The sequence below is a fragment of the Clostridium saccharoperbutylacetonicum N1-4(HMT) genome (assembly GCF_000340885.1).
Classification (GTDB): domain Bacteria; phylum Bacillota; class Clostridia; order Clostridiales; family Clostridiaceae; genus Clostridium; species Clostridium saccharoperbutylacetonicum.
Window position 1 is genome coordinate 565,001 of the sequence record NC_020291.1, and the last position, 230,686, is coordinate 795,686.

Annotated in this window: 206 protein-coding genes, 9 tRNA genes, 1 rRNA gene, 3 pseudogenes, 4 riboswitches and 1 other annotated feature (2 of these 224 cut by a window edge); of the genes and pseudogenes, 180 read left to right on the plus strand and 39 right to left on the minus strand. The window is 29.8% G+C overall.

What is annotated here, in order from left to right; genetic code table 11:
• The 12 genes from CSPA_RS02485 to CSPA_RS02540 all read left to right on the plus strand — a co-directional run.
• Positions 1-399: ribosomal RNA gene (locus CSPA_RS02485) — 23S ribosomal RNA — on the plus strand (it extends 2,511 nt beyond the left edge of the window).
• A 74-nt stretch (positions 400-473) separates the two neighbouring features.
• Positions 474-548 (plus strand) — tRNA-Asn (locus tag CSPA_RS02490).
• A gap of 163 nt (positions 549-711) precedes the next feature.
• A complete protein-coding gene (locus CSPA_RS02495; protein WP_015390629.1) occupies positions 712-1,671 on the plus strand; it encodes a polysaccharide deacetylase family protein in 960 nt (319 codons plus the stop codon).
• Between the two features lie 197 nt (positions 1,672-1,868).
• On the plus strand, positions 1,869-3,254 hold the full coding sequence (locus CSPA_RS02500) for a TldD/PmbA family protein (RefSeq protein WP_015390630.1): 1,386 nt from the start codon (positions 1,869-1,871) through the stop codon (positions 3,252-3,254).
• 2 nt (positions 3,255-3,256) lie between these two features.
• Positions 3,257-4,600 (plus strand): TldD/PmbA family protein, encoded by a 1,344-nt coding sequence (locus tag CSPA_RS02505; RefSeq protein ID WP_015390631.1) that lies wholly within the window; start codon positions 3,257-3,259, stop codon positions 4,598-4,600.
• Between the two features lie 243 nt (positions 4,601-4,843).
• Positions 4,844-5,953, plus strand: coding sequence for a sensor histidine kinase (locus CSPA_RS02510; RefSeq protein ID WP_015390632.1), 1,110 nt, complete (start codon positions 4,844-4,846; stop codon positions 5,951-5,953).
• Positions 5,950-6,570 (plus strand): response regulator transcription factor, encoded by a 621-nt coding sequence (locus tag CSPA_RS02515; RefSeq protein ID WP_015390633.1) that lies wholly within the window; start codon positions 5,950-5,952, stop codon positions 6,568-6,570. The genes CSPA_RS02510 and CSPA_RS02515 overlap by 4 nt, the downstream gene beginning before the upstream one ends.
• 166 nt (positions 6,571-6,736) lie before the next feature.
• A complete protein-coding gene (locus CSPA_RS02520; RefSeq protein ID WP_015390634.1) occupies positions 6,737-7,579 on the plus strand; it encodes a helix-turn-helix domain-containing protein in 843 nt (280 codons plus the stop codon).
• Positions 7,569-8,507 (plus strand): DMT family transporter, encoded by a 939-nt coding sequence (locus CSPA_RS02525; protein WP_015390635.1) that lies wholly within the window; start codon positions 7,569-7,571, stop codon positions 8,505-8,507. The genes CSPA_RS02520 and CSPA_RS02525 overlap by 11 nt, the downstream gene beginning before the upstream one ends.
• Positions 8,508-8,810: 303 nt before the next feature.
• Positions 8,811-9,743, plus strand: coding sequence for an ABC transporter ATP-binding protein (locus CSPA_RS02530; protein ID WP_015390636.1), 933 nt, complete (start codon positions 8,811-8,813; stop codon positions 9,741-9,743).
• Between the two features lie 11 nt (positions 9,744-9,754).
• Positions 9,755-10,903: an ABC transporter permease gene (locus CSPA_RS02535; protein WP_015390637.1), complete on the plus strand. Its 1,149-nt coding sequence runs from the start codon at positions 9,755-9,757 to the stop codon at positions 10,901-10,903.
• A complete protein-coding gene (locus tag CSPA_RS02540) occupies positions 10,896-12,020 on the plus strand; it encodes an ABC transporter permease (protein WP_015390638.1) in 1,125 nt (374 codons plus the stop codon). The genes CSPA_RS02535 and CSPA_RS02540 overlap by 8 nt, the downstream gene beginning before the upstream one ends.
• 76 nt (positions 12,021-12,096) lie before the next feature.
• On the opposite strand, the gene CSPA_RS02545 is transcribed toward CSPA_RS02540, so the two are convergent.
• Entirely contained in the window at positions 12,097-13,968 is a 1,872-nt protein-coding gene (locus CSPA_RS02545) for an LTA synthase family protein (RefSeq protein WP_015390639.1), read from the minus strand.
• A gap of 189 nt (positions 13,969-14,157) precedes the next feature.
• Between CSPA_RS02545 and yedF the strand changes: the two genes are divergently transcribed.
• Both yedF and CSPA_RS02555 read left to right on the plus strand, forming a co-directional pair.
• Positions 14,158-14,730, plus strand: a complete 573-nt coding sequence (yedF, locus tag CSPA_RS02550; RefSeq protein WP_015390640.1) for a sulfurtransferase-like selenium metabolism protein YedF — start codon at positions 14,158-14,160, stop codon at positions 14,728-14,730.
• Positions 14,731-14,754: 24 nt separating this feature from the next.
• Complete coding sequence (locus CSPA_RS02555; RefSeq protein ID WP_015390641.1) at positions 14,755-15,705, plus strand: NAD(P)/FAD-dependent oxidoreductase; 951 nt, start codon at positions 14,755-14,757, stop codon at positions 15,703-15,705.
• A 105-nt stretch (positions 15,706-15,810) separates the two neighbouring features.
• On the opposite strand, the gene CSPA_RS02560 is transcribed toward CSPA_RS02555, so the two are convergent.
• Both CSPA_RS02560 and CSPA_RS02565 read right to left on the minus strand, forming a co-directional pair.
• Positions 15,811-16,371 carry a GDSL-type esterase/lipase family protein gene (locus tag CSPA_RS02560; RefSeq protein ID WP_015390642.1) on the minus strand — a complete coding sequence of 187 codons (561 nt, stop codon included), beginning with the start codon at positions 16,369-16,371 and terminating at the stop codon, positions 15,811-15,813.
• Between the two features lie 13 nt (positions 16,372-16,384).
• Positions 16,385-17,035: a RusA family crossover junction endodeoxyribonuclease gene (locus CSPA_RS02565; protein WP_015390643.1), complete on the minus strand. Its 651-nt coding sequence runs from the start codon at positions 17,033-17,035 to the stop codon at positions 16,385-16,387.
• 441 nt (positions 17,036-17,476) lie between these two features.
• Between CSPA_RS02565 and tsaD the strand changes: the two genes are divergently transcribed.
• The 5 genes from tsaD (at position 17,477) to CSPA_RS02590 (ending at position 22,527) form a co-directional block, all read left to right on the plus strand.
• A complete protein-coding gene (gene tsaD, locus CSPA_RS02570) occupies positions 17,477-18,496 on the plus strand; it encodes a tRNA (adenosine(37)-N6)-threonylcarbamoyltransferase complex transferase subunit TsaD (RefSeq protein ID WP_015390644.1) in 1,020 nt (339 codons plus the stop codon).
• 6 nt (positions 18,497-18,502) lie between these two features.
• Entirely contained in the window at positions 18,503-19,504 is a 1,002-nt protein-coding gene (locus CSPA_RS02575) for an alpha/beta fold hydrolase (RefSeq protein WP_015390645.1), read from the plus strand.
• Positions 19,505-19,693: 189 nt separating this feature from the next.
• Positions 19,694-20,911: a S1C family serine protease gene (locus CSPA_RS02580; RefSeq protein WP_015390646.1), complete on the plus strand. Its 1,218-nt coding sequence runs from the start codon at positions 19,694-19,696 to the stop codon at positions 20,909-20,911.
• A gap of 159 nt (positions 20,912-21,070) precedes the next feature.
• Positions 21,071-21,382, plus strand: coding sequence for a PTS sugar transporter subunit IIA (locus tag CSPA_RS02585; protein ID WP_015390647.1), 312 nt, complete (start codon positions 21,071-21,073; stop codon positions 21,380-21,382).
• A gap of 8 nt (positions 21,383-21,390) precedes the next feature.
• On the plus strand, positions 21,391-22,527 hold the full coding sequence (locus CSPA_RS02590; RefSeq protein WP_015390648.1) for an ABC transporter substrate-binding protein: 1,137 nt from the start codon (positions 21,391-21,393) through the stop codon (positions 22,525-22,527).
• A gap of 250 nt (positions 22,528-22,777) precedes the next feature.
• Here the strand turns inward: CSPA_RS02590 and CSPA_RS02595 are convergent, their stop codons facing one another.
• Positions 22,778-23,899: a glycosyltransferase family 4 protein gene (locus tag CSPA_RS02595; protein WP_015390649.1), complete on the minus strand. Its 1,122-nt coding sequence runs from the start codon at positions 23,897-23,899 to the stop codon at positions 22,778-22,780.
• Positions 23,900-24,026: 127 nt separating this feature from the next.
• Here CSPA_RS02595 and CSPA_RS02600 point away from each other — a divergent pair, with 127 nt between their 5' ends.
• The 3 genes from CSPA_RS02600 to CSPA_RS02610 all read left to right on the plus strand — a co-directional run bounded on the left by CSPA_RS02600 (position 24,027) and on the right by CSPA_RS02610 (position 26,985).
• Positions 24,027-25,043: a CotS family spore coat protein gene (locus tag CSPA_RS02600; protein WP_015390650.1), complete on the plus strand. Its 1,017-nt coding sequence runs from the start codon at positions 24,027-24,029 to the stop codon at positions 25,041-25,043.
• Between the two features lies 1 nt (position 25,044).
• Positions 25,045-25,803 carry a hypothetical protein gene (locus CSPA_RS02605; RefSeq protein WP_015390651.1) on the plus strand — a complete coding sequence of 253 codons (759 nt, stop codon included), beginning with the start codon at positions 25,045-25,047 and terminating at the stop codon, positions 25,801-25,803.
• Between the two features lie 147 nt (positions 25,804-25,950).
• Positions 25,951-26,985 (plus strand): CotS family spore coat protein, encoded by a 1,035-nt coding sequence (locus CSPA_RS02610; protein WP_015390652.1) that lies wholly within the window; start codon positions 25,951-25,953, stop codon positions 26,983-26,985.
• A gap of 57 nt (positions 26,986-27,042) precedes the next feature.
• On the opposite strand, the pseudogene abc-f reads toward CSPA_RS02610, so the two are convergent.
• The 3 genes and pseudogenes from abc-f to CSPA_RS02625 all read right to left on the minus strand — a co-directional run bounded on the left by abc-f (position 27,043) and on the right by CSPA_RS02625 (position 30,097).
• Positions 27,043-28,594 (minus strand): annotated as a pseudogene (abc-f, locus tag CSPA_RS02615) (ribosomal protection-like ABC-F family protein).
• Positions 28,595-28,739: 145 nt separating this feature from the next.
• Positions 28,740-29,015 (minus strand): CD3324 family protein, encoded by a 276-nt coding sequence (locus CSPA_RS02620; RefSeq protein ID WP_015390654.1) that lies wholly within the window; start codon positions 29,013-29,015, stop codon positions 28,740-28,742.
• Between the two features lie 347 nt (positions 29,016-29,362).
• A complete protein-coding gene (locus CSPA_RS02625; protein WP_015390655.1) occupies positions 29,363-30,097 on the minus strand; it encodes a hypothetical protein in 735 nt (244 codons plus the stop codon).
• 323 nt (positions 30,098-30,420) lie between these two features.
• Positions 30,421-30,656: a binding site (T-box leader), on the plus strand.
• Positions 30,657-30,927: 271 nt separating this feature from the next.
• Between CSPA_RS02625 and gltX the strand changes: the two genes are divergently transcribed.
• The 3 genes from gltX (at position 30,928) to CSPA_RS02640 (ending at position 36,530) form a co-directional block, all read left to right on the plus strand.
• Positions 30,928-32,589, plus strand: a complete 1,662-nt coding sequence (gene gltX, locus CSPA_RS02630; protein ID WP_015390656.1) for a glutamate--tRNA ligase — start codon at positions 30,928-30,930, stop codon at positions 32,587-32,589.
• Positions 32,590-32,971: 382 nt separating this feature from the next.
• Entirely contained in the window at positions 32,972-34,390 is a 1,419-nt protein-coding gene (locus CSPA_RS02635) for a flagellin N-terminal helical domain-containing protein (protein ID WP_017810842.1), read from the plus strand.
• A 340-nt stretch (positions 34,391-34,730) separates the two neighbouring features.
• Complete coding sequence (locus tag CSPA_RS02640; RefSeq protein WP_015390658.1) at positions 34,731-36,530, plus strand: heme NO-binding domain-containing protein; 1,800 nt, start codon at positions 34,731-34,733, stop codon at positions 36,528-36,530.
• 67 nt (positions 36,531-36,597) lie between these two features.
• On the opposite strand, the gene CSPA_RS02645 is transcribed toward CSPA_RS02640, so the two are convergent.
• The gene (locus tag CSPA_RS02645) at positions 36,598-38,403 is read right to left on the minus strand and encodes a hypothetical protein (RefSeq protein WP_015390659.1); all 1,806 of its coding nucleotides are present in this window, start codon (positions 38,401-38,403) and stop codon (positions 36,598-36,600) included.
• Positions 38,404-38,683: 280 nt separating this feature from the next.
• Here CSPA_RS02645 and CSPA_RS02650 point away from each other — a divergent pair, with 280 nt between their 5' ends.
• Positions 38,684-39,652: an alpha/beta hydrolase gene (locus CSPA_RS02650; RefSeq protein ID WP_015390660.1), complete on the plus strand. Its 969-nt coding sequence runs from the start codon at positions 38,684-38,686 to the stop codon at positions 39,650-39,652.
• Between the two features lie 120 nt (positions 39,653-39,772).
• Here the strand turns inward: CSPA_RS02650 and CSPA_RS29935 are convergent, their stop codons facing one another.
• Complete coding sequence (locus CSPA_RS29935) at positions 39,773-39,931, minus strand: hypothetical protein (protein WP_015390661.1); 159 nt, start codon at positions 39,929-39,931, stop codon at positions 39,773-39,775.
• Positions 39,932-40,173: 242 nt separating this feature from the next.
• On the opposite strand from CSPA_RS29935, the gene CSPA_RS02655 reads away from it, so the two are divergent.
• The 3 genes from CSPA_RS02655 (at position 40,174) to CSPA_RS02665 (ending at position 42,729) form a co-directional block, all read left to right on the plus strand.
• Positions 40,174-40,887: a ferric reductase-like transmembrane domain-containing protein gene (locus tag CSPA_RS02655; RefSeq protein WP_015390662.1), complete on the plus strand. Its 714-nt coding sequence runs from the start codon at positions 40,174-40,176 to the stop codon at positions 40,885-40,887.
• Positions 40,888-41,242: 355 nt separating this feature from the next.
• Positions 41,243-42,085: a pentapeptide repeat-containing protein gene (locus tag CSPA_RS02660; RefSeq protein ID WP_017810841.1), complete on the plus strand. Its 843-nt coding sequence runs from the start codon at positions 41,243-41,245 to the stop codon at positions 42,083-42,085.
• Positions 42,086-42,201: 116 nt separating this feature from the next.
• On the plus strand, positions 42,202-42,729 hold the full coding sequence (locus CSPA_RS02665; RefSeq protein WP_015390664.1) for a GNAT family N-acetyltransferase: 528 nt from the start codon (positions 42,202-42,204) through the stop codon (positions 42,727-42,729).
• A 249-nt stretch (positions 42,730-42,978) separates the two neighbouring features.
• On the opposite strand, the gene CSPA_RS02670 is transcribed toward CSPA_RS02665, so the two are convergent.
• Positions 42,979-44,640: a glutamine--tRNA ligase/YqeY domain fusion protein gene (locus tag CSPA_RS02670; RefSeq protein WP_015390665.1), complete on the minus strand. Its 1,662-nt coding sequence runs from the start codon at positions 44,638-44,640 to the stop codon at positions 42,979-42,981.
• 415 nt (positions 44,641-45,055) lie between these two features.
• Positions 45,056-46,066, minus strand: coding sequence for a right-handed parallel beta-helix repeat-containing protein (locus tag CSPA_RS02675; RefSeq protein ID WP_015390666.1), 1,011 nt, complete (start codon positions 46,064-46,066; stop codon positions 45,056-45,058).
• Positions 46,067-46,524: 458 nt separating this feature from the next.
• On the opposite strand from CSPA_RS02675, the gene CSPA_RS02680 reads away from it, so the two are divergent.
• Together CSPA_RS02680 and CSPA_RS02685 are read left to right on the plus strand one after the other, a co-directional pair.
• Positions 46,525-47,307 (plus strand): LytR/AlgR family response regulator transcription factor, encoded by a 783-nt coding sequence (locus CSPA_RS02680; protein WP_015390667.1) that lies wholly within the window; start codon positions 46,525-46,527, stop codon positions 47,305-47,307.
• The gene (locus tag CSPA_RS02685; RefSeq protein WP_015390668.1) at positions 47,301-48,548 is read left to right on the plus strand and encodes a GHKL domain-containing protein; all 1,248 of its coding nucleotides are present in this window, start codon (positions 47,301-47,303) and stop codon (positions 48,546-48,548) included. Before CSPA_RS02680 ends, CSPA_RS02685 begins: the two co-directional genes overlap by 7 nt.
• A gap of 105 nt (positions 48,549-48,653) precedes the next feature.
• On the opposite strand, the gene CSPA_RS29460 is transcribed toward CSPA_RS02685, so the two are convergent.
• The 3 genes from CSPA_RS29460 to CSPA_RS02695 form a co-directional block, all read right to left on the minus strand.
• Positions 48,654-48,773 carry an AgrD family cyclic lactone autoinducer peptide gene (locus tag CSPA_RS29460; protein WP_015390669.1) on the minus strand — a complete coding sequence of 40 codons (120 nt, stop codon included), beginning with the start codon at positions 48,771-48,773 and terminating at the stop codon, positions 48,654-48,656.
• A complete protein-coding gene (locus tag CSPA_RS02690; RefSeq protein ID WP_015390670.1) occupies positions 48,733-49,335 on the minus strand; it encodes an accessory gene regulator B family protein in 603 nt (200 codons plus the stop codon). Before CSPA_RS02690 ends, CSPA_RS29460 begins: the two co-directional genes overlap by 41 nt.
• Before the next feature lie 658 nt (positions 49,336-49,993).
• Positions 49,994-51,115, minus strand: coding sequence for a glycosyltransferase family 4 protein (locus CSPA_RS02695; RefSeq protein ID WP_015390671.1), 1,122 nt, complete (start codon positions 51,113-51,115; stop codon positions 49,994-49,996).
• 108 nt (positions 51,116-51,223) lie between these two features.
• Here CSPA_RS02695 and CSPA_RS02700 point away from each other — a divergent pair, with 108 nt between their 5' ends.
• The 7 genes and pseudogenes from CSPA_RS02700 to CSPA_RS02725 all read left to right on the plus strand — a co-directional run bounded on the left by CSPA_RS02700 (position 51,224) and on the right by CSPA_RS02725 (position 57,503).
• Entirely contained in the window at positions 51,224-52,222 is a 999-nt protein-coding gene (locus tag CSPA_RS02700) for a CotS family spore coat protein (protein WP_015390672.1), read from the plus strand.
• Between the two features lie 143 nt (positions 52,223-52,365).
• The gene (yabG, locus tag CSPA_RS02705) at positions 52,366-53,226 is read left to right on the plus strand and encodes a sporulation peptidase YabG (protein WP_015390673.1); all 861 of its coding nucleotides are present in this window, start codon (positions 52,366-52,368) and stop codon (positions 53,224-53,226) included.
• Positions 53,227-53,676: 450 nt separating this feature from the next.
• Entirely contained in the window at positions 53,677-54,495 is an 819-nt protein-coding gene (locus CSPA_RS02710) for an oxidoreductase (RefSeq protein ID WP_015390674.1), read from the plus strand.
• Between the two features lie 216 nt (positions 54,496-54,711).
• Positions 54,712-54,876, plus strand: a complete 165-nt coding sequence (locus CSPA_RS29005) for a hypothetical protein (protein WP_017810840.1) — start codon at positions 54,712-54,714, stop codon at positions 54,874-54,876.
• 35 nt (positions 54,877-54,911) lie between these two features.
• Entirely contained in the window at positions 54,912-55,394 is a 483-nt protein-coding gene (locus CSPA_RS02715; protein ID WP_015390675.1) for a flavodoxin family protein, read from the plus strand.
• Between the two features lie 279 nt (positions 55,395-55,673).
• Positions 55,674-56,444: pseudogene (locus CSPA_RS02720) on the plus strand (SDR family NAD(P)-dependent oxidoreductase).
• Positions 56,445-56,513: 69 nt separating this feature from the next.
• Positions 56,514-57,503, plus strand: coding sequence for a helix-turn-helix domain-containing protein (locus CSPA_RS02725; protein WP_015390677.1), 990 nt, complete (start codon positions 56,514-56,516; stop codon positions 57,501-57,503).
• A gap of 185 nt (positions 57,504-57,688) precedes the next feature.
• Here CSPA_RS02725 and CSPA_RS02730 read toward each other — a convergent pair whose 3' ends face one another.
• Complete coding sequence (locus CSPA_RS02730; protein WP_015390678.1) at positions 57,689-58,000, minus strand: hypothetical protein; 312 nt, start codon at positions 57,998-58,000, stop codon at positions 57,689-57,691.
• A gap of 462 nt (positions 58,001-58,462) precedes the next feature.
• Here CSPA_RS02730 and mntA point away from each other — a divergent pair, with 462 nt between their 5' ends.
• The 8 genes from mntA (at position 58,463) to CSPA_RS02770 (ending at position 67,643) form a co-directional block, all read left to right on the plus strand.
• Entirely contained in the window at positions 58,463-58,870 is a 408-nt protein-coding gene (gene mntA, locus CSPA_RS02735; RefSeq protein ID WP_015390679.1) for a type VII toxin-antitoxin system MntA family adenylyltransferase antitoxin, read from the plus strand.
• Positions 58,867-59,295 carry a HepT-like ribonuclease domain-containing protein gene (locus tag CSPA_RS02740; protein WP_015390680.1) on the plus strand — a complete coding sequence of 143 codons (429 nt, stop codon included), beginning with the start codon at positions 58,867-58,869 and terminating at the stop codon, positions 59,293-59,295. Before mntA ends, CSPA_RS02740 begins: the two co-directional genes overlap by 4 nt.
• 239 nt (positions 59,296-59,534) lie before the next feature.
• Positions 59,535-61,193, plus strand: a complete 1,659-nt coding sequence (locus CSPA_RS02745) for a purple acid phosphatase family protein (protein WP_015390681.1) — start codon at positions 59,535-59,537, stop codon at positions 61,191-61,193.
• Positions 61,194-61,306: 113 nt separating this feature from the next.
• Positions 61,307-62,572, plus strand: coding sequence for a YibE/F family protein (locus CSPA_RS02750; protein WP_015390682.1), 1,266 nt, complete (start codon positions 61,307-61,309; stop codon positions 62,570-62,572).
• 225 nt (positions 62,573-62,797) lie between these two features.
• Positions 62,798-64,381: a P-loop NTPase family protein gene (locus CSPA_RS02755; RefSeq protein WP_015390683.1), complete on the plus strand. Its 1,584-nt coding sequence runs from the start codon at positions 62,798-62,800 to the stop codon at positions 64,379-64,381.
• A 1,157-nt stretch (positions 64,382-65,538) separates the two neighbouring features.
• On the plus strand, positions 65,539-66,831 hold the full coding sequence (hisS, locus tag CSPA_RS02760) for a histidine--tRNA ligase (RefSeq protein WP_015390684.1): 1,293 nt from the start codon (positions 65,539-65,541) through the stop codon (positions 66,829-66,831).
• Between the two features lie 78 nt (positions 66,832-66,909).
• Positions 66,910-67,233: a hypothetical protein gene (locus tag CSPA_RS02765; RefSeq protein ID WP_015390685.1), complete on the plus strand. Its 324-nt coding sequence runs from the start codon at positions 66,910-66,912 to the stop codon at positions 67,231-67,233.
• A gap of 98 nt (positions 67,234-67,331) precedes the next feature.
• Positions 67,332-67,643 (plus strand): hypothetical protein, encoded by a 312-nt coding sequence (locus CSPA_RS02770; RefSeq protein ID WP_015390686.1) that lies wholly within the window; start codon positions 67,332-67,334, stop codon positions 67,641-67,643.
• A gap of 149 nt (positions 67,644-67,792) precedes the next feature.
• On the opposite strand, the gene CSPA_RS02775 is transcribed toward CSPA_RS02770, so the two are convergent.
• Both CSPA_RS02775 and CSPA_RS02780 read right to left on the minus strand, forming a co-directional pair.
• The gene (locus CSPA_RS02775) at positions 67,793-68,632 is read right to left on the minus strand and encodes an ABC transporter substrate-binding protein (RefSeq protein ID WP_015390687.1); all 840 of its coding nucleotides are present in this window, start codon (positions 68,630-68,632) and stop codon (positions 67,793-67,795) included.
• A 790-nt stretch (positions 68,633-69,422) separates the two neighbouring features.
• Entirely contained in the window at positions 69,423-69,755 is a 333-nt protein-coding gene (locus CSPA_RS02780; RefSeq protein ID WP_015390688.1) for an antibiotic biosynthesis monooxygenase family protein, read from the minus strand.
• A gap of 371 nt (positions 69,756-70,126) precedes the next feature.
• Positions 70,127-70,209: riboswitch (cyclic di-GMP riboswitch) on the plus strand.
• A gap of 62 nt (positions 70,210-70,271) precedes the next feature.
• Here CSPA_RS02780 and CSPA_RS02785 point away from each other — a divergent pair.
• Positions 70,272-71,993, plus strand: a complete 1,722-nt coding sequence (locus CSPA_RS02785; RefSeq protein ID WP_015390689.1) for a methyl-accepting chemotaxis protein — start codon at positions 70,272-70,274, stop codon at positions 71,991-71,993.
• Between the two features lie 400 nt (positions 71,994-72,393).
• Positions 72,394-72,840: an HIT family protein gene (locus tag CSPA_RS02790; RefSeq protein ID WP_015390690.1), complete on the plus strand. Its 447-nt coding sequence runs from the start codon at positions 72,394-72,396 to the stop codon at positions 72,838-72,840.
• 624 nt (positions 72,841-73,464) lie between these two features.
• Here the strand turns inward: CSPA_RS02790 and CSPA_RS30870 are convergent.
• Both CSPA_RS30870 and CSPA_RS30875 read right to left on the minus strand, forming a co-directional pair.
• Positions 73,465-73,785, minus strand: a complete 321-nt coding sequence (locus tag CSPA_RS30870; protein WP_341274097.1) for a CatA-like O-acetyltransferase — start codon at positions 73,783-73,785, stop codon at positions 73,465-73,467.
• Positions 73,748-74,092 carry a CatA-like O-acetyltransferase gene (locus CSPA_RS30875; protein ID WP_341274096.1) on the minus strand — a complete coding sequence of 115 codons (345 nt, stop codon included), beginning with the start codon at positions 74,090-74,092 and terminating at the stop codon, positions 73,748-73,750. The genes CSPA_RS30870 and CSPA_RS30875 overlap by 38 nt, the downstream gene beginning before the upstream one ends.
• Before the next feature lie 335 nt (positions 74,093-74,427).
• Here CSPA_RS30875 and CSPA_RS02800 point away from each other — a divergent pair, with 335 nt between their 5' ends.
• From CSPA_RS02800 to CSPA_RS02810, 3 genes are all read left to right on the plus strand, one after another.
• Complete coding sequence (locus tag CSPA_RS02800) at positions 74,428-76,560, plus strand: YhgE/Pip domain-containing protein (protein ID WP_278248786.1); 2,133 nt, start codon at positions 74,428-74,430, stop codon at positions 76,558-76,560.
• Positions 76,561-76,802: 242 nt separating this feature from the next.
• Positions 76,803-77,036, plus strand: coding sequence for a hypothetical protein (locus CSPA_RS02805; protein ID WP_015390692.1), 234 nt, complete (start codon positions 76,803-76,805; stop codon positions 77,034-77,036).
• Positions 77,037-77,048: 12 nt separating this feature from the next.
• Positions 77,049-77,303, plus strand: a complete 255-nt coding sequence (locus CSPA_RS02810; protein WP_015390693.1) for a hypothetical protein — start codon at positions 77,049-77,051, stop codon at positions 77,301-77,303.
• A gap of 173 nt (positions 77,304-77,476) precedes the next feature.
• Here CSPA_RS02810 and CSPA_RS29010 read toward each other — a convergent pair.
• Positions 77,477-77,701 (minus strand): annotated as a pseudogene (locus CSPA_RS29010) (DUF1659 domain-containing protein).
• A gap of 237 nt (positions 77,702-77,938) precedes the next feature.
• Here CSPA_RS29010 and CSPA_RS02815 point away from each other — a divergent pair.
• On the plus strand, positions 77,939-79,183 hold the full coding sequence (locus tag CSPA_RS02815; protein ID WP_015390694.1) for a DUF2334 domain-containing protein: 1,245 nt from the start codon (positions 77,939-77,941) through the stop codon (positions 79,181-79,183).
• Positions 79,184-79,466: 283 nt separating this feature from the next.
• Here the strand turns inward: CSPA_RS02815 and CSPA_RS02820 are convergent, their stop codons facing one another.
• The 3 genes from CSPA_RS02820 to CSPA_RS02830 form a co-directional block, all read right to left on the minus strand.
• Positions 79,467-80,087, minus strand: coding sequence for a TetR/AcrR family transcriptional regulator (locus CSPA_RS02820; RefSeq protein WP_015390696.1), 621 nt, complete (start codon positions 80,085-80,087; stop codon positions 79,467-79,469).
• A gap of 51 nt (positions 80,088-80,138) precedes the next feature.
• A complete protein-coding gene (locus CSPA_RS02825; RefSeq protein WP_015390697.1) occupies positions 80,139-81,329 on the minus strand; it encodes an alpha/beta hydrolase family protein in 1,191 nt (396 codons plus the stop codon).
• A 144-nt stretch (positions 81,330-81,473) separates the two neighbouring features.
• A complete protein-coding gene (locus tag CSPA_RS02830) occupies positions 81,474-82,268 on the minus strand; it encodes an SDR family NAD(P)-dependent oxidoreductase (RefSeq protein WP_015390698.1) in 795 nt (264 codons plus the stop codon).
• Positions 82,269-82,376: 108 nt separating this feature from the next.
• On the opposite strand from CSPA_RS02830, the gene CSPA_RS02835 reads away from it, so the two are divergent.
• From CSPA_RS02835 to ltrA, 11 genes are all read left to right on the plus strand, one after another.
• Positions 82,377-82,748: a MerR family transcriptional regulator gene (locus CSPA_RS02835; RefSeq protein WP_015390699.1), complete on the plus strand. Its 372-nt coding sequence runs from the start codon at positions 82,377-82,379 to the stop codon at positions 82,746-82,748.
• Positions 82,749-82,795: 47 nt separating this feature from the next.
• Positions 82,796-82,891: riboswitch (guanidine-I (ykkC/yxkD leader) on the plus strand.
• Between the two features lie 49 nt (positions 82,892-82,940).
• Positions 82,941-83,642, plus strand: a complete 702-nt coding sequence (locus CSPA_RS02840) for a radical SAM protein (RefSeq protein WP_015390700.1) — start codon at positions 82,941-82,943, stop codon at positions 83,640-83,642.
• Between the two features lie 79 nt (positions 83,643-83,721).
• Positions 83,722-83,973 carry a hypothetical protein gene (locus tag CSPA_RS02845; protein ID WP_015390701.1) on the plus strand — a complete coding sequence of 84 codons (252 nt, stop codon included), beginning with the start codon at positions 83,722-83,724 and terminating at the stop codon, positions 83,971-83,973.
• A 123-nt stretch (positions 83,974-84,096) separates the two neighbouring features.
• Positions 84,097-84,840: a MerR family transcriptional regulator gene (locus CSPA_RS02850; protein WP_015390702.1), complete on the plus strand. Its 744-nt coding sequence runs from the start codon at positions 84,097-84,099 to the stop codon at positions 84,838-84,840.
• Between the two features lie 81 nt (positions 84,841-84,921).
• On the plus strand, positions 84,922-85,509 hold the full coding sequence (locus tag CSPA_RS02855) for a histidine phosphatase family protein (RefSeq protein WP_015390703.1): 588 nt from the start codon (positions 84,922-84,924) through the stop codon (positions 85,507-85,509).
• 45 nt (positions 85,510-85,554) lie between these two features.
• Positions 85,555-86,664: a leucine-rich repeat domain-containing protein gene (locus CSPA_RS02860; protein ID WP_015390704.1), complete on the plus strand. Its 1,110-nt coding sequence runs from the start codon at positions 85,555-85,557 to the stop codon at positions 86,662-86,664.
• Between the two features lie 256 nt (positions 86,665-86,920).
• On the plus strand, positions 86,921-87,136 hold the full coding sequence (locus CSPA_RS02865; RefSeq protein WP_015390705.1) for a hypothetical protein: 216 nt from the start codon (positions 86,921-86,923) through the stop codon (positions 87,134-87,136).
• Positions 87,137-87,355: 219 nt separating this feature from the next.
• Positions 87,356-87,814 carry a hypothetical protein gene (locus CSPA_RS02870; protein ID WP_015390706.1) on the plus strand — a complete coding sequence of 153 codons (459 nt, stop codon included), beginning with the start codon at positions 87,356-87,358 and terminating at the stop codon, positions 87,812-87,814.
• A gap of 244 nt (positions 87,815-88,058) precedes the next feature.
• A complete protein-coding gene (locus CSPA_RS02875) occupies positions 88,059-88,619 on the plus strand; it encodes a sigma-70 family RNA polymerase sigma factor (protein ID WP_015390707.1) in 561 nt (186 codons plus the stop codon).
• Position 88,620: 1 nt separating this feature from the next.
• On the plus strand, positions 88,621-89,739 hold the full coding sequence (locus CSPA_RS02880; RefSeq protein ID WP_015390708.1) for a DUF4179 domain-containing protein: 1,119 nt from the start codon (positions 88,621-88,623) through the stop codon (positions 89,737-89,739).
• A 559-nt stretch (positions 89,740-90,298) separates the two neighbouring features.
• Positions 90,299-91,714: a group II intron reverse transcriptase/maturase gene (ltrA, locus tag CSPA_RS02885; RefSeq protein WP_015390709.1), complete on the plus strand. Its 1,416-nt coding sequence runs from the start codon at positions 90,299-90,301 to the stop codon at positions 91,712-91,714.
• A 156-nt stretch (positions 91,715-91,870) separates the two neighbouring features.
• Here the strand turns inward: ltrA and msrA are convergent, their stop codons facing one another.
• Positions 91,871-92,344, minus strand: a complete 474-nt coding sequence (msrA, locus tag CSPA_RS02890) for a peptide-methionine (S)-S-oxide reductase MsrA (RefSeq protein WP_015390710.1) — start codon at positions 92,342-92,344, stop codon at positions 91,871-91,873.
• A gap of 442 nt (positions 92,345-92,786) precedes the next feature.
• Between msrA and CSPA_RS02895 the strand changes: the two genes are divergently transcribed.
• From CSPA_RS02895 to rho, 14 genes are all read left to right on the plus strand, one after another.
• A complete protein-coding gene (locus CSPA_RS02895; RefSeq protein WP_015390711.1) occupies positions 92,787-94,202 on the plus strand; it encodes a glycoside hydrolase family 1 protein in 1,416 nt (471 codons plus the stop codon).
• Positions 94,203-94,479: 277 nt separating this feature from the next.
• The gene (locus tag CSPA_RS02900; protein WP_015390712.1) at positions 94,480-94,722 is read left to right on the plus strand and encodes a Veg family protein; all 243 of its coding nucleotides are present in this window, start codon (positions 94,480-94,482) and stop codon (positions 94,720-94,722) included.
• A 247-nt stretch (positions 94,723-94,969) separates the two neighbouring features.
• On the plus strand, positions 94,970-95,290 hold the full coding sequence (locus tag CSPA_RS02905) for a heavy metal-binding domain-containing protein (RefSeq protein ID WP_015390713.1): 321 nt from the start codon (positions 94,970-94,972) through the stop codon (positions 95,288-95,290).
• Positions 95,291-95,295: 5 nt separating this feature from the next.
• On the plus strand, positions 95,296-95,532 hold the full coding sequence (locus CSPA_RS02910; protein WP_015390714.1) for a hypothetical protein: 237 nt from the start codon (positions 95,296-95,298) through the stop codon (positions 95,530-95,532).
• Positions 95,533-95,988: 456 nt separating this feature from the next.
• Positions 95,989-97,551: a DUF3794 and LysM peptidoglycan-binding domain-containing protein gene (locus tag CSPA_RS02915; protein WP_015390715.1), complete on the plus strand. Its 1,563-nt coding sequence runs from the start codon at positions 95,989-95,991 to the stop codon at positions 97,549-97,551.
• A gap of 137 nt (positions 97,552-97,688) precedes the next feature.
• Complete coding sequence (locus tag CSPA_RS02920) at positions 97,689-98,534, plus strand: cyanophycinase (protein ID WP_015390716.1); 846 nt, start codon at positions 97,689-97,691, stop codon at positions 98,532-98,534.
• Positions 98,506-101,148, plus strand: coding sequence for a cyanophycin synthetase (gene cphA / locus CSPA_RS02925; RefSeq protein WP_015390717.1), 2,643 nt, complete (start codon positions 98,506-98,508; stop codon positions 101,146-101,148). Before CSPA_RS02920 ends, cphA begins: the two co-directional genes overlap by 29 nt.
• A gap of 127 nt (positions 101,149-101,275) precedes the next feature.
• A complete protein-coding gene (ispE, locus tag CSPA_RS02930) occupies positions 101,276-102,118 on the plus strand; it encodes a 4-(cytidine 5'-diphospho)-2-C-methyl-D-erythritol kinase (protein WP_015390718.1) in 843 nt (280 codons plus the stop codon).
• A gap of 140 nt (positions 102,119-102,258) precedes the next feature.
• Positions 102,259-103,023, plus strand: coding sequence for a stage II sporulation protein R (gene spoIIR / locus CSPA_RS02935; protein WP_015390719.1), 765 nt, complete (start codon positions 102,259-102,261; stop codon positions 103,021-103,023).
• Between the two features lie 10 nt (positions 103,024-103,033).
• Positions 103,034-104,020, plus strand: a complete 987-nt coding sequence (locus CSPA_RS02940) for a DUF814 domain-containing protein (RefSeq protein ID WP_015390720.1) — start codon at positions 103,034-103,036, stop codon at positions 104,018-104,020.
• Between the two features lie 14 nt (positions 104,021-104,034).
• Complete coding sequence (locus CSPA_RS02945) at positions 104,035-104,451, plus strand: YwiB family protein (RefSeq protein WP_015390721.1); 417 nt, start codon at positions 104,035-104,037, stop codon at positions 104,449-104,451.
• Between the two features lie 285 nt (positions 104,452-104,736).
• Positions 104,737-105,042 carry a hypothetical protein gene (locus tag CSPA_RS02950; RefSeq protein ID WP_015390722.1) on the plus strand — a complete coding sequence of 102 codons (306 nt, stop codon included), beginning with the start codon at positions 104,737-104,739 and terminating at the stop codon, positions 105,040-105,042.
• A 173-nt stretch (positions 105,043-105,215) separates the two neighbouring features.
• Complete coding sequence (locus CSPA_RS02955) at positions 105,216-106,826, plus strand: CTP synthase (protein ID WP_015390723.1); 1,611 nt, start codon at positions 105,216-105,218, stop codon at positions 106,824-106,826.
• 415 nt (positions 106,827-107,241) lie between these two features.
• Positions 107,242-108,744, plus strand: coding sequence for a transcription termination factor Rho (rho, locus tag CSPA_RS02960; RefSeq protein ID WP_015390724.1), 1,503 nt, complete (start codon positions 107,242-107,244; stop codon positions 108,742-108,744).
• Between the two features lie 41 nt (positions 108,745-108,785).
• Here the strand turns inward: rho and CSPA_RS02965 are convergent, their stop codons facing one another.
• Positions 108,786-109,901 carry an MGDG synthase family glycosyltransferase gene (locus CSPA_RS02965; protein ID WP_015390725.1) on the minus strand — a complete coding sequence of 372 codons (1,116 nt, stop codon included), beginning with the start codon at positions 109,899-109,901 and terminating at the stop codon, positions 108,786-108,788.
• A gap of 277 nt (positions 109,902-110,178) precedes the next feature.
• Positions 110,179-110,385 carry a 50S ribosomal protein L31 gene (gene rpmE, locus CSPA_RS02970; protein WP_015390726.1) on the minus strand — a complete coding sequence of 69 codons (207 nt, stop codon included), beginning with the start codon at positions 110,383-110,385 and terminating at the stop codon, positions 110,179-110,181.
• A gap of 184 nt (positions 110,386-110,569) precedes the next feature.
• On the opposite strand from rpmE, the gene CSPA_RS02975 reads away from it, so the two are divergent.
• The 25 genes from CSPA_RS02975 to mreB all read left to right on the plus strand — a co-directional run bounded on the left by CSPA_RS02975 (position 110,570) and on the right by mreB (position 134,021).
• Complete coding sequence (locus CSPA_RS02975; protein WP_015390727.1) at positions 110,570-111,154, plus strand: thymidine kinase; 585 nt, start codon at positions 110,570-110,572, stop codon at positions 111,152-111,154.
• Positions 111,155-111,180: 26 nt separating this feature from the next.
• Positions 111,181-112,938: a peptide chain release factor N(5)-glutamine methyltransferase gene (gene prmC / locus CSPA_RS02980; RefSeq protein ID WP_015390728.1), complete on the plus strand. Its 1,758-nt coding sequence runs from the start codon at positions 111,181-111,183 to the stop codon at positions 112,936-112,938.
• A gap of 185 nt (positions 112,939-113,123) precedes the next feature.
• On the plus strand, positions 113,124-114,206 hold the full coding sequence (gene prfA / locus CSPA_RS02985) for a peptide chain release factor 1 (protein ID WP_015390729.1): 1,083 nt from the start codon (positions 113,124-113,126) through the stop codon (positions 114,204-114,206).
• Positions 114,207-114,268: 62 nt separating this feature from the next.
• The gene (locus CSPA_RS02990; RefSeq protein ID WP_015390730.1) at positions 114,269-114,856 is read left to right on the plus strand and encodes a hypothetical protein; all 588 of its coding nucleotides are present in this window, start codon (positions 114,269-114,271) and stop codon (positions 114,854-114,856) included.
• A 122-nt stretch (positions 114,857-114,978) separates the two neighbouring features.
• Positions 114,979-116,028 (plus strand): L-threonylcarbamoyladenylate synthase, encoded by a 1,050-nt coding sequence (locus CSPA_RS02995; protein ID WP_015390731.1) that lies wholly within the window; start codon positions 114,979-114,981, stop codon positions 116,026-116,028.
• 112 nt (positions 116,029-116,140) lie between these two features.
• The gene (rpiB, locus tag CSPA_RS03000; protein ID WP_015390732.1) at positions 116,141-116,590 is read left to right on the plus strand and encodes a ribose 5-phosphate isomerase B; all 450 of its coding nucleotides are present in this window, start codon (positions 116,141-116,143) and stop codon (positions 116,588-116,590) included.
• Between the two features lie 406 nt (positions 116,591-116,996).
• A complete protein-coding gene (gene upp, locus CSPA_RS03005) occupies positions 116,997-117,626 on the plus strand; it encodes a uracil phosphoribosyltransferase (protein WP_015390733.1) in 630 nt (209 codons plus the stop codon).
• 83 nt (positions 117,627-117,709) lie between these two features.
• Complete coding sequence (locus CSPA_RS03010) at positions 117,710-118,204, plus strand: deaminase (protein WP_015390734.1); 495 nt, start codon at positions 117,710-117,712, stop codon at positions 118,202-118,204.
• 140 nt (positions 118,205-118,344) lie between these two features.
• The gene (gene wecB / locus CSPA_RS03015; protein WP_015390735.1) at positions 118,345-119,499 is read left to right on the plus strand and encodes a non-hydrolyzing UDP-N-acetylglucosamine 2-epimerase; all 1,155 of its coding nucleotides are present in this window, start codon (positions 118,345-118,347) and stop codon (positions 119,497-119,499) included.
• Between the two features lie 228 nt (positions 119,500-119,727).
• Positions 119,728-120,909 carry an acetyl-CoA C-acetyltransferase gene (locus CSPA_RS03020; RefSeq protein WP_015390736.1) on the plus strand — a complete coding sequence of 394 codons (1,182 nt, stop codon included), beginning with the start codon at positions 119,728-119,730 and terminating at the stop codon, positions 120,907-120,909.
• Between the two features lie 578 nt (positions 120,910-121,487).
• Positions 121,488-121,853 (plus strand): hypothetical protein, encoded by a 366-nt coding sequence (locus tag CSPA_RS03025; RefSeq protein ID WP_015390737.1) that lies wholly within the window; start codon positions 121,488-121,490, stop codon positions 121,851-121,853.
• 1 nt (position 121,854) lies between these two features.
• Entirely contained in the window at positions 121,855-122,538 is a 684-nt protein-coding gene (locus CSPA_RS03030; protein WP_017810835.1) for a F0F1 ATP synthase subunit A, read from the plus strand.
• Positions 122,539-122,583: 45 nt separating this feature from the next.
• A complete protein-coding gene (gene atpE, locus CSPA_RS03035; protein WP_015390739.1) occupies positions 122,584-122,799 on the plus strand; it encodes an ATP synthase F0 subunit C in 216 nt (71 codons plus the stop codon).
• A 63-nt stretch (positions 122,800-122,862) separates the two neighbouring features.
• Positions 122,863-123,342, plus strand: a complete 480-nt coding sequence (locus CSPA_RS03040) for a F0F1 ATP synthase subunit B (protein WP_015390740.1) — start codon at positions 122,863-122,865, stop codon at positions 123,340-123,342.
• A gap of 2 nt (positions 123,343-123,344) precedes the next feature.
• Positions 123,345-123,884 carry a F0F1 ATP synthase subunit delta gene (locus CSPA_RS03045; RefSeq protein WP_015390741.1) on the plus strand — a complete coding sequence of 180 codons (540 nt, stop codon included), beginning with the start codon at positions 123,345-123,347 and terminating at the stop codon, positions 123,882-123,884.
• Positions 123,885-123,894: 10 nt separating this feature from the next.
• The gene (atpA, locus tag CSPA_RS03050) at positions 123,895-125,409 is read left to right on the plus strand and encodes a F0F1 ATP synthase subunit alpha (protein WP_015390742.1); all 1,515 of its coding nucleotides are present in this window, start codon (positions 123,895-123,897) and stop codon (positions 125,407-125,409) included.
• A 41-nt stretch (positions 125,410-125,450) separates the two neighbouring features.
• On the plus strand, positions 125,451-126,305 hold the full coding sequence (gene atpG, locus CSPA_RS03055; RefSeq protein WP_015390743.1) for an ATP synthase F1 subunit gamma: 855 nt from the start codon (positions 125,451-125,453) through the stop codon (positions 126,303-126,305).
• Between the two features lie 15 nt (positions 126,306-126,320).
• The gene (gene atpD / locus CSPA_RS03060) at positions 126,321-127,712 is read left to right on the plus strand and encodes a F0F1 ATP synthase subunit beta (protein WP_015390744.1); all 1,392 of its coding nucleotides are present in this window, start codon (positions 126,321-126,323) and stop codon (positions 127,710-127,712) included.
• A gap of 14 nt (positions 127,713-127,726) precedes the next feature.
• The gene (gene atpC, locus CSPA_RS03065; protein ID WP_015390745.1) at positions 127,727-128,140 is read left to right on the plus strand and encodes an ATP synthase F1 subunit epsilon; all 414 of its coding nucleotides are present in this window, start codon (positions 127,727-127,729) and stop codon (positions 128,138-128,140) included.
• A 211-nt stretch (positions 128,141-128,351) separates the two neighbouring features.
• A complete protein-coding gene (locus CSPA_RS03070) occupies positions 128,352-128,999 on the plus strand; it encodes a hypothetical protein (protein WP_015390746.1) in 648 nt (215 codons plus the stop codon).
• A 106-nt stretch (positions 129,000-129,105) separates the two neighbouring features.
• Positions 129,106-130,368: a UDP-N-acetylglucosamine 1-carboxyvinyltransferase gene (gene murA / locus CSPA_RS03075; RefSeq protein WP_015390747.1), complete on the plus strand. Its 1,263-nt coding sequence runs from the start codon at positions 129,106-129,108 to the stop codon at positions 130,366-130,368.
• 159 nt (positions 130,369-130,527) lie between these two features.
• Positions 130,528-131,592 (plus strand): stage II sporulation protein D, encoded by a 1,065-nt coding sequence (gene spoIID / locus CSPA_RS03080; protein WP_015390748.1) that lies wholly within the window; start codon positions 130,528-130,530, stop codon positions 131,590-131,592.
• A gap of 221 nt (positions 131,593-131,813) precedes the next feature.
• The gene (locus tag CSPA_RS03085; protein WP_015390749.1) at positions 131,814-132,548 is read left to right on the plus strand and encodes a M23 family metallopeptidase; all 735 of its coding nucleotides are present in this window, start codon (positions 131,814-131,816) and stop codon (positions 132,546-132,548) included.
• A 103-nt stretch (positions 132,549-132,651) separates the two neighbouring features.
• Positions 132,652-132,906: a sporulation transcriptional regulator SpoIIID gene (gene spoIIID / locus CSPA_RS03090; RefSeq protein ID WP_015390750.1), complete on the plus strand. Its 255-nt coding sequence runs from the start codon at positions 132,652-132,654 to the stop codon at positions 132,904-132,906.
• An 80-nt stretch (positions 132,907-132,986) separates the two neighbouring features.
• Complete coding sequence (gene mreB / locus CSPA_RS03095) at positions 132,987-134,021, plus strand: rod shape-determining protein MreB (RefSeq protein WP_015390751.1); 1,035 nt, start codon at positions 132,987-132,989, stop codon at positions 134,019-134,021.
• 56 nt (positions 134,022-134,077) lie between these two features.
• Here the strand turns inward: mreB and yyaC are convergent, their stop codons facing one another.
• Positions 134,078-134,614 carry a spore protease YyaC gene (yyaC, locus tag CSPA_RS03100; RefSeq protein ID WP_015390752.1) on the minus strand — a complete coding sequence of 179 codons (537 nt, stop codon included), beginning with the start codon at positions 134,612-134,614 and terminating at the stop codon, positions 134,078-134,080.
• 102 nt (positions 134,615-134,716) lie between these two features.
• On the opposite strand from yyaC, the gene CSPA_RS03105 reads away from it, so the two are divergent.
• The 16 genes from CSPA_RS03105 to CSPA_RS03180 all read left to right on the plus strand — a co-directional run bounded on the left by CSPA_RS03105 (position 134,717) and on the right by CSPA_RS03180 (position 147,858).
• Positions 134,717-135,124: a hypothetical protein gene (locus tag CSPA_RS03105; RefSeq protein WP_015390753.1), complete on the plus strand. Its 408-nt coding sequence runs from the start codon at positions 134,717-134,719 to the stop codon at positions 135,122-135,124.
• 161 nt (positions 135,125-135,285) lie between these two features.
• Positions 135,286-135,370: transfer RNA gene (locus tag CSPA_RS03110), tRNA-Tyr, on the plus strand.
• Positions 135,371-135,376: 6 nt separating this feature from the next.
• A tRNA-Val gene (locus tag CSPA_RS03115) sits at positions 135,377-135,452 on the plus strand.
• Between the two features lie 128 nt (positions 135,453-135,580).
• Positions 135,581-135,655, plus strand: a tRNA-Thr gene (locus tag CSPA_RS03120).
• 47 nt (positions 135,656-135,702) lie between these two features.
• A tRNA-Tyr gene (locus CSPA_RS03125) sits at positions 135,703-135,787 on the plus strand.
• A gap of 6 nt (positions 135,788-135,793) precedes the next feature.
• Positions 135,794-135,869: transfer RNA gene (locus CSPA_RS03130), tRNA-Val, on the plus strand.
• A gap of 121 nt (positions 135,870-135,990) precedes the next feature.
• Positions 135,991-136,065, plus strand: a tRNA-Thr gene (locus tag CSPA_RS03135).
• 47 nt (positions 136,066-136,112) lie between these two features.
• Positions 136,113-136,197 (plus strand) — tRNA-Tyr (locus tag CSPA_RS03140).
• Positions 136,198-136,327: 130 nt separating this feature from the next.
• Positions 136,328-136,427, plus strand: a riboswitch (SAM riboswitch).
• Between the two features lie 114 nt (positions 136,428-136,541).
• On the plus strand, positions 136,542-137,717 hold the full coding sequence (gene metK / locus CSPA_RS03145) for a methionine adenosyltransferase (protein WP_015390754.1): 1,176 nt from the start codon (positions 136,542-136,544) through the stop codon (positions 137,715-137,717).
• A 237-nt stretch (positions 137,718-137,954) separates the two neighbouring features.
• Positions 137,955-140,183, plus strand: a complete 2,229-nt coding sequence (gene recD2 / locus CSPA_RS03150) for an SF1B family DNA helicase RecD2 (protein ID WP_015390755.1) — start codon at positions 137,955-137,957, stop codon at positions 140,181-140,183.
• 20 nt (positions 140,184-140,203) lie between these two features.
• Positions 140,204-141,220 carry a hypothetical protein gene (locus CSPA_RS03155; RefSeq protein ID WP_015390756.1) on the plus strand — a complete coding sequence of 339 codons (1,017 nt, stop codon included), beginning with the start codon at positions 140,204-140,206 and terminating at the stop codon, positions 141,218-141,220.
• Positions 141,193-141,849 (plus strand): ComF family protein, encoded by a 657-nt coding sequence (locus CSPA_RS03160; RefSeq protein ID WP_015390757.1) that lies wholly within the window; start codon positions 141,193-141,195, stop codon positions 141,847-141,849. Before CSPA_RS03155 ends, CSPA_RS03160 begins: the two co-directional genes overlap by 28 nt.
• 403 nt (positions 141,850-142,252) lie before the next feature.
• Positions 142,253-142,786, plus strand: coding sequence for a ribosome hibernation-promoting factor, HPF/YfiA family (gene hpf, locus CSPA_RS03165; RefSeq protein ID WP_015390758.1), 534 nt, complete (start codon positions 142,253-142,255; stop codon positions 142,784-142,786).
• A gap of 393 nt (positions 142,787-143,179) precedes the next feature.
• The gene (gene secA / locus CSPA_RS03170; RefSeq protein WP_015390759.1) at positions 143,180-145,744 is read left to right on the plus strand and encodes a preprotein translocase subunit SecA; all 2,565 of its coding nucleotides are present in this window, start codon (positions 143,180-143,182) and stop codon (positions 145,742-145,744) included.
• A 543-nt stretch (positions 145,745-146,287) separates the two neighbouring features.
• A protein-coding gene (prfB, locus tag CSPA_RS03175; protein WP_144053524.1) for a peptide chain release factor 2 occupies positions 146,288-147,383 on the plus strand; the annotation gives its coding sequence in 2 pieces (ribosomal slippage) (positions 146,288-146,365 and positions 146,367-147,383; 1,095 coding nt in all).
• A gap of 187 nt (positions 147,384-147,570) precedes the next feature.
• The gene (locus CSPA_RS03180; protein WP_015390761.1) at positions 147,571-147,858 is read left to right on the plus strand and encodes a putative quinol monooxygenase; all 288 of its coding nucleotides are present in this window, start codon (positions 147,571-147,573) and stop codon (positions 147,856-147,858) included.
• Positions 147,859-147,925: 67 nt separating this feature from the next.
• Here CSPA_RS03180 and CSPA_RS03185 read toward each other — a convergent pair whose 3' ends face one another.
• On the minus strand, positions 147,926-148,258 hold the full coding sequence (locus tag CSPA_RS03185; protein WP_015390762.1) for a hypothetical protein: 333 nt from the start codon (positions 148,256-148,258) through the stop codon (positions 147,926-147,928).
• 149 nt (positions 148,259-148,407) lie between these two features.
• Between CSPA_RS03185 and CSPA_RS03190 the strand changes: the two genes are divergently transcribed.
• The 4 genes from CSPA_RS03190 to CSPA_RS03205 all read left to right on the plus strand — a co-directional run bounded on the left by CSPA_RS03190 (position 148,408) and on the right by CSPA_RS03205 (position 154,130).
• Positions 148,408-149,103 carry a response regulator transcription factor gene (locus CSPA_RS03190; RefSeq protein ID WP_015390763.1) on the plus strand — a complete coding sequence of 232 codons (696 nt, stop codon included), beginning with the start codon at positions 148,408-148,410 and terminating at the stop codon, positions 149,101-149,103.
• A complete protein-coding gene (locus CSPA_RS03195) occupies positions 149,093-150,589 on the plus strand; it encodes a HAMP domain-containing sensor histidine kinase (RefSeq protein ID WP_015390764.1) in 1,497 nt (498 codons plus the stop codon). Before CSPA_RS03190 ends, CSPA_RS03195 begins: the two co-directional genes overlap by 11 nt.
• Before the next feature lie 170 nt (positions 150,590-150,759).
• Positions 150,760-151,593, plus strand: coding sequence for a CPBP family intramembrane glutamic endopeptidase (locus tag CSPA_RS03200; RefSeq protein WP_015390765.1), 834 nt, complete (start codon positions 150,760-150,762; stop codon positions 151,591-151,593).
• A gap of 359 nt (positions 151,594-151,952) precedes the next feature.
• Complete coding sequence (locus tag CSPA_RS03205; protein WP_015390766.1) at positions 151,953-154,130, plus strand: Tex family protein; 2,178 nt, start codon at positions 151,953-151,955, stop codon at positions 154,128-154,130.
• A 118-nt stretch (positions 154,131-154,248) separates the two neighbouring features.
• Here the strand turns inward: CSPA_RS03205 and CSPA_RS03210 are convergent, their stop codons facing one another.
• Positions 154,249-154,665, minus strand: coding sequence for a hypothetical protein (locus CSPA_RS03210; protein WP_015390767.1), 417 nt, complete (start codon positions 154,663-154,665; stop codon positions 154,249-154,251).
• 261 nt (positions 154,666-154,926) lie between these two features.
• On the opposite strand from CSPA_RS03210, the gene CSPA_RS03215 reads away from it, so the two are divergent.
• From CSPA_RS03215 to CSPA_RS03230, 4 genes are all read left to right on the plus strand, one after another.
• Entirely contained in the window at positions 154,927-155,889 is a 963-nt protein-coding gene (locus CSPA_RS03215; RefSeq protein WP_015390768.1) for a Gfo/Idh/MocA family protein, read from the plus strand.
• Positions 155,890-155,974: 85 nt separating this feature from the next.
• A complete protein-coding gene (locus tag CSPA_RS03220; RefSeq protein WP_015390769.1) occupies positions 155,975-156,919 on the plus strand; it encodes a DMT family transporter in 945 nt (314 codons plus the stop codon).
• Positions 156,920-157,122: 203 nt separating this feature from the next.
• Positions 157,123-157,776 carry a YczE/YyaS/YitT family protein gene (locus CSPA_RS03225; protein WP_015390770.1) on the plus strand — a complete coding sequence of 218 codons (654 nt, stop codon included), beginning with the start codon at positions 157,123-157,125 and terminating at the stop codon, positions 157,774-157,776.
• Positions 157,777-158,126: 350 nt separating this feature from the next.
• The gene (locus tag CSPA_RS03230) at positions 158,127-158,432 is read left to right on the plus strand and encodes a hypothetical protein (RefSeq protein WP_015390771.1); all 306 of its coding nucleotides are present in this window, start codon (positions 158,127-158,129) and stop codon (positions 158,430-158,432) included.
• 218 nt (positions 158,433-158,650) lie between these two features.
• Here CSPA_RS03230 and CSPA_RS03235 read toward each other — a convergent pair whose 3' ends face one another.
• Positions 158,651-159,550, minus strand: a complete 900-nt coding sequence (locus tag CSPA_RS03235; protein ID WP_015390772.1) for an ROK family protein — start codon at positions 159,548-159,550, stop codon at positions 158,651-158,653.
• Positions 159,551-160,426: 876 nt separating this feature from the next.
• Here CSPA_RS03235 and CSPA_RS03240 point away from each other — a divergent pair.
• The 7 genes from CSPA_RS03240 (at position 160,427) to CSPA_RS03270 (ending at position 169,202) form a co-directional block, all read left to right on the plus strand.
• Positions 160,427-162,424 carry a methyl-accepting chemotaxis protein gene (locus CSPA_RS03240; protein WP_015390773.1) on the plus strand — a complete coding sequence of 666 codons (1,998 nt, stop codon included), beginning with the start codon at positions 160,427-160,429 and terminating at the stop codon, positions 162,422-162,424.
• 247 nt (positions 162,425-162,671) lie between these two features.
• Entirely contained in the window at positions 162,672-164,798 is a 2,127-nt protein-coding gene (locus tag CSPA_RS03245; protein WP_015390774.1) for a methyl-accepting chemotaxis protein, read from the plus strand.
• A 497-nt stretch (positions 164,799-165,295) separates the two neighbouring features.
• Entirely contained in the window at positions 165,296-165,775 is a 480-nt protein-coding gene (locus CSPA_RS03250) for a methylated-DNA--[protein]-cysteine S-methyltransferase (RefSeq protein ID WP_015390775.1), read from the plus strand.
• Positions 165,776-165,814: 39 nt separating this feature from the next.
• A complete protein-coding gene (locus CSPA_RS03255) occupies positions 165,815-166,645 on the plus strand; it encodes a deoxyribonuclease IV (protein ID WP_015390776.1) in 831 nt (276 codons plus the stop codon).
• A 214-nt stretch (positions 166,646-166,859) separates the two neighbouring features.
• Positions 166,860-167,453 (plus strand): sugar phosphate isomerase family, encoded by a 594-nt coding sequence (locus tag CSPA_RS03260; RefSeq protein ID WP_015390777.1) that lies wholly within the window; start codon positions 166,860-166,862, stop codon positions 167,451-167,453.
• A gap of 20 nt (positions 167,454-167,473) precedes the next feature.
• A complete protein-coding gene (locus tag CSPA_RS03265; protein ID WP_015390778.1) occupies positions 167,474-168,229 on the plus strand; it encodes a DeoR/GlpR family DNA-binding transcription regulator in 756 nt (251 codons plus the stop codon).
• 154 nt (positions 168,230-168,383) lie between these two features.
• Complete coding sequence (locus CSPA_RS03270; RefSeq protein ID WP_015390779.1) at positions 168,384-169,202, plus strand: Cof-type HAD-IIB family hydrolase; 819 nt, start codon at positions 168,384-168,386, stop codon at positions 169,200-169,202.
• Positions 169,203-169,268: 66 nt separating this feature from the next.
• Here CSPA_RS03270 and CSPA_RS03275 read toward each other — a convergent pair whose 3' ends face one another.
• Positions 169,269-170,066, minus strand: coding sequence for an IclR family transcriptional regulator (locus tag CSPA_RS03275; protein ID WP_015390780.1), 798 nt, complete (start codon positions 170,064-170,066; stop codon positions 169,269-169,271).
• A gap of 219 nt (positions 170,067-170,285) precedes the next feature.
• Here CSPA_RS03275 and kduD point away from each other — a divergent pair, with 219 nt between their 5' ends.
• The 3 genes from kduD to CSPA_RS03290 all read left to right on the plus strand — a co-directional run bounded on the left by kduD (position 170,286) and on the right by CSPA_RS03290 (position 172,842).
• Positions 170,286-171,068 (plus strand): 2-dehydro-3-deoxy-D-gluconate 5-dehydrogenase KduD, encoded by a 783-nt coding sequence (kduD, locus tag CSPA_RS03280; RefSeq protein WP_015390781.1) that lies wholly within the window; start codon positions 170,286-170,288, stop codon positions 171,066-171,068.
• A gap of 63 nt (positions 171,069-171,131) precedes the next feature.
• On the plus strand, positions 171,132-172,079 hold the full coding sequence (locus tag CSPA_RS03285) for a sugar kinase (protein ID WP_015390782.1): 948 nt from the start codon (positions 171,132-171,134) through the stop codon (positions 172,077-172,079).
• 136 nt (positions 172,080-172,215) lie between these two features.
• The gene (locus CSPA_RS03290) at positions 172,216-172,842 is read left to right on the plus strand and encodes a bifunctional 4-hydroxy-2-oxoglutarate aldolase/2-dehydro-3-deoxy-phosphogluconate aldolase (protein WP_015390783.1); all 627 of its coding nucleotides are present in this window, start codon (positions 172,216-172,218) and stop codon (positions 172,840-172,842) included.
• A gap of 178 nt (positions 172,843-173,020) precedes the next feature.
• Here CSPA_RS03290 and CSPA_RS03295 read toward each other — a convergent pair whose 3' ends face one another.
• Positions 173,021-173,875 (minus strand): AraC family transcriptional regulator, encoded by an 855-nt coding sequence (locus tag CSPA_RS03295; RefSeq protein WP_015390784.1) that lies wholly within the window; start codon positions 173,873-173,875, stop codon positions 173,021-173,023.
• 493 nt (positions 173,876-174,368) lie between these two features.
• Here CSPA_RS03295 and CSPA_RS03300 point away from each other — a divergent pair, with 493 nt between their 5' ends.
• Both CSPA_RS03300 and CSPA_RS03305 read left to right on the plus strand, forming a co-directional pair.
• Positions 174,369-175,172: a gluconate 5-dehydrogenase gene (locus tag CSPA_RS03300; RefSeq protein WP_015390785.1), complete on the plus strand. Its 804-nt coding sequence runs from the start codon at positions 174,369-174,371 to the stop codon at positions 175,170-175,172.
• A 16-nt stretch (positions 175,173-175,188) separates the two neighbouring features.
• Positions 175,189-175,824 (plus strand): RpiB/LacA/LacB family sugar-phosphate isomerase, encoded by a 636-nt coding sequence (locus tag CSPA_RS03305; RefSeq protein ID WP_015390786.1) that lies wholly within the window; start codon positions 175,189-175,191, stop codon positions 175,822-175,824.
• 245 nt (positions 175,825-176,069) lie between these two features.
• Here CSPA_RS03305 and CSPA_RS03310 read toward each other — a convergent pair whose 3' ends face one another.
• On the minus strand, positions 176,070-176,645 hold the full coding sequence (locus tag CSPA_RS03310; RefSeq protein WP_015390787.1) for a TetR/AcrR family transcriptional regulator: 576 nt from the start codon (positions 176,643-176,645) through the stop codon (positions 176,070-176,072).
• Positions 176,646-176,801: 156 nt separating this feature from the next.
• Between CSPA_RS03310 and CSPA_RS03315 the strand changes: the two genes are divergently transcribed.
• From CSPA_RS03315 to CSPA_RS03435, 25 genes are all read left to right on the plus strand, one after another.
• Positions 176,802-178,193, plus strand: a complete 1,392-nt coding sequence (locus CSPA_RS03315; RefSeq protein WP_015390788.1) for an oxidoreductase — start codon at positions 176,802-176,804, stop codon at positions 178,191-178,193.
• A 16-nt stretch (positions 178,194-178,209) separates the two neighbouring features.
• On the plus strand, positions 178,210-179,220 hold the full coding sequence (locus tag CSPA_RS03320) for an amidohydrolase family protein (protein WP_015390789.1): 1,011 nt from the start codon (positions 178,210-178,212) through the stop codon (positions 179,218-179,220).
• A 108-nt stretch (positions 179,221-179,328) separates the two neighbouring features.
• Positions 179,329-180,090, plus strand: a complete 762-nt coding sequence (locus tag CSPA_RS03325; protein WP_015390790.1) for an SDR family NAD(P)-dependent oxidoreductase — start codon at positions 179,329-179,331, stop codon at positions 180,088-180,090.
• Positions 180,091-181,086: 996 nt separating this feature from the next.
• Positions 181,087-181,497: a SoxR reducing system RseC family protein gene (locus tag CSPA_RS03330; RefSeq protein WP_015390791.1), complete on the plus strand. Its 411-nt coding sequence runs from the start codon at positions 181,087-181,089 to the stop codon at positions 181,495-181,497.
• A 201-nt stretch (positions 181,498-181,698) separates the two neighbouring features.
• Positions 181,699-183,018, plus strand: coding sequence for an electron transport complex subunit RsxC (rsxC, locus tag CSPA_RS03335; RefSeq protein ID WP_015390792.1), 1,320 nt, complete (start codon positions 181,699-181,701; stop codon positions 183,016-183,018).
• Positions 183,019-183,034: 16 nt separating this feature from the next.
• A complete protein-coding gene (locus CSPA_RS03340; protein ID WP_015390793.1) occupies positions 183,035-184,072 on the plus strand; it encodes an RnfABCDGE type electron transport complex subunit D in 1,038 nt (345 codons plus the stop codon).
• 4 nt (positions 184,073-184,076) lie between these two features.
• A complete protein-coding gene (locus tag CSPA_RS03345; protein WP_015390794.1) occupies positions 184,077-184,643 on the plus strand; it encodes an RnfABCDGE type electron transport complex subunit G in 567 nt (188 codons plus the stop codon).
• Between the two features lies 1 nt (position 184,644).
• The gene (rsxE, locus tag CSPA_RS03350) at positions 184,645-185,268 is read left to right on the plus strand and encodes an electron transport complex subunit RsxE (protein ID WP_015390795.1); all 624 of its coding nucleotides are present in this window, start codon (positions 184,645-184,647) and stop codon (positions 185,266-185,268) included.
• The gene (locus tag CSPA_RS03355; RefSeq protein ID WP_015390796.1) at positions 185,268-185,843 is read left to right on the plus strand and encodes an electron transport complex protein RnfA; all 576 of its coding nucleotides are present in this window, start codon (positions 185,268-185,270) and stop codon (positions 185,841-185,843) included. Before rsxE ends, CSPA_RS03355 begins: the two co-directional genes overlap by 1 nt.
• A gap of 18 nt (positions 185,844-185,861) precedes the next feature.
• Positions 185,862-186,668, plus strand: coding sequence for an RnfABCDGE type electron transport complex subunit B (gene rnfB / locus CSPA_RS03360; protein ID WP_015390797.1), 807 nt, complete (start codon positions 185,862-185,864; stop codon positions 186,666-186,668).
• 657 nt (positions 186,669-187,325) lie between these two features.
• Positions 187,326-189,227, plus strand: a complete 1,902-nt coding sequence (locus CSPA_RS03365) for a sigma-54-dependent Fis family transcriptional regulator (protein WP_015390798.1) — start codon at positions 187,326-187,328, stop codon at positions 189,225-189,227.
• Between the two features lie 188 nt (positions 189,228-189,415).
• Complete coding sequence (locus CSPA_RS03370) at positions 189,416-190,438, plus strand: molybdopterin-binding protein (protein WP_015390799.1); 1,023 nt, start codon at positions 189,416-189,418, stop codon at positions 190,436-190,438.
• A gap of 71 nt (positions 190,439-190,509) precedes the next feature.
• Positions 190,510-193,239, plus strand: coding sequence for a molybdopterin-dependent aldehyde oxidoreductase (locus CSPA_RS03375; protein ID WP_015390800.1), 2,730 nt, complete (start codon positions 190,510-190,512; stop codon positions 193,237-193,239).
• Between the two features lie 198 nt (positions 193,240-193,437).
• A complete protein-coding gene (locus CSPA_RS03380; RefSeq protein WP_015390801.1) occupies positions 193,438-195,711 on the plus strand; it encodes a pyridine nucleotide-disulfide oxidoreductase/dicluster-binding protein in 2,274 nt (757 codons plus the stop codon).
• A gap of 2 nt (positions 195,712-195,713) precedes the next feature.
• Positions 195,714-195,923 (plus strand): DVU_1557 family redox protein, encoded by a 210-nt coding sequence (locus CSPA_RS03385; RefSeq protein WP_015390802.1) that lies wholly within the window; start codon positions 195,714-195,716, stop codon positions 195,921-195,923.
• Positions 195,920-196,633, plus strand: coding sequence for a DVU_1556 family methyltransferase (gene trsM, locus CSPA_RS03390; RefSeq protein ID WP_015390803.1), 714 nt, complete (start codon positions 195,920-195,922; stop codon positions 196,631-196,633). Before CSPA_RS03385 ends, trsM begins: the two co-directional genes overlap by 4 nt.
• A 14-nt stretch (positions 196,634-196,647) precedes the next feature.
• Positions 196,648-197,088: a DVU_1555 family C-GCAxxG-C-C protein gene (locus tag CSPA_RS03395; protein ID WP_015390804.1), complete on the plus strand. Its 441-nt coding sequence runs from the start codon at positions 196,648-196,650 to the stop codon at positions 197,086-197,088.
• Positions 197,089-197,101: 13 nt separating this feature from the next.
• Positions 197,102-198,415: a radical SAM (seleno)protein TrsS gene (gene trsS / locus CSPA_RS03400; protein WP_015390805.1), complete on the plus strand. Its 1,314-nt coding sequence runs from the start codon at positions 197,102-197,104 to the stop codon at positions 198,413-198,415.
• Positions 198,416-198,591: 176 nt separating this feature from the next.
• Complete coding sequence (locus CSPA_RS03405) at positions 198,592-199,620, plus strand: XdhC family aldehyde oxidoreductase maturation factor (RefSeq protein ID WP_015390806.1); 1,029 nt, start codon at positions 198,592-198,594, stop codon at positions 199,618-199,620.
• Complete coding sequence (locus tag CSPA_RS03410) at positions 199,617-200,714, plus strand: DVU_1551 family NTP transferase (protein ID WP_015390807.1); 1,098 nt, start codon at positions 199,617-199,619, stop codon at positions 200,712-200,714. The genes CSPA_RS03405 and CSPA_RS03410 overlap by 4 nt, the downstream gene beginning before the upstream one ends.
• A 6-nt stretch (positions 200,715-200,720) precedes the next feature.
• A complete protein-coding gene (locus CSPA_RS03415; RefSeq protein ID WP_015390808.1) occupies positions 200,721-201,326 on the plus strand; it encodes a histidine phosphatase family protein in 606 nt (201 codons plus the stop codon).
• Between the two features lie 45 nt (positions 201,327-201,371).
• The gene (locus CSPA_RS03420) at positions 201,372-202,697 is read left to right on the plus strand and encodes a DVU_1553 family AMP-dependent CoA ligase (RefSeq protein ID WP_015390809.1); all 1,326 of its coding nucleotides are present in this window, start codon (positions 201,372-201,374) and stop codon (positions 202,695-202,697) included.
• A 4-nt stretch (positions 202,698-202,701) separates the two neighbouring features.
• A complete protein-coding gene (moaA, locus tag CSPA_RS03425) occupies positions 202,702-203,661 on the plus strand; it encodes a GTP 3',8-cyclase MoaA (protein WP_015390810.1) in 960 nt (319 codons plus the stop codon).
• Positions 203,662-203,719: 58 nt separating this feature from the next.
• Complete coding sequence (locus CSPA_RS03430; protein ID WP_015390811.1) at positions 203,720-204,154, plus strand: MOSC domain-containing protein; 435 nt, start codon at positions 203,720-203,722, stop codon at positions 204,152-204,154.
• A gap of 581 nt (positions 204,155-204,735) precedes the next feature.
• Complete coding sequence (locus CSPA_RS03435; protein ID WP_015390812.1) at positions 204,736-206,448, plus strand: methyl-accepting chemotaxis protein; 1,713 nt, start codon at positions 204,736-204,738, stop codon at positions 206,446-206,448.
• Positions 206,449-206,621: 173 nt separating this feature from the next.
• Here the strand turns inward: CSPA_RS03435 and CSPA_RS03440 are convergent, their stop codons facing one another.
• Entirely contained in the window at positions 206,622-207,269 is a 648-nt protein-coding gene (locus CSPA_RS03440) for a hypothetical protein (RefSeq protein WP_015390813.1), read from the minus strand.
• 13 nt (positions 207,270-207,282) lie between these two features.
• Complete coding sequence (locus CSPA_RS03445; RefSeq protein ID WP_015390814.1) at positions 207,283-207,795, minus strand: flavodoxin family protein; 513 nt, start codon at positions 207,793-207,795, stop codon at positions 207,283-207,285.
• 199 nt (positions 207,796-207,994) lie between these two features.
• On the opposite strand from CSPA_RS03445, the gene CSPA_RS03450 reads away from it, so the two are divergent.
• From CSPA_RS03450 to CSPA_RS03475, 6 genes are all read left to right on the plus strand, one after another.
• A complete protein-coding gene (locus CSPA_RS03450) occupies positions 207,995-208,588 on the plus strand; it encodes a TetR/AcrR family transcriptional regulator (protein WP_015390815.1) in 594 nt (197 codons plus the stop codon).
• 242 nt (positions 208,589-208,830) lie between these two features.
• Positions 208,831-209,538: an ABC transporter ATP-binding protein gene (locus CSPA_RS03455; protein ID WP_015390816.1), complete on the plus strand. Its 708-nt coding sequence runs from the start codon at positions 208,831-208,833 to the stop codon at positions 209,536-209,538.
• Positions 209,538-211,901 carry an ABC transporter permease gene (locus tag CSPA_RS03460; protein WP_015390817.1) on the plus strand — a complete coding sequence of 788 codons (2,364 nt, stop codon included), beginning with the start codon at positions 209,538-209,540 and terminating at the stop codon, positions 211,899-211,901. The genes CSPA_RS03455 and CSPA_RS03460 overlap by 1 nt, the downstream gene beginning before the upstream one ends.
• Before the next feature lie 45 nt (positions 211,902-211,946).
• Positions 211,947-213,176, plus strand: a complete 1,230-nt coding sequence (locus CSPA_RS03465; RefSeq protein ID WP_015390818.1) for an efflux RND transporter periplasmic adaptor subunit — start codon at positions 211,947-211,949, stop codon at positions 213,174-213,176.
• Positions 213,177-213,218: 42 nt separating this feature from the next.
• The gene (locus CSPA_RS03470) at positions 213,219-213,848 is read left to right on the plus strand and encodes a TetR/AcrR family transcriptional regulator (protein WP_015390819.1); all 630 of its coding nucleotides are present in this window, start codon (positions 213,219-213,221) and stop codon (positions 213,846-213,848) included.
• Positions 213,849-213,894: 46 nt separating this feature from the next.
• The gene (locus CSPA_RS03475) at positions 213,895-215,595 is read left to right on the plus strand and encodes an ABC-ATPase domain-containing protein (RefSeq protein WP_015390820.1); all 1,701 of its coding nucleotides are present in this window, start codon (positions 213,895-213,897) and stop codon (positions 215,593-215,595) included.
• A 131-nt stretch (positions 215,596-215,726) separates the two neighbouring features.
• Here the strand turns inward: CSPA_RS03475 and CSPA_RS03480 are convergent, their stop codons facing one another.
• Positions 215,727-216,536: a DUF2935 domain-containing protein gene (locus tag CSPA_RS03480; protein ID WP_015390821.1), complete on the minus strand. Its 810-nt coding sequence runs from the start codon at positions 216,534-216,536 to the stop codon at positions 215,727-215,729.
• Between the two features lie 265 nt (positions 216,537-216,801).
• Between CSPA_RS03480 and CSPA_RS03485 the strand changes: the two genes are divergently transcribed.
• The 6 genes from CSPA_RS03485 (at position 216,802) to rd (ending at position 223,690) form a co-directional block, all read left to right on the plus strand.
• Positions 216,802-217,191: a bacteriohemerythrin gene (locus tag CSPA_RS03485; RefSeq protein ID WP_015390822.1), complete on the plus strand. Its 390-nt coding sequence runs from the start codon at positions 216,802-216,804 to the stop codon at positions 217,189-217,191.
• 169 nt (positions 217,192-217,360) lie between these two features.
• Positions 217,361-219,142, plus strand: coding sequence for a methyl-accepting chemotaxis protein (locus CSPA_RS03490; RefSeq protein ID WP_015390823.1), 1,782 nt, complete (start codon positions 217,361-217,363; stop codon positions 219,140-219,142).
• Between the two features lie 342 nt (positions 219,143-219,484).
• Complete coding sequence (gene licT, locus CSPA_RS03495) at positions 219,485-220,312, plus strand: BglG family transcription antiterminator LicT (RefSeq protein ID WP_015390824.1); 828 nt, start codon at positions 219,485-219,487, stop codon at positions 220,310-220,312.
• A gap of 151 nt (positions 220,313-220,463) precedes the next feature.
• Positions 220,464-222,347 (plus strand): PTS beta-glucoside transporter subunit IIBCA, encoded by a 1,884-nt coding sequence (locus tag CSPA_RS03500; RefSeq protein WP_015390825.1) that lies wholly within the window; start codon positions 220,464-220,466, stop codon positions 222,345-222,347.
• An 87-nt stretch (positions 222,348-222,434) separates the two neighbouring features.
• Positions 222,435-222,552, plus strand: a riboswitch (FMN riboswitch).
• A 166-nt stretch (positions 222,553-222,718) separates the two neighbouring features.
• Positions 222,719-223,297 carry an ECF transporter S component gene (locus tag CSPA_RS03505; protein WP_015390826.1) on the plus strand — a complete coding sequence of 193 codons (579 nt, stop codon included), beginning with the start codon at positions 222,719-222,721 and terminating at the stop codon, positions 223,295-223,297.
• 234 nt (positions 223,298-223,531) lie between these two features.
• Entirely contained in the window at positions 223,532-223,690 is a 159-nt protein-coding gene (gene rd, locus CSPA_RS03510; protein ID WP_015390827.1) for a rubredoxin, read from the plus strand.
• Positions 223,691-223,872: 182 nt separating this feature from the next.
• Here rd and rimI read toward each other — a convergent pair whose 3' ends face one another.
• From rimI to tsaE, 3 genes are read right to left on the minus strand one after another with little or no spacing between them, the layout of a single operon-like run.
• Entirely contained in the window at positions 223,873-224,313 is a 441-nt protein-coding gene (gene rimI / locus CSPA_RS03515; protein ID WP_015390828.1) for a ribosomal protein S18-alanine N-acetyltransferase, read from the minus strand.
• A 2-nt stretch (positions 224,314-224,315) separates the two neighbouring features.
• Complete coding sequence (gene tsaB / locus CSPA_RS03520; protein ID WP_015390829.1) at positions 224,316-225,035, minus strand: tRNA (adenosine(37)-N6)-threonylcarbamoyltransferase complex dimerization subunit type 1 TsaB; 720 nt, start codon at positions 225,033-225,035, stop codon at positions 224,316-224,318.
• Between the two features lie 3 nt (positions 225,036-225,038).
• On the minus strand, positions 225,039-225,494 hold the full coding sequence (gene tsaE, locus CSPA_RS03525; protein WP_015390830.1) for a tRNA (adenosine(37)-N6)-threonylcarbamoyltransferase complex ATPase subunit type 1 TsaE: 456 nt from the start codon (positions 225,492-225,494) through the stop codon (positions 225,039-225,041).
• A 273-nt stretch (positions 225,495-225,767) separates the two neighbouring features.
• On the opposite strand from tsaE, the gene CSPA_RS03530 reads away from it, so the two are divergent.
• The 5 genes from CSPA_RS03530 to CSPA_RS03550 form a co-directional block, all read left to right on the plus strand.
• Positions 225,768-226,679 carry a metal ABC transporter substrate-binding protein gene (locus CSPA_RS03530; protein WP_015390831.1) on the plus strand — a complete coding sequence of 304 codons (912 nt, stop codon included), beginning with the start codon at positions 225,768-225,770 and terminating at the stop codon, positions 226,677-226,679.
• Between the two features lie 54 nt (positions 226,680-226,733).
• Positions 226,734-226,808, plus strand: a tRNA-Trp gene (locus CSPA_RS03535).
• 535 nt (positions 226,809-227,343) lie between these two features.
• Positions 227,344-228,762, plus strand: coding sequence for an ethanolamine ammonia-lyase reactivating factor EutA (locus tag CSPA_RS03540; protein WP_015390832.1), 1,419 nt, complete (start codon positions 227,344-227,346; stop codon positions 228,760-228,762).
• A gap of 258 nt (positions 228,763-229,020) precedes the next feature.
• On the plus strand, positions 229,021-230,349 hold the full coding sequence (eat, locus tag CSPA_RS03545) for an ethanolamine permease (RefSeq protein ID WP_015390833.1): 1,329 nt from the start codon (positions 229,021-229,023) through the stop codon (positions 230,347-230,349).
• Positions 230,350-230,554: 205 nt separating this feature from the next.
• Positions 230,555-230,686: the 5' portion of an ethanolamine ammonia-lyase subunit EutB gene (locus tag CSPA_RS03550; RefSeq protein ID WP_015390834.1), read on the plus strand. The gene runs 1,236 nt beyond the window's last position; the window shows 132 of its 1,368 coding nt (coding positions 1-132); it begins with the start codon at positions 230,555-230,557; its stop codon lies beyond the right edge, outside the window.

The following is a 230,686-nucleotide window of genomic DNA, read 5'->3' on the forward strand; positions in this document are numbered from 1 at the left end:
CGATGTCGGCTCGTCGCATCCTGGGGCTGAAGTAGGTCCCAAGGGTTGGGCTGTTCGCCCATTAAAGCGGCACGCGAGCTGGGTTCAGAACGTCGTGAGACAGTTCGGTCCCTATCCGTCGCGGGCGTAGGAAATTTGAGAGGAGCTGTCCTTAGTACGAGAGGACCGGGATGGACTGACCTATGGTGTACCAGTTGTTTCGCCAGAAGCATAGCTGGGTAGCTAAGTCGGGAAGGGATAAACGCTGAAAGCATCTAAGTGTGAAGCCCCCCTCAAGATGAGATTTCCCATAGCATAAGCTAGTAAGACCCCTTGAAGACTACAAGGTTGATAGGTCAGAGGTGTAAGTGTGGTAACATATTTAGCTGACTGATACTAATAGGTCGAGGGCTTGACCAATAAGTTAAGTTGTAAAAAATACATTAGTAATTATATGCAATTTTGAAAGAACATGTTTCTTTCAAAGATAGCGTTCCGCGATAGCTCAATGGTGGAGCACTCGGCTGTTAACCGATAGGTTGGAGGTTCGAGTCCTCTTCGCGGAGCCATTTTTTTATAAAAAATGAAAAAATTTTAGTCGAGAAATCGGCTTTTTTTTATTGTATAAAACTCATAAAATAACTATACTATATATAGAAATGAAAAATGTTTTTCAAGGTTAATTTATAGTAGTATAATAACTAAATTCACTAAAATATATGAGGTAGAAAAATGAAGTTTGATAGAAGGAATAATAATAAAATGAAAAATATAAAAAGAGCAAGAACTACTATATTATTTATTATAGTTGCAATATTTGTAATTGTAGGTAGTGCTTTAGCAGCTCAGAAATTTTCGGCGTCAAGACAAGCCGTACAGGCACTTGATGAGGTGAAGGATGATAAAAATCAAAAATTAGACTCAAGTAGTACCCAAGAAGACAAAAATGGTTCAACTGAAACTGCACCTACAAAAGAAAGTAATTCAGGAGTTGAAGATGTTGCATTTGTAGAGAAGTACTTAAATCAGCAAATGAAAGGGCAAAAACCTGATGGAGCGGATGGAAAAAAAGTTGCATATTTAACTTTTGATGATGGACCATCAGAAACAGTAACTCCTCAAATATTGGATATCCTTAAGGCAGAAAATGTACATGCGACTTTTTTTCTTGTTGGTAAAGAAATAGATGCAAGTGAAACTAATAAAAATTTAGTTAAAAGAGAGTATGCAGAAGGAAATGCTATAGGAAATCATACTTATACACATGATTACAATTATTTGTATCCAAAGAATAAAATAAACGTAAATACTTGTATGTCTGATTTTGAAAAAACAAATCAATCTTTAAAAAATGTTTTAGGGCAAGATTTTTCAACAAGAGCTGTTAGATTCCCTGGAGGACAAATGACTTGGGAGAAAAGTGACCCTCAAGGTACAGTTGCAATAGATAAGGCTTTACATGATAAAGATTATCATCAAATTGATTGGAATGCGCTATCAGGGGATGCAGAAAGTAAAGCTAAAAGGACTGCAGAACAGTTAACTCAAGAAGCTATAAAAACTATAGGTAAAAGAGAAAAAGTTATAATATTAATGCATGATACTTATGGAAAAGAAGAAACAGCAAAGGCTTTACCAGGCATAATAAAATACTTAAAAGATCAAGGGTATGAATTTAAGATATTAAAATAGTTCATGAAATTAATTGTAATAGTTTATAAATAGGCTATGTTATTAACATTAAATAACATAGTCTATTTTTTATTTTAGGATAATAAAAAAATTATGTATAGGTAAAGAATTTAATGGTAAACTGGTAATATATATTAATTTTGATTTTTTATCTTTTTATATATTAGATAGATAAGTTTAATGTAAGGAGGAATTTTATGTTATCAAGAAGTGTTGCCCAAGAGGTATTAGAAAAATGTCTAGTAACTGGAGGAGATTTTGCTGAATTATTTGAAGATGATTCAGTTAATAATTCTATAGTTCTAGTTGATGGAAGAGTTGATGATGCAATAGGTGGCAGAAGTTATGGAATAGGAATTAGAATATTTAAGGGATTAAATAGTGTATATGCATATACAAACAATAATAGTTTAAATAGCCTTTTAGATACTGCATATAGAGCAGCTTTAGCCTTAGGAGAAGTAAAAGAAAACAATGGGCTTTCAATTGTTTTAAATGAAAAGAAAATAGAAACTATACATCCAATCCTATATTACCCAAAGGATGTAGCTTATGATAAGAAAATAGCTATATTAAAAAAGGCCTATAAAGGTGCAAAGGAATTTAACACTGATATTTCACAAGTTATTGCAAATTATTCTGATAAAGATCAAAATATTTTAATTGCAAATACTGAGGGGTTATATATTGCAGATAGGAGAATCCGAACAAGACTTGGTGTAAGTGCAATTGCATCAAAAGGAAATGAAAATCAAACTGGTTTTGAAGGACCAGGAAGACATATGGGGATTGAAATGTTTGATAACATAGATCCAGAATATCACGGTAGAGAAGCAGCAAGAGTGGCTCATACTATGTTACATGCTAAGAATTGCCCGGCTGGTAATATGACTGTTGTAATTGATAATGGATTTGGTGGTGTTATATTCCACGAAGCTTGTGGTCACTCTTTAGAAGCAAGCGCTGTAGCTAAAGGAAATTCGGTTTTTGCTAATAAATTAGGAGAGCAGATTGCATCTACTAAAGTTACCGCAATAGATGATGGTACAATGCCAAATGCTTGGGGATCATTAAACATTGATGATGAAGGAAATAAGACTCGAAAGAATATCTTAATTGAAAATGGTATTTTAAAGGGTTATATGATTGATAAGCTTAATGGTAGACGTATGAACATGGAGGCAACAGGTAGTTCAAGAAGGCAAAGCTATAAATTCCAGCCAACTTCAAGAATGACCAATACTTATATAGCAGCTGGTAATGATAATCCGGCAGATATTATTAAATCTGTTGAAGATGGATTATATGCTAAAAAGTTAGGTGGAGGATCTGTTAATCCTGTTACTGGTGAATTTAACTTTGCTGTTCAAGAAGGCTATTTAGTTAAAAATGGTGAAATTCAAGAGCCTGTAAGAGGAGCAAGTCTTATCGGTAAAGGAAGTCAAGTTCTTATGGATATTGATATGGTTGGAAATAATTTAGAGGTGGCTCAAGGGATGTGTGGATCATCCTCTGGAAGTATTCCTACTAATGTAGGTCAGCCTATGATTAGAGTTAAGAAAATGACAGTAGGAGGTAGATAGATATGGATTTTAACTTATTTAAAGAAGAATTATTTAAAGAAGCTAAGAATTCAGGCTTTGAAGAATGTGAAATATATTATTCTGATGCTGAAAGTTTGAGTATAAATATATATGAAGGTGAAGTTGAAAAATATAAATTAAATAATGCTTTTGGATTATCCTTTAGAGGAAAAATAAATGATAAGATGGGATATTCATATACAGAGATTTTAGATGAAGAAGCAATAAAAACTCTGATTACAAATGCTAAAGCTGCAGCACTTTCTATAGAAAATGATGATGTACAATTTATATATGAAGGGGATAAGGAATACAAAGAGATAAATTCCTATAAAAAAGAATTAGATGAAATAAAACCTGATGAACTTATATCCCTTGCTATAGAAATAGAGAAGGAATGTAAAAAGCAATGTGATAAGGTAGTAAGTTTCCAAGGTTGTGGAATAGGATATGGTAAATCTACTTATGGTATCATTAATTCAAAAGGTCTTAATTTACAAAATGAAAGAAATAGCTTAACTGCATATGTTGTTCCAATAGTTGAAGACAATGAGATAAAATATGATGGGACAGGGTACGTGATAGCTAAAAATTTAGGTGAAGTAAAGCCAGAAGTTATAGCTAAACAAGGGCTTGAAGAAGCACTATCAAAAATTGGTGGAAAGAGTATTCCATCAGGAAAATATAAGATGATCATAAATAATGAAGCTATGGTATCTTTACTTGGAACTTTCTCTTCAATATTTAATGCAGAACAAGTACAAAAGGGCTTATCTTTATTAAAGGGAAAAGAAGGAGAAATTATTGCATCAGATATCGTGACTTTAGTAGATGACCCTCATTTAGAAGACGGTCTTGGAACAACTTCTTTTGATGATGAAGGTGTTGCAACTTATAAAAAAGAAATAATCACAAAAGGAAAACTAAATACTTTTTTATATAATTTAAAGACAGCACATAAAGCAGGAGTAAAGTCTACAGGAAATGGATTTAAAAGTTCTTATGCATCTATAGTTGGCATAAGTGCAACAAACTTTTATATAGAGCCAGGAAAGAAATCTTTTGATGAACTTTGTGAAGAAGTTAAAGATGGAGTTATAATAACAGATTTTGCAGGTCTTCATTCAGGGGCTAGTGCAGTTACAGGAGATTTTTCTTTGGCAGCTAAAGGGTTCATGATTGAAGATGGAAAGAAGAGTTTCCCTGTTGAGCAGATAACAGTAGCAGGTAATTTCTTCACTCTATTAAAGGATATAGAAGAAGTGGGCAGTGATTTGAAATTCCCAATGAGCAGTATAGGATGCCCATCTGTAGTTGTAAAGGAACTTTCTGTGGCAGGAAAATAGATAAAAGTATATAGTAATTGAAAAAATATAATAAGAAATTTATTGAAGAAACTATAATAAATAAGAAGTTTGAAGAAGTGGAGGAAGCATAAGTCCTTCACTTTTTTGATGTTTAAGAAATTAATGATAAATTAGTATGTTATAGGCATTTTTTGTATAAAAACTCTAACAAAATTTAATTATACAGATTATAATAAAGTAGTATGTATGGAACCAATATAAATAAATGCAAGGAGGAAGATGATGAACAAGAACATTTCAATACTTATGTTTATAATGTCATTAATAGGTATACTATACAATATGTTTTTTGTTTCAGATGCTGTTAGTGTGATTATTAGGATAACTTGCATTATAGGAATATTAATTCTTGAATTTTTGAATTATTCTTTTAAGATAAATGAAAAGAACATTAATTTTCTTCAACTTATTGGTATTTTAATTTTTTTAAAGTTAGGGTATTATGAGTTAAATTTCTTTTTGCCAATAATATTGTTTAAAATATTAAATAAGAAGATAAATATATTAGTTAGTATAGGAATTAGTAGTGCAATAATTTTTTACATTTTTAAAGAAAATGTATTTTATATGATAACTTATGCTGTAGTTGTAAATTTGTATTTATTTGAATTAAAGAAACAAAATGAAGATAAAGAAAAAATTAAAGAATTTGATAGAGAACAAAGATATGAACATCACTTAATGGAGAATAAAATTAGAAATCTAGAACGGTATTTAGAGCAGAATAATGTTGTTACCAGTTTAAGAGAGAGAAATTTTATGGCTCAAAAGCTTCATGATCATTTAGGGCATAGAATAACAAGTTCAATTATGCAGTTAGAAGTGACAAAAGAAACCTTAGGTAAAAATAATGAACTTGCATATAAATATCTAACAACTTCTATGACGAATCTTAGAGAAGGAATGGATGAAATAAGGGAAGTATTGAGGAAGGTAAAGCCAAGGGATAAAGTAATAGGAATTGAAAATATTAAAGAACAATTATTAAAATTTGAATATAGTACAGGAGTAAAAACATCTTTAATTATTGAAGGTGATACAAGTAGGTTTACTTTAAAATTGTGGATGGTGATACAGGATAATCTTAGTGAAGCATTAACCAATGCTGCAAAATACTCTACAGGGGATGAAATTAAACTATCTATTTACATATATAATAAAATAGTTAGGATAGAATTCAGAGATAATGGAAAAGGATATAAGACATTAAATAAAGGACTTGGGCTTAGAGGAATTGATGAAAGAATTCAAAACCTTAGAGGAAGAGTAGAATATTATAATGATAATGGATTTGTAATAAATGCAGTTTTGAATCTGGAGGATAAGCAATGAGTATTAAAATATTAATATGTGATGATGACAGTTTAATTAGAGAAAGTTTAAAAATACTTTTACCCATTAAAGGGGATATAGAAGTGGTTGGGGAGGCTTCAAATGGTAGAGAAGCTATTCAATTTTGTTTAGAAAATCATGTGGATGTAGCATTAATTGATATAAGAATGCCAGAAGTTAATGGTGTTGAAGCTGTTCAGGAAATTGCAAAAAATACTAAAGTTAAATGTTTAATATTAACTACATTTGATGAAGAAGAATATATAAATGAAGCACTCTTAAATGGGGCAAAAGGATACATATTAAAGAATTCTTCGCCAGAGCAGATAGTGAATTCTATAATTTCAGTATATAATAACACAATTGTTATGAATGAAAATATTTTGGACAAGATTCATGGGATGGAGACAGAGCCTGAATTTAAGAATTATGAATTTACAGACAGAGAAAAAGAAATAATAAAAGCTATAAGCGAAGGTCTAAGTAATAGGGAAATCAGTAATAAATTATTTATTTCAGAGGGTACAATAAAAAATTACATTACAGCAATTTTAGATAAAACAAGTCTTGAACATAGAACGGCATTGGCGGTTAATTATTTAAAGGGAAATTTGTGATTTTACTTAAAATGAGCTTTCAGAGTTGAGGAAAGCTCATTTTTTTATAAGGGTTGTAGTAGAGTTTTAGCAATATCATACAAGAAATATTATTATATTAATGCTATTCTTAGGATGGATTAAAGCTGTATATCATTTAAATATTACAAATATGGAGGGGGCTAAAATGCGAAAAGAAATTCGAAGTGTATATTTTGATACTGATTTAAATATAGAAGCATATAGTTTAAAGGGAATTGTACAAAAGTTTCCTAATCATTTTCATGATTATTATGTAATTGGCTTTATTGAAAGTGGAAAGCGCCATTTATCTTGCAAAAATAAGTCGTATAATATTGGACCAGGTGATGTGACTATATTTAATCCTAATGATAATCATACTTGTGAACAAATTGACAATTGGCCATTAGATTATCGTAGTATAAACATCAAGTTAGATATAATGAAAAAAGTTGTATATGAGATAACAAACAAAGATTATGTGCCTTACTTTACAGAGAATGTATTGTTTAATAGTGATCTTATAAATTCATTAGGGGAGTTGCATCGTATGATAGTGAAGGAAGAAAAAGAGTTTAAGAAAGAAGAAATTTTTTTCTTTGTCATGGAGCAATTGATAAGTGAATATTCAGATTGCAGCAGAGTCACTAATCTACAAGAGTCAAATATGCAAATAAATGCAATATGTGAATTTTTAGAGGATAATTATACAAGAAATATTACCCTAAATGAGTTAAGTAATTTAACTGGAATTAGTAAATATCATCTATTACGCTCTTTTGCAAAACAAAAAGGCATATCTCCATACAGTTATCTTGAAGCAATTCGTATTAATGAAGCAAAAAAATTTTTAGAGAAGGGCTTTTCACCAGTAGAGGTAGCTCTTAAAACAGGATTTACAGATCAAAGCCACTTCACTAATTTCTTTAAAAAATTCATTGGAATTACACCAAAGCAATATATGAAAATATTTTTAGTTAAAGATGAGGAGCAGTTAAATGAAAAATAAACTTATTATAGGTAATTTAATTACTTTATTTACAATGATTATTTGGGGAACTACCTACATTTCTACTAAAATACTTTTGCAGAATCTTCAGCCAATGGAGATATTATTTTATAGATTTATAATTGCTTATTTCATATTGATTCTTATGTATCCTAAATTTAAAAAGATTAGTAGTTTTAAAGAAGAGCTAGTGTTCATGAGCGCTGGAGCTACAGGAGTTACGTTATATTATTTAATTGAAAATGTAGCATTAAAATATACTCTTGCATCTAATGTAGGCTTATTTAGTGCTATGGCACCCATATTAACTGCGATATTAAGTAATTTTTTTATAGAGCATGAGGACTTTGAAAAAAAGCTATTATATGGATTTGTTATTTCAATAGCAGGTGTGTTTTTAGTTATATTTAATGGGAATTTCATTTTAAAATTAAATCCTTTAGGAGATTTTCTGGCAATATTAGCTTCATTTATTTGGGCAGTTTATTCTATAATCTTAAAAAAACTTAATAACAAATATAAGTATAATTATATATACATCACAAGAAAAATCTTTTTTTATGGAGTAATGTTTATGATACCATTAATGTTTGCATTGAAAGTAAATTTAACACTAGAAAAATTGATCATTCCAAATGTGTTACTCAATATATTATTTCTAAGCTTAATAGCTTCAGCACTATGTTTTATTACTTGGAATATAGGTGTGAGTTATATTGGTGCAGTAAAGGCTAGCAACTATATTTATGTAGTTCCACTTATAACAACTGTAACATCAATAATAGTATTAAAAGAGCCAATAACTAATATAGTTTTGATAGGAGCAATTCTTATATTATCAGGGTTATACATATCTCAAAATGGTATTAAAAATCCACTTAAGTATTTGAATCCTATCATAAAAAAGATAAAAAGGGGTACCATATAGAAACGAAAATCCATTTCCACAGCTTTGGTAATACAAGCAAGTTCTACGCAGCAGTTTAAGCTTAAGATAAATGAAATTTTGTGCAAACCACTTAATGAATTTAAGCTAGAAGATTAATATAAGTCTTTACTTTAATGTATATGTGACAAAAGTAATACGTAAAAGGTGAGTTTTCTAACTATTGGAGACTCATCTTTTTTTATATACTAGTATTATAGAAGATATCAGTTGTGTTGTATTTAATTTTAGAAGAAGATATTTTTTATATATTAATATTATAGAAGGATATGGGAGGTAACAAGAGTGAAAATGCTAGAAATAAAGAAACTTTACAAAGATTATGGAAATCATATAGCTGTTGATGGAATAGATTTAAAAATTGAAAAAGGGCAAATTTATGGAATCCTTGGACCTAATGGAGCTGGAAAGAGTACAACCATAGGGATGATATGTGGGCTTATTAAAAAGACTTCAGGGGAGATAATCTATGAAGAAGAGACAAATAAAATAAGAAAATGGAAAGAAAATATAGGAATAGTTCCTCAAGATTTTGCAGTATATTGGGATTTGACAGCTGAAGATAATATTAGTTTTTTCTGCTCTTTATATGGATTTAAAGGGGAAGAACTTATAAAAAGAACTAATAGAACTTTAGATTTTGTTGGCCTTACAGAGGTGAAAAATAAAAAGGCATCAGAATTTTCGGGTGGTATGAAGCGAAGACTTAATATTGGATGTGCAATAGCTCATTCACCTAAACTCATAATTATGGATGAACCAACTGTTGGTATAGATCCACAATCTAGGAATCATATTTTAGAGTCAGTTAAAAGACTTAGGGAAGAGGGAGCAACAATAATATATACTTCTCACTATATGCAGGAGGTTGATGATATTTGTGATAGGATTGCGGTAATTGATAATGGTCATATTATTGCAGAAGGGACAAGTGAAGAACTTAAAGAATTAATTCAAAATAAAAATAATTTAATTGTAAGTGTTGCTAAAAGGATTGATGGATTAGAAGAGAAACTTAAAGAAATTACTGGGGTTGAAAAAGTGATTTTTTTAGATAATGAATATAAGATTTCAACATTGAAGAGTAGTAATTTAATCACGAGTATAGTAGCTGCTATTTCTGAGAATGGTGGAGATATAAAGAATATTATTAATGAAGAACCTAGTCTTGAAACAGTATTCTTAGCATTGACTGGGAAAAACCTTAGGGAAAGTTAGAGGAGGATAGTATGTTTTTTGCAATCGTAAAAAAGGAAATGAAACAGTTACTAATGGCAAAAAAAACTTTAATATTTTTATTCATTTTCCCAATAGTTTTGATTACAACTCTTAGTGTGGGGCTTAAAAATATGATGACATCTGGAGACATTTTTGGTACTGGTAATGAGTATTCAAAGGTATATTATATGCAAAATAAAGATTCAAAGTATAACCAGGGTATTTTAGATTTTAAACAAGGGGTTGAAGGAGCGGTTAATATTAAATTTGAAGAAACTTCTTCAGTGGACAAGGCTAAAGAGGAAGTAGATAAATATGATGCTTTGGCTTATATAGAAGTTACCGATGTGGGGTATAAATTCTACTCATCAAAGAATGGTGAGAAAATGAAGGGAAAGATATTTGAAAGTATTTTTAAATCTATTCTTAATGAGTATGCTTCATATGAAACTATAGCTAAATATAATCCAAAGGCTTTTACGAATTTAGTTAAAAATAAGTATGATGACTATGTAGTTAAGAAAGATATTTCTGGGGTAAGAGATATTACGTCTTCTGAATATTATACTTTTACAGAATTATCTTTAATAATTCTATATATAGCAAGTATTATTGGAGACTCTGTGTATAAAGAAAAGTGGCTTAAAACTACTAATAGGATAAAATTATCTAAGGCTAATGAAAGTACTTTTATATTGGCAAAGATATTTACAGGGATAATTATATCAATATTACAAATTTTAATTGTATATGCGTATTCATCTGTAGTATTAGAGGTCAATTGGGGTGAAAATACACTCAAATTTATAGCTATGTTTTTGGTATTTGGAATTTTTGCTTCAGTATTAGGCGTAGTTTTAGGTATTATAGCAGAAAATTTTGATACAGTATCAGGAATATTAAATTTCGTAACAATAGTGATATGCTTTTTAGGCGGTTGCTATGTGCCGCTTCATATGATTATTGGAATATCACCAATAAATAAATTAGTATATTTTAGTCCTATTTACTGGATTAATACAGCTGTAAGCAGCATGCTATGTGGAATAGAATCTAATGCTTTTATGATAGCATTAGGGTTACCAATAGCTTTGTTAGCAATATGTTTTTTAGTATTCATTGGAATATTAAAGAATAAAGGAGGTCTTGCAAATGATTAGTATAATGAAAACTGTAGCTAAAATCTTATTAAAGAGAAGAAGTTTTTTTATTACCACCTTTGTTCTTCCAATAATATTAGTATTTGCTTTTACAGCCTTGAATAATGGCAATTCCACAGTAAAGATAGCTATATTAAATAAAGATAAGGGACAATTAGGGAAAGAATTAGAAAATAAGCTATCACAGTTAGATGGAGTAAGTAAAGTAGAAATAAATAACAAAGACTATATTCAAGATTTAATATATCATCAATATGAAATGGTTATAACTATAGATGATAATTTTACAGAAAGTATATTAAATGATGAGAAGACACAAATTACTTATGAAACTATATCAAATAGTGATCTTGAATATGTTATAAAAGATGTTTTAAATAATGAAGTATCAGCAATGGCTAGAATATGCAATAATGTTGATATTAAATCTGAAGGAATTGACAAGGTTATAAAGACTTTTAGAGATTCACAGCCTCAATATGAAGTGTTAAATAAGATAGATAGAAAACCAAATGTGACTTCATCTTTAGGGATTATATATTTTTTATTATTCATTTCAGCTGCAGGAAGTTGTGGTTTCTTATTAGAAGATGAAAGAGATGGCACTAAAGATAGAATTCTTATGGGAAAAATTACCGAAAGGCAATATTTTGCTGCACAGTGTATCATATTTTTCATATTTACAGCAATACCTTCACTTGAACATTATATTGTATGCAAAGCATTCAATTATGGATTCGGTTTTGAAAATACAATATTGTTGCTTGTTTGTTCCTTACTTATGTCTTTGCTTGCTGTTACCTTTAGCATAATGATGACTTCATTAATAAAGAATAAGTCAACTTTTGCTCTCGTTAATTCAACCTTTACAATACCTATATTTATGTTAAGCGGTGCATACTGGGATTTTGACATGATGAGTTCTGGCTTACAAAAGATAGGAAATGTACTTCCAATAAGGTGGATTATCATGTCAATAAGTAACTTACAAGAGGGAAAAAGAATCGAATCTATAATTCCTATGCTAAGTGGAGTGCTTGCATTATCAATTTTATTTTTACTATTAAGTATATTTTTCACTAGAAATAAAATGGTATTAATTAAACAAAACGATTAATTACATTATTGTAGATAAAAACAAAGAAATTAGAACTCTATGCAGATGCTCTAATTTCTTTTGTTTATGTTTTTATTTAATTTTGATCATGTCTGTAATTTGCACGTATCATCTTATCAGAAATATCTAGAGATTTTTTATAAACTTCTTTTTCTTTATCTGTAAGATTTTCTCCACCTTTAAGAGTTCCATTAGTTATTACAGCAAAGGATTTATTTGTATTTAATAGATTTTTGCCTAAAGCAGTATCTTCATATTTAGATTTATCAACACCTAAGTAATAAAGTAGTGTTGGCATTACATCTATTTGACCATTATACAATTTATCAAATTTCTTTCCTTCTTTAGTAGATGGATCATAAAGGATAAATGGAACTGTTGGATTTCCAGTGTTTAGATACCAATCTTCCTTATGAGATAATTGATTAATACTGTCGTCATAATATTTATGTACGCCTGTATGATCACCCATAATAGCAATTATACTGTTTTGAAGAAGTCCTTCTTTATCAAGCATATCAAGGAAATAACCTATTTGCTTATCAGTGTAATGAACGCTTTCAAAATATCCACCCATTTTGCTATCATTTAATTCTTGATCTAGTCCAAGCTCTCTATATTGTTGTGGAAGATCAAAAGGACCATGACTGCTAATAGTTACAGTTTCAGTATAAAATGGTTGCTTTTGTTCTTTTAACATAGGAACAACTTGTTCAAAGTATCTTTTATCACTGATTCCGAGTCCTATTACTTCATCTACATTGAAGGAATAATAATCAGTGAATTTATCAAAGCCAATTCCAGTTAAGCCAGCTGCATAATTCCAGAATGAACCTTTATCTGGATGAATTGCACGGGTACTATAGCCTTGATCTTCTAATATATTTGGTAGTGAATTATAATTGGTATTTGGATATCTAAAGAAGGTACTTCCTTGTCTTAATGGCAGCATAGAAGTATTAACCATCAAATCTGCATCGGAGCTTGTCCCTTCATTAACTTGCTCAAAGGTATTTGGAAAGTATAAAGAATTCTTAACCAATTTATTTAAGTTAGGTGTTATTTCCTTTCCATTTACTGTTTTATCGATGACAAAGTTTTCTAAGGATTCTACTTGAATATATATTAAATTTTTACCCTTTGCTTTACCGAAGTATTCATTGTTAGGCAAGTTTTCCTTTTTAGTTTCAAAATATTCATTAATATCAGCTTTATCTTCAGCAGTTAACTGATAAGGCTTAGAATCACGATATACTGTATACAAATCCATAATATGATATCCAATAGGAGAGAAATATTTCGCTGTATTAGATTTATCGTAATTACTAAATAAATAGGCGTTATGAACATCTGCATTATTGAATACATTTATACTAATAGGGACATAAATTATAAATACTACAGGAAAAATAAATGTACATAAAAAGGTTTTAATAGCTCGTCTATGTTTTTGGGTAAAAGATTTTCTAGCTAAAATAACATATAATGCTAACACTATAAAATCCAATAGAAATATAAAATCTAAATTACTCATCATAGATAATACACTTCCAGTCATATTATCTAAATTAGAAGTTTGTTTTAATACTATTGCTGATGGTACAGTTAAAAAACCTCTGAAGTACCACATGTCGATTATTATTAAAAGCGTTAAAACAAAATTAATAACGAAGGTATATATTATTCTGCCACGCCCCTTAAATAAAAGAGAAAAGCTTAAAAATACTAAAGCAAAAGCTATATAGTAATTTAAAAAAGGATCAGCAGCTTCATAACCGGCAGAAAAACTGAAAACATAAGGATCTTTGCTGGAAGCAAAACCTTGAAACAGAATTCCTTTCAAGACTATAGAAGCTACAGCTATTAAAAAGAAGAGTATTCTTATAACTGAATCTTTTGTTAAGTTATTTTTTAGAAACTTATTTAATATAGAGTTAAAAAAACTCATTTCTTCACCTCAATTCAACATTTCACTACATTATAGTATACATAAATTTATGAAATAAACAAATATAATTGTATCATACATAGCTAACTAAAAGATAACTGAAAAAATTAAGAAAATATGAAGAAATATATAAAACTTACGTGGTATACTATTAATAGTAAATATAACATTGAAAAGAGGCTATAGGATATGAAAGAGATAGATTGTAGAGGATTATCGTATTTGCAAATAATAAGGGAGATTAAGAAATATTTTAATTCAATTGGTGAGGGTGAAGCAATTGTAAGAGTAAGCAGTGAATTGGAACATGATAATGTCATGAGATATTCAACTCACAAAGGCTATAAGGTGTATGAAAATGATGATGAAAATAAATATATGATAAGAATAGAAAAAAGAGGCTGTTTGGAATTAGAAGAAGAGGAGAATATTTTTTCAATATTAATAACAAATGATAAACTTGGAGATGCTGATGAAACTTTAGGAAAAATTTTAATGAAAGAATACTTTGAAGCCTTAAATGAGTATGATGAACTTCCTAGAGCAATATTATTTTTAAATTCTGGTGTTAAGCTATTTAGCAATGGTTCTAAAGTATCAGAAGATTTAAAGCTGCTGTATGATAAAGGAGTAAAAATATTAATAAATGACACTTCTTTAGATTATTATGATATGAGAAAAGATATTACCTTTGGTGAAATAGTAAGTATGTATGATATGATTGTTACTATGAAAAAATCTAAGAGGTTAATTAAGTTATAGTATTTATGGTGGAGGGAATTTTTAATGCCAAAGTATGATTTAATTATTATTGGAGCTGGAATAGCGGGAATGACAGCAGCTATGGGGGCTGCACAGGAAGGAATAGAAAAAATACTTATAATAGAAAGAGAATCAAGGGCTGGGGGAATAATAAATCAATTCATCCATAATGGGTTTGGAGAAAAGTTTTTAGGCCAGCTAGTAACAGGCCCTGAATATATTGATTTTATAGAAAAAAAACTAGATCAATTAGGTATTGAAATTGTATTAAATACGTCTGTATTAGAAATTAGTAAGGAAAAAATAGTTACATATGTAAATGGAGAAACTGGGGTTACTGAAGCATCTGCTGATGCAGTGATATTAGCTATGGGTGCTAAAGAAACTTATTCAGGAAATGTTATCATTCCGGTAAATGGACTTACAGGAATTTTTACGATTGGTGAAGCTCATAGAATGGTTAACCTAGAAGGGTATCTTCCAGGAAAAAGAACTGTAATTATAGCTAAAGATAAGTGGGCATTTCTAGTAGCAAGAAGATTATTAATAGAAGGTGGAAAAATTGAAGGAGTAATCATTGAAAAAAACTTTAGTGAAATAGCAGATGAGCAAATACAAGATATCATTGACGGTTTTGATATTCCTATAATTGAAAATTCTAGAATAGTTCAAATTGAAGGAGAAACTAGAATTGAAAAAGCGAAGATAGAAAATATAAATACTAAAATAATATCAGAAAGAGAATGTGATTCTTTATTATTATCTGTAGGCTTTGTTCCAGATATATCTGTAATTAAAAATTTAAAACTTAATATAAATGCTGAAACATCAGGGCTTGAGGTAGTTGAGTATAAAACTTCTATGGAAGGTTTTTTTGCATGTGGAAACATTATATATGGAGAAAAATCACCACATTTGAGAGAAGTTAATGGAATTGAATGTGGAATAAAAGCAGCTAAATACTTAAGAAAGTAGTAGTTAATAATCAGTAGGGAATAACTAGGTAGAAAAGTTCGAGAAGCAAAGTTTTATATTTTGCTATTCGAGCTTTCTTTGTGAACTTTAAACAGGAATTATCTATCATTCATTAAAAAAAGGCAAAGCTTTTTCATACATAAGTTCATGTCCAGAAGAAGTTAAATGAATTCCATCTAAATATAGAGAACAATCTAATATCAAATCATAAAAGTCTATATATGGTATTTTATAATTTGAACACAATTTAATAAGCTGATCTTTCAACTGCTCAAGGCCATTTTCTGCATATGTATATAAGTGAGAGGAAGAAAAAAGCGAGTTAGCCATAGTACCGATAATTTTAGGTGGAATTCCTAAAATTATTTTTGAATTAGAATTTAATGCATCCTTAATCATTAATTCTATATTATCAATTATTGAAATAATAGGTCTCCCAAGCAAAAGATCATTTGAACCTCCCATAAGAAAAATCTTTTGTGGCTGGTGAATTAAAACATCATTATAGAATCTAGTAAGCATTCCAGTAGTAGTTTCACCATTGCAAGCTTTGTTTAATGAATTGGAAGAAAGTTTGTGTGTGAGTTTATAAACCCAGGAATCTTGTTTTACAACTCCATATCCAAAAGTCAAACTATCTCCAAAGAAAATAATATCTATATTCATGAGTAACTCCTTTTTAAAATAACTTACTAAAGCATTTTTTGCAGATTAAAGTTTTTCCTCCATCAGCTTTGACATAATCATCTGATGGAATAGCTTTATTGCATATATTACATACTTTGACTGTGTTAACTATATGAGAATTTTGAGCATTTTTAGTTTTGGTACTTTTTTCTGCATTAGCGGAATTAGAATTTAATAAGGTTTTTTTTATTGGAGAATACATTTTAGGACGTAATGGCGTAATCTTTTTTGTTATTGTATATCCGAAATCATATTGACTTTCAGCAAATAGTTCTAGTTCAAACCGTGGATTTTCTTTATCATAATATTCTTCAGTAAATATTTTCACTATTTGAGCGTCATTTACAATTAAACCGCTTTTTTCAATTCCGTCAAAAATGCTTTTTGTAATGTTTATAGTATCAGGATGGCGCTTTTGACTTTTATAATATACTTTTAATATGGCTATTAGGCTTTCTGATAAGATAGTATCAGGATTTTGACTTCTTGCTAGTAAGGCAATTTCCTGCTCATATAGAGCATATCTATCATGATATTTTCCAGAACTATGCGGTAAAATAGCTCGACCATTTGTGTTATGTAATTTAAAATTAGATTTTGTAATGGGTGACCCGTTAATTATCACTTTAGCGTAATTTGACATATAAATTCTCCTTGAATAATGCTTATATATGTTCAATTATCAATTATGAATTATTAAATGTCAATCAATGACGAAAGTACTATGAGGCGATAGGAAAATATTTTTATATTAATATAAAGTAGCCTTTGATAATAATTCATATATAAAGTATAATATTTAGGGATTTATGGATAAAAATAATATATCATATATATTAAGAAAATATTAAAATTACTAGTGTATGTAGGAATTTTAATTAAATATAAGATAAAATATATATATTGTCAAAAGAATTGTTCAAAATTTAATGATTTCCAAAGGAAATTAATCTTCAATTGAGTATTGAACATTGATAATCGCAATATATAGATTATAGTTAAATAAAATGTTAATTGGAAGTTTGTCATTAGAAATTAAGAGTTAATGTTTTAGGTGATTTTTAATAAAAAAGAGGTATTAAAAATGGATAAAAAAATAATTTTAGCAATAGAATCAAGCTGTGATGAAACTGCTGCAGCTGTTGTAGTTAATGGTAGAGAAATATTATCAAATGTAATAGCATCTCAAATAGACACACATAAAAAATATGGTGGGGTAGTACCAGAAGTTGCATCTAGAATGCATATTGAAGCCGTGGACAGTGTAGTAAAAGCAGCACTTGCAGAGGCAGAAGTTTCTTTAGAAGAGGTTGACGCTATAGGTGTTACTTATGGTCCTGGGCTTGTTGGTGCTCTTTTAGTTGGACTTCAATATGCAAAAGGCTTGGCTCTTGGTTCAAAAAAGCCATTAATAGGAGTTAATCATATTCAGGGACATATCAGTGCAAACTTTATTGAACATAAAGATTTAAAACCACCTTTTGTATCCTTAGTAGTTTCAGGAGGACATACTTTTATTGTTCATGTTAAAGGTTATAGAGAGTTTGAAGTTATTGGTCAAACCAGGGATGATGCAGCAGGCGAAGCTTATGATAAAGTAGCAAGAGCATTAGATCTTGGCTACCCAGGTGGCCCTAAAATTGATAAGTTAGCAAAAGAAGGAAATGAAGATGCAATAGAATTTCCAAGAGCTAAATTTCAAGACGATACATTAGATTTTTCTTTTAGCGGAGTTAAATCAGCAGTATTAAATTATTTAAATAAAGCTAAGATGAAGGAAGTTGAAGTAAATAAAGCTGATGTTGCAGCATCTTTTCAAAAAGCAATAGTTGATGTTTTAAAGACTAATTTATTTTTGACTTGTGAAAGAAGAGGTATAAATAAAATTGCAGTAGCAGGTGGCGTTGCATCTAACTCATGCTTAAGAGAAACACTTCAAAAAGAAGGTAAAAAGAGAGGTATTGATATTCTTTTCCCATCACCAATACTATGTACAGACAATGCAGCAATGATAGGTAGTGCCGCTTATTTTAACTACCAAGAGGGAATAATATCTGATTTGGACATAAATGCAAGGCCTAACTTAAAATTAGGGGAGATGTAGGATAAAATGAAGTTACTATCGCATTCTAATGGTGTTCATAAATTAGACAGAGAAAAGGTTAGTAAAGCAAAATATTTTAAAGTTGTTGCTTTAGTTATAGTTGGAATAATAGTTTTTGGTTTTGTTGCCCAAGTTATTACTAATATCATTGATAATACAAAATTAAAATCTAAGTTTAAATATGTAACAATTGAAGGCTATAAAATGGAGTATAGACTAAAAACTGGTGGAAACTATACTGTAGTGTTTGATGGATCTATAGGTAATACTATGTTTGAATGGGAAAAGGTATATAGTTCATTAGAAGAAAAGAAAATCTCTACTTTTATTTATAACAGAAGAGGTTATGGCTTCAATGATGGAGTAGATGCTAGAACTCCAGAAGATCAAGCAAAAGATTTGAAGGTTTTACTTAAAAAAGCTGGGGCTCCACAGCCATATATTTTGGTAGGAGAGGAGTATGGGAGTCTGGTAATGACCAATTTCAGTAAACTTTATCCCGACTCAGTAGCTGGAGTTGTTTTAGTTAACCCACTTTCGGAAGAAAAAATAAAAACTCAAGAGTATAAAGATAAGCTTAAGCCTTTATGTTATAAGAGTGAATTTGAAGCAATGGGAACTTATTTTAGTTTAACCTCCTTGTTAAGTAACATGGGAGCAACTACTGAAAATAAGACTTTTAAGGAAAACATATCTCAAAATGAATTAGAAGAATTTAATAGTTTTGAAAATAAGAAGTATTATAGATCAGCAGTTTCTAATGAATTAGGTAACTTATATAAGGGCTATTCCAATAGTCAAACTGCTGGAATGTTAGGAAATAAACCATTCTATTTAATTACGAATAATGAAGATGACTCTATAAAGAAACTAGGAGGAGAAGAAACTACTACAATATATAAAGAAGAAAAACAAGAAGCTCCTATATCATTATTAGATTCAAATTCAATTGTAAATGGTGTAAATAGTATTATTAAGGATTTAAAGAAATTAGAAAAAAAACAATAATATTTATAGATTCTTGTCATTTGTTTGACACATAATGATTTTATACTAAGACTATAAAGTTAATACCAATACAAGATTAGCAGACATTAGATAATTTAATCACTAGTAAAATAAACATAAGAATATTGAATATGTTTAGAACAGTATTTACTTTTGCTATTTATAATTAATATGTAGGAGGATAAATATATGAATGATAATCAAAAATTTATTGATGTAGAATCATTGCCAGTAGATAAAGGTGAACAAGTTGCATGGGAAAATTGTTTTAAAAATAATAATGGAAATAACGAGCCTAAGAAAAAGAGAAGAGGTCTACGCTTATTAGGAAAAATTGCAGGAATGTTAACTCTTACAATAACAGGTGGAGTAATCGGAGGCGGAGTTACTTATTCTGCAATGAAATCTAATAACACTGTTGCTACACAGCAAATAAGTTATGTTCCACAATCTTTCACAGCAAGCAGTTCTGATGCAATGTCAGCAGCTGACGCATTTAATAAAGTAGCTCCAGCAGTTGTTATTGTTTCAACTAAGAGTCAATCAGGTAATGTGTTTTCTGGTAATGGTGAAGTTGATGGTATGGGATCAGGCTTCATTATAAATCAAGAAGGATATATATTAACTAATTATCATGTAATTGCAGGTGCTAAAGAGATTACAGTTACTTTAAGTGATAATACAGAAGCAAGTGCATCTGTAGTAAACTATGATGATAAGAAAGATATTGCAATGATTAAATTAAAAGAAGGAACTAAGGTTCCAGCTGTTGCAGAACTTGGAGATTCAGATGAAATGTATCCAGGAGCAGAAGTAATAGCAATCGGAACACCTCTTTCAAAGGATTTTGCGCAAACACTTACAAAAGGTGTTATAAGTGGCAGGAACAGAACAATTCCAGGCCAAGACGGCTCAACAAGTGTGAATTTAATTCAAACAGATGCAGCAATTAATCCAGGAAATAGTGGAGGACCATTAGTAAATACTAAGGGTCAGGTTATAGGAATAAATTCTATGAAGATAGGTGCTCAAGCAGCTGGAGAAGCTGGAGTGGAAGGTATAGGGTTTGCAATTCCTATAAATGAAGTAAAGAGTAAAATAGATTCCTTATCTAAACAAATATTAAATTTAGGAATACAAATAAGAGAAATTGATAGTGCCGCAGCTAAGAAATATAGTATATCAGAAGGTGTTTATGTCGCTGGAGTAGATGAATTTTCACCAGGTGAAAAAGGCGGACTAAAAATTGGAGATATTATTGTAAAAGCTGATGGAAAAGATGTTAAGACAGTTGATCAATTAAAACAAGTAAAAGAAGGAAAAAATGCTGGTGATACTATTAAATTAGAAGTTGTGCGAGATAAGAAAAATGTCAGTTTATCAGTAGTATTGGAAGCGCAAAAGTAAATAATTCTATTAATAAGGATTGGCTATATCAAAGGATTAGGTCAATCCTTATTTTATTATTCTTTAAAAGTTTATAGAAAAGTAGTAAAATTAAACATTATAGTGGAAAGATCTTTAAGTAGTTTTGCTTTGAATTTTGGCGAAAGAAGGTATAATGTTATGGAAGAGATAATACTTAATATAATAATGCATAGTGGAGAGGCACGAAACTATTCAATGGAAGCGATTTCTCTAGCTAAAGCAGGAGATCGTGAAAAAGCAAGAGAATTACTCATAAAAGCTGATGAGGAATTAGGATATGCGCAAAGTTCTCAAACAGGCTTAATACAAGGAGAAGCAGCAAGTAGCAAAGTAGAATTTTCTTTACTTTTAGTGCATGCACAAGATCATCTAATGACAACAATGACTTTTAAAGATTTAGCTTCAGAAATAATAGAAGTTCATGAAAGAATTAACTCAATTACTAATTAGAGGTGTTTATGAAGAATAAAGTAAAATACATTATTATTTTTTCAATATTATTAGTTATAGGGATAATAAGCATTAATTTGTTTCAACCTAATAAAGAGCAACAAGTCAAAGGGACTATAGAAATATTTGCAAGTGAGGATTCGTATGATTATCTAGCTGAATGTGCTAATAATTTTACGAAGCAAAATGAAAAGGTACTTATTACTGTAACAAAATTGGAGGATTATAGTCAAATAACTTCTGGTAAGCAGGATACAAAAGTTAAAAATAAAGTGGTTAATATAACTCAAATTAGCAGATCTAATTTTGAACAATTGAAATTTAATGATTATGTTAATAATGATAAAATTTTAAACGATTATGCTAAGAATTTTTCCAAATATAGGATATCTCAAGTTAAAGATGGTGATAATTATATAGGAATACCGCTAACTTCTAGACCATTAGCCTTGTATGTTAGAGAAGATATGTTAAAAACTTACGGATATAAAAGAGCTGATATGAATACCTGGGATGATTTTATTACAATAGGTAAGGATATTTATAATAAAAGTAATGGAACAGTCAAAATCTTAAATGCAACAGGTCAAGACTATGAGGATCTATTAGATTTGCTAACTATGGAAAATATGAATAGCGATAAGAATGTAGAGCAAATAAAATTAGATGTACAAACAATGCTTACAAATTTAAAGAATAACAACATTTTGAATTTAGAAGATGGTGGACAATTTTTATCAAGAATATCATCAATTAATGGTATGAGAGAATTAATGTCTTTAAAGGATGCTTGTGAGTGGAGCACAGGAAATGTGCCTAGTATCAAGGCAGGAACAAATAAGTTTTTTGCTGCTGAAGGCGATAATTTAGTAATAGTAAATCAAGATAGTGATAATGAAAAACTAGTTGAAAAATTTATGACTTATATTATAACCGATAATGATGATACTGTTAAATATGTAAAGCAAGGAAAATTCTTTTCAAGCTATTTAAATACTTATGCTAGTAAGGATATTGAAGAACAAAGGAAAAATTTTGTTGGGAATAGTCCTTTAGTAGTATTGAGTAATATAGAAGAAAAGGCTCCTGAAATAAGCGATTATGATAAATATACTAAGGTAAGGAAAGAACTTAGAGGAAATTAGAGTGAATATCTAATTTAGTAATAAGGAAAGAGGGCAAAAAATTTTGCCCTCTTAAAAGTCTTCATTTTCAACTAGTTCCATGTCTTTGATATCTAGCACTAGACTTTCAAATTAGGTTGATTTAAAATCTTCCTTAATAAAGTTTTACGCTCCTTTTAACTTGTAAGTTTCATTATCTAAATAGTATACAAAAGCTCTTTTGGACATTGGGGATACAATTTTGGTATATAATTTTTTCAATTTCTAGCCGTCAATTAGCTGCTAACTTTTCGTATGCCTCTAAGGTATTTTTAGCAGTTTTCCTCCAATTAAATTCAAGGCTTCTTAAATAACCTTTTTGTTTCAAGATAGACTTTAAATTTTCATCATTCAAAAGCTTAACCAAGGCTGCTTCTAATTCACTAATGTTATTTGGATTAATTAAAATAGCATTATCTCCTGTTACTTCAGGAATTGAAGTTAAGCAGGAAGTGATGACGGGTGCTTTACAGCTCATAGCTTCTAGTGGTGGTAGTCCAAAGCCTTCATAGAAAGATGGATAAACAAAGGCATCGCAGCCACTATAGAGAACAGGTAAAATATCATCTTCTAAGTATCCGCAAAAAATAATCTTATCATCTAAATTATTTTCTTTTACAAAAGTAAATAGTTTCTCACCTTCATCTTTTATTGGGCCACCAAGTAGAAGCTTATAAGGTTTATTTAAATCTTTATAAACTTTATGGAAAGCTTTGATTAAACCTAAAACGTTTTTTCTTTGGCTGAAACCACCTATATATAATATATATGGGTCTTCTATTTTATAAGTTTTCTCCACATACAATTTGCAATTATTCTTATTTAGTGGTTTGAAATTAGTATTTGCAGCTAATGGAGTTACGAAGATTTTATCCTCAGGATAAAAGCTGAAGAATTTTAATATATCCTTTTTGGAGTATTCAGAAACAGTCAATATTCCACAGGAATTAGATATTATATCAGGCATATCACGTAGAAATCTTTCTAGATAGCCTTTACCAACAGTCTCAGGCATTATATATGGGATTAAATCATGTATTGTAACAACCGTTGGAATTTTTGTATCAAAATCAAAACCTATCCCATTTTGAGGAATATGGTATAAATCAGCATAAATTTTATTTAGTGCGTTAGGAATATAATACTTCTCATAAAAACCGCCATGTCTACCTGAAGAAAATACTATATTAGTATTGTATCTATCAAAATTTTTATTGAATTTTCCAGTACAGAATAGTGTGAATTCATCTTTTGAATTTAAAGAAATGAGCTCTGATATAACATTAGTTGTATAAGTACCAATTCCAGTTCCTTGGTGTAAAGTTGAACTACGAGCGTCAATGGCAATTTTCATATGAACACCTCAATAAACACATATATAGTACAAGGTATTAATTAATTTTAATTTTTGTGAATATAAATCACAATAAATTCTTTGAAGACATATAATAAAAATAAATAATGGCTGGTAGGAAAGTTTTATGGAGAATAGTAAGGAGATACTTAAAATTAAAGGCTATATTGAAGCAAATTATAGCTTAGATATAGAAAACATAGAAAAGGTGAAGAACAGCTATAAAATCATTACAAAAGATAATAAATATTGTTTAAAGATTATAAAATATGAGTTTCCTCATTTCTATTTTATTTTGTCTGCAATAAAACACCTACAAAGAAATGGATTTATTAATATCCCAAGTTTTATTATGAATAAAGAAAAAAGTGAATATGGTTGTATAAATGGCAAATATGTTTATCTAACAAAATGGATACCTTCTAGGGAAAGTAATTATGATAATCCATTGGAACTAGCTATGGTAGCAAGTGCTTTATCAAAGCTGCATAAGTGCAGTAAAGGTTTTACTCTTGGAAGTGGAATGAAACCTAGAATTGGGTGGTTTTCGTGGTTAAAAGTTTTTGAAACACGTAAGAATGAAATACTTGATTTTAAAAATAGAATAAATCAGAAGGCTTATAAATCTGATTTTGATTTATTATATTTAGATAATATTGAAGCAGAAATTAAACGAGCAGAAAAAAGTATTGCAGGTCTTCAAAAAAATAATTATGTAAAATTAATGGAGAAAGAAGTATTCGAGAGAGGGTTTTGTCATCATGATTATGCTCACCACAATATTTTGATTGACTCGAGCAAGAGGATTAATATTATAGATTTTGACTACTGCATATTGGATTCTCATCTTCATGATTTAGGGTCTCTATTAATAAGAACTATGAAGGAGGGAAAGTGGGAAATGGAAAAAGCAGATTTGATTTTTAAATCCTACAAGGAAAATATGGAGGTTAGTAAGGAAGAGCTTCCTATAATAAGAGAATTCATAAGATTCCCTCAAGCATTTTGGCAGATTGGTTTACAAGTATATTGGGAACAACAGCCATGGGGAGAAGAATTTTTTATAAATAAGCTAGTAAAATACTTGGAGGATCGTGGGCTTAGAGAAAAGTTTATTGATAGTTATTTTGTTGGAGGAAATTAAGGTGGAAGAATTATTAATAAATCAATATTTAAGAAAAAAGGGGATTATAGTTAACGGTAAGTACTTTGGTACAGATAAAAATTTAGAATGGAAGGATGTTATTTCTCAAATTGAAATTATAGTGGAACTTCATAAAACTTTAATAAGGTGTAAATTTGAAGAGATAAGCGGAATTAGAAGCATTATAGGTAAAGAGGTGGAAAGCTATAAAGTACAGATAAAGAAATTACAAATGCATTATGATTATATAGTTAGCAAAGCGTCGCCTAATGAAGTTGAAAAATTAATTTTATCAGAGGGTAAGATAATGCTAAGACAAGCTAAAATAGCATTAAAATATATCTATGAACATGATTATTTCGGAGTAATAAAACGTAGCATGAATAGAGAGGAAATTTGTATTGGCAGAGTTGACAGTAGTAATTTGAAAAAAGTCGAAGGTGAATTTAAAATAGGCACTTTAAAAGGTATGTCGTACAATTTAGTTGAAGAGGACTTATATAATTATATTAAGAAACTACAAAGAAAAGGTGCAGATATAGATGAAGTTGAATTAATCAAAAATTTTGTTTATAAATCTCATCTATCTTATAATAGTTTGGATTATTTAAAGGGGTTATGCAGCTACCCTAAAGATTTTTTGAAAGCTTGGGATAGGTACAAGGAAAGGAAAAAGGAAAAAACTGATGATGAGGTAGCATTGGAATTAAAGAAGAGTCTAAGTTATGAAAGTAAAAGTTTCATTATTAATGGTCAATGATAAATTATCAATTGCCGATGATCAATGATCAACTGATAATTAAAGTATTAATTATGAACTTTAATTTGAGAACTCAAAAGATGTGCAAACTGAAGGTTGATAATTGAATTGACAATGCCCAAAGCTTGATTTATTAGGAGGAAGAGTATGAATAAATTAAAGTATTCAGAAAAAAACTATTTATGTGAGTATGATTTGAGTTTAAGATTTTTTGAGGATTTGGGTGTGAAAGTAAATGATATTGTACCACTAAGAAAAGTTTTTGTTATATACACAGAGGAAGGAAATAAAATTTTAAAAAAAGTTAATTGCAATATTGATAGAATTAATTTAATAAGTGATTCCTTAGATTATGTGAAAAAAAGTTACGGAAATGTAGTAACATACAATAAATTCAAAGATGGCTTATGTTATAAGCTTTGGAAGGATCAGATTTATGTTGTTATGGATATCTTAGATGGCAGGGAAGCCTCTTTTACTAATCCAATAGAAATTGACCTTTGTGCAGAAAATATTGCATTAATGCATAAAGGTTCTAAGGGCTTAAGGGAATATTTGAAGAAGAAATATAATAAGGATTTTTTAGATATATCCCTAAAGGATAAGATTCAAAAGGCATATGATGAATTAACTTATATGAAAAAATTAATAAATAGTTTTAAATATCAAAATCAATTTGACAAATTATTTATGGATAATGTAGATAAGTATTTACTTGAAATTAAAGAGGTTCAAGCAGAATTAGAAAATAGTAAGTATGAAGCTTTAAGAAGCGATGAGAATATGATTTGCCTTTGTCATAATGATTTAGCCTATCATAATTTTTTGACTAAAAATGATGAAATAAATATAATAGATTTTGATTATATGACTTTAGATTTACGGATAATGGATATAGAAAATTTTATAACGAAATCAATAAAAAATGCTGCTTTCGATATAGAGAAGATGTTAGCCTGCATTAATGGATATGAAAAGATTTTAACATTAAAACAGGAAGAAAAAGAATTGTTATATATACTGATAAAATTTCCAAGAGATTTTTATACTATATCTAGGGCATATTATTATAAGAGAAAGAAATGGGATTATGAGGTTTATTTAAATAGATTTGAAACAAAATTAAGTAATGAAAAATTTAGATATGAATTTTTAAAATTATATAAAAATCGAGTACTATAGATATTAAATATTTTATAATAAGATCCACTATAAATTAGAAATAGTGGATCTTATATATTAGGAATTAATTGACCAATCTTCACAATTCCAAATATTTGTTACAATGTCCTTATAAAATTCTGGCTCATGACATACAAGGAGTATAGTACCAGCATATGCCTTTAAAGCTCTTTTAAGTTCAGTCTTAGCGTAGAGGTCTAGATGATTTGTTGGCTCGTCCAAAACTAGGATATTAGTAGGTTTATTAATAAGTTTACATAAGCGTACTTTTGCTTGTTCCCCTCCACTTAAGCGGTTAATAGGACTATCTATATGTTGTCTTGTTAGACCACATTGTGCTAAGCTTCTTCGTACTTCAGTTTGAGTGAAGTGGGGAAAGGTATTCCAAATTTCAGTTAAAACTGTATTTGTGTTAATTTCTATAATTTCTTGTTCAAAATATCCTATTTTATTGTATTCGCTTAAAGTTATGTCTCCATTTAATGGTTTTAATAATCCTAGCAAACTTTTGAGAAGAGTGGTTTTACCCAAACCATTAGCTCCTGTTATTGCGATTTTTTCTCCTCTTCTTAGCTCTAAATTTAATGTGGTGCTTAATGGACTATTATACCCAATTACTAAATTTTCTGCTTGAAATATTATTTTTTCAGGCATTTTTACATTGTGGAAATCAAAATGTGGCTTTATAGTTTCCTTTTTAATTTCTATTCTTTCAATTTTGTTAAGCTTCTTTTCTCTTGATTTGGCTATTCTTGCAGTTGAAGTTTTCACTTTATTTTTTCTTATATAGTCTTCAAGCTTAGCAATTTCATTTTGTTGTTCTTTATATTCAATTAGCAACTGTTGTTTTCTTATCTCATAGAGTCTGAGAAAATAATCATAATTTCCTTGATATCTTGTTAAGATTTTATGCTCAAGATGATATATTACAGTTGAGACGCTATTTAAGAAGCTATTATCATGAGAGATTAATATGAATGCATTTTGATAACTTATAAGATAATTTTTCAACCATTCCACATGTTCTTCATCCAAGTAATTTGTTGGTTCATCTAATAATAATATATCTGGTTTCTCTAAAAGAAGCTTGGTTAGCAAGACTTTAGTTTTTTGACCACCACTTAAAGTAGAAACATCTGCATCTAAAAGCTCTTTAATTCCAAGTCCAGCTGCAGCTGCAAATATTCTTGAATTAATACTGTAAAAATCACTTTTATCTAAGATTTCTTGAAGATTAGCAATCTTTTTTAAGGCTTTATCCATTTCATTTTCATCCATAGTACTAAGTTTATCGTATAAATAATTTATCTTATTTTCTATATCAAATAAATTTGAAAAAGCTTCTTTTAAAAAAGATATAGTTGTATTTCCAGCCTTCAAATTAATATGTTGGTCCATATAACCAATACTAAATTTATTATTCCAATCAATATCAGCATTATCAGGTAAAATTTCATTAGTTATTATTTTCATGAAAGTTGATTTGCCTTCACCGTTAGCGCCAACAAGACCAATGTGTGTCACCTTTTAATAATCTAAAAGATGTATTATTAAATATTACTTTGTCACCAAATGAGTGACTCATATTTTCAATTGTTAAAATACTCATAGTTTATCTACTTCCTTTGCCTTGTCTTCATAATGAATCATAGCATCGTAGAAGATAAATACCAAGTTCATATATGATTCTGTAATATTTGTGTTCATAAAAAAAGAAAATGCATTATATAAAATAAATACATTTTCTTTATATGCTAATCATAATTTTTTTGTTTTCTAATTATTCTTCTAATACTGTGCTCAGTTAGAAAATATTGTTGAGACAATATTTTGACAGATAATCCAGAGGAATACTTATTAAAAATCTCGTTATCTCTTATTTTCAAATAGTTTTTTGTTTCAGTATTTTCTCCCCAAGATTTTTTGTTGTCATCTTTTCTGGGGATATAAATATATCCACCATCAGTATAGTTTTGAATTATTTCAATTATTTGCTGAGGCAGTATGTTTTGTGCTTTCTCATATTTCATGATATCTCCGCTCCGATCTACATTTAGTTTGTAAATGAAGAAGCAAAGATTTAATAAAATATGAAAAACTAAGTTGTTGTAGATATTTGCTCCAAGCTAAAGTTTTTCATACTTTACAATCTTTGCATGGAGCTAACTGCTATAACTAAAAACATTTTGATTCACTTCCTTATATTATTTCCGATTTTTGTCTTTATATTTAAAATAAGTATAATATAATTATTATTAATATTCAATTATCAATTGTCAATTAATTATTAAGGTTCCATAGTAGAAAAAAAGCAGTAGTTGTGGGTAACTGCTGCTTTTTTTTTATAACAAATTATTATAAGTGGATTATATGTAGTTTAAGCCCAAAAAACTACGACTTTTTTTGCTGTGTTATCCACATATGTCATATATCTAATAGAACTTTCAAACTCGCTTCTAGACATTGATATTAATTCAGAAGTATCCCATGGATTTATTACTACAACTGTGTCTTTAGTTACACTTTGTATTGAATAAGAATGTTCACCATTTCCGAGAATCCCTTTATCTGGATCAGCGATGGTAAAATCACAGGCAGCTGTAATTCCATCACCTGAAGCGCATTTTGAAGCCATAGTATTCATTAGATTAGTTTTAGAAGTAGCTCCCCTAACTTGACTTTGTTTAAAGCCTGTAATTGTTGTAAACACATCACAAGCAAAACAGCCATTATAAACATTCATAGCGTTTTGTAATCCAGCTTCTATAACTCTGGCATCAAGATCTCCAGTTATACCTGCATTGTCTACATCTGTTTGTGATACAGATTGTATTCCAGATTTGAAATTAACAGTATAGCTATCATCACCATTAACTGTAATCATTGTGCGTAATAAGCTTCTACCATATTTACTATTAGCTAAAGCTTGTATTCCAGAAACGGCACCACAATCACCAATGTCTCCTTGGTAGAAGGTGCTTAATTTACCATCAATCTGATTTGATGGATCACCCATTGTTCTTGCAGAAACAGAAACTGGTGAAAACAAAGAACCTGCCACTAATATTAAAGATAAACCTAATGTAACGATTTTCATTTTAATTTTTTTCATTTTAATTCTCCTCATCATTTTATATTTATTTGAAATTACGACTAAATATAACATAAATATCCAAAACAGTAAACACATATTGCATTAAAAGTCGTATTTTGGGAATTAAAATACAGTATAATTCATTAAAAGTCGTAATTTAGGAACGAAAATCAATACTATATGAATTTATCTTTACATTAGTATTTTCAAAAGGTATAATTGGATTGTAATGTGTAAATATATATAGGTTCCAATTTATAGTGATTGATTAAATCCTTTCAGGATTTCTAAAACTAAGTTTAGAATTTAAATCAAAAGATATATATTATAATTAAAAATGTTTAAGTGTGTTGAAGAAGAGGAGTAAATAGTATTTTAAATTTAAGAGATCTGGGGATGGTGGAAGCCTAGAATTTAGAACTATTGAAGGAAGCTTTGGAGTAATAAATAGAAAGCCGTTTGGCGTAGTATATTTATGGGGTTATTCCCTTAAAGATAATTGAGTGGATTAAGTTATTTTCATAGCTTGGTCAATCTAGGTGGTAACGCGGAAGATGATATGCCTTTCGTCCTAAGTTTTTTAGGATGAGAGGCTTTTTAATGTCTATAAAAGTATATAATTTCAGAAATCTGAGAGGCTTATGAAATCTAGGGTTATCAAAAGTAAATGATGAATGAGAAGGAAAAACTATGGCTTTTCTTAAAAAATTAAAACAAAGTCTAGGACATAATTTCGAATTGGCAATTGATAATTGAAAACCGACAATTAACATTTAATGCTATGTATATATCGCCATGACAAGGGGCCTTTAATACCTTGTGCATAAAAAATAAAGGAGAGATATAAAATGAGTTTTGAAAAATTAGCAGGTATGATATTTGGTAATTTAGAGCATAATACTGAATATTATATTCAAAAATATCCAAAGAGAAATCTTAAAGAAGGTGCAAGAGTTACAAGATATGCACCGAGTCCAACTGGCTTCCAACATATTGGTGGAGTATTTGCTGCATTAATAAATGAAAGATTAGCAAGTCAAAGTGAAGGTGTATTTTATTTAAGAATAGAAGATACTGACCAAAAGAGAGAAGTTGAAGGAGCAATAGAAGATACTATAGCAACTATGCATAATTTTGGTATGGATTTTAATGAAGGTATGACAGGAGAAGATACTTTTAAAGGTGAATATGGTCCATATAGACAAAGTCAAAGAGCTGAAATATATAATACTTTTGCAAAAGAGTTACTTATAAAAGGATTGGCTTACCCAGATTTCTGTACTCCAGAAGAATTGGCAGAACTTAGAGAAAGACAAGTTGCTAATAAGATTACGCCAGGTTACTATGGAGAATATGCTAAATATAGAAATATAACTGAAGACGAAGCTATAAAGAGAATTGAAAAAGGAGAAAAATATATTATAAGATTAAAATCACCAGGAAACCCTGAAAAGAGAGTTGAGTTCCATGATTTAATTAAAGGTGATATATCTTTCCCAGAAAATAATCAAGATGTAGTACTTATTAAAGGTGATGGACTTCCAACTTATCACTTTGCTCATGCAATAGACGACTTCTTAATGAGAACTACTGATGTAATAAGGGGAGAAGAGTGGTTATCATCACTTCCTATACACGTTCAATTATTTGAAGTTTTAGGTTTTGAAGCACCAAGATATGCTCACATTCCAACAATAATGAAGCAAGATGGTGGATCAAAGAGAAAGCTTTCAAAGAGAAAAGATGCTGAAGCTGCTGTTTCATATTATAAGGAAGTTGGATTCCCAATAGTATCAGTAGTAGAGTATTTACTTAACATAGTAAATTCTACTTATGAAGAATGGAGAGCTGAAAATCCAAAAACTGATTATCATGAATTTGAAGTTCATTTAGAAAAGATGGGTAAAGCTGGAGCTTTATTTGATTTAGTAAAGTTAAATGATGTATCTAAAGATCGTATAGCTGCTATGAAAGCTACTGATGTTTATGATAATTTTGTGGCATGGGCTAAGGAGTATGATGAAGAAATTTTCAAATTAGTTTCAGGAAATGAAGCTATGGCAAAAGAAATCTTCAACATAGATAAAGAAGGTCCAAAGCCAAGAAAAGATTTTGCTAAATGGGATGAAGTAAAAGATAAGATTTTCTATTTCTTTGATGAATTATTTGACAAAGAAGCAGTAGATAAAATTGAACTTCCAAAGGGTGTTACCTTAGAAGCTGCAAAAGAAGTTGTAGAAACTTATAAGAAAGAATTCAAATTTGATGTAGACAGCCAAGAAGCTTGGTTTGAAGATTTAAAAGAAATTGGTCTTAGACTTGGATATTGCGCTAATAGAAAAGACTTTAAAGCAAATCCAGATCAATATAAGGGTATGATTTCTGATGTTGCTGGAGCTGTTAGAGCAGCCTTAACTCATAGAACAAACTCACCTGATATTTACACTATAATGCAAATAATAGGTGAAGAAAATACTAGACACAGATTTGATAAATTTTTAAGTTTATAAGATAAAGAGGCATATAAGCTGATATAGATTTCAGCTTATATGCCTTTTTTATGACCAAAGTCTAGGAATTTTGGAGTTTAGGAGAATGAATGATGAACTATATTGCAAATAAAGTTCTTGCTCTTTTTTTATTCAAATATAAATTAAAATTACTAAAAATCCATTATTATAGAATTTAACACAATATATTCTATATAAATTATAGATAATGTGGTAAAATATATAACATTGGGGATTAATTGTATGAAGTGTATTAATTCATATAAGAAGTAATATTGAGGTTTTTTAATTAGTATAAAAATCTGAACTATTTAATGGTAAAAAGGGTAGAGTATGAGTTTGTTAGTTGGTTGATAAATATTTTAATTTAGGGGTATTTATCATGATAATTAAACATAATATTAGTGCAAGCAATGCAAATAGAATGCTTGGAATTAACAACAATAATGTGGCCAAATCAATTGAAAAAATAAGTTCAGGCTATAGAATAAATAGAGCAGCAGATGATGCAGCAGGTCTTGCAATATCTGAAAAGATGAGATCACGAATAAGAGGATTAGATCAAGGATCAATAAATTCACAAGATGGGATTTCATTATTACAAACTGCTGATGGAGGAATGCAAGAGATTCAGGATATGCTACAAAGATGTAGAGAATTATCAGTTAAATCGGCTACAGGAACGTATAATGATGAAGATAGAAACTCAATACAAGAGGAAGTCTCACAATTAATAGATGAAATAGATAGAACAGCCAATGAAACTGAGTTTAATGGTTATGCATTACTTTCAGGTAATTTCGATAAAAAGGGCAATACAGGAACATCAGACTCTATAGCTAATTATGTAAGCTATATTACCACTACTGGTGGGGTAACTGATAAATATACATATACCGATGGGACAAAATATGCTAGTGCTGTTATTGATTTTAGCAAAATTAATTCATCTAGTGATGTAGCTAATCTAGTTGGTAAAGGGGTTAATTATACTTGTTGTACTTGCAACAAAGTATATAGTATTAAGTTTGTAAATGGAACTCCAAATACCTCACGTTTAAATGATAGCAATCCAGTTATGGAAGTTGATGTGAGTTCGATTACAAATGGAACTGATTTAGTAAATAAAATAATTGAAACAGGATATGGTCAGCCGGGATTTGTATATAATCCAACAATACCTAATGGTGGGGAACCTACTCCAGGAACAGATGTACCTGCGACTGCCACAAGTTTTGTAACACATTACTCTCAGCTAGCTGCTAGTGGAGCAAAATTATATGTATATGATGATAGAATATCAGAAGCTGGTGGAAGCTGGCCTAGTAGTTCTGGAAGAGGAGCATTTAATCTTAGTGTATACGGAGAAACCCCACAAGAGAAAGGTAAATTTTTTTATGCTGATATACAAGTTGGGGATGAAGCAGGTGAAAGTGTCAGGATAGAGGTTCAAAATGTAACACCTAAAGAACTTGGCGTCGATAAATTGCTTGTAAACACTAAAACGAATGCACAGTCAGCTATTGATAAAATTGATAATGCCATAAGTATTGTGTCAAATTCAAGGTCAATTGTAGGTGCACATGAAAATAGACTAGGAAGTACTATTGCTTCAACTAATAATACATCTGAAAATTTGCAAAGTGCAGAAAGTAGAATAAGAGATGTTGATGTAGCAAAGGAAATGATGAAAATGGCAACAAATAGTATATTACAACAATCATCGGAAAGTGTATTAAATCAATCTAATAAAATGCTTGAGAGTGTTTTGAACTTAATGAAACAATGGCAACAAAGTTAAGTAGGTGTATTTTACATTATAGATAAGTAAGTATATAATAAATATTAATTTTAAGTTTATAAAAAAGAATAGAAGCAGATTTGATAAATTTTTAAGTTTATAAGATAAAGAGGCATAGAAGCTGGAAAGTATTTCAGATTCTATGCCTTTATTATCGTAGTAAAGTATAAAAATAAATCAACTAATAAGGATTAGCAACTTTTATAATTAATAAAATGTAGAAAAATGCAGAACGATTTTGTTAGAAATTTAATATGATTAATTGACACTGTATAATAAGGTGGTATATTATTGAAATATATGGTATAAAATGAGAAATACATAAGAAGGAGGAGTTTTTATGATAGGTCTTGTGGTCAGTACTTGGATAAAAACAAGTGTTAATCTTTATGGTAAAGAAAAAGTTAATATTGCTCTTGATAAGGTAGGAATAAAAACTGATAAGAAATTTAGTCCTATGGAAGTTGTAGATGATGAAAAAATTAATACTATTATTAAAGAATTGGCAGAAGTAAATAATACAACCGTTGAAAAAATATGGGCAGATATTGGAGAGGAAAATTTAAAAGTTTTTACAAAGAGATATCCTCTATTTTTTATTCATAAAAATGCTTATGGTTTACTAAAATCCTTGCAATCAATACATAAAACTATAGTAGAAAGAATGCCAACTTCTAAACCACCATCAGTAGAAGTAACACCTATAGGAGAAAAAACAGCAATGTTTGAATATGCCTCTGAAAGAGGATTAAGTGAGTACATGCTGTCTATGTTAAAATCAGCAATAAGCTACTATAATGAAGAGGTTAAAATTGAAATTGTTGAAAAGAACAGTAAGTATGTAAAAATTAAACTTACATTTAATTATGAAATTTTTACAAAAAGAATTTTTAGATTCAATAAATTTTTATCATTTGGGTTTATTAAATCGGTCGAAATTAAGATAGCTATTTTAACATTAATATCATTACTAATAGCACATGTTAGTGTAGAATATATTTTAAAATCCGAAATCTTTTTTTTAGAAGGAATTATAGGGACTATTCTTGTTTCGATAATGTCTTATTTTTTGCTTTCACCATTAAGAGAAGTTAAAAAGCAATTAAGCGATTTGGAGGGTAAGAATTACTTGAGTGATATGAAAATTGAAACTGGAGATTATATTGAAGAATTTTCAGTAGATGTTAGAAATGTGGCAAAAAGTTTTAATGAGACATTAATATCAATGGAAAGTGTTGCAGATGAAGTTAGAGAATATAATGGACAATTTACAGATAGACTGGAAAGTTCTTCTGCCATATTCACTGAAATAAATGGAGCTGTTGAGCAAGTTACACAAGGAGCCATACAGCAAGAGCAAGAAATTGAGAAAACTGTTGAATTTTTAAATGAAAATACTAAATCTTTAAATCATATAATTGAGGAGCAAAATTATAGCCAATCTAAATTAATTAATGTTGTCAGTGAAATTAAGGAAAATCAAAAACTAATAAAATCAACAGCTGATAGTATTCAAAATATTACTGAAAGTTTTGCAGAGCTGGATAGAAAGAGTAATGCGCTTCAAGAAGAAGTAAAGGGAATTTTAAATATTGTTTCAGCAGTAAGCTCTATAGCAGAGGAGACAAGCCTTTTATCATTAAATGCATCAATTGAAGCAGCACGTGCTGGAGAAGCTGGTAAGGGATTTGCAGTAGTTGCCGAAGAAGTAGGTAAGTTATCTATGAGCTCTAAAGATTCAGCATTGGATATAGAGCGATCATTGAGTAAGTTTACAGACAAAATTAAAGAACTTACTGACAGTGTAAATAGCCAATATAATATTCTTAATGATGGTAACTTAAAGCTAAATAATGTTTCTGATTCAACTGAACTTACTACAACTAAAATTGATGATGTAATGAATGATGTGCTTAATGTAGTAGAAAAGGTAAAAACTAGAGCAATTGAAAATGAAAAAATATTTAATAAGGCAGAAAGTTTAGTTGCAATTGGAGAAGAAAATGCGGCAATGGCTGAAGAAGTAAGAAGTAGTGTTACTAGCTACCTTGAGGAGCTTAATGATATAATCAAGAATGTACATGAATTAAAAGATGTCACAAATAAATTTGCTGATGAAATGAATCAATATGTAATTTAGTATGAATTTAACAAGTATAAAAAATCTCCCTCCATGATATACGGAGGGGGATTTTTTTAGGATATATCTAATTAACCTTTGCAACAAATTTGCCGTTTTGCAAAGTTCCAGGAGTTTTACTTACTATTGACAATGTATCTGCATTTATAGTATATAAGCAGCCAATTTTAGATGAATAGAATTGATAGTTTACATTATCTATCATTTTTCCGTTAGCAACTTCAGAATTATCTCCAAAAATAATATCATTATTTCTGATTATATTTCCTGTTTTTCTATCTATGCGAGATAGAAAGCTATTTCCGCTACCATCACTAAACCAATTAGATTGTCCATATACTATTCGACTATTATTAACCATGTTATAGCAAACAAAATATGGATGTTTAGTTGATACACCATCAAAATATTCAACAGTGTAGTCTTTTACAGCATTAAAATCAAATATATGCAATCTCTTATAATCATTAAAATCTACCCAGCTATATTTTTTAAAGCCTAAATTAGCTGACATTACTCCATCTTTAAATGACAATGATCCGTCTGGGAACCATGTACCATAATATCCATTATGATATTGGTTAGAAGTTACAAAATCATTATTATATATCAGATAAGTAGGAAATTGTGTTAAATAATTAGTAGAGGTAGACTTATATTTATCTTCAAGTTGTAGTAGATAATAATAATGAACATTACCTAAACTATCTACTGCTGAAGTGAAATATTGAGAAGATTCAGGAATACTTCTTTGGAAAGCTTCTTGGGAAGTATTGTTTTTAGAGTTAGAACATATTCTGTTCCATACATCAGAGAGAGATAGATTTCCTGGTGTAGATGTCTTTGGTAAAGCAGTTTTGACAGTAATATTTAAGACAACCCAATTTGACCAGGCATTATTAGTATCACTTACTCTGAACATTAATGTATAGTTTCCAGGGTCTGTGAATTTTGCTGCACAAAGACTTTGCTCTTGATAAGTAATGTATTTAGAAAGAGGATAACTTTGATTATCCTTTATTACTAAACCTTGAGCGTCTTTTATTGAATCATTGGCATCTTTATCAGTTGAATTAGCCCAGCTGAAGACAAATTGAGTATCTGTATCTCCACTTGCTGTAGAATAATTAATAGTACATTCAGGTCTAGTATTATTACCTACTGGTTCAACTGGTATAGATATGCTCCATTCATCAGACCATACATTATGGTCGTTCATGCATTTAAATTTCATTATATATTCACCAGGAGTTTTAAATTGAGTAGCAAATCCAATGTTACCTGTTAAACTTCCTAGGATGGAGTCACTAATACTTGGAATACCATCAAGGCTCATATTTGTTATTGCATAACCATTTGGGTCGTAGGTATAATTTTCACCATTATAAGACCATAACCATGCAATTTGAGTGTCAGTAGTAATTTGTCCATTTTTTATAGAATCCGGATTCATAATAACGTATTTCAAATCTGCAATAGGCTTTGCATCAGTATTAACGTCTACAGAACTAGAAGTTGTTTCTTTTGCTACAACACTTTTACTCATCAGTAAGCTATTATTAAGGTTAGTTGATTTTTGTAGACTGCTTAATAAAGTTTTATTTACGTTAGATTTAATAGGAGTGTCTTTCTGAATAGTACAATCAGCAACTTTTTGTGATTCTAATAAATCCTTTGATTTATTTTGCGTTACCACATTTTTGTCATTTAGTAGCTTTTTATAGTTGCTATTTTTGTTAGCGCTATCATTAAGAGTTTTGGATGAGATAGTAAATTCCTTACTTGATGAATTAACATTACTATTTGCTAAAGCTGCGCTTGTAGGCAGGCATAATAGTATAGTTAATGTAATTCCTAAAAATTTTTTTAACATAAAAATCCCCCTTTATACGTTAGAGAAAAATGTATTATATTACAAATATTCTCATTTCATCTTTTATAATACAACTATTTTCTATATAATTCAAGCAAATGCTTCAAAATTTCCCTTCTAATAAGAAAAAATGTAATATAATGTATTTGTGCTATTGGAGAGGAAACAAACGTTTAACAACCAAGATATAGCAAATATTATTTCTGTAAACGATTGATATAAACCTCTATTTATTGTATAATTAAGGAATAAATTCTATAAATTGAAAGGTGGTTTTTCTATGAATTTGAAAAAGAAAGTATTTTATTTAGCTTTCTCTAGTTTATTTATATCTTGTATAAGTAGTGAACCTTTAACAGTCACAACTTTTGCTGATACAAGTGTAGCAGAAACAAATTTGAAAGATGCTGGACAACAATTACAATTTACAGGAAGTAGTGTACAAGCTAGTGCTGAGTATGCGGTTCCATATGGTTTTGATACTAATAAACCTAATGTAAAATATGGAAAGCTAGAAGAAGTGTCATATTATTCAAAAACAACTGGAACTACAAGGAAGTGTTATGTCCTATTGCCAGTTAATTACTCGGCCAGCAAAAAATATCCAGTTTTATATTTATTACATGGTATAGGTGGTACAGATTCAGAATGGCTAAATGGAAACCCAACTGCAATAATAGGAAACTTAGTATCTGAAAATAAAGCATCGGATATGATTGTAGTAATGCCTAATGTTCGTGCAGCTGCTGATGATTCAGTGCCTAAAAATATTTATGGTCAAGAGAACATAAATGCTTTTGACAATTTTATAAATGATTTAAATAATGATTTAATGCCTTTTATTAATTCGAAATACTCAGTTAAAAATGGAAGAGAAAATACTGCTATAGCCGGACTTTCAATGGGTGGAAGAGAATCCTTATTTATAGGATTTAAAAATCTAGATAAGTTTGGCTATATAGGTGCATTTTCTCCAGCACCTGGACTACTCCCAGATAGTGCATTAAATTACCCAGGTCAACTAACTAAAGAGCAATTTTCTATTCCAAAAAACTCTGTTAATATACCTAAACTTATAATGATATGTTGTGGAAATAACGATAGTGTTGTTAAAAATACACCTAACACGTATCATCAAACACTAGTTGAAAATAAAGTTAATCATATTTGGTACACAATTGATGGTGATCATAACTTTACTGTTTGGAAGCACGGTCTCTACAACTTTGCAAAGAGGATTTTTAAATAAATTATACCCCCACACAATCGCTGTGTGGGTATTTTACATTATTAATTATGCTGCTGTTTTTAATAGTGAAGAAGCAGTATATGCTTGATGAATACCGCCAATAAATAATCTATATTTACTTTAATGCTTATCTTCTCTTTTTGCAAGCAAGCGTTTAATAATTTTATTTGAAGAGGTAAGTAATTCTATAGCTTCATTAATTTTTGGATTAACATTATAAATATTAAAATTAACTTCTTCTTCAACTTCAGAAGAGATGATGTTTATGTTAACTTTCATTTTTACACTCCTAGAATTAAACAGTTATTATCTTTATTTATATATTGTAAAGTTTTAACTTTGATATGTCTATAATTTTATTTTAATGTTTGTAAACCTATGGAACTAAGGGGGGATAATTAAAATAGTTATATTTTATACAGTGATTTAAGAAAAAACAAATAATGATGTTGAAAATCATTATCAATTATGATAGAATAAACAGCATTACGGGATAAAACAACTTAAGGAGGAAACCATTAGTGTTAATATTAATTTCTATTTTAATCGTAGCTATGTTTATTATTCTATTTCATAAGAAAATAAAAAAGCATGCCAATATTTTTTACATAATTTCAGGTCTAATTGCAATAGGATTTGTCCTATATTTCCAATTTAACTTAGGTAATCAAGTACCTAAGGATATAAATAAGTATGTTGTAACAATTTTCTCAAGAAGTGCTGTTTCAACAGCTTTGTTTACTATTGTAATGTATACGGGTGTTCTTGATAAGAAGCTCAATATAACAAAAAAATTATTAAGCGTACGTGGGGAGCTATCAATAATTGCATGTATTTTAACCTTAGGACATAATGTTTTATATGGGAAAACATATTTTGTGACACTATTTGTAGATCACACGGCACTTACATGGGCCAAATTAATAGCAGCTTTAATATCTTTAGTTTTAATTGCTATGATGCTACCATTAATGATAACGTCATTTCCTAGTGTTAGAAAGAAAATTCCATTTAAAAAGTGGAAAGGAATTCAAAGATTAGCATATGTTTTTTATGGATTAATATATGTCCATGTTATGGTTTTGTTTCTTCCTAAAATCCAAAAAGATAAGCTTTTTGACATAGCAATTTATACTGTTATATTTGGCTTATATTTTGTAGCTCGTGTATACAGATATTTGAAAGATAAAGAAATCAAAGCTAATAGAAAATTGAAACTTAGCCCTAGCGTATAAGTTGCTGGTTTTATTAGTTATTACAATAGTTTCTTGCTACTATTCATATTGGGTATATAATAAACAGGTGAGTTGTAATTTTACTTGAAGTTCACATATAATAAACCTTATCACTTACTGTTAAATGATAAGGCTTATTTTGATTTTATTATAGATATCAAAATTAATACTCAAACTTATAAATGTAATAAATATGTGTTTAATTTCGGTAAGTTCCGCATATGTCTAATTCTTGCTTTGGATATCTATATATTAATAAAAATATACTCATTAAAGTGAAAATAATTATATTTATGATAAAATGAGTATAGTATAAAAGAAAGACAGAAGTTATTGGCAAAGGAAGGAACGCTAAATGGAGAAAACTATGATAAATGAAAGTTTGAGAATTAACTGTGAAAAATGTTTTGGATTTTGCTGTGTGGCACTATATTTTTCAGCTTCTGAAGGTTTTCCAACTAACAAAGAAGCAGGTAAGCCTTGCTTAAATTTAAAATCAGATTTCACATGCAAGATACATAAAAATCTTAGAAAAAAAGGGCTTAAGGGCTGTACTGCCTATGACTGCTTTGGCGCAGGGCAAAAGGTTGCTCAAGTTACATATGCTGGACAAGACTGGCAGAAGGCTCCAGAAGTAGCTGAAGAAATGTTTGAAGTGTTTTTGATTATGAGACAGCTTCATGAAATGTTATGGTATTTAACACAAGCAGCTAATGTGCAAACTGAGGAAAAGATTAAAACTAAGCTTAATTCTTTAATAAGTGAGATGAATAATATAACACAGAGCACTCCAGAGGTGATTATTAAATTAGATGTAGAAGCTTATAGAGATAAGGTTAATTATTTACTTAAGCAGACCAGCGAAGCTGTTAGAAATAAAGTTCTTAAAGGTCAAAAATCTTCATTAAAACATAAAAAAACAATCGCTGGAAGGGCAGATTTTTTTGGAGCAAATCTTAAGAAAATTAGTTTAAGAGGAGCTGATTTGCGAGGAGCCTTTCTTATTGCGGCAAATCTTAGCGAAAATGACTTAACTGGAGCAGATCTTATTGGCGCTGATTTGAGAGATGCTGATCTTAGTGGAACAAACTTAGAAAATGCTATATTTGTTACACAAGCTCAAATCAATACGGCTAAGGGAAATGCTAGTACAAAGTTACCAAAGGGTATAACAAGACCTATGCATTGGGACAAATAATTAGTTATAAGAAGCAAGAATGACTAAATACGGAGTTTTAATGGGATATGTTATAGAATAAATAATTAATTATAAGAAGCTAAAAGCTATAAATTTATTGGGGAAGAGGAAGAGAAATGGATATTACAATTGAACTAGGTAAGAAAAGTGACATTGATGAATTAGAACAACTGTATAATGATATAAATGACCATTTAGCTAGGGGAATAAATTATCCTGGATGGAGAAAGGATATATATCCTGTTAGAGAAAATGCAGTTAATGGAGTTGCAGCAAACAATTTATATGTGGCAAGACATAACGGGAAAATTGCGGGAACAATTATTTTAAGTCATGAACCTGAGCCTGCATATGATGAAGTTACATGGGGAATAGAGGCTGGTTATTCAGAGATTTTTGTTATACATACTTTTGTTGTACATCCAGATTATTTGAAATGTGGTATTGGTAGAAGGCTAATGGATTTTGCAATAGAACACAGTATTAAAGCTAAGGCAAAAGCCATTCGTTTAGACGTTTATGAAAATAACAAACCTGCAATACATTTATATGAAAAGTGTGGATTTATATACATTGATAGAGTTGACTTAGGATATAGAGAATATGGCTTAGAGTGGTTTAAGTTATATGAAAAGTTGTTATAATAGAGTGAAAATCCCACATGCACAGATCTAGAGATAGATTTGTGTATGTGGGATTTTGTATAAGAAATATTAATCAGTCATCATTACTTATTAATTAAGTTACGAACTAAAAAGTGAGAATCCAAATCTTGTATTTGGTTATTCGAACTTTCTCTGTAAGCTTAAACCAAAATTATTCAGTATTAATTATTACTTATTAATCAATTAGAAAAGCCAATTACGTGTTACAGTCACTTTATTTTGACTATATTAGCTTAATTTAAATGATGATTTTAAAGGCACTATTCTATTAAATACTAATTTATCAGAAGTAGTGTATTTAGTATCAACATTAAAGAAACCATTTCTAACCATTTGGAATTTATCCTGTGGTTTTGCATCCTTAAAGGCAGTTGGCTCAATGAAGCCTTGTAATACTTCCATTGAATGTGGATTTATTTGTTCTAGGAAGTGCTTTCCTTCATTTTCTGGAGCATCATCTAGAATTAGTGGCTCATATAGTCTAAATTCAGCAGGAATGCAAGTTTTTGCATCTACCCAGTGAATAGTTCCCTTAACTTTTCTTCCTGTAAAGCCTGATCCACTCTTAGTTTCTGGATCATAAGTACAGTGAACCTCGATTACTTCGCCATTTTCATCTTTGATTATGTCAGTGCATTTAACAAAATATGCACCCTTTAATCTAACTTCATTACCAGGGAATAATCTGAAGTATTTCTTTGGAGGGATCTCCATAAAATCTTCTTTTTCAATATATAATTCTCTAGAAAATGGAACTTCTCTTGTACCTTGAGTTTCATCTTTAGCATTGTTTTCTATAACAAGCATTTCTGATTCATTTTCAGGATAATTAGTTATTACAAGTTTTAAAGGATTTAGTACTGCCATAGCAAGTGGTGCTTTAAGCTGTAAATCTTCTCTTATAAAGTAATCTAACATTTGAGAATCAACAATAGAATTAGCCTTAGCTACTCCAATAGCAGTACAGAAGTTCTTTAAAGCTTCAGGAGTGCAGCCCTTTCTTCTTAGACCACAAATAGTAGGCATTCTAGGATCATCCCAGCCATCAACAACATTTTCATCAACTAATTGTTTTAGCTTTCTTTTACTCATAACTGTATTAGTCATGTTTAATCTTGCAAATTCTATTTGTCTTGGAGTAGCTTCCATTTCACATTCACTTACAACCCAATCGTAAAGTGGTCTATGATCTTCAAACTCTAAAGTACAAATAGAGTGAGTTACGTGTTCAATAGCATCTTCTAATGGGTGAGCAAAATCATACATAGGATAGATGCACCATTTGTCACCAGTATTGTGATGAGTTGAATGAGATATTCTGTATATGATTGGATCTCTCATATTTATATTTGCTGAAGCCATATCAATTTTAGCTCTAAGAACTTTTTCACCATCAGCAAATTCACCATTTTTCATTCTTTCAAATAAATCTAAGTTTTCTTCGACAGATCTATTTCTGTAAGGACTTTCAATGCCAGGTTTTGTTAATGTTCCTTTATATTCTTTAGATTCCTCAGGGGATAAATCACAAACATAAGCTTTACCTTTTTTAATTAAAAGAATAGCTCTGTTGTACATTTCATCAAAATAGTCAGATGCAAAGAATAGTTCATTCCAATTTCCACCGAGCCATTTTACATCTTCTTTTATTGATTCAACATACTCTGTGTCTTCTTTAACGGGATTTGTATCATCAAATCTCAAATGAGTTTTACCTTTGAACTCTTCAGCTAAACCAAAATTTAAAAGAATGGATTTAGCATGACCTATATGTAGGTAACCGTTTGGTTCAGGTGGGAAACGAGTTATTATTTCTTTGTGTTTTCCACTTTCTAAATCTTCAACGACGATGTTTCTTATAAAATTAGAAGAATTAATTTCATTTGACATAATTTTACCTCACTTATTAACAGCATTAATAATTGTCAATTTTCAATTATAACTGACCCTTGAGCAATGACAATTGTTTTTATTGTTATTTTTCACTTAATAATAATTTTAATCTAATATAGAGAAAAAATAAAGATAAATAAGGTTGTTTGATAACTAATTTTTACAAGTTTTATTTATTTAGCAGTCTATAAATAATAAAAGCCTCTATACTATAAGCTTATTTTATTAGGCTTATAATATAGAGAACTCTTATTATTTAGCTAAAAAGGAAAGTATTAAGCTAACTTTCCTTTTTAAGCTTTCCAGTTCAATGACAATTGATAATTGAGCATTGATTATATATTTAAAGTAAGAATTTTATGTTTAGGAATGAGCAAATTAATTATCATTTTTTTATTATTTTAAAGGTAAATTATTTTACAGTTGGACTATTTGTTACTGTAGCGCCTGAAAGGTCATTTTTTCCACCGCCTGAAGATGTACAATTATCTATTATAGCTTTAGCAAATGTAACTTGATATCCTAAAGCCGATGGTTTACCTGTAAGAGGCCATTTGTAATTTCCTAAAGCATTATTTATTGCAGTACAACCTGTCATAGTAACAACACCATTTTGATTGTTTCTATCAAAGCCAGCACCTGTGTTTCCTGTTGCTGTACAATTAGTTAGAACATGTTTTAATGGATCTAGATGAGCAGCTTGACCAGGAGTTTTATTATCTACACCTCCAAGTTTAAAGCCATTACCATCACCTTTTATTCCACCACAATTTCCGTTATTTATTGCTTTACAATGGTCAAACTTTACAGCTCCATGAGCAGCATATAAATCATATCCGTCATCTGAATTTCCTTCAGCTGTACAATAATATAATTCATTTCCTACACCTGAATGTAACTTAATAGCAAAACCATCAGCATTTTCACCAGTTGCATCTGCATTGCTGTAAGAGTAAACACGAGTTAAAATGTTGTTTGCAGCTCCATTTGATAATTGAACTCCAGCATCTTTATTATTGTGAACATCTAAATCTGTAAGGTTATTACCAGAACCTTCAATATAGATTCCATTATCAGCTGCACCTGAAATATCTAAATTTTGGATAGTTGATCCATTAGTTTTTATTGATAAGCCTTTTCCTGAGTTCCCAGAGGTTGAAGAAAATACTAATTTATCAGTGTTCTTTCCAGTCTTTCCTTTAAGCGTAATACCAGCAGGTACATTTATTGTGCCTGATTTTATAGTTCCAGAAATAAGAATAGTATCTCCTTTAGTGGCTTTTCCTAAGTCACTTGTTAATTCTGCTGTTGTAGTAGCGGTATAAGTTGTAGCAGCATAAGCAGGTGCACCCTGTAGTAAGCTTCCTCCTGTAACAATAGCTCCTAAAGCTGCGATTAGACATAAATTTTTGATTTTTTTCATTATAAAGATCCCCCTTATATTAATCAGTTTAAATTATTGGTATAATGAATCTAAGAAAAATAATTTTATCAAATGTTAACGTGAACACAAACGTTAACATAGACATGTTCAAGATGACCACCTATACATATATATTCTCATATTATTTATTATTTTAAAAGACCTTTTCCACCAAACGTCGAAAATTTGGTATTAAAAGAAATTTCCAGTTGTAGCATTTGAAAGTTTTGATTTTTATTCCTAAAAATCAACTTTTTATGCAAGAGTATTGATTTTTTTGTAAGAAATATATAAATATTAGTCACATAGAAGTAAATTATTAATTGATATAATAATATTTTCATTAATAGTGAAGTTTGAATAATACTGCATAATATTGTATTATATAAGTGAAAAACATAGTTATTTATCAATTTTAATAAATATTAATTCAAGCGTATTTAAAATTGAAGGAGAGAATGGGATGTGATATCGTGTATTCAATTATCTTAGTAGAAGATGATATTATGCAAAGAGAAATATTAAAAAAAATGATTTTACAAATGCATGAATTTATAAAAATTTATGAAGCGGATAGTGAGAAATCAGCTTTGGATATAATCGAGAATAATGATGTCGATATGTTTTTGATTGATATTAGTTTAAAGGAATCCTCGGGATTAGACCTTGCAATGAATATTAGAAAAATTCCAAAATACGAATTTAGGCAAATTATTTTTCTAACAACTCATATGGAATATATCACACAAGCATTTAAACAAACCCATTGTTATGACTATATATTAAAACCATATGATAAAGATGAAGTTCAAACTATGATTAATAAGATTATTCTTAATGAAACTAATAAACTTAATAGTAAACCAAAGGAAGTTAATGTTGAAGATACTAAGGAAGTAGTTGTAACCCTTAAAAGCGGTGTGTTCTTAGGAATTAAAATAAAAGATATTATTTTTATAGAAGTTAAAGGGAAGAATTGTGAAATAAATACTACTAATGGAATGTATGTTGTTAACAACACAACTTTAAAGAAAATGATGAAATTAATAAACTGTGAATACATAATTCAAAGTCATAGATCTTATGCAATAAATAAAAAATATATATCTGTAATAGAAAAACAAGATTTTAAGCTGAGTAAGGTATACTTTAATAATTATGAAGGTACAGCGCTATTAGGCTATAAATTTAAGGATGATGTTATATCTGAATTTAAAAAAGGGAAAGTGATAATATGTTAAATAGTTTTATTTTAAATGGTTTTGATGTTATAAATATTATCTATTTGTGGGATGTATTGAATAAAAAAAATCGTAGTATTTTAAAACTATTATCAAGCATAGTAGTAGCAACCATATTAATAACAATGGTTCAACAATTAGAGTTGGGGTTTATTGTTGAGGATTTAATGATTATTTTGGTAATTAAATTAATTTATAAGATGAAGTTCAAAGATATTATATTGGCATTTCTTTTGACGTTGCTTATAATTATGAGCTTACAGTTAATATTAACATCATTTATCGATAAGTTTGTATATGATAATATTACTAAAATAATTGCTATAGAATTAATTATTTTACTTAGTATAATAATATTTTCAAAAACTAATTTAGGAAGGAATATTACTTTTAAGAATATAGATAATAATATTATATTTAATTTTATTTTAATATGTGGAATTTATACGATAACTCTTAAAATTATTTGGGATTATGATAAAAATATAATTTTAAATAATATAGTTACTATTTCTGCAATGTTGAGTGCATTAGTGATTTTTCAAATATTGACTTATTCAAGTATTGTTAAATTAACAAAAGAAAAATTAAAGTTAGAGGTTTCAAATGAGTATAACGAAGTCATTGAAGAAATAGTCCAAGAAATAAAACAAAGGCAGCATGACTTTATTAATTATAAAAATACAATAAAAGGTATAGTAGGAGTTGTAGATGAAAAGGATATCAAAGAAGCGATTAACAATTATATTAAAGATGAGGATGTATATGGTGATAAGATAAATGCGCTTATTTATATTGATAATGTAGTTGTTAGATCAGTAGTATATAGAAATATGTGTAAATTTAAAAAATATGATATTGATTTCGATTATGAAATTGAAAATAACGTCTTAGATGATGTTTTAAGTTATCGCGAATTATCAAATGTGTTGAATAATTTATTAAATAATGCTTTTGAAGAAGTATCTAGAGAAGAGTGCAAGAATAAGAATATTAAAATAAAAATATTTAATAAAAGTGAAACTGCTAATTTAATAATAGAAAATCAAGTGGTGGATATTAATAATATTAATTTAAATGAGATCTTTACAAGAGGATATTCAACTAAGAATAAAGGTATAAGAGGGTATGGACTTTACAATGTACAAGCCATAGTAACTTCACATAAAGGGTATATAAAGATTAATGTTGAAGATGGGAAAATTATTTTTAATATAACTTTTAATAGATCTGTAAAATAGTACATATAAGTAATTGTGGCTTGTAAAAAATACAAGCCACAATTTACTGTCAAAAGAAATATTATAATATTAATGTAGAATGTAGAATGAGGAATGTAGAGAATTTTACTTTAATATTTCTTCAGGACATTCTGGTTCTCCATATAATGTGACACAGCTTACATTTAATCTTACGTTAAATACTTTAAGTAAGATGGCTGCTAGAGAGTTTGTGAACTTTTCCATTTGAAACAACTCCTTTTATGTATAAAATGATTAGTTGAATTATTTGAAGAAAAGTACTCATTAATATACAGTTACTAATTTTTGTATCTTGTATTTGAAAAAAGATAATCATCCAAAAGGTAAATGATATTAACGAAAGCACTTTTAACTTGGCTTTATTTTTTATAGGTCTATTTGTATTAACGCAAGGAGCATATAGTCCAATTATAACTAGGGATATTATAAAGAAAATTACATAGTAATAAGTGCTTAGCTTTGGAAATAATACACTAAATATTACTACTATTAAAAAATGCATAATACTGGACGTTAAACATCCAACAAAAGTTTTAGAATGAATGCCACCAGCTATTGGTCTTGTCGAAAACAGAATAACATAAGAAAATAAGAATAATGAGAACTGATTTAAAGATATAAATATTAACGAGATTATTATAAGCTTTGCTAAATCTCCTAAAATCATCTGTATTGCATAATCAATTTTCATTAAGTCTGTTAGGGACAAAGAAGCATTATTTTTACGTAAGTATCCAGTTATAAAATTTGAAACTGACTTAATCATTTTAACTCCTTTAGTTAAAGAATTAATTTATGTTATATAACTTATATACATCATGGGACAGAAAAATACAATATAGTTGGAATGAAAAGCAGTTTTTAGGGAATGAAAAGAAGTAATTGGGATAAATAGGGTGAAAGAGCGAAATGCTTATCTTTCATTCCATATTTCGTTCGTTTGGAGGAATTTGTATTTACATAGTTTAATTATTGTGCAAATATATAGATGTGGGAGAATTATAATTCAATAATGGTATAAGGGATTGTAATAAAGGATTTTATTTTCTATTCAATGAGGCAGAACTCATTGAATACCAAAATAAAATCTGAAAGAAATGAGAAGGTTGTATGCTATGTACAGTTATTCTCTAAAACGCATTAATAAACCAAACCCAATAAAATCATATAATACTATCAAATTAGCTATAGTTAAAAAATCACTTGAGATTGGTCATCTTAAGTGATTTTTTATTCTTTAGGAATTTATAATAAAGTTAAATCTGTGGATAATTTATTGAAAAGGTCAATTAAGCAGGTTTTGTGTGTCAAAAAGAATAAAAAATAAATCTTATTCGCCTGCCAGTTTTTTCTCACATGCGTTCGAAAAGGCAGATGCGTAAAAAAAATCTCCGGCTCCACAGTCGCCTGCGTTTTTTTATATATTAAGAATTAATTATAGCTTCATAAGCTGAGATAGTATTAAGAGCTGTCTTATTCCAAGAGAAAGTTTTACTTCTAGTAAGGCTTTTTTTTACCATAGTGAGCTTTAATAAACTATTACTTAAAACTCTTTCAATATCATAAGATAATGCATCTATGTCATTAGGATCTATAAAAAGTGCAGATTCATAGCATACTTCTGGAAGGGAAGTGACATTGGATGCAATTACAGGAGTTCCACAAGCCATAGCTTCTATTGGGGGAAGTCCAAAGCCTTCATAAAAAGATGGGTAAACTAAAACCTCTGTAGCATTATAAAATAACGGCATATCTTCAATAGGAATAAAATCTGTAAATACCACATTATTAGAAATGTGCAATTCTTCAGCTCTGTTTTTGTATTTAGAATATGAAGGACCTTTTCTACCTGTAATAACTAACTTAAAGGTTTCTTTTAATTTATTAGGAAGGGCAGAATAGGCTTCAATTAAACCTAAAATATTTTTTCTTGGACTAAATCCTCCAACATATAATATAAAGTCTTCTTGAATTCCATATTTTTGTGTAATAATGCTTTTAGATTGGCATTTACTCATAGGCCTATAGATATCTTCGGCAGCAAGTGGTGTTACATAAATTTTATCAGCAGGAAATTTGAATTCACTAGCAATATCAGCTTTGGAAAAATTAGAAACTGTAATTATCCCATCGCAGCTATCCAAAATTTTAGGTAATTCATCATTAAATATTTTTAGATATCTATCACTAACGGTTTCAGGCATTTTTAAGGGAATTATATCATGAAGAGTAATAACCTTTTTGCATTGAATATTATCTGAAAGTCCAACGCCATTTTGAGGAACATGGTAAAGCTCTATATCTGCATTGTTTAATATATTTGGAACATTTATATCATCCCAAAAACTTTTAGAAGGAGCTGATTCAACAAGTTCCATTTTAAAATTACTTTGTAAATTATCAATAGAGTCACATTGTGGTATAAAAATTAAATAGTTATTATCACAATCAACTTTGCTTAAACTTTTTATCAATTGATTAGTATATGTGCCTATGCCAGTACCATGATACCACTTTGCAGCCCTACCATCTATTCCTATTTTCATCATTAAATCCTTTCATAGAATTTGTGTTACTGTATTATATTAAAAGAATATAAAAAATGTTAATAAAAGAATTAATATACACATATAAATATACAGGAGGTGAGAAAGATGATGAGGGAATTTGAAATAGAAAGACAATTCAACGTTAAGATAGAAAAAATCAAGGCTAACAAAGGGGTTTACTATCTTAAAACAGATAAGGGCGAAAGATGTTTAAAAAAGATAAATTATGGACCTCAAAAATTATTATTTGTGTATGGTGCTAAAGAGCACTTAAGGAAAAATGGTTTTGATAATTTAGATAAATACTATTTAAACATAAATGGAGAGCCCTTTGCATTAGTAAATGAAGATTTATACACTTTATCAGAATGGCTGGAAGGAAGAGAATGTGACTTTCATAACATAGAGGAAGTTAAATTAGCAGCTAAGACTCTAGCCAATCTTCATGAGGCATCTAAGGGATATGACCCACCTGAAAATTCTAAATTAAAAAGTGACCTTGGAAGATGGACACATTTAATAGAGAAAAGGATTAAATCATTAGATAAAATGAGAGACATGGTGAGGAAAAAAAGTATAAAAAGTGATTTTGACATGCTTTATTTAAAATCTATGGAATTTTATAAGGAAATAGGGAAAGAATCGTTACAAACTTTGAATGAATCAGATTACTATGAATTATGTATGCTTGCAGAAAATGAAAAGAGTTTTTGCCATCATGATTTTACGTATCATAATATAATTTTAAGTGATGATATGGGTGTACATGTTATAGATTTTGATTACTGCAAGAGAGAGGTTAGAACCTTCGATATAAGCAACTTTATGATAAAAGTTTTAAAGAGAGTTGAATGGAATATAGACTTTGCAAATGCCATTATAGATTCATATAATTCAGTATCTCCATTGAAAAAGGAAGAATATAAGGTTTTATATTCTTATCTTCAATTTCCACAAAGATATTGGAGACTTGCTAATAGGTATTATTATAACGAAGTCAATTGGGCACAAAATACCTTTGCAAGTAAGTTAGAAACAATAATAAATGAGAAGGAAAAACAATTAGATTTCTTAGAAAAATTCAAGAATGAATATAATATATAGATATTGTAAAAGAAAGCTGCTTAAAAGTGATTAAAAACTATTAAGCAGTTTTTATTTTGAAAATAGGCAAATACTTTGTTAATTGTAACTTATAATTATTAAAGCCATATTATAAGTTATGAAGGAATTTGTAGGAGAAAACTATGGAGATTGGTGATATTGTTGTAAGGAAATCCTATAATAAAGATGTTACCTTTAAGGTTATTGATATAAGAGAAGAGGATGGAAAATATAATATTATTTTAAAGGGGATTAATATAAGAATAATTGCTGATGCAAGTATGGAAGATCTTGAACTTGCAGATGAAAATAGTGGCTCTAAAGATAAAATTTTAAATACAAGAGTGAATGAAGCCATAAAGCAAGCCATGATACTTAGAGGTGATTTTAGGGATAAGGTTGAAAAATCCCCTAAAATAAAGAATAAAAATGAGCTTATGTTTGGGAGGCCAGGGAAAATATTGCATGTAGATGGTGATAGTGAGTATATGGAAACTTGCTTGAAGGTATATAAACAACTGTCATTGGATGCAGTTGGGAGAGCTATAGCTGAAGCAGACCAACCAAGGGTAATAGTGGATTTAGTTAAGGAAATTAAGCCAGATATAGTAGTGTTGACTGGACATGATAGTGTACTAAAACAACCTAGAGACTATTTGGATTTAGATAATTATAGAAATTCAAGATATTATTTAGAATCAGTAAAAAATTTAAGGAATTATAATTCAAGTTATGATGAATTAGTAATATTTGCGGGGGCCTGTCAAAGCTGCTATGAAAGAATTTTGGATGTAGGTGCTAATTTTGCCTCAAGCCCTAATAGAGTTTTAATCCACTGCTTAGACCCTGTCTTTGTATGTGAGAAGATTGCTTATACTAGAATAGATAAGGTGGTTTCTATAACAGATGTAATTGAAAATACCATAACTGGAATAAGGGGTGTTGGAGGATTGCAGACTAGGGGGAAGTATAGGGAAGGGTATCCTAAGTCGCCTTATATTTAAGAAGATTTGGTTTGATTGAATTAATTGAAGTTAGGCACAATTAAAAAAATAATAGGCAAGCATACTGGTCTATTATTTTTTTGATTGTGCCTTATTTATTGGCAGTATTGTTATATGTCATTGTAAAAGATATATGGATATTTAGTAGAACTTCTAAAGAATATAAGAATTTGCTTATAAAGTGTGGGTTTGGAGCATATTTGTATAAATTTAATAGATACATAGCTATAGTTTATATATGCCCGTATTGGAGAAATCCAGTACGTTTTTTATAGGTAGAATATTAAATTTTATAATTAATAAGATAATGTGGCACAAATTGATAAAATCGTGGCGCATGATGATGTTAAAATCTGATGAGATAAATAATATAATCCTAACATAAGATGAAGTTAATTTTGTTTATGCAATAGATAACTATTACATCTATAAAATATAGGAGGGTTATATATGAGTAAAAAAGTAGCACTAATTACAGGTGCATCTTCAGGTATTGGAAAATCAACTGCAATCGAACTTAACAAAAGAGGTTTTATAGTTTATGGAGCAGCTAGGCGAAAAGATATGATGCAAGACCTTGAGGTAAAAGGAATACATACAATTTCTTTAGACGTGACAAATGATGAGTCTATGGTTAAATGTGTTAATGAGATACTTAATAAGGAAGGCAAAATTGATGTACTTGTAAATAATGCAGGATATGGTTCATATGGAGCAATAGAGGATGTACCAATGGAAGAAGCACGTCGTCAGGTCGAAGTTAATGTGTTTGGGCTTGCTCGAATGGTACAACTTGTAGTGCCAAGTATGAGAAAAAATAAATCTGGTAGAATTGTTAACATTTCCTCTATGGGCGGAAAGATATGGACTAAATTTGGTGGCTGGTATCATGCAACCAAGTTCGCAGTAGAAGGTTTTTCGGATTGTTTACGATTGGAACTGGAACCGTTTGGGATTGATGTAGTTGTTATTGAGCCAGGCGGAATAACAACTGATTGGGGTATTATTGCCGCAGAAAAACTCCGAGATGCATCAGCAAAGGGGGCATATGCACAAGCAGCCAGCAAAACAGCGGATGGTATGATTAAGAATTATACTGGAAATCAAATGTCGAAACCAGAATTGATTGCGCGTTGTATTGGTAAAGCTATAACAGTAAGGAGACCTAAAACACGTTATCTAGTAGGTTATTTTGCAAAACCGATGGTATTCATGAAAGCAGTTTTTGGAGATCGTGCTTATGATAGGATTATCAAAATGTTCAGTTAGTATAATTCTAGACTTAAGGTGTAGTCCTAATGAAAAAGGATTTATATGAGAGAAAGATTAAAATAAATATTATATTTTGAGAGGTAAATTATATATGGATAATTTATTACATATCTTTAAAAATAAAACAGATCCTGAAAACTTGAATTACACAATCAGTGGATATTTTTATCTGGAAAACTTCGTTACCCATATTTTAAAGAAAAGATTGTAAAAATGACGGAAGAAACAGAAAAGGCATCTATTCAGGCTTTTGCAGAGACAGAGCGAATTGTAGATTCAATTAAGGAACAGGGTGAATCCATGCAGAATTCTAATGCAATTCTTGAACAGCTACTATGTTTGTCAAGAGAATTGTCTGAGCAAAAAGAGATGGTATAATCAGAAGGTTTATTCTTAATAATAGGAGGTTAGAAGTGAAAAAGCTTGTAATATATTACTCTCATGATGGAAATACAAAGTTTATTGCAGAAACGATTGCAAGAGAAATCAATGCAGATATCACTGAATTGAAGACGAAAAAAACTATGAATGCGTCAGGTCTGATGAAGGTTGGATGGGGCGTTAGGCAACTTGTTAGTCAAAGTGAACCTGTTTTATGTGCAATGGAAAAAAATCCAACAGATTATGATTTAATAATTATTGGTTCACCTGTATGGACTTATACATTTGCTCCCCCAATAAGGACTTTTTTAAAAAATTATTCTATGTTAGGAAAAAAAATTGGGCTCTTTTGTTGCCATGGTGGACAGAAGGGTAAAACACTAGAGAACATGAAAAAATTATTGGACGGAAACATGATAATAGGAGAGTGTGAGTTTTTGGAACCACTAAGCTACGAGAAAGAGAATAATAAGAAAAAGGCGATTGTTTGGGCTAAGAAGATAGTGAACGAATAAGACACAATTCTTGGAATAAAGAGAGATGATGTGGCAGAAAAATTAGGATTTAGCAAAATGATGCTTATGGTACACTAATAGTAGCTTATGTAGCTGTATATATTCAACTATATAAGCTGCTTTTTATAATTAATAAGAAATACCGTGGCGCAAAATGACAAAATCATGGCGTATAATGATGTTAGGATTCAATAAAATAGAGAATATAATCTTAACATAGGATTAAGTTAAATTTGTTGATGCAATAGATGACTATTATATCTGTAAAAATAAGCATTAATTACAGGAGCATCTAGTGGAATAGGAAGAGAATTTTCTCGTATTCACGCAGCAAATGGTGGAGACCTTGTTATAATTGCAAGAAGAGAGGATCAATTAAATTAACTGAAACAAGAATTAGAAAAGAAATATAATATTAAAGTAAAAGTTATTGCAAAGGACTTAACATTGCCACAGGCACCTAGTGAGATTTATAATGAAGTAAAAGATGCAGGCATCGAAGTAGATTATCTTATAAACAACGCTGGATTTGGAGGACACGGTTATTTCCATGAGCGTCCTATGGAATTAGATTTACAAATGATTCAAGTTAATATAGTTACTCTCACTACTTTAACAAGATTATTTTTGCCTGACTTTGTAAAAAGAAATAGTGGTAAGGTACTAAATGTATCATCAACAGCAGTACTTATGGCTGGGTCATTGCAGGCTGTTTACTATGCATCAAAAGCTTACGTTTTATCTTTTAGTAATGCGATAGCACAAGAATTACATGATACAAATGTAACAGTTACAGCATTATTACTAGGTGCAACAGAAACAAAATTTACAAAAACATATGATATGAGTAATACACCTTTATTTGCAAAGACAGTGAGCCAACATATTGTTGCAAAAGATGGCTATAATGCAATGTTGCAAGGTAAATTAGATATTATTGCAGGGGTTACAGTTCCTCAAAAAGTTATGATGAGTATGTTACAATTTATGCCTAAAAAATTAATGTTAAAACAAATATATCAAATACAACAAAAAAATAAAAATGAATAAATTCAAAAGAGAGATACACTAATCCGTATTTTAAATAAATATCTAATGATAGATATGGAAGGAGTTTAAATGTCTACTAATAAATTTATACTAGATAGAAAATTTGCAGATTTAATCGAAAGTCTTGGCATATCAATTGCAGAAGTACTAAAAAAATCTAACTTACCTGAAGATTTATTTAGTCATCAGATGCCTTCTTTAACGGCAATTGAATATATTAATTTTATGGAAATATTAAAAGAGTTATCAAATGATGAGTGTATCCCAATAAGGATTGGTACAATAGAAAATATAGAAACATTTTCTCCACCTATATTTGCAGCTTATTGCAGTAGGAATGTATTGACTTGTATGAAAAGAATATCAACATATAAGAAACTTATATGTCCATTAGTATTCCTAGTTAATGAAAATAAAGATAATATAACATTGGAGCTGACTTTTGAAAATACAGAAAATGAATTACCAGAGTTTTTAGTTGCAATAGAAATGGTATTTTTAGTACAACTCATTAGAAATGCTACTAAAATTCGTATTATCCCTAAAGAAGTTGTGACAAAGCATAAGATAGATAACGATAATTATGAAAAGTTTTTTGGAATAAGACCCAAAGTAGGAACCAGAAACATATTGACAATATCAAAAGAAGATGCATTTCGTTCTTTTATAAGTCAAAATGATGCTATGTGGGAATATTTTGAGCCTGAACTAAGAAGACGACTTAGCGAATTGGATATAGATGACACTTATGCAGCTAGAGTTAGAAGCGCACTTATAGAACTTTTACCGGCAGGAGAAGGAAGTATAGATGATGTATCATCAAAATTAGGCTGTAGCACAAGAACTCTTCAAAGAAAGTTAAAGGAAGAAGATACTACATTCCAAAAACAGCTAAACCATACCAGAGAACTACTTGCAAGGCATTATTTAAAAAATTCAGCTATATCGAGTGATGATATAGCTTACCTATTAGGGTATCAAGATTTAAATTCTTTTGTAAGAGCATTTAATGCATGGACTGGAATGACGATAAGTGAGTATAAAAAGAAAATAAATTAATTTAAAAATTCATGTGATAGCTATGGATTTTTATTTGTATCTAATAGCACTGCTTATATTTTTGATATTTCTTTTTTTAAGCTATGTACAGAATATGAGATTTTATTTTAGGTTTAATAATATAGTAGCAAATTAATTGAATTTACATAGACGACTAGCTATAATCAACAATATAATGCTTTGCTTTAGGAAATATATATATCGCCATCACCAACCACTATTATTTTGTAGTTAGATTTTAATGGCGTTAAGTCATATTTAATAGATTTAGGATTAAGTTTTATAGATTGAAGTGTAGCTAAGTTATTATCCAAAATAATTACTAATGAACTTTTATTTGTAGAGACGTTTTGAACTTCATAAATTTTATCTGTCAAAAGGGCTTCAAAATCACTTAAGTTATAAATACCTTCCTTAAATACATTTGTTGTAATAGGAGTAGTAGCGCCTATTATAACAAATGATAAAATAAGAAATACAAAAATAATTTTTTTCATTTCTAAAACCACCTTTCATACTTATTATGCTATTTTGATTTTATAATATGTATTATTAATTGTTGTTTTTTTAGAGTTTATGTTAACAAAGCCAGTGATAAAAGGGTATGTAATAAATAAACTCAATACAATAATAAAAGCAAGCAAAACCCTTCCATATCCACGAATTTTCTTTTTAAGTTTATTAGTATTGATTTGGTTTCTAATACAAATCTCCCCATTCAATATTCTATTTTTTAACTTGAGTCATTACATAAAAAGTATAAATTATTATAAACTATTTATGTTTGGTAATATACTTGATTTCTTAATTTTAACAAAAATTAAACATAGTGAAGAAAATAATATTTAGTTTGACTAAGCCCTTAGAGTTGGGTCTATAATTTATGTTTAAATAAATTCAAATATGGTAGAATAAAAGATAAGATTGCTTATAAATAATTAAAGGTAGGTGGTTAGCACATGGATAAGGAGCAGATAATAGATAAATTGAAGTCAAATGAATTTGTTGATTTTATAAATAAATACAACATCATAACTGTGATTTTGTTTGGCAGTATAAATGGAAATGACTTTAATGAAGAATCAGATGTAGATTTAGCCATGATAGCTGATACTGAAATTGAATTGGATAGGGTTTTAGATATAGAATTATTTTTACAAAACCTATTGGATAGAGAAATAGATGTTTTAGACTTAAGAAATGATGAAGTAGATTTATTCGTAAAGATAAACATTTTAAATAACGGTAAGGTAATTTATTCTTTAGATAATAATGAAGCATTGGAAGCTATATATAATGAAACTGATAGAATTTATAAGGAAAATGAAAATTTCATGTATTTTAGAAGAGGAGATGTTCTATATTGAATAAAGAAAGACTAATTAAAATAATAGAAGATATGCAAGAATGTATTGTGGATATAAACGAATGCCTAGAATTATTAGCAACTAGAAAAGATGACAAATTGATCATTAAATTATCAAAATCAAGCTTGCGACAATTATTCGTTAGCTTTCATACAATATTAGAAGACTTGTGTTCTATAGTTCTTAAAGAAATAAAGAAATATAAAATAGGAATTACTCTACATGACAGCTTAATCATTTTAAAAGAAAATGGAATCATAAATGAAGAAACTTATGTATTTCTTGAAAAGTCAAGATTACTTAGAAATAGAATATCACATAGATACAAAGAGCCAAAGCATGAAGAATTAATTGAACATATTTTAACCTATAATAATAAATTTGAGGAAATAGTTAAGATAGCAAAAGCGTATTTAAGAGACTAAACTTTGTGACATTTGATGCTATAAGCTGGGACCGTGAAACGCGGAGTAAGGGTAATAGAAGTAAGATAAAATGGAAACCTGTAGATCCTTTATTTTAGAGGATTTACAGGTTTATTTGGGTTATTTGTTGGAAATTTATGAGATTTAAAGTAGAATTAACCACGACTTAACAGTGATTTAAACTTAAAGGAGTACCTTTTTTATTAGGGACAAATTATTTATTGAGGTGGTAATACTATATGAGAATTAATAAAAATGTTAAATTTATTCTTCCAATTGCTGTAGCTACGGTTATGGCTACATCAGCTTGTATACCTTTCATAACAAATGTTAATGCTGAGATTACAGGTAGCTCAGGAATTCAAGGTTTTTCATTACCTAAGGTGACAGGAGCATACAACATTAATGCAGGTGTTGGTTCAGATCCAAAAGAACTTGATTTTGCTTGGTTTACACAAGCTTCTGGAAAAGCACAAATAAAGATTGCACGTACAGCTGATATGAAGGGTACAGACTTTCCTTCATCTGCAACTATTCAAGATGCAGACCAGATGGCTGTAAAAGCAACACAATCCATTGATCAAAAGTATACAGTTCTTGCTGATATTAAAGGAGTAGGTAATCCTGCTAATGAGGGGGATAATGTCTATAATGGGAAAAAGGCATTAAATGCTCCAACTGGTGAATATTCAAACAAAGCTAAAGTAAAAGACTTAGACTCAGACACACAATATTCCTACTCTGTAAGTGATGGACAAGGAAATTGGAGTCCAATTTATACTATTAATACATTGCCAGCAGATAAAGTAACCTTTGCTGCTTTTGGTGATCCACAAATTGGTGCCTTTGATAATTCAAAGGGTACTGCTAAATCAAATGCTACAGGTGGTCATAAGAATTTAAGCGATGACAAAACAGCATGGAAAAATATGCTTAAACTAGTGACTCAAAATAAAGATTTAAACTTCCTTTTTACAATGGGAGATCAAATTAATGACTACAATTACTTGATTCAACCTTCAAATGCATCGGATGGACAATGGTATCAATATAGAGACTTTTTCAATCCTGATGATTCAGTAAATTATATGCAAAGTATGCCTTTAGCTGCTTTCTCAGGTAATCACGATCATCAAATGGGTGAATATTATGGGTACCACTATAATCAACCAAATTTAGGTAAGCTTGGTGCTACTCAATATGGAAATGATGGTGACTATTGGTTTACAGCAGGCCCAGTACTTTTCATGGTATTGAATGCAAATAATTATGGTACCGCTGATCATGATCAATTTATAGCTGAAGCTATTAAGGTTAACCCTAATGCAAAATGGAAAGTGGCTTCATGGCATCAATCAGCGTATAGTGAAGCTAATCACAATACTAAAAATGAAATTGATGATCCAGTTTTAACAATACGTAATACTTGGACAAAAATGATGGATAAATATAAGATCGATGTTGTATTACAAGGACACGATCATTATTATACTCGTACTGCACAAATGTTAAATGGAAATGTTGTTGATCCTAGTACTGGAGCTCCTGAAACTTTGAAGAATAATGGAAGCGCTCAAGCACCAGGTACTTCAAATCCAAATGCTACTTATGCAACAAAAGAATATCCAAACAGTGTAACTAATCCTAAAGGAACAGTTTACTTTACTCTTGATACAGGTACAGGAAGTAAATATTATGATGTAAACAAAGGTAATAATGATTCAATTGGCGGAAGTGCTGATCACTCCTTTAGTGTTGTTGGATGGCAAGGATATGTTCCATCTTACTCTGATATAAGTTTTACAAATGATACTTTCACAATTAAAACATATGCAACAAGTGATTTTACAGTTGAAAATCAAACACTAATTGACAGCTACACAATTACAAAGAAATAAGGATATTTTAGTGAAGCACAAGCAGTCAAGTTTATATTCTATAGACTAGGCTGCTTGTTACATAAAATTAAGCTGCATTTTATAAGAGCAGTATATTAAGTAGGAGAAGCAAAATGAAGGTAAATTTAAATTGGAATTCATCTATAAAAATATGTGGTAAAATTATTGGACCTATTGCCGTTTTATTAATTTATATCGTAATGGCTGTGAGTTTTAGTTCACATACGCCGATTTATAATCCATATAGCTCAGGGGCTGGAGGAGAATTGCATTACGAAAAAGGTAAGGTTGTTTCAATCGATGAGCAGGTAATAAACCCTTCAGGTTTCTCCGAACTATATATTGGGAGACAAATTGTTAATGTGCTTATAGAAAGTGGACAATATGAAGGGCAGACTTTTCAAGTTAATAATGCTCTTAATTATGATACTAACTTTGTGCTTCATAAGGGGCAGGATATTGTAGTATCTATTAATACTTCTACTGGAGATAAATCACTGGTAAATGTTTATATGTTTGCTCCATCTAGAGTTGTTCCTTTACTTGTGCTTATAGGTATTTTTATTGGAGTAATGTGTTTAGTAGGAGGCTGGCGTGGTTTTCATTCTATACTAGGGATTGTATTTACTTTGACCACAGTTTTATTCATATTTATTCCACTACTTTTCCATGGAGTATCTGTGGTTTTTGCAACTATTTTACTTGTTATAATAACTTCCTGCGTGACCCTATTTTTAGTTGGAGGTTTTGACCGAAAAAGTATATCTGCCATATTAGGAACCGTAGCAGGTGTAATTGTATCAGTTATCATTATGCTTATTTTCAGTAAGCTTTTAGGCATATCTGGCTATACTTCTACAGATGCAGATGCAATGCTTAATATTGCAAGTCAAACTAAACTTCAAGTGAAGGATCTTCTGTTCACAGGAATTATAATTGCTTCACTGGGAGCTGTAATGGATATTGCTATTTCCATTGCTACCTCTATAAATGAGCTTAAGAAGCAAAAGGAAGATGCTACGTTTAAAGAATTATTTAGCTCAGGAATGAATATTGGGCGAGACATGATGGGAACTATGAGTAATACGCTTATTTTAGCATTTTTAGGGGAATCTATTTTCTCTTTCATTTTGATGTATTCTTATCAAGTACAGTTTAGGCAATTGTTTAATTCTAATAGTATTGCAATTGATATTCTTAATGCTATTTGTGGAAGTTTAGCAGTTGTTTTAACAGTGCCAATTGTAGCTGCTATTGCAGCAAAGCTACTTCAAGGAAGTCAAAGTTCTTATAAAGCGCAAGATGGAGAATTAGCAGAAAATAAGGAAATGACAAGTACTTTGAAAAATGGGTATGCTTTAGAAATGAGCAGAAAGTAATTTAAAAAGTGTTTATTAAAGAATTATATATTGTAAAAAAAGCTGAGAACTATGGGGGTGATAGTATTCAGCTTTTTTTGTTGGGGACTGTCACTTGGAAGTTGCTGGAGACTTGTGGTTTGCTAGAGAGGTGATAACTTTACTATTCATGTTTTTGTTTATGTTTAAAAAAAGCTAAATATGGTAGAATAAAATATATGATGGAATGAGGAAGTGAATTGATATATGAGAAAAAAGTTTAATGTAACGGGAACTTGTATACCTAACAAACATTACATGGTAAATACTTCGAATAAAATGAAAAAAATAATAAGGTTAATTGAAGATGAAGAATATTTTATTATAAATAGACCAAGACAGTACGGAAAGACTACAACATTGTACCTACTTGAAAAACTTTTGAATGAGGATAGTGAATATTTAGTTATATCTATAAGTTTTGAAGGTATTGGAGATTTAATTTTTGAAGAAGAAAAAAGGTTCTCAAAAGGCTTTTTAAATTTGATTGAAAGAACTCTTTTCATGGGTAATGAAGAAATATCAGAATTTGTAAAAAATGAAAAAAATGATGTAGAAACTATGGATGATTTATCGCACTTTTTAACAAAGTTTATATTAAAGTGTAATAGGAAAGTAATTTTAATGATAGATGAAGTTGATAAAAGTAGCAATAATCAATTGTTTTTGAGTTTTTTAGGAATGCTTAGAAATAAGTACTTATTAAGAAACACTGGTAAAGATTATACCTTTTATAGTGTAATACTTGCAGGAGTCCATGATGTGAAAAGTTTAAAACTGAAAATAAGACCAGAGGAAGAAAGTAAATACAATAGTCCATGGAATATAGCTTCTGATTTTAATGTAGATATGAGCTTTTCAGAAGAAGAAATAGGTACAATGCTTGATGATTACACTGAAAATAAAGGTGTAGTTTTAGATAAAGCTTACTTTGCAGAAAGGCTTTATTTTTATACTTCTGGATATCCATTTTTAGTTAGTAAGCTTTGCAAAATTATAGATGAAAAGATAATGGCAGAAGAGGAATTGAAATGGGAAAAAGATTATATGGAGCTGGCAGTTAAAGAAATCTTAAAAGAGAGCAATACTAATTTTGATAGTCTTATTAAGAATATAGAAAATAATAATGATTTAAAAGTATTAGTTAAAAGAATAATTTTAGACGGTACAGATATTACTTATAATCAAGATAATTTAATTATTAATATGGCAATAATGTACGGTATATTCAAAAATAATAATGGAAAAGTTAACATTCATAATAGAATATATGAGCAAAGAATATATAATTATATGAGCTCATTAATAGAAACTTCAACAGAGGTAGGAGCTTATAATCAAAGTGCAAAATTCATAAAAGTAAATGGAGATTTAGATATAGAAAAAATACTTGTAAAGTTTCAGGAATTTTTAAAACATGAGTATTCAGAAAAGCGAGAAGAGTTTCTAGAGGCAGATGGAAGATTGGTTTTTCTAGCGTTTATAAGTCCTGTCATAAATGGAACTGGGTTCGCATTTAAAGAAGTGCAGGGTGGGGAAGAAAAGCGCTTTGATATAGTTATAACTTATAACAAGAAGATGTATATTTTGGAGTTGAAGAAGTGGAATGGAGAAGAATATCATAAAAAGGGTATGCTTCAATTAGCTGAATATCTTGAGCAGTATAGTTTAGAAGAAGGGTATCTCTTAATATTTGATTTCAGAAAACTTAAGGGTGAAGCAGGAAATGTGGCAAGGAGTACTGTGACTTTTGAGGGGAAAAAGAAAGAGATAGTCGAAGTTTATTGTTAAGGTTCTACTAAAAATTTAGGAGGATAGTAAGAAATTAATAATATAATTTACCAGACAAAAAAAGTTTTTTAAGACATATAGGGTTAGAGGTAGCAATGGATTAGGGAGCTATTTTCTATAAATGAAATTATGTAATGGTCGCTTGGTAAATTTTTTGTAAATGCGTTATACTGACGGGGATATGAGATTTATTTTGATATGGAAATGAGCTTTTTTCTTTGGATTAACATTAACATGGGATGTATTTAAATGTTGTATTATTATTAGCTTTGAATAACATTAAAGCGATTGACATTAACATGAGATGTATTAAGTTTATATATAAAAATTAAAGTAAAAATAGTAGAATTGTAACCAAGGTTATTATTTCTTATTTAAACTTAAAGTTTATCCCAGGCATAAAGAAAGATAAATTCTATTAATGTAAGTAAAACTGAGGCCTTAAGAAGAATTTTATGAATATTAGCTAAAATTCATAAAACGGTTGGTAAATTTTTGCGTGAAAGTTGATTCTAAGAGGGATGAATGGTATTATTTATTTTAAGGAATGGCTATTTTGCTATGGATTAACTTCAACATGAGATGTATTTAAATACCAGTTTGACTTTATAGCCTTCTGTATATTGCTTGTGATTAACTTTAACATTAGATGTATTTAAATAGAATAAGGTCCATAGCTTCTACAACTTCAATTTCTGATTAACTTCAACATGAGATGTATTTAAATAAAATTGCACTTTTCGCTTTCATATCGTCAAAACGTGATTAACTTTAACATGAGATGTATTTAAATATAATAAAGTACAGCAAAAAAAATAGAATGCCTGTAACCAAGCATTCTATTTCTTGCTTTTGAATTAATTTTTATTAGAATTGAAAATAGAATCTGAATGTTATATAATAATAACAATAAATTTTAGGAGGAAATATTATGAAAGCATTTAATATGAAAATAGTAAATTTCATACATCATCACTAGCAAGACTTAGTCTGTTAAAAAGCAGATGCAAGTCTATAATTCGTAGGCTTGTATCTGCTGGTGATAATGAATTAGATGTTAGTAGTAATTTGTTAAACCATGTAGGATATATGCCTGCATGGTTTTTTGCATATGTAATGTTTAAAGATTAAAGGAAATATGAGGAGGAGAATGAACTATGAAAAATAATAAAGTACAACCAAGTATATTACCAGGCTTTATGGAGCTATTACCAAAGGAACAGCAAATATTTAGAGATATGGTGAGAAAGATAACTAATGTATATGAGCAAAATGGATTTTTAGAAATGGACACCCCAATTATTGAAAAATCTGAGGTGCTACTTGCAAAAAGTGCAGGTGAAACTGAAAAGCAAGTATATAGATTTAATAGGGGAAGTAATGATCTATCTTTGAGATTTGATTTAACTGTACCATTTGCTAGATTTTCAGCTCAATATTTCAATGAATTAACCTTTCCCTTTAAAAGATATCAAATTGGCAAAGTATATAGGGGAGAGAGAAATCAAAGAGGAAGATACAGAGAGTTTTATCAATGTGATATAGATATTATAGGAAATAATAAGCTTAGTGTTAATAATGATGCATTGGTAATTAGTATGGTATCTAAGGGGTTTAAGGCTATTGGTTTAAAAGACTATAAATTTCAAATAAGCAATAGAAAAATACTATCAGCTATCTTGAAAGATTTAGAAATTATAAATGCAATTGAAGTTATGGGGTTAATTGATAAGTACGACAAAATAGGAAAAGAAGAGTTCTTAAATTCACTGGTTGAACTAGTAGGGCAAGAAAAAGCTGATGTTATTAATAAGGCCATTAATATAAATGGAAGTAATGAAGAAATAATGAAACAATTAAGAGAATTAGCTATGAATTCAGAGGAGTTTGAAAAGGGACTTGAGGAACTTTCTGTAGTTAGAAATATGTTAAAGATTTTTGGAGTAGAGGAGGATGAGTATGTAATAAATATAAAAATTATAAGAGGCCTTGATTACTATACAGGAACGGTATTTGAAACTTTTTTAACAGGAAATGAAGGATATGGTTCAATATGTTCTGGTGGAAGATATGATAATTTAGCTCAAAATTATACAGATAATATTTTACCAGGTGTAGGAATATCTATTGGACTTACAAGGTTATTTTTTGTACTAAAAGAAATAGGCTTTTTAAAGGATTATAAGGTAGAAAAATCAATAGAATATTTAATCATACCAATTGGGGATACGCTAGAATATTGTGCAGAGGTTTATAATGGATTATTAAGGAAGGGGAAATATGCTGAAATATATCTTGAGGATGATAAATTAAAGAAAAAACTTAACTATGCTAATAAGTTAGGAATACCAAATGTAATACTAATTGGTGAAGATGAGGTTTTAAATAAACAAGTGAAAATTAAAGATATGGTTAGTGGAGAGGAAACAATAGTTGGCGCTGAGGATTGATTTTAGGTAAATTTTTAATAACATATTTGAATATTATTATGGTTGCTACATAAAATAAAGCTGAAAGGTGGATTGATAATGAAAAAATTTACTATTTTATTCTTAATATTATTATGTTTATCATTTAATATAATGACTATTTCCCCTCTAGCTCAAACTAGTGGCATTAAAGAAGGCTTATATACAGTATCTGATTTAAAACTTGCACCCAATAGTACTTATGTGATACAAAATCAATCCTCTGCTGATAGTGTCTTTGTACTTGTCTTTAATGAAAATAATGTTGTACAACAATCTTTACGATTGGAGACTAAATCACCAAAATTTAATTTATTTCCTCTTAAATCAGAGTATAAAATACTGATAATTGGTAATGGAGACATATCTATCTCTGAAACATAATTTTAGAGAATGTATTTTATATTTTAATACGATATTTTCCTTTGTAAATATAATTAAAATATTTATCACACACACTAAAGCGGAAGGTGGAAATTATAGTGAAGAATTTTTTTATTTCATTGCTAATTTTATTATTCTTATCATTTAATATTACTTTAATACCTTTAGCTATAGGCAATATCTTTAAGGAAGGCTTATATACACCATCGGATCTTAATTTACCATCAAAACCTAGTTATAATATTCAAAATATTTCTAGTACTGATAATGTCTATGTACTTGTTTTTGATAAAACACATTCTTTATATCAATCTATACGAATGGAACCTAATTCTCCAAAGTATGTGGTATCTTTTGACCCCGACTTCAGAATAGCAGTAATTGGTAAAGGAGAAGTATTTTTCTCTTAAAAGACACTTTTTGAGTGTCTTTTTTATTTTTTCCTTTACCCTAAATTCTGCGAGATATCTATAGAATATACATTCCACATGCGAATCATAAGGACACATTAAAATTAAAGTTTATATAAACATATGTTAAGTTTATACTTATACTTATGTCATTGATTTTCAATCGTATTACTTTTATCTAATCCATTATCTACAAGAATCGCATACAACGTACCATCTGCTTTCATCTCATTAATTTTTTCATTTAGATTATTTAATAATGTGATATCGCTTTTTTTAACTGCTATTCCTACAAGTCCATGTATTTCAGGAGTATAATCACTTAATATCTTTAAATAGAAGCTATTGTTTTTTAAAGAATATTCTACCAAAGCTGAATCAGATACACCTGCATCAATTTCCCCATTATTTATAGCATTCAATAAATTAGTATTATCTTCGAAAAACAGCACATTTTTTACTAAGTTATTTTTCTTCCAATCTTGTATTAAATCCGCAAATTTCGTACCTCTTATAGTTCCAACCACTGCATTTTTCAAATCATCCTTAAAATTAATTTTTGAAGCCTTTGGAACAATAACAACTTCTGATTCCTTATATAGCGGCTGAGTAAATGATACTATCTCTTCACGCTCAGGAGTTATATATATTCCATCTGCTGCCAGATCTATACTATCATCAGTATTTAGTTGGTTTAATAGATCTGCAAATTTTATTTTCTTTTCTTCAATTTTATTAATTCCAAGTCGCTTTGCAATTTCAGCTATGATATCAGCATCAATTCCACTTAGCTTATTTGTTTCAGGATTTATATAAGCAAAAGGCGGGGCATCTGCTGAAACAAAAGTTAGTGTCCCTTTTTCTTTTATTGTTTGTAATCTATCCTTTACTGATGCAATATTGGTTGTTGTAATTTTACTACTATTCGTATCACATCCAATTATTGCAATAAGACCTATAATAACAATTAAAGTGAATATTTTTTTCATAAGTAAAAATCTCCTTAAAACGTGAACTATTTTTTATAGTTATTGTTTGAAATTGAAATATGACTTATTCATGTTTTAAAGAATTTCAAATTTAAAAAAGAATAGTTTTATTGTTGGCTACATATAATCTACGATTTATTTTTGCTACGTCAAATCTACATGTTATACAGAGATTAATTTTAATATAAGATGTATTAAGTTTAGATATAGTAGAGAGCAGTAAACAAACAGTATACCTGTAACCAAAGACATTATTTCTTACTCTTGCATGAATTTTATTTCACTAGCTACATTATATCTGGCATTGGATAGAATATAAATTAATAAGTTTTTTATTAGTTTATAATTCAATATTTCTAAATTTTATCCCAGGCATAAAGCAAGATAAATTCCATTAAAGTAAGTAAAAATAAGGACTTAAGAAGAATTTTTTGAATGTTAGCTAAAATTCATAAAACGGCTGGTAAATTTTTGTGTGGAAGTTGATTCTAAGAGGGATGAATGGTATTATTGATTTTAAGGAATGGCTATTTTGCTATGGATTAACTTCAACATGAGATGTATTTAAATCCGATCCAATGAATAAGATGCAAATCTATATTAAGATTAACTTCAACATTAGATGTATGTAAATCTAACTAGTTAGTACAAGTTATTCTAGTATTACGCAAAAATCACACTATTCATTTTTTAGTTGAATAATGTGATTCTTAAATCAGTTATTAAATTTTATATAATCTATAAATTCAAAGTTCTTGCTGATTCATAGAGCAAGCTGAAATTTCTGTAATTATTCCCTGATGAATTTTACATCTGAAGAAGGAACCTCTACAGTATCAGAAACATATCGCTCAACCTTCATGTGCAGATCATACTTGTTTCTTAAATGTGCAATAGTTGTCATCATTGGTGAAGCATGATGGGCGTCAATTGCATTCTGATCTCTCCAACTATCGATAAGTAAAACTGTTTCAGGATCATTCATCGGAAAGAAATATTCATATTTTTCATTTCCATCTTCGTTACGGATGGCGGCAGCAGTACCGCTGTTTTCCATTTCTTCTGCAAATTTTCTGGCATTTCCGTTTATTCCTGAATAGTATAAATTTACAGTGATACTCACTATATTCACTCCTTCTTCAAGTTATAATGTATATAATAAATTATAACATATTTATAAAATATCCCATTATTCAGTTTTCAAAGAACATATTTTTTATTTATTACATCAAACTGCTAATTTAAGCATATTTTTACCAATATAAGGTTTAGGCACTTCCATTTGAAAAAGCCACAGTGCATTTATACAGCACATAGCTTAAAGTCAGCTGATCATGTGATTTGAGGTAATGAATATATTTTGATTGTTATTTTCAAGGTAAGAAATAAGTTTAACTGAACACTTTATCAATAGTAGAATAAGTGTACATTTGTATATGTAGGTGATATAATATTTATATAGTGAATATTATAATATTTTGTAATATAGTGTCATGGAAAGTTGGAAACGATGATGAGTTCTTTTATTTGGGCACCTTAAGAATTCGGAGTTAGTGGTGCAACCTGCCAACAATTAAGTTATTAATTGTTGGCGGGTTTTTTTATTGAAATTTTAAGTATAAGGATAGGAGATTAAAAAATGAGATGGCTTAATAATTTAAAGGTAGGTAAGAAATTAACATTACTTATAATATGCTCTTTAATAGGGTTATTTGCAGTAGGTATAACTGGATATTACTTTTTACTATCATCTAGTAAAAGTATTGATTCTATGTATAATGAAAGGTTATTATCCAGTGAATGGCTGAGCGAATCTAGAGTTCATGCAAGAGCTATTACAGCTGATATCTATAGACTTATGGTAACAACGGATAATGCAGAAAATGAGAGTTTAATTAAAGATATTGATAATCGTGCTGAACAATTTAATAATTATATGAATCAGTATAAAAATTTAAAGTTGGATTCATTTGAAACAAGTAAGATAAAGGAAATAGAAGATAAATTATCAAAGTATAGAGAAGGTAGGAAAGTTGTTATTAGTTTAGCTAAAGAAAATAAAAATCAAGAAGCGTATGAGTATTATGAAAAAAATGTTGATATATATGTACAAGCTTTCATGAATAGTTTGGTTGAACTTGGTGATCATAATAGACAAATTGCTGAAGAAATAAATAATGCAGATAAATTAAATTTTAAGATTGCAGTAGGAACGTTTTTAATTATAGTTATCACAGCATCAATTTTGATAATTGTATTAGGAGTACTTATAACAAAACGTATTACTAAGAGATTAAATGATTTTGTAATATTTATAGGTGCTTTATCCCAAGGTGATTTTTCATTAAAGATAAAACCAGAGAATCTTAAAGATAAAAGTGAGTTTGGTACAGTATCCAATGCTTTAGATAAGATGACAAATAATATCAGAGAATTAGTTAAGCAATTAGGAGATACATCAAAACAATTAGTATCATCTTCAGAAGAATTAACTGCAAGTGCTGAACAATCAGCAGATGCATCAAATCTTGTTGCTACTGCTGTAACTACTATGGCGAATGGTGCGGATGATCAACTTGCATTTGCTAATAGTACTACTAAAGTAGTTGAAAATATATCTGATAAAATAAATGTAGTATCTGAAAATACAAAATCAGTTTCAACATTAACGGATAATGCTCAAACTTCTGCAAATGCTGGTGAAGAAGCAGTAGAAAAAGCTATTAATCAAATGGAAATAATAGAGAGAAAGACTAATGAAACGTCAACAATTATTAGTGAGCTTGAAGAAAAGTCAGCGAAGATTGGACAAATTATTGATACAATTGAAGGTATCTCAGAACAAACCAACCTACTTGCGTTAAATGCAGCTATAGAATCTGCAAGAGCAGGGGAAGCGGGGAAAGGTTTCAGCGTAGTAGCAGATGAAATTAGAAAATTAGCAGAACAGTCACAAGAAGCCACTAAAGAAATAGCTAAAATTATTAACGATGTTCAAAGCAAAACTAACAGTGCAGTTTCAGTTATGAATGAAAGCTCAAAAGAGGTTGATACAGGAGCAATGGTTGTAAATGTTGCAGGTACAAGTTTCCGTGAAATACTTCAAATGATAAGTGCAATATCTGAACAAATTCACCAAATATCAAAGTCCATCAATGAAATAAGTGTTGGGACTAAAGCATCAGTTACTTCAGTAAATAATATCCAAAACATAAGTATGAAGATAGCAGATGAAACACAAACAATATCAGCAGCAGCAGAAGAACAATTAGCATCTGTTGAGGAAATAGCTTCATCTAGTAAAATTTTATCTCAAATGTCTGAAGATTTAGGAAGTATTATAACTAAATTTAAAATATAATTTATGGTAGCTTGTTTATAATTATTTAGAAATTTAAATTATAAAGTCAAGTGAGGATGTTGTAGAAAACAACATTATTAAAAAATTGAATAGTAAAAATAGAAATTGTTTTAGAAGTCTAGTAGTAATGAATTTGAATTGATTACTACTAGATTTTTTTAATTTAATTTTATTTTAACTAGTATTTTCGTGCCATTTTGATTAATTTAAATATTAGAAGAAGGATTATATCATATTCCACATATAAATGAGCTACATAATAATATGAGGAGTATATATAATGTGTGTGATATTTTGTAAAATATGTTAAGATAAGTGTTGTATAAAATTACAATCTAATGAATAATAGTAATTAAGTGTTAACTAAAGATACTTAATATTTTATGTAGGAGGTTATAGAATGAGTTGTAAAATGTGTGAAAAGCAAAAAAATATTAAAGATGACCCATATTTTATTATGGAACTTGAAACAGGATATGTAATTTTAGGATGGTTCCAGAGGTTCAAGGGTTATACGGTTTTCAATTGTAAAGAGCATGGTCCTGAATTACACAATTTAGAGCATTCTTTTAAAATAAAACATCTTGAAGAAATGTCTATAGTAGCAGAAGCAGTTTCTAATATATTTAAGCCTGATAAGATGAATTATGAACTACTTGGAAATGGATGTTCTCATATTCATTGGCATTTATATCCGAGGGTGAAAGGTGATACTCCTATAGTTAGCTCGGTATATCAATTGTCAAATGAGGAATTGTTTGATGAATCTACAAGACCGAATGAGGAGCAGAGAGAAGAAATGAAAGAAAAGATTAAAAATGAAATTGTACGTCTACTTTCAAGATAAGTATTAATCTACTTATATACATCATACTTAAAATAGTAATAGTGAAAACTATTATAAATGGAATCATACCTATCCCTCCAAGAATCATAATTGTATTAATTATAACACTTATTCAATTTTCAAAGAACATTTTTTAGTGGTTTTATAATTCAATATTTCTAAATTTCATCCCAGCCATAAAACAAGAAAAATTTCATGAAAGTCGGTGAAAATAAGGCATAAAGAAGAACTTTTTGAGTGGTAGCTAAAATTCATAAAACAGCTGGTAAATTTCTATGAAAAAGTTGATTCTAAGCGGAATGGATGGTATTATTGATTTTAAGGAATGGCTATTTTGCTATGGATTAACTTTAACATGAGATGTATTTAAATGAGGAATGATGACAGGCAATGAAGTAAGAGACTGGAGATTAACTTTAACATGAGATGTATTTAAATTAGAGTACAGGATGTGTTGTTTGCATTTTTTGAAAGATTAACTTCAACATTAGATGTATTTAAATCCCAATAGTTAGTACGTCCTATTATTTTGTAATAAAAAATATCACGATATTCATATATTATTCTGAATATTGTGATATTAAAAATTGTTGTTTACAATTTAGTAACTTATTTAATTTATAGTTAATATTCATTCAAATAAGTCTGTAATAGATCTGCTAACTTTCCGATATGTATTCCATCGACAAATGAATGATGTGCTTGTATGGAAAATGGAAGCATCATTTTTCCATCTTTCTCGGAATATTTTCCCCAATCAAATAATGGTGTGGCATTATCCTTTTTACCAGAATTAGTATGTGAAATATGTGTATAAGATATCCATGGTAAAGGTGAAAATTGAAATATATCATTACCTAATGGACCTGTAAAGTACTCCTTTTGGTTTGAAGCTGCCTTAGTGGCCTCAATTACATATTCCTCCAATGTATCTTTCTTCAACATTAACAACTTTAAATAACTCTGTTTCCTTATTCAAATAGGTAAATGCAGTATCTATTCGGTTAAATAGTACAATTTTTTCGTCTACAAAACGATATCTAAATTCTTCAATAGTATTTGCACATTTTGAAACAACATAGATAAGAGACATAGTAAAGGAAAGCTTCTTTTCTTTTGTCTTTTTTAGAAAATTGGTAATATCTAATTCAAAAGTTACGCAAAATGCTGGCTCAATACTATTTCTAAATATCTGACAATGCAATGCTCGCTTCCAATTTTTTTCGTCAATCTCTTTATAAGTATTTGACATACGTTATACCTTCTCTCTTCAAAATATTATTTACTAAATTATAACATATTTACACTACACATTATTCGACCTTCAAATCAACGATGGTATTTAGGATAAATTGTCCAAGTGATATTATACAAATAAGTGATACTTTAAGTCAGGAAGATATCACCTCAATTATCCATTTCTTTTACTTTAACTTGATTATGAATCATTTAATTCTTTAATGGAAAATATAAATAAGAATCATTTTATTTATAGTGTTTACTGTTAATTAATAAAATTTATATCAAGTTAAAGAAAGGGAGATATAAAAGTTTATGAGTATAATATTTAAAATCTATAAGAGGGATATGAAAAAAATAATAACCAATACTCCTCTCATGATTATAATAGTGGGATTACTTTTGGTTCCAGCCTTATATGCTTGGATTAATATAATAGCTTCTTGGGACCCCTATGGTAATACCAAAGGTCTGTTAGTGGCAGCTGTAAACAATGATAAAGGTGCTGAAATTAAAAATATGGAAATTAATGTAGGTAAGGAAGTAATAGATAAATTAAAAGATAATCAAAGCATTGGCTGGACATTTGTTGAACAAAATGAAGCAGAAAATGGAGTGAGATATGGTAAATATTATGCAAGTATAACCATACCAGAAGATTTTTCAAGCAGCCTTCTTTCTGTTGCAGCAAATGGTGAACCTAATAGAGCTAAACTAATTTATTCTGTTAACGAAAAAATTAATGCCATTGCGCCAAAGATTACAAAAAGCGGACTAACCAGCTTACAAAGTGAAATAACCAAGTCTGTTACTGAAGAGGTAAGTAACACAATACTTAACTATATGAATGCCTATGGTACTGAGTTAGAGCAGATTAAACCTCAGTTGGAGAATTTTATAAATGTGGTAAGTGATATAGATACTAATCTTCCCCAAATTGGAGAAAGCATAAACAATGCTTATAATGGGGCTGTAAATATGAATAATTTTATAAAAAATATTCAAGGAAATATATACAATATAACAAATTTTCTAGATAATGCTCAAAATGTTATTAAAGCTAGTAATGATTTTTTTACTAAATTCAATAGTGCCATAAAAAATATCTCTCCATATATCAAATCTGATTTAGCAGGGATAAAAGCTAATGTAAATGGAGCAAAAGACAACCTTAACAGCTTTAAGAATTCTGTAGATACAGATGCTAAAGGAGCGCAGGAGGCTTTAAAGGCAGCTGATGCTAATGTGGAAAACGCAATATCTGTTATTAATAATGATATAAATATACTTCAATCTATAAATGATATTTTACATAGTGATTTACTTTCAAGTTTCATAAACAAAATGCAGAATATTAGAGATCAACTAGTACAAAATAAATTAAATATAGATAATCTTATAAAGACTCTAAGTAACGGTAGTAAAAATTTTTCTGATGCAGTAGCTTCTGTAATACAAAATATAGATAAAATATCTCAGTTTATGGATGATTCAATAGGGAATTTTGATAACACAATTTCTCCACAAATTAGTAGGTTAGTAAATAATACTACAGACATGGCAAATAATTCGTTAGGGCTTTTAGAAAGTGAAAAAAATACTATGCCTTTAATAAATAATTTACTAAAAGATGCTGACATTGGGACTGCTTTAGGAGAAGAACATATTAAAAGTATTAAAGATAAATTTCCACAGATTGAGGAGAGTATTCATGCTAATACGGAAAAGCTTAAAAATTTGAATGATGATGAAAAATTCAATGAGCTTGCGACTTTTTTGCAGAAGAATACAAAAAACGTAAGCAGCTTTTTAGCAGATCCAATTGAGTTAGTGCAAAATAGAGTATTTCCTATCCCTAATTATGGGTCAGCTATGGCTCCGTTTTACAGCACTCTTGCTATTTGGGTGGGAGGATTTACATTACTTTCTATATTATCGGTGCATGTAGAGCCATTTGAGAAGGTTAAAAATTTAGGAACAACAAAAATGTTTTTTGGGAGATTTTTAACTCTTGCTACACTCTCAGTGCTTCAAACTATTATTATTATTTTAGGAAATCTTTTTTTCATTAAAACTTATACGGTAGATCCAGTAGTGTTGTTAATATTTTCTATATATGTAGGTCTGGTATTTATGATGATTATCTATACACTGGTATCTGTATTTGGAAATGTCGGCAAGGCCTTAGCTTTGATTATAATGGTGCTTCAAGTTTCTGCATCAGGAGGAACCTTTCCAATACAGCTTACACCTAAATTTTTTCAAAATGTAAGTCCAATGCTGCCTTTTGCGTATGCTATAGGAGGAATGAGAGAGGCTGAAGGAGGAATTATTTGGAGTTCATTATATTATAATATAGGAATTTTATCTATATATTTTTTTATTTCAATAATAATTGCTATTTTTCTAAAGGAAAAGGTGAATAAAAAATCTGAAAAGTTCGTTAATAAGATGCGAGAAAGTGGATTGGTTGGAGAATAAATACATGTTTAAATATCATATTATTATATATAAATTTTATAAGAGGTTCTTGCAGAATGTAGGTACCTCCTTCATTTAATTTTCCTAAAGGATATATGGTTAAATTTTAGTTGTTGCATAAATTGATAAAAATAAATTAACGTTGCAGAGATTATTTGCTATAATTTTCATGTGGAGAAGAATTTTGGAGGGAAATAAATAATGATGAGTAAAGTAATCATTAACGTATAGGAGGGGAAAAGGTGAAATCACTACTAAATGTATTTATTCTTTTAGCGCTTATAGTAGCGTTACTGTTGGCTGTTATTGCTATAATACGAGGATATAAAGGAATGAAGATAAGTAAACAATTTGAGACATCTGATAAAAAAATAAAATTTGCTTATTGGCTGCTTTCAGCTATACATATGTGGGTTGGCATTGTAGTAACTTTGTGTTATGTGATTGCAGGAATGTTAATCTTGAATAGATTATAAGGAGGAGATTTGATGGGCATTATACTTTTACCATTTATTGCTGCTATAATTGGAATTATCATTTTTCTTATTTGCTTTATAGGAACATGTCTGATAATTATCGGTGGGACAGGCATGGCAATGAATAAAATATACTTGAAACAGATGAAAACAAATAATGTTTTATTAAAACCTCAATTTAATATTAGCTCAATAATTTTAGGAATTATATTTATAATATTTCCGTTAGGATGTGTTTTATCTGGGGTTATTTATTCATTAGCATAATGTTTATATTATAAGAAGACTTTTTAATACAATATTTAATTAATAAAAATAGCTACACTTTCTTAGAAGAAAGGTGTGGCTATTGTATATTTCATTTAATTAATCTCATCTCTTTTTAGTTATGAGTTTTGAGTTAGTGAGCAAAGTTATTAGTTCTATAACTCCTAACTGCACTAAGCGTTTGTTAAACTAGAAGATTGATTTATAAAGTAATCTCTAGTTTCAGCTTGCAAAACATCTTTAATTGCATCTGCAACAACATATACATTTTCTTGTGCAACATCTTTCTTGATGCCTAAAAAAGTCTTTTTGGTATAAATTCGATAGCTAGCTTTATCTTTTCATTTTTCAACTTCGATACTAAGAGTAACTGAGTCGATAGTTTTAGTAACTGCTATTTGTGTGTATCTCCTTCATTTAATTTTCATAAAGGATATATGGACAAATTTTAATTATTGTATAATTTGATGAAAATATTCTATTAACCCAAAGACTATAATAGCTTGAGGCAGTGGGAGTATAACTATTGAATTCCATTCCATATGCCTTTTAAAAAGTATACATGAGAAACATTATAGATTTATAAACATACTTTAGAAGTATAGAATAATATTAAGCGAGAAGAAGAGATATAGATGATTTATGACAAGCAATTATTTTCAATAGAATCCAATTTAAAAATAAGTTTTGAAGGAAAATTATTAAAGTTTATAAGTCCTATATACCGAGACATTAATCGTTATTTTCTACCCTTGGTAGAATTTATTGGATTAATAGGAGGTGCGTTTAATATCACAGGAAGTAAAATCGATATACTATTTAAAGGGAAATCTCCAATATTTATAAACTATGAGACTGATGATTATAAATTTACTTTAGTTAATAGTGTATTATACTTATCGTTATTTGATATATGCAGTATGTTAAATGCTAAATCTAAATGGGATTATGATAGTAGTTCTATTTTTCTCTATTTGGATAGGAATAAGTATGAGAGTTATACAAGACCTCCTGGAAGAAACGCTTTAATTCGATTTGAAGATGTAACTGCAGGTGATGAGTATTTGGATTCTGACAATCTGGAGAAATTCAGAATAGTTGCAGATTATATGTTTTCAAATGGTGTTCCATTTCATATAGCATGGATACCAAGGTTTGTTGATCCTCCAAACAGCATTGATAATGATATATCTAAAGATTATAGTATGCCTAATTCCAACTTCCTTTTTACAATGGAGTATTTACTGAGTAGAAATGGTGTGATTGGGTTGCATGGCTATACTCATCAGTATCAGAAAGAGGTAAGTGCAGATGGGACTGAGTTTAATGAAGAGCGAAATAATGATGAAAAGAGTATACGAAAAAGGGTAGAAGCAGCTATTAATATGGCAAAAAAATTAGAACTTCCTGTTAAGTTTTTTGAGAGTCCTCATTATGCAGCTACTCAGTTTCAGCAAAGTATATTTGAACAATATTTTGACGTGATTTATGAAGGCTATGTAGGTATATGGGGAAGAAAAATAGTTAAAAGTCCTAGGAATCATAGAACATTATATATTCCAACACCTTTAAGTTATGTAGAAGATAAAGACAGTACGAAAGAAATGCTTGATAGAATAAATCATTTAAGTGAGAATACATTAGCTAGTTTATTTTATCATCCAAATATTGATTTTGAATATATAACTCTTCAAAATGATACTAGTGGATACCCAATAAGCAATTATTCAGAAAATTCTCCGCTTCATCGAATTATAAAAAAGTTATATGATAAAGGGTATAGTTTTGCAAAGATAACGGATTTAGGTTTTAATAATACGAAAAATATATCTATTGAATTAGTTAGATTATATAAATATTTTAAAAATAAAATATTATGAATAGAAAAAATAATAGAGTTATTGGTGCCGTATCTCACATAGTATTTCCTCTTGCAACTTGTGTATTTCTAGTATGGGGCTTTCTTTTCCATGGATGGAGGATATGCTGGATTGTCTACCCTATAACTGGAATTTTGTTCAGTGCTTTTGCTAGAACTTACAGTTTAATGAATGGTGCTAATAAATAGTTTTTTAAATAACAGCTTCAAGGTGAAGAGTAACCTTGAAGCTGTTTGACTTTTATAAATGATAGATGTTTCAAATAATAATGCATTAAGCTATATTAATCAACTACAAAAAGATAAGCTTCTACAGCATTCACAGTTTCTTCTAATAGACGCTTTCGGGAAATTTTATTTTTTGAAAAGACTATTTGATCTACAATGGAATTGATTAATGAAAAAGTAATTGAGGTAGCCGCCTCGATGTCGTGTACCTTGATTTTATCTTTGATTTTTTGAAAATAGCGAAGTACGGCATTTTCAACATGTGTCTGTTGAGTTTCAAGAATTTCTGCAACTTTAGGATTTGAAAAGCTGAGAATTTGTATTTCTTGGTTAAGTGCTTTTGACTCTTCATGATTTTTAATGATGACTTCCATTAATTTCATGAGAAAATCTCTAAAATTATCATTCAAATTTTCCATTTCGCTTAAAAAAGTTTCATGGATAGCCAAGAAAGATTGATGATACCTATCTAATATTTCAAGAAATATAGTTTCTTTGTTAGGAAAATAGAAATAGAGATTTCCTATAGATATATTTGCACAAGTTGCAATTTCATTTGTGGTAGTTTTATAGTAGCCCTTCTGGCAAAATAGTTCCAAGGCAGTATCTAAAATTTTACTTCTAGTAAGTTCACTTCTTTTTTGTCTTGGTGCATGTGTTTCCTGTTCCTGGTTCATATAATCAATCCTCACTTTTTAAGTCTGTGTATATAAATACTATTAAATATTTTAAATGGTAGCAATAGTTTTTTCAATCCAGTTAAATATACGATCGTTAGCGTAAATACGGCATCCTACTTGGCAATGGTATCCTGCACCTTCATTATTGGTGAAAAATAAATAATCTTTTGGACATTCCAATTTATCATAAAGAATTTTTGACTGAGTATTCCAAGCTTTTTTATCACTTTCATTCCCTATAACAAGAACTGGACAGGATATTTTTGAAGTTACACCATCTAAGCAGAAATTTTTATAACTAAGCACATATTCGGCTGGAGTATCAACTCCAAATGTTAAAAAACCATGTCTAAATCTCCAATCAAGAGCTACACTCATTTTCATAAGCATACGAGATATTAGGTTAAAAGTTGTTGCATGTTTATGAATTTTGTTTAATGTAGCCTCACGCTTTTTAGGATTTAAACTAAGGCAGTCATATAAGCCTCCATTTGCAATGCAGGCTGAAATTCTTTTTTCAAAGGCTGCTGCACGAGGTGCAAAATAACCGCCAAGGCTTTCTCCCCATAAAATTATTCGGTCATGGTCTACAGATAAATCTTTAAGAACAAAGTCAACTGCAGGGAAAATAGCTGTTTCATAATTATATCGGAAGGGGATATTACGTCTACGGATACTTTCTCCTTGTCCTGGTCCGTCAAAAGCTAAGCAATTCATACCACGTTTAATTGCAGCAATACCAATAGCATATAATTCTTCCTTAGTGCCGTCATTTCCAGATATGACTATGATAGTTGGAGCAGGTCCTTTGGTGTCTGCATGATAAAAATGACCTGGTAGGCTAATCCATTCGAAGGGGATTTCTACTGGTTCTATATGATAAGGTCCATACTTAATTGCAAGGTTAAAGCACTGTGTGCTTAACGTATTTATTTTATCCATATATTCTTTGTTACTTCCGTAGTTGAGATAAAATTCTGCTGTTCTGTAATAGTTGGAAGCACGAAGAAAAGATTCAGAGGCACTTGTTTCCAAGCCTTCTTTTAAACACTCTTCTCCAAATTTACGAACTCGATCAGCTGTTTTTTCCCATTCGGTACACCAACTGGAGCAGCTTCCATTCTTTATTTTTTGGCTTGTAGCTGTAACTTCAGAGATATCTGCTTGGCCTACAGGTGTAGTTCCAAGAGTACGGAGAGCTTGATAATCAAAATGTTTGTTTTTAAATAAAAATCCCATAGAATTAAACCTTCTTTTTGTAAAATTAGAGCTCTTACTCTAAAAATAATACTTTTGGAATACCTTGTCAATATATTTAGAGTAAATACTCTAAATATATTGATGGAATACTTTACAGTTGATTATGAATTAATGTATATAATTCTATAAGGTATAACATGTTTGATTATTTTGAGAATTTCCTGAATAATTAAAGAGTGGAGAACTTAATTCAAATTCAAAAGTTTCTCTATTAACTAGTCCAATTACTTCATTGCTATCATATAATTTAAGTAAAAAATCAGCCATTTGTTTGCTAGTATGGTAAGTACCAAAAGACTTATCATAATCATATTTTTGTACATTATTGGCTATGTTTCCGAAGTTTGTTTTAGTGGCAGCTGGTGCAAGTACTTTTGCTTGCAGTTTAGCATTGCAGGCTTTTAATTCTCTTGCTAAGCCTTCAGTAAAGGTGCTTACGAAAAATTTGCTAGCACAGTAGGTAACAGCATTTGGAACAATAATATATCCACCACTTGAAGAAATATTTATAAGCTGTGAACCAGTCACATCTTTATAGTCACGCACGAATAGTGAGGATAATATTACTAAAGCATCTATATTCAAGCGAAGCATAGTTTCAATCTTTTCTATATCTTGATCAGCTACGCTTGAATAATTACCAAAACCAGCATTATTAATTAAGGTTTCTATACAATAGGGTTTCAATTCTTCATAAAGTTGATGTACCTTTGATGTTATAGATAAATCAACACATTTAATTATTACATTCAACAATGGATTCTCCTGTAAGATTTCTTCTTTCAATTTTTCTAAATTATCTTTACTGCGAGCAACAATAACTAAATTTTTATTGCGTTTTGCAAAGGCTTTTGCAGTCTCATATCCTATCCCTGAACTTGCACCTGTAATAACTATATATTTTTGTTTTTCCTTCATTTGAATCACTCCCATTTTTATGATATATTGAAATTGTACAATGTGGAGTTAACTCCAGGTCAAGCAATTTTAGAGCTTATCGTTAGAGCTTAAAAGGAGAATCTAAAAATGAATTATTCAATAGGAGAATTTTCAAAACTTACTAATCTAAGTATAGATACCTTACGTTACTATGAAAAAGAAGGTTTAATTACTCCAGAGCGTAAAGAAAATGGAAGGCGTTATTATAGTGAAAAAGATGTAACGTGGATAGCGTTTATAAAAAGATTAAAAGAAACAAGAATGCCTATTAAGGAGATTCAGGAATATGCAAAGCTACGAGCTATTGGGGATAAAACTATGGCTGAAAGAATGGAGATGCTTATAAAACATAGAACTGCCTTAGAGGAAGAAATCATGAGAGCTAATGAAAATCTTCAAAAATTAAATGAAAAAATTGATTTCTATAAATCAGCTATTGATGAAAAATTAATATTATGATAAAATTAGCCTACAATTTTAAACTTGTAAAAGTAAATTAATTATATATTTAAGTTTTCTAGGGTTCCGCAGTTTGTAACTGGCAGGTCCGAGAGAAAACACACAGATAACTGTGGACACGGAAGGATAAAAGCCTGGGAGATATTTAATGATATCTCTAGGGCTTTTTTTATTTTTAAGGAGGAAAAAGTTATGAGTAATTTTAGTTACAAAGATATTTATATGGAAGATGTGAGAAGAGTGTTGGAGGTTAATATACTTCCAGAAAAACATTGTAATTTCGATTGTATATTTTGTCCTATTGGAAGGTCACAAAATAAGGTGGATACACAAAAATCCTTTGATAAAATAGATAGTTCATTGGCTGAATTGGAAAGCAAAATAGAAACTGGAAAAGCAGAATTAATATTTATTAATTCTAAGGGAGAGGCTTTAGTACATGATAAGATTGATGATATTATTGATTTTGTTAAAGCTAAAGGCCTGCAAGTAAGACTGCTTTCTAATGGATATTTATTAAGTAGGGAGGAATATATAGAAATTTCTAATAAATGTGATGAAGTGGTTGGAGAGATAAAAGTAATAACAGAAGAAGATTTTCAAAAAGTTCAAAGACCAATTGAAGGATATACCTTAGCAGAATATATTTCTAATATGGCTTCTTTTAATAAGCAATACAAAGGGAAATTTATATTTGAAATCACTATAATTAAAGGCTACAATGATGATGAAAAATCAATTGAGAAGATAAAAGCTGTAATTAAGGAAATATCTCCTGATGAGATAATTGTTGCAAGAATGGAAGAGGATAGATTTAAGAAAAAACTTGGTATAACTGATGAAAGATATGAGGAAATTTCAAAGGCATTACTAGATGATGTATGGAAGTTTTAAATCATATTGTAAAAGTAATGTTAAAGTAATAAAATAAGATAATTATAAAGATAAATTATAGCATGGGGAGGAAAACATTATGTTAGAATATAGATACGATACACAATTACTAATTGAGGGAGAAAATCTCGATGAGGATAAAATTAATGAATATTTTACAAAGAATTTCAAAGGAGATTGCTTACTTGCTGTAGGAGATGAGGAGTTAATTAAGATTCATTACCATACTAATGAGCCATGGAAGGTATTAGAGTATTGTGCTTCCTTAGGAGAAATCTATGATATTGTAATTGAAGATATGGAACGTCAATCAAAGGGACTTAAAGGTTAATAATTGTATAATAATAGTGGTTTTGAAATTTATTTTTTGGAACTGCTATTTTTTTATAGCTATTGACTTTAACGTAACGTGATAGTGTATTTTATAAATATACTTTAGAAAAGAGGTGAAGAAATGAAAATTAATGAAGTAGCAAAATTAACGGGGATAACTACAAGAACTCTCCATTACTATGATGAAATAGGACTACTTAAACCTAGTCAAATTACAGATGCTGGTTATCGTTTATACGATGAGAATAATCTATCTGAATTACAGCAAATATTATTTTTTAGAGAATTGAATTTTCCACTTAATGAAATCAAAGAAATAATGACTAATTCTGAATATGACAAGACCGAAGCATTAAAAAAGCATAAAGAGTTATTGCTAAAAAAGCGTGAACGTATTGATAGATTGGTAACTCTTGTTGAAAATACAATAAAAGGAGATGGAGAAATGAGTTTTAAAGAATTTGATATGACTGAAATTGAAAGTGCTAAAAAGAAGTATGCAAAAGAAGTTAAGGAACGTTTTGGAAATACTGAGGCTTATACTGAAAGTGAAGAAAAAACAAAAAATTATGGTAAGGAGCAATGGCAGGAAATAGATGCTGAAAGTAAAAAGCTATTAAAAGCTTTTGCTGATAATATGGATAAAACTCCTGATAGTGAAGATGTACAGAAGTTGGTTAAGGAGTGGCAGAATTTCATTACTAAGAGCTTTTATAAATGTACAAATGAGATTTTACAAGGTTTAGGCATGATGTATGTTGAAGATGAAAGGTTTAAGAAAAATATTGATAGTAATGGTGAGGGAACAGCAGAATTTATTTCAAAAGCAATTGAAATTTACTGCTTAAATAACAAGATAAAATAATTACTGACAATTTATGCTATAATTAATTTATCATGGGAATGAAATATAGAAGAAGTATAAGTTAGTTTTTGTGGAGGATTTATGAAATTACTTTTGATAAGACACGGACAAACCGAATGGAATATAAAAGGGAAGATACAGGGAAGTTGCGATATTGAACTTAATGACACTGGCATCAGACAAGCAGAAGAATTGAGTAGTAAGATGTTAGAAAATAAATATAAATTCTCAAAGATTTACTCAAGTAAACAAAAAAGAGCAAGTAAGACAGCAGAAATTTTAAGTAAAACTACTAATATAGAGTATGCAGTAATAGAAGGATTAGAAGAAATGAACCTAGGAGTATGGGAAGGATTATCCTGGGCAGAAGTCAAAGAAAAGTATCCAGCTGAATATGAGAAATGGTACTTAAATCGAAGATACACTAAGACTCCTAAAGGAGAATCCTATGAAGATATGTTACAGCGTGTTTTTGCTACAATAAAGAATATTATTAAGGGAAATTGTGAGGATGTTGTAATTGTAACTCATAGTGCTGTGATAATGAGTATACAATGTTTCTTAACCAACACTCCATTTGATGAAATGACTAAATTTAAAACAGAGAATACTTCAATTACAGAGGTAGATAGTGATTTGTTGCTGCAATTGCTATCTAACATTATTTAGTATATTGTAAGTATTGTGTTCATTAGAAAATAAGGGGATAAGATTATGATAAAAAACTTTTCGAAGAAAATTATTGCTCTAGTAATACTTATTGCAGTAATTATTTGTTATGCAGCTAAAGATGTAATTTTTAATTATTATTATACAAATTTTAGTGAAGCATATGCGGATCCAATAAGTAGCGAAGCAGATTTTAAGTTTGATTCTAAAACAGGAGAAATAATAAAATATATAGGGAAGCAACCTAAAGTAGTTATACCAGATACAATTAATGGCGAAGCAGTGACAGGTATAAGGAAAAATGCATTTGCAGATTGCAGTAATTTAGAAAAGATAACAATTTCTGATAGCATAACGAATATAGGGATCAATGCCTTTGGAAACTGTGTTAATTTAAAGAATATACTTGTGAAATATAATAATAAATATTATACGAGCATTGATGGGGTGCTGTTCAATAAGCTGAAGACTGAAATAATAAAATATCCTGAAGGAAAAAAAGAGACAAACTACACAATTCCTAAAAGTGTTGTAAGTATTGGAGATGGGACATTTATATCCTCTCATAATCTAACTAATATAACTATTCCTAATAGTGTAACAAGTATTGGAGAAAAAGCATTTAATGGTTGTAATGGCTTAGCAAGTATAAATATACCTGATGGTGTGACTAATATAGGTAATAATGCATTTGGGCATTGTAATAAATTGATAAACATAAAAATTCCGAGTGGTGTAACGAATATAAGCAGTAGTGAATTTGCAGATTGTATTAGCTTAGAAAGTGTAACAATTTCTAATAGTGTAGTAAGTATAGGGGATAGTGCGTTTTATGGTTGTATTGGCTTAAAAAGCATTGAAATTCCGGACAGCGTTACAAGTATTGGAAGTGGTGCATTTTATGGCTGCAGTAATCTGGAAAAGGTAACTATTCCAAATGGATTAGTGAGTATAGAAAAATATGCGTTTTATGAATGTGTTAGTTTAGCAGATGTAACAATCCCAAGTAGTGTAACAAGTATAGGGAAAAATGCATTTTTGGGCTGTGTTAATACTATATTTTATTTGGAAAATCAAAAAACTAAAGAATTGCTCCTTCAGCTAGAGGATAATTCAGCTACATATATGGATAGTAGTAAGATAGTAATAAAATAATATAAATATTGCTATATCTTTAATAGTTATTTCTATCGTGACGAATAAGCTCAAGAACTGCTAGAATAATCATTACAGGTATTATAATCCAATACATAAAAGCACAACCCTTCATTATTATTGGTAAAATATAGAATATTTTATATAATTATAACACCTATTCGGAAAAATACAATTTGCTTATCAGTTGTAATGCGTATATCATAACTAGTAAGCAAATTGCATTTGTATTAAAAATCTAATGAGGTGAAAATAAATGTGGATAGTATGGATAATTATAGTTATGGTTTTAATATTTGCAGCGTTTAAAGCATTAAAGACCCATTTTGTGTGCACTAAATGTGGAAAGAATTTCAAAATAGGTATTATGAAATATATATTTACTATACATATATTAGGAAAGCGTCTAGTTAAGTGCCCAGAGTGTGGACATATTGAACTTCTATTGCCTGAATGGGATAAAGAGCAGTAGAAAGAGGAACTTAAAAAAAGAATAAATGAACTTTATAAAGATGACATATAGGTGTCATCTTTTTAGTTATACAATACTTTAAGAAAGGAAGGGTTACAATTTGTTCTTGAATTATAAATCAGAAGAAAAAATTGATGAATGGTATAATTTTAATAAGATGGGTTTTTATAAACGGTAGAACGGGATATCAAATATATTATGTAGGAGATGAGTGAAATTATGGCTTATAAATTAAAAGAAGTAACAATAAGAACTAATAATTCTGAAGAAGGAATGAAAGGGATTGGTGAGCTGTGGGAAGCTATTGTGAGTGGAGAACTTCCACTACTATTTGATAGTCAGCATGAGTTTCAGCAAGGTGTATCGCCAGTTTCGAGATATAGTAGTTATTCTAGTGATGAAAGTGGAGATTATGATCTTACTGTGATGGCTGTAACTGCAGACTTCTTTGAAAAAATTGAGGTGGCAGTAAGCAAAGGTTTGTATAAAAAATATGATGAAGAAGATGAAAATGGAGACATAGGTGCGTGCACAAGAAGAGCTTGGGAAAAAGTATGGCAGCAGCAAAAAGCAGGGGATATAAATAGATCTTTTACAGAGGATTATGAAAGCACAGTTCCTGTTGAATATACTAAAGATGGAAAGGCACATTGTTATTTATACATTGCTATTCAGTAGAACGAAAATAAAATTCTAGCTTGTCACATCATTGCCATAAATATCTTATATTATAAATGTATAAGATATTTAAATATTATTTACCCCTTATTAAATAAATAATAATTAGTAGTGAGAATGATCTATTACCCCTTAGTAGATCATTCTTTTTTTGTTATTTGTTATTATATGAGAGAAAATATTTTTATTTACGTTATATAATATGTAAGAGCTTTTACGAAACTAATTGATTGGAGAAATTTTAATGAGGTGTACCGAAAAAAATTATATTAGTAGATTAAAAAGAGGGAAAGAAGATGCACTAGAATTTATAGTAGATAAATATTTAGGACTAGTTAAATCGGCTGTATATAACGTGTTAGCAAGTATTGATAAGAATGAGCTTATTGAAGAATGTATAAATGATGTTTTTCTTTCAATATGGAACAATTCGGATAAATTTACTGGTGAAGAGGTTGATTTTAAGAAATGGATATTTAAAATAGCAAGATTTAAAGCTATTGATTATTACAGAAGAGAAGTTAAAAATATAGATTTAAGTATAGAAGATAGAGAAATTAGTTCAAATGAATTAGTTGAAGAAGAAATTATTAAGGCAGAGGAGAGAAGTGAACTATTAAATTTAATCAATACTCTTGAGCCTATGGATAGAGATATATTTGTTATGAAGTTTTTTCTAGGAATAAAGTCTGAGGATATTGCTAAGAAGTTAGGACTTACAAGAGCAGCAATAGATAATAGAATTTATAGAGGAAAGAAGAAGCTTGGTGAGAAAATAACCAGATTAAATTTGGAGGTAGTGTAGCATGAAGGACATTTATGAAATATTAAATGAAGTTGATATAGAGGAAGCTGAAATGGAAATGATGAATGTATCTGATATTGAAAAAGTAAAGGTGAAAAAATATTTAAAGAAGTCTATAAATAAAAAGAAAACATGGAAAAGGAAGTGGATGGCTGCAGCGGTTTTAGTTTTTTCTTTAATTAGCGGTACAGGAATCTTTGGAATTGCATATCCATCCTATGCGGCAGAAGTTCCAATAGTTGGAGATATATTTAGGTTTATAGATAATGGGAGAACAGGGGCTTATGATAAATATAAGGAATATTCAGATATAGTAGGAGCTACACAAGAAAGCAATGGTATTAAAGTTACTATAAAAGAAGCGATTTTTGATGGAAGAACTTTGACTTACACTTATGAAATAATAAGTGATAAGGATTTGGGGGATAATCCATTCTTCAACATGAATGGACCAAGAATTAATATAAAAGATTATAGTGGCGGATCAGGAGGCAGTTCTGGAGTAAAGAAAGTTGCTAAGAATACTTATGTAGGCCAAGATACTGTTACCATTAATGAAGAAAGAAAGGCCATAAGCTTTGAACTAAACTTTACGGATATAGGAGATATGAGTTCAGAGAATTCTAAAGAAACAAAAGGAGATTGGAAGTTTAAAATTAATTTGAAAGCATTAAATAGTGTCAATCAATTAATTAATAAGACAACTGAAAAAGATGGGGTTAAATTAAACCTAGAAAGCATTTCTAAAACTCCCGTATCCTTTACTTTAAACTATTCTCAAGAAGTGTCAAAAGAGCTACAGGAAAAATATTTTGTTGTGGATATTCCAATAGAAGAAGTAAAAGATGATTTTGGGAATGTTTATAAAGCAACCAATATTTTAACAAATGAAGGTAGTGAAGGAAGAAATTCTGGAAAATCAATGTCAAGTTTTGGGGTGTTAAATCCTAATGCAACTAAACTAATAATAACTCCTAAAGTGCATTTATCAAATAATGTTCATCAAGAATCGAGTGATGGAGAGGGACATGTAGTTAATACAAGTCCTATTATAGATAAGGAACATCCTATAAGTGGCGGAATTACATTGGACGATATTGTTATTGATCTAGAAAAATAATTATAACTTGTCACATTATTGCCACAAATATCTTATATTATAAGTGTATAAGATATATATACATTATTTACCCCTTATTAAATAAATAATAGTTAGTAGTTAGAATGATCTATTACCCCTAGTAGATCATTCTTTTTTTGTGTGCCCAGCATGGGTACGTACTAATCGGTGAAAGTCCGTAATGGGGGCTGATAGTGCCAACCATTAGCCTAAGACAAGGGTGTCCATCGTGAGATGGAATCTGAAGGAAGTCGGCGGCAAAGCCTTGGTCTGAGGTACACGAATTACATTTGAGGCTCAAAGCTACGGGTAAACTTGCAAAACAAAGTAAAGCCCTATAACTATCCGAAGTAGCTTGAGTAAATGTAGCAGATGGATGAGGTGAAAGTGCGTGTTCTTACCTGGGGAGATCTGATAGATACGTACCATAAGAATTAAATTTCTAGGTCACAACCTATATAGTGATATATAGCTGAACTATCAGAAGTCAGCAGAAGTCATAGTAACTCCGCTAATCGCGATAGTGGATGAAGGACTGAACGTTAGGAGGTTTACAACTTTGGATAAATCAAAGAAATTGCAAAGAAAGCAGAAAACTCAATATAGAGACCAATTGATGGAAGTAGAAGTGGAACTTCAAGGTAAATCAAAGGTGCCGAGTAATTCTAGGGTTTTACCAAATAGAGAAAGCGTAAACGATGGAGCATTTGATACTAGTAGATTACTTGAAGAAGTTCTAGAAAGAAATAATATGCTTTTAGCACTTAAAAGAGTAATTAGCAATAAAGGTAGTCATGGTGTTGATGGAATGAAGACCGATGAACTTCGTGAGCATATCAAGAAACACTGGGAAACAATTAAAGTTAAACTACTAGAAAGTAAATATAATCCGTCACCTGTAAGGAGAAAAGAAATATCTAAACCAGATGGTGGAGTTAGACTTTTGGGAATACCAACTGTACAAGATAGATTAATTCAACAAGCAATTGCTCAAGTATTATCTAAAATATATGAACCTCTATTCTCCGAAAATAGTTTCGGTTTCCGACCTCATAGAGGAGCAAAGGACGCTATAACGAAATCAAAACAGTATATAACTCAAGGAAATAGATGGGTTATAGATATGGATTTAGAGAAATTCTTTGATAAAGTTAATCATGATATTCTCATGAACAAACTTGAAAAGAAGATACAAGACAAAAGGTTATTATCTCTAATAAGAAAATATCTTAAAAGCGGAATTCTCATAAATGGGGTCTCGGTAGCAAGTGAAGAAGGGACACCACAAGGTGGTCCGTTAAGTCCGCTATTAGCTAATATAATGTTAGATGAATTGGATAAAGAACTTGAAAGACGAGGTTACAAATTTTGTAGATATGCAGATGATAATAACATATATGTTAAAAGCAAAAGAGCAGGGTTTAGAGTAATGAAATCTATAACCAATATAATTGAAAATAATTTGAAACTTAAAGTAAACAAGGATAAAAGTGCAGTAGACTTTGTATCAAAACGAAAGTTTTTAGGATTTTCGTTTTACTTCTCGAAAAGCGGAGCAGAAATAAGAATCCATGAGAAATCTATAAAGAAATTCAAGGAAAAGGTCAAATTCTATACTAACAGAAATAAAGGAATTAGTATGGAATACAGGCTACACAAATTAAATCAAATCACAAAAGGATGGATTAATTACTATGGAATTGCTAACGCACGCGGAAAGCTAATTGAACTAGATAAATGGATTAGAAGAAGACTAAGAGCTTGCATATGGAAACAATGGAAGAAGATCAGCACTAAACAAAGAAATCTGGCTAAATTAGGAATCGATAAATACAAAGCATGGGAATATGCAAATACAAGAAAAGGCTATTGGAGAATATACAAAAGCCCAATTTTGAGCAAGTCTTTAAACAATAAATACCTAGAATCTCTAGGATTTATTAGTCTAACACAAACATATCAAATGAGACATTAAATTCTGATGAACCGCCGTATACCGAACGGTACGTACGATGGTGTGAGAGGTCGGAAAACAAAATAATTGTTTTCCTCCTACTCGATTGTTTAAAAAGTTAAAGATAAAAAAAGACTTCAAATAAAGAAGAAGTTTCTTTACTTAAAGCCTTTGTTATTAATCTAACTTTATATGACAGTAACCATTTGGATTCTTCTTAAGGTATTTTTGGTGATATTCTTCAGCAGCATAGAAACCTTTCAAGGGCATTACTTCAGTTACTATATCTTTAGTATAGTTTTTTTGAAGAGACGCTTTGCTTTGCATAATTAAGTCTTTATCATTTTCGTCAATATAATAAATTCCTGTTCTGTATTGGCTGCCTATATCATTTCCTTGTTTATTAAAACTTGTAGGGTCTATTATTTCCCAATATTTATCTAGTAAAGTGGTTAAACTTATTTTAGTTTCATCATAAGTTATATAACAAGCTTCAGCATGGCCAGTGCTTCCGCTACAAACTTCTTCGTATGTAGGATTTGCTGTGGTTCCATTTGCATAACCAACTTTGGTTTCGACTATGCCATCTATTCTAGAAATAAATTCCTCTACACCCCAAAAACATCCGCCTGCTAATACTATTTTTTTCATTTCAAATCACCTCTTTATTAAATTATTATGAGATTTTATAAATAAGATTATTCTTAATTCCAATATAGTATAAAGTCAATACTATTTTCAAGAGCAAAATATATTTTTTTGTTATGTAGAATAATAATGTTTATTTTTGTAGTGTATGTTAATTGAAAGGATAACATTAATAAGCTAACAGGTGGAAGGATAATGTTTCTTTTGTAGAATATTAAATTTTATAGTATAATAATGTTGAAGAGCAAAGTTAGTTCTAAATATGGGAATTAAATATTATTTCCTATTGTGTATATAAATATAGTGATAATGACAACATAAATAAGTATAAGTAATGGATTGTTACTGATAATGCAGGCGATACCTAAGTGATATAGAATAAATATTTTATCTATATTCCTTGGGTATTTTTTATAAAAAAATATAAAATTTAGGAGGAATTATTATGGCAATTAAGTTTCCAGAAGGATTTTTATGGGGAGGAGCTACTGCTGCTAACCAATTTGAAGGTGCATATAATGAAGATGGTAAGGGATTATCAACTCAAGATATAGCTCCAAAAGGATTAATGGGTCCGTTAACAGATGAACCTACAGAAGATAATATGAAGCTTATAGGAATTGATTTTTATCACAGATATAAGGAAGATATCAAATTATTTGCTGAAATGGGCTTCAAGACTTTTAGATTATCAATTGCATGGTCAAGAATATTTCCAAATGGTGATGATAAAGAACCAAATGAAAAGGGATTACAATTCTATGATAACGTATTTGATGAATTAGCTAAGTATGGAATTGAACCTTTAGTTACAATTTCGCATTATGAAACTCCACTTGCTTTGGCTAAGAATTATGATGGATGGGCTAACAGAAAGCTTGTTGGATTTTTTGAAAACTATGTTAGAACAATTTTTACAAGATATAAAGATAAAGTAAAGTATTGGCTTACTTTTAATGAAATTAACTCAGCAATCCATGCGCCTTATATGAGCGCTGGTATATGGACACCAAAAGAAAAATTAAGTAAGCAGGATTTATATCAAGCAATGCATCATGAATTGGTTGCAAGTGCTTTAGCAGTTAAGATAGGACATGAAATAAATCCAGAATTTAAAATTGGATGTATGATTCTTGGAGTACCAAATTATCCATTAACTCCAATGCCAAGTGATGTACTTAAGGCAATGGAGAAGGATAGAGAAAATCTTTTCTTTGCAGATATTCATGCAAGAGGAGAATATCCAAAATATATGAATAGATTCTTTAAAGAAAATAATATAGAAATAAAAATGGAGCCAGAAGATAAAGAAATTTTAAAGCATACAGTTGATTTTATTTCTTTTAGTTATTATGTAAGTTCATGTGCAACAGCAGATCCAGAGAAGAATAAAGCTGGGGAAGGTAATCTTATATTTGGAGTACCAAATCCATATTTAAAAGCTTCAGAATGGGGATGGCAAATAGATCCTGAAGGCTTAAGATATATTCTTAACCAATTCTATGATAGATATCAAAAACCATTATTTATAGTTGAAAATGGATTAGGTGCAGTGGATGAATTAATAACTGATGAAAATGGTAATAAGACAGTAAATGATGATTACAGAATTAAGTATTTAAATGACCACTTAGTTCAAGTTGCAGAAGCTATTGAAGATGGTGTTGAGCTTATGGGTTACACTACATGGGGCTGTATAGACTTAGTTAGCGCATCAACAGCTGAACTTAAGAAGAGATATGGTTTTATATATGTTGATAGACATGATGATGGAAGTGGAACTTTAGAAAGATATAAGAAGAAGAGCTTTAATTGGTATAAAGAAGTTATATCTACTAATGGAGCAAGTTTAAAAAAATAAAAAATATAAAATTAAGGTACTGAATAATTTTTCAGTGCCTTAATTTTGGTTATAAAAAATTTGAGAAGCATATTTACTAATTCATTAATTGTTACTTATTTATAAAAAAAGAGAATAATAATTTTGAAAATACAAATAATATAATGAAGTAAATTAAAAAAATGATATAAATACGAAGTTTATCTTGACAATATATATATGTAAATGATAAAATATATGTTTTGCTTGACAAAAATAAGTAGGTGGTATATAATATACAGTGAAAGAGGGTGTTTACGTGGAAAAAGTAAAAACTATTGCTTCCATAAAAAATGACATAGAGAGACATGTTGGTCAGAAGGTCACTCTAAAGGCTAATGGTGGAAGGAAAAAGATTTTAGTTAATGATGGTATCATTGAAAGTGTGTATCCAAGTATTTTCGTCATAAGATTAAAAGATGACACCCAAAGGACTGTGACTTATAGTTATTCAGATGTATTAACAAAGACTGTACAATTGGTATTTCCAACTATAATATAAACTTCGATTAAATCGGGGTTTTTTTTATTTTCTAGAAAAATACATAATTTTTGAAGTATGAAAGGTTGATGATATAAAAGGCTTTAATAATTAATAATAAACTCCTTTAGGGGGAGTTTATTATTATATTTTCAAAGAAATAGATTTACTATTTAAATCTATATATGTTTTAGTTCAAATATAAGGAGTATAATTAAATGAATATAGAGAATTACAGAATAAGGTGATTTTAAAGGAGGATAATTCAATGATAGTTGTTACAACAGAAAATATTGTAGGTTATAAGGTAAAGGAAGTAAAGGGGCAGGCTTTTGGATTGATAGTAAGAAGTCGTGGACTAGGTGGAAACATAGTTGCTAGCTTAAGAAGTATTGTTGGCGGTGAAATTCATGAATATACAGAAATGCTTGAAGATGCACGTAAACAAGCTGTTGACCGTCTAGTTAAAAATGCATCTGCAATGGGAGCAAATGCAGTGGTAATGATGAGATTTGACTCTAGTGAGATTGGCCAGAATATGAGTGAAGTATTAGCATTTGGTACTGCAGTAGTAATTGAGAAGGAATAGATAACATGTACAAAATGTTTGATATTTATGTTTTAGTTGAAGTGGGAATTGTGATATTTGCTGTTGTTTCCTTCGTATTTTTAGATAAGAGATATAAAAAAAATCATGGCTCAAAAGTTCCAAATGGGTTTAAGAGGACTGAGGAGGTAACAATAGATCCTACAACTAATAAAAGACTTAGGGTTTATTATAATTCTGCTACTGGAGAAAGATTTTATCATGAAGAAGAGGATGAAGGTTAAATTTTGAAGCTTACCTCTAAGAAAAGGCAAGATATTATATCATCTTTCTTCTAAAAGATGGATTAAAAAAATTTTTTGATTACTTTTTAAAATGTAATGTATTATTAAAATCTTTTTTAACAAAGTTTTTTTATAAAATAAAAAAGAAAGATGGTGGGTTTCCATCTTTCAACTATGGTATAAAAGGGTATTGAGAATTTATGAGAGGTTATATGGTCAATAACCACTTCCTATATTACGACATATTGAATCATATGTCAAGCAAAAAAATAAAAAAAATAAAAGAATTTTGAAATATGTAAAATAAATATGTATATTAGTAGCTATGAAGCTGGTAAATGTCAGTTATTAAGCCATTTTAGGGAAATATTATTAAAAATAAGAAAAATGCATTTGGCATAATTTTTAATTACAAAGTATATAAATGAATAGTAGGAATTTTATGGAGGTAAAAATATGGCAGATATAGATGTTATAAAGGAAAATGTTCAATGTGAACAATTGCTCAGAGAAAATAATACGAATACATTACTAAAAGATGAATATTTAATCCCAGATACACATCCTGATGTACAAGAAATATTAACTGTTGAAGCTAGACCAATGATAATGAGTAAAGATTTAATTGGAGATAAGATAGTAATAGAAGGAAAGGTTGAATATACTGTAATATATTTAGCAAGAGAAGATGGACTTATTGCTAATTCGGTTAACTATACTCAAAATTTTTCAAATAATATTGATTTGAAGCAAGGCGAAAATAGAGTTATTTGTGAGGCTGAATGTAATGTTGATCACATTGATGCCAATATAATGAATGAAAGGAAAATAGCTATTCAAGGGATTATCAACATAGATTGGGAACTTTATAAGAGCAATGAGTTTGAATTTGTAAAAGATATAGAAGGCAATGATGATGTGGAAGTTTTAAAAAATACTGAAACAATAAATAAGATTAATGCAGCACAAGATATAGAGATGACTGGTAAATCTATGATTAGAGTTGGCATGGATAAACCTCAGATAAATAAAATATTAAAATGTTCTATGTTATTGCATAAGAAGGAAGCAAAGATTGTAGATGATAAAATTCAACTTGGCTGTTACTGCAAGCTAAATATTTTGTATAAGGGTGAAGACTCAAAAGATATACTTCCATTAGAAGATGATGTGTACTTATCAAAGGAAGAAGCAATAAGTGGTATTACATCAGATATGTTCCCAACAGCTACTTATGAAATTACTAATAATAATTTGATGTTAGAAGAAGATGATTTGGGAGAAGTCAGGATTATAAATGATGAAATTGTAGTCAAGGTAAATGTTAAAATATTCTCTAAAGAAAACATAGATACAATTAAAGATGCATATTCACCAAAGTGTTTACTAGGGCTTCAAAAAGAAGATCATGACATTGGAATTCTTCAAGGAATGAATAATACAGAAGCAATAGTTAAGCATAACATTCAATTGAAGGAGAATGATTTAAGACCAGAACATATTATAGCAGTTAATGGAAATATTATTTTAACTGATAAGCAGATAATGAGAGATAGAGTGGCTGTAGAAGGAATTATTAAGGTGGACATACTGTATAAAACTACTGATGAAGACAGGTATATGGCAAGTATTAAAGCAGAAGTGCCATTTTCTGCTATGATTGATATTTCAGGTGCTGATGAAAATATGAAATCTATTGTTAAGGCATATTTAGATAATATAGATGCATTTATTGAAGGCAATAGCATAGCAATAAAAGCGAACATAATATTAAATGGTAAAATTTTATACGAAATGAATAAAGAGTTTATTTCAGATATAATCGAAGAAGAAGGAAATGTTCCAGAAAAGAAGGCAAGCATAACTATCTATGTCTTAGGCGAAGGTGATAACCTTTGGAATTTGGCAAAAAGATATAATACAACTGTAGGTGATTTGATTAAAGTCAATAAGATAGAAGAACCAGAACATATGGTACCGGGTCAAAAAATAATAATTCCGGGACGAGCAATTTTTTAAGATAGAATAGTCAATTATCAATTAGAAACTTAGAGATTCATTAAAATAAATTTTAGTTTATTTTAATGAATCTTTTTTTTGAATAATTATTTGATAGTGGGTCATAATATGTAATGCATGATATGAGGTGATAATTTTTGGAAAACATATTAAGTGGAAATTTAATAATAATCGGGGGGGCTGAAGATAAAGAAGGAAAAAAAGAAATATTAAAACGAGTGTGTGATTCAATTGATAAGGAAAAGGATATATTAGTAATTGCAACAATTGCAACTGAATATCCTAAAGAGGTAGCAGCAAAATATAAAGAGGTTTTTGGGAACCTTAATGTCAGAAATATCAAAGTGTTGGATATTGCTGAAAGATGTGATGCTTATGAAGAGGGAAATGTAAATATAATCAGAGAGTCTGCATTAATTTTTTTTACTGGTGGAGATCAATTGAGAATAACTAGTTTAATTGGTGGGACACCTATTTATGATGAATTGAAAGAGGCATGCAATAAAGGAAAATTTATAGTTGGAACATCCGCTGGAGCATCAGTTATGAGCGATACTATGGTGGTTCAAGGTGATGATGATGATTCTCCTAGAAAGTGTACTTTAAAGATGTCGCCTGGGTTTGGATTGATTAAAGGTGTTATTATTGATCAGCATTTTGCTCAAAGAGGAAGGATAGGAAGACTTTTGGCTGGAATTGCTCAAAATCCTGAAATTTTGGGGATAGGAATAGATGAAAATACAGGAATAATAGTTAATCAGACTGGCACTATTGAGGTTATAGGAGAAGGTGCAGTTTATTTTATTGATGGCAGTACAATTACATATACAAATGTATCAGAATTGCATGCAGATGAAATCTTGAGCATGCATAACGTAAAATTACATGTTTTAACAAATGGCAATAAGTTTGATTTTATAAAAAAGTCACCTTTTGAGGAGGAAAAAATTAATCATGAAGATAATACAAAAGAGAATATATGAAGGGCAAAATATCTATTCTCATAAAAAGTGTATAAGAATCGATGTTGATTTAGAAGGATATTCAGAAATTTCAAGTGCTGAAATACCTAACTTTAATATTAATCTTATTAAAATCATTCCAGAACTTAAAAAGCATAGATGTGGAATTGATGAAAATGGTGGTTTTGTTAAAAGACTTGAGGAAGGGACATATTTAGCTCATATTTGTGAACATATAATGATAGCAATACAAAACAATTTAGGCATAGATGTATCTTATGGTAAGGCAAGAGAGGTTAGTGGAGACATATACTATGTTATAGTACAATACGAATATAAAAATACTGTGCATGAAGTAGCTAATTTAGCAATTGATTTAATAAATTCTTTAATTAGGCAAATGCCTTTAAATTATGAGCAGAGAATAAAAATAATTAAAGGAATATTGCAAAAAGAGCATATGGGGACCACTACAAAGGCAATTTGTGATGCAGCTAAAGAATATAAACTTCCAGTTATGCAGCTTGGGGATAGTAACATATACCAGATTGGATATGGTAAAAAGGCTAAAATAATTGAAGCATCCATAGGTGATAAAACAAGCTGTGTGGGGGTAGATATATCCTGTGATAAGCTTTTGACTAAAGAGTTGCTTAGAAATCAAAATATCCCAGTGGCAGAGGGGCATAAAGTGCATAATTTATTTTCGTTATTACAGAAGGCGGAAAAAATCGGATATCCTGTAGTATTGAAGCCTCAATGTGGTAATAAAGGAAATGGAGTTATACTAAATATTAAAAATCATAAACAGTTAGTTGATGCGTATATTAACTTACAAAAAATTCATAAAGATATTATTATAGAAAAATATTATCAAGGAAAAGACTATAGGGTTTGTGTAGTTAATTATAAAGTTGAAGCAGTGGCATTGAGAATAGCTCCTTTTGTTATTGGAAATGGAAAAGATAACTTGAAAATGCTTATTGATATTATAAATGAAGATCCATTAAGAGGGGAGGATCATGAAAAAGCATTAACTAAGATAAAAATTGATTCTGAATTAATTTCATGTCTTTTAAAGAGAGGTTTTGAATTAGATTATATTCCTAAGAAGGGTGAAAAAATAGTATTACGAGAAAATGCAAATCTTTCAACTGGTGGTATGGCAATTGATTGTACTGAGAAAATTTGTGATAAAAATATAGAATATTGCATAAATGCAGCTAAAATATTGGGATTAGATATATGTGGAATAGATATTTGTACAAAAGATATAAGTATCCCTCTTGATGAAGGTAATGGGATAATATTAGAAGTAAATGCAGCTCCAGGAATACGAATGCATCATTATCCTTCAAAGGGGAAAAGGCGTGATGTAGGAAAAGCAATATTTGAAATGCTTTATGATGAAGAACCAAGCAATATATCTGTAATCTCTATTACTGGTACTAATGGAAAAACAACAACAACAAGATTGATAAGTCATGTTTTAAAGAAAATAGGAAATGATGTGGGAATGACATCAACTGATGGTGTTTATTTAAATGATAAGTGCATCCATAAAGGTGATGATACAGGCTTTGATAGTGCAAGAACAATACTAATGAATAAAGATGTAGATATAGCTGTTTTAGAAACTGCAAGAGGGGGATTAGTTAAGAGAGGTTTAGCATATGATCTAGCTGATGTTGCAATTATAACCAATATAACCAATGATCACTTGGGATTAGATGGTATTGATTCTATGGAGCAATTATGTTTCGTAAAAGCACTAGTTGGAGAAGCTGTAAAAGAAAATGGATTTGTTGTTATAAATGCTGATGATGAATATAGTAAGACCATAATAAATAGATTCACGGCCGAAAAAATATATTTTTCGAAATTTAAAGATAATCCATTGGTACAAGAAAATATAGCTACAGGTAAAATAGCAATATTTATTGAAAATGATAAGATAATTGTAGTTAATAATAAGAGAAAATATGAGATTGTTTCTATTAAAGACTTGCCAATAACTTATGATGGAAACTTAGAATATAATATAGAAAATGCAATGGCAGCGTGTGGAGGATTAGTTGCTCTAGAAGTTGATTATTGTATGATTACAAAAGGATTCATGGAGTTTGGATTAGGCAATAACTCTAATGTAGGAAGATTTAATGTGTATGACTACAAAAATAGAAAAATAATTTTAGATTATGCACATAACATTGAAGGTTATAAAGCTGTAATATCATCGTTAATAGGCATGAAAAAAGAAAATGATTTGATTGGGGTGATTGGGATACCAGGAGATAGACAAAATGAAATTGGATATGCAATTGGTGAAATATGTGCAAATACTTTAGATAAAATAGTTATAAAGGAAGATAGGGATAAGCGAGGAAGGAAACCAGGAGAAATAGCAGAACTTTTAAAAGAAGCAGTTTTGAAGGTTAATAAAAATGCAAATTTAATGATATGTTTAGAAGAGGTGGAAGCCTTAAATAATGCAATTAATATAAGCAAGCCTGGAGATACAATTGTAGTATTCTATGAAAAATTGGAGCCGCTTTTAGAGTTTGTAAGTAAAGAAAAAATAAATGAAATAAATACTTTTGAAAATGTAAAACAGTATAAAGTAGATGTAAATTAATTTGAAAATAGAAATGCTTTTATATTATTTAATAAAGAATATAGCCTTTTAAAGCTAAACATAATTAGACAAGATTTTTTACCTATGATAAAATGTTGTTAAAATGTTTGGGAAAGGATATATGAAAATGAAGATTAAGGCTTATGCAAAAATTAATATTGCCTTAGATGTTGTTGGTAAAAGAGAAGACGGATACCATTTACTAAGAATGATAATGCAAACAATAGATTTGTATGACATAATTGAAGTTAAAAAGAGCGATTTTGGAATAAATATAAAATGCAATAAGCATTACGTACCTACAGATGAAAGAAATTTAGCATATAAAGCAGCAAAACTTTTTAAAGAAACCTATTCTATAAGTGATGGTGTTGATATTGATATAACTAAATATATACCAGTTTCAGCTGGATTAGCAGGTGGAAGTACTGATGGAGCGGCTGTTTTGAAACTTATGAATAAAATATTTAATATAAATGCTAGTGATGATGATCTAAAGGCATTAGGGTTAAAGTTAGGAGCAGATGTACCTTATTGTATTAATGGTGGAACTGCATTGTGTGAAGGCATTGGTGAAAAAATTACTGAACTAAAGAGATTTAAAGATAAAATTTTAGTTTTAATTAAACCACCCTTTGGAGTTTCAACCAAGGAAGTGTATAAGGAGTTTGATTTATCAAAAGTTATAATTCATCCAAAGATAGAAGAGCTCATAAAGAATATGGAAAAGGATGATATATATTTTGTAGCAAATAACATGAAAAATTTATTAGAAAATGTTACTTTAAGAAAGCATAGAATTATATCAAGAATTAAGGAGGATACTACTATAGATGGTGCTATAGGAACTATGATGAGTGGTAGTGGACCTACAGTTTTTGCTTTTTTTGATGATATGCTAAAGGCTCAAACGTGTTACGATAATATGAAGAAAAAATATAAAGATGTATTTATAACAAGAACTATTTAAAGTAAAGCATATGAAAGTGTAAGGCGAGTTAATCATATAGGTCATATATTGAAATAATAATATATTTTTTATATGCTTAAAAACATAACGTATAAAAAACCTCCAAGTGGTAATACTTTCAACTACAAGGGGGTTTGTTTATGAAAAAAAATTTAAAATTAGGAAAGATAATTTTTATAATTACAATAATATTTGGTACTCATATACTTACAGGATGTACAAGCTTAAAAGGTAACTTTAAGGATAATTATAGAAGTGTAAGTACAGAGAGTAGGAATGCAACTGATGAAAATGCTAATAATAAAGAAAAGAGTGAAATTCTGAATTATGATGAAGTAAAAGATTCATTAATTAGATTTCATGTTATTGCTAATAGCGATAGTGATGAAGATCAAAAACTAAAGCTAAAAGTTAGAGACGAAGTTATAGACTATTTATATCCCTATTTAAGTAATTCGCAGTCTCTGGATGAATCTAGACAGATAATTAAGAGAAATATGGACAAGGTTCATGAAATTGCAGAGCAAGTAATTAAGCAAAATAATTATTCTTATAGCGTGGCTACACAATTATCCAGAGAAAATTTTCCGGAAAAGTCTTATGGAAATATCATTTTACCTCAAGGAAATTATGAAGCTTTTAGAGTAATAATAGGAAGTGGACAGGGCAAAAATTGGTGGTGTGTTATGTTTCCACCATTATGTTTTGTAGATGAATCAAAGGCACAAGTAGAATATGATAAGACAGAAGCTAGAATTAAAGCAAATGAAAAACAAGCTGATTTAAAATCAGAATTAAACATAGATGGAGCTGACACTAATAAAGTGGATGATGAAGAAAATAAAGAAAATAAGGTACAAGTGAAATTTAAGATATTAGAAATATTTAATGATTTATTTAATTAGGAGGAACAAAATGACAAAAGCATTAGCTATGATTTCAGGTGGATTAGATAGCATCTTAGCTGCAAAGTTGATCAAAGAACAGGGAATAGAAGTAATAGGTATTTGTTTTAAATCATATTTTTTTAATGAAGAAAATGCCAAAAGAATGACTGCACAAATAGGAATAAGATTAGAAGTTGTAGATTTTTCGAAAGAACATTTTGAAATGGTTAAAAACCCAAAGCATGGCTGGGGTAAAAATATAAATCCTTGTATAGATTGTCATTCAATGATGATGAGATATTCAGGTGAATTATTAGAAAAGTTTGGTGCAGATTTTATTATTACTGGTGAAGTATTAAATCAAAGACCTATGTCACAAAATAGGTCTGCACTTGATGTAGTAAAAAAGCAATCTGGATTTAGTGATAAAATCTTAAGACCTTTATGTGCAAAGAATTTAAAAGAAACTCAAATGGAAATAGACGGACTAGTTGATAGAGAAAAGCTATTAGATATTTCGGGAAGAAATAGAAAACCTCAAATGGAACTTGCAGAGAAATGGGGAATAAAAGATTATCCATCTCCAGCTGGAGGTTGTAAATTAACTGAGCCAGGTTATGCTGTTAGATTGAAAGAAATTTTAAGTAGAAAAGAAGAAGTTACAGAAAAGGATATTCATTTACTTAAATATGGAAGACATTTTATTAGTAATAATACTAAAATAATAGTTTCAAGAACAGCTGAAGAAGGTCAACAAATAAAAGCAGTGTTAAATAAGAAGGATATAATGTTTTTGACAACAAAGTTTAGTGGTGCAATGGTAATAATTCCAGAAGGAAATAACCCAACAGACGAGGATTTGACCTTGGCATGCAGATTGTCTGCAAGATATAGCAAAGGTAAAGATGAAAAATTAGTTGAAGTTAGGTATGGGCAATTCTCAACAAAATTTAGTGAAGCTAAAGAAGTTGAACCTATTACTCAAGAAGAATTAGAGAAATACAATATTAATTAAATTGGAGTGAGATAATGAATAAAAAAGCAATTATTGCTGTTAATAGTACAGTCCTAAATGATGAAGAAGATTTAATCAGTGTAGTAACACCTGGTGATTTTTGTGAAATAGAAGATGGTTTCAAGGTGCAATACGATGAAACAGAGCTTTCAGGAATGAAAGGAACAAAAACTACAATAATAATAAGAAAAGATTCTTTCGATTTAATAAGAGAAGGAACTACAGAAACTAAAATGGAATTTGTGAAAAATAAAAGAACAGTATCCATGTATAAAACACCTTATGGAGTAATGGATCTTGAAATAGATACAATAAGGCTTAATATAGATGTTAGCGAAGATGGTGGAAGTATAAATACAATATACATATTAGAAATTGGAGAGCAACCTGCATTAAAAACAAATTTGAATATTGACATAAAGGTACAATAAGTTCATAAGTATAGTAACTTTAGAGTGTATTACAGATAATTAATAAGGGAGTAGGCAAAATGATTGAAATTTAAATCATGAGCAATACTCCTTTTTGCTTATTAAAAGTAAGTTATGTATAAGAGACAAAAGCTTATAAAATCAAGGGTTGACGCAAAAATTTGGAAGTACTTACTTAGTATGAATAGGTTAATGGTGATAATTAATAATTAATAATTTATAAGTGCTAAAGTTGGAATGATTAAATTAAATATATGTGGATATAATTTTAATGGAAGTGATTAAATGAGAAATGCATTAAAGTATGTAAAAATATTAAACAATGTATGTAATTATTATGGAATAAGTGAAGAAAAATTTATAGAATTTCTAAAAAATAAAGATAACAAATACATATTATTATTAATTTTAAAAAATAATAATTGTCTTGACGCCGAAAAAATTAAAGAAGTATTTAAATTAAAAACATCAAAGAGTATTAATAAAAATTTGAGATTAGCAGAAGAAAAATTCCTTGTAAACAGGCTTTTTAGAGAAGAATACTTTCAATTAGAAAATAGTATAGAAAAAAATGATATGATTAATTTATAAAAAAAGACTAGATATTAAGTTTGATGTGTGATATGATATTACCTATGTTATTAAGCAACACAAATACCCCATAGCTTATGTATTTAATTTATGGGGTAATTTGTATTATATCATTATTGAAATAATAAGTCAATAAAAAATTGTATAAAATTTTTTTACATAGGGAGGATAAAATGAATACAAAATATATTTTTGTTACAGGTGGAGTTGTTTCAGGCATAGGTAAAGGGATTACAGCAGCATCTCTTGGAAGATTATTGAAAAATAGAGGGGTAAAAATTTCTATTCAAAAATTTGATCCATATTTAAATGTAGATCCAGGAACTATGAGTCCTTATCAACATGGGGAAGTTTTTGTAACTGATGATGGAGCTGAAACAGATTTAGATTTAGGACACTATGAAAGATTTATAGATGAAAGTTTAACTCTAAATTCTAATGTTACAACTGGTAAAATATATAGCTCTGTTATAGAAAAAGAAAGAAGAGGAGAATATCTTGGTGGGACTGTTCAAGTAATTCCTCATATAACAAATGCTATAAAAGATAAAGTTTATCAAGTAGCAAATGAAAGAGATGTAGATGTAGTAATAACTGAAATTGGTGGAACTGTTGGAGATATTGAATCTCAGCCATTTTTAGAAGCTATAAGACAAATCAAGAGTGAAGTTGGAGCAGAAAATGTTTGTTACATCCACGTTACGTTAGTGCCATACTTAGGAAAAGCTGGAGAATTAAAAACAAAACCTACTCAACACTCTGTAAAAGAATTAAGAATGATAGGTATTCAACCAGACATAATAGTTTGTAGAGCTGAAAAAGAATTAAATGACGATATTAAAGCTAAAATAGGTTTATTCTGTAATATAGATGGAAGATCTGTAATTCAAAATTTAGATGCAGAAAATCTATATGAAGTACCATTAATGTTACATAATGAAGGGTTAGATAATTTAGTTTGTGAAAAACTACATCTAGGCTGCAAAGATATAGATAATTCAGAATGGATAGACATGGTTGAAAAGATTAAACATCTTAAGAACAATGTTAAGATTGCACTTGTAGGTAAATATGTAGAATTACACGATGCATATATATCTGTAGTTGAAGCATTAAGTCACGGTGGATATGCTAATAATACTAATGTAGAAATAAAATGGGTTAATGCTGAAGAGGTTGAGACTGGAGATGTAAATGAGCTACTTAGAGATGTAGATGGTGTTTTAGTTCCAGGTGGCTTTGGTGACAGAGGAATAGAAGGAAAAATTTCAGCAATAAAATGGGCAAGAGAAAATAAGAAGCCTTTCTTAGGAATTTGTCTAGGAATGCAATGTGCTGTAATAGAATATGCAAGAAGTGTATTGGGATTTGAAGATGCAAATAGTTCAGAAATAAATCCAGATACAAAATATCCTGTAATAGATTTAATGCTAGATCAAAAGGATATTGAAAATCTCGGTGGAACAATGAGATTAGGAAAATATCCATGTAAATTAGATGAAAACAGTAATTCATATGATGTATACAAGAAGGAATTAATTGAAGAAAGACATAGACATAGATATGAATTCAATAATGATTATAGACAACAAATAATTGAAGGCGGAATGAAAATTGTTGGAACAAGTCCTGATGATAGATTAGTTGAAATTGTAGAAGTTCCAGATCATCCTTGGTACGTAGCAGTTCAATTCCATCCAGAATTAAAGTCTAGACCTAATAAGCCACATAGATTATTTGTAGGATTTATAGAAGCATCATTAAAAGAAAATCAAGGAAAGTAAATTTGTTTTATTTTTTAGTTTAAGATATAATATAAATAAAGATTAATAGTTTGAACTGGTAATTACTTTTTGGTAGTTGCCAGTTCAACATAATTTTAAAGATATATAAGCTTTAATTAATATCTTACATATCAATTAAAAAAATTCTGAAAGAAAAGGTGATAATGGAAATTTCTATTTAAGCTTTATCGTTAATTGAACCTTGATAATTGATAATTGGAACATATATAGGCTATACAGTGAAGCTTATACAGTAATGATATGAGTTAAATAAAAGTTGAATATCTTAAAAACTTATATTTATTCCACAGCAAAATCACATCTTATTACCTTACGATTATAATTCCAAGATTTTAATGAGAAAACTAAATAATTTATTTTTATAGATTTATATCTATAAATTGGAGGTGCAATTTTGACAAAACAAGAATATGAAAGTATGACCTTAACTAGTTTGAGGGATATTGCAAAGGATTTAAATGTTAAAAATATATCTAAATTCAAAAAGCATGAATTGATTGAAGAAATTTTGAAAGGTTCAAATAATTTTATAAAAAAAGATGGAGTTATATTGAGAGAAAATATAGCACCTAAAGCTGTAAAGGCAGATGAAACTGTAGTTTCAAGGACTGATAATGCAACTGAAGGCGTAGTTTCAAAGCCTAATAATACAAATGAAGCTGTAAAGGTAACGCAAAGAGAAGATGTGAAGGTGAATAATAATTCTAATGTGAGTTCAGATAATGCTCGAGTTGAAAAAAATGATAAAAAAGAAAATCTACGAGAAATGATAAATGATTCTAGTGTTGCAAATGGAATTTTAGAAATATTAGAAAACAATAGTTTTGGGTTTTTAAGATGTAAGAATTATTTAACTAGTAGTGACGATATTTATGTATCTCCATCTCAAATTAGAAGATTTAATTTAAGAACAGGAGATGAAGTTGAAGGAAAGGTAAGAGAAGCAAAAGAAGGAGAAAAATTTAAAGCTCTTTTATTTGTTCAAAAGGTTAACGGAGAAGCCCCAGAAAAGGCTATAGGAAGAAAATCCTTTGAAACCTTAACTCCAATATATCCTAAGGAAAGAGTTAGACTAGAAACTTCTGATAGCAATGATTTAGCATCAAGATTAATGGATATAATATGTCCTATTGGTAAGGGGCAAAGAGGTATAATAGTAGCGCCACCTAAAGCAGGAAAGACTACAGTATTAAAAAAGATTGCTCAAAATATAGCTAAAAATTATCCTGATACAAAGCTTATTGTATTACTTATAGATGAACGACCAGAAGAAGTTACAGATATGAAGAGATCTATAAACGGAGATGTAGTTTATTCAACTTTTGATGAAGAACCACAAAATCATGCTAAAGTATCTCAAATGGTTTTAGAACGAGCAAAGAGAATGGTTGAGCAAGGTAAAGATGTTGTTATTCTTCTAGATAGTATAACAAGATTATCGAGGGCATATAACCTAACAATAACTCCTACAGGAAGAACTTTATCTGGAGGTCTTGATCCAGGGGCTCTTATTATGCCTAAGAAATTCTTTGGGGCAGCTAGAAAGATTGAAGAAGGTGGAAGCTTAACAATACTTGCAACTGCACTTGTTGAAACTGGTTCAAGAATGGATGATATGATCTTTGAAGAATTTAAGGGAACAGGAAACATGGAAGTTCATTTAGATAGAAGATTACAAGAAAGAAGAATTTTCCCTGCAATTGATATTTACAAATCAGGAACTAGAAAAGATGACTTAATTTTATCAAAAGAAGAATTAGAAGTAGCGTTTTCAATTAGAAGAACTATGTACAAAGATGGGAATATTGAAGATATTACAGAAAATCTTATTAACATATTATCTAAAACTAAAAATAATAAAGAATTTATAGAAGTTTTTCAAAAGAGAAATTCATAGTATAAATGAGTGACAAAAAAGATGACCAATATTATAAATGGTCATCTTTTTTTGCTGTTAGAAATTAATTTGTTTGAAATATTCACTATTTCAGTTAAAGAATAGGTATCAGCTAATTCTTTTAATTTATTTCTCATTTTTGATAATTCCTCAGGATTATTTATTAAATTATCAACTACATTATTAATATTCCGTATGTGTTTTACATGTATGCAGTAACCCTCACCAACTAGAAAATCTATATTTTCATTTTCTTGGCCAGGAATTGCAAATGGTATAACTAAAGGAATATTTTTTACTATGGATTCTGTAACAGTTAAGCCACCTGGTTTTGATATGATAATGTCACAATAATCCATTAGATATGAAATATCTTTAGTAAAGCCTAATATATGAAGTTTTTTGTTTTCAAATGTATTGTTGTTGCAGTAACTAGTTAATTTGTTTCTTAAATTATCATTTTTTCCGCAAACAACTGTGATTCTTAATTTATGTTTATTTTTTAATAATTCCTTAAGAACTAGAAAAATTGTATTTAATCCAAGGCTACCGCTCATTAGCAATAGGTTGAAATACCCATCATTTTTTAATTCATTAACGGATGTAACTTCAGTATAAAATTTGCTATTAATAGGAATACCTAAAGGATATATTTTGTCTGGATTTATATGTCTATCAACTAGAGATTGTTTTGTATAATTACTACCAGTTATATACACATCAACATAAGGATCTACATATAAATAATGTGCCTTGAAGTCTGTAACAATTAAAATAAATGGAATTTTTAATCCTTGTTTTTTTAATGGAGAAATCACACTGATATTTATAGAATGTGTGGCAACAATTACATCAGGATTAAATTCGTTTATTAAAGTAACTGCTTTTCTTCTTGCAAAAAAGAAGAACGGTCTTAAAATTTTGTTAATTAATTTTGTATCAGTTAGGCTGTAAAACAAACCGTAAGTTTTTGGGAAGTATGAAGCTAAAAATTCATAACCTATTACAAGTATCTCATTAATGTATTTTGTATTTTTAGCTAGAAGATCCATTTTTTTTACTTCGTAATTAGCAGCTTTAAAAGATTCTTCTACAGAAGCAGCCGCTTGATTGTGCCCTTGTCCCGTAGAATTAGTTAAAATTAAAACTTTTTTCATGAAAGTCACTCATTTCAAAATGTATTATATTACATGGCTTACCATGTATATTATATTATATATATATTATAATATACATAAAAAAATATTAAGAATTGGTTAATATTTCTTAATTAATATGATTCTTTATGTATTGATAAGCATGAAGTAAAGTGGCTATACCACATTTTGTTGTTAATTTTAATATATGAAAATATAAAGTATATGAATTTAACTTTAAAATATATTTATTTCTGAAACATTAAAAAAAGGAAAGACTGTGTCTTTCCTAGGGGTATTACTTTTTGTCAAGGTTGAATCTCTTGTTGAATTTATCAACTCTTCCACCAACGTCAACAATTTTTTGTTTACCAGTGAAGAATGGGTGGCATTTAGAGCATATTTCAACTTTTAGTTCTTCTTTAGTAGAACCAGTAGTGAAAGTGTTTCCACATGCGCACTTAACCACTGCTTCGTGGTATTCTGGATGTATGCCTTCTCTCATTATTTTTCACCTCTTTCAATTATATAAACTTATGTTAATTATTCAATAACAACCATTAGATTATAGCACAGTGGAATTTTAGCGTCAATAATTAATTAGATTAGCAATAATATAAAAATATCTTTTTATGATGAGAATTAAATGATATAATCGAGTATGATACCTAAAAGGAGAATATTAATAAATGAGTAAATTATATTTTAGATATGGTGCAATGAACTCTGGTAAGTCAACTCATTTGATGCAGGTTGCACATAATTATGAAGAACGTGGTATGAAAATAGTAATTATGAAACCTAAAGTTGATAATAAAGGTGGAGAAACTCTTGTATCAAGACTTGGTGTAAAAAGAAAAGTGGATTTTTTGATATCTGAAGCTGAGGATATTAGAGAAATAGTACATAGTTATTTAAATAAAAATCAGAATATAGATTGCATATTAGTAGATGAAGTTCAATTTTTAAAAAGCCAGCAAATTGATGAGCTATTTGAAATTGCTGTGAAAATTAATATTCCTATTATATGTTATGGACTTAGGACAGATTTTAAAAGAAACGGGTTTGAAGGTAGTACAAGGCTGCTACTGCTCGCGCATAGTATTGAAGAAATGAAGACGATATGTGCGTGTGGTAAAAAGGCAATATTTAATGGAAGAAAAATAAATAATGAATTTGTCTTTGAAGGTCAACAGATTGCAATTGATGAGCAAGATAATGTACAATATGAATCTTTATGTGGAGAATGTTATTACAAATTTAAAGAAAAATAATATAAGAGAGTAAGTGATTTAGATAAATGAAAAGATGTGATGTTGGAGGGCAGGCAGTCATAGAAGGTGTTATGATGCGAGGTAGTAAAAGCCTAGCAACGGCTGTTAGAACTCCAAAAGGAAATATACAGATAGATTTTAAGGATAACAGGCCTATTACCAAGAAATTCCCGTTTTTAAATATACCTTTTCTTAGAGGCTTCTTTGTACTTGTGGAGTCAATGAAAATTGGTATGGAATCTTTAAATTATTCAGCTTCATTTTTAGAAGATGAAGAAGAAGAACCATCAAAATTTGAGAAATGGCTTGAAAACAAATTGGGTGAAAAAGCTAATAATGTGCTAATTGGAATAACTATGTTTATCTCATTTATTTTTGCAATAGGGCTTTTTGTTGCATTGCCTACAGGAATAGCTTCTTTTTTTAAAGTTCTAAGTGTTTCTAATGTTGTTTTAAATTTGGTTGAAGCTGTTATAAGAATAATAATACTTCTATTATATATGTTTTTAATAAGCAAACTTAGTGACATATATAGAGTGTTTCAATATCATGGTGCTGAACATAAGACTATATTTTGTTATGAAGCTATGGAAGAGCTAACAGTAGAAAATGTTAGAAAACAACCAAGACTTCATCCTAGATGTGGAACAAATTTTTTATTCTTAGTTATGTTTGTTAGTATAATAGTTTTTTCTTTTACTGGATGGGGTGGAATTGTAGAAAGATTAGTGCTTAGAATTGTATTTATACCAGTAGTTACAGGAATAAGTTATGAACTTATAAAATGGCTTGGTAAAAATGACAGCATATTAGCTAAAATCATAGCATATCCAGGTCTTAAGTTACAATTATTAACTACTAAAGAGCCTGATGATTCACAAATTGAAGTGGCTATTGCATCTTTAAAAGCTGCAGAAGGAATTAAGGATGCTAAAAAAATTGAAGATCTAATAAATTCTGGAACAGTTACTTTAAAAGATAAAGGAATTGATACAGCTAGATTAGATGCTGAGTTATTATTAGGAAGCGTAATTGAAAAGGAAAGAGTTTATTTAATTACTCATAAAGAAGAAGAAGTTAGTGAAGAGGATACTAAAAAGTACTTTGATTTAATTGAAAAACGTAGAAATAAAATGCCTGTTAAATATATTTTAAATAAATGTGAATTTATGGGGCTTGATTTATACGTTGAAGAAGGGGTTTTAATACCAAGAGATGATACGGAAATATTAGTTGAAGAAGTGCTTAAACTTATAGACGAAAGTGAAGAAAAGTATATATGTGATTTATGTTCAGGATCAGGGGCTATTGGTATAGCATTGGCAAGTTTTAGGCAAAATATAAAGGTAGATTTAATAGATTATTATCCAATCCCAGAAAAAGTTTCGTTAATTAATATACAAAAAATTAATCTGGAGAATAGAGTTACTTTTGTGAAAAGTGATTTGTTAGAAAAGCCTATAGAAGAGAAAAAAATATATGACATTATAGTTTCAAATCCTCCTTATATAGAAGAGGAAGAAATAAGTAAACTTATGGAAGATGTGAAGAATTATGAGCCTCATACAGCATTAAGTGGAGGTATCGATGGATTAGATTTCTATAAAAAAATAATTAGTCAAAGTCGAGAAGTTTTGCGGACATATGGCATATTAGCTTTTGAAATAGGATATAATCAAGGAGAAAGCGTAAAGTCTTTAATGGAAGAAAATGATTTTAAAGATGTAAGAGTAATTAAAGATTTTGCTGGTCTAGACAGAATAGTTATAGCAGTTAAGAGTTAATGTAGTTTACAGGTTACAATTTACAGTTTACAGTTAGAGGTGAGAAAAGTCAGGGATTTTTCTTGGAATATAAATTATAGAAATTACGAAGTAATTCCAACATTAACTGTAAACTGACAATTGTTAACTGACCAATTTTGTGGTATAATGAAAAAATGTGAAAAAATAAGTACGGAGTGATTTAGATGTTATTAGATAGATTAGAGTTCATAGAAAATAAATATGATGAATTATCAGTTAAGATCAGTGACCCATCAATTATGCAGAATCAAAATGAATGGAGAAAGCTTTGTAAAGAACATGCTGACTTAGAAGTAATAGTTAATGCTTATAGAGAATATAAGAAAGTTATAGAAGACTTAGAAGCTAACAAAGAAATGCTAAGTGGCGAAAGCGACAAAGAAATGAGAGAAATGCTAAATGAAGAAATAGCTGATCTTACTAATAAAGAAGCAGAATTAGAAAATCAAATACAAATTTTATTATTACCAAAAGACCCTAATGATGAAAAGAATGTATTCGTTGAAATCAGAGGTGGTGCAGGTGGTGAAGAAGCAGCACTATTTGCATACAATTTATTTAGAATGTATACAAGATACGCAGAAACTCAAAGATGGTCAGTTGAAATTATGAGTTTAAATGAAACTGATCTTGGTGGATTTAAAGAAGTTGTATTTATGATTAAAGGTAATGGAGCTTATTCAAAATTAAAGTATGAAAGTGGAGTACATAGAGTTCAAAGAGTACCAGATACTGAATCAAGTGGAAGAATTCATACATCAACAGTAACAGTAGCGGTACTTGCAGAAGTTGATGACGTTGAAATTGAAGTTTTAGATAAAGATATAAGAATAGATGTATTTAGAGCATCTGGTAATGGAGGACAATGCGTTAATACTACAGATTCAGCTGTTAGAATTACACATATACCTAGTGGATTAGTTGTTTCGTGTCAAGATGAAAAATCACAGTTGAAAAATAAAGAAAAAGCTATGAAGGTTTTAAAATCAAGACTTTTTGAGCAAGCAGAAAGAGAAAGAGCAGAAGGAATTGCTGAAGATAGAAAGAGTCAAGTTGGAACTGGAGACAGAAGTGAGAGAATTAGAACTTATAATTACCCACAAGGAAGAATTACTGATCACAGAATTGGCTTGACTTTATATAAATTAGACGCATTCTTAGGCGGAGATCTTGATGAAATGATAAATTCACTTATTACAGCAGACCAAGCGGAAAAAATGAAGTTAATGGGAAATACAGAAGTGTAATATTTACCAAGAAAGCCTTGCATTAGTTTGTGAGGCTTTCAAAGTACTTTGGGAGATTAGATATGGATATATATAGGGCTGTTAAAAGAGAAAAAGCACATCTTAGAATATTTTTAATTATAATGGGTTTAATTGCTTGTATACTTCCTTTAGCGTTATTAGTCACTGGATTAACAAAAGTATTTTATATAAGCTATGTGTTTTTTATTGAGTTGTTAATTGTAATTTCTATTATTATTAAAATGAATGGATATAAGGTTGAATACAGATATTTAAGTAATAGGTTAATATTTAAAACGGGGATTTTTACAAAAGAAAATTTAATTATATGTGATAAAGTTGCTTTAGTACATACAAATAAATCAGATTTTGATTTAGAAATAGTTATTGTTACGAGTGTAGTTTTTAAAAATAGAGCATTGAGACCAATAGATAAAAACTTTTTTAAAAGATATCCTCAAATATCTAAGGATTATAATGCTATTAAACAGATAAATCCTCAAAACGATTATTACTTTCAAGTTATTAAAAGAGGTGGTCTTAAAAAATATTTATTACTTGATTCAATATATAGACATTGTGTAAAAGCTATATATACTGGTGAAAGTATACAGAATATAAAAATAGCAAGAGGGCAGCTTATAGTTTAATACATACATTTCAATTGTCAATTAATGATAAAATCCATTAGGGATTTCTTGAAGTGAGATGTAAAATCTTAATTAGAACTTATATATAATTAATGTGCTGATTCGGAAAGAGGTGTTGTTAGTTGAAAACTAAGGTTTATATAATTAAAGATCCTAAAGTAGATGAAAAGAAAATAGTAGAAGCAGCTGAAATTATTAAAAATGGAGGTATTGTAGTATTTCCAACCGAAACAGTTTATGGGTTAGGTGCAGATGCACTTAATGAAAAAGCAGTGGAAAAAGTATTTATGGCTAAAGGAAGACCGCAGGATAATCCGTTAATTATTCATGTTGCTTCAAAAAATGTGGAACTGTATGCAAAAGAAGTTCCAGAGGTTGCAAAACAATTGATAGACAAATTTTGGCCAGGTCCGTTAACAGTTATTTTAAAGAAGAAGGATATAATACCTGGAGTTACTAGTGCTAATTTAGATTCAATAGGTATTAGAATGCCAGATGATGAGATTGCTAGAAAGTTGATTGAACTGTCTAATACTACTATAGCTGCACCATCGGCCAATATAAGTGGAAGACCAAGTCCGACAGATTTTCAAAGATGTATAGAAGATTTAGATGAAAAAGTTGATTGTATTTTAGGTGGAGAGCAAAGCAATATTGGAGTTGAATCTACTATTGTTGATTGTACTGTAGTTCCACCTATTGTTTTGCGTCCGGGTGGAATAACATTGGAGATGCTTAGAGGGGTTGATTCTGGTATTCAGTTAGATAAGGCTATTATGCAAAAGCCTCAAGAGAATTTAAAGCCTAAAGCTCCAGGTATGAAGTATAAACATTACTCCCCTAATGCTAAAGTTACGGTAATAACTGGAGAAAGAAAAAAAACTATTGAAAAAATAAAAGAAATGGTACACTATAATATAGAAAAAGGTAAGAAAGTTTGTATTTTAACTGTTGAAGAAAATGTTAATGAATATACAGATGGAGTTAGCATAGTGATAGGCAGCATAAAAGATTTATCAACTGTAGCTAGAAATTTGTTTGAAGCCTTAAGAAAATGCGATGATTTAGGAGCAGATATAGTTTTGGCTGAGGGATATGAAGAAAAGGGTGTAGGTATAGCTATTATGAATAGATTAAATAAGGCAGCTGGATTTGATATTATTGAGGTTTAACTCAGTTAGCAATGTTAAATTATCAATTGTCAATTGTCAATTGTCAATTGCGAAAATATATTCTAAAATAATATATTTCTAATTAATAAATATGATTTGGAGATGATTTGTTATGAAAATTGCAATAGGATGCGATCATGGTGGAGTAGAACTAAAAAATGAAATAATTAAGTTTTTAAATGGCGAAGGATATGAAGTAAAAGATTTTGGAACACATTCAACAGATTCATGCGATTATCCTGATATTGCATTACCAGTAGCAGAAGCTGTAGTTGCAAAAGAATATGAATTTGGAATATTAATTTGTGGTACAGGAATAGGAATAGGCATTGCTGCAAACAAGGTTCCAGGTATTAGAGCTGCATTGTGTTCAGATACCTTTAGTGCACATGCAACAAGAGAGCATAATAATGCAAATATATTAACTATGGGTCAAAGAGTTGTTGGAACAGGTCTTGCTTTAGATATTGTAAAAACTTTCTTATCATCAAAATTTGAAGGTGACAGACATCAAAAAAGAATAAACAAGATTTCAGATATAGAAAAAAAATACACACATTAAAAAAAGCAGCTATGCTGCAACCAAGATCATAAAAAACAAACTATATTCTGCGAAAGCCTAAAAAATGCAGATATACTATGATAAAGATAAAGAAAAAAGCAGCTATGCTGCAACCAAGATCATAAAAAACAAACTATATTCTGCGAAAGTCTAAAAAATGCAGATATACTATGATAAAGATAAAGAAAAAAGCAGCTATGCTGCAATTAAGATCATTAATAAAATAGGTATGATGTAACTGCAAGCGATAAAAAAGCAGGTATACTGAACTAAGAATATAAAAAGAACAGACATACATTGCTAAGGTTATCAAAAAGCAGTTATGCAGTACTGAAAAACATAAATTAGAAAATACATATAATGTATAAAATATAAATATCAATAGTAAAATTGGAGGAATAAAAAAATGAGTAAAGTTATCGAGATAAATCACCCACTAATATTACATAAGTTAGCCTTCTTAAGGGATGAAAAAACAGGGTCAAAGGATTTTAGAAAGTTAGTAGAAGAAATTTCTATGTTAATGGCTTATGAAGTTACAAGAGATTTTCATACAGAAGAAGTAGAAGTGAAGACACCAGTAGCTGTGGCAAAGTGTAAAATGCTTGCAGGTAAGAAAATGGCAGTAGTTCCGATTTTAAGAGCTGGTCTTGGAATGGTTGATGGAGTATTAAATTTGATTCCAGCAGCTAAAGTTGGTCATATTGGATTATATAGAGATGAAGAAACACTTCAACCTGTTGAATATTTTTGTAAATTACCACAAGATATAGCTGAAAGAGATATTATAGTAGTTGATCCAATGCTTGCAACAGGAGGATCTTCAATAGATGCTTTAACTATGCTTAAAAATAGAGGAGCAAAAAATTTAAAATTAATGTGTTTAGTAGGTGCCCCAGAAGGAATTGAAGCTGTTAAAAAAGCACATGATGATGTTGATATTTACTTAGCATCTATAGATGAAAAATTAAATGAACATGGTTATATAGTACCAGGTCTTGGTGATGCAGGAGATAGATTATTTGGAACTAAGTAAAAAATACATCAATAAAACCCATATAAATATCTAGAGTTATTAGTATAACCCAAAATAATTTATACTTACGGGGGATGTGTAGTATGGAAAGAAGAGATAAGCATAATTATTATTTAGATATTGCAGAAACAGTTCTAGAAAGAGGAACTTGTTTAAGAAGAAACTATGGTTCAATAATAGTTAAAAACGATGAGATAATTTCTACTGGATATACAGGAGCGCCTAGAGGAAGAAAAAACTGTATTGATTTAAATAATTGCATAAGGGAAACTCTTAATGTTCCAAGGGGAACACATTATGAATTATGTAGAAGTGTACATAGTGAGGCTAATGCTATAATAAGTGCTTCAAGAAGGGATATGATTGGAGCAACACTTTATTTAGTTGGAAAAGATTCAAAAACAAAGGAATACGTAAAAGATGCTAATTCATGTTCAATGTGTAAAAGATTGATAATCAATTCAGGAATTATTAATGTTGTTATACGAGATTCGAAGGATGAATATAGAGAAATTGATGTGAATTCATGGATAGATGATGACGATTCTTTAAAAATTACTATGGAAGCAGGATATTAAATTGTGCCGAAGGCAATAATTTAAGGTGAAATCTATTGGTGGAATTTTAAAATCCATAAAAACTATGGTTTTATCCTCAACAGTTGACTACTGATTTACTAGTAGTTGACTTAATCAAGCTTAAATTGGAGGAAGTAAAAATGAGTACAAAGAAGATTATTACCATTTTTGGAACTAGACCTGAAGCTATAAAAATGGCACCTCTAGTAAAAGAATTGGAAAAAAGAGAGCAAATTGAGTCAAAAGTTTGTGTAACAGCTCAACATAGAGAAATGTTAGATCAAGTTTTAGAGTTATTTGACATCAAACCAGATTTTGATTTAAATATAATGAAAACAAAGCAGACGTTAACAGGTATTACAAGCAGGGTTTTAGAAGGTTTGGAAGAAGTGTTTCAAGAAGAAAAACCTGATATGATTTTAGTTCATGGAGATACAACAACAACCTTTGCTGGATCACTAGCTGCGTTTTATCAACAAATTAAAGTTGGTCATGTTGAAGCTGGTCTTAGAACGTTTAATAAGTACTTTCCTTTTCCAGAAGAAATGAATAGAAAGCTTACAGGAAGCTTAGCAGATTTACACTTTGCACCAACTAAGGGGTCAAAAGAAAATTTATTAAGAGAAGGCATAAATGAATCTGACATATACATTACAGGAAACACTGTAATTGATGCTATGAGACATACTGTTGAAGAAAATTATGTTTTTGAAACTGACGAATTAAATAATATAGATTTCAATAGAAAAGTTATAATGATTACAGCTCATAGAAGAGAAAACTGGGGAGAAGGAATTCAAAATATTTGTGAGGCTTTAAATAAGATAGTTGAGCAAAACACTGATGTAGAATTAGTATATTTAGTTCATTTAAATCCAGTAGTTAAAGATGTAGTTTTTGAGAGATTAGGTGGAAAGGATAGAATACATTTATTATCCCCATTAGATACTAAAGAAACTCATAATTTAATGAATAAATCATTTATGGTAATGACCGATTCTGGTGGATTGCAAGAAGAAGCACCTCATTTAGGAAAACCTGTACTAGTATTGAGAGATGTTACTGAAAGACCTGAAGCAGTTGAAGCTGGTACAGTTAAGCTTGTGGGAACTGATGTGGATAAAATAGTGAGTGAAGCTAATAAATTATTAAAAAATTCTGAAGCATATTCAAAAATGAGTAAATCTATTAATCCTTATGGAGATGGAGAAGCTTCAAGAAGAATAGCAGATGCTATATTAAAGTATTTTGAATTAAGCTCAAATGAAGTAGATGAGTTTAAAAATATAAAATAGTATAATTAGTGTATTAATTGGATTAGAGTTATGTTTTGCAAGCATATTTGCTTAATTTTTATAGAAATTAAGCAAATATGCTTTTTTGGTATGGATAATTATAAAAGTATGAAGTTTGTTTAAAATTTAACAAAATTTACTTGATAAAAAAAATAATAGAGGGTATAATTTAGATATGTTAATAATTTAACGAAAATAAATATTTTATAGAATTTTAGGAGGTCAAACATGAGAGACGTAGTTATTGTAAGTGCCGTAAGAACAGCATTAGGAAGTTTTGGTGGAGCATTAAAAGATGTATCTGCAGTAGATTTAGGAGCTTTAGTAATTAAAGAAGCAGTTAACAGGGCTGGAGTTAAACCGGAATTAATTGAAGAAGTTATAATGGGTAATGTAATTCAAGCAGGACTTGGTCAAAACACTGCAAGACAATCAACAATAAAAGCAGGATTACCACAAGAAGTTTCAGCTATGACTATAAACAAAGTTTGTGGTTCAGGACTTAGAGCAGTAAGTTTAGCAGCCCAAATGATAAAAGCTGGAGATGCTGATGTTATTGTTGCTGGTGGTATGGAAAATATGTCAGCTGCACCTTATTTATTAAAGTCTGCTAGATTCGGACAAAGAATGGGTGACGGTAAAATGGTTGACTCAATGATAAATGATGCATTATGGGATGCTTTTAATAACTACCACATGGGAGTTACAGCTGAAAATATTGCTAAAGAATGGGGATTAACTAGAGAAGAACAAGACGCTTTTGCAGCAGCTTCACAACAAAAAGCTGAAGCAGCAATTACATCAGGAAGATTCAAGGATGAAATAGTTCCAGTTGTTATCCCACAAAGAAAAGGAGACCCAAAAGTATTTGATACAGATGAATTTCCTAGATTTGGAACAACTGCAGAATCTTTAGCTAAATTAAAACCAGCATTTATAAAAGAAGGAACAGTAACAGCTGGTAATGCTTCAGGAATTAATGATGGAGCAGCAGCATTTGTTATTATGAGTGCAGAAAAAGCAGCAGAATTAGGAATTAAGCCAATGGCTAAGATTCTTTCTTATGGTTCAAAAGGATTAGATCCAGCTATAATGGGATATGGTCCATTCCATGCAACTAAAAAAGCATTAGAAAAAGCTAACATAGCAATTGAAGATTTAGACTTAATTGAAGCTAATGAAGCTTTTGCAGCACAAAGTTTAGCTGTAGCTAAAGACTTAAAGTTTGATATGTCAAAAGTAAATGTTAATGGTGGAGCAATTGCTTTAGGTCATCCAGTTGGAGCATCTGGAGCAAGAATCTTAGTAACTCTTCTTCATGAAATGGAAAAGAGAGATGCTAAGAAAGGTCTTGCAACATTATGTATAGGTGGAGGAATGGGAACAGCTCTTATAGTTGAAAGAGTTTAGTATACAAGTTCACATTCGCAACAAGTTACTATGATAAGATATATTATCATAGTAACTTTTTTATATAATAAAAATTTTAATTGATTCGGTATAAAAGAGTATACTAAAGAGGAAAATAGTATTTGAATTAGTGAGTGATTGATTAATTAATAATGAATAATTGATTAATTAATTAAAAATAAAAAATAAATTTTGAATAAGTAAAAATTTATATATTCAAATATCATATTTTGAATGTAAAGGAATTATCATTAAAAAAAACTTAAAAAAGGTGATATTTCTCCAAATTTCATAGAATTGATAAAAATAAATAACAAATTTTGTAATGAAAATGTTAACATAAAAAGCCAAATAATTATTCAATTAACAAAATATTCTGAAAAAAGACTTGAGAGCTATAATAAAAGTCAAAAAATAAGAAAAAAAAAGAAAAATGTTGAAATTGCTAAGCATTCGGGAGTATTATCGTTATAATTAACTTATATAGGATATACAGACGCAATTTAACTAAAAATAGTAATTTGTTAATGATAAACATAAAAGATATAATATATCTATTGAGGTTAAGGGGGATGTGTATGAATAAAGAGATGAATAAACTGCTTTTACAAACCATAAAATATGATTTGGTAAGTGGTATATTAGTAGCTTTAGTGATAGCATTTACTTCTACCTTTATAAATGCAGGAATCTATGCAGTAGGGATTTGTGTAGCTTTAGCTAATTTTTTGGCGTATGGATACATAATTGAAAAATATTTGAGGAAAGAAGGAAAGCAGTGGATTATATCAGTGACATATTTTTTAAGGATGGCATTCATAGTTGCTACTTTCATGCCATTTGTAAAAAATATATCTTATATGATGTACTACATGGCAGGTTTTGTTTCTCATTATATTCTATTGGTTGGATTCAACATAAAAAATAGGAAAGGAAGTGTTTAGGTTGAAGGAATTAATACCTATATTTTCCCCCGAAATTTTTGGCATTACAATCGACATTACAGCAAGCATAATAGTCGAGTGGGTTGTTATTTTAATTTTGGGAATAGGTGCTTTTCTATTAACAAGAAATCTGAAGTTGAAAGATCCTAGTAAGACTCAATCGGCTTTGGAAAAAGTTTATCAATCTATACGTGACTTGTTAGTTAGTGTTATGGGAGAAGAGTACGAGTCATTTTTGCCTTATATAGGAACATTAATGATTTATTTACTTATCTTAAATTTCACAGGATTAATAGGTATTGCGCCACCAACATCTGACTTAAGTGTAACAGCATCATTTGCAATAGTTACCTTTTTAGTTGTAAATCTAAATGCTATTAAGAAACACGGCATTTTATCTTATGGAAAAGGGTTATTGCATCCATATGCATTTATGTTACCAATTAACATAATGGAGAGATTTGTACTTTTAGTATCACTGTCCCTTCGACTTTTTGGTAATATGGTTGCAGCGGTAATAATATTGGATCTGATTTATGAACAATTAGGCCATATTGCAATGCTTGCACAACTTGGTACACCAATCTTTTTACATGGATACTTTGATTTGTTTGATGGTGGAATCCAAATGCTTGTATTTTCAATGTTAACAATGATTAACATTAAAGTAACGGCAGATCATTAAAAAAATAAAAAACTATAAAAATTTAATTATTTAGGAGGAATCACAATGGGATTAGGAGTTTTAGCAGCTGGTATAGCTGTATTAGCAGGTATTGGAGCAGGAATAGGTATAGGTATAGCTACAGGTAAGGCAGCAGAAGCTGTTGGTAGACAACCAGAACAAATGGGTAAAATTCAAACTATGTTAATTCTAGGTGCTGCACTTTCAGAAGCAACTGCAATCTATGGATTAGTAATTGCATTCTTAGTAATGAACAAATAATAACTAAATATGAGTTTGTATGAGTTAATTATATTGACTCCGAAGGGAGGATATAGGTAAAAGATGGAAATAAAATTATCAACGTTAATAATGAACTGGGTTAATTTTGGTATTATAATTTTGATTGCAAGGCATTTCTTTTGGAATAAAATAAAAGGAATACTTTCAGACAGACAAAAATATGTAAATGACAAGTTAACTAAAGCAGATGAAGATGCTGAAAAAGCAAGACTATATTTAGTTCAAAATGAACAAATTTTAAAATCAGCAAAAGAAGAAGGCAATAAAATCACCGAAATGCAAAAGCAAAAAGGTGAAAAGCTTTATGAAGAAATTGTTGGTGATGCAAAAGCAGAAGCAGTTTCTGTAAAGGAAAGAGCTAATCTAGAAATTCAAAGAGAAAAAGAAAAAGCAGAACATGAGATAAGAAAGCAAGCTGTAGATTTAGCGGTAGAATTATCAGTTAAAGCATTAGGACAACAAATTGATCAAGATACACATAGAAAACTTATCGGTGATTTTATTGCTAAGGTAGGTATGTAGGTATGTATGAATATTTAGATCGAAGATATGCTTTAGCGCTATATGAAATCGCTGAAAAAAATAATAAAGTGGATGAATATTTACAGGACTTAAGAGATATTTGCGATCTATTTGATAGCAATGAAGACTTTTATCAAGTAATTAAACATCCAAAAGTAAATACAGCTAAGAAAAAACAATTATTCAATGATTTGTTTAAAGGAAAAATTGATGAAGAACTACTTGCTTTTTTAATTGTATTAATTGAAAAGGGAAGAGTACTTTATTTAAGAGAAAAGCTAAATCAAATGGTAGACATTGATTTAGAAAGAAGAAACACTATAAGAGGTGTAGTTAAAACTGCTGTGCCACTTTTAGATGAAGAATTAGAACAATTAAAAAATATCTTTGAAAAGAAGTACGATAAAACTATATTATTTGATACAAAAATAGATAAAAGCCTTTTAGGTGGAGTTTATGTTAAAGTTGGAAATGATATTATTGATGGTACTATAAAATCAAAGATAGAAGAAATGAAAGAATTAATGCTTAAGAAAGAATAGAGGTGAATCCATGAATATTAAACCAGAAGAAATAACTTCTATTATCAAAAAAGAAATAGAAAAGTATGAGAGTGATATTAAAACAGTAGATTCTGGTACTATAATCCAAATAGGAGATGGTGTTTCAAGAGTTTATGGATTAGACAATTGTATGCAAGGGGAATTATTAGAATTCCCTAATAATGTATATGGGATGGTTTTAAATCTTGAACAAGATAACGTTGGATGTGTTCTTTTAGGAGATGAAAAAGGAATAAAAGAAGGCGATATAGTTAAAGGAACTGGAAAAGTTGTTGAAGTTCCTGTAGGGGAAGCAATGATAGGAAGAGTTGTTAATGCTTTAGGAGAACCAATTGATGGCAAAGGCCCTATAACAGCTGCTGAACACAGACCAGTTGAAACACCAGCTGCTAGTATCATTGACAGAAGCTCAGTTAATCAACCATTACAAACAGGAATTAAGGCTATAGATTCTATGATCCCAATTGGTAGAGGTCAAAGAGAACTTATAATTGGAGATAGACAAACTGGTAAAACAGCTATAGCTATTGATACAATCTTAAACCAAAAGGGAAAAGATGTTATTTGTATATATGTAGCTATTGGTCAAAAACAATCAACAGTTGCACATCTTGTTAATACTTTCACTGAAAATGGTGCTATGGATTATACTGTAGTTGTAAGTGCTACTGCATCAGAAACAGCTCCACTTCAATATATTGCACCATATGCTGGATGTAGTATAGGTGAATATTTCATGCATCAAGGTAAAGATGTATTAATAATTTATGATGATTTATCTAAGCATGCAACTGCCTATAGATCAATGTCATTACTACTTAAGAGACCACCAGGAAGAGAAGCTTATCCAGGGGACGTTTTCTATATCCATTCAAGATTGCTTGAAAGAGCAGCTAAATTGTCTAAGGAATTAGGCGGAGGTTCAATTACAGCACTTCCAATAATAGAAACTCAAGCTGGAGACGTTACTGCGTACATACCAACAAATGTTATTTCTATAACAGACGGACAAATATTCTTAGAATCTGATTTGTTCAATGCAGGTCAAAGACCAGCGGTTAATGCTGGTATCTCGGTATCGAGAGTTGGTGGTAGTGCACAAATCAAAGCTATGAAGCAAGTAAGTGGTACTCTAAGATTAGACCTTGCACAATACAGAGAATTAGAAGCATTTACTCAATTTGGGTCTGATTTAGATGCCGATTCTAGCAGAAGACTTGAAAAAGGTAAGAGACTAGTTGAAGTATTAAAGCAAGATCAATATAGTCCACTTGAAGTTGAAGAACAAGTTATGATGCTATATGCAGCAGTTAACGACTTCTTATCAGATGTTAAAGTAAGCGATATAAAGAGATTCGAAAAAGAATTCTTAGAATATGCTGATACTCACTATAGAGAACTAGGAAAATCAATTCTTACAGAAAAAACTTTGAATGATGAAATAAAAGCAAAGTTAGAAGAATCTATAGTTGAGTTCAAAAAGATATTTTTAAAAGAAGCATAGCTTAAACTTTTAAGCTATGCCCTTCTTAGGAGGTGGAAATCATGGGCGCAGCTGGACTTCTTGATATTAAGAAAAGAATTAAGTCAGTTGAAAGTACAAGAAAAATCACTAATGCAATGGGACTTGTTGCCACTTCTAAGTTAAGAAAAACTAAAAAAGAGTTTGCAGTAAACAGTAAGTTTACTGATATAACTGAACCAATTGTAAGAAATCTTGCAACTGCAGCATCTGAAGATGGAAGCAATGTTTATTTTGAAGGAAATGATAGTAAAAATAAATTATATGTTGTAATAACTTCGGATTCGGGATTATGCGGTGGGTTTAATAGTAGTGTAGTATCTCAATTAGCACAAGTTATTGGAAAGAATAGAGATACAGCGAAGGTTATTTTAGTTGGAAGCAAGGGTCTTGGTTATTTAAAGAAAATTAAGGTAGAGCCAATAGAAGAATATGTAGATATTGGAGATGTACCAACAGTAAGCGAAGCAAAAGTAATATTTGATAAAGCTCTTGAAATGTACTTAAATGGTGAGGTTTCAGAAGTAAATATCGTATATTCTGAATTCGTATCATCAGTTAAGCAGGAAACAAAATCAGTTAAGATGTTACCTATAGAGAAATCAGAAGGTAATGGTGTAGGATCATTCATTATTGAGCCTAGTGTAGAATTAGTATTAGAAGATACGCTTAATATTTATTTAAAAGGAAAAATTAGAGGCATACTTTTAAGTTCAAAATGTAGTGAACAAAGTACAAGAATGACTGCTATGGATGGAGCTACAAAGAATGCTGATGATTTATTAGATAAGTTAAAGCTTAAATTTAATAGAATTAGACAAGGTGCGATCACACAAGAAATATCTGAAATTGTTGGAGGAGCAGCAGCTCAAAATTAGTAAGGAGGTATCTTAATGCCTGGAAAGATGGGAAAAGTGGTTCAAGTAATTGGACCAGTAATAGATATAAAGTTTGATTCAGATTCCCTTCCGAATTTATACAATGCGATTGTAATTAAGGCGGGAGATAATGAATTAGTAGCAGAAGTTGAACAACACGTTGGAGATGATATAGTCAGAACAATAGCTATGTCAGCTACAGAAGGTTTAAAAAGAGGAATGGATGCTGTTGATACAGGAGCACCTATTTCTGTTCCAGTAGGTCAAGAAGTATTAGGAAGATTATTTAATGTTTTAGGAAAGCCTATAGATAATTGTGGTGATGTTGAAATCAAACAAGAATACCCAATTCATAGGCCAGCACCTAGCTTTAAAGATCAATCAGTTGAGCCTGAAATGTTTGAAACAGGTATCAAGGTAGTAGACTTACTTGCACCATATCAAAGAGGTGGTAAGATCGGTCTATTCGGAGGAGCCGGAGTTGGTAAAACAGTATTAATTCAAGAATTAATAAATAATATAGCTAAACAACATAATGGATTATCAGTATTTACTGGAGTTGGTGAAAGATCAAGAGAAGGTAACGATTTATACTATGAAATGAAAGAATCAGGGGTTATTGACAAAACTGCACTAGTGTTTGGTCAAATGAATGAGCCACCTGGAGCTAGAATGAGAGTTGCGTTAACTGGACTTACTATGGCAGAATACTTCAGAGATAAGGGCCAAGATGTGTTATTATTCATAGATAACATATTCAGATATACGCAAGCAGGTTCTGAGGTTTCAGCGTTACTTGGAAGAACACCTTCAGCCGTTGGATATCAGCCAACACTTGCAACTGAAATGGGTGCACTTCAAGAAAGAATTACATCAACAGTTAATGGATCAATTACATCAGTTCAAGCAGTATATGTTCCTGCCGATGACTTAACTGACCCAGCACCAGCAACAACATTCTCACATCTAGATGCAACAACAGTTTTATCTAGAAGTATAGTAGAGCTTGGTATATATCCAGCTGTAGATCCATTAGAATCTACTTCAAGAATTCTTGATCCAAGAATAGTTGGTGAAGAACACTATAAAGTGGCAGCAGAAGTTAAAAGAGTACTTGAAAAATATAGACAATTACAAGATATCATTGCTATCCTAGGTGTAGATGAATTAGGAGACGAAGATAAGGCGGTAGTTGCTAGAGCAAGAAGAATACAAAGATTCTTATCTCAACCATTTACAGTTGGTGAACAATTTACAGGATTAAAAGGTAAGTATGTAACTGTAAAAGAAACTATTAGAGGATTTAAAGAAATTCTTGAAGGTAAATATGATGAGTTACCTGAATCAGCATTCTTATTTGCAGGTACTATAGATGATGTTATAGAAAAAGCTAAAACTTTAGGATAAGGGGATGAGCAACTATGGCTAATACCTTTTTACTAAAAATAATAACACCAAGCCGTGAGGTTTATAGTGGAGATGTTGAAAAAATTTCTTTAAAAAGTGTAGATGGAGGATTTCAAGTATTTGCAAATCATGGAAATATGATAGCTAGTACAATACCATGTATTGCATTTTTTAAAGATGCTAAAGGTAATGATGAAGAATTATTCATTTCAAAAGCAATAGTACAAATTAATAATAATGAAATGTTAATAAGTAGTGATGCTGCTGAATTTGAAGAAGATATCGATGAAGTAAGAGCTAAGGAAGCAATGGAAAGAGCTGAAAAAAGACTTAAAGATATTGGAACTTACAATAAGCAAAGAGCTGAATCAGCATTACTTAGAGCAAAGGAAAGATTAAAATTAAAAAAATCTATTCATCATAGATAATATTTTAAGCTTACTAAAGTGTAGTAACTTTTATATAGGTGTAAATCTATATAAAAGATTTACACTTTATTTTTTTGCAATTTTTTATTCTAGATATTGACAATGTATCACAAAATTTTGAAAATTAAATACTATATAATATACAAATAATAAAGAATAAAACTTGAAGATATGGCCATAATTAAGAAAGATAAAATAAGGGGGATGTGACATGAATATAAAAATAAGTGCAGTAATTCTTATATTATTATCTTTTTTTAATTTAGGCGCTATTTCAAAAGGTATTAAAGTTGATGAAACTTCATTTAATTCTATTGAACAAAATCTTAGAAATATAAGTAAATTTAATGAAAATGGTGTAAAGCTTCAATATAAAACTAAAAATGATATAAATAGTGAGAATCTTAGGATAAAAGAATATTTAACTCAGAATATAAGCGGAAATTATAAAGAAATCCAAAAGGATCAGTTTGAAGTTGATAATAATGATTATAATATTAATGCAAAATCTTGGTATGAGAATCAATATACCTATGTTGAAATCACAATAATAAATAGAAATTCAAAGTTATCAACAGTGGATTTGAAAAATATGCTTAGAAAATTAGAAAATAAGAATTTAGAAAGTATGCAGTATTTTATTTATTATGAATGCAAAGGAATTACAGGAAATAAGGATTCGTTAGATAAATTTATAGATCAAAACAATATTCAGCATGTACAGTTATTAGAAATTAGCAATGGTTATACTGGGACAGGATATTTGAAAGATGGAAATAAGGTTAACTTTGCATTAACTCGATATAATACTGGTTCACATATAATAATTGGTACACCAATAATATTTACAACATACTAAAGCATATTGAAAAATTTATTTAATTGACTATAAATTTTGTTTTATAATGCATAATTAAAGTTTGATTTATTTTTCGAATGCTTAACAATTTATTATGGAGGATAATATGGAGAAAATAGTGGTTAAGGGTGTAAAACAGCTTAAAGGTGAAGTTGATATAAGTTCAGCAAAAAACTCGATTTTACCAATAATAGCAGCAACTATATTATGTCCAGAACCAATAATTATAGAAAATGCACCAAGATTAGAAGATGTAGAAGTTATATGTAGATTATTAAGTGAACTAAATTGTGATGTTGATATTTCCGATATTAGTAATAAATTAATAATAGATACAAAAAACATGGTAGAGATGGATGCAAATGAAGAATTAATGAGAAAAATGAGAGCGTCATTTTTAATTATGGGTCCTATGCTTGCTAGGTTTGGTTATTGCAAATTATCTTTACCAGGTGGTTGTAATATAGGCAGTAGGCCAATAGATTTACATCTTAAAGGATTTAAACTTCTTGGAGCTGAGGTTAAAACAGATCACGGATTTGTAGAAGTAAAAGCAAAAAAAATGGTGGGAAGTAGAATATATTTAGATTTTCCTTCAGTTGGTGCAACAGAAAATATTATTATGGCATCAATTTTTATTGATGGAGTAACTATAATAGAAAATGCAGCTGAAGAACCTGAGATATGGGATTTAGCTCAATTTTTAAACAAGATGGGTGCAAAAATAGAAGGGGCAGGATTTGGAAAAATAACAATTACAGGAGTAAGGAGTTTAAAAGGAACTGTGTATACTCCAATATATGATAGGATAGAAGCTGGGACATTTATGATAGCAGCAGCCATTACAAATAGTAAAATAAAGATAAATGGGATAAATGAAGAACATTTAAGACCTATAATAGAAAAATTAAAAGAATGTGGAGTAAATTTTAGTGATTATAAAAATAATTCTATAATAGTAGATGGAACAGGTACTAAAAACCCTGTTGATATAAAAACACTTCCATATCCAGGCTTTCCTACAGATATGCAGGCTCAGATGATGAGTTTATTATCTGTAGTTAAAGGTGTTAGTGTCATTACAGAAACGGTTTTTGAAAATAGATTTATGCATGTTGCTGAATTATTAAGAATGGGCGCTAATATAAAAATTGATGGAAGAACTGCCATAATTGAAGGAATAGAAAAATTAACTGGATGTGAAGTTAAAGCAACAGATTTAAGAGCTGGAGCAGCAATGATCTTAAGTGGATTATCAGCAGAAGGACAAACTGAAATAAGTGATATTTATCATATTGACAGAGGATATGTTAATATTGAAGAAAAATTTAGAAGATTAGGTGCAGAAATATATAGAGTGACTGTCTAGGGCATGTTGTATCTCATGATGTGATTGTAAAACATTATGAGATATTTTTTGTTATAAAAGGGGGGTAGTTGTTTATATGTGAAGAAAAGTTGAGTTACATAATTATCATAAATAATAATTCTAAAACATATAATAACGTAGGTTTAGGGAGGGGAATTAATGAGAATAATCAATATAAAAAACAGGAATATACAAATAAGCAATAACATATATACAATTGCTATTATGACCTTGGCGATTTTATTGACATTAATAGTATTACCAATAATATTTTTAGGATTAGGGAAGAGTAGCATTAATGCATTTAATACTGGAAATGGAGATGTAGATGTAGTTAAAGGGGGAGGAATAACATTTCCTACAAATGGGAAAGTGAAGTTATATCGTAAGGAAGAAAACAAAGTGGAAGAATTAGATTTAGAAGAATACATTATTGGAGTGGTAGCAAGTGAAGTTCCTGCAAATTTTAGTGAGGAAGCGCTAAAAGCCCAAGCTGTTGCAGCAAGAACATTTTATATGAGTAAGCGGGTGAATCCGTGTAAAGATGCAAAAAGTCATGAAGCGGAAGTTTGTGATACAAATAACTGTCAAGTATATATGAGTAAGGAAGAGAGGCTAAGTAAATGGAGTAGTAAGGATGGAGAAGATAATTGGAGTAAAATAAAAAAAGCAGTTTATGATACAAAAGGGCAGATTCTCACCTATGATGGAAGTGTGCTAGAATATCCTCAATTTTTTGCAACAAGTTCTGGAAAAACTGAAGATGCAAAAGATGTATTTTCAATTGATGTACCATATTTGAAGTCTGAGGAAAGTAAAGGGGAAGAAAATGCACCTAAATTTAAAACTAATACAGAAATTCCTATAAGTGAATTTATAAATAAAATCAATGCAAAATATCCAGAGGCAAATGTTAAAGCAGATAATTTGCCTTCACAAATCAAGATAGACAGCCATACAGACGGTGGAAGTGTAAAAATAATAAGAATAGGAAAAGAATCTATTAAGGGAACTCAATTTAGAGAGCTGTTTAATTTAAATTCAAGTAATTTTACTTTAGAATTTAATAAGGATTCAATAAAAATAAATTGCACGGGCTATGGACATGGTGTTGGAATGAGTCAATGGGGTGCAAATGCTATGGCTAAGAATGGCGATACATATGATAATATTCTTAAGCATTATTATAATGGAGTTAAGATTGCAGAAATTATATATACTTAGTTGAAAAATACTTGTTTTTTAATAGTTTATGACTATGTAAGACAAGTATTTTTTGTGTTTATTTTTTTGTTTGTAATTTTTAAAAGTGGGCATACTTTAAAATGACTTATGTAAAGAAGATTGAATAGAAAATAGTTTAAAACAAAAAATGTGGAATAAAAAAATAAAATTATGTATTAATTTTCAAAAAAAGGGAACTATATCAATAGGAGGTGTTCACTTTGAACAAAAATTTAAAAGAAAAATTTAAAAATTTATTTAGGAAGGAGGGATTTTATATCGCTTTATTCCTCTGCCTTTGCGTAATAGTGACTGTGGGTACAGTTTCGTATAAAATGCTTAATAATAAGCAGGAAGTAAATAAAACAGACGCAGATGATAGAGGCAAAGAGTTAACATTAAATACTAATGATAAACCAGCAAATCAAATTCAAAATGCTGAGAGAGCTCAAAATGATGAGAAAGTAAATAGTGATACTGTTAATAAAACAAAAACTGAAAAATCAGCTACAGTAACTACAACTAATAAAGTGAATTTTTCAAATCCATTAAATGGTATTGAAAGTAGAAAATATACTTATCCTTCACCAGTAAAAATGGAAGAAGGAATTTTTAGAACTATTAGAGGGGTAAATTTAGAAGCTAAAATAGGGACCGAAGTTAAAGCAGCAGCAGATGGAGTAGTAGAACTTGCTGAGAACTCAGGTGTTGAAGAAGGCGTAGTCATAGAAATTAAACATGCAAATGGATTAAGAACAAGATATGGAAATCTTGATGCAGATGTATCAGTAAAAAAAGGTGATAAGGTTAAAGCCAATCAAGTTATTGCAAAGGTAGGAGAAACAGCTAAGGTATTTAGTAAAGATGCCTTTGGTGAATTTTTAAATTTGCAAGTGATTGATGCCAATGGAGAGCAAGTTAATCCAGAAAAATATTTTAACTTAAAAACTAAATAACAATATAAGAAGATTATATTAGTCATTCATCCTGTTAAATGGTGAATGGCTAATAGAAAGAAAAATTGTAATTTATAAATTATTAAATCAAGGAAGTGGTATTTTGAAAGATTATATTGAAGAAAGGGTTCTAGATGTTGCAAAATATATTATAGATTCAAAAGCTACAATAAGAAAAACTGCAAAGGTTTTTGGTGTTAGTAAAAGCACAATTCACAAAGATATGACAGAAAGGCTTTTGAAAATAAATCCTGAAATTGCTCAAGAAACTCACTCGATATTAGAATTGAACAAGTCAGAAAGGCACATTAGAGGTGGAAAAGCTACCCAAATGAAATATAAAATTATTGAATCTTAGTGAAAATAAGTCTATAATATAATATTAGTAGAATTATGTAATCATAGGTATTAATATGTATTATAGGAGTGAAAAAAATAATGGGTTTTTGGAGAACAGGGATAGACTTAGCTATTGATTTAGGAACAGCAACAGTATTGGTCTATGTGAAGGGAAAAGGAGTTATACTAAAGGAACCATCAGTTGTAGCCATAAACAAAAATAATAATAAATTGTTGGCTATAGGTGAAGAAGCAAGAAAAATGATAGGAAGAACTCCAGGAAATATCGTTGCAGTTAGACCACTGAGAGAAGGAGTTATTTCTGACTATGATATAACTCAAAAAATGTTGAAAGAATTTATTAAAAAAGCATGTGGAAAGAGAAATGTTAGAGCACCAAAGGTTATTGTATGTGTACCATCTCAAGCTACAGAAGTAGAAAAGAGGGCTGTTATTGATGCCGCTATGAATTCAGGTGCTAAAACGGTTCGTTTAATAGAAGAACCGCTTGCAGCTGCTATTGGGGCTGGTTTAGATATAACAAAGCCAAGTGGATGTATGGTAGTTGATATTGGAGGAGGGACTTCTGATATTGCTGTCATTTCTTTAGGTGGAGTTGTAGAAAGAGATTCAATAAAAGTTGGTGGAGACAAATTTGATGATGCTATAATTAAATATGTTAGAAATGAATACAAGCTAATGATTGGAGAAAAAACGGCTGAAGATTTAAAAATAAATATTGGATCAGCATTTAAAAATTCTAGAAGTTTAACTTGTATGATGAAGGGAAGAAATCTTGTTACAGGATTACCAGATGAAGTGGAAATTACTACAGAAGAAGTAAGAAATGCTATAAAGGAACCTGTAGAAGCAATTGTTGACACAGTAAAAAGAGTATTAGAAAGAACACCACCTGAGTTAGCTTCAGATATAATTGAAAGAGGAATAGTAATGACAGGTGGAGGAGCATTAATACATGGTTTGGATAAGCTTATAGAGTTTAAAACAGGAGTAACTGCAATTGTTGCTGAAAATACTGTTGAATGTGTTGTTAATGGAACCGGTGAAGTACTTAATTATCTAGACAAGTTAGATAATGAAGTGAATGCTCAACAAATTGTTCTTGTAGAATAATGAAGGAATAAATAACAGTCCAAAATTTATTTTAGACTGTTATTTATTTTTTAATCTTAAAGCATTGGAAATTGTTCGTGATTTAAAGCATAGGCTTCTATAAATAACCTAGATATTATCTTGGCCATATTCATAATAAAGGATAGTCTTATACTGCGTGAAAAGAAGAATTCAGAATTATCACTTGAGTCAACGATTCCAATAACAGATGCTATACCAACGTCAGGAAGCTCTTTCCCTACTCCTTTTCCAGGATGTATGGCATAATCTCTTATTCGAATTTGCCCAATATCATCTTCATCTCCTAAACAAGCATCAATTCCAATTATGGAGGCATTTGGATGTTTTACACGTATCTCGTCTAAACGTTCATCTATATTTAAAGCGTGAATTGGAGCTGATAAAGTACCGTAAACAGGGAGAGGAAAAAAGTTTTCGGTTAAAATAGATCCAACTAAAGGACCTAAACAATCTCCAATGCATTTGTCAGTACCTATACAAACTATTACAGTATTTTCTGAAAGAAAATTTTTGATTTTTAGAGTTAAATTATGATGAAACTCAAAAGTATAATTAATGTCTGGCTTTAGCATAAAGGATATATCCCCCTTTCACAATATATATATATGTGAACTAAGAAGAAGATAGTATAAAAAAATAAATTATGGGAATAAATACTATAAAAGGAGATTTGTATGAAAAGAATTTTTGTGTATTTTATTCTAATTTTAACAATAATAATTAATATATATTTATTATTGTATTGGAATCCTGGGAAATTAAATAATGATAAGGGAGATTACAGCAAGGAAGTATTATCTTTTACAAAAAGTCCATATAAAGTTGATAAAAGTACAATGTTGGAGAAACTATCATCAGATGATAAGAAGGATATAGAAAAGATCATAAAAAAGTTGTCTGCATTTGATGTTGAAACAATAAGAGAATATTTTAATGATGCAAATGAACAGGAAGGAATAGTAAATATATTTAAACTTTTAAAAAAGAGATTATTGATAGAAGATTATAAAAAGATAGAAGAGATAAGTTCTAAGTATATAGATATTGATAATATAAATAAAATAATTAAAAAGAAAAAATAATTTAGATTAGTATATTAAAATGAAGTATATTGCAGAAATATGGAGTAAGTTGGGCTTAATTTCTGCAAATGCATGATTATAAGAGTTGAAATAAATACAATTTGCAGATATACTAGTCATTGTTGATTGATTGTCAAGCAACTGCTGTGAAAACAGAATAAGGAGGAATTCCCGAGTGGCCAAAGGGGGCAGACTGTAAATCTGTTACGTTTCGTTTCGATGGTTCGAATCCATCTTCCTCCACCAATAAATGGGCGCATAGCTCAGCTGGGAGAGCACCTGCCTTACAAGCAGGGGGTCACAGGTTCGAGCCCTGTTGTGCCCACCATTTAAAAGATAATAGCTGTTAAATCAATTGTTATTTTAAACCACAAATTGTTAGCTTTTAATTGAAAAGCTTAACTGTTAACTATAGAGTCAACTGTGAACTGTAATTATTAACTGTAAACTGAATATGCTGGCATGGCTCAACGGTAGAGCAGCTGACTTGTAATCAGCAGGTTGTAGGTTCGATTCCTATTGCCAGCTCCAATAATATAATTATAGTAAAATTGAGTTGTATTATTAAAATTAAATATGGAGGAATTCCCGAGTGGCCAAAGGGGGCAGACTGTAAATCTGTTACGTTTCGTTTCGATGGTTCGAATCCATCTTCCTCCACCAATAAATGGGCGCATAGCTCAGCTGGGAGAGCACCTGCCTTACAAGCAGGGGGTCACAGGTTCGAGCCCTGTTGTGCCCACCATTTAAAAGATAATAGCTGTTAAATCAATTGTTATTTTAAACCACAAATTGTTAGCTTTTAATTGAAAAGCTTAACTGTTAACCATAGACTCAACTGTGAACTGTAATTGTTAACTGAATACGCTGGCATGGCTCAACGGTAGAGCAGCTGACTTGTAATCAGCAGGTTGTAGGTTCGATTCCTATTGCCAGCTCCAATAATATAATTATAGTAAAATTGAGTTGTATTATTAAAATTAAATATGGAGGAATTCCCGAGTGGCCAAAGGGGGCAGACTGTAAATCTGTTACGTTACGTTTCGATGGTTCGAATCCATCTTCCTCCACCAAAAGAATAAACTACTATGTTTATTCTTTTTTTATATAAAATTTCTCTATTCTCTATATATAGAATTTATCTACGAATATTGACTAATAATTTCTTTTATGGTAGTATAATATATGAAAATTAAATAGAAACTCTTATCAAGAGAGGTGGAGGGAAAGGGCCCGATGAAACCCGGCAACCTGTATTATATAAGGTGCCAATTCCTGTAGGATGATTTCTACAAGATAAGAATAAGTGATTGTTGAAATCATGCTCTTCTTATCGAAGAGCTTTTTTTTATATTTAAGTTTGTGCACACTTAAATACTAGTCTAATATTAAAAAATAAAATTAAGGAGAGAGTTAAATGAGAAGATTATTTACTTCAGAATCAGTTACAGAAGGACATCCAGATAAAATGTGTGATCAAATATCAGACGCTATCTTGGATTCTATATTAGAAAAAGATCCAAATGCTAGAGTTGCTTGTGAAACATGTACAACTACTGGTATGGTTATGGTAATGGGAGAAATAACAACAAATTGTTATGTTGATATCCCAAAAGTTGTTAGAGAAACAGTAAGAGGAATAGGGTATGATAGAGCCAAATTTGGTTTTGACTGTGATACTTGTTCAGTACTTACATCAATAGATGAACAATCAGCTGATATTGCAATGGGTGTAGACGAAGCTTTTGAATCTAAGAAAGGTGAAAAGGATGAAGTTGAAGCTGTTGGAGCTGGAGACCAAGGAATGATGTTTGGTTTTGCAACTAATGAAACAGAAGACTATATGCCTCTTCCAATATATATGGCTCATAAGCTATCAAGAAGACTTACAGAAGTAAGAAAAGATAAAACATTAGAATATTTAAGACCAGATGGTAAGACCCAAGTTACAGTTGAATATGAAGATAATCAACCAAAGAGAATTGATACTATTGTTATATCAACTCAACATGATGAAAAGATTTCTTTAGAACAAATTCAAGAAGATCTTAAGAAATATGTTATTGATGCAGTTGTTCCAGCTGAATTATTAGATTCTGAGACTAGATATTTCATTAATCCAACAGGAAGATTTGTTGTTGGTGGACCACAAGGTGATTCTGGATTGACTGGAAGAAAAATAATAGTAGACACATATGGTGGATATGGAAGACATGGTGGTGGTGCTTTCTCAGGAAAAGATCCAACAAAGGTAGATAGATCAGCTGCTTATGCTGCAAGATGGGTAGCAAAAAATTTAGTAGCAGCAGGTGTTGCTGACAAATTAGAAATTCAAGTGGCATATGCTATTGGTGTTGCTAAACCAGTTTCAATAGAAGTAGAAACTTTTGGAACAGGAAAAGTAAGCGAAGAAAAAATTGTTGAAATAGTAGAAAAAGTATTTGATTTAAGACCAGGAGCTATAATCAGAGATCTTGACTTAAGAAGACCTATTTATAAGCAAACAGCTGCTTATGGTCACTTTGGAAGAAATGATCTTAACTTACCTTGGGAACAATTAAACAAAGTAGATGAAATAAAGAAATATCTTTAATAAATATAGTAAGAAGGCTATCTCTGAGTGCTAGAGGTAGCCTTTTTTACTTTTTGATATGGTTGACTAAAAATTAATCATGAATAATTAATTATTCACTTAAAGTAGGAAAGTATATTATTGATTGAAATATTGATATTTATGGTATAATTAAGAAATGCAAATAAGGTTTTAAACTAAGTTATTGTCTGTTATTAGTGTTTTGAATAATACAAATTAAAGATTTGGAGAGATTTTATGGAAGTTCTAAAAGGTTTTGTTGAAAGTATAGTTTTTAAAAGTGAAGATACTGGATATGTGGTGTGTAAAATTAGAAGTGATAATAATCTAATTAGCGCAGTAGGAACAGTTCCTTTTTTAAAAGAAGGCCAAAATGTGAAGTTAACAGGATATTATACTGTACATAAACAGTTTGGAAATCAATTTAATATTCAAGATTACGAAGAACTTCTTCCAACCTCTTTAGATGGGATAGAAAAATATTTAAGTGCAGGAGTAATTCATGGAATTGGTCCTGTTACAGCTAAGAAAATAATAGAGAAGTTTGGGGAAGAAACCTTAGGAATAATGGAAAATCACATTGAAAGACTTATGGAAATTGAGGGGATTGGAGAAAAAAAGTTTCAAATTATATATGAATCGTATATTGAGCAGCAGGGGTTAAAGGATATTATATTATATTTTCATAAGCATGGAGTAACTAATAATCAATGTATTAAGATTTATAAGAAATTCGGACCAAATGCAAAGCAAATAGTATCAAATAATCCTTATATATTATGTGATGAGATTTCAGGTATTGGATTTAGAACTGCAGATAGAATTGCAAGGAGCATAGGAATTCAAAATGATTCTGAGTTTAGAATTCAAAGTGGAATTAAGTATGTAATGAATCAATTTTGTGCTGCCGGAAACACATTTATGCCTATTAAAGATATAATAGAACAGTGTGAGGAGAATCTAGTAATAGCTAAGGAATTAATTGAGAAAAGTATATATGATATGGCAGCAGAGCAAAAGATAGTCGTTGAAAATATTAATGGAATGGAAGCTGGTTTTTTACTTCAATATTACTATTGTGAGCTTGGAGTAACAAGCAAAATAATAACGTTAGGTTTGCAACAAATACAAACTATAAATTCAGATATTGATTTTGAAATAGATGTTTTTGAAAAAGAACAAAAAATACAATTTGCCCCATCTCAAAGAGAAGCAATTATTGGAGCTTTTAATAACGGGATAGAAATAATAACAGGTGGTCCTGGAACTGGAAAAACTACCATTATAAAAGCTATTATTCACATTTATGAGAATAATGGCATGAAGGTAATACTTGGAGCTCCAACTGGAAGAGCAGCTAAAAGAATGACTGAATCAACTGGAAGAGAAGCAAAAACCATTCATAGACTTTTGGAAATGGGTATTTCGGAGGAAGATGAATCAGTTTTTGAAAGAGGAGAATCCTCGCCATTAGATTGTGATGTTATTATAATTGATGAAGCATCTATGATTGATATAATTTTAATGCAAAATTTGCTCAAGGCAATTAAATTAGGAACAAGACTAATAGTTGTTGGAGATGTTGATCAGTTACCATCAGTTGGACCAGGAAACGTATTAAAAGATCTTATAGAAAGTGAATATATAAAAGTTGTAAGGCTAAAAGAAATATTTAGGCAAGGCTCAGAAAGCTTGATTATAGTAAATGCACATAGAATTAATGAAGGAAAGATGCCTTTGTTAAATCAAAAGGATAAGGACTTTTTTTTCATTAGTGAGGAACATCAAGATAGAATTGTAGGCTTGATAATAGATTTAATAAGCAGACGACTTCCTAAATTTAATACATCATGGGATATATTAAAAGATATGCAGGTATTGACGCCCATGAGGAAGGGAACATTAGGAGTAGCTAATTTAAACGCCAGACTCCAAGAAATATTTAATCCACCATCGAAGGATAAAAAAGAAAAAACTTCTCGAGATATAGTTTTTAGAGAAGGAGATAAAGTAATGCAGACTAAAAACAATTATACATTAAAATGGATTAACATAAATAGTTATGGTGAAAATGAAGGCGTTGGAGTTTATAATGGTGATTTGGGATTTATTAAGAGTATTGATGAAGAGAGAAAAGCTTTAACAATTATTTTTGATGATGAAAGAAAAGTAATTTATGATTTTAATTTTCTAGATGAACTAGATTTAGCATATGCTACTACAATTCATAAAAGTCAAGGTAGTGAATTTAAGGTGGTTGTTATCCCTGCCTTTATGGGATCACCGTTTTTAATGAATCGTAATTTACTTTACACAGGAATAACAAGAGCCAAACAATTGGTAGTTGTAGTTGGGTTTCAAAAGGCATTAATGTATATGATTAATAATACAAATAGTATAGAAAGATATTCAGCTTTAAAATATAGAATAAGAGATATAATAGCTAAAGATGAATTTGAAGAGTAATTGAAAGGAGATTGTAATGCATGAGTAACGAATGTAAAGTAACAGATCAAGATTTAAAATATGCATTTGATAAAATAGACTATTGGTATAAAAAAAATATCAAATTTTTAACCATAGTTACAGTTCCCTTTAATACTTCATGTGTTTTTTCAAACATAATAAGTAAACTTTCAGAGGATAATGGAAAAGTGCTATATGTGTGGGGGAAAAGTGGAGAAAATAAAGAGCTGCTCAGTGCAATCAAAGAATTCAATTCAAGTGTAACTCATTCCTATATTGAAAAAGGAAAAACAAATTCTAATCTTACTTTTGTAAATTATAATAATTTATTTAAAGTTACCGAACTTTTTGATTTAATTATTTTTGATGATATAACTTACTTTTCTAACTTAAATAGTGGAAATGTTAGAGAGATATTAGATGTTTGTGCAGAAATAGGGGAAAGGGTTTTATTGTATAGCATAGAAAAATTAGCTTTAGTTGGGGAAAAATTTGAACTTGCAGCTTATAATTATAAGAAACCATTTGTTGAGCCGAGAATATTGACAACTAGAATTGATTTAAATACAGATATTCCTTTCACTCTGTATGATTATCTCAGATGGTTTAAAGAAAATAATCATAAAGTGGTTATTTATACACCAACTAATGAAAAATTGAATTTAGTTTACGATTATTTTTGTAATAAGTTGAAGCTTTCTGATGTAAAAATAATGAAAGCATCTAAAGAAGATGAAATAAAATTATGTGAGAAGGTATTAAAATATAAGGATAAGGCAATATTTGTAATAACAAATAAAATAGAGGAGTTACTTGAATATTGTTATATGGATGATGCTGTAATTTTATTCTCTGATAATGAGAGATATACTTATAAAAAGATATTATATATATGTGGACAAATAAGGAATATGAATTTAACATTACCAGAAGTTCTTTTAGTATCAAATGATATATCAGAAGATATGGAAAAAGCAAAAAATATGGCAAGAAATTTCAATAAAAAGGTATGGGAAAAACGTTTAATAGAATTGTAAAAAAACTCTTTGATGGATTGATTGAAATAATATATCCGAGAGAAAATTATTGCATTATTTGCAAGGAGGATGATTGCTTTGGAATATGTGATTCATGCAAGAGAAGTATAAAGACAATAGGCAAGGAATATCAAGATAAAATAATAAGCTATGGATATTATGGAGGAGTCTTAAAAGATTTAATACTAAGATTTAAGTACAAAAAAAATTTTACAGCAGGGGATATTTTATCAGAATTTCTAGAAGAATATATGATTAATAATATTGATTATAAAGGATATATATTAACATATATACCTTTATCAAAAAAATCCCAAAGAAACAGGGGCTTTAATCAGTGTGAATATATAGCCAAAAAAATAGCGAAAGACTTATCTATTGAAGTTTTTGAAATTCTAGTTAAACAAAGGGAAACAAAAGAGCAAAAGACTTTAAAAAAAGATGAAAGATATGAAAATATAAAAGATGCTTTTAAATTGAAGAATACAGTAACTATAAATAATGGAAAATTTATAGTTATTGACGATGTAACAACTACAGGTGCAACACTTTATGAAGCATATAAATTATTAAAAAAAAGCAAAGCAAAAGATATAAAACTCTTGACCTTAGCTAAAAGTCATATATAATAGTAATGTAAAGCTAGGTTTGTGGTTGAAAGTCGAAGCTAGTCGCAGGCAAAACGATCCACGTAATTTAGATAAAATGTCTAAGGAGCATGGTGCGGTATAGAAGTAAGTCCTGCCAGTTTATAAACTGAGAGGGTTAGTAGTGAGGAATTAAATTTTATTAGCAAAAGCTCCAGCAGGCGGGTGTGGGGTCAAAAACCAGGTCAACTAGCTTTACCTTACATACAAATTAATTGATTCTATATTTGTAAATTAACTTATTTGAAGTAAGTTGATTTTTTTTGGATAGAATTTTCAGAATTGACTGATAATTCTCTTGTTAAGTTCGATAAAAAGTGATAAAATATTAATAACTTAAACATATTAAGTTATTAACTTTTTCAAATGAGAGGGGCTGGAATTTATGAAAGTCACAGTTATAGCAAAAAATATGGAACTTACAGATGCGCTAAAGGAAATAGTGCAAAAAAAGATAAGCAAATTGGAAAAGTATTTTGATTCTAATGTAGATGCTAAGGCTACATTAAGTGTACAAAAAAGTAGACATAAAATAGAAGTGACTATTCCATTTAATGGGGTAATATTGAGAGGCGAAGAATCAACATCAGATATGTACAAGTCTTTAGACTTGGTAGAAGATAAATTAGAAAGACAAATCAGAAAACAAAAAACTAGGTTATCGAGAAAACATGGTGGGTCATTAAGATTTGGAGAATTAGGAAGTGTTGAGGATAATACTGCAGAAGAAGAACATGGTAAATTAGTTAAAGTAAAAAAATTTGGTATTAAACCAATGAATTCAGAAGAAGCAATCCTTCAAATGGATTTAATAGGACATAATTTTTTTGTATATGAAGATGCCGATAGTGGCAAAGTTAATGTGATTTATAAGAGAAAAGATGGAGATTATGGTTTGTTAGAACCAGAATTAGGATAAAATAAAAAGCAGCTGTCTAAGTATGCTACTAAAAAGCATTTTAGGCGGTTGCTTTTATTATATAACAATATATTATTATATAATGAAAGATAATGAAGCGATTAAAAATTTTATAGCTATAGGTTGGAATAATATTTGATATATTGGTAAATTATATTATATAAGTGATAAAAATATATAAAAGTATTTATTTATATGTTATGTTTTAGTGATAAATTTGTAATGGAATTATTACGATTAAATTAAAATTTGATGTTTTATTCAGTATTTATAACAAAAATCACTAGTTTTCTTGAAAATAAGCTATGTAAAATGCTATAATTATAAAATACGTAAATTAATAAATTGTATTAGTAATTAATATGAAATATAGAATTTCGAAAGGATGACATTATGGGACTATTAGATGCCGTATTTGGAACATATAGTGAAAGAGAAGTTAAGAGACTTAAACCTACTATACAAAGAATAAATGAATTAGATGAAGCAATGCAAAAGCTTTCTGATGAAGAATTAAAAGCTAAGACTGTTGAATTTAAAGAAAGATTAGGAAATGGTGAAACTTTAGAAGATATTTTACCAGAAGCATTTGCAGTTGTAAGAGAAGCTTCAACAAGAGTATTAGGGATGAAGCATTATGACGAACAGCTTATGGGTGGTATGGTACTTCATCAAGGAAGAATATCAGAAATGAAAACTGGTGAAGGTAAAACTTTAGTTGCAACATTACCAGCATATTTAAATGGATTAAGTGGAAATGGAGTTCACATTGTTACAGTAAATGATTATCTAGCAAAAAGAGATGCTGAGCAAATGGGTGAATTATATGGATTTTTAGGATTGACTACAGGTGTCATTGTACATGAATTAAACAATGATCAAAGAAGAGAATCTTATGGTTCAGATATTACTTATGGAACTAATAATGAGTTTGGATTTGACTACTTAAGAGATAATATGGTTGTTTATAAAGAAGAAAGAGTACAAAGACCATTAAATTTTGCAATAGTCGATGAAGTTGACTCAATTTTAATTGATGAAGCTAGAACTCCACTTATAATTTCAGGTCAAGGTGAAAAATCTACTGAATTTTATAAGGTTGCAGATTATTTTGCAAAGAAATTAGTTGCTGAAAAGGACTTTACTAGAGATGAAAAAGCTAACGCTGTTATGTTAACTGATGAAGGTGTTAGAAAAGCAGAAGTTACATTTAAAGTAGACAATTATGCTGATGCTGATAATATTGAATTACAACATTATGTAACTCAAGCATTAAAAGCTAATTTTGCCATGAGAAGAGATAAAGATTACATGGTTAAAGAAGGAGAAGTAATAATAGTCGATGAATTCACAGGAAGACTTATGGAAGGTAGAAGATATTCTGATGGTCTTCACCAAGCTATAGAAGCTAAGGAAGGCGTTAAGATTGCAAGAGAATCAAAAACTCTAGCTACTATTACATTCCAAAATTACTTCAGAATGTACAAGAAGTTAGCAGGTATGACTGGTACAGCTTTAACTGAAGAAAATGAATTTAGAGAAATATATGGATTAGACGTTATTGTTATTCCAACACATAGACCAATAGCAAGAAAAGATAATCCAGATTTAGTATTTAGTACTGAATTAGGAAAAATCAAAGCTGTTGCATCAGAAGTTGAAAAAGCTCATGCTAAAGGACAGCCAGTATTAGTTGGTACAGTTAGTATTGAAAAGTCAGAACTTCTTTCAAGTATGCTTAAGAAAAAAGGTGTACCACACCAAGTATTAAATGCTAAATTCCATGAGCAAGAAGCTGAAATAATCAGTCATGCTGGTGAAAAGGGAATGGTTACTATAGCTACTAACATGGCTGGTAGAGGTACTGATATTAAGCTTGGTGAAGGTGTAGTTGAACTTGGTGGTCTTAAGATAGTAGGTACTGAAAGACATGAATCAAGAAGAATAGATAACCAATTAAGAGGACGTTCAGGAAGACAAGGAGATCCAGGTGAATCAACATTCTTCATTTCATTAGAAGATGATTTAATGAGAATATTTGGTTCTGAAAAAATTCAAGGTGTTGTTGAAAAGCTTGGACTTCAAGAAGAAGAAGCAATTGAAAGTAAAATGGTTTCAAAAGCTATAGAGAATGCTCAAAAGAAGGTTGAAGGAAATAACTTTGATATAAGAAAACAATTATTAGGTTATGATGATGTAATGAATGTTCAAAGAGAAGTTATTTATAAGCAAAGAGCAGAAGTTCTTGAAGGTGAAGATGTAAAAGAAGAAATATTATCTATGATGAAGGATATTATTACTGATGCTGTTAATACACATATTACAGGTGAAAGTGAAAATTATAGAGAAGAATTCTTACATCTAATGGTAGCATTACAAGACATATGTGTAGTACCAGGAATGATTAACTTACCAAGTCTTGAGAATTTAGCAAATGATGAAATAGTTGAAAATATTTATGAAGCTGCACGTAAAGTTTATGAACAAAAAGAAGAAGAATTTACAGCAGAAAGATTAAGAGAAATTGAAAGAGTAGTTCTTTTAAGAGCAGTTGATACTAATTGGATGAATCATATAGACAATATGGATCATTTAAAACAAGGTATTGGATTACAATCATTTAAACAAATTGATCCAGTCCAAGCATACCAAATGGAAGGTAGCGAAATGTTTAATGAAATGATCGGAAAGATCAAAGAAGAAACTATAAAGCTATTGTTCCATGTTAAGATTGAAAGAACTCCAGAAAGAGTTAGAGTTGCACAAGAAACTGCTGCAATACATGAAGAGTCATCAAGCTCAGCGGTAGGTCCTGGAGGTCATCCAACACCAGGTCCAGGACAAAGTGAAGGACCAGTACCAGGTCCAGTTAGAAATACTGATAAGCATGGCAGAAATGAATTATGTTCATGTGGAAGTGGAAAGAAATATAAGAACTGTTGTGGAAGAGAAGCTTAGGCATTTTACAGTTGTCAATTTACAGTTTACAATTATGAACTTAGAGAGTAGAGTTCCAAGTTTATAGTTGGTGATTGTAAATATACAGCTAATAGTTAGTTGATGAAGTTAGAAGCTCTATGGAGTTTTTAAGAGAGTAGATTTTTTAAAGAATATATGTGATATAATAGATTCCGTAGAGTTTTTTAAGAATTGCCTTTTTATAAAAAAGCAATTTGAATTAGATTTCTACGGAATTCTTATTAATTGAAACTTAATTCTTTTATAAATTATGAAGATTCAACTAAACATAAAGTAAATAAAAAAGTTTTACTAAAGATACAAAACTATAAATTTAATAGTAAACTGAATATTCAACTGTAAAATATAAATCATGACCTCAACTGCAACCTACAAATAAAAACTGTAAACTATGAACTATAAACTAAAATGTAAACTGTAACCTTAGACTCTACTGTAAACTGTACATTGTAAACTGTGTAAATCGCAACTCAACTGTTAACTGTGAATTGTAAACTGTAAACTAAACAAAGGGGTGGTTAAATGATTATTGAGCTAGAAAAAGAATTAATGAAGCTTACTAATATAAAAAAATCAATAGAAGAAATGGGGGCTTCACTTTGACAGAGCAGGCTTAGAAAAAGAACTGCATGAATTAGAATGTCAAATGCAAGAAGCTGGTTTTTGGGATGATATTAAAAGAGCAGAAGAAGTTACTAAAAAAAGTAAGTCCATAAAAGATCAAATAGAAAAATTTGATAAGTTAAGATCGAAAGTTGAAGATGTTGAAGTTTTAAAAGAAATTATGGAAGATGATGATGAAGAATCTGCCAATGAAATAATACAATCTATACGAGAAGTAGAAGCTGAAATTGATGACTATAATATGAAGATTCTTTTATGTGGAGAGTATGATAAAAATAATGCTATTTTAACTTTACATGTTGGCGTTGGAGGTACTGATGCCAATGATTGGACAGAAATGCTTTTAAGAATGTATACAAGATGGTGCGAAAAACAAGGATATAGTGTTGAAACTATAGATTTGCTTCCAGGAGATGAAGCTGGAATTAAAAGTGTTACATTAAAAATAACTGGTGAATATGCATATGGTTATCTAAAGGCGGAAAAGGGAATTCACAGATTAGTTAGAATTTCTCCATTTAATGCAAATGGTAAGAGACAAACTTCTTTTGCATCTATGGAAGTACTTCCCGAACTTACAAAAGAGCAAGATATTGAAATTAAAGCTGATGATCTTAGAATAGATACTTATAGATCAGGTGGGGCTGGAGGACAGCACGTTAATAAAACAGATTCAGCAGTAAGAATCACACATCTTCCTACAGGAATAGTAGTACAATGTCAAAATGAACGAAGTCAATTTGCAAATAGAGATACTGCTATGGAAATGTTGAAGTCTAAATTAGTTGAATTAAAAGAAAGAGCTCACAAAGAAAAGATTGAAGACTTAACTGGAGATTTAAAGGATATGGGCTGGGGAAGTCAGATAAGGTCATATGTATTCCATCCATATAGTATGGTTAAAGATCATAGAACAAATGTAGAAACTTCAAATGTTACTGCAGTAATGGATGGAGATATAGATATGTTTATAAATGCATATTTAAAAAATTAATTTTTAGAAAAATAAATATTAGAAAAGTAGAAAGGATACTAAATCGAATTAAGGTTCCTTTCTATCGATTTACATGAATATATATTACCATTTTCAGTAGTACCAGTAGGCTATCCAGCCAAACAAAGCAGTGAGGTTGTTGATAGATTCAATAAAGATAAAGTTCATTATGAAGGGTGGAGATAATATGATTAAAATTGTTGCTAAAAATTTCGTGAAAAAAGAAAATATAGATGAAGTAATAAAACTTTCAAAAGAATTAGTGGATGAAACAATTAAGGAAGAAGGCTGCATAAGTTATGAAATGTATCAAGATGTAAATGATAATAGTATACTTACTATGATAGAAACTTGGGAAAATAGAGATGTGTTAGCTAAGCATTCAAAATCAGAACATTTTCAAAGAATAGTTCCGATGATGTCTACACATATGGAAAAACCAGCAGAAATGAATATATATACTAAAATATTATAAACATATAGAATATAGAAGACATTCTTAGGAGTGTCTTCTATATTTTTACTTGTATATAAATTTAAATTTATATTGATTTATAAAAAATATCTATTAATGAATAAACAGATATGAGAACAACGCAAATATATAATGATATATTTAGTCCTGGTTTTAGTATGCACATAATACCACCTCCAACTAATGCAAGCATTATTACAACACTGACAAATTTAAAAAAGCCAGATTTATTTGTTAAAAGAGTTACAACTGATGAAAACATAATAAGAATTAACACCAAAAAATAAAAAATATCCTTTAATTTATCTGAATAACTCATTATTTGAAATTCGTTAAGTGCAAGTGCTGAAAGTAGAAAAAGTAAAGAAAAAGAGCATATTTTACTAATATTTTTTATCATAAATAACCACTCCTTTTGGTAAAAATTTACATAATAATTATACAGTTATATTTATATATAGGCAATAGGAATATAATTATGAAAATAGTTCCTAAAATTTAAGAAATCTATGATAAAATGTAGATATAACTGAAAGAGGAGTTGAATATATGAAAATTCTAATAGGTGAAGATGAAAAAGATATAAGGAATCTTATTTCATTGCATATGAGAAAAGAAAATTATGAAGTATATGAAGCCTGTGATGGAAGAGAAGCATTAACAATATTTGAAAATGAAAAAATAGATTTAATTTTATTAGATATAATGATGCCAAATGTTGATGGTATTTCCGTGATACAAAAGGTAAGAGCTGTATCAACCATTCCTATAATTTGTATTACGGCAATGGGAAATGATTCAGATAAAGTTTTGGCATTAGGACTTGGTGCTGATGATTATTTGGTAAAACCTATAAGCCCAATTGAGTTATCAGCAAGAGTTGCTTCTAATCTTAGAAGATGTTATAAATATGCAGAGCATAAAGAGTCGACATATACAACTGGAGATTTAAAGTTACTTACTGAGACTTTTGAAGTATATAAAGGGGATAAAAAACTTGAATTAAATCCAAAAGAATTTAAAATTTTGAAATTACTTATTTCTAATTTGGGTAAAGTGTTCACTAAAAAGCAAATTTATGAGGAAGTATGGGAAGAAGCATATTTTGGTGATTCTAATAATATAATGGTTCATTTAAGCCATATAAGAGAAAAAATTGAGGACGACCCTAAAAATCCTATTTACATTAAAACCATAAGAGGTATAGGTTATAAAATTGAGAGGGTTAATGTAAATGAAAGCTAAGAAAATAAAAAGAAGTGTTACAACTGAATTTTTTGTTACATACTTTTTAGGATATATAGGCATTACTTTAATAATATTATTGTCTGTGGTAATATCTTTTATGTCATATGAGTTTTTTTGTAGATCGAGTAAGTTCAATTCATATTTTGAAGAATTGGGAACAAAATTGACAACAGATAGTACTAGTGTAACTGATGAAGAATTAGCAATTGTTGATGGGTTTGTGATAAAAATACAAAATGATAAGGTCTCTTTTTCTAAAGGAAATGTTATTAAAGAATTTAATAATTTAAGTTTAGAAAGTTATATGAAGTTCTTTGGGGTAAATAAGGATAACAAGACATCATTGAATGATGATTTTTTGGCTTATACTATAATGAACGGATTTAATAGTTCTGTATTTAATACAGAGAATGATATTAAGTATACAATCTTTACTAAATATCTAGAAGAAGAAAATTCTTTAATTGTTATGGGATGTCCTTATGAACAAATTACAGTACCTAATAAAATTACTAAAATAATTCCTCATAATTTTATTATTAAGATTATAAGTCTGATTAACGTGTCTGCAATTCTTTTAATTGTTTATATTTTGGCAAGAGTATCGTCAAAAGCTTTCATAAAGCCAATAAAGACATTATTAAAAGGGGTTATAGAAATATCTCAAGGTAATTATGATATAGAAATCAATATCAATACAAAGAATGAATTCCTTGAACTGGCTAATGGATTTAATATGATGGCAGAAACAATAAAAAATGAACGAAAAGAAAAGGAAAAATTAGAAAAAGCAAAAGAAACTTTAATATTAGATATATCACATGATTTGAAAAATCCACTTGCTTCAATTTTAGGTTATAGCGAAACTTTGATTAACAATACAGATTTAGATGAAAGTGAAAAAACGGAATATCTAACTATAATAAATAAGAATTCTCAAAGGGCTAATAAGTTAATAACAGATTTGTTTGAATTTTCCTTATATGCAAAGACTGATTATGAATTAATAACAGCAAAAATAGATATTTGCGAATTTTTAAGACAGACCATTGCAAACTATATCGCAGAATTTGATCATAAAAAATTTCAATATGATTTTGATATATGTGAAGATGCATATTTTGTAATGGCTGATGAAGAAAAGCTAGCTAGGGCAATTAATAATATTTTAGATAATAAAATTAAATATAATTCAGAAGGAAATACCATAGGAATAAAGACTGAAATTAGAGGAAATTGTTTTTATATTATATTATCAGACGATGGTGAACCTATTCCGCAGGAATATAAAGAAAATATATTTAATCCATTTGTTAGGGTTGATAAATCTAGAAATTCTAAAACAGGTGGGACAGGACTTGGACTATCTATTACAAAGAAAATCTTGGATAAACATAATGGTGATATAAGAATAATTGATAGTAATGAAGGCACAAGTTTCGAAGTGATGTTGCCTTTAGTAGGTGTTAAGAGTGGTAAATAAAAAAAATTTTGAAATTTAGAAGTGGCACATCTTAAACAGAATTTTAAGGTTAATTTAATGTTTTTGTAAGTAGTATTTAACTACAAATACTTATACTAGATATTAAGAAAATTATTTTATTATTTGTAAAAGATTTTTTAAAAATAATAAAGGGAAGGGAGATAAAGTTATTGAAGTCTGAAAGCGAATTTAATGAAATCAAAATTAGACATGCAGCACTTATATATTTACTTGATTTTGTGATTTTTTTCATATTAGTTTCTTACATAGTGAAATTATATGGAGAAATTAGTAATACTTATATTAATATTCTATGTTTAATAGCTACTGCTTTAGCACTTTTTATGTTTTTGTATAAGATTAAACCGTCTATAAAGAAAATAAGTCTCCTGTATATTGATTTTAAGAATAAAATTGATATGAAAGAAATAATTTATGTTAGTATGTTTTTTATATTTTTAAATATAGGAGGGGCTAATGTTATTACTGATATAATTTATTTAATTAGTCCAGCTTTTGCTAATGGTTTTATTAAAGATTCTGTTTTAACTGTTAATTCAATTATAGATTATGTCATTTGCTTTATAATTTTAGTTGTTTTAGCTCCAATTGTTGATGAAATTACCTTTAGATATATCTTGTTCAAAAGACTTTCAAAGAGATTTAATGTTTATGTTGGTTTAATTGTATCAGCTGTTATTTTTTCAGCTATTAATATTTGTCCGGAAATTTTTGGTAATTTTGCATTGGGAATAGTAAACTGTATATTATATGTTAAATATGAAAATATTCTTATGCCGATTTTAGTATATGCTATATATAATTTTGTAGATATGTTCTTTATAAAATCACTTATAGGCTTTAACTATACAATACTTACTATGAATATTAATACTATCATTTTAAGTTTAATTATAGGATTGTTATTATTTTTTGTTGGAGTACAATTTTTGGTTAAATATACAAGTAAAAATAGAATATATTTAAAAGGAAGTTTTAGATAGAAATAAAATTTGCACATATAAAAAGAGCAGCTATGCTGCAACAACGGAACTTATATAAAAAGAGCAGCTATGCTGCAATACGGATCTATTTTGCGATCTGAATTATGCTGCAATGCGGATTCGTGCTGCAATTCAGAACTATATAGAAATCCAAAACAATTCTGCAACATCGGAATTTATATTGGTAATTTTGAATTGTTATTTATTTTCATGTGCCTAAATAAAAAAGTTATTGCCGTTACTAAAAAATAGTAATGGCAATAATAATTTATATGGTAAAATATATAATGTTGGCACTTGCCATTTGATACAATTAAATGCATATATGATTACATGCATATGAGAAGCAGGAGGAATTTATGAATTCGATTGAAGAGAGAATTGCAAAGGAATTAGAAATAAAATTGGGGCAAGTCCAAAATGTTATTGGACTTTTAGATGATGGCAATACAGTTCCGTTTATTTCTAGATATAGAAAGGAAGCTACGGGAGGACTTTCAGATGAAGTTTTAAGAAAATTATCTGAGAGACTTACTTATTTAAGAAATTTAGAAGAAAGAAAAGCAGATGTAACTAGACTTATACAAGAACAGGAAAAGTTTACAGATGAGATAGGAAAAGCTTTAGAAAATGCAACAACTTTGACAGAAGTTGAAGATATTTATAGACCGTTTAAGCCTAAAAAGAGAACTAAAGCAACAATAGCTACAGAAAAAGGATTAAAGCCTTTAGCAGAGTTGATTTTAGAAGGTAAATTTAAAGGCGATTTAGGTGAAGAAGCAACTCAATATATAAGTGAAGAAAAAGGAGTAGTAACTAGTGAGGAAGCTATTCAAGGAGCTTTAGATATAATAGCAGAAACTATATCAGATGAAGCTAAATATAGAAAATATATAAGAGAGTTCGTTATAAGAGAAGGTAATATTGAGTCAAAGGGAAGCTCTGAAGAACCAACTCCTTATGAAATGTATTATGAATATTCTGAAGCAGTAAATAAAATACCACCTCATAGAATATTAGCAATTAACAGAGGTGAAAAGGAAAAAATCCTAAGTGTTAAAATAACTGCTAATGAAGATAAGATAATTCAATATCTAGAAAATCAAATTTTAAAAGGTAATGAAATTTTAGATGAAAAGTTAAAACTTGCAATAAAAGATTCATATAAGAGATTGATATATCCATCAATAGAAAGAGAAATAAGAAGTGAATTAACTGATATTGGTGAAGAGGGTGCTATTAAGATTTTTAAAGAAAATTTAAAAGCATTATTATTACAAGCTCCAATAAAAGGTAAAGTAGTTATGGGTTACGATCCAGGTTTTAGAACAGGATGTAAGATAGCAATACTAGATGCAACAGGAAAGTTCTTAGAAAATACAGCAGTATATCCAACAGTACCTAAAAGGGATATTGAAGGAACAAAGAAAACTTTAAAGGCACTTATTGCTAAACATAATGTTGATGTTATATCTCTTGGAAATGGAACTGCATCAAGAGAATCAGAAGAAGTTATAGCTGAAATGCTTACTGAAATAAAAAATGAGACAGGTAAAGAACTTGCATATGTAATAGTCTCAGAAGCAGGAGCATCTGTTTATTCAGCATCAGAACTTGCAACTAAGGAATATCCTGATTTAGATGTTACAGTAAGAGGTGCAATTTCAATAGGAAGAAGACTTCAAGATCCACTTGCTGAATTAGTAAAAATAGATCCTAAAGCAATAGGAGTAGGACAATATCAACATGACGTTACTCCTAAGAAATTAGAGGAATCTTTAGCAGGGGTAGTAGAAGATTCAGTTAATACAGTTGGAGTTGACTTAAATATAGCAACACCATCACTTTTAACACATATTTCAGGTATAAATGCAGCTATTGCTAAGAACATTGTTGATTATAGAGAAGAAGCAGGACGCTTTACTTCAAGAAAAGAATTACTAAAGGTTAAGAGATTAGGGCAAAAAGCTTATGAACAATGTGCAGGGTTCTTAAGAGTTGATGATAGCAAAGAACCTTTAGACAATACTTCTGTTCATCCAGAATCGTATGATATAGCTAAAAAGTTAATAGAAGTTTTAGGCTACAATAAAGAAGATCTCAAGAACAATAAACTAGGTGATATTGATGAAAGAGCAGAAGCTAAAGGCTTAAAGAATTTAAGCGAAACTCTAGAAGTTGGTGAGCTTACTTTAAAGGATATAATAAAGGAGATAAAGAAGCCAGGTAGAGATCCAAGAGAAGAAATGCCAAAACCAATTCTTAAAACTGGAATTGTTGAACTTAAAGATTTAAAACCAGGCATGGTTTTAGCTGGAACTGTTAGAAATGTATCAGACTTTGGTGCATTTGTAGATATTGGAGTTCACCAAGATGGATTAGTTCATAAAAGCCAAATGGCAAATAGATTTGTAAAGCATCCTTTAGATATTGTTAAGGTTGGAGACATAGTAAAGGTAGCTATCTTGGAAGTTGATGAAAAGAGAAAGAGAATATCATTAACAATGAAAGATGTGGACGAATCAGTGGAAGTATAAATAATTAAAAAACATGGCCACTAATAAAATTTAAAAAACGAAAAATATACAATAAAAAGTACCATAATTAAAATCTTTATGGTACTTTTTATACGTGCTATTTTTGGTTTACTGAAGTTTATAGTGGTGAGTTTGTTATTATAGTACCATCTTCTGCTCTAACAGCTTCACCTGCTGAAAGTAGGTAATCAGCGTACTTGGGATTAAGCTTCATATATAAACTTTTTGATTCAGGATTTTCTTTTGCCATAGTTATAGCAAATTTTAGATTTTCTCTGATTTTTCTTTCGAAATCAGTTTTACCAATTTTGTCAGCAAGCTTTTCAAGAAATTTTCCAAGTGTTAGTGAAATGACAGTAATTACACCTGCTATTATAAGATCTCTAATGTTTTTTTGACTATGTTGTATAGCAATAAAAATAAAACCAATAATAAAAGCTGCTGCAGTAAATTTTAATAATCCGCTAAAAAAAGATATAACAGTTGCACGTAAGCTTCCTTTATATTTTTTGTAATGTAGGATATAGTAGTACATGAATGATTCAACTCCTTTAAATTGGATAATTAGTATAAATTCTAATAATTAATTAAAATTTTTCACATTCCAATAAAGAATAATTTACATTAATTGAATTATTATGTCAATAGGGGGAATTAAATGAAGAAATTTGAAATATATTAATTTATTTCTTAAACATGCATATCTAGAAAGAGTAACTTTAAGATAAAAGTATGGTATATTAATATAAACTAAGTAGTTAATCAGTATACTACTAAATATAGGAGGAAAGAAAAAATGATTAAATGGGGAATTATTGGACTTGGAAATATAGCTCAACGTTTTGCAAAAAGTTTATCTTATTCAAATGAAGGAAAATTATATGCAATTGCATCCAGAACAAAGGAAAAATGTGATGCATTTCAGGAAAGATATAGATGTGAAAAAATTTATGAAGATTATGAAGAATTATTAAAAGATGAAGAAATAGATTCAGTTTATATTGCTCTTCCTCATGGATTTCATAAATATTGGTCAATTGAGGCTTTGAAGCATAATAAAGCAGTATTATGCGAAAAGCCTGTAGGTCTAAATGCAGGAGAAATGGAAGAAATAAAAAATGCTGCGTTGCTTAACAATACTTTTTTTATGGAAGCAATGAAAACAAGGTTTATCCAACTAATTCATGAAATTAAGAAAATAATTAAAAATAAAGAAATTGGAGAAATAGAAAGTATTGAAGCTAATTTTTGCAGCCATGTAAAAGAAATTAAAGAAGGTTCTTATTTGTTAGATAAAAATCAAGGTGGAGCATTATTAGATGTTGGGATTTATCCCTTATCATTTGTTATAGATATGATTGATTCAGAAGTAAAGAAAGTCAATGCTAATATGGAAATAAATGAAGCAGGAGTAGATTCTTATTTTAAAGCAATATTAACTTTTGAAAATGGAGTCATAGGAATTATAGAAGGCGCTTTTGATCGAGACAAAGAGAGGACAGCTATTATTAAAGGAACAAAAGGCTACATAGAAATTCCGATATATAATAGACCTAGTATAGCTAAAATCTATATAAATGGTGAGGAACCATACACAATTGAAGAAGAATTAGAATTTGATGATATGTATGCAGAAATTAAAGAAGTTCATAAATGCTTGAAAGCTTCAAGGTTGCAAAGTGAGTATATGTCATTAGATGAGTCACTTAGGGTTATGAAAGTTTTAGATGAAGTTAAGAAAGCTTCAAACTTTAATTAGATATTAATATTTTAAATGTGGTAACTTTAGATTTTTTCGACTACAACAGATAAGAAAGAATTTTATATTAAGAAGGTATTAAAAGATGGATAAAACAAAATTTTATACAAACAGAAAAAACATAGTGTTTCTAGCGGCTTTATGCTGCTTATTATGGGGGAGTGCCTATCCTGCAATTAAGGTGGGATATGAATTGTTTAATGTAAATGATGTGGGAAGTAAATTAGTTTTTGCAGGATATAGATTTACTCTTGCGGGCATATTTATAATACTATTAGAGATGATTAGAAGAAAAAGCATAATAAGTTTTACTAAAAAGCAATTTGGGCAGATAACTTTACTTGGAGTAACCCAGACTACTTTGCAATACATATTTTTCTATGTAGGACTATCATATACTACAGGTGTAAGAGGATCTATTATAAATGGAACAGGTACATTTATAAGTATTATATTAGCTCATTTTATTTATAAAAATGATAAGCTTAATTTTAATAAAATAGCAGGATGCATCATAGGATTTTTAGGTGTAATTATAGTTAATTTAAATGGACAATCTTTAGGGGGGAGTTCGTTTACCTTTAAAGGTGAAGGGTTTGTAATGATAGCAGCAATAATCTTTGCAGGATCAGCTATATATGGTAAAAGAGTAACTCAAGATCAGGAGCCTGCAGTAGTTACTGGCTTTCAACTATTTATAGGAGGAATCATATTAACAATTTTAGGATTTACCTTGGGAGGTGGTTTAGAAGGTTTTACAATAAAATCCACTGTACTTTTAATTTATATGGCATTATTATCATCAGTGGCATTTGCAGTATGGACTGAACTTCTAAAATATAACAAGGTTGGAATTATATCAGTATTTAATTTTTTAGTTCCTATATTTGGTACATTACTTTCAGCTATTTTTTTAGGAGAAAATATATTTGATATAAAAATCTTAATAGCATTAATACTTGTTTGTTATGGTATATTTTTAGTTTATAAAGTGAAAAAAGAACCACACAAGGAAGTTGCCACTTATTAGATGAATATGTATACGCTTTACATGTATATTTTTAAAGCTTAAACTGTTTGAATTATTAATTGGAATATTGTACACTTACAATTACATTAATATGAAATTTAATAAATAATGATTTCAATAAAACAAATAAGTTAGATGTAAGTAATTTGTAATTAAAATATTTTGTATAAAGTATTTTTAATTATGTGAAGTAAAGGAGAGTTATGAAAGTAATATCAAGTCTAGTTATTAGAATAACATTAGGTTTTTTCTTATGTGCATGTGGAACGGTATTGGCTCTAAATTCAAATTTAGGATTGAGTCCATGGGATGTATTCCATCAAGGATTAACAAAGATTAGTAGCGTAACTATGGGACAAGCGAGTATTATAGTTGGAGTAATTATAGTAATAATTACAAGTATTCTTGGATTAAAGGTTGGATTGGGAACAATAGCTAATATGATAGTAATTGGGTGTTTTATAGATCTAATAATTTATGCAAAAATTATTCCAGTGTGTAATAATTTATTTTCAGGTATAATTATGATGATTGGAAGTTTGTTTGCATCAGCTATAGGAAGCTATTTATATATAGGCTGTGAAATGGGATGTGGACCTAGAGATGGTCTCATGATTGCATTAGTTAAGATAACAGGTAAACCAATAGGTATAATTAGATTCTTTATAGAAATGGGAGCCTTAATTATAGGTTGGATTTTAGGTGGATTTGTTGGAGTAGGAACATTAATTACCGCATTTGGTATAGGATATTGTGTTCAACTAATTTATAAAATATTCAAATCTGATGTAAAGTTATTGAAACATAGAAATATAAGAGAAGGCCTTAAGTTTGTGAATGAATGTATGACTAATTAATTTATACTGAATATTTAAATATATATGTTTTAAAAAGAATCATTCAATAAGATATAAAGATTTCCAAAGGAAATCAACATTCATTTAACATTGATAAATTCAATATATAAGCTTAACATAAACATTGATTAGAATTTTATTGATATTTCGAAAAAATTAAAATACTAAACAATTACAGTCATATAAAAAGTATTATAATCGAAAAATATGACATAATTTGAGGTGTAGATTAATTGAAAGAATTACTTATATAGAGTATTATATAGTTTGAAATAATAAGATAGTGTGAAGTATCTAATTAGGAATGTGAGGATTCCTTTGGGATGCTTGCATAAAAACGGAGGAATTAAATGATAGTAAAATGTATCGATAATAATCTTTGCTCAACATTAACTCTAAATAAGGAATACCTAGTTATTGAAGAAGCACCTGAATATTATGTAATTATTGATGATACGAGGGACGAAACAACTTGCAGAAAAACAAGATTTGTAGTAGTTGAAGATGGTGGCGTAACTAAAAAGGCAAAAGCAACTATCACAGAATTGAATTATCAATTAGAAAATGAATTTAAAGATATAAGACAATTTGAAATTAGAAAAAATTCAAAAGGTGAAATTAAAGAAATAGCTATAAAGTTTAAATATAATGCTTAATATACTTTGAAAATGGACAGATTATAGATTACACTTAATTTTTATAATATAGCGTAAAGGTACTCTTTGTAGAAAAGTTGCAGAATTAATAGATAATATTATATTCTGTTAAGGACTACTACAGTAGAGTACCTTTTAAATTGTAAATTTTTATATGAAATCATTTTGGAATTTCTTAAATTTAATAATATTAATCACAATTTTTGTATTAGTTAGAGCTACTTAACTGAATTAAAAGTTAAAAAATTATATAGAGCTCCAATTAAGTTTGCATCATTTTTAAATTTACATCTAACTACCTTTGGTTTTGGAACAAAGAATTCAAAGCCACTATGATGTTTATCAATATTTTTTTGTATATATTCAATTAATATATCTTGACTGCTTATTCCACCACCAATTGCAAACACTTCAGGATCTAAAATACATTGTAAATTGAAAATTTGAATTGCTAACTTATATGTAAAAGCATCTAATACCTTAAGAATGTCTTCATCACCATTATTTGCATATTCAAATATTTTGTGACCGTCTAATTCTTCAGCAGGTATATTTTTCACTTTTGCAGCAGCACCTATTAGTCCCCTAGAACCATTTACTGATGCCCACCAATTGTCCTCATTTTCTGCATCATGGATGTTAGTGCGTATGAAACTAAACTCACCAGCGAAAAAATTGTTCCCTTTATGAACTTTTTTATTTCTTATGATTCCGCCACCAATTCCAGTTCCAAGAACTACAACAACCCCATCATTACAGTCTTTTAAACTTCCATTCCAAACTTCGGCCAATGCAGCGCACTTACCATCATTTTCAATTGTAATTTTAGTAGGGCATCTTTCTTGAAGAATTTTTACAATTTCTTTGTCATTATTATAGGTTAAGGCACCTCCAGTATGAGCGTAACCTCTTTCGCTATCCAGGATACCAGGCATACTTATAGCTAAGCCTCCTATTTGGTCTTTGTACTCATCATATATACTACCAATTACTTCTACAAAATTTTCGATTTTATCAAGAGGAGTTGGTTTACTTCCCTTTTCTATAAAATTAAACTCTTCACTCATAAGTGCATATTTGATAGAACTTCCACCAATATCTAAAACTAAATAGTTCATGTTTTTACTCCTTTAAGCATATTTTATTTAAATTGATTAAATATTATATTGTTTACATAATTATAATAACTTACCAGAAAAACATTTTCAATAACGATATTACAATAATTAAATAGTAGATAGAGAATATATTTGTTAGAAATTCTAATTAAGGATGTTAATCCAGAAAATCTGCATTTGATATAATTATAAAATGAGTATTAACTTATAGAATAGGGAGCATATAAATATGTTCAGATATGTTGGAGATATAAGTACAATTTCTTTTGTTAGCATATGGATATCCAACGCGAGAATTAGATTTATGCAACAATTACCGAAATATGATACATTTATCTTCCACAGGACTAGTGAAATTTTCGCTGGAGGGTTCTAAATGGCGGCTTGTCATAATTTCAGCGTGTTCCAGATGTAAAATCCCCAAGGAGAAAGTTCATGTTTCCAAATATAAAAGCTCCAGAGAGAAAGTTCGTGTTTCCAAATATAAAATTTGGACACTTACTTTTTGGACATTCACTTTTAGACAAGCTGTAAATGAAACAAGCCCACATTAATAACCTTCATCAGCTCAATTTCACATGCCTGCTTCCAGAAAAATGTATCTGATTTCTAGTGTAGTGTTACGATTATAATTTCTCAATAATACATATATATTACATTTATAAGTTGAATTATTAATTTGGATATCTATATTAGTGATAGTTTACAAAATCTAAATAGTTCAATTTAAGTTATATGAAATGGTAATATTATGTAGTATAATGTAGAAGTAGTAATTTTTTGCTGTTATATTTCATGGGTTTTCTTTATTTAGAAAATTATATAATTTTAATGCAAAAGAAAAAGGAAAGATATTGGAAGGGGAGTCATCTGTTTATGAGAAGTATCAAAACAAAATTATCGGTATATTTTGGAATGCTAATTATAGGTATATGTTTAGCATTAGGAATTATAGCATACTATACAGCTAATTCTGCATTAACAAATAATGCAAAGGAAATGTTGGCTAGCACTTCTATACAAGCAGCTAATGTAGTAGAAAGTCGTTTGAATGCTAATTACGACATATTAGAAACAATAAGTCAAAGAAGTGAATTACAAGATTTTAATATTCCACTTCAACAAAAAGCAGATCTATTGAAGGCAGAAGCAAAAAGGACAGGTTTTACAAGTCTTGGATTTGGGGATTTGAATGGCGATGCTTATACAATGACACTTGCTCATGTTGTACTAAAAGATAGACCATATTATCAAGAAGCTTTGAAGGGAAATAGAGTTATAACAGATCCTATAGTTAGTAAAGAAAATGGAAAACTAATAATAAATATGGCAGTACCAATTAAAAATGCGGATGGACGTGTTATTGGTGTATTAGTAGGTAATAGAGATGTAGCTGAATTAAGTTCAATTGTAAGCGATATAACTGTTGGAAAAAGTGGAAAAAGTTTTATTGTTAATAATGTAGGAATTACAGTTGCACATTATGATATAGATTCAGTTATGAATCAAAATAATATGATTGAAATGGGTGAAAAGGATCCGGCACTCCAAAGTTTGGCAAATGTTATTAAAGAAATGGTACAAGGTAAAATAGGAACTAGTGAATATACATATCAAGGTGAGAAAAAATATCTTGGATATGCTCCAATAAAGAATACTAGTTGGTCCATTGGTATCAATGTGCCTGAAAGTGAAGTTTTATCTCAATTAAATGTTTTAAAAATATCTATAGGTATAGCTTCAATTATTATAGTGTTAATGGGACTAGCGTTAACTTACATTTTAGCAAGAATAATTTCAAAAGGTGTAACTAAAATTTCTGATTACTTGAAAGTTATTTCAAAAGGAGATTTTACTGAAGAAGTTTCAGCAAAGGGACTAAAAGGTAAAGATGAAATTGGTGAAGCATTTAGATCAATAAAAGTTATGCAGAAGTCAATAATTGAAACAATTGCATCTATTAAAGAAAATTCAAATAATATTGACTTGAAAGCAAATGATTTGTCAAAGGTTTCTGAACAAATGACAGATACAGCTGAAAATGTATCTACCGCGATTCATGAGACTGCAAATGGTGTAAGCAATCAGGCAACTAATTTAATTGAAATAACAAATATATTAAATACATTTGGCAATAAGTTAGATTTGGTGGCTGAAGAAATTAAAACAATAGATGTAAAGTCAAATGGAATTACTAAAATGGCTGGTAGCAGTAATGAAGACATGAAGATGCTTATTGAATCAGTAAATATTGTAGGTTCTTCATTCAAAGAGTTTATGAATAAGATTGAAAAGTTAAACAAAAATATAGTTCAAATATCGGAAATTACAACATTGATAAATGATATATCAGAACAAACAAATTTATTAGCACTTAATGCTGCAATAGAGGCAGCGAGAGCAGGAGAATCAGGAAAAGGATTTGCAGTTGTTGCTGAGGAGATTAGAACTCTTGCAGAGCAGTCACAAGAATCTTCGAAGAATATAGATTCTTTAATTACTTCGATTTCCAGTGAAGCAAATGTAATTATAAAAAATACAGATGGTCTAAACAGTGAATTGGATAATCAAGTTGGAGTTATTAATACAGCACTCAAATCCTATGAAAATATAATATCTGAAATAAATGATATTGTGGCAAAAATAAAGACTGCAAATTCTGCTGTTTTAGAAATAAACAAAGAAAAAAATGAGATTTCAGACAAAATAGAAAATACATCTGCCGTAGCGGAAGAGGTTTCTGCATCATCAGAAGAAATTGATGCTTCAACAGAAGAAATGAAATCTGCATCATCAGAGGTTTCTGAATCAGCAAATGATTTAAATATAATGACCCAAGAAATGATTCAACAAGTTAATAAATTTAAAATATAAATAATTTAAAAGATAACTCTTATAATAAGTTAATTATTATAAGGGTTTTCTTTTTTGATAAATTTGTAATTAGTATTAAGTATTGGTTGAGATGTGTAATTTTAATATTTTTTGTGGATTATCACAAAATTAAAAAAAACGTAGTATTGGTTAAATTTATATTATATAATCTACATATAGAATTGAATGGTTACTTTTTCGTTTAATGTAAACGATATCTAGTAACGTACACTTGGAGGGATGAGCAATGAAAAAATATTTGAAGGATAAAAATAAGAAAGTACAAAAAAGTACTAAAAAAACGAAAGATAACAACATTCTATTTAAGTGTGAGCGTGTGATAAGAGGATCAAAGATTAAAGTAAGATTAATTATCTCTTATGGATTGTTAGTTTTAATTCCATTATTAATTATAGGAATATCATCAGTATTACAATCTAAAAGTGCTATGAATAATAAAATTTCTAATTTTTCATCTCAGATTGTAACACAAATAGGAGTTAATATTTCTAATGAGATGAGTAATAACTCAAATCTTGTAAAAACAGTAACAACAGATCCTCAATTACAAGATTATTTAGATAATAGATTAGTGAATGATTCTTTTTTAGATTTTTATAAAGTCAATAATCTTGCTAAGTCAATAGTAAGTAAGGCCAGCACAAGAAATGATATTATGAGTTTAGGAATAATAAGCAGTGATAATACCAAAATAGGTAGTTTTTCAACTAAATTTACAGAAGATATAAGAAAAAATCTATCGACTCTATCAGAAAAAGGAAAAGGAAAATTTGTATGGAGCTTACAGAAGAATTCATCAGGATATAGTATATATACAACTGCACAAGTTAACTCGATGACTAGCAATAGAACTTTAGGAGTAGCCTTTGAAGAATTAAGCCCAAAAGTATTTTTTAATTTATTTAAGAATGTTGATTTGGGTGATGGGTCAGAGGTATTTATTGTTGATTCTAATGGGATGATAATAGCATGTGAGGATGAAACATTAACAGGAACAGATTATAAAGATAAGAGTGTAATTGAAAAAATAATGGATACAGAAAAAAATATAGATGGTAGTGATGATTCAACAAAATCACAAAAGAGAAGTTTTACAACAAGTGATGGTCAAGCATTGGTTTCATATACACCTTTAAGCGGTTCAGATTGGTATATTGTAGGTAGAATCCCATATAGTTATTTAAATTCAGAATCTAATGTTTTGAGAAATAGTAATTTAATAGTTGGATTAATTTCATTTATACTAGCTATGCTTGTTGCTTTAGTAGTATCAAGGAGCATATCAAATCCTTTAGAAAAGCTAGTTGGACTTATGAATAAGGCAAAAGAAGGGGATTTAGCTATACAAATAGTGGATAATAGCAAAGATGAAATTGGTGAAGTAATAAGTGCATTTAATGATATGGTAAAAAAGATAAATACATTAATTGGCGAGGTTAAGCTATTAGCTGAAAATGTATCAAATAATACACAAATAATTACAGAAGTTTCAGAACATTCTTGTGCATCCTCAGAAGAAATTGCAGCAACAATGGGTGAAATTACAAGTGGTGCATCAGATCAGGCTGTTAGTGTTGCTGAGGGAATGAATTATATGAATAAATTGGCTCAAGAAATAAATATGGTAAATGGTAAAACACAAAAGGTATCAACAGTTTTAGAAAAAACAAAACAAATGAAGAAGGATGCTATAATATCAGTTGAAACATTAAATAGTAAAGCACAGAAAACAAATGAAGAATCAGCTAAAATTGTTGGAGATGTTAATGATTTGAACTCTAATATCAAAGATATAAAGGCAATTGTAAAATTGATCGTTGATATAGCAGAACAGACTAATTTACTATCATTAAATGCAGCAATAGAAGCTGCAAGGGCTGGTGAGTCAGGAAAGGGATTTGCTGTTGTTGCAGAAGAAGTTCGAAAGTTAGCAGATCAATCAAAAGAATCATCAATTAAAATTAATAAAATTATAAATGATATTCAACATAAGGCAGAAGTTGTAGTAAAAGAAGCTACTAATTCTAGTGTTATAATGGAAGAACAAATGAGTGCTGTAGAACAGACCGATACTGCATTTAAAACAATATTTGAAGGTATGGATCAAATAGAAGATCAATTGAAGGAAATGGTAACATCAATTAATGAAATAGTTTCATCCAAAGATAAGACTAAAGTGGCTATGGAGAATATTTCTTCTGTTTCAGAAGAAACTGTTGCAACCACAGAACAGGTATCAGAAGCAACACAGGAACAAATTACAGGAAGCCAGAAAGTTGCAGAATTTGCTCAAGAATTAAATGAAGTAGTTCAAAAATTAAATGATGCTATATCACAATTTAAAGTGAAATAAAGTGTTATAGATATCCAAATAAAGAATTAGACTTATGCAACAATTACCGAAATATGATACAATTATCTTCCGCAGGACTAGTGAAATTTTCGCTGGAAGGTTCTAAATGTGGGCTTGTCGTCATTTCAGCGTGTTCCAGATGTAAAATCCTGGACAAGCTGAAAATGAAACAAGCCCACATTAATACCCTTCAACAGCTCAATTTCACATGCCTGCTCCAGAAAAAATGTATCATATTTCTAGTGTAGTTTAGTAATTTTAATTTCTAAATAGTGCATACATATTCCATTTATATTGTTTTTTTATAAATAAGCAGGTAAATTAATGTTATGTATAAGTTCTAATTAATATTGTACATATTAATTCAAGAAGTAGCAAAGGGATTTACTAATTGATTAATAATTGAATAAGGATAATTGGAATATATATATAAATTTTTTGGGGGGTAATATAATTTAGCTGTTAATAAATAATAATAATTTGAAATGGGGAGTATAATGAAAAATATATTTTATTATGAAAGTAAAATTGGATTAATTAAAATAGAAGAAAGTGGAATATCAGTAACAAAATTAGATTTTGTAAGTAATAATGATAAAGAGAATATTATAGAAGGAAGTAAAACTGAATTGCTAATTGAAATAGTAAAGCAATTAGACGAATATTTTGATGGAACACGCAAAGTTTTTGATTTACCCATTGAACCAGAAGGAACGGAATTTCAAAAGAAAGTTTGGAAAGCATTAATAGAAATCCCATATGGAGAAACAAAAAGTTACGGTGAAATTGCTAAAATAATCGGAAATGATAAGGCAGCAAGAGCTGTTGGAATGGCTAATAACAAAAATCCTATAGCAATTATTATTCCATGCCATAGGGTTATTGGAGCTAATGGAAATTTAGTTGGTTACGCAGGAGGACTTGAATTAAAGGAAAAGCTTCTTGAATTAGAAAAGAGGAGTATTATAGTTGAATAATACTTATAAAATTATGATTTAAGATAGGGAGGAAATAAGATGCTAAAGATAGGATGTCATCTGTCAAATTCAAAGGGATTTAGAAACATGGGCATTGAGGCTCTTAAAATAGGAGGGAATACCTTTCAGTTTTTCACTCGAAATCCAAGAGGAAGTAAAGCAAAAGCTATAAACGAAGAAGATGTAGCTGAATTTTTAAAATTAGCTAAGGAAAATAATTTTGTGAAAATATTAGGGCATGCACCGTATACTTTAAATGCATGTTCAGCTGATGAAAATACAAGGATTTTTGCAAAAGAGGTGATGGAAGACGACTTAGCTAGAATGGAATACATACCAAATAACTTTTATAATTTTCATCCAGGTAGCCACGTTAAACAAGGGGTAGAAGTCGGGATTAAATATATCTCTGATATGTTGAATAAAGTTTTGAAACCGGATCAAACAACAACAGTATTACTTGAAACAATGGCTGGAAAAGGAACTGAAATTGGACGCACCTTTGAAGAATTAAGAGAAATATTAAATCGTGTGGAATTATCAGATAAGATGGGTGTATGCATGGATACTTGCCATGTACATGATGCTGGGTATGATATTGTTAATGATTTAGATGGAGTTCTAGAAAAATTTGATAATGTAATTGGATTAAATAGATTATGTGCTATTCATTTAAACGACAGTATGAATACATTGGAAAGTCATAAGGATAGACATGCAAAAATAGGAGAAGGATTTATTGGATTAGAAGCTATTACAAACATAATTAATCATCCCAAATTAAAGAATATACCGTTCTTTTTGGAAACCCCAAATGAACTTGATGGATATGCAAGAGAGATAGCATTATTAAAGAGTATATATAAATAATTAATTAAAATTATTAAAACGTCGTAATTTGATTATTACGTCGTTTTTTTTAGGAAATTAAAGAATAATTTGAGTGAGATGTAGATGCACAATGAATAATCGTAGGCGTGAATTATTGAATGTAGAATAGGAGTAAAGTATTTTAAAGATAATTACTTAAAAGTGTTGAAAAAGTACTTAAAAGTGCTTATAATTATTATAGGGAGGGAATAATATGGTTAATGAAAATGTTATTTTATCGTATAAAGAGAGACTAAATTTAAATATCAAAGAAAAGAAAAAAATAGTTGAAAAAGCTATGAAGTTTATTCACAATAATGGAAAATATTTTTTTGATGTTTCTACTAGTGTTCAATTTCTTGCACAAGATTTAAATAAAGAAGTTACTGTATTTACTCATTCCTTAGATAATTTTAATATACTTTCAGAAAAATCAGATGTATTAGTAAATTTAATATCTGGAGAGTTTAATGTTAGGAATCGTTTCTTTTATAGAACAGATTATGAAAAGTGCTTTGGTGAGGTTAAGTTTGATACAGCATTTTTAGGAGCTGGAGCTATAAAAAGTGATGGTATTTATTATGAAAATGAAGAAGATGCCCTTATCAAAAGAGAAGTTGTGAAAAGATCAAAAAAAGTAATTTTACTTGCAGAACATCAGAAGTATGAAAAGATAGCTAAATACAAAGGTTTAGATTTAGATCAAGTTAACATTATTATTGTGGATCCAATATCAGTTTCTTTATTCAGATATATTACAGCATCTCAAAATATTAATATTAATCCTAATAGCTTAGTCATTATATAAATTAAAAAGTGGGTGGTTTAATGCATCAAGAAGAAAGAATTATAAAAGTATTAGCTTATTTAAATGAACATAACCATATGTCTATCCATGATATTTGTGAAATGTTTAATGTTTCAAGAGATACTGCTCGACGTGATATAGTTAGACTCATAAATGAAGGAACAGCAATCAGGACTCATGGTGGAATTAGTCTACCAACTTTAAAAAATACAATAAAGGAATATAGAGAGCGAATAGAGGCTTATTCGGAGGAAAAGAAAATTATTGCTAAGAGAGCGATGAAATATATTGAGGAAGGAAAACATTATTTTTTTGATGTTTCAACTATAATAAGTCTTTTAGCACAGGAAATAAATAAACCTATTTGGGTACTCACACATTCATTAGATAATATTGAAATATTATCGGAGAAAAAAGATATTGAAGTACATTCTATTGGAGGGTGTCTTAATAAGCGAAATAGATTCTTTTATAAAGCAAACTATATAAGTTATCTTGAGAATATAAGACTTGATATTTCAATTTTAGGTGCAGCAGCCATAACAGAAGATGGAATATACTATGTAGATGAAGAAGATGCACTGGTTAAGCAAGCAGCTGTTAGAAAATCAAACTTTGTAGTGGTTTTAACTGAATATGAAAAATTTAAATTATTTAGTTATTATAAAGGAGTAAATTGGGAACAAATTGATGTCATAATTACTGATAAGCTGCCTCCTACAGTATTTGTAGATATAATAGAGGCAAATGATATAAAATTAATAATTGCAAAATAGAATAATATCTAAATTCAAAATTTCATATCTGTAGTGCTAATGACATTATATGGTAGTAATTAACGCAAGCTTATATCATAAAATAACGAAGTTAAAATACTTATATAATTAAGGCTAATAAATTGATTTTTAAATAGTATTAGGAGTTGAGGTTATGAAAAATTTTAAAATGGTATGTTTGGATATTGATGGAACCCTGCTAAATTCTCAGCATGAGATAACAGATAAGGTGAAAAATACAATTAAAGTGATTGCAAATGAAAAAAAGATACCTGTAATTTTAGTTTCAGCTAGAATGCCCAAAGGAATAACTTTCTTGCAAAAGATATTAGAAATACAAGAGCCAATAATTTGTTATAGTGGTGCTTTAATCTTAGATAAAGATAATAATGTTTTAGCAAATGAATTTATAGATGCAAGTAAGCTTGAGGAAGTATATAAATTAGTTGATGAATATAATATACATATGAGTGTGTACAAAGATGATGAGTGGTACATAAAAGAAATGGATTACTGGGCAAAACAAGAAACTGAAATAACTAACATCACCCCGAATATAGTAGATTTTGAAGACTTAATACAATTGTGGAAGGCAGATGGGACTGGTCCAAATAAGATTTTGTGTATGGCAAATCCTAATGAAATAAGTTTATTAAAAGAGAGTATTAATTCTGATGGCCTGAATATATATCCATCCAAACCAACATATTTAGAAATCATGCCAAATAGGACATCTAAAACTTCTGCAATTAATTGCTTACAAAAGAAATTAATTGTTCAGCAAGAAGAAATAATAGCTATTGGAGACAACTATAATGATATAGATATGCTAAAATACGCAGGACTTGGAATAGCCATGGGAAATGCACCAGATGAAGTAAAAAAGTGTGCAAACTGTGTTACCTTAACAAATGATGAAGATGGAGTTGCCGAAGCTTTAAAAAAAGTCTTTACACAAATTAATTTGGTATAATATTAGAACTTATAGGCCTCTTATTTTGTATAAAATAAGAGGCCTATAACTTTTTTAGTTACACAGCTAAGATGGAAGATACCCCATTAATTTGCTTATATTTCTTGAAACCGTCATAAACTCATCTTTATATTTAAGGAGGTCATCCATTGAATTAAATAAAGTGACTGATGAAAGGCTTGTTGCAGCTATGATTTTATTGGTTCTATCAAAAATTGGAACAGCTATACAAATCACACCAGTATCATATTCTATATTGTCGAGTGCATATAAATTCTTTCTTATTTCATGAATTTCCTGTAGTAAAACATCTATAGAAGTTATAGTATTTTCAGCATATTTGATAAAGTTGGTATCTTTCAATATATTTCTTATTTCATCATCAGTGAATTGTGACAATAAAAGTTTTCCAGAGGCAGTACAATAGGTCGGAGCTTTTTTTCCAATACTTGATGACATAGTTATATTTCTATTTGTATTTTCAGACGATACTTTATCTACATAAATTATATTTGAGAAGGATTCATCAGGAACACAAAGGTGTATAACCTCATCAAATTTATTTGCAAATTCGTAAATATAGGGTCTAGCAATATTTATTAAATCCATGCTGCTTATTATTGAAGCTGATAAATTTAGAATTTTAATTCCAAGTTGATATTTGTCAGTTTCTTTATTTTGAGTTACATATTCTTTAGATTTTAATGTTGTAATAATTCTATGGATAGTACTTTTGCTTAATCCTAAATTTTTTGATAATTCCATTATGCCACAACCTTTTGGATATTGAGCTAGAGAATCTAGTATATCTAAGGCACGCTCTACTGATTGAACTAAATTAGAATTATTTGAGTCTTCAGCCATGTTAATCCTCCTGTCAATTATATCTTTATATTACATTGTAATAGCTAATGCAGATTTTAACAAATAAAAAATTTATTTTTTCCTATAACTCTTCATTGACAATTAGTGAGGATAATATTAAAATTAAGTTAGAAAAATGAAACGTTGTTCCACAATGCGGAACATTATATGCTTAATATTTTTAAACCTCAAATAAAAATAGTATGGAGGCGAAAGAAAATGTCAAACATTTTAAATGAATTTTCAATGAATTTCTTCAAATTAGATGGAAAAGTAGCTGTGGTTACAGGTGGGAATACTGGACTTGGTCAAGCATATGCTGTAGCTTTAGCTAAGGCAGGAGCAGACTTAGTAATAACAACTCACGGTAGGAATTGGGAAGAAACTGCAGAATTAATTGAAAAAGAAGGAAGAAAAGTTGTATTTGTTCAAGCAGACTTGACCAATAAAGAAGATAGAAAAAATGTGGTTAAAACTGCAATTGATAACTTTGGGAAAATAGATATATTAGTAAATAATGCTGGAACTATAAGAAGAGCACCACTTTTGGAATATAAGGAAGAAGATTGGGATGCAGTTATGGATATTAATCTAAATGCTGTATATTTCTTAAGCCAAGATGTAGCTAGAATAATGGTTGAGCAAGGATCAGGAAAGATAATTAATATTGCATCAATGTTAACATTCCAAGGTGGAAAATTTGTTCCACCGTACACGGCAAGTAAGCATGGAATAGCAGGTATAACAAAAGCTTTTGCAAATGAGTTAGCATGTAAGAACATTCAAATAAATGCAATAGCACCAGGATATATAAAGACAGCAAATACAGAACCAATAAGAGCTGATAAAGCAAGAAATGCAGAAATACAAGGAAGAATACCAGCAGATAGGTGGGCAGATCCCTTTGATTTAATGGGAGCAGTAGTATTCCTAGCAAGTAGAGCTTCAGATTATGTTAATGGACATGTATTAGCAGTTGATGGAGGATGGTTAGTAAGATAGATAATAGTTTATGTAAATGAAATTAACGATGACCCCATATAAATTGAAAGAGGTGTATTATTAATGGATGTAATAACTATAGGAGATGCAATGATTGCAATGTGTCCAAGCAAGAAAGGACCAATAATGTTTTGTGATACTTTTGAAAGAAAATTAGGAGGAGCAGAACTAAATGTTGCAATAGGTTGTGCAAGATTAGGAATTCAATCAGGATGGATAAGCAGACTTGGAAATGATGACTTTGGAAAATATATATTAAAAACTGTAAGAGGTGAAGGTGCTGATATCTCAGAAGTTAAGCTTGTAGATGGATATCCAACATCAGTTTACTTTAGAGAAGTCTTAGCTGATGGTTCAAGCAGATCGTTTTATTATAGAGAAAAATCACCAACAAGTACTATGAAATGTGAAGACTTAAATGAAGAATATATTAAACAAGCAAAAGTACTTCATATTACAGGAGTCTTTCCTTCAATAACTAAAAATAATCAAGCTATAATATTAGAAGCAGTAAAATTAGCAAAAAAACATAATGTGCTTGTATCTTTTGATCCTAATATTAGATTGAAAATGTGGACAAAGGAAGAAGCAAAAGCCTATATAGAAAAGCTGTTACCAGATGTAGATATTATATTAATTGGTGATGAAGAAATAGAAATTCTTTTAGGTGACATATCTATGGAAGCTGCAATAAAAACTTTCCATGATTATGGAATTGGAAAAGTTATTGTTAAAAAGGGAGCTAAAGGAGCACTTGGTTCAGATGGAAAAAATATTTATGAAGTAGATGCTATTAAGCCAAAAGCTTTAGTTGATACTGTAGGAGCTGGTGACGGATTTGCAGCAGGTTTCTTAACGTCACTAGTTCAAGGCAAAACCTTAGAAGAATGTGTTAAGTTCGCTAATGCAGTTGGATCTTTAGTAGTAGGGGTTGAGGGTGATAATGAAGGCTTACCTTATTATGAAGATGTTTTAGTTCATATGGGACAATCAAAAAAAATAGAAAGATAATTAATCAGTTATGAGTTAGGAGTTGTGGAGAAATATTAGAAGAACCAGATAAAAAATTTGGATATTCACTTTTTCTTTAAAATTTCATCATTTAACTGTAAACTGTTAACTGAAATAAAATAAATGAGGTGTAATTATGTTTGAAAAAATTTATAGTACATTAAAAGAAGAAAAAGCAGTAGCTGTTATTAGAACTAGTACTTATGCTGAAGCAAAAGAAATAAGTATAGCAGCTATTAAAGGTGGAATGAAGATTATAGAAGTAACTATGAGTGTGCCAAATGCACCTAAGTTAATAAAAGAATTAAAAGAAGAATATAAAGATGCTTGCGTTGGAGCAGGAACTGTGTTAACTAAGGATGCAGTGGATGCATGTATAGAAAATGGTGCTGAATTTATTGTTTCTCCTTGCTTAGACGAAGATGTAGTGGCTTATGCAATTCAAAGAAAAGCATTAATAATGCCAGGATTAATGACAATGTCAGAAATCAATAAAGCTCATCAATTAGGATTAAGATTCATAAAAATATTCCCAGGTAATGTTGTTGGTAAAGGTTTGATAGGAGCAGCAAAATCAATATTCCCAGACCTTAGCATAATGCCTACAGGTGGAGTAAACAAGGAAAACATAGCTGAATGGATTAAAGGCGGAGCAGATTGTAGTGGAATCGGCAGTGATTTAAACAAGGCTTATAAAGCTAATGGCGCTGCAGGAGTTACAGAATATTGTGCTGAAGTTATGAAGAATGTGAAAAACTTATAAAAATTAAAAAACTAAAGAAACTTAAATTATTTTTAAGTCCTTTAGTTTTTTTTTTGTGTAGAAATTTATTTAATATATTTCAATTATCAAATTTCAATTCTAAATTACCAGTTAATGATGAAATCTCTTTAGGATTTCTTGAATTGAAATGCACAATTAAAAATTGGAAATAAATAAATCAATTCAGACTAAAAGTTGAATATTTTTTAGGTGATACACCAACAGCTTTTTTAAAGGCTTTTAAAAAGTTGCTATAATCATTAAAACCGCATTGAATATAGACATCATTGATGCTTAGAGCATTAGAAAGGAGAGCTTTAGCAATAGAGATTCTTCTTGCAGTAATATATTTATTTATAGTAGTACCAGTGGCTAATTTGAAAATTCTGCAAATATAGGATTCACTTAAAAAAAAGTGATCTGCTAAATGTTTTACAGTAATATTTTCTGATACATTGTCATTGATATAACGAATTATTTCTTGAATTTGATTGTTATATTTATAATATGATGATAATGAATCTTTATTATCTACAAATATTTTAGTAAAATTGGTTATCAATTCTATAAAACTAGAATATTCAATCATATCAGCACCAAATCCATCAGCACTAATAATTTTATTTATAAAATATATAAATCTGTTTTGTTGTTCTTTGTTAAGTTGAATCTTATGGCTAAAGTTTTCATCACGATGTGTAAAACAATAACTTAAATCTGTTTTATTAGAAGAAATAGCTTTTAAAAAATCTGGATGAATAGAAATTACTATACGCTCATGAATCATCTTATTTATTTGAGAAACATAGTGGCTCTCAAATTGATTTATAACAAATAAATCTCCAGGATTAATATCGTAGAGTTTATTATCAATCAAAAATTGCTTTCCACCAGAAATAGAATAATAAACTTCGTAACAATCATGGATATGGATAGACATTGTTTCTTCCTCAGTATGTAAGTGTGCAATTGAAAAATACTTGTTTTCTATACAATTATTAATAGATTCTTTGCAGGATGTAAATTCTTTCATATTTGTTACCTCACTAATTAGTATGTAAGTGTTAGTTTAACATTTAGTATTTGTTTTAAGTATAGATATCCCAATTAATAATCAAACTTATAGACGGAATATAAATCTATTATTGAGAAATTATAATCGTAACACTACACTAGAAATCCGATATATTTTTCTGGAACAGGCATATGAAATTGAGCTGTTGAAGGTTATTGATGGGAGCTTGTTTCATTTCAGCTTGTCAAGATTTTATATCTGGAACACGCTGAAATGACGATAAGCTCACATTTAGAACCTTCCAGCGAAAATTTCATTAGTCCTGCAGAAGACAAATATATTGGATTTCGGTAAGTTACCACATAAGTCTAATTAATGCTTTGTATATCTATATTATAATTATTACTTCAATATTTGCAATATTTTAGAGAAAATATAACAAGAAATAGTAAAAGTATGAGAGTATAATTAGAATATAATATAAATAGTATCAATTTAGGAGGAAGATTTCATGGATATAATTAAGAATTTTTCATTAGAAGGAAAAATAGCATTAGTAACAGGAGCATCATATGGTATTGGATTTGCCATTGCAAAATCATATGGACAAGCAGGAGCTACAGTTGTTTTTAACGATATTAACCAAGAATTAGTTAATAAGGGATTAGAAGCTTATGCTGCAGAAGGAATAAAAGCTCATGGATATGTATGTGATGTTACAGATGAAGAAGCAGTACAAGCATTAGTTGCTAAAATAGAAAAAGAAGTTGGAGTTATTGATATTCTTGTTAACAATGCAGGAATAATTAAGAGAATTCCAATGCTTGAGATGAAGGCAGCAGATTTTAGACAAGTTATAGATGTAGATTTAAATGCTCCATTTATAGTTTCTAAGGCAGTAATACCTGGAATGATTAAAAAAGGGCATGGAAAAATAATTAACATTTGTTCTATGATGAGTGAATTAGGAAGAGAAACAGTTTCAGCTTATGCAGCAGCTAAAGGTGGACTTAAGATGTTAACTAGAAACATAGCATCTGAATACGGTGAATATAATATCCAATGTAACGGAATTGGGCCTGGATATATAGCTACACCACAAACAGCACCACTTAGAGAAGTTCAACCAGATGGATCTAAGCACCCATTTGATCAATTTATAATTGCAAAAACTCCAGCTGCACGTTGGGGAACAGCAGAAGATTTAACAGGGCCAGCAATATTCTTAGCTTCTGATGCATCAGACTTTGTAAATGGTCACGTATTATATGTAGATGGTGGAATCTTAGCTTATATTGGAAAACAACCACAATAATATAGGGGGAAGTAAGATGAAGATAGCTTTAATAAATGAAAATAGTCAAGCAAGTAAGAATCCAATGATATATGAAACATTAAAAAAGGTAGTAGAACCAAAAGGTCATGAAGTATTTAACTATGGAATGTATGGTGTAGAAGGAGAAGCACAATTAACATATGTTCAAAATGGTATCTTAGCAGCAATTTTATTAAATTCAGGAGCAGCTGATTATATAATAACAGGATGTGGAACTGGAGAAGGTGCAATGTTAGCTTGCAACTCATTCCCAGGAGTATTATGTGGTCACGTAGTAGATCCTTCAGATGCATATATGTTTGCACAAATTAATGATGGAAATGCAATAGCATTACCATTTGCAAAAGGATTTGGATGGGGTGCTGAATTAAATCTTGAATATATATTTGAAAAGTTATTCCAAGGTGAAAGTGGACAAGGATATCCAAAAGATAGAGTTATTCCTGAACAAAGAAATAAGAAAATATTAGATGAAGTTAAAAAAGTTACACATAAGGATATGGTAACAATTTTAAAGGAAATAGATCAAGATTTATTAAAGGGTGCAGTAAGCGGAGAAAAGTTCCAAGAGTATTTCTTTAATAATTGTAAATGCAAAGAAATAGAAGCTTATATTAAAAGCATATTATAAAAACAATTGGAACTATATTGGAAAGTATAAGTTGCTAGGATTGCTTAGTTGATGCAATATGCTTTGCAGATTCTAATAATGGATACTCCAATGCCTAAAAACTGATATATTTTAAAGGACTAGAAGTTTTTTACACTAGTCCTTTTATTTTTTCTCATTGCTCTTTTTATATTTTGCACTACAACCAAGAAGTTGGTAAATCTCAAAAAGATTGATTTTAACTATTCTCAAGCCTTACTTTTTTATCAAGTGATAGCGATGCTGTAGAGAATTTTTTCTACTTCTTGAATTAATTTTTCTTCCGATATTTTCTTTTTTTGCATGAGCCACCATCCGATCGTGTGAATTATTGCACCAGTGAAAAAAGATGCGACTATTTCAGGAGATGCGGGCACAGCAATGCCTTTTTTTATACCAATTTTAATTTTATCTGTAATATCAAAAATAATTTGTTCTGAAAGTATGTCAAGAAGTGTAGAAAGTAAATTACTACCTAATACCATATGGACAAATTGTTCATGTTCTCTTAAAAAATTCAAAATATGATGAATAATGCTGATATAAAAAGAATATGAGGCTATATAATCCGCTGAAGCAGGATTTATTGCATCAAAATCAGTTTGTAGCTGACAAACAAAAAAACGAAAAAACTCATATTTATCTGCAAAGTGCTTATAAAATGTTGTTCTTCGAATCATTGCTTTTTTACATAATTCATTTACTGTTATATCTTCAAAATGTTTCTCACTCATAAGCTGCAAAAAAGCTTCTGTTAATGATTTATATGTACGGATAATCCGTAAGTCATATTTATCTTTCATTTTATTCTCCTTTTCGGAAACAGATTAGTATAGGTTGTTTCTTATCTATCAAAACTAGTTGATTTGACCGTTGAATTGATAATAGAAATATTCTACACTTAAAAATATCACATGTCAATTATTAACACATGTTGATAAATAAGGGAGGTAAGGCAAATGAACACAAGTGCATTATTTGAGCCAATTCAAATTGGCAATGTAGAATTGAAAAACAGGATTGCGATGTCACCAATGAATATGGGCTACACAGGGTCGGAAGGTTATGCAAGTGAGGAATCAAATGCATGGTATGCGACTAGGGCAAGAGGAGGCTTTGGCCTTATCATTACAGAATGTGTAGTAGCAAATCCTTATCCATGGCGTGGCAGTGATTCACTTAATCCCCTATTATGTGACAGTCAAAAGAAATACCGCTATTTAAGCCAAATGGCCGATGTTATTCATTCATATAAGGGGACGAAAGTGTTTATGCAGCTTTCTCCAGGTTGGGGACGGCAAGGGCATCCGGATATGGTGCATGAGGGCATTGCTTCTGGAGCTCCTTCAGCCATTCCTATGGAAACAGATTTGCGTAATCTAAACAATGGTTGGGCTAAACAGCTTAAAAGAGTCGGTATAACTCTGATTGATGAGCTTGGAGGCATTGAAAAATTCAAGAGCCTTAGTGATGAAGAGTATGAGGATGTAAAAACCATGGCCTTTAGTTACTTAAAAAAGAATGCTCCAGAACTTTTTCATGCACTTAAAGGAGATATTCCACGAGAACTTACTATTGAAGAAATAGAGAAGATGGAGGAATTCATGGTGGAGCAGGCCTGTGCTGTTTATAAGCTGGGATATGATGGTGTAGAACTCCATACGCCTCACGGATATCTTATGCATCAATTCTTGTCACCACGATCTAATCATCGTACAGACTTGTATGGTGGAAGCACTGAAAATCGTGCGCGTATAGTTACAAATATTATTGAGCGTATTAGAAAAAAAGTTGGTCCGGAAAAAGTATTGGGTTGTCGTCTTTCTGGTGATGAGTTGATGCGAGGTGGTTTAGAGCATGAAGAAGTTTGCAAGCTTATCAAAATTTTTACTGATGCAGGCGCAAATTATTTTAATGTATCACAAGGCTGTTATGAAAATCCTGGAGCAGGATTCGCACCTGATGGTGAAAATGACTTTACACATTGGTCACCTGGTTTTAAAAAGGCCAGCGGAGGATTGCCGGTAATCACACCAAATTTTATTAATCCGGAAACGGCAGTTGAAGCAATTGAGAGTGGAATGACCGACATTATTTCATTGGGCCGTCAATCTATTGCTGATCCTTACTGGCCTGCAAAGGTGAAAGCTGGACGTTGTGAAGATATTGTAAAATGCATTCGCTGTCAGCAATGCTACATGAATTTGTTTGAGTCCCGTTGGATTCGTTGTGCTACGAACCCTACCGCAGGTTTTGAAAAGTATTATCCAGAGCTTTGGCAGGATGATGGTTTAATGGATGTACGTGCAAAAAAATTTATGGATAAACGAGAAGGTTTATCCCTCATATAAGAAAGGAGCGACTAAAATGAGCGAAAAATATTTTGATGATGGTTTCTTTAAAATAGATCCAGAATGCCATTTAATGGGCAATATGGAACCGATTAATCACTTTCCAGGCGTGAAAATGTGGTGGCAATCAATTGATAGTGCTACACGTCCCATATTACAAGGGTCACCGAAAGAGCTTCAAGATATGCTGGAACCTTGGGAATTTCAAAAAAATACGGATCCTGAAAATATTATCCGCGCAATGGATAAATACGGTGTGGATATTGCATGTCTTCTACCTGAATCAATGATGGATACTACGGGATATTCCAGTCGTTGGTGCACAAATGGTGCTACATGGGAGGTTGTTCAAAAACATCCCGACCGTTTTATCATTGAGCCGAATCTTTCTCCTATTAAACATAGAGGAGTAGATAATGCTATATGGGAGATGGAATATTGGGTAGAGCGTGGTGCTAAGATATTTAAATACTATCCGCCAGAGGATACCTATATTAATGATCCAGAGTTATGGCCATTTTATAAGAGGGCTGAAGAATTAGGCATCGTGTTAGACATTCACACAGGTTTTTCATGGGTACCACCTGGAAAGAGCAAACATTGCCTGCCTATACAGCTTGATGATGTTGCTCGTGATTTCCCAAACTTAAAGCTTGTAGCCTTTCACATGGGGTATCCATATTGTGATGATCTCAATATGGTAGCAATGGGACATCCTAATGTGTATTTATGTTTGAGTCTGCTTGTACCTTGGGCAATAACTGCACCATATAAATTTGGAAAAATCCTTGGAGAAGCAATGCGATTTGTAGGACCAGACCGTATTATTTGGGGGACAGACAGTGCAGGATTTGGTGCTCAGATTGGTGCAGCAGTGATGGGATTGCGCAACTTCCAAATACCTGATGAATTACAATGGCAATATGGTTATTTACCTTTATCCGATGAGGACAAACACAAGATTTTTGGAGGTAATCTAGCTGAACTGTTAGGGATTGATTCCACTGTACGACGTATCAGCAAATGATGGTGAGTTCTATATTAAATGGTAAGATGAAAAGTTGTAATTATGTAGTTTTATAGTGGGTCGCAAAAGACGGGCTTGAAATTAAATTTTATGAAAGGAGATAAAAAAATGCATAAATTCGAAGGTAAATATGCTATTGCTACAGGTGGGACGGATGGCATTACAAAGGAAAGTATTATCTGTATGGCAAGGAAAGGATTAAGTGGTGCCATAATCGCTGGTAGAAATGAAGAACGAGGTATAAAAGCCGCTGAAGAAATCAAAAAGTTAACTGGTTGTGAGTGTTATTATGTTCAGACTGATGTTTCAAAACCAGAGGATATAGTAAACTTATTTAAAGTAGCAAAATCGAAATTCCCTACTATTCAAATTTTAGTAAATGGTGCAGGAGTATGTCCATCAATGCCAATTGAAACTATTGATGCACAAGAATGGGACAGGGTAATGAATATTAATTTAAGAAGTATGCACCTATGTATACTAGAAGCTCTTAAGTTTATGAAACCACAGAAATATGGAAAGATAATAAATGTCTCTTCTGCTGCAGGTAGAATTGGTGGGACTGAATCATCTATAGCCTATTCTGTATCGAAAGGTGGAATGATTACTGCTACTAAATGTTATGCAAAAGCATACGGTGTTTACAATATTAATGTAAATAGTATCTGTCCAGGTGCCATTAAAACAAATATGATTGCTGATTTTACTTATGCAAATGCTCCAGAATCCTTAATTAAAAAAATCATTCCGTTGGGTAGATTAGGAAAAGTTGAAGATTGTAGTGGAGTTATAGAATTTCTAGCTAGTAATGATTCAGATTACATCACTGGATGTAGCATAGATGTAAATGGTGGAGTATTCATGAATTAAAAAATAATGTTTTTTACGGCTCTGGGCATATTAATATTTCCGCAAGCTCTTAATGAGCGATTTCATGAATGTTCAGTTGCTTTCATGAAAGAAGTTTTTAATTTTAAAGGCATGGTTAATACACTATGCCTTTAAGATTTTTCCTGTATAATTCCACTTAAATGGCTTTGCTAGATTTTATAATATGTTATAAAATCTAATATCTTGGCCTCAGATTCATGGACTGATTTAAAAATTGCACACCTACTTAATATTTTTCAGCTTAATATACTGAGCCAAATTTCAATTTAATTTAACCATAACGTATATTTGGGAATATAAACTATTCTTATACTATGAGTTCCATTTTCTAAAAAAGCTTGTCTTGTTTTCATACTTTCTAGTATTCCTTAGTGACCTTTTTTTGCCTAAATCTTTTTTAGTTCCACATTGATTTAACATATATTTAACACAACTTTCAGACTTATGTGCATTTAATTGATCCATTACAAATATGTATTTATCATTATGGACAAGAGAAATTACATTTGATATATGTTTTAATTTCTATTCACGTGATTTAAATCCACCATCTTTAGACGGTATAAGCTTTTAGCTTTTTAAGAAAATGTAAATATGATCATACTAATTACAAAGGCAAGGAATTAGTAATGGATGAGTACAATAAGGGCAGTCAACTGTATATGACATAAAATATCGTGCTATATGCATAACAAAATACGGACATAAAGTATTGCAAAAACTGATATCTTCAAGATTACGAGAACCAATTCGGCAACATTTGTGGTTAGGAGGATACTTTTGTGCAAAGAGATGTTTTTGAAGTGATTTGTATAAAACAAAGATTGTTAAAAAAATAGTTATTCTTTCAATAGCAAAAAAAAAAGCTTATAATAAAATAGAATACTGATTGCGACTATAATCTACAAAGGTTTACAAAGAATCTTTTATATTAAGTTTGATAAAGAGAGTAATATTTTAAGAGGTGTGATAATAATGAAAACTGAGCAAGGATTAGTAATTGAAGTGGATAACGATATTGCAAAAATAAGAGTTGGGAGGCATAGTGATTGTAAAAATTGTGGTGCTTGCCCAGGTGATAATAGTATAATTATAAGTGCAAATAATACAGTAGGAGCAAAACCTGGACAAAGAGTAGCTTTTGAAATGAAGGATGTAAATGTTTTAAGAGCAGCCTTTATTGTGTTCATTTTTCCATTGATTGCTGCATTTATAGGTGTATTATTAGGAATGTTTATTGGAGATTATCTTCAACAAGATGGATTTTATTATGAGATATTTGGAGGAATAATAACTTTTGCATTATCTTTGGTATTTGTAAAAGCATTTGATAAAGCTGAAAAAGCAAGCGCTAAGTCACAACCTGTGATTATTGAAATTTTATAAAAGATAACTAGTATTATTAAAATGAACAAAACGAAATAAATAAATCATAATTTTGAGTAAAAATTTATGAACATATCCAAAATAGAATTTATATTCTCACTTTTTTTATTTATCAAACTGATAGAAGGATTATTTTTTGCAATAAATTTAATAAGTATATGTAATAAGTTGTTAATTGAAAAATTTGTGAGGTGATCATTAATGTTAAAAAGTTTTCTTGGAGGAATTCATCCTAAAGACAGCAAAGCATACTCTTCTGAAAAATCTATTGAAATTCCGCCATTACCTTCAACTGTTATCATTCCTATGAGTCAGCATATAGGTGCTCCTTGCGTTCCGGTGGTAAAAGTTGGGGATAAAGTAAAAAAAGGACAAGTTATAGGGCAAAGTGATGCTTTTATGCATAGCCCAATTCATTCATCAATTTCCGGAGAGGTTATCAAAGTTGAAGATATGCCACATACTTCGTTGGTAAAATGCCTGTCTGTTGTTATAAAAAATGACGGATTAGATGAATGGGCTGAAGGTATTCCAATGCAACGTGATTGGGATAAGCTAGAGACTCAAGAAATAAAAGACATAATAAAGGGTGCTGGAATAGTTGGAATGGGAGGAGCTACTTTTCCTACTCATATAAAGCTTTCGCCAAGTCCAGATAAGAAAATTGATACTTTTATTTTAAATGCTGCTGAATGCGAACCTTATTTAACAGCAGATTATAGAATGATGCTTGAATATGCTGACCGTATAGTAACTGGAGTAAAAATACTTATGAAAACTCTTGGGGTTACTAAAGGTTTTGTTGGAATAGAAAATAATAAACCTAAAGCTGTTGAAGTTATGAAAGAAGCTTTTAAAGGTACTTCTATTGAAGTTGTAGCACTGCCTACTAAGTATCCACAAGGTGCAGAAAAAATGTTGATAAAAGTACTTACTGACCGTGAAGTTCCTCAAGGTGGATTACCAATGGATGTAGGGGTTGTTGTACAAAATGTTGGTACAGCTGTAGCAGTATGCGATGCGGTAGTTAATGGAATTCCACTTATTGAAAGAGTTACTACAGTATCTGGTGATGCTATAAAAGAACCTAAAAACTTATTGTTAAGAATAGGGACAACCTTTAAAGATGCAATTGACTATTGTGGAGGTTATGAGAAAACTCCTAAAAAAATAATTATGGGAGGTCCAATGATGGGCTTTGCTCAATTCACGACCGATGTACCAGTAATTAAAGGTGTGTCAGGGATATTGGCATTAAGTAAGGATAAAGTAAATACTGGAGAAGAATACAATTGTATTAGATGTGGTAGATGTGTTGAAGCATGTCCTATGGGATTGGTACCTAGTATGTTAAGCATACTTGGAGAACGTCATAAATTCCAAGAAGCAAAAGAAGAATATGGTTTATTAAATTGTATAGAATGTGGAAGTTGTGTTTACACATGTCCTGCAAAGCGTAATATCGTTCAATATATAAGATATTCAAAAGCGCTAAATGCAGCACAGGCACAAAAAAAGTAGAGGAAGAAGGGTTAAAATGAGTTCCGAAGTAGTAGTAAAAGATACTAAAACACAAGATATTAAACCAAAAGGAATTGAAGTTCAGGAAGAAAAATTCACTGTTTCAGCATCACCTCATATTAGATGTGATGAATCAATTTCAAAAATAATGTGGAATGTAAATTTAGCTTTAGCGCCAGCTGCTATTTTTTCAATATTTTATTTTGGTTTTCCAGTACTAATTAATTTAATTGTAGGAGGAGCTTCAGCGGTTGCTTTTGAATATTTGGTACAAAAGTTCCAAAAAAAGAGAATTACAGCTTTTGATGGAAGTGCATGTTTAACTGGTGTGCTTTTAGCAATGTGTGTTTCACCAAGTCTGCCTGTATATATGATAATAGCTGGTTCATTTGTATCTATAGTAATAGCTAAACACTCTATGGGTGGATTAGGATACAATATTTTCAACCCAGCTCATATTGGAAGAGCCGCATTAATGGTATCTTGGCCAGTAGCAATGACTACATGGACTAAGATGACAACCTCTGTAGATGTAGTTAGTAGTGCTACACCATTAAACATATTAAAGCAACAAGGATATGCTAAGTTAATTGAAACCTTTGGAAGTAATATGGACATGTATAAAGCTATGTTCCTTGGCACAAGAAATGGAAGTGCAGGAGAAACTTCAACTATTTTACTTGTCTTAGGCGGAATTTTTCTTATATATAAAGGATATATTAAGTGGCAAGTTCCAGTTTGTATGATAGGAACAGTTGGGCTAGTAACTTGGATTTTTGGACCAGCAGGTTTATTTACTGGTGACCCAATATTTCATATGATGGCTGGAGGATTAATTATAGGTGCATTTTTCATGGCAACGGATATGGTAACTGCTCCAATAACTTTAAAAGGTCAGATAATTTTTGCTGTAGGGGCAGGACTTATAACTTCTTTAATTAGATTGTTAGGTGGATATCCAGAAGGTGTTTGCTACTCACTTTTATTAATGAATGCAGTAACACCATTGATTGATCGTTTTGTTAAGCCAAAACAATTTGGAGCAAGGGGGTAGAGAAATGTCCAATGAACATACTATTAAAAAGGAATATTCAATTTTTGAGATAGCAATAAATTTAGTAATAACTTGTTTAGTTTCTGGGTTAATAATAGGACTAGTATATTATGTTACTGCACCAATTGCAGCTCAAAAGAGAGAAATATCAAAACAAGAATCTATGAAAGCCTTGGTTAGTGATGCAGATAGTTTTAAAGCAGTATCAGGAAAAACTGAGTGGTTTACAGCTGAGAAGGCTGGGAAAATTGTTGCCTACGTGGTTCCAGGTGAAAGCAAAGGATATGGTGGAGAAATTAAAATGCTTGTAGCTATTAAGCCATCTGGAGAGGTAATAGATTATAAGATTTTGGCACATAATGAAACACCAGGTCTTGGAGATAATGCCTCAAAAGAGCCTTTTAGAAGTCAATTTAAAGGAAAGAAGGAGCAAAATTTAACAGTCACAAAAGATGCTTCTGATAAAGAGGATATTCAAGCTATGACAGGAGCAACAATATCATCTAAAGCAGTAACATTAGCTGTTAAAAATGCTGTCCATGAAGTGACAGAATTTGCAGGAGGTAAGTAATATGAAGGAAAAGTGGAAAATTTTTAGCAAAGGTTTATATGATGAAAATCCAATATTTATACTATGCTTAAGTCTTTGTCCTGCATTAGCTGTTACATCATCAGTAATAAATGCACTAACAATGGGCATATGTGTAACATTTGTTATCTCTTCAAATAATGTTGTGGTATCACTCACAAGAAAATTTGTAAATCCAAAGGTTAGAGTACCAGTATATATTACCTTTATAGCAACTATAGTAACCCTTGTGGAACTTATATTACAGGCAATTTCACCAGAATTATATAGTGCTCTTGGAATTTATTTGGACTTAGTAGTTGTTTTTGCAATAATATTAGCTAGAGCTGAAGTATTTGCATCAAAAAATAAAGTATTACCATCCTTCCTTGATGGTTTTGGTATGGGATGTGGGTTCACCCTAGCAATGCTTGCTATATCTGTAATAAGAGAACTTTTAGGAAGTGGATCAATTCTTGGGTATAGAGTTCTTGGAGAGTGGTATAATGCTCCATTAATTATGATTTTGCCAGCTGGTGCATTCATATTAATTGGCTATATGATAGGAGCAATTAAACTTCATAGTGAGCATAAAGAAGCCAAAAAAACAGAAGGAAGTGAAGCATAATGAAGGAATATTTTACATTGTTTGTAGGTTCATTACTTGTAAACAATTTTGTATTAACAAAATTTGTAGGTCTTTGCATATTTTTTGGAGTTTCTAAGAGTTTAGATGCATCCATAGGGATGGGGATGGCAGTTACTTCAGTTATAACACTTAGTTCAGCCTTAGCTTGGGTAGTATATAATTTTGTACTTGCACCTTTAGGGTTGACCTTTTTAAGGACAATTGTCTTTGTAATACTTATAGCAAGTTTTGTACAATTGTTAGAAGTAATTATTAAAAAACAAGCACCTACATTATATAGTATGTGGGGAATTTATCTTCTTCTAATAGCAACAAACTGTATAGTATTATCTGTACCAATCTTAAGTATTGATTCAGGATATTCATTCCCTAAAAGTGTAGTATTCTCAATAGGTTCAGGTATGGGCTTCTCACTTGCTTTAATACTAATGGCAAGCTTAAGAGAAAAATTGGTTTATGCAGATGTACCAAAGCCTTTACAAGGAACAGGGATTGCATTTGTATTGGCAGGTATGTTGGCATTGGCATTCCTAGGATTTTCAGGAATGATATAAAGGAGTTGAGTGTAAATTATGTTTACTGCAATAATGGTTATAATTGTATTGGGTGGAATTGGAGCAGTATTTGGTCTTATTCTTGCCTATGCAAATAAAAAATTCGCAATGGAGGTAAATCCTCTTATTCATGAAGTTGAAGATATACTTCCTAAAGGACAATGTGGTGCATGTGGATATGCAGGATGTGCAGCATATGCAGAAGCTGTTGTTGAAAATCCAGATGTTGCTCCAAATTTATGTGTTCCTGGTAAAGATGCAGTGGCAAAGCTTGTAGCTGAAATCACAGGAAAAGCTGCTGAAAAAGTTGAGCCAAGAATTGCTCATGTTAGATGTAAAGGAACGATTGATAAGGCAACTTTAAGTTATAGCTACGAAGGAGTAAAAGACTGTAAAGCTGCAAGTTTAGTTCAAGGAGGTCCTAAGGGCTGTAAACATGGGTGTCTTGGATTTGGTACTTGCGTAAGCGTTTGTCCATTTGGTGCTATGACAATGGGAGAAAATGGATTACCAATTGTAAACAAGGAAAAATGTACTGGATGTAGAAAATGTGAAGAATCATGTCCAAAGAATGTAATTCAAATGATAGGAATTAACAGTCATGTAAAAGTTGATTGTAATTCTAAGGACAAGGGAGCTATTGCTAGAAAATTATGTACTGCTGCATGTATAGGCTGTGGGCTTTGTGCAAAAAATTGCAGCTATGGAGCAATTGAAATTAAAAATAATCTTGCAGTAGTAAATACTCAAATATGTGTTGAGAAATGCAGTGAAGCAACTTGTTTAGCAAAATGTCCAACAGGGGCAATAAAAATTGCAAACTAATAAAAATATAGATATCTAACACGAGAATTAGATTTATGCACCAATTACCGAAATCCAATACATTTGTCTTCTGCAGGACTAGTGAAATTTTCGCTGGAAGGTTCTAAATGTGAGCTTGCCGTCATTTCAGCGTGTTCCAGATGTAAAATCCGGACGAGCTGAAATGAAACAAGCTCCCATTAAGAACCTTCAACAGCTCAATTTCACATGCCTGCTCCAGAAAAATGTATCAGATTTCTAGTGTAGTGTTACGATTATAATTTCTCAAAAGTGGATTTATATCCCGTCTATAAGTTTGATTATTAATTATGATATCTATATTAATATTGAATTTTGAAAATTAAATAAAAGACTAGTAATAAGTGAGAAGTTAAAAATGCTGAATTAAAAGTAATACTTTTCACTTATTACTTTTATACAGAAAATATAGTGCAATTAACAATGTATAGTTTAGAGTTTATACCCTTTATGGGTAGTTTGTGACCAATGAATGATGAAAGCTCCAAAGGAGAAAGTTCATGTTTCCAAATGTAAAATTTGGATATTTACTTTTTGGACACTTACTTTTCCTTCAGAATTTCTATTGATCAATGTAGAATTTTTATCAGAACTTATATATTAAAAAAATTAATAAATTGGGTAAAGGGAAGAGTGCATATGGAAAATTACATCAAAGAATCGCATACAAGATCTATTAAAATGGGAATACTATCAAGAAATTTATATAGTGCTAAGATAGTAAAAGGAGAAGAGCTTCGAGATATACTCGATAGAAATAAGAATCTTATTTTAGTGGCAACTCCCTTCATGAATCGCTTGTATAATTTTGTTAAGGAGTCTGAGTTCTTTGCAACATTATGTGATAATGAAGGCTGCATACTAAATGTAATAGGAAATGAAAAAATATTGAGTGAAGCTACAAAACTAAAAATGATACAGGGAGCATATATGGATGAGGCTCACATTGGAACAAATGCAATGAGCTTAGCAATATCAAAAAAGTCTCCAGTTCAGATTTCAGGGGAAGACCATTTTATTGAAGCATATCATAAGTGGACATGTTCAGCTGCACCAATTAAAGATATAAATGGAGAAATAATTGGATGTATTGATTTGACAGGCTATAAAGGAAATGCTCATCCACATACCTTAGGAATGGTTGTTGCAGCAGCCGATGCTATAGAAACTATGCTTGAGATTAGCAAATATAATTCAATGCTTGAGATTTCAAAAAGACGTTTAGAGACTACTTTTAATTCAATTTCTTCAGGAATTTTAACCTGTGATTTATTAGGGAATATAACTACAATGAATAGTTATGCAGTCAAGCTGTTTGGAAGTACCAGGCATGAAATTAAAAAAATGAAAGTTTCTGATTTTCTTCAAAATTGGGAAGAAATAATTCAACATATTAATATTAAGAGAGATTTTATTAATGAAGATTTACATATTAATGCAAAAATTAATAAATTGCAGTGCACACTTACTTTGTACCCAATATATGATCAAGAAATGAATATTCAAGAAATTACTATTGTAATTAATGAATTTAAAAAAGCTAGAAAACTTGCAGGGAAAATATTAGGTGGTCAGGCAAAGTATACTTTCGAACAAGTCATAGGAAGAAATGATAAATTTACAAAAATAGTTGATTATTCTAAAAAGATAGCAAATAGTAAATCAACGATCTTAATAACAGGTGAAAGTGGTACTGGAAAAGAAGTTTTTGCGCAAGCAATTCATAATTATAGCATACGTAAAGAGGAGCCTTTTATTGCAGTAAATTGTGGTGCAATTCCTAAAACACTAATAGAATCAGAGTTATTTGGATATGATGATGGAGCATTCACTGGAGCTAAAAAGGGAGGGAGCCCTGGCAAATTTGAAATTGCTGATGGAGGAACAATTTTTTTAGATGAAATAGGAGAAATGCCTGTTGATATGCAGACAAAATTGTTAAGAGTACTTGAAGAGAATGTAATTACACGGATAGGAAGTTCAATAGAAATACCTATTGATGTGAGAATTATAGCTGCAACCAATAAATGCCTAGAAGATGAGATAGAAAAAGGACAGTTCAGAAGAGATTTATATTATAGGTTGAATGTTTTGCCAATAAATTTACCTCCACTTAGAGATAAAAGAGATGATATTCCAGAATTAATAAATTATTATATGAAAAAAATATCTGAAAAACTTGGAAAACAAAGTATGGATATTCCTGAGGAATATATAAAATATCTAATGAATTATGATTGGCCAGGGAATATTAGAGAATTAGAAAATGTTATCGAATTAATAATAAATTCAGAAGAATTACAATTTAATCTTGGGAATAAAGTAGGTGAGGGAGAAAAAAATATAATGTGCTTAGCTCAAAATAATAGCCTGGAATTGATTGAAAGGCAGCATATTATAAAAGTTTTAAAAGAAGTTAATGGTAATATGACTTTGGCTGCTAGTATATTAGAAATTGGAAGAAATACTTTATATAGAAAAATTGAAAAATTTCATATCAACTATTCCAAAATAGAACACTGTTCTGAAATGGAACAGTAATTATTGAATTATTTGTGTCAAAATGGAACAGTTATTGTCCTTAAAAAGCAGATATTAAAATATGTGATTTTAAAATTAAGAAAATAGAAGGATTAAAGGCAGATTTCATGTTGGCACGGAATTTGCTTGTATATTATTGTATACCAAATAAAAGGCAAAGAATCTGTCTGCAGTTAGGAGGAGTAAAAATGAAGTCTGTTCCAGTTGAAGAGGCAGTAGGTATGGTATTATGCCATGACTTAACTAAAATAGTCCCAGGAGAATTTAAGGGAGTCGCATTTAAAAAAGGCCATGTAATAAATGAAGAAGACATACCTAAAATGCTAGATATGGGGAAGCGAAACATTTATGTTTGGGAAATGCAAGAGGGAATACTTCATGAAAATGAAGCTGGAGAAAGGATGGCTAAAGCTGTAGCAGGTAAGGAAATTATTTTTAATGAACCATCTGAAGGAAAGGTGAGTTTAATTGCAAAATGTAAAGGTTTGCTGAAAGTGAATTATTCAGTCATGGAGAGGATAAATACAATAGATGAAGCGATGCTTGCAACTTTACATACTGATATTGTTGTGGAAGAAGGAAGCGTAGTTGCAGGAACTAGAATAATACCTCTTTTAATTGATAGTCACAAAATTGAACATATAGAAATAATTTGCGAAGAAGAAGGACCTATTATTTGGGTAGAACCATTAAAAGCTATGAAGGTTGGAGTAATTACAACTGGTAGTGAAGTTTATACAGGAAGAATAGAAGATAAATTTGGCCCTGTTATTAAAAGAAAACTGGCTGAAGTTGGGAGCGAAGTAATAAAACAGATTTTGGTTTCTGATAGCACAAGTATGATTGTAGATGCAGTCAATGAATTATTAGAAATCGGAGCTGAAATGATTATCGTTACTGGTGGTATGTCAGTAGATCCAGATGATGTTACACCAGCTGGAATAAGAGAAGCTGGAGCAAATATAGTATCTTATGGTGCGCCAGTACTTCCAGGAGCTATGTTTTTAATTGCATATAAGGATGAAACACCTGTTTTAGGACTTCCAGGCTGTGTAATGTATAGCAAACGTACAATATTTGATCTTATGCTTCCAAGGGTTGTAGCTGGTGAAAAGATAAAAAGAGAAGATATTGCAAGGTTAGGGCATGGGGGAATGTGTTTAAATTGTGAAATATGTACTTTCCCAGCTTGTAGTTTTGGAAAGTGGTAGTAATAAGGTTATGTCTTTTAAATTAAGACACCACCTTCTTATATATAATATTCAAATAAGGGGGATTCGAAATGTTAAAAAAGGTAATTAAAATTAATGGAGCTAGCAGGACTCTAATTATTGACCCAGAAAGCTCACTCTCTGATGTTTTAAGAAAACAATTACATTTAACTGGTACCAAGGTTGGCTGTGGAATAGGTGAATGTGGTGCTTGTAATGTCATAATGAATGGTAAAGTAGTTAAGTCATGCATAACTAGAATGAAAAGAGTGCCAGATGAAGCTGAAATTATTACTATTGAAGGTATTGGAACTCAAGATGATTTACATCATATTCAATTTGCGTGGATGATACATGGAGCAGCGCAATGTGGATTTTGTACCCCTGGTTTCATAGTAAGTGCAAAGGCACTTTTAGATGAAAATAATAATCCGACAAGAGAAGATGTAAGAAATTGGTTCCAAAAAAACAGAAATGTTTGTAGATGTACAGGATATAAACCTTTAATAGATGCTGTAATGGAAGCTGCTAGATTAATTAGAGGTGAAGTTACAAGAGAGCAGTTGTGGTTTAAACTTCCGGTTGGTGCTACTTTATTGGGTACTGATGCAGTAAGACCTTCTGCTTGTGCGAAAGTTACTGGAACTTGGGACTTTGGTGCTGATCTAGGATTAAAGCTTCCAGAAAATACTTTACATATTAAACTTGTTCAAGCAACGGTTTCTCATGCTAATATTATTTCAATTGATACAGCTGAAGCTGAAAAGATGCCTGGAGTATATAAAGTTATTACTTATAAAGATGTAAAAGGCACAAATAGAATTAATGGTTTAGCATTCCCATCAAACAAAGGTGATGGACTTGAAAGACCAATATTAAATGATAAGAAAATATTCCAATTTGGTGATGCAATTGCAATGGTTCTTGCAGATACACCTACTCATGCTGAAAATGCAGCTAAAAAAGTTGTTGTAGAAATTGAAGAATTACCTGCATATATGAGTGCACCAGCTGCTATGGCAGAAGATGCTATTGAAATACATCCAGGAACCCCTAATATTTATTTTGAAACAAGAGTTGTCAAGGGTGAAGATACAGCACCTTTGATGGAAGAATTATCTTATGTTGTTGAAGATGATTCATATGTAGGAAGACAACCTCACTTGCCAATTGAACCAGACGTTGGATTCGCGTATTTTAATGAAGATGGGCAATTAGTAATTCACTCAAAGAGTGTTGCACTGCATTTCCATGCACTTATGATAGCAGATGGTATTGGTCTTCCAGTAGATAAAATTTCAATAGTTCAAAATCCAACAGGAGGAACTTTTGGTTATAAATTTAGTCCTACAATTGAAGCCTTACTTGGAGTTGCAGCAATTGAAACAGGAAAACCAGTATATCTAGAATTTAACATGTTCCAACAAATTACTTATACTGGAAAGAGATCTCCATTCTATATGCATATAAAAATGGGTGCTGATGCAGATGGAAAAATAAAAGCAATGGAAACAGATTGGTCTGTTGACCATGGTCCATATTCTGAGTTTGGTGATTTGCTTACAACAAGAGGATCGCAATTTATGGGTGCAGGTTACAGAATTGATAACATCAGAGGAGAAGGAAGAACTGTTGCCACAAATCATGCATGGGGATCAGCGTTCAGAGGATATGGTTCACCACAAAGTTTGTTTGCGTCAGAAGTGTTGATTGATGAACTTGCTGAAAAAATTGGGATGGATCCACTAGAATTTAGATATAAGAATGTTTATAGACAAGGTGATACAACTCCTAATGGTTGCGAACCAGATGTAATTGTTCTTCCACAATTACTTGATATGATTAGACCTTATTATAAGGAAGCAAAGGAAACAGCAAATGAAAAGAATAAGACAAGCACTGATAAAAAATATGGAGCTGGAATATCATTATTGATTTATGGCTGTGGACTTGATGGACCTGATACGTCTGAAGCTTGGGCAGAGTTGACAGAAGATGGTGTAATAGTTGGAAACTCATGGGAAGATCATGGACAAGGGGCAGATATGGGAACTTTAGCAATATCATATGAGACCTTAAGAAAAGCAGGGTTTACGCCAGAAAATATCAAGTTAGTATTAAATGATATGAATTTTACACCAAATAGTGGACCAGCAGGTGGAAGCCGTTCAAATGTTCTTACAGGTAATGCAACTAGAGTTGCTTGTGAAAACTTACTTGAAGGCATGAAGAAACCAGATGGAACTTACAGAAGTTATCATGAAATGATAGCAGAAGAAAAGCCAGTTAAATATTATGGAAAATGGACAGCGCCTTGTACAGCATGTGATGTAGAAACTTCACAAGGAAATCCATTCCCAACATACATGTATGGAGTATTGTTGGCAGAGGTAGAAGTAGATATAAATACTGGAAAAGCTAAAGTTGAAAAACTAGTAATAGCATCTGATATTGGAGTTATTATAAATAAACTTGTAGTTGATGGTCAGATTCTTGGAGGTTTAGCTCAAGGTATTGGTCTTGCGTTAACTGAAGACTTTGAGGATCTTAAGAAACATACAACATTGACTGGTTGTGGAATTCCACAAGTAAGAGATGTAACTGATGATATAACATTACTTTATTTAGAAACTCCAAGACCACTTGGACCTTATGGGGCATCAGGTGCTGGTGAAATGCCATTATCTGCACCACATGCAGCAATTGTTAATGCAATCTATGATGCTTGTGGAGTTAGAATAACACATCTTCCAGCACTTCCAGAAAAGATACTTGCTGGTTTGAAAAAATTAAATAAGTAATATTATTTTAGTATTGGAGCCTAAGGTATGTAAGATGCAAAAACATACCTTGGGCTCTAGCTAAAAAAATCAAGGATCAATACGTAGTAGTCAATTATCAATTGTCAATAATCAATTTTCAAACTGTAAATTGAATAACTCTTCAGTTCAACTGTAAACTGTAAATTGTGAACTGTAAACTGAAAACGGGGGTGTCAAATGGATCTAGATAAACTTCTTTCTATACAGGACAGGTGCATAAATGATAATCCGCCTGCATGTAATACTCAATGTCCTATTCATGTTGATGTCAAAGGAATTACATTAGAAGTAGGAAAAGGAAATTTTGAAGAAGCATATAAAATACTAAAAAAAAGAATGCCCTTTACTAATATTATAGGCTTAATTTGTGATCATCCTTGTGAAGATTTCTGCATAACAAAAAATCTAGGAGGGGCAATTTCAATTCACGAACTTGAAAAAGCTGTAATAGCTTATGGGAAAAATGCAAAAATAAAAAAACTGCCAATTCCTAAACTTTCTAAAAAAATTGCAGTAATTGGTGGGGGGATAAGTGGAGTTACTTGTGCCTGTGATCTTAATGAAAAAGGCTATAGTGTTGATATTTTTGAAAAGGAAAATATGCTTGCAAATACTATTTTTGAAGCTTATAAGGAAAAATTGGACCTAAAATTAATACAAGAAGAAATCAGCAAGATCGAAAATTTAGGTATTGAAATAGAATTGAACAGTGAAGTGACTCCAGAAAAATTAACAGATATTATTGCTGAATATGATGGAGTTTATATTGGTACAGGTGAATGGAAAGAAAAATTTGATATTGATGAAGCTACACTACAGACACAGATTGAGAAAGTTTTTATTGGAGGAAAACTTGTAACAGGAAATGAGTCAGTTATACAGGCAGTAGCAACAGGAAGAAGTGCTGCTGTATCACTCGATAGGTTTGTTCAGAAGAAATCACTTACTGCTTCAAGAGGAAAAGAAGGTGCTTATGAAAGTGTGCTTGAAGTGGAGATAAATGATCAAGAAGTTTTACCGAGAATACTACCTAAAGATATTGCTTTTAGTAGAGAAGAGGCAATTGATGAAGCCTTGAGATGTATTCAATGTGAATGTCATAAGTGTGTTAAAGCTTGTATCCATCTTCAAAAGGAGAAATTAGATCCTAAAGCTTATATAAGAACAATTAATCAAAATGAAAGAATAATTCTTGGTGATCATTATGCAAATAAGACAATAAATTCTTGTTTAGAATGTGGATTATGTGGTGCTGTTTGCCCAACTGGAATAGATATGGGAGAAATTATAAAAGAAACGCGAAGAAGTATGGTTTCAAAGGAGAAAATGCCACAGTCTGCGCATGATTTTGCATTAAAGGACATGGAATATACAAATAGCAGCTATTTTGAATTAGTAAAACATGAACCTGGCACAAACAATAGCAGTTATGTATTTTATCCAGGCTGTCAGTTAAGTGCAACTTATCCTGATTATGTGATAAAGGTGTATAAATATTTAATGGAAAAGATTCAAGGTGGTGTTGGCCTATATTTAGGCTGTTGTGGAGCACCAGCTGATTTCGCGGGGCAAGAAGAACAATTTAAAAATAGCATGGCAAAAATTTATGCTAATATTGAGAATTTGGGTAAACCAGTAGTTATAACAGCCTGCTCTACATGTTTTAATAATTTTACAACTGGTATGGGTGATATAGAAATTAAATCTCTTTGGGAAGTATTTAATGAAAATGGACTTCCAAGTGATGTTAAACTCGGAGATGGAAAAATCTTAGCAGTACATGATGCTTGTACTACAAGGAAAGAAAAAAATATTCATGAGAGCATAAGAAATATTGCTAAGAGTTTAAACTATAAAATCGAAGAACCTAAATATACAAAGGAAACCACTAAGTGCTGTGGCTTTGGAGGAGTTGTTTACTTTGCTAATAAGGAATTTAGCAAGGAAGTAACAGAAGATAGAATAAAGGAATCAGACAATGATTTTCTTGCTTACTGTGCTATGTGTAGGGATTTATTTACATTGAAAGGTAAAAAAACCTATCATATTTTAGATTTAATATTTGGAAATGACGAAGAGAATATTTCAGATATAAAGGTTCCAACCTTGTCTGAAAGACGAGCAAATAGATTTAAGCTTAAGAAAAAAATGCTTAAGGATTTTTGGGGTGAATTGATGGAAATAAAAGATGAATATGAAGATTTAAAAATAGTTATTGATGATAACATAAGGAATAAGATGGAAGATGAACTCATTCTCGAATCTGATATTAAAAAAGTAATAGGTGAAGCAGAAAAAACTAAGAATAGCTTTTTCAATCCTGAGAATGGACATGTTCTTGCATGGAGAAGACTTGTAAATGTGACCTTTTGGGTGGAATATCAAAAAGTTGAAGATTCTTTTAATATTATAAATGCTTATAGCCATAGAATGCATGTAACGGGGGTATGACTATGAAACAAGATAATAGCGAAAAAAATAATAAATGGTTATGCTCAAAGTGTGGAAATCCTCTCGAAGAAGGTCCGGTTAAGGCTGAGTATCTTGGGGGTAATTTCGAAATAGAATTATTAGAATGTCCTGTTTGTAAAAATGTACTTATTACAGAAGAACTTGCTGCTGGTCAAATGCTTGAAGTAGAAAAAAGCCTGGAGGACAAATGAGAAGTTGTTCCATATATGAAAATGAAGATATGAGAGGCGTAACAGGAGACACCTTAAGACCAGGAGGAATGTTTCTTACTGATAGGACAATTGAGCTATGCAATTTTAAAGCTGGAGATAAAATACTTGATATTGGCTGCGGAATGGGAGTAACTGTAGAGAGAGTTAAAAGGGTCTATGGTTTAGAAACTTTTGGAGTTGATCCTTCCTTAAAATTATTGGAGCTAGGCAGAGAAAAATATGGAGATCATAATATAGAACTTGGAAGAGGAGAAGAGCTGCCACATAATAATGAGTTTTTTAATGGTGTTATGGCTGAATGCACTATGTCATTAATGGAAGATTTTAAAAAGACAATAAAAGAGAGTAGTAGAGTACTTAAAGCTGGTGGTTACTTCGCTATTTCAGATGTTTATGCTAGAAGACCAGAATATTTGGAAGAAGTTGAAAACTATAATATTAATAGCTGCATGAGAGGCTTGTTCGATATAGAGATACTGAAAAAAGCTGTTATTGAAGCAGATTTTGAAATCATAGGTTTTGAAGATTGGACAGATTTACTTAAACAACTTATGGTGAAAATAATTTTTAAATATGGATCGATGTCAACATTTTGGGAAGTTGCAACTTGTAGCAGCTGTGGTGATTTTCAAAAAAAACTTACTCTATGTAAACCAGGATATTTTTTACTTATAGCAAGAAAAAGATGATGGGAGGATTATAAATGGGTGTAGATGCATTTAAAATGTTTAAACTAGCTAGTTCTGGATATTGTTGTAGTCAAATACTTATAATAATGTATTTTGAAAAGAATGGCCTTGAAAATGTGCCATTAGTGAAGGCTATGGCCGGCCTTTGTGCAGGTGTTGGGAATACAGGAAGAACCTGTGGAATAATAACTGGAGGAGCATGCTTACTTGGGCTTTATGCCGGTAAAGGATTGGACACTGAAGTTAGAGATGATAATTTAAAGAAAATGATTCAAGAATTTGTTCAATGGTTTGAAGATGAATTTGAATATACAGAATGCATTGATTTAATAACTGTAGATGTTCTCAATGACATTAACGAAAGTGAAGCATATCCAGTAAAATGTGGGAACACCATGCAAAAGTGCTACAACAAAATTGATGAGATTTTAAAAAATTATGGCTATTTAGAATGAGAGGATAAAAGAGATGACTAATGTTATAAGAGAGACTCAAAGCATTTGTCCAGTATGTTTAAAAACTGTTGAAGCAAAGATAATAAAAAGAGATAGAAATTTATATTTAACCAAAGAGTGTGAAGAACACGGAAAGTTTGAAGCTGTAATTTGGAGAGGAGAACCAAATTATGAAACTTGGATAAGGCTTAAAACGCCAGCATATCCTAAGTCACCTTTTACTGAGGTTTCAAAAGGATGTCCACATGACTGCGGGCTTTGCAGAGAGCATAGTCAGCATACATGTACAGTTTTAATAGAAGTAACTTCAAGATGTAATTTAAACTGTGAATTTTGTTTTGCAGATGCTAATGGAAGTGAACCCGATCCTAAATTAGAGACTATAGAAATGTGGTATGAAAGAATAATTGAAGCTGGTGGGCCATATAATCTTCAAATATCTGGTGGAGAGCCAACAGTGAGAGAGGATCTTCATGAAGTCATTTCTATGGCTTCAAATAAAGGCTTTAATTTTGTTCAAATAAATACAAATGGGATTAAGCTTACTGATTATAATTACTTCAAAAAACTAAAAGAAGCAGGGCTCAAATCTATTTTTTTACAGTTTGATGATTTAAATGGAGCAGAAATAGAAAAGCTTAGAGGAAGGAACATAATAGAAGAAAAATTAAAAGTAATAGAAAATAGTGCAAAGTTAGGCATTGGTGTAATACTCGTATGTACAGTAGTTCCTAATATAAATGATAAAAGTCTTTGGAAGCTTATTGAGTTTGGACTTGAAAATGCACCAACCGTGAGAGGAGTACATTTCCAACCAGTAAGTTATTTTGGAAGGATACCAAAAATTCCTGAAGATGCTGATAGAATTACAATGCCAGAAGTAATGAGCAGCATAGTAGAACAAAGCAATAACAAAATAAAGCTTTCTGATTTTGGTCCATCAGGCTGTGAAAATGCAAGATGTTCATTTCATGCAAATTATGCATATGTTGATAATAAGTTGATTGCCGTGAGTAAAAAGAATAATTGCTGTGGAGTAGAAGATGGTAAAGAGGGTTCTCATAAAGCAGTTAAATTTGTAGAGAGAAATTGGTCAGGCGTTAAAATGAATAGATATACTCCTAAGAAAAATTCTTTTGAAGAATTAGCTCAAAAAATAAAAAATGGATTTTTTAGTATATCTGGCATGGCCTTTCAAGATGCTTGGAATCTTGATATTGAAAGGTTGAAAGATTGCTGTATTCACGTTGTTAGCAAAGAAGGAAATTTAATACCATTTTGTGCTTATAATATTACAGCTGTTAATCAAAAGAAGTTATATAGGTAAGCTTAATTAATTAAATATTTCTTGAAATATATTGTAGAAAATAGCATTTATGAACTTCTATGGATAGTTTATGGAATATGAAATATTGAAAGGTTTTTATTATAGTGGTAAGATGTATTTGTAATATACTGAATTTTCTGCAAAATCACTTAGCGAAATGTTAGGAGGGCAGCATAATGAAAGAATTCTATGAAGAAAGATTAGAACTATTGAAGAATAATGAGAGTTTTATTTTAGCTTCTATTTTTGATAGCCAAGGTTCAGCACCAAGAACAACTGGCGCACGAATGATAATCAAAAAAGATGGTTCTATTTTAGGAACTGTTGGAGGCGGCAAAGTTGAGGCATTAGTCATTCAACATGGAATAGAATTATTTAATACAAAAGAAACAGTGTTAAAAGAATATAAACTGCAGGAAACAGAAAATAAGGGAATTGGAATGGCTTGTGGCGGTGATGTCAGAATATTGATGGAATATGTAGATGCTCAAAAGCTCCAGTTATATGAGAAAGTGGTTAACTGTTTTAAGAATGGAGAAAAGGCATTTATTATTAGAAAATTTTTTAATGATGGAAATAATATAAATTATATATATAAAGATGGACAAGTTATTTTTTCTTCGGAGCATATAGAAGAGGATGAAATTAAAAAGTATTCAGAGGAAGTACGTTATAGAGATTTACTGCTTATTAAGGAAAACGATTCAGTAGTCCTTATTGAACCTATATGTAATTTAGGAAGATTATATATTTTTGGCGCAGGTCATGTATCTCAAAAACTTGCAGAGTTAGCTAAAAAAATAGACTTTTTAGTGACTGTAGTTGACTATAGAGCTGAATTTGCAAATACTGAAAGATTCCCTAGTACTGATGATATAATTGTTCCTAATTCTTTTGAAGGATGTTTTGATAAACTTCCAATAGATAAGGATAGCTATATTGTAATAGTAACAAGTGGGCATTTGTTTGATTTGACTTGCTTAAAACAAGCTTTAAGGACAGAAGCATATTATATTGGAATGATAGGAAGTAGGAGAAAACGTAATATTGTTTATGAAGTTCTAAAAGAAGAGGGATTTACTGTTGAAGATTTTAATAAGGTACATAACCCAATAGGCTTAGAAATTGGTGCAGAAACGCCAGAAGAGATTTCTGTAAGTATTGCAGCAGAGCTTATAAAAGTGAGAAGAGAGAGAATGCTATGAAAAAATATTCAGCTATAATTTTGGCAGCTGGCTATTCTTCTAGAATGGGAGAGCTTAAGCCTATTATGGATTTCAATGGGATAACCCCAATTGAAAGATGTATAAATCTTTTTAAAAATTGTGGAATTAATAATATTATTGTTGTTACAGGGTATCAAAATGGTAGAGTTCAAGATTTTTTAAAGGTTGGGATTAAAAACATAATAAACAATCAATATAGTAAAGGAATGTTTTTATCGGTACAAGCTGGAGTAGAAGCCGTTTCAGAAGATACAAATGCATTTTTTCTATTGCCTGTAGATATTCCTTCCGTGAAAGAGCATACGATAAAAATGTTGCTTGAAAGGTATGAAAAATTAGATGATGGGATTTTATTTCCTACATTTAATGATGAAAAAGGGCATCCTACTTTAATATCGTGTTCTTTAGTAAAAGAAATATTAACTCAAAAGCCAGCAGGTGGATTACGTGATATTTTAAATATTCATAAGGAAAAGTGGCAGTTTGAAGAAGTAGTAGATAGAGGCATTTTATTGGACATGGATACGCAAAGTGATTTAAAGATACTTTTAGAGCATGTAGTAAGAGAACCCTTTCCAGATTACGAGGAATGCATGGAAATATTAAGATTATGTAATGTTAAGAAAGATGCGATTGAGCATATGAAGGCAGTTAGTGAACTTTCAAAAAGAATAGCTGTATTGCTTAATGAAAAAGGTTATAACTTAAATGTAAATGCTGTTGTAGCTGGTGCATTGCTTCATGATGTGGCTAAGGGGAAAAAAGGACATGCACAAGAAGGTGCTAGAATTGTTGCAAATTTCGGATATGAATGTTTGAGTAAAATTATTGATGAACATATTGAATTGAAGAGTGTTGGAGAAATAAGTGAAAAGGAAATAGTATATATTTCTGATAAGTTAATAAAGGGCACTCAATATATCACTTTAAGTGAGAGGTTTGAAAATGCTTTTGAAAAATATAAAAATGAACCTGAAATCTTAAAGCATGTTAATAGAAGATATGAACAAGCTAAGAAAATAAAAGAAGACATTGAGGAAGTATTAGGAACAAGTTTGGAGAACTTGAGGTAAGAATCCATGAAACGTTATATTTATCTTTTAAGACATGGAGAAACTGAATTTGGAAAAGAAAAAAGATATTTAGGTCATATAGATTGCAACCTTTCTAGTGAAGGCAAATATCAAGCAATGCGCTTAGGTGATATTTTTAAAGAAAATAAAATGGAAATAAAAAGTATTTTTAGTAGTGATTTAATAAGGTGTAAGGATACTATAAAGCTCGTATTCCCAGAAAGAGAAGTAACCTATTTAAGAGAACTTAGGGAAATTAATATGGGTATTTGGGATGGATTAACCTTTGAGGAGGTTAAAAGTAAGTATGCTGAAGATTATATAAATAGAGGTGAAAATATATCAAGCTTTATACCTAGTAATGGTGAGTCATTTATCCAATGTCAGATGAGGGCGATAGCTGTGTTTAAGGAAATAATTTGTTCAACGACTGGCAATATTGCTATTTGTAGTCATTCAGGATTTATAAGAGCGTTACTTTGTAATTTATTAAATAAAGATTTAAAAGAGATTTTTGATATAAAGCAAAGTTATGGAGGAATTAATATAATAACGTTTGACAATTACAATTTTGTTGTCGAAGGTATAAATCTTAAGAATGTGACTTGCTAAACTGACTAGACTGAAGGTAAGGATTTAATTATTGGAGAGTAGAAAATGAGTAAAACTATGTATGAAAAGTGGATGGAAGATATAATCTTAGAAGAAACTGGTGGAAAAGATGTCAACTCTGAAATCTTAAAGCAATATCAAATAAAGGAAATTAGAAAAACAATAGATGTAGCTAAGAAAAGCAAGTACTATGGAGAAGTATTAAAGTATATTAGAAGTGAAGATATCAAAGATTTTGAGGATTTTAAAAAGCTTCCTTTTACAACTCCAAAAGCTTTAAGTGATAACCCTAAGAGTTTTTTGTGTACAAACCTTGAGGAGATATCTAGAATTGTAACAATAAATTCATCAGGTACAACAGGAATTTCTAAAAGAATTTTCTTTACTGAAAATGATCTTCTAAGGACTAAAGAATTTTTTAGATATGGAATGCTGAATTTAGTGAAACCAGGTCAGCGTGTAATGATTTTAATGCCAGGAAGTAGTCCTTCAAGTATAGGAGATCTTTTAAAACAAGGACTTGATGCTGCAGGTTGTGAAGGAATAATATACGGTCCGGTTTTTGATACAGAAGATGCATTGAAAACAATAAAAGTAAATCAAATTGATTGTATTGTAGGAATTCCTGTTCAAGTATTTTATCTTGCAAAACTTAAGAGCAGTAATCCAAAATATAAGAATTTAAAGCTTAAAAGCGTTTTATTGAGTGCAGATTATGTTCCAAGAGCAATTTGCGAGGAAGTGCATAAAGCCTTTAACTGTCCAGTCTTTACGCATTATGGTATGACTGAAATGGGATATGGAGGGGGCGTAGAATGCAGTGCATTAAATGGTTACCATATGCGTGATGTAGATATATATACTGAGATTATAGATCCATTAACAGGGGAAGAGGTAACAGAAGGTAGTTATGGTGAAGTTGTTATTACAACTTTTAAAAGAGAAGGTATGCCTCTTATAAGATATAAAACGGGAGATATGGCTAGATTCTTAAAGAATGATTGTCTTTGTAATTATGTGTTTAAAAGATTAGATTATGTAACAGGAAGAGTTGATGAAAATATAAACTTTAAAGAGGGACGTTTTATTTCTATAGGAATGCTTGATGAAATTATGTTTAAAATTGATAATTTGCTTGATTATAAAGTCGTAATTGAAAAGGATAAATTTATAACATTAAATTTGAGCATTATGCCTGTGAATAAGGATATTCCTATAAATTATAAGAATATTGAAGAAATATTTGAGAATGACAAATATTTAGGTCCACTAATTAAGACCGAGAATATTTCAATAAAATTTACTGAAACTATAGATAATATTGATATAAGCAATGGGATGAAGAAAAGAAAATTACTAAATTGGAGGTGATTTTATGAGGGACAAGCAAGGAAGAAATATAAATTACTTAAGAGTATCAGTAACTGACAGATGTAATTTAAGGTGTATCTATTGCATGCCAGAAGCAGGAGTAGAAAGTTTAGAACATGATGATATTCTGCGTTTTGAAGACATTTTAAAAATTGTAAAGGCTTCTGCTTCACTTGGTATAAAAAAGGTAAGATATACAGGTGGAGAACCCTTAGTAATGAAAGATATAGATAAATTAATTTATGAAACTTCGAAACTAAAAGGCATAGAAGATATTGCAATAACTACAAATGGAATATTGTTAGCAGATATGGCAGAAGACTTAAAAAAGGCTGGTCTTAAAAGAGTAAACATAAGCTTAGATACCTTGGATAAAGATAAATTTAAGATGATTACAAGAATAGGCAATTTAGATAAAGTACTAGAAAGTATACATAAGTGTTTAAAACTTGGAATAAAGCCTATAAAAATCAATACAGTTTTAATGAAGGGCATCAATGATACTGAATTTGAAGATTTTTTGAATTTAGCTAGAGAAATGCCAGTTGAAGTAAGATTTATTGAGCTTATGCCAATTGGTGAAAGTATTAAATTATATGAGGATAGCAAAGTGAATTTTGAAGAAATTATTAGAGAACATTCAGAGCTTATTCCAATAGAAAATAGAAGAGGAACAACTGCTCAATTATATAAGATTCAAGGTTCAAAAGGAAAAATAGGATTTATTAGCCCAATAAGCTGCAAGTTTTGTGCAGATTGTAATAAAATAAGACTTACTTCCATAGGAACTATTAAGCCATGTCTTCATTCAAAAGAGGAGGTAAATCTTCGAGAATATTTAAGTAGTGAAGAGCTGCTTATGACTAAATTGAAATCAGCAATAATTAATAAACCACTAGAGCATCATCTTGAAGAAGAAAGGACAAGTAGAACTGAAAAGATGATGTATCAGATAGGAGGATAAAAAATATTATTAAAAAATTTAAAATAAAATTAGGGATATTAGAAAGGAAGAATTTATAATGAGTAAAGTTGTAGCAATTAATATTAGTAAAGAAAAGGGGGCTATTAAAAATCCAATAGAAAAAGGTTTATTTAAAGTTAACCATGGCCTTGAAGGAGATGCCCATGCAGGAAATTGGCATAGACAAGTAAGCTTGCTTGCAATAGAGAGTATAAAGAAAATGAAAGCAATTGGAATAGAAAAATTATCTACAGGAGAATTTGCAGAAAATATTACAACAGAGGGAATAACTTTATATGAGCTTCCTATAGGAACAAAGCTAAAAATTGGAGATGTTCTTTTGGAAGTTACACAGATAGGCAAGGAATGTCATTCTGACTGTGAAATAAAAAAATTAGTAGGTGAATGCATAATGCCTAAAGAAGGAGTATTTGCTAAGGTATTGGAGGAAGGTTATATTAACACTGGAGATAATATTGCAGTAATTAGTTAAGTATAAAAAATTTTATAGATAAAGATATCCAAATCGAAAATTAGACTTATGCAACAATTACCTAAATCAGATACATTTATCTTCCACAGGACTAGTGAAATTTTCGCTGGAAGGTTCTAAATGGCGGCTTGTCGTAATTTCAGCGTGTTCCAGATGTAAAATCTGGACAAGCTGTAAATAAAACAAGCCCCCATTAAGAACCATCATTAGCTCAATTTCACATGCCTGCTTCCAGAAAAATGTATCTGATTTCTAGTGTAGTGTTACGATTATAATTTCTCAATAATGCATATATATTACATTTATAAATTGAATTATTAATTTGGATATCGATAATAATATTAGTTAATGTATATTCTTAACTAGAACTTATATATAAATGTGAATTAAAGTAAAGATTGCTAAGAAGCAGTATTAGGAAAGTTTTAAAACCTAGTATTGCTTTTTATTATGTTTATAAAATGAATTATTTGTAACATAAACTTAACAAAAAGTTTATGGTTTATTTAGACTATTGTCACAGGAATATCAAAAATGCCCAGTATACTTAGAATAAATATCCATGAAGAGGGGGATGTAATATGCAAGGCATAAGAAATTTGTCTATTAAAATAAAATTATTAGCAGGATTTATAGTTATTGCTTCATTAATAGCAGTAACTGGAATATTTGGAAGTTTTGGAATGGGAAATATTGAAAAGGGAGCAAATAATATATACTCCAATAGTTTACAGAGTATTGATTATTTACATTCAATTAAGGAGAATTTATTAGATGAACTATTTGTAGTTCAAGGAGCAATTATGGATAATGACCCTGCAAAAACTAAAGAAGCAGTAAAGGTTATTGACGAAGACCAAGTATCTATAAAGAATTACATTGAAGAATATAAGAAAACAAATATGACAGACGATTCAAAAAAAATATTTGATGATTTTAGTTCTCTCCTAGAAAAATATAAAAGTACGCGGAAGACTGTTACAGACTCATTAAATGATGGGAATTACAGTGAAGCTATTAAAAATCGGGAAAATATGTTTATAGATAAAGACAATATGTTTAAGAAATTAAATGAATTGATTGAAGCCAATCAAAACTCAGCAAAACAAGTAAATGAAAGAAATGCAGAAGATTACAAAATTACTATCAATATAATGCTTGCTATTTTAGTTGTTGGTATTGCGCTTGCAATTGCTATAGGTTTACTTTTATCTTTATACATATCAAATATAATGAAGAAAGTATTATTATTTGCAGAGGCCTTAGGCAATGGGGATTTAACATATTCTATTGAAAGTAAAAATAAGGATGAACTAGGAAAAGTTATTACAGCACTAAATTTTGCAAAAGAAAAAATGAAAGCTGTAGTTGAGAATATCATAATTCAAGCACAAGGGGTGACAGCATCCAGCGAAGAATTATCTGCAACCTTGGAAGAAATGTCAACAAATTTTCAAAATATAGATAGGAATACATCAGGTATAGTTCAAAATATTCAAGGAGTAAATGCGATTACTGAAGAGTTATCTTTAACTATGGGAGAAGTTAATTTAGGAATAGGTCAATTAGCTTCGAACTCTACTGAAAGTAGTCAACAATCTATTGAGATCAAAGAGAGAGCAACTAATATAAAAGAAAATGGTTTTAATTCTAAGAAGAGTGCTGATAAATTATATGATGAAAAACAACAAAATATACTTAAGGCTATAGAACAAGGAAAGATAGTTAATGAAATTGGAACGATTGCTCAATCAATTGCTGCAATAGCTGAACAAACAAATTTACTTGCACTAAATGCTAACATTGAAGCTGCAAGAGCTGGAGATCAAGGAAAAGGCTTTGCAGTTGTTGCAAATGAAGTAAAAGTACTTGCAGAGCAATCATCGGATTATGTTAAGAATATTCAAAACGTAGTTTCAAATGTTCAAGGTGCATTTAATAATTTATCTGATAATTCAAAAGATATATTATTTTATATAGATAATAGTGTGAGAAAAGATTATGACTTGTTGATTAATACAGGAGAAAAATATGAAAATGATGCAGTATTTATCAGTGACTTATCACAAAATATCGCATCAATGTCTGAAGAGCTAAATGCATCTACAGAAGAAATTTCAGCAGTTATACAGACTATTGCAGAAAATATGAAAAAAACTAAAGATAATTCAGAAGAAATTAAAGTAGGCATAAATGAAACTAATAAAGCAATTGAACAAGTTGCCATAGTATCTCAAGAACAAGCTGAAAGAGCAGAAAAATTAACTCAATTAGTTTTAAGTTTTAAAATATAGAGTTATATAGTTAAATTACGTGTTAGTTTTTTATCTTTTATAGTATTTGTGAAATATAGATTGCTTCAAATGGAATAACATTTGAAGCAATCTATATTTATTTTATCATAGGTAATGAATAAAAAAGCTGGTTATTATTTAAATTTAGATAAATAATCTTATTTACTTGAATTTTAATATATTTGTTTATATAATTCTTTAGGATTTAAATTATTACTTTTTGCTTGAGATTTCCAACTAATATTTGCAGCAAACTTAAATAAAAATTTGGGAATTTTAGGGCTTATAAGTAAGTTGTCAATATGAGATTTAGAAATATTTTCAATATCTTCTTTCATAGTCAAAAATGCATTATATACAGGCTTTTTTAAACGAGAATTTATAGGCATATCTTTGGAGCTACCCATAAATTCGCCACCACCAATTCCTATACCGAAACGCCAATTAAAACCTAATTTTTTACAGTAATTTTTCATAATATCAATTGCGATTCTATTTTGAGTCCCCTCTAAAAAACCACAGTTAACTATGCAATACATGTCAATTTTAGGTGTATTTTTTTTATTAAGAATATCTTCAAATCTAGACATGAAGTCTAACATAGCACTTGGAAAACAATCAGCATATAATGGAGAAACAAATACTATCTTATTACATAATATAATCTCTTCAATTAAAGAATCATCTTTCATAATATTATTAATAAAATACTCTTTTGTTTGAGTAGTACTATTTAAAAGGTTAGAAAGTTCCTTTATTAGATAACTAGAATTACTTTTTTCTTTTTTTGGACTTCCATTTATAAAACACAAATTAATCATAGACCAAACCCTCCTATAAATTTTTTATTATTTCTTTGGCATCTGAGATATCTTTAATTACATAGCATTCGTGGTTAGGAATACAAAGATTAATAGCATTTCCTTTAACTAATGCTTTAAAGGTCTGTTCCTCCATAGAAGTTGCATCATTACCATAACCGATAACTATAAATTTGAGGTTAGAATTATCATAGCGAGGAAGATGATGCAGCTCTCCATTAACATTTTGAAAAAATGGGAGCAAAATTCCTATTGACCTATCTATAACATTTTTTACATAGGCGGTATAACAACCATATTTTATTTGGGTAATAATTATGAAAGTCTTTTCTTCTAAAATATATTTAGGCATTTCAGTATAGGAATCATTTATTATGCACTTACCAGGGGTTTTTGTCCAACAATTAAAACAACCGAGACATCCTTTGATATTGTCTGATTCTTTTGAAAGGATTTTAGAATTTGAAGGTAATAAAGGTATAATTTCTTTTGAATCATGGGCATTTAAATCATGAATTAATAGCATAAAAAATCTCCTTTGTAATTTATATTAAAAAATGAGGTGCAAAATTCATATAAGTTTACGGTGTAAACTTATAATTAGAATATCACTTTAAGTTTACAGTGTCAACATGATATGGTACTATATTTGTAAAATAACTATTAGGTTAATAAATTAACGATATTAAAAATAAACAATAGATTTTTAGAAAAGAGGAATTAATATGGAGAGTGAGAAATATCACCATGGAGACTTAAAGGAAAGTTTAATAAAAATGGGATTGAAATTATATAATGAAGAAGGTGCTGACAAATTTTCTATCAGAAAAGTAGCAGCTTTGTGCAATGTAAGTCATGCTGCACCTTATAAACATTTTAAAAATAAAGAAGAATTGATTGATGCAATATCAGAATATGTTTTTAATAATTTTCAAAGCTCGTTAAGTGAGATAGTTGAAAATTATAAGGATGACCCATATGAAAGACTTATAGCTTTAGGAAAGAGATATGTTTTGTTTATGGTTGAGAATCCAGATTATTTACAATTTGCTTTTTTTAAAAAATCAGATTCTAATATTGTTGTTGAAGAAAATAAATTAAATAATGTAGACTATAGATCATTTAATGTATTTAAAGAATGTGCTGTTGATTTTCTAAGAAGTATTGATGTAAAAGAGCAGGAGTATGTGCAAAATATAATTGCTATGTGGTCAATGGTGCATGGTCTTTCCACTATGCTAGCATATAAGACATTTGTATATGAAGGAAATTATATTGAATTAGTTGAAAATATACTAAGAAATAATCTTAAGTTTTGATTAGAAAATTTATAGATAATAAATCAGATATTTTCAATAGTTGAGTTTGAGTTATTTGAACTATATTTCTATGGAATTATATTTATAAAAAGAATGCATATGGAGAAGGAGGCTACTTAAAGGAATAATAACTTTTAGTAGCCATTTTTTTTAATAATAACATGTTGACTATGTGGTCAAAAGAAGGGATAATACTAGTATATTGACTATATGGTCAATGAAATTAAGTGAGGTGATTTTAAATGAAAGCGCCTATTGTTACAGTCAAAGATATTGTAAAAGAATATGCTATGGGAGAAGTAACTGTAAAAGCTTCTAATAACATGAACTTTGAAATTTTTGAGGGAGAGTTTGTTGTTGTATTAGGACCAAGTGGGTCCGGAAAAAGTACAGTATTAAATATGATTGGTGGAATGGATAGGCCAACTTCTGGTGAAGTAATTATTGACGGCGAAAATATAACAAAGTACTCAGATAACCAACTAACTACTTACAGGAGAAAGAAAATAGGTTTTGTGTTTCAATTCTATAATTTAATGCCAAACTTAACAGCTATAGAAAATGTTGAATTAGTAATTCCTCTCAGTGATAATCCATTAAAAGCTGAAGAAATTATGAAAGACGTAGGTTTAAGCGAAAGAGCATCAAATTTTCCAGCGCAGCTTTCAGGGGGAGAACAACAGAGGGTGGCAATTGCAAGAGCTCTGGTTAAAAATCCTTTGTTGCTTTTATGTGATGAGCCAACAGGTGCATTAGATTATAAGACAGGAAAATTAATTTTAAAGTTGCTTCATGATATTAATAAGAATATGAATAAGACAATAATAGTTATCACACACAACGCTGCCATAGCAGCAATGGCCGACAGGATTATTACTGTAAAAAGCGGAGCAGTAGAAGCCATAAAGGTTAATGAAAATCCTGAGCCACCAGAAAGGATTGAGTGGTAATGAATATTTTACTCAAAAACTTATTTAGAGACATAAAAAAATCTAAAGGACAATTCATTTCTACTTTAATAATTGTTATTTTAGGAGTTACCTTTTATACATCACTAAATTCTGTATTTAAAAATTTGTCTAACTCTAGTAATAAGTACTTTGAGGAATATAGGTTAGGTGATATTTGGGTAGACCTTTATAAAGCACCAACTAGTACAAAAGAGGAGCTAGAAAAACTACCTGAGGTTGAAATGGCTACAGGGAGAATTGTTAAGGATGCAAGTATAAGTATATCTGAAGAAAATGCAACTTTAAGATTCATAACTCTTCCAGATGTTAAGAATAATATTGTAAATGATATAACGATAAAAACAGGAAGATATTTTTCTGATGCAGATAACAACCAATGTATCTTAGATGAAGATTTCTTTAAAGCAAATGACTTAAAGTTAAATGATTATATTTATCCAGTTATAAATGGTAATAAAGTAAAGCTTAAAATTGTAGGAGTAGCTAAAAGTCCTGAATTTATTTATACCTTAAAAGATTCCAGTGAGTTAGTTCCAGATAATAAGAGGTTTGGAGTAATATATATCAAACAATCCTTTGGAGAGGCAGTTTTTGATTTAAAAGGTTCTATAAATAATATTTCTATTAAGCTTAAAAGTGGAAGTGATATTGAAGGGGCTAAAGATGAGACTAAAAGACTATTAAAAAATTATGGTGTGAAAAGTTTAATAGATAGAAAACAGCAAACAAGCACTATGATGATAAACGAGGAGATAAAAAAGCTTAAATCCATGGGAGGAAGCTTTCCAGTCATATTTTTCATGGTTGCTTCAGTAATTATATATATCATGATGGGAAGAATGGTTGAAAATCAAAGAACACAAATTGGAGTGATGAAGGCTCTTGGATTTTCAAATATACAAGTGCTTGCATATTATATGAGTTATTCAGGAATCATTGCTATAGTTGGAAGTTTAATTGGTTCTGCTTTAGGGACCTACATGGGCTTTGGAATGACGAAACTCCTCAATCAATATTTTAATTTACCTCTTTCAGGTACAAGAGTTTATGGAGAATATGTGATACCAGCTTCTTTATTAACCTTAATGTTTTGTTTATTTGCAGGATATCGTTCTTGTAAGGTTATCTTTAAAATTATGCCTAGTGAGGCAATGAGAGAAAAATCACCACTAAGTGGCAGAAAGATAATTGTTGAGAAGATTGATTTTATATGGAGAAAGATTAGTAGATTAGAAAGAATAATAGTGAGGAATTTGTTTAGATATAAAAGAAGGGCATTGCTCACTTCACTTGGGATTATATTTTCTTCAGCAATACTTTTGGTTGCTTTTAGTATGAATGATTCTGTTAATTTTATGATAATTCAGCAGTATGGAAATATTCAAAATTATGATATAAAAGTAAATTTTTCGAAACTTGTTAGTGTTGAGGAATTGAAAATAATTAAGAATATGGAGCATGTAGCAGAATTTGAACCAGTATTAGAAACTGGTATTGAATTATCAAATGGGTGGAAGAGTAAGGAAGTAGGTTTTACAGCACTTACTTCAAATCCAAAAATGTATAAGGTTCAAGATAAAGATGGCAATGTATTAGAGTTACCTAAAGATGGATTACTTATTTCCCAAAAACTTGCAGAGACTTTGGGAATAGGATTAAATGACAGCGTAAATATAAAGTTCTTTTTTCCTGGAAAAGATGAAAAGAAAATTATGATTAAAGGAATTGTTGTTCAATATTTGGGTTCAGGGGTTTACACTTCTATGGAGGATTTAAACAGTATATTAGGCGAGGGAATCATTGCAAATTCAGCAGTGCTAAGATTAGATAATAGTGAGTTTGAAAAAACAGTCAAAGATAAATTAAAAGATATTCCTGGGGTAAGTTCTGTAGAATCAAAGACAGATTCTAGCAATGCTTTTATTAAAAATATGGGAGCAATGAAGTCTACAATAGGAATGTTAATTATGCTTGCTGCAATACTTTTAATAGCTGTTTTATACAATATTGCTACTATTAATATTTTTGAGAGGCAAAGAGAATTAGCAACTTTAAAAGTATTAGGTTTTAACAATAAGGAAATCAAAAAACTTATTTTTAATGAAAATTATATTATTTCTATATTTGGAATGATTTTGGGATTGCCTTTTGGAACTTGGCTTGGAAGATTACTAATCGATGCTAGTAGCACAGATGCTTATAGTATTCCATATGTGGTTGAATTTAAGAGTTACGTTGTTACAATAATACTTACTTTAGTTTTCACAGTAATAACTAATATGATCTTATCTAGAAGAATTAAAGCTATTGATATGCTAGAAGTTTTGAAAAATAAGGAATAAAAAGAGTTGAGAATAATAATTTATCTTAAGGGAGAGGTGTTACAAATGAAGCATAAAAAATTATTTTTGTCATTTGCTGTAGCGTTAATATGTATGGCAGGAGCATTTGGGTACATATTAATGCAACAAGGACAAGCTGTTGATACTTCAATTGTTGCAAGAGGTGAAATACAGAAATATGTTGAAGATACAGCTAGTGTTCAAAGTAATAAAAAGCAGACATTATATATTGAAGGCTCTGGAAAGATAAATAATATAAAGGTTAATGTGGGAGATTCAGTAAAAAAAGATGATGTTTTACTTACTATGGATACAAAAGAACTAGAGTTAAAGCTTAAAGATGCAAATTCAAAGGTTGAAGCTGCAAAAGCACAACTTAAAAGTACCGATATCTCTAATTATGCAAGTAAAATTGAAGTTGCTGAGGCTGAGGTGAATAAAGCCAATGTTGCTTATGAAGCTGCAAAAAGAAATTTAAACAATTCAAAGACTTTATATGAAGCAGCATCTATAAGTAAACAGGACTTTGATACTGCTAATGATGCATTCAAGAGTGCAGAAGCTGCTTTAAAAGCTTCAAATAGCCAATTAGAGGATATAAAAAAAGGAACACCAAGTTATGTAAAAGATGGATATGCTGCTGGAGTTGAACAAGCATTGATTTTAAAAGAAAGTATAATGAGTGAGCTTGATAAGCAGAAAATTTTAGCTCCTAATGATGGAATTGTCATTGAAAAACTAGTAGAAGATAATTTAATAGGTGCACCTGGCACAGCAGCGTTTGTAATTGGGGATACTAAAAGCTTAGAATTAGAAGCCAATATATTGTCTGATGATATTTATAAGGTTAAAATAGGTAATGAAGTTGAAATTAGTGGTAAAGCAATAGGTGACTCAATTTTAAAGGGAAAAGTTACCCAAATAGCGCCTGAAGCAAAAAATATAACTTCATCTTTAGGTGTTAATCAAAAGAGAGTAGAGGTAACAATTGAAATTAGTGATAATACAGAATTGCTAAAACCAGGTTATGATTTGGAGGTTAAAATTATAACTGAAGGTAAAAGTGATACATTAATAGTACCTGATAGCGCTGTATTTGATTATCAAGAAAGTTCCTGCGTATTTGTTGTTGACAATGGAAAGGCTGTTATAAGGCAAATTAAAAAAGGCATAGAAAGTGATAAAATAATAGAAGTATTGGATGGTTTAAAGGAAGGCGAAAAGATAATAACAAAGCCTAATAATGATATAAAAGAAGGAATGAGAATTAAATAAAAGTAGATTAGGTATGGAAAGGAGGTGGAGAAATAGATTGCTATGGAAAAATTTGAAAGTTTACAAGAAGAAAAAAAGAAAAGAATATTAGATGCTGCTATAGAGGAATTTGCAGTAAATGGATATGATAAAGCTTCTACAAATTCTATAGTCAAAAAGGCGGGGATTTCCAAAGGAATACTATTTCACTATTTTGGAAGTAAAAAAAATCTATTTTTATATTTATTTGATTATTGTATAACTACATTAGTAGATAGATATTATCCTTTGAGAGAAAATGAACCTGAGGACATATTTGAAAGATTTATAAGAATAAATATAAGAAAAATGAAAATAGTTCAAGAAGAGCCTCTTATGAATCAGTTAGTATTTTCAGCCGTTACAAATATGCCAGTGGAACTAAAAGCTGAGCTTACAGAAAGACATAGTAGTTACAGTTCAAAATATTTAGGAGAAATTTTCGAAAATTTGGATACATCAAAATTTAGAGAAGAAATTGATTCTGAAAAAGCTATAGAGCTAATAATGATATGTATGGATGGTCTTTCTAATAAATATATTCAAAAGTATAAAGATGTCTCCATGGAGGAAATATTAGAAAATATTGAAGAAGTTATGGAGGACTTTAATAAATATTTAGATATATTAAAGTTTGGGGTTTATAAAATTTAGAGGGTATGAGGATTATTAATTTAAACGTAAGTGGAGGCGCGGTTTCATGAAAAATTTAGATGAGCTAAAAAGTGAATTATATAAAATAGATGGAAAGAGCTATAAGTTATACAAGAATTTAGAGGGGCAATATGCTTTTAAAAATTATATACTTAGCATAGATCATGTTCAAGGTGATCCTTTTGCAGCACCATCAAGAATTAGAGTGATAGTTAAACAAAATACAGCTGGATTTCCTAAAGAGCTTTTTGATAATAAAAATAAGAATATTGCAGTGGCGGATTATTTAACAAGAGAGTTTTATTATAACGTAAATAAATTTAGTGAAAAGATTTTTGGATCTGGAAAAAGTGGATTGATAGCCATAAGTAGATGTCCTCAGCAGATATTAGAGAGAACTTCAATTATCATAGATAATGATAAGGTAGAAGCAAGATTTTATGTGGGCTTTCCGGCTAGAGGAAGAAGTGTTTTAGCAAAGGAACTTGAAAAGATTTTATATAATGTCTTACCTAATATAGTAGAAAAAACTTTGACATATAAAAATATTAATAATGAAAAACTTATGAATAGAGTAAATCTAGTAGAGGATCAAGAGCATATAAGAAGTGAATTAAGTAAAAGAGGACTTATTGCTTTTATAGCTAATGGTTCAACTTTACCTAGAGAAAGTGGAGTATCTACAAGACCATTAAAAGATGCTAAAAGATTTATTTCACCTAAGGAATTAGAAGTAGAGTTTAGTACGAAAAGTAAAGGAATTATAAAAGGAATGGGAATTAAAAAAGGTATAACCCTTATAGTTGGTGGAGGATATCATGGAAAGTCTACCTTATTAAGAGCGTTAGAACTTGGTGTTTATAATCACATTGAAGGTGATGGCAGAGAATTTGTAATAACAGATAATTCAGCATTAAAAGTTAGAGCAGAAGATAGCAGATGTGTAACTAAAACAGATATATCTTTGTTTATAAATAATTTGCCTAATGGAAAAGATACTGTTGAATTTTGCACAGAAAATGCAAGTGGGAGTACCTCTCAGGCAGCTAATATCATTGAAGGAATAGAAAGTAATGCAAAGGTATTATTAATAGATGAAGATACTTCAGCTACTAACTTTATGATGAGAGATGATATTATGCAGAAACTAGTATCTAAGGAAAAAGAGCCAATCACACCATTTATTGAAATAGTAAAGCCATTATATGAGCGAAAAGGGATTTCAACAATAATAGTTGTTGGCAGTTGTGGAGATTTCTTTGATGTGGCAGATTGCATAATACAAATGGATAACTATGAAACTAAGGATGTCACAAAAGAAGCAAAGAATTTAAGCAGAGGAGAAATTTTAAAACGAATTGAGGCTAGAAAATTAAAAATAAATATTCCATTTAATAGAGTAGTTAAAAAGGGAACTATTCAAGCAGGTGAAAGAGGAATAAAAATAAAAACTATTGGTGTAGATACAATAATAATAAATAAAGAAGAAATAAACTTAAGATCAGTAGAGCAAGTAGTAGATAATGAGCAATTAAATTCCATTGGCTCAATTATGAAGTGGGCAGAGGATAACATTGTGGATAAAGGCTTAAGTTTAGATAAATTTGTGGACAATATTCTTGAAGAAATAAATAAAAATGGATTAATAGCTATGGAAAAAATAAAAGGTGGAAGTGGAAGTTTAGCTATGCCTAGAAAGCAGGAAATAATGGCAGCTTATAATAGATATAGAAAATTAAAGGTATAATTAACTCTAGGGTCATAGAAGATGAATGATGAATGATGAAATCATTCATCATTACTTATCCATTAAATAATTGAAAAAGCCAATTATTTGGCGAAGGATAAAGTATAGAGGGTTTAGCTTAATCTGGTAAATTATGATTCTATTCTTGGTTTAGTAGGATCGCAATTAGGATCTTTTACTTCTGAAACCATTGAAAGCTTAGTTAGATAATAGCATTCCTCTCGATGCATATGATCAGCAGCTAAAGGCGCAAGAGTACCTAATACTTGTTTTTCTATAATTGCATCCTTTAAAGCATCTAAAAAGTTTTTGAAGGAGCCCATTATATTGCTTACATCATAATTAAGCTTTGCAAGTGCTGGAAAATCAAAGATTTTTGTCCTGGTATAACCATTATAATCGATAGTTCTTAAGTACAAATTATCAAATTCTTTTGAATATTCTTTGCTGCGCTTAATCAATTCTTTTTGAGTCATATCAAGGTTGCTAGCTATAGTTGAGGCATGTCCTGATCCATCTGGAAGCCATAAAAGATGTAAATGAATAGGATCAGCAGTAGGAGGCTTGTCTTTTATTAAAGTCGTTAGAATTAATAAATATTCATCTAGTTCATTAAGCATATGGCTAACAAAAGTAGGAGGAAGAGAAATATTAATTTTGTCAGTAATTTGCTTGCTTAATATAATTAATTTAAATTCTCTAATTTTCATTGCAGCAGCATAAGCTTCACGATTTAAATCTTCAATATCTTCTTGAGATGGTGAATCATGAGATTTTGCTAATAAATCATCGAATAAAGTAATGAAAGCATTAGTTTTTTGAATGAAAGCTTCTTCATTTGGAGAAAGTGCATTTAAAATAAAGCGAGAGTGGTCTCCTAAGATTTGGAGCCAAAATTGATGTTCGAATAATGTTTTATCTTTAATACTATTAAATTTCAATTATTTCCTCCAAAAAATAATTCCTATGTATACTATATGATTAGGTTATTACATATGTGACTAAATTGGTTATTATTTATATAAGTTCTAATTAAAATTATAGCTTTAGAGTTAATGATGTACAGAAGGCTTTTGTGACTAATTGATAATTGAATATATTTGTGATAAAATTGTTTACATTTTGTTGATGAATGCTTAAAATGATGATATATTATTAAAAATGAGATTACAAAGTTAAAGTAGATAAGGATGGAGTGGGGCAATAATGTATGAAATGAAAGAAGAATACAAAATTGGAGTAGAACATATTGATGAGCAGCATAAAAAACTTTTTGATTTAGCTGATAAAGCATATATGTTATTAAAAGATGCTTTTACAATTGATAAATATGATAAAATCATAGAAATTATTACTGAATTAAAGGAATATACTATTTTCCATTTTAAATCAGAAGAAGAATATATGGAAAGCATAAATTATAAGAGAATGTTTACTCAAAAAATAGAACATGATAAATTTATAAAAGAACTCGAAGCAATAGATTTAAATCATATTGATCAAAATCAAGATGAAAGCTTATTAAAATTATTGGATTTCTTAAATGAATGGTTAACAGAACATATATTAAAGAATGACAAGCTTATTGGAGAATAAGAATTAGTATTAAACTACTACATTTAAAATCATGATTATTATATTTAATAATAACCATGGTTTTTTATTTTTGTAAATTTTGTGCATAGAATATGGTAAACGTTTGTAAAGTTAGATATAATAAAAATAAAGGGGTTAATTGAAAATTAAGTTCAAACGGGGGGATTTTATGTTAAACAACTTAAAAGTAAAGACAAAATTATTATTATTAATTATTATGGTATTTTTAGCTATCTCGTCTCTTGCAATTATAAATTTAAAAAAGCAAGAAGAAGCAAATAATATTTCAATACAGACCTTAGAAAAAACAATTCGTGAGGATTATGATAATTATATTAAAAGTCAGGTAAGTAATGTAATTACATTACTTGATGGTATTAATAAAAAATATAAAGATGGCGAGTATTCTTTAGAACAAGCAAAAAAACTTTCAGCTGATTTAGTACGTGGTTTAAGATATGCAGATGGAGGGTATTTTTGGATTGACACAAAAGAGGGGCAGAATGTAGTTTTATTGGGAAATAAAACAGAAGGAACTAATCGTTTAAATGCAAAAGATGCTAATGGATATGAAATGATAAAAGATATTATTAAAAATGGAATGCAAGATGGAGGCGGATATACAGAATATTATTTCCCTAAGGAAGGACAAACAGATCCATTACCTAAAAGGTCTTATAGTAAGTATTACGAACCTTTTGGTTGGGTAATTGGAACTGGTAATTATATAGATAATATTGATAGTACTATAGCTAAAGAAACTCAGATAACAATGGATAATTATAATAGAAGCAAAATGCTAATATTTATTATTTTAGGTATAGATCTTATTTTAGCCGTAATAGCTACATTTGTTGTTGCAAAAGAAATTGTAAATGGACTAAATATTGCAATTGGCCACATGAAAATCATGGCAATGGGGGATTTTTCGGTAGAATTACCTGAGAAGTATTTAAAAAGAAAAGATGACTTTGGAGTATTGGCAGAATCTATGGAAGCTATGAAGGTTTCAACAAAGGGGTTAATTGAAAAAATACAAACAGAATCTAAAGCTATTTATACAATTACTGAAGAGGTTAATAATAACATCTTAAGTTTGGATAGTAATATTCAAAGTATTTCTGAATCAACTGAAACCTTAGCAGCAAGTATGGAAGAAACAGCGGCTTCTTCAGAAGAGATGTCAGCAACTTCCCAGGAAATTGAGTTGGCAGTTAAAAATATTGCGATTAAATCACAAGAGGGTTCAGAAATAGCAGCACAAATTAATAATAGAGCTAATATTACTAAATCTAAAGTTTTAGAAGCAAAGGAAAAAACAAATAAAATAATAACTGATTCAACTATTAAACTAGAAAAAGCATTACAAGATGCAAAAGTTGTTGAAAATATTGAAAGTTTATCTGGAGCTATCATGGGGATTACGACTCAAACTAATTTACTTGCATTGAATGCATCAATTGAAGCTGCTCGTGCAGGGGAAGCTGGAAAAGGTTTTTCTGTAGTAGCTGGTGAGATAGGAAAGCTTGCAGAAAAATCAAAAGAAACAATATTAAAAATACAAGATGTTACCAATGAAGTAGGTCAGGCGGTTGAAAAGCTATCAGAAAGTTCAAGAAATTTATTAGAGTTCGTTTCTAACGAAGTAACATCAGACTATGAAGTGTTTTTAGAAGTTGGAAATAATTATAGCAAGGATTCTGAGTATGTGGATAATTTGATGACTGATTTTAGTGCTACAACGGAGGAATTGTTATCATCAATACATAGCATGACAGAAGTAATTACAGAAGTAGCACATGCTTCAAATGATGGTGCAAGAGAAACCACAGAAAATGCACAAAGTGCTATAAATATAAAAATGCAATCTGGTAAGGTATCTGAATTAATTAAGAAATCAAGAGATAGCTCAGTTAATCTAGAACAAGAAGTAGGAAGATTTAAACTTTAACTATATATTTTATAGTTGGAATTTGAAAAGATGTGATTTAGAATATAAATGATTCTAGGTTGCATCTTTTTTATAAGTAAAAATTGATAAAGGATATTTTTATAAGAAAAGAGATGATATCAATAAAATATTTTAAGTTTACCATAATAAAAAAGTTGACAAAAGAAAAAAAGTGCTATAATATATAAATATGTTTAAACGCTTACAAAGATATATGGTGATTGTTACTGATTCGATCAGGCGAAACCTTAATTAATGAGAAGAGAATTTCATAGTCTCTTTTGATTAATTAGGGTTTTTATATTAAAAAATCATGTAAGTAGTGTAAATAGGGGGATAGTGATGGTAATAAAAAAGATATTTAATAATAATGCCATATTAGCTAAAGACTCAGAAAAAAATGAAATTGTAGTTATGGGGCGTGGAATTGGATTTAAAAAGAATGTAGGTGATAAATTAGATGAGAATCTAATAGAAAAAACCTTTATTCTTAAGCAGAAAGATGCTTCAGAAAAATTTAAACTGCTGCTAGAAGATATACCAACAGAACATGTTTCACTGTGTTATGACATTATTGAATATGCAAAAAATATATTAGGCGTTGAATTAAATGACTATATATATGTTACCCTTACTGATCATATTAGTTATACACTAAAATTATTTGATGAAGGCCTTAATCGTCCTAATCCATTGATTTGGGAAATTAAAAAGTTTTATTCAAAAGAATTTGAAATAGGATTAAAAGCACTAGAATTTATTGAAAGCGAAACAGAAAAGAAGTTACCTGAAGATGAGGCTTGCAATATAGCACTTCACTTAATAAATGCACAGGTAAATAAAAAGGGCAATAATGTAAAAGATATTGCTAAGCAAGCAAAAATGATTCAAGATATTTTAAATATTGTAAAATATACATATAATATTGAGCTTGATGAAAAATCATTAAATTATGAAAGATTTGTTACTCATTTGAGATTCTTTTTTCAAAGATTGAATAAAGAAGAAAAAATAGAAAATGAAGATGATTTTTTATTAAAACAAATTAAAGTTAAATATAAAAAAGCTTATGAGTGTATGTTAAAGATACAAACATATTTAAACAAAGACTTATCTGACGAAGAGCAATTATATTTAACCATTCATATACAAAGAGTTACACATAGATAAATTTAATATTGATGGATTGTTACTGGTAAAGCAGGCGAGACCAACATTAGATAGAATAAAATTTATATTAATATTATAAATTTTATTTATATCGCAATTGTTTGGTCTCGCTTTTTTATATAAAAAATTAATTAATAAGGAGATAGATATTATGAAGTATGAACAATTAGCAAAAGACATAATAAAAAATGTCGGTGGTAAAGAAAATGTTAATAGCTTAACTCATTGTGTTACACGTTTACGTTTCAAACTAAAGGATGAGAATAAAGCTAATACAGAAGTATTGAAGAAAATGGATGGTGTTGTTACTGTTGTAAAAAGTGGTGGACAATATCAAGTAGTTATTGGTAATCATGTACCAGATGTATTCGCAGATGTAATGGCAGTTGGTGGATTTTCAGCTGCTTCAGAAGATGACTCAAATGAAAAAATGAATGCATTTAATAAATTTATAGATATAATATCAGGAGTATTTGCACCAACCTTAGGTGTTTTAGCAGCAACTGGTATGATAAAAGGTATTAATGCATTACTTATAGCTGCACATGTACTTGCAAATACTGATGGAACTTATCAGATTTTAAATGCAATAGGCGATAGTTTATTTTACTTCTTCCCAATATTCTTAGGATATACAGCAGCTAAGAAGTTTAAGTTAAATGAATTTACAGGTATGGCAATAGGTGCTGCTATGGTATATCCTACTATTGTTGGATTAGCTGGTGGAAAGCCTCTATTTATGGTTTTAACAGGTTCGATGTTTGAATCTTCAGTAAGTACTACATTTTTAGGAATCCCAGTCATTTTAATGAACTATTCATCAACTGTTATTCCAATAGTAATAGCAATATATGTAGCTTCAAAAATTGAAAAGTTCTTTAAAAAGATTATTCCTGATGTTGTAAAAACATTCTTGGTACCATTTTGTACATTATTAGTAATTGTTCCATTAACATTTTTAGCAATAGGACCAATTTCAACATGGGCAGGTAAATTACTTGGAGCTATAACATTAGCTATATATAACTTTAGTCCAGTTGTTGCGGGATTATTCATTGGTGCCTTCTGGCAAGTATTCGTTATATTTGGATTACATTGGGGTCTAGTACCTATAGCTATCAATAATTTGTCTACATTAGGATATGACCCAGTATTAGCACTTTCAATAGCAGCATCCTTTGCACAAACAGGTGTAGTTGGAGCAATATTATTAAAAACTAAAAATGCTAAATTAAGATCTATAGCAATACCAGCATTTATTTCAGGTATTTTCGGTGTTACAGAACCAGCTATATATGGTGTTACTTTACCAAAGAAAAAGCCATTTATTTTAAGTTGTATAGGTGCATCTATAGGTGGAGCTATAATAGGTTTTTGTGGCTCTAAAGGATATATGATAGGTGGAATGGGAATTTTTGCTCTTCCAAGTTATATTGGACCGAATGGATTTGATATGGGATTCTATGGAATAGCTATATCAATGGTAGCAGGATTTGCTATAGGCTTTATATTAATGTTATTTACTAAACTTGAAGAAGATGAAGAAAGTAGTGAAACAGTTAAGGAAAACCAATTAGTAAAGCAAGAAATATTAATTAGTCCATTAAAAGGTGAAGTTAAGCCTTTATCAGAAGTAAAAGATGAAGCATTTTCATCAGGTGCACTTGGAAAAGGTATAGCTATAGAACCTTCAGAAGGTAAAGTGGTTGCTCCTGTAGATGGTGTATTAACAACCTTCTTCCCAACAGGTCATGCATTAGGAATTACAAGTGATAATGGAGCTGAAATACTGATTCATATAGGAATGGATACTGTTCAATTAGAAGGAAAGCATTTTACTCCTAAAGCAAAACAAGGTGATATCGTTAAAGCAGGAGATGTGTTATTAGAATTTGATATTAATGCTATAAAAGAAGAAGGATACTCAGTAATAACTCCTGTAATTGTTACAAATTCAGCTAATTATTTAGATATTATTGAAACAGATAAAAATGCTGTTAACTATAAAGAAAATTTATTAACAGTTATGATTTAAAGCTGAATTTTATAATAATCAAAAACAAAATTTAAATATATATTGAAAACTATATTATAATGGTATATAATTAAGAAAATAAAAAATATATATCTTCAGGGCAGGGTGTGAATCCCTACCGGCGGTATAGCCCGCGAGCTTAATTTAAGCAGATTCGGTGTAACTCCGAGGCCGACAGTTATAGTCTGGATGAAAGAAGGTAACCTATTAGAAACTTTGTTTTCAATGTTTTTGATTATACGCCCTGATGTATTTTACATCAGGGCTTTTTATGTTTATTAATGAAAAAGAAACTATTTAAATTATTAAGCATTGAGAGCAAAATCACTAATAAGCTACCCAAGGAAGATAAACTTTAGGGAGGCATAAAAATGAATGAAAAAACAAGCAAATTAGTAAAAATCTCTTTATTATCAGCAATAGCAATTATACTTAGGTATATCGAATTTCCAATAATACCAGCTTTTACATGGCTACAATTTGATTTTAGTGATGTTCCAGCGATGTTAGGAGCTTTTGGATTTGGTCCTATAGCAGGAATAATTATAGAATTATTAAAAAATGTATTGATTTTAGTTATAAAAGGAACAGGTACAGGCTTCGTTGGAGAACTTGCTAATTTCTTAATGGGATCTGCGTTAGTGGTACCAGCAGGGTTGTTATATTATAGAAAGAAAAACAAAAAAAATGCAATAATTGGAATGATTTTAGGTGCAGTTTGTATCCAAATAGTAGGGATTTTATCAAATATATATATATTATTACCTGCTTATCATATGACAATGGATAATACAATGCTTATGAACTATATTACATTTGGATTGTTACCGATTAATGGGATAAAGGCTGTTGCAACTTCAGTTGTAACTTATATATTATATAAAAAGTTATCAGTAGCAATTTTCAAAGCAGAATCAAATTTTGGAAGCCAAGAGAGAACAACAAATTAGTCTAGATATAGTATTAACATTTATTTAAGCAAATAGCTGATTTGAAATAATAATTTGATTATTTCAAATCGGTTTTTTCATGTTAAAAATTTAGAATTACAAATGTTTATTAATAATTATTATTGCCTAATAGAAAAAAATTTGATAATATATAAATATAGCATTCTAAGTGAAAATTTAGAAGCTAAGGTATATAAGTTGGTTATTAATAAATGAAATTGAGGAGGGTGTATTATGGAAAAGTATATTTGTACAGTATGTGGTTATATCTATGATGAGGCAGTAGGTGATCCAGATAATGGAGTAGCACCAGGAACAAAATTTGAGGATCTTCCAGGAGATTGGGTTTGCCCATTATGTGGAGTACCAACTTCAGACTTTGAAAAACAATAATAAAAAATAATCTTTAAGATTACATATTATAAAAGAATTTATTTAAGTATAAGGGACTATCAAAATGTTGTTGACATTTGATAGTCCCTTGCACTATATATTGTAGAAATTATTTTATTATATTCAAAATTAAATAAATAGGAAAATAAAGTTATATGTTTACCTATTTAAATTAATACCGGCTATTCTTTTAACCACATTAATACAGCATCTTCTTTATTGTCCTCATAATAACCTTTTCTAATACCAGCTTCTTTAAAATTATATTTTTCATAAAGACCTCTAGCAGCTTTGTTACCACTTCTCACTTCAAGGGTATAAGCGGTGCAGCCATGATTATTGCAATAATTAATTAGTTCTACTAGAAGCTTAGAAGCTATGCCTTTGCCTCTAAAATCAGGATGTACTGCTATATTTGTTATATGACCTTCATCTAAAACAATCCAAGTTCCAGCAAAACCTACAACTTTATTATCAGTTTTTGCAATGAAATATTTAGCCACAGGGTTAGATAGCTCTTGAATATAAGAAGCTTTGCTCCAGGAATCAGAAAAACTCAGTGAACTTACGGCTAAAAGTCCGTCAATATCTTCTTCTTTCATTAAATCAATAGTTATGCACATTGCTATTTCATCCTTTGCTCATATTCTCTTTCTGCTTGAGGTTTTTTTAAATAAAATGGAGTGGAGTTTGGATCATCGAATTCACCATTTTCTATTAGTGAATATCCAATTTCGCCTAAAGCAGAAGCACGAACTAAATTAAGGTGATTAGGTGGAAAATAGCAATTTGGACAGTGTTCAATTAAATAGTCTTTGTATTTATCTACGCCATCACCTATGAAGATGACTTTTTCATTTTTAGATTTTATTATTTCTATAAGTTCATCAATATCTAAGGCTGAAAAATCTAATAATCTTTCTAAAGTTACTGGTATTTCAGAGGCAACTAAGCTTGGATGTCCTTTATATAACGAAGTATAAACACTATTTCTTAAAGCATCCATTATAGGACAAATTATTCCATCAAAATTAGAAGCGCTAAGAGCTAGGGCATCTAAACTAGATATACTTACATATGGCTTATTGCTTCCAAAGCTAAGTCCCTTTATAGTAGCCATGCCTATTCTAAGACCAGTGAAAGATCCAGGGCCTTTAGAAACTACATAGCCATCAATATCATCAATAGTTAGGTTATTAAGTTTTAGTAAATTATCAATTATATTCATTAGTATAACTGAATGTTCTTTTTTATCATTTAAAGTAATTTCTCCAAGTAATTTATGATTCTTCATTAAAGCAACAGTTGCTACTTTTGAAGATGAATCAATAGCAAGTATAATCATATTTTAAAGCTCCTTTATATAGTTATATCGATCTCCATAAGGAGTTAATATTATTTTTCTGTAATCTTCACCTTTTTCAAGGTCTTTCTTTATGCTTATATGAAGTAAATCTTGAGGTAAAATTTCTTCAATGTAATTTGCCCATTCTATAATAGACACTGCATCTGAAAATATGTAGTCATCAAATCCAATTGCATATATTTCATCAGGATCGCTCACTCGATAAACATCAAAATGGTTAAGTTTGAGCCTACCACCTTCATATTCATTAACAATTGTAAAAGTTGGACTTGTTATATTATCATTTATTCCTAAACCAAGGGCAATTCCTTTAGTAATATGTGTCTTGCCAGCACCTAAATCTCCAGTTAAACAAATTATATCACCAGCTTGTAGCAATTTACCTAAATTTATTCCTAATTGAGTAGTACTATCTACATTATAAACTTCGAATTCCATGAAAATCCTCCTTTAATGAGAGTTTAAATTATAATTCCCATCCTTATATTTTATATCAAAACAGAATAAAATCAAATTAATTAAACGAATACTAAAATATTATTATAAAATAGGCTTATATTTAATGTGAGTTTTATATAATATAAGAAAAGTAATAAATTTTTATATATTTATTATAAATTAATTGGTATAATGAACATAAGTATATCCAGAAATTAATTTACCGAATTCATGAAAAGTAATATGTGTTATTAAACTTGGAGGTGGCATACTTTGAAAAAGATTACCTTTGCAATGGTAATAATAACTATTGCATTGTCTTTTGGCATGAATTTATTTTCAGACCCGTTATTAGCAAATACAGAGAGTCATAAAACTGAAAATAGGGGAGATTTTTTAAACATACTAACGGTTAATAAACCTCAATATGATATGGTTAAAAAAATTGTGAAAGATAAAAATAATGTTGAATATATGCTTACTAATGAAAAAGATATTAGTGAGTTTAAGTATAATGAAGATGTTTTAAATAATATATCCAATATGGACTTATTTATATATTCCGGCACTTCATTTGAACCTTGGAGCAATTCTTTAATTGATGAATTGAAAAAAGGAGATTTAGGAATAATAAATTTATCTAGAGGCATAAGATTACTGAATTATTCACAAAATAATAGTAATAAAGAAAATCCTTATTATTTTGAGGGAATTAGTGAATATAAAATTGCATTATGTAATGTAAAATCAGCAATTCAAGATAGAGATCCCCAAAATAGAGATTATTATGAAGAAAATTATAATGAAGCCATAAAAGAATTTGATAATAAGATAAAGATATATAATGATAAAATTAAATCACTTAGTGACTATAAATTTATAACGCTAAATAATGATTTTGATTATTTAACTAAAGCATTAAATTTAAATACTATTCAGCTTGATAATCACGAAATAGCTGATTTTATTAAGCTTAATAATTTAGATGCTAAAAAGGTTATAATAATAGTTGATGGAGAAGCAGGAACTAAATTGAATTTATCAGGATACAATACAGTGAATTTATGGAAATATTATGGAGATATGTCTTTCGATGATTTAATTTTGTATAATATAAAAGAATTATCAAAATGGGCTCCATTAAAAGAGAATGGAACGGTTAATTCTACAGGTAAAGTGGCATAAGAAAAAAAGTGTTGCTTTATTTATAAATGTATTATATAATGATTATTGTCTCGAAGGGGTATGGCTCAACGGTAGAGTAGTGGTCTCCAAAACCATTGGTTCTGGGTTCAAATCCTAGTGCCCCTGCCAAGAAGATTAAAGTTATAGTGTTTATATGCTATAACTTTTTTTGTTATAAGAAACAATATATGATTATAGCTATATTGAAGATGAATTTTGAATACTTTTAAATTTAAAATTTTGGAGTAATAATTTAATTAAAATTAAGTGGAATTCTATTCAGCTTTATATAATTAAGTATATGGATATCCTTATTGACATAGATATGAAACAACTATATAATTTCAATATTGATTAAACAATGGCGTTTAAAGAAGCAATTCTTTAAGTGCTATTTTTTTATACTTATTTTATTATGTGAATTTATGACTAGAATGATATTTAATAATCCTAAGGGAGATATATGTTCTGATTATTAATGTTCAATTATCAATGGGTATTGAACACGAAAGTGTTAGGGCGAAATTCATATAAATAAAAATCAATAAATAATTAGTTAATGTGTGTATTTATTGAATGCAATTTAATTAAAAGTAGATGAATAGGACAATGGTGTCAAATAAATAGTATTTTGGCCCATTGTCTCTTTTTTTGTTTTCGGGGGGTGGGATATATATTAAATGATGAAATATATAGTATAGGTGTTGATATTGGAACTTCAACAACCGAAGTTATAGTTAGCAAATTAAAGATTAAAAAAATTTTAGGTTCTTCGCTGATTAAGGAAACAGTAATAGAAGGGAAAGAAATAATATATAGGAGTCCTATTGTATTTACTCCACTTTGCAATGAAACAACTATAGATTTTATAAAGGTTAAAGATATTGTATCCGACGCTATAAAGTTAAGTGTAGTAGAAAAAGAAAAAATATCTACAGGAGCAGTTATTATAACAGGAGAAACTGCAAGAAAAGAAAATGCAATGGAAGTATCTAATAATCTTTCAGAGTATTTAGGAGATTTTGTAGTAGCAACAGCAGGTCCTAAGCTTGAAGCCTTACTTGCAGGTTTTGGTTCAGGTGCTTCAGATATATCAAGGAAGCTTAATAGAAGAATAATGAACCTTGATATTGGAGGAGGAACAACTAACGTAGCTATTTTCAATTGTGGTGAATGTGAGCAGACTTTTGCGTTAGATATTGGGGGACGACTTATAAAGTTTAATGATGAGGGTCAAATTATTTATATTTCTAATAGAATTCAATTTCTAATAAAAAGCCTTGATATAAACTTGCAGCTTGGAGAGAAGCCAGAACTAGAAGCTTTAAAGCTCATATGTGGAAAGCTAGCAGAAAGTTTATTGGAAGTATGTTGTTTGAAAGAAATTAACCAAAGCACAAAAAAGTTATTTATAAGTGATGGGTTTGAAGGGATTGAGGTTGACTATATAAGTTTTTCAGGGGGAGTTGGAGAATACGTAGGGAAAATTAATGAGAATATTAGTTTAAATGAAATAACAAAACACAACGATATAGGACAACTTTTGGGAAATTCTATAAGTGAGATGTTTGAAGAGCACAAGGAAATGTTACTAGCTCCAAAGGAGAAAATAAGGGCAACTGTAATTGGAGCAGGAAACCATTCTTTAACTATAAGCGGTGGTACAATAGCCTTTGATAAATCGGTGCTTCCATTAAAAAATATACCTATACTAAAACCTTTTTATGAGAATGAAAACTTAAATGATATATATGTTCAAGGCATGAAAAAACTTGATATGTATGAAGATATACCAATTGCAGTTTCACTTAAAGGCCCTAAAAGTCCAACTTATGAAGAAATTAAATTAATTGGTCAGGAGATAATTAAATTATTCAAAAAAATTAAAGGACCAATAATTGTAGTTTTAGAAAATGATTTTGCAAAAGCTTTAGGACAAATAATTTCTCTAAATTTAGAAGAAAAAAGAGAAGTTATATGTATAGACAAGATATCAACAAGCAATGGTGATTATATTGACATTGGCCTGCCAATAGGAGATGCAATCCCAGTAGTTATAAAGACTCTAATATATAGCACTTAAAGTCCTATATTTCTATAATAGTTACCTAAAAATAAGAAAATCTTAAATTAATTATATTTATATATTGTAATGACAGTTAGCAATTATACAATGTTACCAGTGTCTAAGCCATTATTTTCTAAATAAATTTTATAATCTGTAAGCTGTAAATAGCAAACTGTAAATGTGAAGCTATGCAAGTTGTAAGGGATGATGAAATTTTATCCAACTGTGAACTGTAAATGGTTAACTGTTAACTGAATTAAGGGAGTGGTTAAAATGAATAATGAATTAAAAAAGACACTTAAACCAATACAACTTTGGAGCATAATAGTTGGAATGGTTATATCAGGAATGTATTGTGGGTGGAATAATGCTTTAGATTTTACAAGTCCAGTTGGATTTATTATAGCAATTTTAATTGTTACAGTTTTTTATACTACATTTATGTTTAGCTATGCGGAGCTTTCTACTGCAATTCCTCATGCTGGGGGAGCTTCAGAATATGCTTCCAGATCACTTGGTAAGTTTGGTGGATTTATTGCTGGATTTTCATGTTTAGTAGAATTTTTGTTTGCAACACCAGCAATAGCAATATCAATAGGAGCATATATTAACTTTTTAATACCAGCAGTTCCAGCTGTTGCAGCAGCTTTAGTAGCATATGCAATATTTGTGCTTATAAATTGTTTTGGTATTGAAGCAGCTGCTAAGGTAGAACTTATTGTTACTATAGTTGCAATAGGTGGATTAATTTTATTTATGGGAGCAGGTGCACCTCATATTGAAATGAGTAACATTTTTGGAGGAGATATTTTTAAGGGTGGTTTTAATGGAATCTTTGGTGCAATACCTTTTGCAATTTGGTTTTATTTAGCTGTTGAAGGTGGAGCTATGTCTGCTGAAGAATGTGCAAATCCTAAAAAGGATGTTCCAAAAGGCTTTATTTTAGGAATTGTTACTCTTGTTATATTAGCTCTTGGGACATTCTTTGTTGTAGTTGGAATTTCAGATCTTAGCACTTTAGCTGCATCAGGCTCACCATTACCAGATGCCTTACAAAGAGTATATGGAGATGGTCTAATATCGAATGGAATGAGTTTTATTGGATTATTTGGACTGGTAGCAAGTTTACATGGAATTATAATTGGTTATTCAAGACAGGCTTTTGCAATGTCTAGATCTGGATATTTACCTAAATTTCTATCAAATACAAATTCTAAAGGAGCTCCAGCACATGCTATCGTTATAATGAGCTTAATAGGAATGATCTTTGTATTAACAGGTCAAACTGCTGTAATTATAGTTATATCATCCTTTGGAGCAGTTGCATTATATATTATAAGTATGATTTCATTGTTTATATTAAGAAGAAAAGAGCCAAAGCTTAATAGACCATTTAAAGTTGCATACCCAATCGTACCAGCAATAGCACTTTCAATAGCTTTTGTATTTTTAATTGCATTAATTGTTTCGAATTTTTCAACTGTATTATGGGTAGCAGGGGCTTATATATTAGCAATAGCTTATTATTTTGTATATTCTAAAATTCAACAAACAGCTAATGAAGAAGAAATTAAAGGAAAACTTGATGGAGAAATTGTTTAATTTTATAAGGATAATTATATAAGTTCTAATAAAATTCACAATTTTAAAATTTTAAGGCAGTTAAGATTTAATGCTCTTTATGCGGTGAAGTATTAGTTCAGAGTTAAGAGTTTAGGATGAAATAACAAAGCCTATGGCTTTTCTTGCTAAACTGTTAACTGTAAATTGTAAACTGTTAACTGAATAAACGGGGGGGGGTGGGAATATGATTTTAAGAACAACCCTTTTTGGAAATGTATATAATTTTAAAGATATAAAGGAAGTTCTTGCAAAAGCAAATGAAGAAAAATCAGGGGATAGACTAGCTGGAATTATAGCTGAGTCAACAGCAGAAAGG

What these genes read in the sequence shown, in the direction of transcription:
- CSPA_RS02495 (WP_015390629.1), top strand. Translation starts at nt 712, where the DNA reads ATGAAGTTTGATAGAAGGAATAATAATAAAATGAAAAATATAAAAAGA.
- CSPA_RS02500 (WP_015390630.1), top strand. Translation starts at nt 1,869, where the DNA reads ATGTTATCAAGAAGTGTTGCCCAAGAGGTATTAGAAAAATGTCTAGTA.
- CSPA_RS02505 (WP_015390631.1), top strand. Translation starts at nt 3,257, where the DNA reads ATGGATTTTAACTTATTTAAAGAAGAATTATTTAAAGAAGCTAAGAAT.
- CSPA_RS02510 (WP_015390632.1), top strand. Translation starts at nt 4,844, where the DNA reads ATGAACAAGAACATTTCAATACTTATGTTTATAATGTCATTAATAGGT.
- CSPA_RS02515 (WP_015390633.1), top strand. Translation starts at nt 5,950, where the DNA reads ATGAGTATTAAAATATTAATATGTGATGATGACAGTTTAATTAGAGAA.
- CSPA_RS02520 (WP_015390634.1), top strand. Translation starts at nt 6,737, where the DNA reads ATGCGAAAAGAAATTCGAAGTGTATATTTTGATACTGATTTAAATATA.
- CSPA_RS02525 (WP_015390635.1), top strand. Translation starts at nt 7,569, where the DNA reads ATGAAAAATAAACTTATTATAGGTAATTTAATTACTTTATTTACAATG.
- CSPA_RS02535 (WP_015390637.1), top strand. Translation starts at nt 9,755, where the DNA reads ATGTTTTTTGCAATCGTAAAAAAGGAAATGAAACAGTTACTAATGGCA.
- CSPA_RS02540 (WP_015390638.1), top strand. Translation starts at nt 10,896, where the DNA reads ATGATTAGTATAATGAAAACTGTAGCTAAAATCTTATTAAAGAGAAGA.
- CSPA_RS02545 (WP_015390639.1), bottom strand. Translation starts at nt 13,968, where the DNA reads ATGAGTTTTTTTAACTCTATATTAAATAAGTTTCTAAAAAATAACTTA.
- yedF (WP_015390640.1), top strand. Translation starts at nt 14,158, where the DNA reads ATGAAAGAGATAGATTGTAGAGGATTATCGTATTTGCAAATAATAAGG.
- CSPA_RS02555 (WP_015390641.1), top strand. Translation starts at nt 14,755, where the DNA reads ATGCCAAAGTATGATTTAATTATTATTGGAGCTGGAATAGCGGGAATG.
- CSPA_RS02560 (WP_015390642.1), bottom strand. Translation starts at nt 16,371, where the DNA reads ATGAATATAGATATTATTTTCTTTGGAGATAGTTTGACTTTTGGATAT.
- CSPA_RS02565 (WP_015390643.1), bottom strand. Translation starts at nt 17,035, where the DNA reads ATGTCAAATTACGCTAAAGTGATAATTAACGGGTCACCCATTACAAAA.
- tsaD (WP_015390644.1), top strand. Translation starts at nt 17,477, where the DNA reads ATGGATAAAAAAATAATTTTAGCAATAGAATCAAGCTGTGATGAAACT.
- CSPA_RS02575 (WP_015390645.1), top strand. Translation starts at nt 18,503, where the DNA reads ATGAAGTTACTATCGCATTCTAATGGTGTTCATAAATTAGACAGAGAA.
- CSPA_RS02580 (WP_015390646.1), top strand. Translation starts at nt 19,694, where the DNA reads ATGAATGATAATCAAAAATTTATTGATGTAGAATCATTGCCAGTAGAT.
- CSPA_RS02585 (WP_015390647.1), top strand. Translation starts at nt 21,071, where the DNA reads ATGGAAGAGATAATACTTAATATAATAATGCATAGTGGAGAGGCACGA.
- CSPA_RS02590 (WP_015390648.1), top strand. Translation starts at nt 21,391, where the DNA reads ATGAAGAATAAAGTAAAATACATTATTATTTTTTCAATATTATTAGTT.
- CSPA_RS02595 (WP_015390649.1), bottom strand. Translation starts at nt 23,899, where the DNA reads ATGAAAATTGCCATTGACGCTCGTAGTTCAACTTTACACCAAGGAACT.
- CSPA_RS02600 (WP_015390650.1), top strand. Translation starts at nt 24,027, where the DNA reads ATGGAGAATAGTAAGGAGATACTTAAAATTAAAGGCTATATTGAAGCA.
- CSPA_RS02610 (WP_015390652.1), top strand. Translation starts at nt 25,951, where the DNA reads ATGAATAAATTAAAGTATTCAGAAAAAAACTATTTATGTGAGTATGAT.
- CSPA_RS02620 (WP_015390654.1), bottom strand. Translation starts at nt 29,015, where the DNA reads ATGAAATATGAGAAAGCACAAAACATACTGCCTCAGCAAATAATTGAA.
- CSPA_RS02625 (WP_015390655.1), bottom strand. Translation starts at nt 30,097, where the DNA reads ATGAAAAAAATTAAAATGAAAATCGTTACATTAGGTTTATCTTTAATA.
- gltX (WP_015390656.1), top strand. Translation starts at nt 30,928, where the DNA reads ATGAGTTTTGAAAAATTAGCAGGTATGATATTTGGTAATTTAGAGCAT.
- CSPA_RS02635 (WP_017810842.1), top strand. Translation starts at nt 32,972, where the DNA reads ATGATAATTAAACATAATATTAGTGCAAGCAATGCAAATAGAATGCTT.
- CSPA_RS02640 (WP_015390658.1), top strand. Translation starts at nt 34,731, where the DNA reads ATGATAGGTCTTGTGGTCAGTACTTGGATAAAAACAAGTGTTAATCTT.
- CSPA_RS02645 (WP_015390659.1), bottom strand. Translation starts at nt 38,403, where the DNA reads ATGTTAAAAAAATTTTTAGGAATTACATTAACTATACTATTATGCCTG.
- CSPA_RS02650 (WP_015390660.1), top strand. Translation starts at nt 38,684, where the DNA reads ATGAATTTGAAAAAGAAAGTATTTTATTTAGCTTTCTCTAGTTTATTT.
- CSPA_RS29935 (WP_015390661.1), bottom strand. Translation starts at nt 39,931, where the DNA reads ATGAAAGTTAACATAAACATCATCTCTTCTGAAGTTGAAGAAGAAGTT.
- CSPA_RS02660 (WP_017810841.1), top strand. Translation starts at nt 41,243, where the DNA reads ATGGAGAAAACTATGATAAATGAAAGTTTGAGAATTAACTGTGAAAAA.
- CSPA_RS02665 (WP_015390664.1), top strand. Translation starts at nt 42,202, where the DNA reads ATGGATATTACAATTGAACTAGGTAAGAAAAGTGACATTGATGAATTA.
- CSPA_RS02670 (WP_015390665.1), bottom strand. Translation starts at nt 44,640, where the DNA reads ATGTCAAATGAAATTAATTCTTCTAATTTTATAAGAAACATCGTCGTT.
- CSPA_RS02675 (WP_015390666.1), bottom strand. Translation starts at nt 46,066, where the DNA reads ATGAAAAAAATCAAAAATTTATGTCTAATCGCAGCTTTAGGAGCTATT.
- CSPA_RS02680 (WP_015390667.1), top strand. Translation starts at nt 46,525, where the DNA reads ATGGGATGTGATATCGTGTATTCAATTATCTTAGTAGAAGATGATATT.
- CSPA_RS02685 (WP_015390668.1), top strand. Translation starts at nt 47,301, where the DNA reads ATGTTAAATAGTTTTATTTTAAATGGTTTTGATGTTATAAATATTATC.
- CSPA_RS29460 (WP_015390669.1), bottom strand. Translation starts at nt 48,773, where the DNA reads ATGGAAAAGTTCACAAACTCTCTAGCAGCCATCTTACTTAAAGTATTT.
- CSPA_RS02690 (WP_015390670.1), bottom strand. Translation starts at nt 49,335, where the DNA reads ATGATTAAGTCAGTTTCAAATTTTATAACTGGATACTTACGTAAAAAT.
- CSPA_RS02695 (WP_015390671.1), bottom strand. Translation starts at nt 51,115, where the DNA reads ATGAAAATAGGAATAGATGGTAGGGCTGCAAAGTGGTATCATGGTACT.
- CSPA_RS02700 (WP_015390672.1), top strand. Translation starts at nt 51,224, where the DNA reads ATGATGAGGGAATTTGAAATAGAAAGACAATTCAACGTTAAGATAGAA.
- yabG (WP_015390673.1), top strand. Translation starts at nt 52,366, where the DNA reads ATGGAGATTGGTGATATTGTTGTAAGGAAATCCTATAATAAAGATGTT.
- CSPA_RS02710 (WP_015390674.1), top strand. Translation starts at nt 53,677, where the DNA reads ATGAGTAAAAAAGTAGCACTAATTACAGGTGCATCTTCAGGTATTGGA.
- CSPA_RS29005 (WP_017810840.1), top strand. Translation starts at nt 54,712, where the DNA reads ATGACGGAAGAAACAGAAAAGGCATCTATTCAGGCTTTTGCAGAGACA.
- CSPA_RS02725 (WP_015390677.1), top strand. Translation starts at nt 56,514, where the DNA reads ATGTCTACTAATAAATTTATACTAGATAGAAAATTTGCAGATTTAATC.
- CSPA_RS02730 (WP_015390678.1), bottom strand. Translation starts at nt 58,000, where the DNA reads ATGAAAAAAATTATTTTTGTATTTCTTATTTTATCATTTGTTATAATA.
- mntA (WP_015390679.1), top strand. Translation starts at nt 58,463, where the DNA reads ATGGATAAGGAGCAGATAATAGATAAATTGAAGTCAAATGAATTTGTT.
- CSPA_RS02745 (WP_015390681.1), top strand. Translation starts at nt 59,535, where the DNA reads ATGAGAATTAATAAAAATGTTAAATTTATTCTTCCAATTGCTGTAGCT.
- CSPA_RS02750 (WP_015390682.1), top strand. Translation starts at nt 61,307, where the DNA reads ATGAAGGTAAATTTAAATTGGAATTCATCTATAAAAATATGTGGTAAA.
- CSPA_RS02755 (WP_015390683.1), top strand. Translation starts at nt 62,798, where the DNA reads ATGAGAAAAAAGTTTAATGTAACGGGAACTTGTATACCTAACAAACAT.
- hisS (WP_015390684.1), top strand. Translation starts at nt 65,539, where the DNA reads ATGAAAAATAATAAAGTACAACCAAGTATATTACCAGGCTTTATGGAG.
- CSPA_RS02765 (WP_015390685.1), top strand. Translation starts at nt 66,910, where the DNA reads ATGAAAAAATTTACTATTTTATTCTTAATATTATTATGTTTATCATTT.
- CSPA_RS02775 (WP_015390687.1), bottom strand. Translation starts at nt 68,632, where the DNA reads ATGAAAAAAATATTCACTTTAATTGTTATTATAGGTCTTATTGCAATA.
- CSPA_RS02785 (WP_015390689.1), top strand. Translation starts at nt 70,272, where the DNA reads ATGAGATGGCTTAATAATTTAAAGGTAGGTAAGAAATTAACATTACTT.
- CSPA_RS02790 (WP_015390690.1), top strand. Translation starts at nt 72,394, where the DNA reads ATGAGTTGTAAAATGTGTGAAAAGCAAAAAAATATTAAAGATGACCCA.
- CSPA_RS30870 (WP_341274097.1), bottom strand. Translation starts at nt 73,785, where the DNA reads ATGTTGAAGAAAGATACATTGGAGGAATATGTAATTGAGGCCACTAAG.
- CSPA_RS30875 (WP_341274096.1), bottom strand. Translation starts at nt 74,092, where the DNA reads ATGTCAAATACTTATAAAGAGATTGACGAAAAAAATTGGAAGCGAGCA.
- CSPA_RS02800 (WP_278248786.1), top strand. Translation starts at nt 74,428, where the DNA reads ATGAAAAAAATAATAACCAATACTCCTCTCATGATTATAATAGTGGGA.
- CSPA_RS02810 (WP_015390693.1), top strand. Translation starts at nt 77,049, where the DNA reads ATGGGCATTATACTTTTACCATTTATTGCTGCTATAATTGGAATTATC.
- CSPA_RS02815 (WP_015390694.1), top strand. Translation starts at nt 77,939, where the DNA reads ATGATTTATGACAAGCAATTATTTTCAATAGAATCCAATTTAAAAATA.
- CSPA_RS02820 (WP_015390696.1), bottom strand. Translation starts at nt 80,087, where the DNA reads ATGAACCAGGAACAGGAAACACATGCACCAAGACAAAAAAGAAGTGAA.
- CSPA_RS02825 (WP_015390697.1), bottom strand. Translation starts at nt 81,329, where the DNA reads ATGGGATTTTTATTTAAAAACAAACATTTTGATTATCAAGCTCTCCGT.
- CSPA_RS02830 (WP_015390698.1), bottom strand. Translation starts at nt 82,268, where the DNA reads ATGAAGGAAAAACAAAAATATATAGTTATTACAGGTGCAAGTTCAGGG.
- CSPA_RS02835 (WP_015390699.1), top strand. Translation starts at nt 82,377, where the DNA reads ATGAATTATTCAATAGGAGAATTTTCAAAACTTACTAATCTAAGTATA.
- CSPA_RS02840 (WP_015390700.1), top strand. Translation starts at nt 82,941, where the DNA reads ATGAGTAATTTTAGTTACAAAGATATTTATATGGAAGATGTGAGAAGA.
- CSPA_RS02845 (WP_015390701.1), top strand. Translation starts at nt 83,722, where the DNA reads ATGTTAGAATATAGATACGATACACAATTACTAATTGAGGGAGAAAAT.
- CSPA_RS02850 (WP_015390702.1), top strand. Translation starts at nt 84,097, where the DNA reads ATGAAAATTAATGAAGTAGCAAAATTAACGGGGATAACTACAAGAACT.
- CSPA_RS02855 (WP_015390703.1), top strand. Translation starts at nt 84,922, where the DNA reads ATGAAATTACTTTTGATAAGACACGGACAAACCGAATGGAATATAAAA.
- CSPA_RS02860 (WP_015390704.1), top strand. Translation starts at nt 85,555, where the DNA reads ATGATAAAAAACTTTTCGAAGAAAATTATTGCTCTAGTAATACTTATT.
- CSPA_RS02865 (WP_015390705.1), top strand. Translation starts at nt 86,921, where the DNA reads ATGTGGATAGTATGGATAATTATAGTTATGGTTTTAATATTTGCAGCG.
- CSPA_RS02870 (WP_015390706.1), top strand. Translation starts at nt 87,356, where the DNA reads ATGGCTTATAAATTAAAAGAAGTAACAATAAGAACTAATAATTCTGAA.
- CSPA_RS02875 (WP_015390707.1), top strand. Translation starts at nt 88,059, where the DNA reads ATGAGGTGTACCGAAAAAAATTATATTAGTAGATTAAAAAGAGGGAAA.
- CSPA_RS02880 (WP_015390708.1), top strand. Translation starts at nt 88,621, where the DNA reads ATGAAGGACATTTATGAAATATTAAATGAAGTTGATATAGAGGAAGCT.
- msrA (WP_015390710.1), bottom strand. Translation starts at nt 92,344, where the DNA reads ATGAAAAAAATAGTATTAGCAGGCGGATGTTTTTGGGGTGTAGAGGAA.
- CSPA_RS02895 (WP_015390711.1), top strand. Translation starts at nt 92,787, where the DNA reads ATGGCAATTAAGTTTCCAGAAGGATTTTTATGGGGAGGAGCTACTGCT.
- CSPA_RS02905 (WP_015390713.1), top strand. Translation starts at nt 94,970, where the DNA reads ATGATAGTTGTTACAACAGAAAATATTGTAGGTTATAAGGTAAAGGAA.
- CSPA_RS02910 (WP_015390714.1), top strand. Translation starts at nt 95,296, where the DNA reads ATGTACAAAATGTTTGATATTTATGTTTTAGTTGAAGTGGGAATTGTG.
- CSPA_RS02915 (WP_015390715.1), top strand. Translation starts at nt 95,989, where the DNA reads ATGGCAGATATAGATGTTATAAAGGAAAATGTTCAATGTGAACAATTG.
- cphA (WP_015390717.1), top strand. Translation starts at nt 98,506, where the DNA reads ATGAAGATAATACAAAAGAGAATATATGAAGGGCAAAATATCTATTCT.
- ispE (WP_015390718.1), top strand. Translation starts at nt 101,276, where the DNA reads ATGAAGATTAAGGCTTATGCAAAAATTAATATTGCCTTAGATGTTGTT.
- spoIIR (WP_015390719.1), top strand. Translation starts at nt 102,259, where the DNA reads ATGAAAAAAAATTTAAAATTAGGAAAGATAATTTTTATAATTACAATA.
- CSPA_RS02940 (WP_015390720.1), top strand. Translation starts at nt 103,034, where the DNA reads ATGACAAAAGCATTAGCTATGATTTCAGGTGGATTAGATAGCATCTTA.
- CSPA_RS02945 (WP_015390721.1), top strand. Translation starts at nt 104,035, where the DNA reads ATGAATAAAAAAGCAATTATTGCTGTTAATAGTACAGTCCTAAATGAT.
- CSPA_RS02950 (WP_015390722.1), top strand. Translation starts at nt 104,737, where the DNA reads ATGAGAAATGCATTAAAGTATGTAAAAATATTAAACAATGTATGTAAT.
- CSPA_RS02955 (WP_015390723.1), top strand. Translation starts at nt 105,216, where the DNA reads ATGAATACAAAATATATTTTTGTTACAGGTGGAGTTGTTTCAGGCATA.
- CSPA_RS02965 (WP_015390725.1), bottom strand. Translation starts at nt 109,901, where the DNA reads ATGAAAAAAGTTTTAATTTTAACTAATTCTACGGGACAAGGGCACAAT.
- rpmE (WP_015390726.1), bottom strand. Translation starts at nt 110,385, where the DNA reads ATGAGAGAAGGCATACATCCAGAATACCACGAAGCAGTGGTTAAGTGC.
- CSPA_RS02975 (WP_015390727.1), top strand. Translation starts at nt 110,570, where the DNA reads ATGAGTAAATTATATTTTAGATATGGTGCAATGAACTCTGGTAAGTCA.
- prmC (WP_015390728.1), top strand. Translation starts at nt 111,181, where the DNA reads ATGAAAAGATGTGATGTTGGAGGGCAGGCAGTCATAGAAGGTGTTATG.
- prfA (WP_015390729.1), top strand. Translation starts at nt 113,124, where the DNA reads ATGTTATTAGATAGATTAGAGTTCATAGAAAATAAATATGATGAATTA.
- CSPA_RS02990 (WP_015390730.1), top strand. Translation starts at nt 114,269, where the DNA reads ATGGATATATATAGGGCTGTTAAAAGAGAAAAAGCACATCTTAGAATA.
- rpiB (WP_015390732.1), top strand. Translation starts at nt 116,141, where the DNA reads ATGAAAATTGCAATAGGATGCGATCATGGTGGAGTAGAACTAAAAAAT.
- upp (WP_015390733.1), top strand. Translation starts at nt 116,997, where the DNA reads ATGAGTAAAGTTATCGAGATAAATCACCCACTAATATTACATAAGTTA.
- CSPA_RS03010 (WP_015390734.1), top strand. Translation starts at nt 117,710, where the DNA reads ATGGAAAGAAGAGATAAGCATAATTATTATTTAGATATTGCAGAAACA.
- wecB (WP_015390735.1), top strand. Translation starts at nt 118,345, where the DNA reads ATGAGTACAAAGAAGATTATTACCATTTTTGGAACTAGACCTGAAGCT.
- CSPA_RS03020 (WP_015390736.1), top strand. Translation starts at nt 119,728, where the DNA reads ATGAGAGACGTAGTTATTGTAAGTGCCGTAAGAACAGCATTAGGAAGT.
- CSPA_RS03025 (WP_015390737.1), top strand. Translation starts at nt 121,488, where the DNA reads ATGAATAAAGAGATGAATAAACTGCTTTTACAAACCATAAAATATGAT.
- atpE (WP_015390739.1), top strand. Translation starts at nt 122,584, where the DNA reads ATGGGATTAGGAGTTTTAGCAGCTGGTATAGCTGTATTAGCAGGTATT.
- CSPA_RS03040 (WP_015390740.1), top strand. Translation starts at nt 122,863, where the DNA reads ATGGAAATAAAATTATCAACGTTAATAATGAACTGGGTTAATTTTGGT.
- CSPA_RS03045 (WP_015390741.1), top strand. Translation starts at nt 123,345, where the DNA reads ATGTATGAATATTTAGATCGAAGATATGCTTTAGCGCTATATGAAATC.
- atpA (WP_015390742.1), top strand. Translation starts at nt 123,895, where the DNA reads ATGAATATTAAACCAGAAGAAATAACTTCTATTATCAAAAAAGAAATA.
- atpG (WP_015390743.1), top strand. Translation starts at nt 125,451, where the DNA reads ATGGGCGCAGCTGGACTTCTTGATATTAAGAAAAGAATTAAGTCAGTT.
- atpD (WP_015390744.1), top strand. Translation starts at nt 126,321, where the DNA reads ATGCCTGGAAAGATGGGAAAAGTGGTTCAAGTAATTGGACCAGTAATA.
- atpC (WP_015390745.1), top strand. Translation starts at nt 127,727, where the DNA reads ATGGCTAATACCTTTTTACTAAAAATAATAACACCAAGCCGTGAGGTT.
- CSPA_RS03070 (WP_015390746.1), top strand. Translation starts at nt 128,352, where the DNA reads ATGAATATAAAAATAAGTGCAGTAATTCTTATATTATTATCTTTTTTT.
- murA (WP_015390747.1), top strand. Translation starts at nt 129,106, where the DNA reads ATGGAGAAAATAGTGGTTAAGGGTGTAAAACAGCTTAAAGGTGAAGTT.
- spoIID (WP_015390748.1), top strand. Translation starts at nt 130,528, where the DNA reads ATGAGAATAATCAATATAAAAAACAGGAATATACAAATAAGCAATAAC.
- mreB (WP_015390751.1), top strand. Translation starts at nt 132,987, where the DNA reads ATGGGTTTTTGGAGAACAGGGATAGACTTAGCTATTGATTTAGGAACA.
- yyaC (WP_015390752.1), bottom strand. Translation starts at nt 134,614, where the DNA reads ATGCTAAAGCCAGACATTAATTATACTTTTGAGTTTCATCATAATTTA.
- CSPA_RS03105 (WP_015390753.1), top strand. Translation starts at nt 134,717, where the DNA reads ATGAAAAGAATTTTTGTGTATTTTATTCTAATTTTAACAATAATAATT.
- metK (WP_015390754.1), top strand. Translation starts at nt 136,542, where the DNA reads ATGAGAAGATTATTTACTTCAGAATCAGTTACAGAAGGACATCCAGAT.
- recD2 (WP_015390755.1), top strand. Translation starts at nt 137,955, where the DNA reads ATGGAAGTTCTAAAAGGTTTTGTTGAAAGTATAGTTTTTAAAAGTGAA.
- CSPA_RS03155 (WP_015390756.1), top strand. Translation starts at nt 140,204, where the DNA reads ATGAGTAACGAATGTAAAGTAACAGATCAAGATTTAAAATATGCATTT.
- CSPA_RS03160 (WP_015390757.1), top strand. Translation starts at nt 141,193, where the DNA reads ATGGGAAAAACGTTTAATAGAATTGTAAAAAAACTCTTTGATGGATTG.
- hpf (WP_015390758.1), top strand. Translation starts at nt 142,253, where the DNA reads ATGAAAGTCACAGTTATAGCAAAAAATATGGAACTTACAGATGCGCTA.
- secA (WP_015390759.1), top strand. Translation starts at nt 143,180, where the DNA reads ATGGGACTATTAGATGCCGTATTTGGAACATATAGTGAAAGAGAAGTT.
- CSPA_RS03180 (WP_015390761.1), top strand. Translation starts at nt 147,571, where the DNA reads ATGATTAAAATTGTTGCTAAAAATTTCGTGAAAAAAGAAAATATAGAT.
- CSPA_RS03185 (WP_015390762.1), bottom strand. Translation starts at nt 148,258, where the DNA reads ATGATAAAAAATATTAGTAAAATATGCTCTTTTTCTTTACTTTTTCTA.
- CSPA_RS03190 (WP_015390763.1), top strand. Translation starts at nt 148,408, where the DNA reads ATGAAAATTCTAATAGGTGAAGATGAAAAAGATATAAGGAATCTTATT.
- CSPA_RS03195 (WP_015390764.1), top strand. Translation starts at nt 149,093, where the DNA reads ATGAAAGCTAAGAAAATAAAAAGAAGTGTTACAACTGAATTTTTTGTT.
- CSPA_RS03205 (WP_015390766.1), top strand. Translation starts at nt 151,953, where the DNA reads ATGAATTCGATTGAAGAGAGAATTGCAAAGGAATTAGAAATAAAATTG.
- CSPA_RS03210 (WP_015390767.1), bottom strand. Translation starts at nt 154,665, where the DNA reads ATGTACTACTATATCCTACATTACAAAAAATATAAAGGAAGCTTACGT.
- CSPA_RS03215 (WP_015390768.1), top strand. Translation starts at nt 154,927, where the DNA reads ATGATTAAATGGGGAATTATTGGACTTGGAAATATAGCTCAACGTTTT.
- CSPA_RS03220 (WP_015390769.1), top strand. Translation starts at nt 155,975, where the DNA reads ATGGATAAAACAAAATTTTATACAAACAGAAAAAACATAGTGTTTCTA.
- CSPA_RS03225 (WP_015390770.1), top strand. Translation starts at nt 157,123, where the DNA reads ATGAAAGTAATATCAAGTCTAGTTATTAGAATAACATTAGGTTTTTTC.
- CSPA_RS03230 (WP_015390771.1), top strand. Translation starts at nt 158,127, where the DNA reads ATGATAGTAAAATGTATCGATAATAATCTTTGCTCAACATTAACTCTA.
- CSPA_RS03235 (WP_015390772.1), bottom strand. Translation starts at nt 159,550, where the DNA reads ATGAACTATTTAGTTTTAGATATTGGTGGAAGTTCTATCAAATATGCA.
- CSPA_RS03240 (WP_015390773.1), top strand. Translation starts at nt 160,427, where the DNA reads ATGAGAAGTATCAAAACAAAATTATCGGTATATTTTGGAATGCTAATT.
- CSPA_RS03245 (WP_015390774.1), top strand. Translation starts at nt 162,672, where the DNA reads ATGAAAAAATATTTGAAGGATAAAAATAAGAAAGTACAAAAAAGTACT.
- CSPA_RS03250 (WP_015390775.1), top strand. Translation starts at nt 165,296, where the DNA reads ATGAAAAATATATTTTATTATGAAAGTAAAATTGGATTAATTAAAATA.
- CSPA_RS03255 (WP_015390776.1), top strand. Translation starts at nt 165,815, where the DNA reads ATGCTAAAGATAGGATGTCATCTGTCAAATTCAAAGGGATTTAGAAAC.
- CSPA_RS03260 (WP_015390777.1), top strand. Translation starts at nt 166,860, where the DNA reads ATGGTTAATGAAAATGTTATTTTATCGTATAAAGAGAGACTAAATTTA.
- CSPA_RS03265 (WP_015390778.1), top strand. Translation starts at nt 167,474, where the DNA reads ATGCATCAAGAAGAAAGAATTATAAAAGTATTAGCTTATTTAAATGAA.
- CSPA_RS03270 (WP_015390779.1), top strand. Translation starts at nt 168,384, where the DNA reads ATGAAAAATTTTAAAATGGTATGTTTGGATATTGATGGAACCCTGCTA.
- CSPA_RS03275 (WP_015390780.1), bottom strand. Translation starts at nt 170,066, where the DNA reads ATGGCTGAAGACTCAAATAATTCTAATTTAGTTCAATCAGTAGAGCGT.
- kduD (WP_015390781.1), top strand. Translation starts at nt 170,286, where the DNA reads ATGTCAAACATTTTAAATGAATTTTCAATGAATTTCTTCAAATTAGAT.
- CSPA_RS03285 (WP_015390782.1), top strand. Translation starts at nt 171,132, where the DNA reads ATGGATGTAATAACTATAGGAGATGCAATGATTGCAATGTGTCCAAGC.
- CSPA_RS03290 (WP_015390783.1), top strand. Translation starts at nt 172,216, where the DNA reads ATGTTTGAAAAAATTTATAGTACATTAAAAGAAGAAAAAGCAGTAGCT.
- CSPA_RS03295 (WP_015390784.1), bottom strand. Translation starts at nt 173,875, where the DNA reads ATGAAAGAATTTACATCCTGCAAAGAATCTATTAATAATTGTATAGAA.
- CSPA_RS03300 (WP_015390785.1), top strand. Translation starts at nt 174,369, where the DNA reads ATGGATATAATTAAGAATTTTTCATTAGAAGGAAAAATAGCATTAGTA.
- CSPA_RS03305 (WP_015390786.1), top strand. Translation starts at nt 175,189, where the DNA reads ATGAAGATAGCTTTAATAAATGAAAATAGTCAAGCAAGTAAGAATCCA.
- CSPA_RS03310 (WP_015390787.1), bottom strand. Translation starts at nt 176,645, where the DNA reads ATGAAAGATAAATATGACTTACGGATTATCCGTACATATAAATCATTA.
- CSPA_RS03315 (WP_015390788.1), top strand. Translation starts at nt 176,802, where the DNA reads ATGAACACAAGTGCATTATTTGAGCCAATTCAAATTGGCAATGTAGAA.
- CSPA_RS03320 (WP_015390789.1), top strand. Translation starts at nt 178,210, where the DNA reads ATGAGCGAAAAATATTTTGATGATGGTTTCTTTAAAATAGATCCAGAA.
- CSPA_RS03325 (WP_015390790.1), top strand. Translation starts at nt 179,329, where the DNA reads ATGCATAAATTCGAAGGTAAATATGCTATTGCTACAGGTGGGACGGAT.
- CSPA_RS03330 (WP_015390791.1), top strand. Translation starts at nt 181,087, where the DNA reads ATGAAAACTGAGCAAGGATTAGTAATTGAAGTGGATAACGATATTGCA.
- rsxC (WP_015390792.1), top strand. Translation starts at nt 181,699, where the DNA reads ATGTTAAAAAGTTTTCTTGGAGGAATTCATCCTAAAGACAGCAAAGCA.
- CSPA_RS03340 (WP_015390793.1), top strand. Translation starts at nt 183,035, where the DNA reads ATGAGTTCCGAAGTAGTAGTAAAAGATACTAAAACACAAGATATTAAA.
- CSPA_RS03345 (WP_015390794.1), top strand. Translation starts at nt 184,077, where the DNA reads ATGTCCAATGAACATACTATTAAAAAGGAATATTCAATTTTTGAGATA.
- rsxE (WP_015390795.1), top strand. Translation starts at nt 184,645, where the DNA reads ATGAAGGAAAAGTGGAAAATTTTTAGCAAAGGTTTATATGATGAAAAT.
- CSPA_RS03355 (WP_015390796.1), top strand. Translation starts at nt 185,268, where the DNA reads ATGAAGGAATATTTTACATTGTTTGTAGGTTCATTACTTGTAAACAAT.
- rnfB (WP_015390797.1), top strand. Translation starts at nt 185,862, where the DNA reads ATGTTTACTGCAATAATGGTTATAATTGTATTGGGTGGAATTGGAGCA.
- CSPA_RS03365 (WP_015390798.1), top strand. Translation starts at nt 187,326, where the DNA reads ATGGAAAATTACATCAAAGAATCGCATACAAGATCTATTAAAATGGGA.
- CSPA_RS03370 (WP_015390799.1), top strand. Translation starts at nt 189,416, where the DNA reads ATGAAGTCTGTTCCAGTTGAAGAGGCAGTAGGTATGGTATTATGCCAT.
- CSPA_RS03375 (WP_015390800.1), top strand. Translation starts at nt 190,510, where the DNA reads ATGTTAAAAAAGGTAATTAAAATTAATGGAGCTAGCAGGACTCTAATT.
- CSPA_RS03380 (WP_015390801.1), top strand. Translation starts at nt 193,438, where the DNA reads ATGGATCTAGATAAACTTCTTTCTATACAGGACAGGTGCATAAATGAT.
- CSPA_RS03385 (WP_015390802.1), top strand. Translation starts at nt 195,714, where the DNA reads ATGAAACAAGATAATAGCGAAAAAAATAATAAATGGTTATGCTCAAAG.
- trsM (WP_015390803.1), top strand. Translation starts at nt 195,920, where the DNA reads ATGAGAAGTTGTTCCATATATGAAAATGAAGATATGAGAGGCGTAACA.
- CSPA_RS03395 (WP_015390804.1), top strand. Translation starts at nt 196,648, where the DNA reads ATGGGTGTAGATGCATTTAAAATGTTTAAACTAGCTAGTTCTGGATAT.
- trsS (WP_015390805.1), top strand. Translation starts at nt 197,102, where the DNA reads ATGACTAATGTTATAAGAGAGACTCAAAGCATTTGTCCAGTATGTTTA.
- CSPA_RS03405 (WP_015390806.1), top strand. Translation starts at nt 198,592, where the DNA reads ATGAAAGAATTCTATGAAGAAAGATTAGAACTATTGAAGAATAATGAG.
- CSPA_RS03410 (WP_015390807.1), top strand. Translation starts at nt 199,617, where the DNA reads ATGAAAAAATATTCAGCTATAATTTTGGCAGCTGGCTATTCTTCTAGA.
- CSPA_RS03415 (WP_015390808.1), top strand. Translation starts at nt 200,721, where the DNA reads ATGAAACGTTATATTTATCTTTTAAGACATGGAGAAACTGAATTTGGA.
- CSPA_RS03420 (WP_015390809.1), top strand. Translation starts at nt 201,372, where the DNA reads ATGAGTAAAACTATGTATGAAAAGTGGATGGAAGATATAATCTTAGAA.
- moaA (WP_015390810.1), top strand. Translation starts at nt 202,702, where the DNA reads ATGAGGGACAAGCAAGGAAGAAATATAAATTACTTAAGAGTATCAGTA.
- CSPA_RS03430 (WP_015390811.1), top strand. Translation starts at nt 203,720, where the DNA reads ATGAGTAAAGTTGTAGCAATTAATATTAGTAAAGAAAAGGGGGCTATT.
- CSPA_RS03435 (WP_015390812.1), top strand. Translation starts at nt 204,736, where the DNA reads ATGCAAGGCATAAGAAATTTGTCTATTAAAATAAAATTATTAGCAGGA.
- CSPA_RS03440 (WP_015390813.1), bottom strand. Translation starts at nt 207,269, where the DNA reads ATGATTAATTTGTGTTTTATAAATGGAAGTCCAAAAAAAGAAAAAAGT.
- CSPA_RS03445 (WP_015390814.1), bottom strand. Translation starts at nt 207,795, where the DNA reads ATGCTATTAATTCATGATTTAAATGCCCATGATTCAAAAGAAATTATA.
- CSPA_RS03450 (WP_015390815.1), top strand. Translation starts at nt 207,995, where the DNA reads ATGGAGAGTGAGAAATATCACCATGGAGACTTAAAGGAAAGTTTAATA.
- CSPA_RS03455 (WP_015390816.1), top strand. Translation starts at nt 208,831, where the DNA reads ATGAAAGCGCCTATTGTTACAGTCAAAGATATTGTAAAAGAATATGCT.
- CSPA_RS03460 (WP_015390817.1), top strand. Translation starts at nt 209,538, where the DNA reads ATGAATATTTTACTCAAAAACTTATTTAGAGACATAAAAAAATCTAAA.
- CSPA_RS03465 (WP_015390818.1), top strand. Translation starts at nt 211,947, where the DNA reads ATGAAGCATAAAAAATTATTTTTGTCATTTGCTGTAGCGTTAATATGT.
- CSPA_RS03470 (WP_015390819.1), top strand. Translation starts at nt 213,219, where the DNA reads ATGGAAAAATTTGAAAGTTTACAAGAAGAAAAAAAGAAAAGAATATTA.
- CSPA_RS03475 (WP_015390820.1), top strand. Translation starts at nt 213,895, where the DNA reads ATGAAAAATTTAGATGAGCTAAAAAGTGAATTATATAAAATAGATGGA.
- CSPA_RS03485 (WP_015390822.1), top strand. Translation starts at nt 216,802, where the DNA reads ATGTATGAAATGAAAGAAGAATACAAAATTGGAGTAGAACATATTGAT.
- CSPA_RS03490 (WP_015390823.1), top strand. Translation starts at nt 217,361, where the DNA reads ATGTTAAACAACTTAAAAGTAAAGACAAAATTATTATTATTAATTATT.
- licT (WP_015390824.1), top strand. Translation starts at nt 219,485, where the DNA reads ATGGTAATAAAAAAGATATTTAATAATAATGCCATATTAGCTAAAGAC.
- CSPA_RS03500 (WP_015390825.1), top strand. Translation starts at nt 220,464, where the DNA reads ATGAAGTATGAACAATTAGCAAAAGACATAATAAAAAATGTCGGTGGT.
- CSPA_RS03505 (WP_015390826.1), top strand. Translation starts at nt 222,719, where the DNA reads ATGAATGAAAAAACAAGCAAATTAGTAAAAATCTCTTTATTATCAGCA.
- rd (WP_015390827.1), top strand. Translation starts at nt 223,532, where the DNA reads ATGGAAAAGTATATTTGTACAGTATGTGGTTATATCTATGATGAGGCA.
- rimI (WP_015390828.1), bottom strand. Translation starts at nt 224,313, where the DNA reads ATGTGCATAACTATTGATTTAATGAAAGAAGAAGATATTGACGGACTT.
- tsaB (WP_015390829.1), bottom strand. Translation starts at nt 225,035, where the DNA reads ATGATTATACTTGCTATTGATTCATCTTCAAAAGTAGCAACTGTTGCT.
- tsaE (WP_015390830.1), bottom strand. Translation starts at nt 225,494, where the DNA reads ATGGAATTCGAAGTTTATAATGTAGATAGTACTACTCAATTAGGAATA.
- eat (WP_015390833.1), top strand. Translation starts at nt 229,021, where the DNA reads ATGAATAATGAATTAAAAAAGACACTTAAACCAATACAACTTTGGAGC.